The 230686-nt window shown below is 60.0% G+C and carries 189 protein-coding genes and 2 pseudogenes (1 of these 191 running past the window's edge); 130 read left to right on the forward strand and 61 right to left on the reverse strand.

The genetic code is table 11. The features are described 5' to 3' along the window. Together cysK and KCG87_RS10945 are read left to right on the forward strand one after the other, a co-directional pair. Nucleotides 1–704 carry the 3' portion of a cysteine synthase A gene (gene cysK, locus KCG87_RS10940; protein ID WP_041070300.1) on the forward strand. The gene continues 271 nt to the left of window position 1, outside the view, so the window shows 704 of its 975 coding nt (coding positions 272–975); its start codon lies off the left edge, out of view; it ends in the stop codon at nt 702–704. Nucleotides 705–888: 184 nt separating this feature from the next. Continuing rightward, on the forward strand, nt 889–1827 hold the full coding sequence (locus KCG87_RS10945) for an aspartyl/asparaginyl beta-hydroxylase domain-containing protein (protein ID WP_027614536.1): 939 nt from the start codon (nt 889–891) through the stop codon (nt 1825–1827). Nucleotides 1828–1885: 58 nt separating this feature from the next. Here KCG87_RS10945 and KCG87_RS10950 read toward each other — a convergent pair whose 3' ends face one another. Together KCG87_RS10950 and KCG87_RS10955 are read right to left on the reverse strand one after the other, a co-directional pair. Next, nucleotides 1886–2044, reverse strand: coding sequence for a hypothetical protein (locus KCG87_RS10950; protein ID WP_167734099.1), 159 nt, complete (start codon nt 2042–2044; stop codon nt 1886–1888). Between the two features lie 35 nt (nt 2045–2079). Continuing rightward, the gene (locus tag KCG87_RS10955; RefSeq protein ID WP_027614537.1) at nt 2080–2607 is read right to left on the reverse strand and encodes an N-acetyltransferase; all 528 of its coding nucleotides are present in this window, start codon (nt 2605–2607) and stop codon (nt 2080–2082) included. Between the two features lie 450 nt (nt 2608–3057). Here KCG87_RS10955 and KCG87_RS10960 point away from each other — a divergent pair, with 450 nt between their 5' ends. Beyond that, nucleotides 3058–3921 (forward strand): DMT family transporter, encoded by an 864-nt coding sequence (locus KCG87_RS10960; RefSeq protein ID WP_098967708.1) that lies wholly within the window; start codon nt 3058–3060, stop codon nt 3919–3921. Between the two features lie 135 nt (nt 3922–4056). Here the strand turns inward: KCG87_RS10960 and KCG87_RS10965 are convergent, their stop codons facing one another. Together KCG87_RS10965 and KCG87_RS10970 are read right to left on the reverse strand one after the other, a co-directional pair. Further along, nucleotides 4057–4965, reverse strand: coding sequence for a DMT family transporter (locus KCG87_RS10965; protein WP_098967709.1), 909 nt, complete (start codon nt 4963–4965; stop codon nt 4057–4059). Between the two features lie 85 nt (nt 4966–5050). Beyond that, a complete protein-coding gene (locus KCG87_RS10970; RefSeq protein WP_210557880.1) occupies nt 5051–6676 on the reverse strand; it encodes a methyl-accepting chemotaxis protein in 1626 nt (541 codons plus the stop codon). Nucleotides 6677–7085: 409 nt separating this feature from the next. Between KCG87_RS10970 and aceK the strand changes: the two genes are divergently transcribed. From aceK to KCG87_RS10995, 5 genes are all read left to right on the forward strand, one after another. Then, nucleotides 7086–8807 (forward strand): bifunctional isocitrate dehydrogenase kinase/phosphatase, encoded by a 1722-nt coding sequence (aceK, locus tag KCG87_RS10975; protein WP_095138571.1) that lies wholly within the window; start codon nt 7086–7088, stop codon nt 8805–8807. Between the two features lie 254 nt (nt 8808–9061). Beyond that, nucleotides 9062–12973, forward strand: a complete 3912-nt coding sequence (gene hrpA / locus KCG87_RS10980; protein ID WP_210557878.1) for an ATP-dependent RNA helicase HrpA — start codon at nt 9062–9064, stop codon at nt 12971–12973. Between the two features lie 325 nt (nt 12974–13298). After that, nucleotides 13299–14420, forward strand: a complete 1122-nt coding sequence (locus tag KCG87_RS10985; protein ID WP_210557876.1) for a beta-ketoacyl-ACP synthase III — start codon at nt 13299–13301, stop codon at nt 14418–14420. A gap of 191 nt (nt 14421–14611) precedes the next feature. After that, nucleotides 14612–15226, forward strand: a complete 615-nt coding sequence (locus KCG87_RS10990; protein WP_003222662.1) for an RNA polymerase sigma factor — start codon at nt 14612–14614, stop codon at nt 15224–15226. Then, nucleotides 15220–15453 (forward strand): zf-HC2 domain-containing protein, encoded by a 234-nt coding sequence (locus tag KCG87_RS10995; protein ID WP_098967716.1) that lies wholly within the window; start codon nt 15220–15222, stop codon nt 15451–15453. Before KCG87_RS10990 ends, KCG87_RS10995 begins: the two co-directional genes overlap by 7 nt. Nucleotides 15454–15636: 183 nt before the next feature. Here KCG87_RS10995 and KCG87_RS11000 read toward each other — a convergent pair whose 3' ends face one another. Further along, a complete protein-coding gene (locus KCG87_RS11000; RefSeq protein WP_103484437.1) occupies nt 15637–16968 on the reverse strand; it encodes a putative porin in 1332 nt (443 codons plus the stop codon). A gap of 278 nt (nt 16969–17246) precedes the next feature. Here KCG87_RS11000 and KCG87_RS11005 point away from each other — a divergent pair, with 278 nt between their 5' ends. Next, a complete protein-coding gene (locus KCG87_RS11005; RefSeq protein ID WP_134785689.1) occupies nt 17247–18371 on the forward strand; it encodes a GNAT family N-acetyltransferase in 1125 nt (374 codons plus the stop codon). 114 nt (nt 18372–18485) lie between these two features. On the opposite strand, the gene aqpZ is transcribed toward KCG87_RS11005, so the two are convergent. The 5 genes from aqpZ to KCG87_RS11030 form a co-directional block, all read right to left on the reverse strand. Continuing rightward, nucleotides 18486–19181, reverse strand: coding sequence for an aquaporin Z (gene aqpZ, locus KCG87_RS11010; RefSeq protein ID WP_134785690.1), 696 nt, complete (start codon nt 19179–19181; stop codon nt 18486–18488). Between the two features lie 291 nt (nt 19182–19472). Then, nucleotides 19473–21305 (reverse strand): ABC transporter ATP-binding protein, encoded by a 1833-nt coding sequence (locus tag KCG87_RS11015; protein WP_095138579.1) that lies wholly within the window; start codon nt 21303–21305, stop codon nt 19473–19475. Between the two features lie 88 nt (nt 21306–21393). Beyond that, nucleotides 21394–21957, reverse strand: coding sequence for a peptidylprolyl isomerase (locus KCG87_RS11020; RefSeq protein WP_095138580.1), 564 nt, complete (start codon nt 21955–21957; stop codon nt 21394–21396). Between the two features lie 3 nt (nt 21958–21960). Beyond that, on the reverse strand, nt 21961–22764 hold the full coding sequence (locus KCG87_RS11025; RefSeq protein WP_096796627.1) for an alpha/beta hydrolase: 804 nt from the start codon (nt 22762–22764) through the stop codon (nt 21961–21963). Nucleotides 22765–22778: 14 nt separating this feature from the next. Beyond that, nucleotides 22779–23702: a LysR family transcriptional regulator gene (locus KCG87_RS11030; protein ID WP_210557874.1), complete on the reverse strand. Its 924-nt coding sequence runs from the start codon at nt 23700–23702 to the stop codon at nt 22779–22781. A gap of 49 nt (nt 23703–23751) precedes the next feature. Here KCG87_RS11030 and KCG87_RS11035 point away from each other — a divergent pair, with 49 nt between their 5' ends. The 3 genes from KCG87_RS11035 (at nt 23752) to KCG87_RS11045 (ending at nt 26108) form a co-directional block, all read left to right on the forward strand. Continuing rightward, entirely contained in the window at nt 23752–24066 is a 315-nt protein-coding gene (locus KCG87_RS11035) for a 3-phosphoglycerate kinase (protein ID WP_139055240.1), read from the forward strand. Between the two features lie 231 nt (nt 24067–24297). Further along, nucleotides 24298–24897: an FMN-dependent NADH-azoreductase gene (locus KCG87_RS11040; protein ID WP_098967725.1), complete on the forward strand. Its 600-nt coding sequence runs from the start codon at nt 24298–24300 to the stop codon at nt 24895–24897. A 344-nt stretch (nt 24898–25241) separates the two neighbouring features. Beyond that, nucleotides 25242–26108 carry a carboxylate/amino acid/amine transporter gene (locus KCG87_RS11045; protein WP_098967727.1) on the forward strand — a complete coding sequence of 289 codons (867 nt, stop codon included), beginning with the start codon at nt 25242–25244 and terminating at the stop codon, nt 26106–26108. Between the two features lie 110 nt (nt 26109–26218). Here the strand turns inward: KCG87_RS11045 and KCG87_RS11050 are convergent, their stop codons facing one another. Beyond that, nucleotides 26219–27517 (reverse strand): mechanosensitive ion channel family protein, encoded by a 1299-nt coding sequence (locus tag KCG87_RS11050; protein WP_098967728.1) that lies wholly within the window; start codon nt 27515–27517, stop codon nt 26219–26221. A 191-nt stretch (nt 27518–27708) separates the two neighbouring features. On the opposite strand from KCG87_RS11050, the gene KCG87_RS11055 reads away from it, so the two are divergent. After that, nucleotides 27709–29049, forward strand: a complete 1341-nt coding sequence (locus KCG87_RS11055) for a DEAD/DEAH box helicase (RefSeq protein WP_041070247.1) — start codon at nt 27709–27711, stop codon at nt 29047–29049. A 62-nt stretch (nt 29050–29111) separates the two neighbouring features. Here the strand turns inward: KCG87_RS11055 and KCG87_RS11060 are convergent, their stop codons facing one another. From KCG87_RS11060 to KCG87_RS11070, 3 genes are all read right to left on the reverse strand, one after another. Next, entirely contained in the window at nt 29112–29711 is a 600-nt protein-coding gene (locus KCG87_RS11060; RefSeq protein WP_210557872.1) for a hypothetical protein, read from the reverse strand. Nucleotides 29712–29723: 12 nt separating this feature from the next. After that, nucleotides 29724–30308, reverse strand: coding sequence for a papain-like cysteine protease family protein (locus KCG87_RS11065; RefSeq protein WP_210557871.1), 585 nt, complete (start codon nt 30306–30308; stop codon nt 29724–29726). A 262-nt stretch (nt 30309–30570) separates the two neighbouring features. Beyond that, the gene (locus KCG87_RS11070; RefSeq protein WP_097086740.1) at nt 30571–30846 is read right to left on the reverse strand and encodes a hypothetical protein; all 276 of its coding nucleotides are present in this window, start codon (nt 30844–30846) and stop codon (nt 30571–30573) included. A gap of 444 nt (nt 30847–31290) precedes the next feature. Here KCG87_RS11070 and KCG87_RS11075 point away from each other — a divergent pair, with 444 nt between their 5' ends. Together KCG87_RS11075 and KCG87_RS11080 are read left to right on the forward strand one after the other, a co-directional pair. Next, nucleotides 31291–44685, forward strand: coding sequence for a hemagglutinin repeat-containing protein (locus KCG87_RS11075; RefSeq protein WP_210558135.1), 13395 nt, complete (start codon nt 31291–31293; stop codon nt 44683–44685). Further along, on the forward strand, nt 44685–44987 hold the full coding sequence (locus KCG87_RS11080; RefSeq protein ID WP_150370472.1) for a hypothetical protein: 303 nt from the start codon (nt 44685–44687) through the stop codon (nt 44985–44987). Before KCG87_RS11075 ends, KCG87_RS11080 begins: the two co-directional genes overlap by 1 nt. Before the next feature lie 83 nt (nt 44988–45070). Here KCG87_RS11080 and KCG87_RS11085 read toward each other — a convergent pair whose 3' ends face one another. Beyond that, nucleotides 45071–45799 carry a thioredoxin family protein gene (locus tag KCG87_RS11085; RefSeq protein ID WP_210557870.1) on the reverse strand — a complete coding sequence of 243 codons (729 nt, stop codon included), beginning with the start codon at nt 45797–45799 and terminating at the stop codon, nt 45071–45073. Nucleotides 45800–45975: 176 nt separating this feature from the next. Between KCG87_RS11085 and KCG87_RS11090 the strand changes: the two genes are divergently transcribed. Continuing rightward, complete coding sequence (locus KCG87_RS11090) at nt 45976–46368, forward strand: transcriptional regulator (RefSeq protein WP_096797478.1); 393 nt, start codon at nt 45976–45978, stop codon at nt 46366–46368. A 114-nt stretch (nt 46369–46482) separates the two neighbouring features. On the opposite strand, the gene KCG87_RS11095 is transcribed toward KCG87_RS11090, so the two are convergent. The 3 genes from KCG87_RS11095 to KCG87_RS11105 all read right to left on the reverse strand — a co-directional run bounded on the left by KCG87_RS11095 (nt 46483) and on the right by KCG87_RS11105 (nt 48538). Continuing rightward, the gene (locus KCG87_RS11095) at nt 46483–47352 is read right to left on the reverse strand and encodes a DUF6279 family lipoprotein (protein WP_210557869.1); all 870 of its coding nucleotides are present in this window, start codon (nt 47350–47352) and stop codon (nt 46483–46485) included. Between the two features lie 71 nt (nt 47353–47423). Beyond that, nucleotides 47424–48143 (reverse strand): TorF family putative porin, encoded by a 720-nt coding sequence (locus tag KCG87_RS11100; RefSeq protein WP_096797476.1) that lies wholly within the window; start codon nt 48141–48143, stop codon nt 47424–47426. Between the two features lie 206 nt (nt 48144–48349). Further along, the gene (locus KCG87_RS11105) at nt 48350–48538 is read right to left on the reverse strand and encodes a hypothetical protein (protein ID WP_016985943.1); all 189 of its coding nucleotides are present in this window, start codon (nt 48536–48538) and stop codon (nt 48350–48352) included. 351 nt (nt 48539–48889) lie between these two features. Between KCG87_RS11105 and KCG87_RS11110 the strand changes: the two genes are divergently transcribed. The 3 genes from KCG87_RS11110 to KCG87_RS11120 all read left to right on the forward strand — a co-directional run bounded on the left by KCG87_RS11110 (nt 48890) and on the right by KCG87_RS11120 (nt 51350). Next, entirely contained in the window at nt 48890–49726 is an 837-nt protein-coding gene (locus tag KCG87_RS11110) for a S1-like domain-containing RNA-binding protein (protein WP_027614566.1), read from the forward strand. 45 nt (nt 49727–49771) lie between these two features. Further along, on the forward strand, nt 49772–50176 hold the full coding sequence (locus KCG87_RS11115) for a DUF2177 family protein (protein WP_210557868.1): 405 nt from the start codon (nt 49772–49774) through the stop codon (nt 50174–50176). A gap of 241 nt (nt 50177–50417) precedes the next feature. Next, complete coding sequence (locus KCG87_RS11120; RefSeq protein WP_210557867.1) at nt 50418–51350, forward strand: DMT family transporter; 933 nt, start codon at nt 50418–50420, stop codon at nt 51348–51350. Here the strand turns inward: KCG87_RS11120 and KCG87_RS11125 are convergent. After that, nucleotides 51295–52476, reverse strand: a complete 1182-nt coding sequence (locus tag KCG87_RS11125; protein ID WP_210557865.1) for an MFS transporter — start codon at nt 52474–52476, stop codon at nt 51295–51297. The genes KCG87_RS11120 and KCG87_RS11125 overlap by 56 nt on opposite strands. A gap of 104 nt (nt 52477–52580) precedes the next feature. Here KCG87_RS11125 and KCG87_RS11130 point away from each other — a divergent pair, with 104 nt between their 5' ends. Beyond that, on the forward strand, nt 52581–53474 hold the full coding sequence (locus tag KCG87_RS11130; protein ID WP_098967749.1) for a LysR family transcriptional regulator: 894 nt from the start codon (nt 52581–52583) through the stop codon (nt 53472–53474). A 142-nt stretch (nt 53475–53616) separates the two neighbouring features. After that, nucleotides 53617–53745, forward strand: a complete 129-nt coding sequence (locus KCG87_RS27570) for a PA1414 family protein (protein WP_003184145.1) — start codon at nt 53617–53619, stop codon at nt 53743–53745. 281 nt (nt 53746–54026) lie between these two features. Here KCG87_RS27570 and KCG87_RS11135 read toward each other — a convergent pair whose 3' ends face one another. The 6 genes from KCG87_RS11135 to speB all read right to left on the reverse strand — a co-directional run bounded on the left by KCG87_RS11135 (nt 54027) and on the right by speB (nt 59615). Then, entirely contained in the window at nt 54027–54287 is a 261-nt protein-coding gene (locus KCG87_RS11135) for a phosphopantetheine-containing protein (protein ID WP_098967751.1), read from the reverse strand. 42 nt (nt 54288–54329) lie between these two features. Then, the gene (locus KCG87_RS11140; protein WP_210557863.1) at nt 54330–55055 is read right to left on the reverse strand and encodes an MBL fold metallo-hydrolase; all 726 of its coding nucleotides are present in this window, start codon (nt 55053–55055) and stop codon (nt 54330–54332) included. An 84-nt stretch (nt 55056–55139) separates the two neighbouring features. Next, entirely contained in the window at nt 55140–56519 is a 1380-nt protein-coding gene (locus KCG87_RS11145; protein ID WP_047598203.1) for a sodium:solute symporter, read from the reverse strand. Nucleotides 56520–56672: 153 nt separating this feature from the next. Then, nucleotides 56673–58175 (reverse strand): cytosine permease, encoded by a 1503-nt coding sequence (locus tag KCG87_RS11150; protein ID WP_210557861.1) that lies wholly within the window; start codon nt 58173–58175, stop codon nt 56673–56675. A 56-nt stretch (nt 58176–58231) separates the two neighbouring features. After that, nucleotides 58232–58654: a nuclear transport factor 2 family protein gene (locus tag KCG87_RS11155; protein WP_097090488.1), complete on the reverse strand. Its 423-nt coding sequence runs from the start codon at nt 58652–58654 to the stop codon at nt 58232–58234. 10 nt (nt 58655–58664) lie between these two features. Next, on the reverse strand, nt 58665–59615 hold the full coding sequence (gene speB / locus KCG87_RS11160) for an agmatinase (protein ID WP_003222717.1): 951 nt from the start codon (nt 59613–59615) through the stop codon (nt 58665–58667). A gap of 358 nt (nt 59616–59973) precedes the next feature. On the opposite strand from speB, the gene KCG87_RS11165 reads away from it, so the two are divergent. Beyond that, nucleotides 59974–60867, forward strand: coding sequence for a LysR family transcriptional regulator (locus KCG87_RS11165; RefSeq protein ID WP_007956593.1), 894 nt, complete (start codon nt 59974–59976; stop codon nt 60865–60867). Nucleotides 60868–60872: 5 nt separating this feature from the next. Further along, the gene (locus tag KCG87_RS11170) at nt 60873–61469 is read left to right on the forward strand and encodes a DTW domain-containing protein (RefSeq protein WP_210557859.1); all 597 of its coding nucleotides are present in this window, start codon (nt 60873–60875) and stop codon (nt 61467–61469) included. Nucleotides 61470–61684: 215 nt separating this feature from the next. Here KCG87_RS11170 and KCG87_RS11175 read toward each other — a convergent pair whose 3' ends face one another. From KCG87_RS11175 to KCG87_RS11185, 3 genes are all read right to left on the reverse strand, one after another. Next, complete coding sequence (locus KCG87_RS11175) at nt 61685–63046, reverse strand: HlyD family type I secretion periplasmic adaptor subunit (RefSeq protein ID WP_134785702.1); 1362 nt, start codon at nt 63044–63046, stop codon at nt 61685–61687. Nucleotides 63047–63241: 195 nt separating this feature from the next. After that, on the reverse strand, nt 63242–65404 hold the full coding sequence (locus KCG87_RS11180; RefSeq protein WP_027614578.1) for a type I secretion system permease/ATPase: 2163 nt from the start codon (nt 65402–65404) through the stop codon (nt 63242–63244). Nucleotides 65405–65561: 157 nt separating this feature from the next. Continuing rightward, nucleotides 65562–66920, reverse strand: coding sequence for a TolC family outer membrane protein (locus KCG87_RS11185; protein WP_027614579.1), 1359 nt, complete (start codon nt 66918–66920; stop codon nt 65562–65564). A 532-nt stretch (nt 66921–67452) separates the two neighbouring features. Between KCG87_RS11185 and KCG87_RS11190 the strand changes: the two genes are divergently transcribed. From KCG87_RS11190 to KCG87_RS11200, 3 genes are all read left to right on the forward strand, one after another. Further along, entirely contained in the window at nt 67453–76062 is an 8610-nt protein-coding gene (locus tag KCG87_RS11190; RefSeq protein WP_210557858.1) for a retention module-containing protein, read from the forward strand. 1023 nt (nt 76063–77085) lie between these two features. Beyond that, nucleotides 77086–77457 carry a hypothetical protein gene (locus tag KCG87_RS11195; RefSeq protein WP_134785704.1) on the forward strand — a complete coding sequence of 124 codons (372 nt, stop codon included), beginning with the start codon at nt 77086–77088 and terminating at the stop codon, nt 77455–77457. A gap of 154 nt (nt 77458–77611) precedes the next feature. Beyond that, nucleotides 77612–77971, forward strand: coding sequence for a DUF6124 family protein (locus KCG87_RS11200; protein ID WP_134785705.1), 360 nt, complete (start codon nt 77612–77614; stop codon nt 77969–77971). Nucleotides 77972–78445: 474 nt separating this feature from the next. Here KCG87_RS11200 and KCG87_RS11205 read toward each other — a convergent pair whose 3' ends face one another. Then, nucleotides 78446–83260: an Ig-like domain-containing protein gene (locus KCG87_RS11205; protein ID WP_210557857.1), complete on the reverse strand. Its 4815-nt coding sequence runs from the start codon at nt 83258–83260 to the stop codon at nt 78446–78448. Between the two features lie 498 nt (nt 83261–83758). Between KCG87_RS11205 and KCG87_RS11210 the strand changes: the two genes are divergently transcribed. The 3 genes from KCG87_RS11210 (at nt 83759) to KCG87_RS11220 (ending at nt 90350) form a co-directional block, all read left to right on the forward strand. Continuing rightward, on the forward strand, nt 83759–85708 hold the full coding sequence (locus tag KCG87_RS11210; protein ID WP_246881717.1) for a hypothetical protein: 1950 nt from the start codon (nt 83759–83761) through the stop codon (nt 85706–85708). Between the two features lie 157 nt (nt 85709–85865). After that, the gene (locus tag KCG87_RS11215) at nt 85866–87818 is read left to right on the forward strand and encodes a hypothetical protein (RefSeq protein WP_210557854.1); all 1953 of its coding nucleotides are present in this window, start codon (nt 85866–85868) and stop codon (nt 87816–87818) included. A 285-nt stretch (nt 87819–88103) separates the two neighbouring features. Beyond that, a complete protein-coding gene (locus KCG87_RS11220) occupies nt 88104–90350 on the forward strand; it encodes an autotransporter outer membrane beta-barrel domain-containing protein (protein WP_246881716.1) in 2247 nt (748 codons plus the stop codon). Between the two features lie 114 nt (nt 90351–90464). Here the strand turns inward: KCG87_RS11220 and KCG87_RS11225 are convergent, their stop codons facing one another. The 3 genes from KCG87_RS11225 to KCG87_RS11235 form a co-directional block, all read right to left on the reverse strand. Beyond that, nucleotides 90465–91958, reverse strand: coding sequence for a hypothetical protein (locus KCG87_RS11225; RefSeq protein WP_210557850.1), 1494 nt, complete (start codon nt 91956–91958; stop codon nt 90465–90467). Nucleotides 91959–92181: 223 nt separating this feature from the next. Beyond that, on the reverse strand, nt 92182–92577 hold the full coding sequence (locus tag KCG87_RS11230; RefSeq protein ID WP_098967773.1) for a YbaN family protein: 396 nt from the start codon (nt 92575–92577) through the stop codon (nt 92182–92184). A gap of 10 nt (nt 92578–92587) precedes the next feature. Continuing rightward, on the reverse strand, nt 92588–93175 hold the full coding sequence (locus KCG87_RS11235) for a YecA family protein (RefSeq protein WP_115987067.1): 588 nt from the start codon (nt 93173–93175) through the stop codon (nt 92588–92590). 395 nt (nt 93176–93570) lie between these two features. On the opposite strand from KCG87_RS11235, the gene recQ reads away from it, so the two are divergent. The 3 genes from recQ to KCG87_RS11250 all read left to right on the forward strand — a co-directional run bounded on the left by recQ (nt 93571) and on the right by KCG87_RS11250 (nt 98169). After that, on the forward strand, nt 93571–95700 hold the full coding sequence (recQ, locus tag KCG87_RS11240; RefSeq protein ID WP_097090179.1) for a DNA helicase RecQ: 2130 nt from the start codon (nt 93571–93573) through the stop codon (nt 95698–95700). 133 nt (nt 95701–95833) lie between these two features. Continuing rightward, nucleotides 95834–96268 (forward strand): MarR family transcriptional regulator, encoded by a 435-nt coding sequence (locus tag KCG87_RS11245; RefSeq protein ID WP_027613988.1) that lies wholly within the window; start codon nt 95834–95836, stop codon nt 96266–96268. Nucleotides 96269–96396: 128 nt separating this feature from the next. Further along, nucleotides 96397–98169: a FimV/HubP family polar landmark protein gene (locus KCG87_RS11250; RefSeq protein ID WP_210557848.1), complete on the forward strand. Its 1773-nt coding sequence runs from the start codon at nt 96397–96399 to the stop codon at nt 98167–98169. Between the two features lie 142 nt (nt 98170–98311). Here KCG87_RS11250 and KCG87_RS11255 read toward each other — a convergent pair whose 3' ends face one another. After that, on the reverse strand, nt 98312–100513 hold the full coding sequence (locus tag KCG87_RS11255) for a patatin-like phospholipase family protein (RefSeq protein WP_097090178.1): 2202 nt from the start codon (nt 100511–100513) through the stop codon (nt 98312–98314). A 71-nt stretch (nt 100514–100584) separates the two neighbouring features. Here KCG87_RS11255 and KCG87_RS11260 point away from each other — a divergent pair, with 71 nt between their 5' ends. Beyond that, the gene (locus tag KCG87_RS11260) at nt 100585–100872 is read left to right on the forward strand and encodes a SelT/SelW/SelH family protein (RefSeq protein ID WP_210557846.1); all 288 of its coding nucleotides are present in this window, start codon (nt 100585–100587) and stop codon (nt 100870–100872) included. Here KCG87_RS11260 and KCG87_RS11265 read toward each other — a convergent pair. Together KCG87_RS11265 and KCG87_RS11270 are read right to left on the reverse strand one after the other, a co-directional pair. After that, nucleotides 100866–101759, reverse strand: a complete 894-nt coding sequence (locus KCG87_RS11265; RefSeq protein WP_210557844.1) for a DMT family transporter — start codon at nt 101757–101759, stop codon at nt 100866–100868. The two genes, KCG87_RS11260 and KCG87_RS11265, sit on opposite strands and share 7 nt — an antisense overlap. 74 nt (nt 101760–101833) lie before the next feature. Then, nucleotides 101834–102598, reverse strand: coding sequence for an AraC family transcriptional regulator (locus tag KCG87_RS11270; protein ID WP_210557843.1), 765 nt, complete (start codon nt 102596–102598; stop codon nt 101834–101836). A 136-nt stretch (nt 102599–102734) separates the two neighbouring features. On the opposite strand from KCG87_RS11270, the gene KCG87_RS11275 reads away from it, so the two are divergent. Further along, nucleotides 102735–103550 (forward strand): UDP-2,3-diacylglucosamine diphosphatase, encoded by an 816-nt coding sequence (locus KCG87_RS11275; protein ID WP_041073087.1) that lies wholly within the window; start codon nt 102735–102737, stop codon nt 103548–103550. Nucleotides 103551–103670: 120 nt separating this feature from the next. Here KCG87_RS11275 and KCG87_RS11280 read toward each other — a convergent pair whose 3' ends face one another. Continuing rightward, on the reverse strand, nt 103671–104261 hold the full coding sequence (locus KCG87_RS11280) for an HD domain-containing protein (RefSeq protein WP_098967777.1): 591 nt from the start codon (nt 104259–104261) through the stop codon (nt 103671–103673). 25 nt (nt 104262–104286) lie between these two features. Next, nucleotides 104287–104598 (reverse strand): DUF962 domain-containing protein, encoded by a 312-nt coding sequence (locus KCG87_RS11285; protein ID WP_134785714.1) that lies wholly within the window; start codon nt 104596–104598, stop codon nt 104287–104289. Between the two features lie 164 nt (nt 104599–104762). Here KCG87_RS11285 and KCG87_RS11290 point away from each other — a divergent pair, with 164 nt between their 5' ends. Continuing rightward, on the forward strand, nt 104763–105818 hold the full coding sequence (locus KCG87_RS11290; RefSeq protein WP_210557841.1) for an AraC family transcriptional regulator: 1056 nt from the start codon (nt 104763–104765) through the stop codon (nt 105816–105818). Here KCG87_RS11290 and KCG87_RS11295 read toward each other — a convergent pair. Then, nucleotides 105775–107229, reverse strand: a complete 1455-nt coding sequence (locus KCG87_RS11295) for a TrkH family potassium uptake protein (protein ID WP_097090175.1) — start codon at nt 107227–107229, stop codon at nt 105775–105777. The genes KCG87_RS11290 and KCG87_RS11295 overlap by 44 nt on opposite strands. Before the next feature lie 121 nt (nt 107230–107350). Between KCG87_RS11295 and KCG87_RS11300 the strand changes: the two genes are divergently transcribed. Continuing rightward, nucleotides 107351–107917: a nitroreductase family protein gene (locus tag KCG87_RS11300; RefSeq protein WP_210557838.1), complete on the forward strand. Its 567-nt coding sequence runs from the start codon at nt 107351–107353 to the stop codon at nt 107915–107917. Between the two features lie 110 nt (nt 107918–108027). Here KCG87_RS11300 and KCG87_RS11305 read toward each other — a convergent pair whose 3' ends face one another. The 6 genes from KCG87_RS11305 to KCG87_RS11330 all read right to left on the reverse strand — a co-directional run bounded on the left by KCG87_RS11305 (nt 108028) and on the right by KCG87_RS11330 (nt 112489). Then, the gene (locus tag KCG87_RS11305) at nt 108028–109368 is read right to left on the reverse strand and encodes a HAMP domain-containing sensor histidine kinase (RefSeq protein ID WP_210557836.1); all 1341 of its coding nucleotides are present in this window, start codon (nt 109366–109368) and stop codon (nt 108028–108030) included. A 181-nt stretch (nt 109369–109549) separates the two neighbouring features. Continuing rightward, nucleotides 109550–109999: an LTXXQ domain protein gene (locus KCG87_RS11310; RefSeq protein ID WP_047600020.1), complete on the reverse strand. Its 450-nt coding sequence runs from the start codon at nt 109997–109999 to the stop codon at nt 109550–109552. A 199-nt stretch (nt 110000–110198) separates the two neighbouring features. After that, nucleotides 110199–110876: a response regulator transcription factor gene (locus KCG87_RS11315; RefSeq protein ID WP_007966021.1), complete on the reverse strand. Its 678-nt coding sequence runs from the start codon at nt 110874–110876 to the stop codon at nt 110199–110201. A 7-nt stretch (nt 110877–110883) separates the two neighbouring features. After that, entirely contained in the window at nt 110884–111294 is a 411-nt protein-coding gene (locus KCG87_RS11320) for a translation initiation factor 2 (RefSeq protein ID WP_027613976.1), read from the reverse strand. Between the two features lie 297 nt (nt 111295–111591). After that, nucleotides 111592–111891, reverse strand: a complete 300-nt coding sequence (locus KCG87_RS11325) for a YciI family protein (RefSeq protein ID WP_007966019.1) — start codon at nt 111889–111891, stop codon at nt 111592–111594. Between the two features lies 1 nt (nt 111892). Further along, complete coding sequence (locus KCG87_RS11330) at nt 111893–112489, reverse strand: septation protein A (RefSeq protein ID WP_027613975.1); 597 nt, start codon at nt 112487–112489, stop codon at nt 111893–111895. An 87-nt stretch (nt 112490–112576) separates the two neighbouring features. On the opposite strand from KCG87_RS11330, the gene KCG87_RS11335 reads away from it, so the two are divergent. From KCG87_RS11335 to rluB, 6 genes are all read left to right on the forward strand, one after another. Next, on the forward strand, nt 112577–113440 hold the full coding sequence (locus tag KCG87_RS11335) for a PHP domain-containing protein (protein WP_027613974.1): 864 nt from the start codon (nt 112577–112579) through the stop codon (nt 113438–113440). A 13-nt stretch (nt 113441–113453) separates the two neighbouring features. Further along, on the forward strand, nt 113454–114083 hold the full coding sequence (locus tag KCG87_RS11340) for an L-threonylcarbamoyladenylate synthase (protein ID WP_210557834.1): 630 nt from the start codon (nt 113454–113456) through the stop codon (nt 114081–114083). Between the two features lie 123 nt (nt 114084–114206). Further along, complete coding sequence (locus KCG87_RS11345) at nt 114207–114905, forward strand: ScpA family protein (RefSeq protein WP_171061841.1); 699 nt, start codon at nt 114207–114209, stop codon at nt 114903–114905. An 11-nt stretch (nt 114906–114916) separates the two neighbouring features. Further along, complete coding sequence (scpB, locus tag KCG87_RS11350) at nt 114917–115894, forward strand: SMC-Scp complex subunit ScpB (protein WP_210557832.1); 978 nt, start codon at nt 114917–114919, stop codon at nt 115892–115894. Nucleotides 115895–116039: 145 nt separating this feature from the next. After that, entirely contained in the window at nt 116040–116231 is a 192-nt protein-coding gene (locus KCG87_RS11355; protein ID WP_134785718.1) for a DUF1289 domain-containing protein, read from the forward strand. A 142-nt stretch (nt 116232–116373) separates the two neighbouring features. After that, nucleotides 116374–117588, forward strand: a complete 1215-nt coding sequence (gene rluB, locus KCG87_RS11360; RefSeq protein ID WP_027613970.1) for a 23S rRNA pseudouridine(2605) synthase RluB — start codon at nt 116374–116376, stop codon at nt 117586–117588. A 198-nt stretch (nt 117589–117786) separates the two neighbouring features. On the opposite strand, the gene KCG87_RS11365 is transcribed toward rluB, so the two are convergent. Both KCG87_RS11365 and KCG87_RS11370 read right to left on the reverse strand, forming a co-directional pair. Then, on the reverse strand, nt 117787–118752 hold the full coding sequence (locus tag KCG87_RS11365) for a leucyl aminopeptidase (RefSeq protein WP_210557831.1): 966 nt from the start codon (nt 118750–118752) through the stop codon (nt 117787–117789). 71 nt (nt 118753–118823) lie between these two features. Beyond that, nucleotides 118824–118961 carry a hypothetical protein gene (locus tag KCG87_RS11370; protein ID WP_003222780.1) on the reverse strand — a complete coding sequence of 46 codons (138 nt, stop codon included), beginning with the start codon at nt 118959–118961 and terminating at the stop codon, nt 118824–118826. Nucleotides 118962–119854: 893 nt separating this feature from the next. On the opposite strand from KCG87_RS11370, the gene KCG87_RS11375 reads away from it, so the two are divergent. Then, complete coding sequence (locus KCG87_RS11375) at nt 119855–121276, forward strand: amino acid permease (RefSeq protein WP_135295198.1); 1422 nt, start codon at nt 119855–119857, stop codon at nt 121274–121276. A 54-nt stretch (nt 121277–121330) separates the two neighbouring features. Here KCG87_RS11375 and KCG87_RS11380 read toward each other — a convergent pair whose 3' ends face one another. Beyond that, nucleotides 121331–122680 (reverse strand): serine hydroxymethyltransferase, encoded by a 1350-nt coding sequence (locus tag KCG87_RS11380; RefSeq protein WP_150367969.1) that lies wholly within the window; start codon nt 122678–122680, stop codon nt 121331–121333. A 570-nt stretch (nt 122681–123250) separates the two neighbouring features. Between KCG87_RS11380 and KCG87_RS11385 the strand changes: the two genes are divergently transcribed. Together KCG87_RS11385 and KCG87_RS11390 are read left to right on the forward strand one after the other, a co-directional pair. Beyond that, nucleotides 123251–123856 carry a helix-turn-helix transcriptional regulator gene (locus KCG87_RS11385; protein WP_210557829.1) on the forward strand — a complete coding sequence of 202 codons (606 nt, stop codon included), beginning with the start codon at nt 123251–123253 and terminating at the stop codon, nt 123854–123856. Continuing rightward, a complete protein-coding gene (locus tag KCG87_RS11390) occupies nt 123840–124715 on the forward strand; it encodes a queuosine precursor transporter (RefSeq protein ID WP_139054133.1) in 876 nt (291 codons plus the stop codon). The genes KCG87_RS11385 and KCG87_RS11390 overlap by 17 nt, the downstream gene beginning before the upstream one ends. 62 nt (nt 124716–124777) lie before the next feature. On the opposite strand, the gene queC is transcribed toward KCG87_RS11390, so the two are convergent. Beyond that, the gene (queC, locus tag KCG87_RS11395; RefSeq protein ID WP_115987972.1) at nt 124778–125476 is read right to left on the reverse strand and encodes a 7-cyano-7-deazaguanine synthase QueC; all 699 of its coding nucleotides are present in this window, start codon (nt 125474–125476) and stop codon (nt 124778–124780) included. A 146-nt stretch (nt 125477–125622) separates the two neighbouring features. Here queC and arfB point away from each other — a divergent pair, with 146 nt between their 5' ends. Then, on the forward strand, nt 125623–126036 hold the full coding sequence (arfB, locus tag KCG87_RS11400) for an alternative ribosome rescue aminoacyl-tRNA hydrolase ArfB (RefSeq protein ID WP_103368136.1): 414 nt from the start codon (nt 125623–125625) through the stop codon (nt 126034–126036). Nucleotides 126037–126236: 200 nt separating this feature from the next. Beyond that, on the forward strand, nt 126237–127535 hold the full coding sequence (locus tag KCG87_RS11405) for a hypothetical protein (protein ID WP_210557827.1): 1299 nt from the start codon (nt 126237–126239) through the stop codon (nt 127533–127535). 62 nt (nt 127536–127597) lie between these two features. On the opposite strand, the gene KCG87_RS11410 is transcribed toward KCG87_RS11405, so the two are convergent. The 6 genes from KCG87_RS11410 to phhA form a co-directional block, all read right to left on the reverse strand. Further along, complete coding sequence (locus KCG87_RS11410; protein WP_103368134.1) at nt 127598–128797, reverse strand: MFS transporter; 1200 nt, start codon at nt 128795–128797, stop codon at nt 127598–127600. 104 nt (nt 128798–128901) lie between these two features. Beyond that, nucleotides 128902–129084, reverse strand: coding sequence for a hypothetical protein (locus KCG87_RS11415; RefSeq protein ID WP_003222790.1), 183 nt, complete (start codon nt 129082–129084; stop codon nt 128902–128904). A gap of 70 nt (nt 129085–129154) precedes the next feature. Continuing rightward, nucleotides 129155–129286 (reverse strand): hypothetical protein, encoded by a 132-nt coding sequence (locus KCG87_RS27575; RefSeq protein ID WP_282597930.1) that lies wholly within the window; start codon nt 129284–129286, stop codon nt 129155–129157. Between the two features lie 326 nt (nt 129287–129612). Then, complete coding sequence (locus KCG87_RS11420; RefSeq protein WP_096796289.1) at nt 129613–130806, reverse strand: amino acid aminotransferase; 1194 nt, start codon at nt 130804–130806, stop codon at nt 129613–129615. Further along, complete coding sequence (locus KCG87_RS11425) at nt 130806–131162, reverse strand: 4a-hydroxytetrahydrobiopterin dehydratase (RefSeq protein ID WP_064586543.1); 357 nt, start codon at nt 131160–131162, stop codon at nt 130806–130808. Before KCG87_RS11425 ends, KCG87_RS11420 begins: the two co-directional genes overlap by 1 nt. 118 nt (nt 131163–131280) lie before the next feature. After that, entirely contained in the window at nt 131281–132072 is a 792-nt protein-coding gene (gene phhA / locus KCG87_RS11430) for a phenylalanine 4-monooxygenase (protein WP_007965510.1), read from the reverse strand. A gap of 395 nt (nt 132073–132467) precedes the next feature. On the opposite strand from phhA, the gene KCG87_RS11435 reads away from it, so the two are divergent. The 42 genes from KCG87_RS11435 to fliJ all read left to right on the forward strand — a co-directional run bounded on the left by KCG87_RS11435 (nt 132468) and on the right by fliJ (nt 185112). After that, nucleotides 132468–134030, forward strand: a complete 1563-nt coding sequence (locus tag KCG87_RS11435) for a sigma-54-dependent transcriptional regulator (protein WP_096796287.1) — start codon at nt 132468–132470, stop codon at nt 134028–134030. Nucleotides 134031–134404: 374 nt separating this feature from the next. Then, nucleotides 134405–135145: a flagellar basal body rod protein FlgF gene (locus KCG87_RS11440; RefSeq protein WP_007965507.1), complete on the forward strand. Its 741-nt coding sequence runs from the start codon at nt 134405–134407 to the stop codon at nt 135143–135145. 45 nt (nt 135146–135190) lie between these two features. Beyond that, nucleotides 135191–135976 carry a flagellar basal-body rod protein FlgG gene (gene flgG, locus KCG87_RS11445; protein ID WP_003222804.1) on the forward strand — a complete coding sequence of 262 codons (786 nt, stop codon included), beginning with the start codon at nt 135191–135193 and terminating at the stop codon, nt 135974–135976. 52 nt (nt 135977–136028) lie between these two features. Beyond that, entirely contained in the window at nt 136029–136724 is a 696-nt protein-coding gene (gene flgH, locus KCG87_RS11450; protein WP_027613958.1) for a flagellar basal body L-ring protein FlgH, read from the forward strand. A gap of 27 nt (nt 136725–136751) precedes the next feature. Further along, nucleotides 136752–137840 (forward strand): flagellar basal body P-ring protein FlgI, encoded by a 1089-nt coding sequence (locus KCG87_RS11455; RefSeq protein WP_161794916.1) that lies wholly within the window; start codon nt 136752–136754, stop codon nt 137838–137840. Between the two features lie 11 nt (nt 137841–137851). Further along, entirely contained in the window at nt 137852–139138 is a 1287-nt protein-coding gene (gene flgJ / locus KCG87_RS11460; protein ID WP_098967804.1) for a flagellar assembly peptidoglycan hydrolase FlgJ, read from the forward strand. Between the two features lie 21 nt (nt 139139–139159). Next, on the forward strand, nt 139160–141205 hold the full coding sequence (flgK, locus tag KCG87_RS11465) for a flagellar hook-associated protein FlgK (protein ID WP_139054128.1): 2046 nt from the start codon (nt 139160–139162) through the stop codon (nt 141203–141205). Nucleotides 141206–141218: 13 nt separating this feature from the next. Continuing rightward, complete coding sequence (locus tag KCG87_RS11470) at nt 141219–142790, forward strand: flagellar hook-associated protein 3 (RefSeq protein WP_210557825.1); 1572 nt, start codon at nt 141219–141221, stop codon at nt 142788–142790. A gap of 109 nt (nt 142791–142899) precedes the next feature. Beyond that, nucleotides 142900–146493: a glycosyltransferase gene (locus KCG87_RS11475; RefSeq protein WP_210557823.1), complete on the forward strand. Its 3594-nt coding sequence runs from the start codon at nt 142900–142902 to the stop codon at nt 146491–146493. 214 nt (nt 146494–146707) lie between these two features. Next, nucleotides 146708–150361, forward strand: coding sequence for a calcium-binding protein (locus KCG87_RS11480; protein ID WP_210557820.1), 3654 nt, complete (start codon nt 146708–146710; stop codon nt 150359–150361). A 96-nt stretch (nt 150362–150457) separates the two neighbouring features. Then, entirely contained in the window at nt 150458–152464 is a 2007-nt protein-coding gene (locus KCG87_RS11485; protein ID WP_135295209.1) for a calcium-binding protein, read from the forward strand. A 255-nt stretch (nt 152465–152719) separates the two neighbouring features. Then, nucleotides 152720–153493: a glucose-1-phosphate cytidylyltransferase gene (gene rfbF, locus KCG87_RS11490; protein ID WP_139054125.1), complete on the forward strand. Its 774-nt coding sequence runs from the start codon at nt 152720–152722 to the stop codon at nt 153491–153493. Further along, entirely contained in the window at nt 153475–154557 is a 1083-nt protein-coding gene (gene rfbG / locus KCG87_RS11495) for a CDP-glucose 4,6-dehydratase (RefSeq protein ID WP_210557818.1), read from the forward strand. The genes rfbF and rfbG overlap by 19 nt, the downstream gene beginning before the upstream one ends. After that, complete coding sequence (gene rfbC, locus KCG87_RS11500; protein WP_210557816.1) at nt 154554–155114, forward strand: dTDP-4-dehydrorhamnose 3,5-epimerase; 561 nt, start codon at nt 154554–154556, stop codon at nt 155112–155114. Before rfbG ends, rfbC begins: the two co-directional genes overlap by 4 nt. Beyond that, nucleotides 155111–156337, forward strand: a complete 1227-nt coding sequence (locus KCG87_RS11505) for a class I SAM-dependent methyltransferase (protein WP_210557814.1) — start codon at nt 155111–155113, stop codon at nt 156335–156337. Before rfbC ends, KCG87_RS11505 begins: the two co-directional genes overlap by 4 nt. Next, nucleotides 156334–157185: an NAD(P)-dependent oxidoreductase gene (locus tag KCG87_RS11510; protein WP_210557812.1), complete on the forward strand. Its 852-nt coding sequence runs from the start codon at nt 156334–156336 to the stop codon at nt 157183–157185. The genes KCG87_RS11505 and KCG87_RS11510 overlap by 4 nt, the downstream gene beginning before the upstream one ends. Beyond that, nucleotides 157182–158252 carry a class I SAM-dependent methyltransferase gene (locus KCG87_RS11515; protein WP_139054122.1) on the forward strand — a complete coding sequence of 357 codons (1071 nt, stop codon included), beginning with the start codon at nt 157182–157184 and terminating at the stop codon, nt 158250–158252. Before KCG87_RS11510 ends, KCG87_RS11515 begins: the two co-directional genes overlap by 4 nt. Before the next feature lie 17 nt (nt 158253–158269). Continuing rightward, entirely contained in the window at nt 158270–159007 is a 738-nt protein-coding gene (locus KCG87_RS11520; protein WP_210557810.1) for a cephalosporin hydroxylase family protein, read from the forward strand. Between the two features lie 55 nt (nt 159008–159062). After that, nucleotides 159063–161978 carry a TIGR00180 family glycosyltransferase gene (locus KCG87_RS11525; RefSeq protein ID WP_210557808.1) on the forward strand — a complete coding sequence of 972 codons (2916 nt, stop codon included), beginning with the start codon at nt 159063–159065 and terminating at the stop codon, nt 161976–161978. Nucleotides 161979–162008: 30 nt separating this feature from the next. After that, the gene (pseB, locus tag KCG87_RS11530) at nt 162009–163010 is read left to right on the forward strand and encodes a UDP-N-acetylglucosamine 4,6-dehydratase (inverting) (RefSeq protein ID WP_098967822.1); all 1002 of its coding nucleotides are present in this window, start codon (nt 162009–162011) and stop codon (nt 163008–163010) included. After that, nucleotides 163007–164164, forward strand: a complete 1158-nt coding sequence (gene pseC, locus KCG87_RS11535) for a UDP-4-amino-4,6-dideoxy-N-acetyl-beta-L-altrosamine transaminase (RefSeq protein WP_210557807.1) — start codon at nt 163007–163009, stop codon at nt 164162–164164. The genes pseB and pseC overlap by 4 nt, the downstream gene beginning before the upstream one ends. Nucleotides 164165–164195: 31 nt before the next feature. After that, nucleotides 164196–164816 (forward strand): pseudaminic acid biosynthesis-associated methylase, encoded by a 621-nt coding sequence (locus KCG87_RS11540; RefSeq protein WP_096796276.1) that lies wholly within the window; start codon nt 164196–164198, stop codon nt 164814–164816. Next, nucleotides 164813–165508 (forward strand): pseudaminic acid cytidylyltransferase, encoded by a 696-nt coding sequence (gene pseF, locus KCG87_RS11545; RefSeq protein WP_210557805.1) that lies wholly within the window; start codon nt 164813–164815, stop codon nt 165506–165508. Before KCG87_RS11540 ends, pseF begins: the two co-directional genes overlap by 4 nt. Continuing rightward, nucleotides 165505–167010: a UDP-2,4-diacetamido-2,4,6-trideoxy-beta-L-altropyranose hydrolase gene (gene pseG, locus KCG87_RS11550; protein WP_210557803.1), complete on the forward strand. Its 1506-nt coding sequence runs from the start codon at nt 165505–165507 to the stop codon at nt 167008–167010. Before pseF ends, pseG begins: the two co-directional genes overlap by 4 nt. Further along, on the forward strand, nt 167003–168055 hold the full coding sequence (pseI, locus tag KCG87_RS11555; protein WP_210557801.1) for a pseudaminic acid synthase: 1053 nt from the start codon (nt 167003–167005) through the stop codon (nt 168053–168055). Before pseG ends, pseI begins: the two co-directional genes overlap by 8 nt. 227 nt (nt 168056–168282) lie before the next feature. Next, complete coding sequence (locus tag KCG87_RS11560) at nt 168283–169209, forward strand: ketoacyl-ACP synthase III (protein ID WP_096796272.1); 927 nt, start codon at nt 168283–168285, stop codon at nt 169207–169209. 86 nt (nt 169210–169295) lie between these two features. Continuing rightward, the gene (locus KCG87_RS11565; protein ID WP_210557799.1) at nt 169296–170585 is read left to right on the forward strand and encodes a 6-hydroxymethylpterin diphosphokinase MptE-like protein; all 1290 of its coding nucleotides are present in this window, start codon (nt 169296–169298) and stop codon (nt 170583–170585) included. Beyond that, entirely contained in the window at nt 170582–170854 is a 273-nt protein-coding gene (locus KCG87_RS11570; protein ID WP_210557797.1) for a hypothetical protein, read from the forward strand. Before KCG87_RS11565 ends, KCG87_RS11570 begins: the two co-directional genes overlap by 4 nt. A 237-nt stretch (nt 170855–171091) precedes the next feature. After that, complete coding sequence (locus tag KCG87_RS11575) at nt 171092–171943, forward strand: flagellin domain-containing protein (protein WP_007920059.1); 852 nt, start codon at nt 171092–171094, stop codon at nt 171941–171943. Nucleotides 171944–172016: 73 nt separating this feature from the next. Continuing rightward, the gene (locus KCG87_RS11580) at nt 172017–172376 is read left to right on the forward strand and encodes a flagellar protein FlaG (RefSeq protein WP_027614231.1); all 360 of its coding nucleotides are present in this window, start codon (nt 172017–172019) and stop codon (nt 172374–172376) included. Nucleotides 172377–172459: 83 nt separating this feature from the next. After that, on the forward strand, nt 172460–173932 hold the full coding sequence (gene fliD, locus KCG87_RS11585) for a flagellar filament capping protein FliD (protein ID WP_134785742.1): 1473 nt from the start codon (nt 172460–172462) through the stop codon (nt 173930–173932). Between the two features lie 129 nt (nt 173933–174061). Continuing rightward, nucleotides 174062–174460, forward strand: a complete 399-nt coding sequence (gene fliS / locus KCG87_RS11590; protein ID WP_027614233.1) for a flagellar export chaperone FliS — start codon at nt 174062–174064, stop codon at nt 174458–174460. A gap of 11 nt (nt 174461–174471) precedes the next feature. Then, complete coding sequence (locus tag KCG87_RS11595; protein ID WP_007966233.1) at nt 174472–174768, forward strand: hypothetical protein; 297 nt, start codon at nt 174472–174474, stop codon at nt 174766–174768. 172 nt (nt 174769–174940) lie between these two features. Continuing rightward, complete coding sequence (locus KCG87_RS11600; RefSeq protein WP_003222863.1) at nt 174941–176416, forward strand: sigma-54 dependent transcriptional regulator; 1476 nt, start codon at nt 174941–174943, stop codon at nt 176414–176416. 125 nt (nt 176417–176541) lie between these two features. Beyond that, the gene (locus tag KCG87_RS11605) at nt 176542–177735 is read left to right on the forward strand and encodes an ATP-binding protein (RefSeq protein WP_210558125.1); all 1194 of its coding nucleotides are present in this window, start codon (nt 176542–176544) and stop codon (nt 177733–177735) included. 5 nt (nt 177736–177740) lie between these two features. After that, the gene (locus KCG87_RS11610; RefSeq protein WP_210557795.1) at nt 177741–179120 is read left to right on the forward strand and encodes a sigma-54 dependent transcriptional regulator; all 1380 of its coding nucleotides are present in this window, start codon (nt 177741–177743) and stop codon (nt 179118–179120) included. 232 nt (nt 179121–179352) lie between these two features. Beyond that, entirely contained in the window at nt 179353–179682 is a 330-nt protein-coding gene (gene fliE / locus KCG87_RS11615) for a flagellar hook-basal body complex protein FliE (RefSeq protein WP_003222869.1), read from the forward strand. Between the two features lie 15 nt (nt 179683–179697). Next, nucleotides 179698–181485 (forward strand): flagellar basal-body MS-ring/collar protein FliF, encoded by a 1788-nt coding sequence (gene fliF, locus KCG87_RS11620; RefSeq protein WP_027614236.1) that lies wholly within the window; start codon nt 179698–179700, stop codon nt 181483–181485. Further along, entirely contained in the window at nt 181478–182497 is a 1020-nt protein-coding gene (gene fliG / locus KCG87_RS11625) for a flagellar motor switch protein FliG (protein WP_007920042.1), read from the forward strand. The genes fliF and fliG overlap by 8 nt, the downstream gene beginning before the upstream one ends. Nucleotides 182498–182501: 4 nt before the next feature. Next, a complete protein-coding gene (gene fliH / locus KCG87_RS11630) occupies nt 182502–183308 on the forward strand; it encodes a flagellar assembly protein FliH (RefSeq protein ID WP_134785747.1) in 807 nt (268 codons plus the stop codon). Next, nucleotides 183298–184656, forward strand: a complete 1359-nt coding sequence (gene fliI / locus KCG87_RS11635) for a flagellar protein export ATPase FliI (RefSeq protein WP_007966241.1) — start codon at nt 183298–183300, stop codon at nt 184654–184656. Before fliH ends, fliI begins: the two co-directional genes overlap by 11 nt. A 6-nt stretch (nt 184657–184662) precedes the next feature. After that, nucleotides 184663–185112: a flagellar export protein FliJ gene (gene fliJ, locus KCG87_RS11640; RefSeq protein ID WP_095139370.1), complete on the forward strand. Its 450-nt coding sequence runs from the start codon at nt 184663–184665 to the stop codon at nt 185110–185112. 35 nt (nt 185113–185147) lie between these two features. Here the strand turns inward: fliJ and KCG87_RS11645 are convergent, their stop codons facing one another. Further along, nucleotides 185148–185492, reverse strand: coding sequence for a hypothetical protein (locus KCG87_RS11645; RefSeq protein ID WP_134785748.1), 345 nt, complete (start codon nt 185490–185492; stop codon nt 185148–185150). A gap of 136 nt (nt 185493–185628) precedes the next feature. Here KCG87_RS11645 and KCG87_RS27445 point away from each other — a divergent pair. The 13 genes and pseudogenes from KCG87_RS27445 to flhB all read left to right on the forward strand — a co-directional run. Continuing rightward, nucleotides 185629–185739, forward strand: a pseudogene (locus KCG87_RS27445) (flagella biosynthesis chaperone FliJ); the annotation flags it as partial. 193 nt (nt 185740–185932) lie between these two features. Next, entirely contained in the window at nt 185933–186238 is a 306-nt protein-coding gene (locus tag KCG87_RS11650; protein WP_134785749.1) for an STAS domain-containing protein, read from the forward strand. A gap of 5 nt (nt 186239–186243) precedes the next feature. Next, nucleotides 186244–187941, forward strand: coding sequence for a fused response regulator/phosphatase (locus KCG87_RS11655; RefSeq protein ID WP_210557794.1), 1698 nt, complete (start codon nt 186244–186246; stop codon nt 187939–187941). 37 nt (nt 187942–187978) lie between these two features. After that, nucleotides 187979–188326, forward strand: a complete 348-nt coding sequence (locus KCG87_RS11660) for an Hpt domain-containing protein (RefSeq protein WP_135295222.1) — start codon at nt 187979–187981, stop codon at nt 188324–188326. A gap of 106 nt (nt 188327–188432) precedes the next feature. Continuing rightward, on the forward strand, nt 188433–189821 hold the full coding sequence (locus KCG87_RS11665) for a flagellar hook-length control protein FliK (protein WP_210557792.1): 1389 nt from the start codon (nt 188433–188435) through the stop codon (nt 189819–189821). 213 nt (nt 189822–190034) lie between these two features. Then, nucleotides 190035–190538 carry a flagellar basal body-associated protein FliL gene (gene fliL / locus KCG87_RS11670; protein ID WP_047599975.1) on the forward strand — a complete coding sequence of 168 codons (504 nt, stop codon included), beginning with the start codon at nt 190035–190037 and terminating at the stop codon, nt 190536–190538. A gap of 9 nt (nt 190539–190547) precedes the next feature. Next, complete coding sequence (gene fliM / locus KCG87_RS11675) at nt 190548–191516, forward strand: flagellar motor switch protein FliM (protein WP_003222890.1); 969 nt, start codon at nt 190548–190550, stop codon at nt 191514–191516. A 52-nt stretch (nt 191517–191568) separates the two neighbouring features. After that, nucleotides 191569–192030, forward strand: a complete 462-nt coding sequence (gene fliN, locus KCG87_RS11680; protein WP_164747895.1) for a flagellar motor switch protein FliN — start codon at nt 191569–191571, stop codon at nt 192028–192030. Next, entirely contained in the window at nt 192031–192483 is a 453-nt protein-coding gene (gene fliO, locus KCG87_RS11685; RefSeq protein WP_027613913.1) for a flagellar biosynthetic protein FliO, read from the forward strand. Next, nucleotides 192483–193241, forward strand: a complete 759-nt coding sequence (gene fliP, locus KCG87_RS11690; protein ID WP_210557790.1) for a flagellar type III secretion system pore protein FliP — start codon at nt 192483–192485, stop codon at nt 193239–193241. Before fliO ends, fliP begins: the two co-directional genes overlap by 1 nt. After that, nucleotides 193238–193507, forward strand: a complete 270-nt coding sequence (fliQ, locus tag KCG87_RS11695; protein ID WP_007920026.1) for a flagellar biosynthesis protein FliQ — start codon at nt 193238–193240, stop codon at nt 193505–193507. The genes fliP and fliQ overlap by 4 nt, the downstream gene beginning before the upstream one ends. A gap of 3 nt (nt 193508–193510) precedes the next feature. Continuing rightward, nucleotides 193511–194296, forward strand: coding sequence for a flagellar biosynthetic protein FliR (gene fliR, locus KCG87_RS11700; protein ID WP_027613914.1), 786 nt, complete (start codon nt 193511–193513; stop codon nt 194294–194296). A 3-nt stretch (nt 194297–194299) separates the two neighbouring features. Beyond that, on the forward strand, nt 194300–195439 hold the full coding sequence (flhB, locus tag KCG87_RS11705; RefSeq protein WP_210557788.1) for a flagellar biosynthesis protein FlhB: 1140 nt from the start codon (nt 194300–194302) through the stop codon (nt 195437–195439). 1191 nt (nt 195440–196630) lie between these two features. On the opposite strand, the pseudogene KCG87_RS11710 reads toward flhB, so the two are convergent. The 3 genes and pseudogenes from KCG87_RS11710 to KCG87_RS11720 all read right to left on the reverse strand — a co-directional run. Further along, nucleotides 196631–196849 (reverse strand): annotated as a pseudogene (locus tag KCG87_RS11710) (hypothetical protein); the annotation flags it as partial. A gap of 29 nt (nt 196850–196878) precedes the next feature. Next, nucleotides 196879–199800, reverse strand: coding sequence for a hypothetical protein (locus KCG87_RS11715; RefSeq protein ID WP_210559221.1), 2922 nt, complete (start codon nt 199798–199800; stop codon nt 196879–196881). A gap of 341 nt (nt 199801–200141) precedes the next feature. Next, complete coding sequence (locus tag KCG87_RS11720) at nt 200142–200501, reverse strand: hypothetical protein (protein ID WP_097090135.1); 360 nt, start codon at nt 200499–200501, stop codon at nt 200142–200144. A 605-nt stretch (nt 200502–201106) separates the two neighbouring features. On the opposite strand from KCG87_RS11720, the gene KCG87_RS11725 reads away from it, so the two are divergent. From KCG87_RS11725 to KCG87_RS11800, 16 genes are all read left to right on the forward strand, one after another. Beyond that, nucleotides 201107–201781 carry a hypothetical protein gene (locus KCG87_RS11725; protein ID WP_210559220.1) on the forward strand — a complete coding sequence of 225 codons (675 nt, stop codon included), beginning with the start codon at nt 201107–201109 and terminating at the stop codon, nt 201779–201781. A gap of 218 nt (nt 201782–201999) precedes the next feature. Next, nucleotides 202000–204129, forward strand: coding sequence for a flagellar biosynthesis protein FlhA (flhA, locus tag KCG87_RS11730; protein ID WP_027613918.1), 2130 nt, complete (start codon nt 202000–202002; stop codon nt 204127–204129). A gap of 11 nt (nt 204130–204140) precedes the next feature. Continuing rightward, the gene (gene flhF / locus KCG87_RS11735) at nt 204141–205481 is read left to right on the forward strand and encodes a flagellar biosynthesis protein FlhF (protein ID WP_003222914.1); all 1341 of its coding nucleotides are present in this window, start codon (nt 204141–204143) and stop codon (nt 205479–205481) included. A 113-nt stretch (nt 205482–205594) separates the two neighbouring features. Next, nucleotides 205595–206425: a flagellar synthesis regulator FleN gene (gene fleN, locus KCG87_RS11740; protein ID WP_003222917.1), complete on the forward strand. Its 831-nt coding sequence runs from the start codon at nt 205595–205597 to the stop codon at nt 206423–206425. Further along, complete coding sequence (fliA, locus tag KCG87_RS11745) at nt 206422–207162, forward strand: RNA polymerase sigma factor FliA (RefSeq protein WP_007920004.1); 741 nt, start codon at nt 206422–206424, stop codon at nt 207160–207162. Before fleN ends, fliA begins: the two co-directional genes overlap by 4 nt. A gap of 165 nt (nt 207163–207327) precedes the next feature. Continuing rightward, a complete protein-coding gene (locus tag KCG87_RS11750; protein ID WP_024012118.1) occupies nt 207328–207699 on the forward strand; it encodes a chemotaxis response regulator CheY in 372 nt (123 codons plus the stop codon). A 17-nt stretch (nt 207700–207716) separates the two neighbouring features. After that, nucleotides 207717–208505 carry a protein phosphatase CheZ gene (locus tag KCG87_RS11755; protein WP_027613919.1) on the forward strand — a complete coding sequence of 263 codons (789 nt, stop codon included), beginning with the start codon at nt 207717–207719 and terminating at the stop codon, nt 208503–208505. A gap of 54 nt (nt 208506–208559) precedes the next feature. Then, nucleotides 208560–210842 carry a chemotaxis protein CheA gene (locus KCG87_RS11760; protein WP_098967854.1) on the forward strand — a complete coding sequence of 761 codons (2283 nt, stop codon included), beginning with the start codon at nt 208560–208562 and terminating at the stop codon, nt 210840–210842. A 49-nt stretch (nt 210843–210891) separates the two neighbouring features. After that, nucleotides 210892–212028: a chemotaxis response regulator protein-glutamate methylesterase gene (locus KCG87_RS11765; RefSeq protein WP_095139385.1), complete on the forward strand. Its 1137-nt coding sequence runs from the start codon at nt 210892–210894 to the stop codon at nt 212026–212028. Then, nucleotides 212028–212768, forward strand: coding sequence for a flagellar motor protein (locus KCG87_RS11770; RefSeq protein WP_003222929.1), 741 nt, complete (start codon nt 212028–212030; stop codon nt 212766–212768). The genes KCG87_RS11765 and KCG87_RS11770 overlap by 1 nt, the downstream gene beginning before the upstream one ends. A gap of 15 nt (nt 212769–212783) precedes the next feature. Next, nucleotides 212784–213674 carry a flagellar motor protein MotD gene (motD, locus tag KCG87_RS11775; RefSeq protein ID WP_027613922.1) on the forward strand — a complete coding sequence of 297 codons (891 nt, stop codon included), beginning with the start codon at nt 212784–212786 and terminating at the stop codon, nt 213672–213674. Between the two features lie 43 nt (nt 213675–213717). After that, nucleotides 213718–214506 carry a ParA family protein gene (locus tag KCG87_RS11780; RefSeq protein WP_003222933.1) on the forward strand — a complete coding sequence of 263 codons (789 nt, stop codon included), beginning with the start codon at nt 213718–213720 and terminating at the stop codon, nt 214504–214506. A gap of 118 nt (nt 214507–214624) precedes the next feature. Next, complete coding sequence (locus KCG87_RS11785; RefSeq protein ID WP_210559219.1) at nt 214625–215587, forward strand: CheW domain-containing protein; 963 nt, start codon at nt 214625–214627, stop codon at nt 215585–215587. A 90-nt stretch (nt 215588–215677) separates the two neighbouring features. After that, nucleotides 215678–216163, forward strand: coding sequence for a chemotaxis protein CheW (locus tag KCG87_RS11790; RefSeq protein ID WP_003222936.1), 486 nt, complete (start codon nt 215678–215680; stop codon nt 216161–216163). After that, a complete protein-coding gene (locus KCG87_RS11795; RefSeq protein ID WP_007961680.1) occupies nt 216164–216556 on the forward strand; it encodes a DUF2802 domain-containing protein in 393 nt (130 codons plus the stop codon). Nucleotides 216557–216791: 235 nt separating this feature from the next. Further along, a complete protein-coding gene (locus KCG87_RS11800) occupies nt 216792–219233 on the forward strand; it encodes a PIG-L family deacetylase (protein ID WP_210559218.1) in 2442 nt (813 codons plus the stop codon). Nucleotides 219234–219278: 45 nt separating this feature from the next. On the opposite strand, the gene KCG87_RS11805 is transcribed toward KCG87_RS11800, so the two are convergent. Further along, complete coding sequence (locus KCG87_RS11805) at nt 219279–219608, reverse strand: EscU/YscU/HrcU family type III secretion system export apparatus switch protein (RefSeq protein WP_210559217.1); 330 nt, start codon at nt 219606–219608, stop codon at nt 219279–219281. Next, nucleotides 219605–221185 (reverse strand): flagellar hook-length control protein FliK, encoded by a 1581-nt coding sequence (locus KCG87_RS11810; RefSeq protein WP_210559216.1) that lies wholly within the window; start codon nt 221183–221185, stop codon nt 219605–219607. Before KCG87_RS11810 ends, KCG87_RS11805 begins: the two co-directional genes overlap by 4 nt. Before the next feature lie 197 nt (nt 221186–221382). On the opposite strand from KCG87_RS11810, the gene ccmA reads away from it, so the two are divergent. The 10 genes from ccmA to KCG87_RS11860 all read left to right on the forward strand — a co-directional run bounded on the left by ccmA (nt 221383) and on the right by KCG87_RS11860 (nt 228765). Next, nucleotides 221383–222018: a cytochrome c biogenesis heme-transporting ATPase CcmA gene (gene ccmA, locus KCG87_RS11815; protein WP_045122041.1), complete on the forward strand. Its 636-nt coding sequence runs from the start codon at nt 221383–221385 to the stop codon at nt 222016–222018. Then, complete coding sequence (gene ccmB / locus KCG87_RS11820) at nt 222015–222683, forward strand: heme exporter protein CcmB (RefSeq protein WP_003222942.1); 669 nt, start codon at nt 222015–222017, stop codon at nt 222681–222683. The genes ccmA and ccmB overlap by 4 nt, the downstream gene beginning before the upstream one ends. A gap of 78 nt (nt 222684–222761) precedes the next feature. Continuing rightward, nucleotides 222762–223517: a heme ABC transporter permease gene (locus KCG87_RS11825; RefSeq protein WP_003222943.1), complete on the forward strand. Its 756-nt coding sequence runs from the start codon at nt 222762–222764 to the stop codon at nt 223515–223517. After that, nucleotides 223514–223690 carry a heme exporter protein CcmD gene (gene ccmD, locus KCG87_RS11830; protein ID WP_003222944.1) on the forward strand — a complete coding sequence of 59 codons (177 nt, stop codon included), beginning with the start codon at nt 223514–223516 and terminating at the stop codon, nt 223688–223690. The genes KCG87_RS11825 and ccmD overlap by 4 nt, the downstream gene beginning before the upstream one ends. Then, nucleotides 223687–224142 (forward strand): cytochrome c maturation protein CcmE, encoded by a 456-nt coding sequence (ccmE, locus tag KCG87_RS11835; protein WP_007961672.1) that lies wholly within the window; start codon nt 223687–223689, stop codon nt 224140–224142. The genes ccmD and ccmE overlap by 4 nt, the downstream gene beginning before the upstream one ends. A 3-nt stretch (nt 224143–224145) precedes the next feature. Further along, nucleotides 224146–226134, forward strand: coding sequence for a heme lyase CcmF/NrfE family subunit (locus KCG87_RS11840; RefSeq protein WP_210559215.1), 1989 nt, complete (start codon nt 224146–224148; stop codon nt 226132–226134). Then, on the forward strand, nt 226131–226667 hold the full coding sequence (locus tag KCG87_RS11845; protein ID WP_210559214.1) for a DsbE family thiol:disulfide interchange protein: 537 nt from the start codon (nt 226131–226133) through the stop codon (nt 226665–226667). The genes KCG87_RS11840 and KCG87_RS11845 overlap by 4 nt, the downstream gene beginning before the upstream one ends. Next, nucleotides 226664–227134 carry a cytochrome c-type biogenesis protein gene (locus KCG87_RS11850; protein ID WP_003222948.1) on the forward strand — a complete coding sequence of 157 codons (471 nt, stop codon included), beginning with the start codon at nt 226664–226666 and terminating at the stop codon, nt 227132–227134. Before KCG87_RS11845 ends, KCG87_RS11850 begins: the two co-directional genes overlap by 4 nt. Then, nucleotides 227131–228333 (forward strand): c-type cytochrome biogenesis protein CcmI, encoded by a 1203-nt coding sequence (gene ccmI / locus KCG87_RS11855; RefSeq protein WP_210559213.1) that lies wholly within the window; start codon nt 227131–227133, stop codon nt 228331–228333. The genes KCG87_RS11850 and ccmI overlap by 4 nt, the downstream gene beginning before the upstream one ends. Before the next feature lie 27 nt (nt 228334–228360). After that, entirely contained in the window at nt 228361–228765 is a 405-nt protein-coding gene (locus tag KCG87_RS11860) for a hypothetical protein (RefSeq protein WP_134785764.1), read from the forward strand. Nucleotides 228766–228871: 106 nt separating this feature from the next. On the opposite strand, the gene KCG87_RS11865 is transcribed toward KCG87_RS11860, so the two are convergent. Beyond that, on the reverse strand, nt 228872–229759 hold the full coding sequence (locus KCG87_RS11865; RefSeq protein WP_210559212.1) for a LysR family transcriptional regulator: 888 nt from the start codon (nt 229757–229759) through the stop codon (nt 228872–228874). A 267-nt stretch (nt 229760–230026) separates the two neighbouring features. On the opposite strand from KCG87_RS11865, the gene KCG87_RS11870 reads away from it, so the two are divergent. Continuing rightward, complete coding sequence (locus KCG87_RS11870) at nt 230027–230239, forward strand: type II toxin-antitoxin system HicA family toxin (RefSeq protein ID WP_027613935.1); 213 nt, start codon at nt 230027–230029, stop codon at nt 230237–230239. Beyond that, nucleotides 230239–230643 (forward strand): type II toxin-antitoxin system HicB family antitoxin, encoded by a 405-nt coding sequence (locus KCG87_RS11875; RefSeq protein WP_007961664.1) that lies wholly within the window; start codon nt 230239–230241, stop codon nt 230641–230643. Before KCG87_RS11870 ends, KCG87_RS11875 begins: the two co-directional genes overlap by 1 nt. Nucleotides 230644–230686 lie beyond the last annotated feature (43 nt).

Genomic DNA, 230686 nt, shown 5'->3' on the forward strand with positions numbered 1-230686 from the left:
TGCTGACCATGCCGGCATCAATGAGCATCGAGCGGCGCAAGGTGCTCAAGGCCCTCGGCGCAGAGCTGGTCCTGACCGAACCGGCCAAGGGCATGAAAGGCGCGATCGAGAAGGCTGCCGAAATTGTTGCCAGCGACACTGGCAAATACTTCATGCCGTCGCAGTTCGATAACCCGGCCAACCCGGCGATCCACGAAAAAACCACCGGCCCGGAAATCTGGAACGACACCGATGGCGCCGTCGATGTGCTGGTGGCTGGCGTCGGGACCGGCGGAACCATCACCGGCGTTTCGCGGTATATCAAGAATACCCAGGGCAAACCGATTCTGTCGGTGGCAGTGGAGCCGGTGTCTTCGCCGGTCATCAGCCAGGCGCTGGCGGGTGAAGAGATCAAGCCGAGCCCACACAAGATTCAGGGGATTGGCGCGGGTTTCGTGCCGAAGAACCTCGATCTGTCGATGGTCGACCGGGTGGAGCAGGTCACTGACGACGAGTCCAAGGCCATGGCGCTGCGCCTGATGCAGGAAGAAGGGATTTTGTGCGGTATCTCTTGCGGCGCGGCCATGGCCGTGGCAGTGCGTTTAGCCGAGAAGCCTGAAATGCAGGGCAAGACCATCGTGGTGATTTTGCCGGACTCCGGTGAGCGCTATCTGTCGAGCATGCTGTTCAGCGATCTGTTCACCGAGCAGGAGAATCAGCAGTAGTCGAATTGACTCAGATCAGCCAGGGTTCAGGATCGTTATGCTAATAAATGCTTTGTTGCGCAATTCTTAACACTGAATCTTGGGTTCAGCGGGTTTTTCCCGAGGCCGGTAGTGTTTATCATGGCCGGCTGCCATGCCGGGTAATGGGCATTGCGCAGCGTTGTCTTTATTCAAGGAGTCGTTGATGACCTTTTCGTTAGCCGCCAAGGTGTTGGTGTTGCTGCTGTTTGTGGGCAGCATCCTCTATGTGCATTTGCGCGGCAAGGCGCGTCTGCCGGTACTGCGTCAGTTCGTCAACCACTCGGCGCTGTTCGCCCCGTACAACGCGCTGATGTACCTGTTCTCCGGCGTTCCCTCCAAACCGTATCTGGATCGCAGCAAGTTTCCGGAGCTGGATGTGTTGCGCGATAACTGGGAAACCATTCGCGACGAAGCCATGCACCTGTTCGACGAGGGCTACATCCGCGCCGCCGAGAAGAACAATGACGCCGGTTTCGGCTCGTTCTTCAAGAAGGGCTGGAAACGTTTCTACCTCAAGTGGTACGACAAACCGCTGCCGTCGGCCGAAACCCTGTGCCCGAAGACCGTGGCGCTGGTCAGTGCGATCCCTAACGTCAAAGGCGCGATGTTCGCGCTGTTGCCGGGTGGCAGCCATCTGAACCCGCACCGTGACCCGTTTGCCGGCTCGCTGCGTTATCACTTGGGCCTGTCGACACCGAACTCCGACGATTGCCGGATCTTCGTTGATGGTCAGGTCTACGCCTGGCGTGACGGTGAAGACGTGATGTTCGATGAGACCTACGTGCACTGGGTCAAGAACGAGACCGAACAGACCCGCGTCATCCTGTTCTGCGATGTCGAACGCCCGCTGAGCAACCGCCTGATGACCCGCATCAATCGCGCCATCAGCGCCTGGCTGGGCCGCGCCACCGCGCCGCAGAACCTTGATGATGAACGTGTCGGCGGCATCAACCAGGCCTACGCCTGGAGCAAGAACTTCAGCGACCGGTTCAGCGGCGTGGTCAAACAGTGGAAACGCCGCAATCCCAAGGCCTACCGCATCCTGCGTCCGGTATTGGCAGTGGTAGTGTTGACGTTGCTGGGGTATTGGCTGTTTGGTTGAAGCCGGATGTTGAAATGAAAAAACCGCTCCTTGTGAGCGGTTTTTTATTGTCTGTGAGTCAGCGGCGCCCGGCGAGAACGTTGGGTTCGTCTTCAATGCCTGTAATCAGTAACTGCAGAAAGCGCTGCTGATTGGCTGATAGCCCGGATGACACAATCTTTTCTTCTGTTTTGATTGATCTTTTCTTAGCGGGGGATTTCTTGACTGATTTGCGCATGCTCCCTCCCTCATTGATCATTACTTGAACTGTTTTCACGATACTTTACTCTCCACTGCTAGGACAAGACGACCTTCCAAATCAAATTTGAAGCCGAGCTTTGTATAAACAGGAATTGCGCCCTGCATTGGCTCCTGGACTTCAATGAACTTGCTGCCGACTATTTGGGCGAACTCATCGATGACCATCATCGCCAAGGTCCCGATACGATTTTTCAGCGGGTGAGAATCTCCGGGTCGCCCTTCCAATCGTACGATTCGAATACGTTGGCGGCTTTTGTTCGGATTGACGAAGCACAGTCCGCAGAGCTGTTCTTCGAACCAGATCGCGATATCCAGGGACAGGGGTTCTCGTGATTTCCATGCGGCAACCTCTCGCCAGCAAAAAAGTGGATTCTCCCAGAGCTCGAACGCGCTCAGTGCTATGGCGTCGATGGGTTCGAAGCGTACTTTCGACAAGTCTTGCCGCGCTGGTAGCTGCAATAGAGCTTTGGCGATGCTTGCCTGTTTCCTGGCCTGCGACTTGTACAACTGATACCGCAAATTCGTCCGTTCCCTTGGCATGTGATCCCGAGCATTCCCTGTCTCCCCATCAATGGGCCTATCCGTTGCTCTTCAGCCTAATCACCTCGCGGCCAACTGTCCCTGCTGGCCCTTTGTCCAAATCATTGCAATCCATGTCCCACGCTGGTTATAGTCGGCGCTCGTGAATCATCTGATTCACTCTCCAAACCCTTCAAAAAAGATCAGCCCCAATGCCTGCATCCCTCATCAACGCGGTAGTCGATTCAGCGGTCAACGCTGGCGTCGTGCCGTGCGGGAATCAGCAGCCTGGGCAGATCAGTCATTACCCTCCACCTGTCAGTAGCACGCCGGTGTGCGCCGTCGTATCACCGCCGGGCGTTGGCGTTTCGGGCTGATCGGCATTCTCTGCTGACCCCTGCGCTCGCCAGAAAACCTACTGAATTTCAGCCTCGGCTGAGTTGGCTGTTTGCCTGACTACAGGTGGTATTCATGTTTGTCCTTTCGAAAAAATCCGCGCTCGCGGCGACGTCCACGAGCCTGTTCGTTCTACTGTGGAGCAGCGGGGCGATCTTCTCCAAATGGGGCCTGGCCCATGCGTCACCTTTTGCCTTTCTGCTGATGCGCTTTGTGATCGCGCTGTGCGGGCTGTTGCTGTTGACGCCGCTGCTCAAGTTGAAGCTGCCCAAGGGCGGCCGGCCGATGCTGTTTGCGATTGCAACGGGCGTGGTGTTGTTGGGGGCGTATCAGATTTTCTATCTGCTGGCCCTGAACACCAGAGTCACGCCGGGGGTGATGGCGACCATCATGGGCGTACAGCCGATCCTCACTGTCGTGTTGATAGAGCGGCAGCGCTCGGCGAGCCGGATGTTCGGCCTCGCGCTGGGGCTGGCCGGGCTGATCATGGTGGTTTATCAGGGGATCGGACTGGCGGGGATGTCCTGGGCAGGGATGCTGTTCGGTCTGTTGGCGCTGGCGAGCATGACGGTGGGCTCGATCATGCAGAAGCGCATCACCGACAATCCCCTCGGCACATTGCCGGTGCAGTATCTGGCCGGGCTGTTGTTGTGCGGGATATTTGTGCCATTTCAGCCGTTCCACTTTGAACAGAGCACGGGTTTCATCGTGCCGGTGTTGTGGATGGGACTGGTGGTGTCGGTGTTGGCGACACTGTTGCTCTATCGCCTGATCGCCCGGGGCAATCTGGTGAATGTCACCAGTCTGTTCTATCTGGTACCGGCGGTGACGGCGGTGATGGATTACCTGATTTTCGGCAATCGTCTGGCGGCGTTGAGTGTGCTGGGGATGCTGTTGATCATCGTCGGGCTGGCGTTTGTGTTCCGTAAAACTGCTTGAAAACCTTCAGGCCAACCCGGGCATTTTCAGTGTCTGGGCCGGCCTCTTCGCGAGCAAGCCCGCTCCCACCATTGGAATGCATTCCTCCTGTGGGAGCGGGCTTGCTCGCGAAGACTGACTTGTTAACGCCGCAAATCAGCGGACGGTTACGGCAGCGGGCTTCACCACCGCCGGCTTCAACACCAGCCACAACGCCAGCGCAATCAACACCCCGCCATACAGGTGCGCCATCGACAGCGGTTCATCCAGCAACAATGCGCCCCACAACACGCCGAACGCCGGAATCATGAAGGTCACGGTCATCGATTTGACCGGGCCGATGGAGCTGAGCAGGCGGAAATAGATGATGTAGGCGAACGCCGTGCAGCCCAGACCCAGGCCCAGCAGCGACAGCCAGACATTCCACCCACCCCAGCTTGCCGGAGGGGCGGTGATCACGCTGTAGCCGAACAGTGGCAACAGAAACAGCGAGGCGCCGAGCATGCTGCCCACGGCCGAGAGACGACTGTCGAGCCCGCCGCTGTGATCCAGCCAGCGCCGCGTGAGGAACCCGGCGAAGCCGTAGCAAGTGGTAGCGAGCAGGCAGGCGAGGGCGCCCATCAGCAATTGCAGATCGAACGCGACCGGACCTGCGCGCGTCAGCACGCCGACACCGAACAAGCCGAGAAACACCCCGGTCAGTTTCGCGACAGTGAGTTTTTCGCTGAAAAACAGCCCGCCAATCAACACGCCCATCAACGGCGTGGTGGCGTTGAAGATTGCCGAGTAACCGGCCGGCAACACTTGCGCCGCCACCGAATACAACGTCGCCGGAATCCCCGAGTTGATAACGCCCAGCAACATCACCGTTTTCAGTTTGCCCTTGAAATCCCAGCTGATGCGCATCAGCCCGAGAATCACCAGCAGACCGACGGCAGCAATCGACACCCGAAAGAACGCGGTCGGAATGGTGCCGATCACCGGCGCAATAATGCGCATGAATAGGAAGCTCGCGCCCCAGATGGCTGCCAGCGACAGCATGCGGAAAATATCGACAGCGCTCACGATGGCACTCCTTCCTTGATCGGGACGAGAGTGTTGCCGAGCGCCCTGTCGATGGCAACCGTCAATCGGGCATTTAATTTTTCATTCAGAGCACGAAGCGCGTCACCAGGCCGTTGAGGTCGATCGCCAGGCGCGACAGTTCCTGACTGGCAGCGGAGGTCTGGGTAGCGCCGGCGGCGGTCTGGGTCGAGAGATCGCGGATGGTCACCAGATTCTGATCAACCTCGCGCGCGACCAGCGCTTGCTGCTCGGCCGCGCTGGCGATCACCAGGTTGCGCTGGTTGATCTGCGAGATCGACGCGGTGATTTTCTCCAGTGCCTGACCGGCACTGTTGGCCCGGCGCAACGTGTGGCTGGCTTGCTCGGCACTGCTTTGCAGCGCGCCGACGGTGGCGCCGGTGCCTTGCTGGATGCTGCTGATCATCAGCTCGATTTCTTCGGTGGAGTTCTGCGTGCGTTGCGCCAGCGAACGCACTTCATCGGCGACCACCGCAAAACCGCGTCCGGCCTCACCCGCGCGCGCCGCTTCGATGGCGGCGTTGAGCGCCAGCAGGTTGGTTTGCCCGGCGATGCCGCGAATCACCTCCAGCACCTTGCTGATGTCCTGAGCCTGAGTGGCGAGGCCTTCGGCCTGTTCCGACGCACCGAGCACCGCGCTGACCAGTTCCTGAATCGAGCTGATGGTCTCGCTGACCTGCACATGCCCGTGTTTGCTGTCCTCGTTCGAGGCTTCGGATGCCTCGGCGCTGGACACTGCGTTGGCCGCAACTTCATCCACCGCCGTGCTCATCTCGGTGACGGCGGTGGCGGCCTGTTCGATCTGATCGTTCTGCTGTTGCAGGCCACGGGTGCTTTGCTCCATCACCGAGCTCATTTCTTCGGCGGCGGAGGCCAGTTGCTGCGCCGATTCGCTGATGCCCCGGATGGTCGAGCGCAGGTTGTTCTGCATCTCGGCGAGGGCGCTGAGCAACTGCGCCGCCTCATCGCTACCGTGATCGGCAATCTGGCCGCTGAGGTCGCCGGCGGCAATTTTTTGCGCGACGGACAGTGCTTGATTGATCGGTGCGGTGATGCTGCGGGTCAGCAGCCAGGCCAGCAGCAGGGTAGCGATCAGGGCGACAACGATGATGGTCGCGACAATCCACAGCGCCTGCTGATAAACCCCGGCAGCAGCTTCGGCGGCGCTGTCGGCGCCTTGCTGGTTGAAGCTGATCATCTGCTCCAGCGCCTTGTCGAGGATCCGGCCCTGTGGCGCCAGTTCATTGTTCAGACGGGCATAGGCCTGTTCACTTTGCCCGGCGTCGATCTGAGCGATGATCTGGTCCAGGATGCTCATGTACTTGGCGACGTCGCTATTCAAACCGTCGAGCATCGCCCGTTCCGCATCGCTGGCCAGTAGAGCGGTGTGGTCCTTCAGGCGCTTCGACAATTCTTCGCGTTGCACCTTGATGAGGCCTTTGCTTGTGTCGCGTACCGCCGGCTGGGTGCTGGTGATCAGGCGCAGGGATTCGAGGCGGATGTTGGCGATGTTCGCCGCCGCATCGTGAATGCTCTCGATGCTGGGCATCCACGATTCCTCGATCACCGTTGCGCTCTCACGCAGATTTTTCATCTGGCCCAGGCCGAACAGGCCGACCACCACCAGCAGGGCGGCCAATACGGCAAAACTCAAACTGGCGCGCAAACCGATGCGCAGATTGCGGATAGACATCAATGTGCTCCTTGATCTATGAGGGAGAGGTCGTCCTCGTGGGCCGAGGATCTTGTTGTGAGGCGGGTACTGGCGGGCTGTATATCAAAGTGCCACTATTTTGGTAAGACCAATCTGTGAGCAGTTCATCTCTTTCATCGACAGGCAGGAACGCAGCGGTAAAACCGCGAGCCAGAGCGGCGGGGCATTGATTGGATCCGAATCCCAGTGAATTCGCGGGCTGGCGCGGTGCGTCAGGCGAGACCGGCAGGGCGGTTAATTGACCGAACGGTCGACTCAAAAAACTTTGATAAAAACTGTGTCTCTGTACAACCCTGCCGCGCTTTTGGCAGAAATTGCACTTCTCCTGCGCGTGCATCCGTGGCTAAGCTCAGGCACAGATTTCCACTTGCACGCCGAGGTCTCATCTATGCCGCAGCAATGGCCAGCCACCGACATCGCCCGCATGATCCTCGATGGCTTTGACGATTACCGCGAGCATTTCCGGCGGATCACCGACGGTGCGCGCGAGCGCTTCGAGCAGGCGCGCTGGCAGGAGACGCAGACCGCGTCGGCAGCGCGGATCAATCTCTACGAAGAAAAGGTCGGCGAAACCATCGCCCGCCTGCGCGAGCATTTCGACGACGAGACGCTGATGAATGTCGGCAGTTGGCCGCTGGTGAAAAGCGCTTACATCAGTGTCATCGACCTGCGTTTCGACGATGAACTGTCCGAGACCTGGTACAACTCGATTTTCTGCGGGCTGTTCAGTCACGACCTGATCAGCGACGGCTGCATGTTCATCCACACCACTCGGCCGAGCCTGCGCCGCGCCCGGGCTGCGCAAACCCGCACCTACAAGCCGCAAGGGCAGTTGTCATCGATGCTCGCCAGCATCTTTGCCGACTATCGCTTCAGCGAGGACTACGCCGATTTGCCGGGCGACCTGCAGCGCCTCGAGTCGCAACTGCGCGAGAATTTGCCGGACTGGGTGTGCAAGGATCCGGAGCTGAGCGTGGAGCTGTTTTCCTCGGTGCTGTACCGAAACAAGGGCGCGTATCTGGTCGGGCGCATCTACACCCGCGACGAGCAGTGGCCGCTGGTGATTCCATTGCTGCACCGCGAGGGCCGCGGGATTCAGATCGACGCGTTGATCACCGACGAAGCCGACGTGTCGATCATCTTCTCCTTCACCCGTTCGTATTTCATGGTCGATGTGCCGGTGCCGGCGGAGTTCATCGGTTTCCTGCGGCGTATCCTGCCGGGCAAGCACATCGCTGAGCTGTACACCTCGATCGGTTTCTACAAGCACGGCAAATCCGAGTTCTACCGGGCGCTGATCAATCACCTGGCCAACACCGACGACCAGTTCATCATGGCCCCCGGCGTGCGCGGCATGGTCATGAGCGTGTTTACCCTGCCGGGCTTCAACACCGTGTTCAAGATCATCAAGGACCGTTTCTCTCCGTCGAAAAACGTCGACCGGGCGACGGTGATCGAAAAATATCGTCTGGTGAAAAGTGTCGACCGGGTCGGGCGCATGGCCGATACCCAGGAGTTCGCCGACTTCCGTTTTCCGCTGAGCAAGTTTGATCCGGCGTGCCTGGAAGAACTGCTGGAAGTCGCGCCGTCGACGGTCTCGGTCGAAGGCGATACGGTGCTGATCCGCCACTGCTGGACCGAGCGCCGGATGACCCCGCTCAACCTCTATCTGGAAAACGCCAATGAAGCGCAGGTGCGCGAGGCGCTGGAGGACTACGGCCTGGCGATCAAGCAACTGGCGGCGGCCAACATCTTTCCCGGCGACATGTTGCTGAAGAACTTCGGCGTCACTCGTCACGGCCGAGTGGTGTTCTACGACTACGACGAGATCTGCTTCCTGACCGAAGCGAACTTCCGCCACATCCCCGCGCCGCGCACCCCCGAGGACGAAATGGCGTCCGAACCGTGGTACTCGATCGGGCCGCTGGATGTGTTCCCGGAAGAGTTTCCGCCTTTCCTGTTCGCCGATGCCGGGCAGCGCAAATTGTTCGATCAACTGCATGGCGAGTTGTATAACGCCGATTACTGGAAGGGTTTGCAAGAGGCGATTCGCGCCGGCAAAGTCATCGACGTCTTCCCTTACCGCCGCAAAGGCCTCGATAACGAATAACTCCCAGTGAACACATTGTGGTGAGGGGATTTATCTTGTGGCGAGGGGATTTATCCCCGATGGGGTGCGAAGCCCCCCCAAAAAACCATTCAACTCAGACGCTTCAGAGCGACTTTCATATCCAGTCGGCGACTGCTGCGCAGCCGATCGGGGATAAATCCCCTCGCCACAAAAGCACCTCGCAGTCGTGTTCAGTGACGCAAATCTGCGACAATCGCCCCCCTGCATAAACAGACGACCGAATTGCGTACCCGATGACCGACGAATCGCCCTCCATCGACAAACTGCTGAAAAACCTCGATCACGCCATGCTCGCCGACCGTCACCGGCTGCGGCGGCAGTTGCTCGAGCTGCGCAAGAAACCCGACGAGGCCAAACTGGCCCAGTGGGTGGCGCGCATGCAGGCGTCCTGTGATCAGGTGCTGGCGCGCCGTGCCAGCCTGCCAGTGATTCGTTACGACGACAGCCTGCCGATCGCCGCCAAGCGCGACGAAATCAAGGCAGCGCTGGAGAAGCATCAGGTGCTGATCATCGCTGGCGAAACCGGCTCGGGGAAAACCACCCAGTTGCCGAAAATCTGTCTGGAAATCGGTCGTGGTCAGCATGGCTTGATCGGCCACACCCAGCCACGCCGAATCGCTGCGCGCAGTGTCGCCAGCCGGGTGGCCGAAGAACTCGGCACACCGCTCGGTTCGCTGGTTGGCTATCAGGTGCGCTTCGAGGATCAGAGCGATGCCAACACCCTGATCAAACTGATGACTGACGGCATCCTGCTGGCGGAAACCCAGAACGACCGCTACCTCGAGCGCTACGACACGATCATCGTCGACGAAGCCCACGAGCGCAGCCTGAACATCGACTTCTTGCTCGGTTACCTGAAAACCCTGCTGCCGCGTCGTCCGGATCTGAAGGTCATCATCACCTCGGCGACCATCGATCTGGAGCGCTTCTCCAAGCATTTCGACGATGCGCCGATCGTCGAGGTGTCCGGTCGCACCTTCCCGGTAGACACCTGGTATCGCCCGCTGACCCTGGAGCAGGATGAAGAGGGCAACCGCGTCGAGGACGACCTGACCGTGGACCAGGCGATCCTCGCCACCCTCGACGAAATCGCCGCCTATGAGCGCAGCGAACGCCGCAGTCCCGGCGATGTGCTGGTGTTCCTGCCCGGCGAGCGCGAGATCCGCGATGCCGCCGACATGCTGCGCAAGGCCCAGCTCAAACACACGGAAATCCTGCCGCTGTACGCGCGCCTGTCGCCGGCCGAACAGCAGCGGATTTTCCAGTCGCATCCGGGGCGGCGCGTGGTGCTGGCGACCAACGTTGCCGAGACCTCGCTGACCGTGCCGGGCATCCGCTACGTGATCGACAGCGGCACAGCGCGCATCAGTCGCTACAGCTATCGCGCCAAGGTCCAGCGCCTGCCGATCGAAGCGATTTCCCAGGCCAGCGCCAATCAGCGTAAAGGTCGCTGCGGCCGGGTCGAACCGGGGATCTGCGTGCGCCTGTACAGCGAGGAAGATTTCCTCGGTCGCCCGGAGTTCACCGATCCGGAAATTCTGCGTACCAACCTTGCCGCCGTGATCTTGCAGATGCTGCACCTGCGCCTCGGCGAAATCACTGCGTTCCCGTTCATCGAGCCGCCGGACGGCAAGGCGATAAGCGACGGTTTCAACCTGCTGCAAGAGCTCTCGGCGGTGGATCGCAACAGCCAACTGACCCCGCTCGGTCGCCAACTGGCGCGTCTGCCGGTGGACCCGCGCATGGGCCGCATGCTGCTGGAAGCGGCAAAACTCGGCAGCTTGCAGGAAGTGCTGATCGTCGCCAGTGCCATGTCGATTCAGGACCCGCGCGAGCGTCCGCCGGAGCGTCAGCAAGCAGCCGATCAGGCCCACGCACAATGGAAAGACAGCGATTCGGACTTCGCCGGACTGGTCAATCTGTGGCGCGGTTTTGAAGAGCAGCGTCAGGCGCTGACCGCCAGCCCGCTGCGCAACTGGTGCCGGAAGAATTTCCTCAATTATCTGCGTCTGCGCGAGTGGCGTGATTCCCATCGCCAGTTGAGTCTGATCTGCCGCGACATGCAGTTGAGCCTCAATAAAGAGCCGGCGGATTACCCGAAACTGCACAAAGCAGTATTGGTCGGCCTACTCAGCCAGATCGGTCAGAAAACCGAGGACGGCGATTACCTCGGCGCCCGGCAGCGGCGCTTCTGGATTCATCCGTCGTCGGGCATCGGCAAGAAACGTCCGCAGTGGCTGATGACTGCCGAACTGGTGGAAACCACCAAGCTTTACGCGCGCATGGTCGCCAAGATCGATGCCGACTGGATCGAGCCGCTGGCCGGGCACCTGATCAAGAAAAACCATTTCGAACCGCACTGGGAGAAGAAGCGCGGCCAGGTCGTGGCCTACGAGCAGATCACCCTGTTCGGGCTGATCGTGGTCGGTCGCCGCCCGGTGCATTACGGCCCGGTGGATCCGGTGGTTTCGCGTGAGCTGTTTATCCGTGAAGGGCTGGTGCGTGGCGAGATTCAGTCGAAAGCCAAGTGCCTGACCGCCAACAAGCAATTGCTCGAACAGCTCGACGAACTGGAAGCCAAGGCCCGGCGCCGCGACATTCTCGCTGACGAAGAAACCCTGTACGCGTTCTACGATGCGCGCTTGCCGGCGGAGATTCATCAGACCGCGACCTTCGACAGCTGGTATCGGGTCAACAGCCAGAAAGACCCGCAATTGCTGATCATGCGCGAAGAAGACGTGCTGGCCCGCGAGGCCAGTGAGGTCACCGCGCGCGACTACCCGGACACGCTGCACATCGGTGATCTGGAACTGGCGCTCAGTTATCACTTCGAACCCAATCACCCGCGCGACGGCGTGACCCTGCGCGTGCCGGCACCGCTGCTGCCGATGCTGCCACCGGAACGTCTGGAATGGCTGGTGCCGGGGCTGATCGAGGCCAAGTGCATTGCGCTGGTGCGCAATCTGCCGAAAGCCTTGCGCAAGAACTTCGTGCCGGTGCCGGATTTCATCAAGGCGGCGTTGCAGCGCATGACCTTCGCTGAAGGCTCATTGCCGCAAGCGCTCGGTCGCGAGTTGCTGCGCATGACCGGTGCGCGCGTCAGCGATGAAGCATGGGCGGAAGCCGCGCAGCAGGTCGAAAGCCATCTGCGGATGAACCTGGAAATCGTCGACGGCCAGGGCAAGTTCCTCGGCGAGGGCCGCGACCTGGCCGAGCTGACCGCGCGTTTTGCCGAAGCCAGCCAGGCGGCTTTGGCCGTGCCGCAGAGTGCGAAAAGTCAGCAACCGGTGGAGGCCAAGGTCTTCGCCCCGGTGGCGGAAAAGACCCAGCAGAAGATTGCCGGATTGTCGATGACGGTCTATCCGGCGCTGGTGGAAGAGGGCGGCACGGTCAAGGAAGGGCGGTTCTCGACCCCGGCCGAAGCTGAGTTCCAGCATCGCCGCGCCTTGCAACGGCTGCTGCTGCAGCAACTGGCGGAGCCGGCGAAGTTCCTGCGCAGCAAACTGCCGGGTATCACCGAGTTGGGCCTGCTCTATCGCGAGCTGGGCCGAGTGGATGCGCTGGTCGAAGACATTCTGCTGGCCAGCCTCGACAGCTGCATCCTGGAAGGCGAAGACCCGCTGCCGCGTGACGGCGCCGGGCTCGCCGCATTGGCCGAGCGCAAACGCGGCAGCTGGACCGAACATGCCGAGCGCGTGGCGCGCCTGACGCTGGAGATCCTCAAGCTGTGGCACGGTCTGCAAAAGCGCTTCAAGGGCAAGATCGACCTGGCTCAGGCCGTGGCGCTTAACGACATCAAGCAACAGCTCAGCCATCTGGTGTATCCGGGTTTCGTCCGGGAAACACCGATGCAATGGCTCAAAGAGTTGCCGCGTTATCTGAAGGCGGTCGAGCAGCGTTTCGAGAAACTCGGTGCGCAAGTGCAGAAGGATCGCGTCTGGAGCGGTGAACTGGCCGGCCTCTGGGCGCAATACCAGACACGCGCGGCGAAGCATGCCCAGGAAGGCAAACGCGATCCGCAGCTTGAACTGTACCGTTGGTGGCTGGAGGAATACCGCGTGTCGCTGTTCGCCCAGCAGTTGGGGACGAAAGCGCCGATCTCGGACAAACGGCTGAGCAAGCAATGGAGTCAGGTCGAGGCCTGACAGTGAGCCTTACACAATCCCTTGTAGGAGTGAGCCTGCTCGCGATTGCGGTGTGTCAGTCACCGTAATACTGACTGACACACCGCAATCGCGAGCAGGCTCACTCCTACAGGGAAATGGGGTGGTGCTTGAGAAAGGCGCCAAAACCTTGGGTTTATGGCAAACTTCGCGACCATAAATGCCGTTTTCGTGACCCAGAGCCTTCGGCGAGGTCACGGGCGGCCATAAAAGATGCCAGGTCAGCGTCCCCGGACGGGAACAGACCCTTTGTGTGTTGGTACGTCGGTGCCAGCGCTTTCTGCCTGAACAGATTAGAGAAACGACCATGCATAACGTCGTCATCAGCGGCACCGGCCTGTACACCCCGGCCAACAGCATCTCCAACGAAGAGCTGGTGCAGTCTTTCAATACCTACGTCGCGCAGTTCAACGCCGACAACGCCGACGCCATCGCCAGCGGTGAAGTCCAGGCGCTGACCGAATCCAGTGCCGCATTCATCGAAAAAGCCTCGGGCATCAAGAGCCGCTTTGTCATGGACAAGGACGGCATCCTTGATCCTGCGCGCATGGCCCCGCGTCTGCCGGAGCGTTCCAACGACGAATGGTCGGTGCTGTGCCAGATGGCCATCGGCGCCGCTGAACAGGCGCTGCAACGTGCCGGCAAGACCGCCGCCGACATCGACGGCGTGATCGTCGCCTGCTCCAATCTGCAGCGCGCCTACCCGGCCATCGCCATCGAAGTCCAGGAAGCACTGGGCATTCAGGGTTTCGGTTTCGACATGAACGTGGCCTGCTCCTCGGCGACCTTCGGCATTCAGGCCGCGGCCAACAGCGTGCAACTGGGCCAGGCCCGGGCGATCCTGATGGTCAACCCGGAAGTCTGCACCGGTCACCTGAACTTCCGTGACCGCGACAGCCACTTCATCTTCGGTGACGCCGCGACGGCGGTGATCATCGAACGCGCTGACCTGGCGACGTCCAAACACCAGTTCGACGTGGTCAGCACCAAACTGCTGACCAAGTTCTCCAACAACATCCGCAACAACTTCGGCTTCCTCAACCGCGCGGCGGAAGAGGGCATCGGCGCCCGCGACAAGCTGTTCGTGCAGGAAGGCCGCAAGGTGTTCAAGGACGTCTGCCCGATGGTCGCCGAGCTGATCGGTGAGCACCTGGAAGAGAACAAACTCAACGTCGGCGACGTCAAGCGCTTCTGGCTGCACCAGGCCAACCTGAGCATGAACCACCTGATCGTGCGCAAGCTGTTGGGCCGTGAAGCCACTGAAGAAGAAGCGCCGGTGATTCTCGACACCTACGCCAACACCAGCTCTGCCGGCTCGGTGATTGCCTTCCACAAATATCAGGACGATCTGGCCAGCGGTTCGCTGGCGGTATTGAGCTCGTTCGGCGCCGGTTACTCGATCGGCAGCGTGATTCTGCGCAAGCGCTGAGTCACCCGCCCTTGTGGCGAGGGAGCTTGCTCCCGCTCGAGTGCGTAGCGCTCCCGACACCGGCGATTGCGGTCTTGCTGAAGAACCGCAATCGCCGGTTTTGCGACTGCTGCGCAGCCGAGCGCGAGCAAGCTCGCTCGCCACAGGGTCGAGTGCGTTAACGTTAATCGGTATTTGCAAACGAGGCGTGCATGGCCGCAACCGACGACACCCAACTGCTCGAACGTCTGCTCGCGGGTGAGCAAAAGGCTTTCAAGGAGCTGGTCAGCACCTACCAGAGCGCCATGCGCGCCGTGGCTTACGCGATTGTCGGCCAGCGCCATGTCGAAGAAGTGGTGCAGGACGCCTGGCTTTCGGTGGTGCGCCATATCGGCAGCTTCGAGGGTCGTTCCAGTCTCAAGACCTGGCTGCTGACCATCACCGCCAACTCGGCCAAGAGCCGCTACAAACAAAACCGCCGCGAAGTATTGATGGATGATCTGCCGTCACCCCACGGCACCATCGATGACGACCGTTTTTCGCCCGGTGACGGCCATTGGCTGGTGGCGCCATTCGCCTGGCATCAGGACACCCCGGAAGCCTTGCTTACCGAAAGTGAATTGCGTGATTGCCTTGAGCACACCTTGCTCAGCCTGTCGGAACTGCAAAGCAGCGTGTTGCTGCTGCGCGAACGTCAGGGTCTGGAACTGGAAGAGATCTGTAATCTTCTGGAGATCTCGCTCTCCAATGTCCGTGTGCTGCTGCATCGGGCGCGGCTGAAAGTCTTCGCCACGGTGGAGCATTTTGAGGAGACCGGCGAATGCTGACCTGCAAGGAACAAGTAGCGCGCTCCAGCGATTATCTCGATGGCCAATTGAGCTTTCGCGAGAAACTGCTGGTGCGCCATCACCTGATGTTCTGCCCGAACTGTCGGCGGTTCATTCGTCAGATGCGTTTGATGCAGGCCACGTTGAAGGCGATGCCGGAGAAGCCGCAAGAGGGTGTGGATGCGCTGGCTGAGCGTCTGGCCGAGCAACGCCGTAAGGAAAAATAGAATCTCACTTGTAGGAGCTGCCGAAGGCTGCGATCTTTTGATCCTCAAAAACAAGATCAAAAGATCGCAACCTCCGGCAGCTCCTACTGGTTTTTTTGCTTCCTGCAGAAATAGCCCGACGCGGACGAAACGAACGGATGATGGGGATCGTCCCGCCCACGTCAGGCTAGAGGGTGACGCGTTTTAGAACTTGGCTTCGGCATCCAATTGCAGCGTATTGATGTCGGAGTCGGTCTTCTTCAGGCTGGCGTTGGTGTAGTCCGAGTTGGCCATGAAGTAGGTGGCACCCAGGGTGAAGTTCTTGTCCAGCTCGTAGCTGACTTTCAGCTTGCTGCCGCGCGAACCGGTGTAGCCGTTGGCGAAGTCGGAGTCGGTGAAGGCACCGACCACCGCGTTACGCTGTACGTCGCGGTAGTTGTAGTCGATCCCGAAGCCATAAACCTTGGTTTTCACGCCGGCCAGCCAGCCAGTGTCCTGGTCGTTGCTGGCGTCTTTGTTGTTGACGTACTGACCGTAGATCGACAGCGGTACTGGCAGGTTGGCGATGTCCAGTTGACCAAAACCTTCATACAGTTTGAAGGTTTCGTTCGGGCTGTTGCCGTTGACGGCCAAGGCACATGGCGCAGTGACGGTGCCGGTGGTCGGGCAGGCGCTGTCCTTGTCATTGTCGTAGGAATAGAGGCTGCCACCCAGGGTCAGTTTCAGGCTGTCGGTCAGTGCGAAGCGACCGCCCAACTGGCCAGCGTACAGACGCAGGTCGTGCTTGAACTGCACGCCTTCGCCGTCGACGTTGTCCTTGAGGGTGTAGTGGCCGGCGCTACCGAACAGCTCGGTGCTGCCGTTCAACGGATACTTGTAGGTGACGGCCAGACCTTCCGGGTTGATGTCGCTGTCCCAGATGATGTCGCCCATGCTCACCCACGGCTGGTTCATTTTACCGGCGATCAGGTGCAGGTTCTTGATTGCGTCAGGGTGGTAGTCGACGTAACCCTGGTCGAGCCAGATCTGCTTCTTGTCGAAGTAGTTGTTCAGGTCCTGGTTGGTGGAGCGGGCGTCGTCGCTGCTGCCGGTGGCAATACGGATACCGGTGTCCACCTGCGGGTTGATTTCGGTGTAGGCACCCAGACGGGCACGAATGCGCTGACGGTCCTGGTCCTTGCTGTTCGGCACGCCATCGTTCTTGACGGTCTCCTGACGGAAACGCACGTCGCCCTTGAACTGGGTCTTGGCGGCCCAGGCGAGTTTCTGGTCGAAGGAGCTCAGCTCATTGGTTTTCTTCGCGGTCGCCGCGATCTGCTCGTTGGTCTCTTGCTGCGCCTGCTGCGCGATTTGCTGAGCCTTCTGATCCTTGGCCAGTTCAGTTTGCAGTTCGATGTACTGCGCCTGGGAAATGGAACCGTTGGCCTTGAGCATGTCGAGCAGTTTGGCGTCGACTGCAGCACTGGCCGGAACGCTCATGGCCAGCAACAGGCCACCGCACAAGGCCGCCGCAGTTTTCGTGGAAGCAAGACGCATAGCAATCTCCGAAGATGAGAGGGATGGCAGAACCATCCGGGGCACACCGACGCGCACGTCGGAAAACAGTGTCCGGGTAGACCCCGGCGCTCTAAAAACAGGAGCGAGTATCGCGATGGTTTATGACAGAGCAGTGGCTAAGTGATGTCATGTCGATGACGATACAAAGTTGTCCTGAACTATTGATCTAGAGCGCTGTCGTCCGATTGCTCGTGTGCAAAGGGCAGCGATAAGCGATACTCGCGGGGCTTTGAAGCCCGGAAGTGGAGAGTCAGTTGATGCCGTTGCAACGCCTGCAAAGCCTGTCAGAAATCGCCCCTGCGACCTGGGATGCACTGGTGCCCGAGAACCAGCCGTTTTTGCGGCACGCCTTTCTCTCGGCCCTTGAAGACAGCGGCAGCGTTGGCCCGCATACGGGGTGGCAAGCCGAGCACCTGCTGCACGTCGAAGACGATCGGCTGATCGCGGCGTTGCCCAGTTACCGCAAGTGGCATTCCTACGGCGAGTACGTGTTCGATCACGGCTGGGCCGATGCCTGCGCCCGGGCCGGCATCGATTACTACCCCAAACTGCTGACGGCGGTGCCGTTCAGTCCGGTCAGCGGGCCACGCTTGCTGGCCGCCCGGGTCGAGGACGGTTTCGAACTGCTCAAGAGCCTGCCGGGTTATCTGGAAATCGAAGAGCTTTCCAGCGCGCACATCAATTTCACCGACCCGTTCACCGATGCCGCCATGGCCGAGCAGCCGGGCTGGCTGCAACGTATCGGCTGTCAGTATCACTGGCAGAATCGCGGTTATCGGGACTTCCAGGATTTTCTCGACGCGCTCAGTTCGCGCAAGCGCAAGCAAATGCGTAAAGAGCGCGAGCAAGTGGCGGGGCAGGGCTTCGAGTTCGAATGGCTGGAAGGGCGTGAGCTGGACGAGGCGCAATGGGATTTTGTCTACGCCTGCTATGCCAACACCTACGCCGTGCGCCGCCAGGCGCCGTACCTGACGCGCGAGTTTTTCAGTCTGCTGGCTGCGCGGATGCCGGAGGCGATTCGGGTGGTGCTGGCCAAACAGGGTTCACGTCCGGTGGCGATGGCCTTCAGCCTGGTCGGGGGCGACAGCTTCTATGGACGCTATTGGGGATGTCTGGCCGAGTTTGACCGGCTGCATTTCGAGACGTGTTTCTATCAGGGCATGGACTATGCGATTGCCCAGGGGTATCAGCGCTTTGATGCCGGCGCTCAGGGCGAGCACAAGCTGATTCGCGGCTTTGAACCGGTGATCACCCACTCGTGGCACTACCTGCGTCATCCCGGTCTGAAAGCCGCAGTTAAAGACTTCCTGCAACAGGAACGTGCTGGCGTCCTTGCGTACGCCGAAGAAGCGAAAACCGCCTTGCCCTATCGCCAGACATAGATCCTTTGTAGGAGTGAGCCTGCTCGCGATAGCGATCTGTCAGAGCCATTGATGTTGACTGACACACCGCTATCGCGAGCAGGCTCACTCCTACAAAGGGATCTCAGGCACCCCTCAGGTTTCTTCTTTGCCCAACCAGCGATAAATCCCGCCACCGACCACCGCACCAATCAGCGGCGCGACCCAGAACATCCACAACTGCGCGATCGCCCAGCCGCCGACCATCAGCGCCGGCCCGGTGCTACGAGCCGGGTTGACCGAGGTGTTGGTGACCGGAATCGAGATCAGGTGAATCAGCGTCAGCCCCAGGCCGATGGCAATCGGTGCGAGGCCCGCCGGGGCGCGTTTGTCGGTGGCGCCGAGGATGATGATCACGAACATCCCGGTCATCACCAGCTCGGTGACAAAGCCTGCCGCCATCGAGTATTTGCCGGGCGAGTGCTCGCCGTACCCATTGGACGCCAGACCTGCTGCGATGTCGAAACCCTCCTTGCCGCTGGCGATGTAGTAGAGCAGCGCGGCGGCGAGTATCCCGCCGAGCACCTGGGCGATGATGTAGGCGGGTAGCTCTTTTGCTGGAAACCGTCCGCCGACCACCAACCCGACCGATACCGCCGGATTGAGATGACATCCGCTGATGTGGCCGATGGCGAACGCCATGGTCAGCACCGTCAGACCAAACGCCAGGGCCACCCCCAGCACCCCGATGCCCAGAGGCGAAGACGCGGCGAGCACCGCACTGCCACAACCACCCAGAACCAGCCAGAACGTACCCAACAACTCAGTAACTGAACGTTTGAACAGAGACATGAGAGAGTCCTTGATAGCCCATGCTATCGAGACTGTATTGCGTTGTGCTTCCCTGCAGATTTACGACAGGTTCCGTGCTGGAACCTTGGCTGAGTACAGCACGCTTTGGATGGATTTCCAGCAGCCATGAAAAAACCGCCAGAGCCCGTGGTTAGAGGGCTGTGGCGGTTCCCAATATATTGTGGGAGGGGGCTTGCTCCCGAATGCGGTGTGTCAGACAAATGTTCGGTACTGACACCCCGCTTTCGGGAGCAAGCCCCCTCCCACATTGGAGTTGTATTGATTCAATGATCAATCGATCCCGACAAATCCCCCGGTCTGGTGCGCCCACAACCGCGCATACAATCCGCGATGCGCCAGCAGTTCGGCGTGGGTACCGCTCTCGGCGATCTTGCCGTTTTCCAGCACTACCAGCCGATCCATGCGAGCGATGGTCGAGAGACGGTGAGCAATGGCGATCACGGTTTTGCCTTGCATCAGGGTTTCCAGGCTTTCCTGGATCGCCGCTTCGACTTCTGAGTCGAGTGCCGAGGTTGCTTCGTCCATGATCAGGATCGGCGCGTCCTTGAGCAGCACCCGGGCAATCGCAATGCGCTGGCGCTGACCGCCGGACAGTTTCACCCCGCGTTCGCCGACGTGCGCGTCGAAACCGGTACGGCCCTCAGCGTCCGACAGCAGCGGAATGAACTCGTCGGCGCGAGCCTTGTGCACCGCGTCCCAGAGCTCGGCGTCGGTGGCGTCAGGCTTGCCATACAGCAAGTTGTCGCGGATCGAGCGGTGCAGCAGGGAGGTGTCCTGCGTGATCATGCCGATGCGTGCGCGCAGGCTTTCCTGGCCGACTTCAGCGATGTTCTGCCCATCGATCAGGATCCGTCCGCCCTCTACGTCATACAGGCGCAGCAGCAGGTTGACCAAGGTCGATTTGCCGGCGCCGGATGGCCCGATCAGGCCGATTTTCTCGCCGGGTTTAATGGTCAGGTTGAGGTCGCCGATGATGCCTTTCTTCTTGCCGTAGTGAAAATCCACGTGCTCGAAACGCACTTCGCCACGAGCCACGGCCAGCGGTTTGGCCTGCTCGCGATCAGTGACGCTGACCGGTTGCGAGATGGTCTGCAGACCGTCCTGGACCATGCCGATGTTTTCGAAGATGCCGGTGACTACCCACATGATCCAGCCGGACATATTGACGATACGAATCACCAGACCGGTGGCCAGGGCGATAGCACCGACGGTGATCAGCGACTGCGTCCACAGCCACAGCGCCAGCGCGGTGGTGCCGACGATCAGCAGGCCGTTCATGGTGGTGATCGCCACGTCCATGCTGGTCACCACGCGGCCGGCCATCTGCGCCTTGACCGTCTGTTCTTCGATGGCTTCCTTGGCGTAGTGCTGTTCGAAATTGGTGTGGGCGAACAGCTTCAGGGTGGCGATGTTGGTGTAGCCGTCGACGATCCGCCCCATCAGTTTCGAGCGCGCGTCGGAAGCTTCCACCGAACGCTCTTTCACCCGTGGCACGAAGTAATACAGCGCACCGATGTAGGCGACGATCCACGTCAGCAGCGGAATCATCAGGCGCCAGTCGGCTTCGGCGAACAGCACCAGCGAACTGATCGCGTAGATCACCACGTGCCACAGCGCATCCACCGCTTGCACCGCCGAATCGCGCAGCGAGTTGCCGGTCTGCATGATGCGTTGGGCGATGCGCCCGGCGAAGTCGTTCTGGAAGAAATTCAGGCTCTGCTTGAGCACGTAACTGTGGTTCTGCCAGCGGATCATGCTGGTCATGCCGGGGCTGAGGGTCTGATGCACCAGCAGGTCGTGCAGGCCGAAAAAGATCGGCCGCAGTACCAGGGCGACTACCACCATCCACGTCAGTTCGAGGGCGTGGTCGCTGAAGAAATTCGGGTTGGGCGTGCCTTGGGCCAGGTCGATGATGCGGCTCAGGTAGCTGAACAGCGCGACTTCGATCAACGCGGCAAACAGGCCGACGACGAGCAGGGCGGCGAAACTCGGCCAGACCTGCTTGAGGTAATAGGTATAGAAGGGCCAGACACGATCCGGAGGGGAGGCCGTGGGGGCGTCGCGGAATATGTCGATCAGTTGTTCGAAACGGCGATAGAGCATCAGATAACCGCCCGGATGCCGGGCTCTCCTTTTATCGGTGTGAGCGGCGTGGCTTCAGGCCAGCGCCGCTCGAAACGCCCTGTACAGCTTAGTCGATGACTTTGGCCGACTTGATGATCACAGGGTCGACAGGCACGTTTTGCATGCCCTGTTTGGTGGTGGTTTGCGAGTTGACGATGATGTCGACCACGTCCATGCCTTTGACCACTTTGGCGAATACCGCGTAACCGGCATCACGGCCCGGATCGAGGAAGGCGTTGTCGGCGACGTTGATGAAGAACTGGCTGGTGGCCGAATCAGGGTTGGAGGTACGGGCCATCGACAAAGTGCCGCGAACGTTATGCAGACCGTTGCTGGCTTCGTTCTTGATCGGCGCCTTGGTTTCTTTCTGCTGCATCTGTGGCGTGAAACCGCCGCCCTGAGCCATGAAGCCCGGGATCACGCGGTGGAAAATGGTGTTGGTGTAAAAACCGCTGTTGACGTAATCCAGAAAGTTTTTGGTACTGATTGGCGCCTTGACCGGGTCCAGTTCGATTTCGATCTGGCCGTTGGTAGTGTCCAGCAGCACGTGCGGTGCTTTGGCCGGGGTGGCAGCCATCAGGTTGGCAGCAAACAGCACGGTGCCGGCGGCGAGGGCGAGTTTTTTCAGCATGGGTCAGTGATCCTGAGATTGAATGTCGGCTGCGGCGAGAAACTCCAGCAGCGTTTGGTTGAAGTGTTCGGGTTGATCGAGCGGGGTGGCGTGGCGCGAGTCGGCGATGACCACCAGCCGCGCATCGGGCAGCAGTTTTACATAGGTTTCTTTCAGTGCTACCGGCGTGTAGTCACGGTCGGCAGTCACGATGAGGGTTGGACAGGTCACCCGGGAAAGTCGTTCCTGGACGCCCCAGCCAACAATCGCATCGAAGCTGGCGAGATAAGCACGTTTGTCGTTTTTTGCCCAGCGTTCGGCCATTTTCTGCCGCAGATCAGCCTGCTCGGGTTTCGGGAACAGTTTGCCGCCTAATGCCTTGCCAATGGTCGCGAGGCTGAGCACGCGCATCAGGCTCCAGCGCTTGAACCACTGCCAGTAATCGTCGCGGCTGCGCAGTTTGACCTCGGGGGCGCTGTTGACGATGGTCAGGCTTTTCAGCATTTGCGGCTGATCGACGCCGAACTGAAAGCCGATCATCCCGCCCATCGACAGCCCGACGTAATGCACCGGGCCGAGTTTCAGGTGTTCGATCAACGCCAGCAGATCGGCGCTGAACCCGGCGATGCTGTAGCGCTCGCGAGGTTTGTCCGAGCGACCGTGACCGCGTATGTCAGGGACGATCACCCGGTAATGCGCCGACAGCGCCGGGATTTGCATTTCCCAGTCCAGGGTGCTCGAACCGAGCCCGTGAACCAGCAGCAACGGGGTGCCGTGGCCATATTCCTCGTAGTGCAGGTTGCAACCTTCGTGCTCGAAATAGGCCATCGGTGAACTCCGTGTCAGGTTTGCTCGGGGGCGGCGAACGGTGCGTCAAGCGGCAAAGTGTCGAAGGTGCGCAACAGTTCGATGAGGATTTGTGTGGCCGGGCCCAGCGGTTTGTCCTTGTTCGAATACAGATAGAAGCTCGGGTTGCGGCTGCCGCCCTGATCCAACGGTAGCAGCTTGAGCGTGCCTTCCTTCAATTCCCGTTCGATCATGTGTCGTGGCAGCCAGGCAAAGCCCAGGCCGCTGCTGACGAACGTGGCAGCCGTGGCGAGGCTGCCGACGGTCCAGCGCTGTTCGGCGCCGAGCCAGCCGACGTCGCGTGGTTGCTGGCGGCCGGAGTCGCGAATCACCACCTGCATCTGGGTTTCCAGGTCCTGGAAGCTCAGTTCGCGATTGAGCCGATGCAGCGCGTGATCCGGGTGGGCGACCGCGACAAATTCGACGTCGCTCAATTCCGCGCCGAGGTAACCGGGGATGCTCAGGCCGGTGATCGCCAGATCGGCCACGCCTTCGAGCAAGACCTCCTCGACCCCGGACAACACCTCCTCGCGCAGACGCACGCGGCAGCCGCGACTCTGCGGCATGAATGCGGTCAGCGCCCGCACGATGCGTGCGCTCGGGTAAGCCGCATCGACCACCAGCCGCACTTCGGCTTCCCAACCTTGCTCCATGTGATGGGCGAGGTCTTCCAGTTGGCTGGCCTGTTTCACCAGTTGTCGCGAGCGGCGCAGCAGTACGCCGCCGGCTTCGGTGAGCACCGCTTTACGTCCGTCGATGCGCAGCAACGGCACGCCGAGCTGGTCCTGCATGCGGGCGACGGTATAACTCACCGACGATTGCGAACGGTGCAGAACCTCGGCGGCCTGGGCGAAACCACCGTGGTCGACCACGGCCTGCAATGTTCGCCATTGATCAAGGGTCACGCGGGGCGCTTTCATCAATAGCTCCTCTTGTCCTAAGCTGGCCGTCCCTCATGGAGACTGGCGAATGAAAAAATTCTGTTGTGTGGTGCTCGCGTTGCTGCCGCTGACTGCGTTTGCTTACCCGATCGATGTGCAGAAGAACCTCAATGGCTTGAAGATCGACTACGAGACCTTCGACACCGACAAAGACATCGGCTCCATAAAAGTCGTCAACTTCGGCGATGTCGATGCAATCTGCAAAGTCGTTTTCAACAATGGCCCGGAAGCACCGCGTACGCGCAACATCGAAATCCCGGCCCGCAAGCATACGAATGCCACGGCCAAGTTCTCCCGCGAGATCATCAGGCTGCGCATCGACCTGAGCTGCAGCCCGAAATAACACCGTCAATCCCTTGTGGGAGCGAGCTTGCTCGCGAATTGGCCGTTTCAGTCGACATCATTGTTGAATGACACACCGCTTTCGCGAGCAAGCTCGCTCCCACAGGGGCTAAGTGCATCTAAACGAATTATTCGATGCTTTGCAGCAATTATTTGCGCTTTTTCATCGATACGACCCTGTTTAACCTTCACTCCATCGACCTACAACATTCTCGGATGGAGACTACACACCATGTCCCGCGTTCTGATCATCGAAAGCAGCGCCCGCCAGCAAGATTCGGTTTCCCGTCAACTGACCCAGACCTTAATTGGTCAGTGGAAAGCGGCGCATCCCAACGATCAGATCACCGTGCGTGACCTCGCCGTGAATCCCGTTCCACACCTGGACGCCAACCTGCTGGGCGGCTGGATGAAGCCTGCCGAGCAGCGCAACGCCAGCGAACAATCGTCGCTGGAGCGCTCCAACGAATTGACCGACGAGCTGCTCGCTGCCGACGTACTGGTGATGGCTGCGCCGATGTACAACTTCGCGATCCCGAGCACCCTCAAGGCCTGGCTCGACCACGTGCTGCGTGCCGGCGTGACCTTCAAGTACACCGAAACCGGCCCGCAAGGCCTGCTCAGCGGCAAACGTGCCTACGTGCTGACCGCTCGCGGCGGCATCTACGCCGGCGGCCCGGCCGACCATCAGGAACCGTACCTGCGTCAGGTCATGGGTTTCATCGGCATCCACGACGTGACCTTCATTCACGCCGAAGGCATGAACCTGGGCGGCGACTTCCAGGAGAAGGGCCTGAATCAGGCCAACGCCAAACTGTCCCAGGTCGCTTGATATGTTAATCGCCAGATAATCGCCGCTTGTTTAAGTGACCTGGCGCAACCCCTTCAAGGCTCTACGCGCATCGAACCTCCCTTTGCACTTGTTGCTCCTGAGTGCTGTAGCCCGATTGAACGCTTTAGCGAGATCGGGCTTTTTTTTTGCCTGGGATTATCTGAGCAACGTGTAACCCCTGTGGGAGCGGGCTTGCTCGCGAAGGCGGTGTGTCAGTCAACTATTCGTCGACTGACACGATGCCTTCGCGAGCAAGCTCGCTCCCACAGGGTTCAGTGTTGCCTGAGGTTCGCGGTCTGGCGCAAAAACCGCTATCGTCGCCGCCATTCGAAACAGAGGCGACCATGGGCTATCTACTTTTTGTCACGCTGATCCAGGCGTTTTCCTTCAGTCTGATCGGCGAATACCTCGCCGGGCATGTCGACAGCTACTTTGCAGTGCTGGTGCGCGTGGTGCTGGCCGGGCTGGTGTTCATTCCGTTGACCCGCTGGCGCTCGGTGGAGCCTTCGTTCATGCGCGGCATGCTGCTGATCGGCGCGTTGCAGTTCGGCATCACCTACGTTTGCCTGTACCTGAGCTTCCGTGTGCTGACGGTGCCGGAGGTGTTGCTGTTCACGATCCTCACGCCGCTGCACGTGACGCTGATCGAAGATGCGCTGAACCGCCGCTTCAATCCGTGGGCGCTGGTGGCCGCGTTGGTAGCGGTGGGCGGTGCGGCGGTGATTCGTTTTGACCGGATCAACCCGGATTTCTTCATGGGCTTTTTGCTGCTGCAACTGGCCAACTTCACCTACGCCGCAGGGCAGGTGCTGTACAAGCATCTGGTGGCAAAACACCCGAGTGATCTGCCGCACTACCGACGTTTCGGCTTCTTCTATCTCGGCGCGTTGGCGGTGGTGTTGCCGGCGTTTCTGCTGTTCGGCAAGTCCAACTTCCTGCCCGAAGCGCCGTTGCAATGGGGCGTGTTGCTGTTCCTCGGTCTGGTCTCGACGGCGCTGGGGATGTACTGGTGGAACAAGGGCGCGTGCATGGTTAACGGCGGCACGCTGGCGGTGATGAACAACCTGCATGTGCCGGTGGGCTTGCTGCTGAATCTGCTGATCTGGAATCAGCATGAGGAACTGGGACGGTTGTTGCTGGGCGGGAGTGTGATTCTGGCGGCGGTGTGGATCAGCCGGTTGGGCATCCGCAAAACTCAAGCCACCGCATAACCCCTGTGGGAGCGGGCTTGCTCGCGAAAGCGGTGTGTCATTCAACGATTATGTTGACTGACCTGACGCCTTCGCGAGCAAGCCCGCTCCCACAGTTTTGATCTGTGGGGTTATAGGAGGTGTTTTTGTGGTTCTGGTATGTGCGCTGAGCCGAGTACAGCCGGCAACAACCCCGAACGCAAATCCCCGCCACTCGGCTGCTGATACAGGCTCAAACCGAACTCCGGCAGCACCGCCAGCAGATAATCGAAAATATCCCCCTGAATCCGCTCGTAATCGGCCCACACCGTGGTGGTCGTGAAGCAGTAGATTTCCAGCGGAATTCCCTGCGCCGTGGTCTGCATCTGCCGCACCATGCAGGTCATGTTCGGCTGCACCTCCGGGTGACTCTTCAAATACGCCAGCGCATAAGCGCGGAAGGTGCCGATGTTGGTCATGCGCCGGCGGTTGGCCGACATCGCGGCGACGTTGCCCTGCGCCTCGTTCCACGCCTTGAGTTCGGCTTTCTTGCGGCCCATGTAGCCGGTCAGCAGGTGCACTTGGCTCAACTTCTCTTCTTCATCGTCACGAATGAAGCGCACGCCGCTGGCGTCGATGAACAGGCTGCGCTTGATCCGTCGCCCGCCGGACTGTTGCATGCCGCGCCAGTTGCGGAACGACTCGGACATCAGGCGCCAGGTCGGGATCGAAACGATGGTCTTGTCGAAGTTCTGCACCTTGACCGTGTGCAAGGTGATGTCGACCACATCGCCATCGGCGCCGACTTGCGGCATCTCGATCCAGTCGCCGACCCGCAGCATGTCGTTGCTGGTCAGCTGTACGCTGGCGACGAACGACAGCAGGGTGTCCTTGTAGACCAACAGAATCACCGCCGACATCGCACCCAGACCGGAGAGCAGCAACAGCGGCGAACGGTCGATGAGGGTGGCGACGATGATGATCGCACCAAACACGTACAAGACCATTTTCGCCAGTTGCACATAGCCCTTGATCGAGCGGGTGCGGGCGTGTTCGGTGCGGGCGTAGATGTCCAGCAGCGCATTGAGCAGGGCGCTGACCGACAGCAGCAGGAACAGGATGGTGAAGGACAGCGCCACGTTGCCGAGGAAAGTCATCGCGGTTTTGCTCAGTTCCGGCACCAGGTGCAGGCCGAACTGGATCACCAGCGACGGCGTCATCTGCGCCAGACGTTGAAACACCTTGTTGTGGCGAAAGTCGTTGATCCAGTGCAGGGCCGGCTGGCGCCCGAGCATGCGGCTGGCATGCAGGATCAGATAGCGTGCCACTCGTCCGAGGACCAGCGCGATCACCAGTAGCAGCATCAGCGCCAGGCCGGATTGCAGGAATGGGTGCTTTTCGAGGGCACCCCAGAGGTCTTGGGCGTTGAGCCAGAGCTGTTTGAAATCCATGTGAGCAACGATTCTTCTGTAAGACGCGATGGGCGATTAGAGCATTTAAGACGCTGTGTATTACCGTTGGAGACAAATCGAGCAACAAAAAAGCCACTGATTACGCCCGTTTGTATAAAGAAACTCGGCCTGAGCGCTCGAAACCGGTAACCTATGCAGCTGTTTTTTTGCATATCTTCGAGGTAGCACCCGTGTTTTCCCAATTCGCCCTGCACGAACGCCTGCTCAAAGCCGTGGCCGAGCTGAAATTTGTCGAGCCAACGCCTGTGCAAGCAGCGGCCATTCCGCTGGCGCTCCAGGGGCGTGACCTGCGGGTGACGGCGCAAACCGGTAGCGGCAAGACCGCCGCTTTTGTCCTGCCGATCCTCAATCGCCTGATCGGCCCGGCGAAGATCCGCGTGAGCATCAAGACCCTGATCCTGCTGCCGACCCGCGAACTGGCCCAGCAGACCCTGAAGGAAGTCGAGCGCTTTTCGCAGTTCACTTTCATCAAGTCCGGCCTGATCACCGGCGGTGAAGACTTCAAGGTGCAGGCCGCGATGCTGCGCAAGGTGCCGGACATCCTGATCGGTACGCCGGGCCGGATGATCGAGCAACTCAACGCCGGCAACCTCGACCTGAAAGAAGTCGAAGTGCTGGTGCTCGACGAAGCCGACCGCATGCTCGACATGGGTTTCGCTGAAGACGTGCAACGTCTGGTCGACGAATGCCCGAACCGTCAGCAGACCATGCTGTTCTCCGCCACCACCGGTGGTTCGGGCCTGCGCGAGATGATCGCCAAGGTGCTGAACAACCCTGAGCATCTGCAGCTCAACGCGGTCAGCCAGCTGAACTCGACCACCCGCCAGCAAATCATCACCGCCGACCACAATCAGCACAAAGAGCAGATTGTGAACTGGCTGCTGGCCAACGAGACCTACCAGAAGGCCATCGTCTTCACCAACACCCGGGCCATGGCCGACCGCATCTACGGCCGCCTCGTGGCTCAGGAATACAAGGCGTTCGTGCTGCACGGCGAGAAAGACCAGAAGGATCGCAAACTGGCGATCGACCGTCTGAAGCAGGGCGGCGTGAAGATTCTGGTAGCGACCGACGTCGCGGCCCGTGGTCTGGACGTTGATGGCCTGGATCTGGTGATCAACTTCGACATGCCACGCAGCGGCGACGAATACGTGCACCGCATCGGTCGTACCGGCCGCGCAGGCAACGACGGTCTGGCGATCTCGCTGATCTGCCACGGCGACTGGAACCTGATGTCGAGCATCGAGCGCTACCTCAAGCAGAGCTTCGAGCGCCGCACCATCAAGGAAGTCAAAGGCACCTACGGCGGGCCGAAGAAGGTCAAGGCCTCGGGCAAGGCTGTCGGGGTGAAGAAGAAAAAGACCGACGCCAAGGGCGACAAGAAGAAAACCGCCGCCAAGACCCCGACCAAGCGCAAGAGCGCCAACCGTCCGAAGCCGGATTCGCTGGTGAGCAGCGACGGCATGGCCCCGCTCAAGCGTCGCAAGCCGGCTGAGCCAGCGGCTGAGTAAGGCGTTTTCGCAGGCAATAAAAAACCCGGACAGTGTCCGGGTTTTTTTATGCGCAGGGTTTGTCAGCTCCCCAACTGTCCGCTGGTGTCTGCGTCAAAGCGCTGTTTTGCGCGATCTGCCGCCGGTTTGAGCTGCGCGAGCAACGCGGCTTCGCTGTACAGCCGCGAGTTCCCGAGCTCTTTCGGCGTCGGCTCGATCGGGATCAGTACATCTTCACCGTCAGCGTGCAGCCAGATCGCCACGACGTGTAGTGCCGAGACAAACAGCACCCGCAGTTCAACGCTCTTGCCCTGCAATTGCGGCGCCTGTTCCGCCAGTTTCAACGCGCCCACGGTGTCGGCGGCCCGGGTGCCGTGGTTCAGCGAAGCGAACTCGACATGGCCACGCACCTCGGCCAGTTGCGCATCGGCAATGCTAACGCCGTCGGCAAACACCAGGTAATGCCAGTCGCCGATACGTGCGTCTTTCAGACCCTTGCCTTGGCTCAGATCGTCGAGTGTCAGCGAGTAGCCGCGGTAGGCTTCGCTGAGGCTGACTTTGGCCGGTGCCGCGTTGGCGAACTGGCGGTTGATGCCGAAGCCCTGGTTTTGCAGCGCGGCTTGCAGCACCGGACGCAAAGTCTGTACGCCGTTGGAAGGCGCCTTTGGATAAGTCAGTTGCATGATGTCGCCCTCCTAGTTTTTCGCGGTGAAGTAAGTGTGAGTCCAGTTGCCGCCGCCGTTGTACGAACCCGGGAAGGAGTTCAGCGCGCGGGTCGAGTAACCGTAGATCGAGTCGGCGATCAGCACGTAGTTGCCGTTGGTGCCGTAGATCGCCAGGAAGTGCGCGCCACCGCCATACCAGGCACAGCGCAGGCCGACCGGGCGGCCCATGTTGATCTGGTTCTGAATCGCCGACATCTGCAGCGAACCCTGATTCATCCCGTTATAGCTGCGGGTGGTCTGCAGGGCCGAATCCAGATAGCCGTAGACGTTGCACGGCCCCGGCTGGCTGCAGCAATTGCGGTCCAGTTGGGTGCTGGCGACGCCGCACTGAGTCCATGACCCGGTGCCGTAGTAGTTGCCGACCGAAGCGGAAACAGCGGCCCAGCACCAGTTGGTCTGAGTCTGTTTCTGCATCGTGAAGTTAAGGTTGGCAGCGGCCAGTGCCGCCGTTTGCGCAGTGGCTTCAACCTCGACAAGTTGCGGGTCGATCAGGTGGCCAACAAGGCATCTTGGCAGGCTCTCGCCGGTGAACGATGTTGCTTGAGTGGTTAACATTTTTTCAGTCCTCCATGAATGAAAACAAGCGTCCAGCTTGTGATTGTGTTGCGGTATTGCCGAGCGATCGGTGGGTAACGGTTTTCATCTGCGATGAATGGTGCCGATCTCCTTGCTCGATGTAACCTTAGTCAGGATATGCGTTTATGCAAGAAAACAAATGCACAAATGCATTTTTAAGATCAAAAGAGCGCAGCCTTCGGCAGCTCCTAAAGGGTCTGGTGTAGGAGCTGCCGCAGGCTGCGATCTTTTGATCTTGCTTTTAGCTGTCGGCTTTTTTCTCCGCCGAGTCCAGTTCCTTCAAGCGCTGATCAATCAACTGGCACTTGTCCGGCAGATCGGCGCTGGCCGTGCCCAAGTCCATCTTCTGCAACTCGGCATTGATTTCCTTGGCCTTGGCCGGATTCTGTTCGGTGAGCTTGGCCACTTCCTTGGCCAGTTGTTCGCGTTTGGCGGTGGCCTCTTCTGGTGTGCAGGCCCAGACGGGCAGGGCGCAGGCGAGGGTGGCGGCGAGAGTGAGTTTGAGCAGGGTTTTCATGGGGGCAGGCCTCCGTTCCGGGTAGGGCGGGTTGATCGGTGGAGGGTTTCGGGCGGAGAAAAGTTCAGTTCCAGTGTTTTTACCAGTCCATTTAGAGTGACCGAACGGTCGCGATCTTCCCCTGAAAAGCAGACCTCTTGAGGAAAAGTCACGGGTTAGAGCGGTTGTTGTAAAAGACGCTGTACGACTTATTGACGCCAGAATGATGGCAATCTACCATCGCGCCATCACATTGATATCAAATTGTGATTTCGAGGGATCGAACAAACTATTCGCCAGCGGTTCTGCGATCGTTTTTGCCACGCTTTGGACGTTCTGACCGAGGCGCGCATTTATCCCCCTTTTGCTTGTTCTCTCACCTGGCCCCGTGTTTTGGCCAGGCGGGGATCGCTTTGCCTGTTGATTACCCAGACCTCACTCGCCTGTCGCAACGAGAGCTCAAACATGGACGTTCGCCAATACGCCTTCCTCGCTGGTCAGCCTTCTGCTGACGTGAAAACCCGCGAGTCTTTCATGGGCATGCCCAAGCGCGGGCTGGCGTTCCTGCTGGCGAACGTCATGTTCTGGCAACCGATGTGGGCGCAGGCCGACGGCATTGTCGTGGCCAACCCTGGCACCACCCTTGATCGCGCCGGTAACGGCGTGCCGATCATCAACATCGCCACGCCCAACGGCAGCGGTCTGTCGCATAACCAGTTCCACGATTACAACGTCGGCGCGCAGGGCGTCATCCTCAACAACGGCTCGACGCAAACCTCGAACACCCAGTTGGCCGGGCACATCATCGGCAACCCGAACCTGAAAAACAGCGGCTCGGCGCAAGCGATTCTCAACGAAGTCATCAGCGGCAACCCGAGCCAGTTGCGCGGTTACACCGAAGTGGCAGGGCAGTCGGCGCGCGTGATCGTGGCCAACCCCTACGGCATCACCTGCAACGGCTGCGGTTTCATCAATGCGCCACGGGTCACGTTGACCACCGGCAAACCGGTGCTGGACAACGGTCGCCTCGATCGCTTTCAGGTCGATCAAGGCTCGGTCGCCATCGAAGGCGCCGGGCTTAACGCAACCAATATCGACCGCTTCGAAATCATCACCCGCACCGCGAAGATCAACGCCGAGATCCAGGCGAAAAACCTGACCATCGTCGCCGGGCGTAACGACGTCAACGCTGAACATCTCAGCGCCACGGCCCGCGCCGATGATGGCAGCGCCAAGCCGCAACTGGCGATTGACTCTTCGGCACTCGGCGGCATGTATGCCGGGGCGATCAAACTGGTTGGCACCGAGGCCGGGGTCGGGGTGAAGCTCGACGGTAAACTGATCGCCAGCGGTGGCGATATTCAGCTTGATGCCAATGGTCAATTGAGCCTGGCCGATACCTCGGCGACCGGTGCGGTCAACGTCAAGTCGGCCAGTCTCGATGCGCGCGGGCCGGTGTATGCCGGCACGACATTGAACGTGCAAACCCAAGGCAATCTGACCAACCGCCAGACCCTGGCTGCCCGCGACAGTATCAACCTCAGTGCCAGCGGTCAGCTGACCAACGCCGGAGTCATCGAGGCCGGGGTCAACGCCGACGGCAGCCGCAACGCCAACGGTGATCTGAGCCTGAGTGCGCAAAACCTCGACAACACTGGCAAAAGCCTCACCGCCGGCCGCAATCTGACAGTCAGCACTGCGCAAACCCTGAGCAACCAGGGCGGCACCCTCAGCGGACAAACCACGGCGATCACGGCGGGCACCCTGGACAACCGCAATAGCGGGCGTGTACTGAGCGGCGGCACGATGAACCTGAATGCCGCTCAAGTGCTGAACAACAAAGGCGTGATCAACAGCCAGACCAGACTGACCGGCAACATCGGTCAATTGATCAACCGCAATGGCGAACTCAGCGGCCAGACCGACGCAGTGCTGACGGTCACTTCGCTGGATAACGTCGCCGGCGTGATGACCGCCGGGCAGTTGCTCGACATCACCGCCCTCAGTGCGATCAACAACAGCAACGGCGGCCGGATCGGCGCCAGACAAGCGCTGACCCTGCGCGCACAGCAATTCGACAATAGCCAGCAAGGCCAGTTGACCAGTGAAGGCACGCTGACCACGCGCATCAGCGATCGCCTGGACAACCAGAACAAAGGCCTGATCCAGGCCAACGCTGCGATGGACCTGCAAGCCACGCGCCTGGATAACCGCGCCGGCAAGATTTCCAGCCTCAACACCCTGACGGTTACCAGCGCCAATACGGACAACCGCAGTGGCACGATTCGCGCTGATCAGGCGGCGAAACTGTTGATCGGTGAACTGGATAACGGCGACAAGGGCCGCGTTGAAAGCAAGGCAACACTGACGGTCGAAGGCAACACGCTGGACAACCGCAATGGCGGTCTGCTCACCTCGACCGGTTTGCTGAGCCTCAAGGCCAACAATGTCACCAACGATGGCGGACGGATTTCCGGCAAGGGCGATGTCGACGCCAACATCGACAGCCTGAACCAGCAGGGCGGTGAACTGGTTGCCGAAGGCAACCTGTTGCTGACCGGCAAGACGCTGCAGAACCATCAGGACGGTCTCGTCGGGTCGCTCAAGACCCTGACGGTCAACGTCGACCAGATCGACAACCGCGGCGGCTCGCTCTCCAGCCAGCAGGACCTGCACATCAACGGGTCGCGCCTGGACAACAGCGAGGGCGGCAAGGTGTTGTCCGACACCACGCTGGAGGCGAAAGTCGCGCAGATCATCAACGCCAGCAACGGCCTGATTTTCAGCAAGGGCGCGAGCACCCTGAGCGGCACCGGGTTGAGTAACGTCGCAGGGCGGATCGTCAGTCAGAACAGTCTGGGGCTGACCTTCGACGGCGCGATGGATAACCAGCAAGGCCTCATCAGCAGTGAAGGGCAGATGACCCTCAGCGCCGGCAGTCTCGACAATCGCTTGGGCAAACTGTCGAGCCTTGAAGCAATGGCGCTGACCGCCACCGGTGCGGTACTCAGCCAGGGCGGCCTGATCGTCTCGCAGAAAGGCCTGACCTTCAAAAGTGGCAGCCTGGATAACAGCGCCAACGGCATCATCAGCGCCAAGGCCGATTCGACCCTGACTACCGGCGAGTTGAAGAACCGTCAGGGCGGCAGTATCGCCACCGATGGCTCACTATTATTGACCGCCGGGCACCTGGACAACTCCGGGGGCACCATCGGTAGCCAGCAGAAACTTCAGGCTTCGCTGACCTCGCTGGAACAGGACGGCGGCGAGCTGTTCAGCAACAGCGACCTGACCCTGGACATGAACAACGGCCTGCTCAACAACCAGCGCGGCAATATTCATACGCCGGGCCAGTTGCTGCTGAAAAACCTCAAGGACGTCGACAACAGTGCCGGTGAAATTTCCGCTGCGAAGGCCTGGAGCCTCAATGCGCAAAGCCTGAACAACGACGGCGGCAAATTGCTCAGCAATGAAAAGCTCACCCTCGTCATCGACCGCGCCCTGAGCAACGTCAAAGGGGTGATTGCTTCCGCCAGCCTCGACAGTCGCAGCGCCAGTTTGAACAACAAAAGCGGCGACATTCGCGTGCGGGGTGATGTCGATTTCAGCGTCACCGGAATGTTCGATAACCAGAACGGTGTGGTCATCGCCGACAACGGCCTGACGATTACCGCCGCCAGTCTGGATAACCGTCAGGAAGGCCTCATCGGTTCAACAAAAGCGCTGAAGCTCAGCGTCGACCGTATCGACAACCGCAGCGGCGAACTGTCGAGCAAGGCCGATGTGAGCCTGATCGGCGCCTGGCTCGACAACAGCGACAGCGGTTACATGCTCGCCGGCGGCAATCTGGCGCTGACGGTCAATGACGTCATCAACCGCAACAAGGGGCTGCTGTCCGGTGACAGCGGCTTGACCCTGACGGGCAAGACCCTGGAAAACAGCGGACGTCTGACCAGCCAGAAAGATATCGCAATCAACCTCTCTGCGGGTCTGAACAATGCGCAAGGCAGTGTCGTCAGCGAAGGGGCTCTGGCGATCAACGCCGACAGCCTCGACAACAAGGCCGGCACGGTCTCCAGCGCTAAAGCGCTGACCATCGACACCCGTGGCGCCGTCAGTAACCAGGGCGGCAAACTGCTGACCGACAGCGACCTCACGCTCAACAGCAGCGCGCTGGATAATCAGCAACAAGGCGCGATCAGCGGCAAAGGCAAACTGAGTATCACCACCGGCGACCTCAACAACAGCCAGGCCAGCATTTACTCCGCCGATCAACTGCACATCGCGGCCGGCCAGGTGACCAACACCGCCGGCAGTCTCGGCGCGGCCAATTCGCTGGTGGCCAATGTTCGTGGTCTCGATCAGCAGGGCGGCAGGCTGTTCAGCAGCAATGCTGATGTCAGCGTCGATCTGAACGGCGGCGCGTTGAACAACCAGGGCGGCGTCATCAGTGCACCGGGTCAGTTGTTGTTGAAGAATCTGGCTGACGTAAACAACCGTGGCGGCGAGATTTCCAGCGAGCAGGCTTTCGAACTGCTCGCCAAGTCATTGGATAACAGCGGCGGCCAACTGCTGAGCAATCAGAAACTCACCCTGCAGATCGACAACGCGCTGACCTCGATCAAAGGCAAGATCGCGGCGGCGGCGCTGCAGGTTCGCGCGGCGAGTCTGGATAACAGCGGCGAAGGTGTTTTGCTCAGTGACAGCGATATCGACGTCAAGGTCGATGGCCTGCTGAACAACCAGAACAAGGGCAGCATCAAGGCCGCGCAACAACTGACCCTCAACAGCACCGGCCTGAATAATCAGGGCGGCACGCTGGTGGGTGTTGCGGGCGTGGCGATCGATCTGGGCGCCACCGCACAGGATCTGAATAACCAGGACGGCCTGATCAGCAGCAAGGGTTTGCTAAGCATCGCCCACCTGCGTGACCTCAATAACCAGAACGGCGTGATCAACAGCAAAGGCGTGTTGAGCATCGATACGCTGCGCAATCTGAATAACCAGAAGGGCGAGATTTCCAGCGTCAACAGCTTCAGTTTGAAAGGCAACAGCCTGGACAACCGTGGCGGCAACCTGATCAGCAACGATCAACTGACTCTGACCGCTGCCGAGCTGAAAAACCAGGGTGGTCTGGTCTCCGGCTGGAACGGCGTGAGCGTCACCGGCGGCACCCTCGACAACAGTCAGCAAGGCAGTGTTTCCAGTCTGCTCGGCAACACCAGCATCGACCTCAGTGGTGCGCTCACCAACCACAGCAAAGGTGGCGTGGGCGCGAAGGGCGAAGTGAGTATCAAAGCGGCCAGCCTCGATAACAGCAACGGCACGGTCAGCAGTGGCGGCAAACAGACGCTGGCCCTGACTGGCGGCACGCTCAGCAATGCTTCCGGCGGCTTGATCGAGAGCGGTGACACGCTGGATGTCCGCGCCGCATCGCTGGACAACAGCGGCGGCAGAGTCACTGCGAAAAAAGCCCTGACCTTCACCGGCACGCACCTGAACAACAGCCATGGCAGCTTCGTTGGCGATGACAGCGTCAGCCTCGACCTGCTCGGCGCTCTGACCAACGTCAATGGCGCGTTGGGTAGCAACGGCCCACTGCTGATCAAACGCTCCGCCAGTGTCGACAACCGCGGCGGGCAACTGATCAGCCAGACCTTGCTGAACCTGCTCACCAGCGGTGATCTGAACAACAGCCAAAGCGGCACCGTGTCGGCCAACAGCCAACTGGATCTCACCGCTGGCGGCACTCTGCACAACGACACCGATGGCCTGATCTCCAGCCGCGATGCCGGGGTGAACCTCACCGCTGCGGCGCTGAACAACGCCAAGGGCGCTGTGCAAAGCATGACTGCACTGACCGTGAATGCGGGCAGCGGCGCCATCGACAACCTGGGCGGCAAGATCATCGCCCAGAACGGCGACCTGACCCTCACCGCCGCCAGCCTCGACAGCCGTGGCGGTGTGCTGTCGAGCCTCAAGGGGTTGCTACAGACCCGCCTGACCGGCGTGTTGCGCAACGGCCAGGGCGGCAAGATCGAAGGCAGCCGCCTCGACCTGCGCGCACTCGGTGGTATCTACAGCGACGGCGGGCGTATCGCCGCCAACAGCGGTGACATCCTGCTCGATGCCGGTGTCGGCACGCTCGACAACAGCGGCGGCGGGATCTACGCCCGGGGGCAGGTGAAAGCCACCGCCGGCTCGATGAGCAACAACGCCGGCCAGATCAGCGGCAATGGCATCGACCTGGGCGTCAACGGCAACCTCAGCAACCGCAGCGGCCTGATCGAAAGCGCTGGCACACTGACGATTCGCGCCGCCAACCTCGACAACCAGGGCGGCAAACTGCGCGCACTGGGCGCTGGCGGCAAAACCGATTTCCAGATCGGCAGCCAGTTCGATAACCGCAACGGTCTGGTGGAAACCGCCAACAACGACTTCAATCTCGCCACGCCGAGCCTGCTCAATGCCGGCGGCTCGATCACCCATGTCGGCGTCGGCGAATTCGGCATCTCGACCGCCAACGTCATGAACGCCGGCGGCTCGCTGGTGACCCTCGGCGGCCTGACGCTGAACGCGGACAGCTGGACTAACAGCAGTGTGATTCAGGCGGGGCGGTTGACCGTCAATGTCGGCAATTTTGTGCAGACTGCAAGCGGCCAGTTGCTTGCTTCCAATCAGTTGATTGGACGTGGCGGCAATTGGAACAATGACGGATTGATTGCCAGCAGTGGCAATTTCGATATCCAGTTGAGCGGCACTTATGGCGGCAACGGTCGGCTGAGCAGTGTGGGCAATCTTGGCCTCGCCGCGTCCGGGATCGACCTGAGCAGCGCGGCCAGCATCACTGGGGCGACAACCGCGACGATCACCAGTCGCGGCAGCCTGACTAACCTCGGGCGACTGACGTCGGCAGACAGCCTGACCGTCAATGCCGCAGCGCTGACCAACAACGGAACGCTGGGCAGTGCCGGCTATCTGCGCGTCAACACCGATTCACTGCTTAACCAGAACGGTCTGATTTTCAGTGGCGGCGACATGGCCTTGCGCGTCGGCACGCTGACCAACCGCTATGCCGACATTTATGGCATCGGCAACATCAGCATTGCCCGGGATGACAGCAACGGCTGGAGTTCGTCGATCAACAACGTTTCAGCGACCATTGAAAGCGTGGGTGATCTGAGTCTGGCGGCGGATCACATCGAGAACCGCAAGGATGTGTTCGAGGTCGCCGCAGGTGGAGGACTCGTTTCGGGAACAATTGGTGTTCGATGCACGACGTGTACCTCGTTCAGTGGCATCAATTTCGAGAGTCGCCTGCCCAGCCACCTGGTCTGGGAAGAAAAATACCATTCCACCATCGTCAAGGATTCGGCATCGGGCACATTGACCGCCGGGCGCAACCTGACAGGGAACGGTCGCGAATTCATTAATAACGCGTCGGTCGTCAGCGCCGGCCGGGATATGACATTCAACGTCCAGAACTTCACCAACCAAGGGGCCACTGTCGGGGATTACACCGTCACGCGCTGGATTGATGCACCCAAGGCCAGCAGGGGCTGGAACTTCTGGCAGGACGTCCTGAACTACAACGCCGCGAACGATCCGGATTACGATTCGGGGCAAACAGGTGTTGTGAACGGGAAGATCAGGATGGTTCCCAATATTCACACCTGGGACATGAATAACGTCGAATCGCTCACCCGAATAGGAGGGCGTCAGGGTGGTCGTGAGGCGATCAGATACCTTCTGTTTGGCTCGATCGCTATCGAATACGATTCCGGGAAACTGCGTTACGCTGCGCCAAGCTATGACTCGGGCGTGCGCGCTGAAGCCCCGGCCATCATCAAGAACGCGGTCCCCTTCGACACGAAGATTACCGAAAGCAGCCCGACGGCCAATGCCAACGCAGTCGTTCAGGCCGGCGGCACCGTCTACATCAACGCGACCAACAAACTGGACAACGGCGTCGTTCGCAACGGTAACGCCGCTGCCGGCGGAGCGTCTCGCCTGGGCTCCACGCAACTGGCGGGTCAAGTCACCCCGACAGTCATCCGTATCAACGCCCAGCTTCCTCCAGACCTCGCCCAACAACAGGTCAACCCACTGGCCTTGCCGGGCTTCACCCTGCCGACCGGCGACAACGGTCTGTTCCGCCTCAGCCGCAAGGACGGCAGCGAGCAAACGCTCGTAGCCGGCAAGGACTGGACGATCGGCTCCATCACGGCCGCACCCTCGACACATGCGGGCGGCATGCCGGTCAGGCATGCAACAGACCTCCAGTTCGATAAAAACGATCCAGTCTCGGTGAAGAATCGTGAGCTGGCATTGGCCAGCCGTCCTTCGCTGAATCTCAACGACAAGACGGCTGTCATCAACGTCAATGCCGCTGCCGGTGACGGGCCGGTCGGTGTGCTGATGCCCGCTCGTGGCAACGTTTCTTTCGACGTTCCACGCGTGCAGGCCCTACCCGATACCAGCGTGCGCTCCAACCCGCACAAATATCTGATCGAAACCAACCCGGCGCTGACCGACCTCAAGCAGTTCATGAGCTCGGACTATCTGTTGGGCAAGCTCGGCTACGACCCCGACACCAGCGCCAAGCGCCTGGGCGACGGACTGTTTGAACAACGCATGGTGCAGCAGGCCGTGGTGGCCCGCACCGGCCAGCGCTTCATCGACGGACAGACCTCCGACGAAGGCATGTTCAAGTACCTGATGAACAACGCCATCGCCAGCAAGGATCAGCTCAACCTGTCGGTGGGCGTCACCCTGACCGCGCAACAAGTGGCGGCACTGACCCACGACATCGTCTGGCTCGAAGAGCACGAAGTGAACGGAGAAAAAGTGCTGGTGCCGGTGCTGTACCTGGCCCAGGCCAACAACCGCCTGGCGCCTAACGGTGCATTGATCCAGGGCGGTGACGTGACCCTGATCGCCGGTGGCGACCTGAATAACGCCGGTACGCTGCGCGCCTCCAACAACCTGTCGGCCGAAGCCGGTAACAACCTCACCAACACCGGCCTGATCGAAGCCGGTGAACGCCTGACCCTCAAGGCCGGCAACGACATCATCAACAAGTCCGGCGGCATTATTTCCGGCAAGGACGTCAGCCTCACAGCCACCAACGGCAGCGTGATCAACCAGCGTGACGTGACCAGTGTCGATGTCAATCGCGGTGGCAACGTGTTCCACCGCGACTACCTGGACAACGCCGCGCGAATCGAAGCGGCCAATGATCTGACGATCAAGTCCGGCAAAGACATCAACAACATCGGCGGCGTGCTGAAAAGCGGTGGGGACATGACTCTCGATGCCGATCGCGATGTGAACATCACTTCAGTGCAGGATCGCAGCACCAATGCGCGGGGCGGCAGCTATCTCAATCAGACGATTACCCAGTATGGGGCTGAAGTGACATCAGGGCGCGATCTGTCGATCAGTGCCGATCGGGATGTGGCGGTCGTGGCCAGTCGGCTGGATGCCAAGCGCGATCTCAAAGTCGATGCCGGCCATGACATCGTTATCACCTCGGCGGCCGATGAAAGTGACTACGTCGCGCGTAGCAAGAAGCGCGCTAATGAGACTCACAGCATCACGCAACAATCCTCCGTACTGAACGCCGGGCGCGATATTGCGCTGAGCGCGGGTAATGATCTGGGCATCATCGCCAGTCGGATCAAGGCCGAAGAAGATGTCAGCCTGAAGGCCGTTCAGGACATCACCATCGCCTCTGCCCAGGATGAAAGCTCTACCTATAACTACAGGAAGAAAAAGGGATCGTTCGGCCGCAGCAAAACTAGCGAAAGCGCGACTTACGACAGCACCAACGTGGCCTCGGTCGTAGAGTCCGGCCGCGACCTGACCGTGAACGCGAAGCTGTCGGACAAGGGCGGTGTTTCTCTCGAGGGGGGGCGCGATCTCACCGTGATCGGTAGTCAGTTGAAGGCCGGTAACAATCTGGTCCTGGGTGCGTTGAATGATATCTCGGTGCTCTCGGGAACTGATGAACACAGTGATTTCAGCAAGACAACCAAGAAGGGCTCCTTTGGCCTCTCAAAAAGTGGCAAAAGTGCCGTCAACTCCAGCAGCACCCAAGTCGCCAGCGAGTTGCAAGCGGGCAATGACGTCGTTATTGCTTCGGGTAAAGACGTCCTCGTGCAGGCCAGCGCTGTTACTGCAGGCAACGATGCCGAGCTCCGCGCCGGTCTGGTGGATGACACGGGTGACATTAATCTGATATCGGCCAACGACACCCATTACAACCGAAGTGAAGCCTACAAAAAGAAAACCGGTCTCTCGGTCTCGGGTGGCTTTCTGTCTATCGCCTCCGCCAAGGAAGCGGGGCAGCAGGGCGACGGTAATACCAGTGTGGGCAGCCTGGTCAGTGCCGGGCGTGACACGATCCTCAGCGCTGAGCGCGATATCAATGTGTTGGGCAGCGGTATCGATGCCGGCCGTCACGTCAGCATGGACGCGGGCCGGGACGTCAACGTCATGGCCGCTGCCAATGAAAGTGCCGAGCAAGCGTGGTCGAAGTCCAAACAGACGGGGATCGGCTTTTCCAGTGATGACAATGGCGTGGGCGTCTTTGTCGGCGTCGATGGGCTCAAGGAAAAAAATCGACGTGAACAGCAGAGCGGCGCTGCGAGCCAGATCAGTGCGGGGCAGGATCTGACGATCAACGCCAAGCGCGATATCAACCAGATCGGCTCGGATCTGGCGGCCAATAACGATATCGAGCTGAATGCCGACCGCAATATCAACATCGACGCCGGCCGTGAAACCCTGTTGGTGGAGCAGCAGCGCGAAACCGAGCGCAATGGCCTTGGCGTGCGCATCGACCACAACTATGGCCAGACGAAAGACGCCGTCAATGGTGCGGGTAAAGGTGAGGACAACGTCAGCAAGGGCTCAAGCACCCTCAAGGCTGTGGACGGCATCAGCCAGTTCCTGTCTGGACCGACAGCGGACGTCAAGTTCGGTAACAGCAAACAGAGCAGCAGTCAGCAAACTATCGAGCAAAGCAACCGATCTTCGACGCTGAATGCAGGCCACGATCTGAGCCTGAATGCGAAGAATGATGTAACGGTAAAGGGATCGAAGTTCCAGGCAGGACGTGACATCAACGTCGTCGGTCGTGACGTCACCTTCGATGTCGCCAAAGGCGCTGTCAGCCAGGACAGCACCCAGCACGACAGCTGGGGCGGCATTCATGGCGGCACCAGCGGCGGCTTCAAGATCGGCATCGGTGGCAGCTACGGCGTAGCCACTGAAGACGGGACACGTGGCTCTTCTACGCCCACTCAACTGGGCGCCGGCCGGGATGTCAATCTGCAAGCTGACCACGATCTGAATCTGATCGGCACGCAGGTCACTGCTCGTCGGGATATCGAACTCAACGCCTTCAACGATCTGAACATTCGTTCGGCACAGACCGACAGCGACAGCACAAGTAACCGGCACAACGGTGGCGGTGAAGTGGGGCTGGTCTTTGGTTCCGAGGGTGTTGGAGTCTACGCCAGTGTCAGCATGGGCAAAGGCAATCTGGAGCGCGAGGGCGAGCGGCAGCAAGAGGCTTACCTCTACGCCGGAGACCGGTTGGGCTTCACCAGCGGCAAGGACACCAATATCGCCGGCGCAACACTGCGCGGCGATGAGGTCAATGGTCGCGTGGGTGGTGACCTCAATGTGTCTTCTGTAGCCGACACCGGAAAGGTGAAGGGCAAAGAGTTTGATATCAGCGTTACTGCCACTTTTGGTCCGGGCGCCGGGGTCAGCGGTTCGGTGGGCTATGGCCAGACGGCGGGCAAGACGAACTGGATCGAACAACAAACCACCATCACCGGCAAAAACAAGGTTGATATCCGCACCGAAAATCACACCCAACTGGACGGTGCGCTGATCGCTGCCGACAACGGCAATCTGAAACTGGATACCGGCACTCTGGGCTTCAGTGATATTGCCGGTTCAGACAAGGAACACGGCTACTACCTGAACGTCGGCGGTAGTTACACGGCGGGTAAAGGCAGTGGCGCTCAGGACGCCAGCCAGACGGGCAAAGGCAAGGAAGGCGAAAACGGCTGGAGCGTCAGTGGCTGGAAGTACGACAAGGATCGCGAGCAGATTGTGCGAGGCACCGTCGGGGCCGGGGAAATTGTGGTTCGCCAGGACGCCGAGACCGGCAAGGATTCGACTGTCGGGTTGAACCGTGATGTCGACAAGGGCTACGAAATTACCAAGGACAAGGAGTCTCGTACCGATCTGTACGTGAGTAAGTCCTCGCTTGAGGCGGTAGCGGATCCTTCCGGTACCTTGAAAGCCTGGGCAGAAAAAATAGAGAACTACGGCGACGCTACACAAGGCTCCTTTGAGGCAGCACTCAAGCTGATTACCGGCCCGGTCAACATGGTCGGCCAGGCCTGGACCGATCTTCAGGCACAGCGGGTATCGCTGGATGACGTACCTGCTTCGGCGCGCGACAGGCTGGGTGACGATCTAGCCTTGGATATCGCCAAAAATCTGGTTCGAAATGGCAAGGATCCGGGCGATGTCAATAACCTGAAGAAGGAAGACATCGTTGCTATCAAAGAATACGCGAAGGTATTTGCCGCATTTTCTTCGGCGCAAGCGGCCTGCGAAGCGTCGGGAGAGTGTGCCAAGGGTGATACCCCACCGAATAATTGGGATTCTGTTCATTACCAGGATACTGACAAAAAAAATCTACAGACCTGGTTGGGAAGCTCGGCACCGGGTACTCCGGGGGCTGTGCTGTTATTGCGCGCTGACAAGTTGCAGACTTATCTGGACGGTCTGCCCAAAGAGCAGGCCCAGTTGCTGGCTTTGGGTATCCAGGCGGCCATGGGGCCGGCAAAAGCTGCTATCGGTCTTGCAGGCAATGTCCTGATCAACAAGTTGTTCGGCGACAAAATTGAGGCGATGAAAGATAACCTGGCTAAATCCCTGGCCAGTGAACTAAGCGGTGAGGCCAAGGACGGCCTGGTGGAAAACGATAACCGCCTCAAGAAAATGTTTGAGTTAGGTGCAAACTCTCGTGATGGCGGTGACGCCTATGTACGAGGCGCGGCGACGCTACTGAACATTGCCTTGGGCACCGCAACCAACATGGCAGGTAGCGTCACGGGCAAGGTCTTCAGTGTCGTCGGTGGCAAAGGGACGACCGGCGGGAAAGTCTCTGATCCGATTACGATCGATCCGAAGCATCCCGACTGGGCGAAAGAGTTTGGTGATACGCCGGGCAAAGGATGGGTAGACGGGCCGACGACCAAGCCTCCTGTAGCTTCTGGGCATGGCGATGCCGCGAAGCCTCATGTCGAGGCCGTGGTGAAGGTCGAGACTGCCAAGTCAGTCAAAGGCAGTCATGAATATGAACTGCTTAACAACCCTGCTGCCAGAAGCCCCAATACCCGGTATGAGCTGGATAATGGCAATACCTTCACGACCAACAGTAAGGGTATGGTAGAAGAGTTGACGTTCACCCCGACCAAAGAGAAGGTGCCTCGGGATTCGAGACAAACCGCAGCGGGTAAAGAGGGCAGGGATACTGATGTTGGCGGTCATGCCCAGGCGTGTAGCCAGGGCGGTACGTGCGATGGTTATAATCTTTTTCCGCAGGACGGGAATTTCAATCTCTCTGCTTACAAAAAATTCTATGAGAATCGAGTAAAGGAGGCGCTCGACGACCCTTCTAAAACGGTGGGGCTGACGACAATCAAGTTCGAGCGTGCAGATCCTGGCTCGATTCGTCCCGATTCCTTAAGTGTTACCTACTTGATAGATGGCAAGGCAAAAACCGTATATTTCAGAAACGAACCCCATCAAATTCCGGAGATTATTTAGTGGTTACTGAAGATATAAAAATTGTTCAGGAAATTTTCCAGTTGGTCGAAGCCGGAATAGTCAATGGCTATGATGCTTTTCGTTATGGCGTTGAACTGGGTGAAGGTTATATAGAGACTGAACTGGCAGTCGAGAAAGACGGGGTGGAGGACTGGAACGCCGAAACAGACATCAACGGGGCAATAATTCTTCGTCTGGTTGACCAGTTGCATGCAAATGCAGTCAAGCGCGGTGAACCATGGAAGTCATTTGTCCTGTCTTATCGTGAAGGCGAACAGGTCAAAACAAAATTCAACTACTAAACGGTGATGCGTATTCCAGGCATCCAAGGATGCAGCGGGCGGTATTGCCGGCCGCTGCCTTTCCTTTGATTTGCTGATTATCTCTAGTGGTAGCAAATTGAAACCTTTTCCCCTTCATACCGATCATGATGCCGCACCCACTCCATGATCTCGTCCTCATTCCTGCCCTTGGGCGTGAGGTCGAGGTAGTTGTAGGCACCGACCAGCATGTCCAGACCGCGAGCATAAGTTGAGTAGGTATGGAAAATGTCACCCTTTGCATCACGATAAAACACACTCAGCCCGGGCATTTCTTCCTCGGCACTGTCAGTCTTTTCGTAGTTGTACGTAGCCTTTCCTGTAGCAACATCTTCAGCGCGGGCGCAAACGCCAAAGTCGTAGTTGAAATCGGAACCGTCTGACGACACCCAGTCGAATTTCCAGCCCATACGCCGCTTGAAGGCCTGAAACTGCTCGAACGGGGCGTGGGAGACCGCGACAATGGCGATGTCGTGGTGGGCCAAGTGCAGATTGGCGCCGTCGATGTGGTCGGACAGGAACGAGCAGCCCTGACAGCCTTCCTCCCAGTCCTTGGCGAACATGAAGTGGTAAACGATCAACTGGCTGTGCTTGCCGAACAGGTCGGCCAGCTTCAGTTCGCCGTTTGGGCCGTGAAATTGGTAGTCCTTGTCGACTTTGACCCAGGGCAACGCGCGGCGCTTGGCGCTGAGGCGGTCGCGTTCCTTGGTGAAGGCCTTTTCTTCGGCCAGATGTTGTTTGCGTGCAGCGAGCCATTCTTCTCTCGATACGACCGGATGATTCTCGACGTTCATGATGATTTCTCCTGCGGGGGTTGAAACCGTCTTTGTCAGACTAGTCGTTTAACCCTCGATCAATTCGACAGACCGCCGGTCGGTCGCTGCGGAAAATGCCGCTGAACGGCTGCGATGCGTCCGGGTCACAACCTATGACAGCGCCCCAAATCACGCGCACCGGAGGTTGAATCAGGATGACGACTTATAACTGGGATTTGATTGAACGCTTGCTGCATGAAGTGCAGAACAGTGCAGGCGAAAGTTTCGCGCCGCGAAAATATGCCGAGGACTATGCGGCGCAGAAAGCCAGTGCAGGCGAGCCGATCGAGAATCTGGATCACCTGAAAACGGTGGCCTGCGAATATGAAGGCTTGTTGCTTGATCGTGGATTTATCGAACCGCGCCCTGATCATATGGGCAGTACCGGCAGCAATTTCATTCTGACGCCACGCGGATCAAGCCTGCTGAGCCTGATCGACAGCAGCATTCCCGGAAATGATCATCCGCGGCAGGTGCTGGACGAGCAGGAAGATGCGCTGGATGAGGCGACGTTTGATGAGGTGGCTTCAAAGGCGCAGATTGCCTGACAGGCCTTTTGTGGGAGCGGGCTTGCTCGCGAATGCGCTGTATCAGGCACATAGATGGTGAATGATCCACTGCATTCGCGAGCAAGCCCGCTCCCACATTGGATTGGCATCCTACTAAGGTTTCTGTGCAGCCTTCAGGCATTTGAGGTCATTGAAGTCTTTACGCACCCCTTCGATTTTCTTCAGCAACCGCTGACGCTGCGGCGGCGTACTTTCGGACATCAAATCCACCGCCAGCGAGCGCGCTTGCGCTTCGGTGTTGGCGTAGGCCTTCTGGTAATCCGATGTCCATAAACGCTCGCGGTTGACCAGAAGTGTCTCGATTCGTTGTGGGAATTCGGCACTTTTACGCTGGGCAACGGCGTTACTGAACTGTTGCTGCCAATGTGCGCGGTTGGCGATCCATTGAGTGTTCTGATCGCCCAGCGCGGTCGACCAGGCCATCACCCGTTGTTCCTGAGTGGCGCTCAACGGGCCAAGCCAATCGGTCAGGCGCTTGTCCATGCGCGCGCCGCGCTCGGCGATCTGCTGCGCCAGTGGCGGTTTGACGTATTCCTTTTCCCGTTTGCGCAGATCCTTGGCAAACGCATCGTTCATCTCGGCGACTTGCTTGTCGTCCAGCCCTTGCAGCAGCTCGATGGCCGACGGTGTGATCTGCCGTGCAGTTTCGGCAATGGCTTTTTTCGCTTCCTCGGTTCGTGCTTGCAGCGCAGCGTCGGTCACCTGATTGCTTTCGACCATTGCCTGCAAGCGATCCAGCCAGTCGAGGTAGCCCGGCAATTGCGTGGTGCAGTGCCAGTTCAGGTGCTCCTTGAGGCGATCGTTGAACCAGTCTTTTTGCTCGCTGGTCATGTCCAGATAGTCGCCAAGCGTCCATGGAATGATCACGTCGAGATTGCGGTAGGCCAGGCCGACGCGGCTGCAGGCGCCGAGGGCGAGGGTGAAGATCAGCAGGGTGGCGAGGTGTTTGAACCAGCGAGACATGAGCGAATCCTTGCGAGAGCCTGACGTCTGATTCTCATGTGAACGCAGGAAGCTCCCGGCAGTTCAGCCGATCAATAGAACGCGCGTTCGGCCTTGAGCGTCACCAGGCCGTCACACTGACTGTTGTGTCCCGAGTACGCCGAGCATTCGCTGCCGCTGAGGTTGGAATTGCTGTAGATCAGATCGAGATCGACGCCCATGAACGGTCGGGAAAACTTCACCGACCAATCGGTAAAACTGCTGACATAACCACCGTCCACCGACACCGGCGTGTTCAGTTGGTGGGTGGTGTATTTCATGCTGATCCCGATGCCGAACGGCTGATTGCCGCCGAGGTCGGCGAACAGCGTGTTGTTCTGTTTGTCCGGGTCGTTGCTGACGGCCACACCGAAGCGGCTGCCGAGCAGGGTCAGGCCGCCGAACAGCTCCTGGCTGTCGAGGGTGTCTACTTTGGGATAGCTGTAATGGATCATCCCGACTTCGTAGCCGAGGGTCTGATCGAAAGGTTGTTTGAAACCGACGTAGGAGTCGATTTCCAGATTCTTGCCCGGGGTCAGGCCCATGCTCGGTGCATACTGGCCGACATACAGGCCGCTGTCGTGGCTGAGATCGAGGCCACCGTGGAACGAGCCGACTGCCGCCGGTTTGACCAGCCCTTGGGCCATGCTGCGGCTGGGCGTGGTGCCGAGTTTGAGGTCGAAGTCGCCGAGCTCGCGCTGGAAAATCTGCGCGTGCGCCGATGAGCAGGCCATAAGGCCCACAAACAATAAACAGAAAGTTGATTTGAGCATGCGTCACTCCATGAACAGCGAGGGCAGGGCTTGGCCTGCTGAAACGCTTGATCCAGACGCGTGCAAGGATACCGGCGAATGCTCGGCAATGATGGCCGTTCGTCGATTTTCAAAGGATTTGATTAAACAGAAGGAGGGTGTAACGCGGGTGCCAGTCCAGACGCTTCGAAGCTCAAAGCGTCTCAGGACGGGTGTATTACCGGGTGTTACTTCTTGCCCAGGCTGATCTGCTTGGACGGACCGAACGTCTGGCCGCTGACGCCTTTGGCAATTTGCTGGATTTCGCCGCCGGACTTGAGGAACGCTGCGATCTGATCGTTGATCGATTCGCTGGTTTCAACGGCTGGAGCTGGCTTTGCTTTGCTGGTGGATGCTTTTACACGCATGGCGGCCATTAACCTGTAGAAAAGTAACTCGGCCAGGCATCGTACAGGAATAACTTGACAATTGCTTGATAAATATCCCCGGGAATAACTGAGTGCGTGGGTGGATTATTCTCGATTAATTATTCGAAATATCCACCTAAGCCACTGTTTTAAATAAGAACATTTATTTGCCATCAGTGAAAACATCCTGCGCGAAATGGCGCGGCCGGTGCTGCGCTGGTCAGACGAGTGGCAGCCCGACCGTGCGAGACCCAGGAAAATCAAGGTGTCCCGTGGATTTTTCCGGACGGGTTGCACACCCAGCGAACGAAACCGGCAAAACCGGGTAGAATGCCGCCCACGCAATGAGGGTTTTGGAAAATGGCTTTAGTCGGGCGTTACAACAGTTTGCAAGTGGTTAAACACACTAACTTCGGTTTATATCTGGACGGCGGTGCCGACGGCGAAATTCTTTTGCCCAACCGCTATATCCCTAAAGATATTCCCAGCGAAGATGAAGACTGGCTCAACGTTTTTATTTATCTGGACAGCGATGACAAACTTATCGCTACCACTGAAAAACCAAAAGTTCAGGTCGGCGAGTTTGCCAGTCTGAAAGTTGTTGAAATCAACAGCATCGGTGTGTTCCTCGACTGGGGCTTGCCGAAGGATCTGTTGCTGCCGTATTCCGAAGAGAAGCGGCAGATGACCGCTGGTGAATATTGCGTGGTGCACGTCTATCTCGACAAACACACCCGCCGCATCACCGCCACCGCACGTCTGGATCGCTATCTCGACAAGACCCCGGCCAACTACAGCGCCGGTCAGGAAGTTGATCTGCTGGTGGCCGAAGCCACCGACATGGGCTTCAAGGCGATCATCAACAACAAGCACTGGGGCTTGATCCACAAGAATGAGATCTTCAAGTTCATGCGTTCCGGCATGCGCGAGAAGGGTTTCATCAAGGAAGTGCGCGCCGACGGCAAGATCAGCCTCAGCCTGCAACCGGTGGGTCAGGAAGCGGCGAGCAGCCTGAGCTCGAAGATCCTCGCCAAGTTGCGTGAAAACAATGGCACGCTGGCCGTCAGCGACAAGAGCGATCCGGCGTTGATCAGCAGTCTGTTCGGTGTCAGCAAGGGCAACTTCAAGAAGGCCATCGGTTCGCTGTACAAGGAAGGCAAGATCGTCATTCATGCCGATCGCATTGAACTAACCTGAGCCTTCCGGGGCCCATGTTGCATGGGGTCACTTGAGGTCGGGTAAATGAAAAAGCCGTTGCTTGCTTATATCGCCACTCTGCTGGCGTTTCTGTTGCTCGACGGTATCTGGCTCGGCGTGCTGATGGCGCCAACCTACCGCGAACTGCTCGGTTCGCTGATGCTCGAAAAACCGCTGCTGGTTCCGGCAGCGGTTTTTTATTGCCTGTATGTTTTTGGCTGCGTGGTGTTTGTGGTGTTGCCGGCACAGAGCTGGCAACGTGCGGCAAAGATGGGCGCGCTGCTGGGGCTGGTGGCGTATGGCACGTATGACCTGACCAATTGGGCGACATTGCGCGGGTGGTCGGTGCAGGTGAGTTTGATGGATTGGGCGTGGGGGACGTTTGCCACTGCTGTGGCGTGTACGGTCGGCTTTTTGGTGGCAAAGCGATTTGTGAAGTCAGCCCCGTAATCTTTGTTGTCTGGGGCGACGCCTTCGCGAGCAAGCCCGCTCCCACAGGGGGAATGCGGTCAACTGTGGGAGCGAGCTTGCTCGCGAATGGCGGCGCAGCCGACAACCATTCACCGCTGACGTTACTGACGCAGACAAAGTCTTTTTCAGACGGCTTTTTTTGCCCGAGTGATTGATAATCCCCGACACAGATTTTTGACCATTGGACGGCTGCCATGTTGTGTGTTTTCGAGGTGTTGCGGTGAATGTCGAGCGGCGCAATGCCGATGGGTTTGCCTTGCAGGTGATGATCGGCCTCTGCCTGATCTGGGGCGTGCAGCAAGTGATGATCAAGTGGGCCGCGCCCGACATCGCGCCGGTGATGCAGGCGGCCGGGCGTTCGGGGATTTCCGCGTTGCTGGTGGGGTTGCTGCTGTGCTGGAAGGGCGGCTGGGATCAGGTCGGCAACACCTGGCGTGGAGGGCTGCTGGCCGGTGCGCTGTTCGGTCTGGAGTTCTTCTTCATCGCCGAAGGTCTGCAACTGACCACCGCCGCGCACATGTCGGTGTTCCTCTACACCGCACCGATTTTCACCGCACTCGGCGTGCATTTCCTGCTGGCGAGTGAACGCCTGCGACCTTTGCAATGGCTGGGGATTCTGCTCGCGTTCGTCGGTATCGCCATTGCCTTCGCCGGCGGCGTGTCGTGGGATAACCTCGACCGGCGCATGCTGCTGGGCGATGCGTTCGGGGTCATTGCCGGTGCCTGCTGGGGCGCGACCACTGTGGTGGTGCGCGCTTCGCGGCTATCGGAAGCGCCGGTGACCTTGACCTTGTTTTATCAATTGATCGTCGGCTTCGTCGGCCTGCTGTTGATCGCGCTGTTCAGCGGCCAGATCACTCACGTCAGCCTGACCAGCGTGGCGGTGGCCAGCGTGCTGTTCCAGGGCCTGGTGGTGTCGTTCTTCAGTTACCTGACCTGGTTCTGGCTGCTGCGCCGATATCTGGCGGCTAACCTTGCGGTGTTTTCGTTCATGACGCCGTTGTTCGGCGTCACGTTCGGCGTGGTGCTGCTTGGTGAAGAGTTGAGCGTGAACTTCGTCATCGGCGCGGTGCTGGTGTTGCTTGGCATCACCTTTGTCAGCGCTGAACAGTGGGTGCGTCGGCGTTTGCGCAAAGCCCTCGGCCAGCGCTGACCGATTGCAGCGCAAGCCCGCCGGCAATCAGCAGACCGCTGCCGGCAATGATCAGCGCCGGTTGCAGACCACCGCTGAAATGGCTGCTCAGCGCCGCCAGTAACGGGCCGCTGAGCTGGCCGACGGCGAAGCATGCGGTCAGCAGTCCGGCGTTGCGCTGAGTTGTGTGCGGCGCCAGTTCTCGCGAGCGTTGCATCACCAGTTGCATGCAGGCCAGGAACGGCATGCCGCACAACACCACCCCCAGCGCCAGGCCATAAGCGCTGCCCAATAGACAGGCGAAGACCCCGAGCGCCTGCAACCACAGGGTGGCGGTCAGCCAGTGCCGCGTGGTGTTCGGATCGTGGCGACGCAGACTCACCAGCAGCACGCCAATCGCCGCGCCAAGACCGAAGCACGGCCAGAACAGATCGGCCTGCCATTGCCCGTGAAATTGCGCGTTGGCCATTTGCGAGAGAAACGTGGCCGGGATGATGTAACCCACGCCATATAACGCATACACCGCCGCCAGTCGCGGGATACCGCGATTCGAATGGTTGACGTTGAGGGTGGCGACCGGTGTGTGCAGGCCCGGTTGCGGCAGGAACCGCACGATCCCCAGCAACATCACCAGCGCCACGGCGGCATAGATCAGCCACAAGGTGGCAGAGGTCTGATTCAGCAGATGTGAGAACAGTGCCAGCAACCCGGTCAGAAAAATTCCCAGTCCGGGACCGGCAAATACCAGTGCCCCCAGCCGTGGCCGGCCTGCCGCCGCTGCCAGCGGCTGACTCAATGCGGTGATCATCACCAACACCCAGGCACTCGCCACCCCGGTACCGAAGCGCAGCAGCAAATGCGCCCAGAAGCCGTTGGCCCAGAACGATGCCAGGGTCAGCAGCACACACAGCCACAAACCGCCATGCAACCGGCGCTGCACTTGCTGCGGACGGTGGGCGAACATCGCGTCCACCGCGCCCAGCAGGTAACCGAGGTAGTTGGCCGCAGCAATCAGACCGGCGGCCGTCAGGTCGACCTGGCCTTCGCTGAGCAAGTGCGGCAATTGCGGGGTGAGGGCGAAACGCCCGATGCCCATGGCCATCATCAGGGCGACGAAACAGGCGGATAAGCGAATCAGTGGCGACATGGTCGGGATTCCTTTGAAGGAGCAATGACCGTCAGGCTAGAAGCGATTGACTTTCTTTAAAATTGAATAATAGTGAGTAACTTGTTCTGTTATGGAGAAAGGTCGTGGAGTTCAGCCAGTTGCGGATCTTTCAGGCAGTCGCCGAGGAAGGTTCGATCACCCGCGCAGCAGAACGCCTGCACCGAGTGCCGTCCAACCTGTCGACCCGGCTCAAACAGCTGGAAGAGCAATTGGGCGTCGAACTTTTCGTTCGTGAGCGTCAGCGTTTGCAGTTATCGCCTGCGGGAAAAGTCCTGCTGGACTACACTGGCAAGCTGTTCGCTTTGCGCGATCAGGCCAGTGCGGCGGTGATGGGCGGGCAGCCGGCCGGGGATTTTGTCCTCGGCACGCTGTACAGCACCGCGGCGATCCATTTGCCGGCGTTGCTGGCGCGCTATCACAAGCAATACCCGGCGGTGAATCTGCAAGTGCAGTCCGGACCCAGCGGCGAATTGCTCGAAGGCCTGGTCTCCGGGCGCCTCGATGCGGCGCTGGTGGACGGCCCGCCGCAACTCGCCGGGATCGACGGCGTGCCGCTGTGCGACGAGCGTCTGGTGCTGATCAGCGAAGCCGACCATCCGCCAATCCGCAGCGCCAAGGAGGTCGAGGGCAGGGCGGTATTCACCTTTCGTCATGGTTGCGCCTACCGCGCGCGGCTGGAGGCGTGGTTCGTTCACTATCAGGCGGCGATGGGCCGGGCGATGGAGATCGAGTCGTATCAGGGCATGCTCGCCTGCGTGATTGCCGGCAGCGGTGTGGCATTAATGTCGGAGTCGATGCTCGCCAGTCTGCCGGGGCGCGAGAGCGTTGCAGTGCACCCGTTGGCCGAACCGTTTGCCAGTGCGACAACATGGCTCATGTGGCGCAAGGGCATGGTCGGGGCCAACCTCAATGCCTGGATTGAACAGCAGCAAGCGCTCTATTCCGTGGCATCGAGTGAAACCCGGCAGACGGCGTGAACCAACCAACCGTAATTCTGTTCAATTCAGTAACAGATCATTGCGGATTTGGCCGAGCATTGCGTAGGACTTCGGACTATTATCAGTGCGAAGCGGCCTCAGAATTCCGGCCGCTCAGCACTACCCTGAAGGGGGCATGACGATGAAAGAGAAAATTCAGAACTGGCTGCACGATTTGGGTGTTGCCCTCGGCTTGATCGAACCGCCTCTGCAACCCGTACCGATCCGCACCGATGACGAACAGCGCCGGCGTCAGCCTCGCCGGCGGTAGTGCCTGATTAAAGATCAAAAGATCGCAGCCTTCGGCAGCTCCTACAGAAAAGTGTAGGAGCTGCCGAAGGCTGCGATCTTTTGCTTTTGTAGCGAGGGGATTTAGCGAAACGTCGCACCGCCCCGATGGGCTGCGAAGCAGTCCAAAAAAACTATTCAATTTGGTTTAACCCGCGAGATTACGATTACTGACTTCAGGGCTGCTGCGCAACCCATCGGGGCGGTGCGACGTTTCGCTAAATCCCCTCTCCACAGGGCGCTCCAGCAACACGAGTGCTGTATTTATAACCCTTCTCCGTGTCGCCCGATCTCCAGCAGAAATCGACTCAGGTCATTCGCGGTCTTCGCGGTCTTGAGTATGTGATCCTCTTCGGCCGTGAACGCCGTCAGTCCGAACTCATCTTCCAGATGAAATATCAGATCTTCGATATCTGCCTTCTCCAGCCCTAACTGCACCAGACTGGTGTCGTCGTTGAATTCGCGGGATTCCAGCAGGCGCCGAATGTATCGGTGCACCGCAGCACGCACGGCAGCTCTTCTCATGGCAGATGATTTCGTTGTTGTTTTGACTGATTACAGCAGGCCTCAAGCGTGTCGACGCAACCATTCGTCAATCATCGAACGCAAATGCCCGCCGGAAAAACTGCCGAAATGTCCGCCATGCACGGTGCGGATCGGCAGCGCCTGCAAACGCCGCAGACTGGCCGCGTAATCCTGCAGATTGGAGTGGTAAGCGTCTTCGATCAGCGGCCCGTCGTAGATGATGTCGCCGCTGAATAACGTTTCGGTGGCCGCCTCATACAGGCTGATGCCACCCGGCGAATGCCCCGGCGTGTGCAGCACTTGCAGGGTGCGGTTGCCCAGATCCAGCACATCGCCATCCTCGACAAAACCGGTGGCCGGCGCGGCCTTCACCCGGTATTCGGCGTAGCACAGCGGGCAATCCGGGTGCGCCTCGAACATGTCGTCGCCGACGAAGGCCCGGCTCAGGTCATTCTCGCCGTCCGGCGCGGCGAGGATGTTGGCCTCGGCAGGATGCACCAGGCGTTCGGCGAATTCGTGATGCCCGGCAATGTGGTCGAAGTGGCAGTGGCTGGCGACGGCCACCAGCGGCCGCTCGGTAATCCACGGCAACTGCTCGCGCAGGCTGACCAGTCCTGAACCGCTGTCGAGCAGCAGATCCTTGTCGCGGCCCTGGATGTGCCAGAGGTTGCAGCGATAGAACGGGCGGATGTACGGCTCGTGGATCAACCGAATGCCATCGCTCAGATTCTGAACTTCAAACCATTGATCGCGAGAAACAATCTTCATCAATCATTTTCTCCAGACGAAAAAAACGGGTGTGGCAACCGACGCCACACCCGTCGAAGAAAGCATCAAGTCGTTACGTAAAGCTTAGATCGCACTCGCCACCGTCGCCGGGCGAGGGGAGACCAGGCTGACCACCACGAAACTCACCAGACCTACAGCCAGGCTGTAGTAGATCGGCGTGTTGGCATCCAGACCGTCCTTGAACATGAACAGCAGCGCGGTGGCAAAACCCAGGCCCATGCTGGCGATGGCGCCGGCGGTGGTCGCGCGTTTCCAGAAGATCGCACCGATCAGCGGAATCAGCATGCCGCCCACCAGCAGGTTGTACGCCAGGGTCAGGGCGCTGATCACGTCATTCACCACCAACGCGATACCCAGCACCACGACACCGGTGAGCAGGGTGAACAGGCGGTTGATCGCCAGGCTCGACTGTTTGCCGCCGCGCAGTTTCGGCAGCAGGTCTTCAGTCAGCGTGGTGGCAGCAGCCAGCAGGCCGGCGCTGGCGGTGGACATCATCGCCGCCAGAGCAGCAGCGATCACCAGACCACGGATGCCGTCCGGCAGCGACAGTTTGACGATGGCGGCGAAGGCGTTGTTGACGTTGTCCAGATCCGGGATCAGTACGTGCGCGGCCATGCCGATCAGCGCGCAGGCCAGGCCGTAGAGGATGCAGTAGATACCGGCGATGCTGCCGGCGTACTGGGCGACTTTGGCGGTCTTGACGGTGAACACCCGTTGCCAGATGTCCTGACCGATGAGGATGCCGAAGAAGTAGATCATGAAGTAGGTGATGATCGTGTCCCAACCGATGGTGGTGAAGTTGAACGCCGCTGCCGGCAGCTTCAGCACCAGTTCGTCCCAGCCGCCGACGCGGTACAGGCAGATCGGCAACAGGATGAACATCAGGCCCACGGTCTTGATGATGAACTGGACGATGTCGGTCAGGGTCAGCGACCACATGCCGCCGATCGCCGAGTAGATCACCACCACGCCACCGCCGAGCAGCACCGAGATCCAGAATGGCAGGCCGAACAGCACTTGCAGCACGGTGCCGATCGCCAGGATCGAGGTCACGCCGATCATCAGCGCGTAGGCCAGCATGATCGCCGCGCTCGCCGAGCGGGCCATCGGGTTATAGCGTTTTTCCAGCACCTGGGTAACGGTGTAGATCTTCAGTTTCAGCAGCGGTTTGGCGAGAAACAGGTTCAGCGCGACGATGCCGCAACCCAGCGCCGCACACAGCCAGAAACCGGAGATGCCATGCACGTAGCCCAGACGCACGGTGCCGACGGTGGACGCGCCACCCAGTACGGTCGCGGCCATGGTGCCCATGTACAGGCTTGGGCCCAGGTTACGCCCGGCGACCAGAAAATCCTCGTTGGTCTTGGCCTTGCGCATGCCGTAGTAGCCGAGCAACAGCATGCCGGCGGCGTAGATGAGGACGACGAATAAATCCAAAGCCATGATGGCGTGTCTCCGATTGTCTTTTTTATGTGAGGCTGAATTCGATTTGCCCTTGTGGGAGCGGGCTTGCTCGCGAATGCTTTGGGTCAGTCACATCAATGTTGGATGTGCCGCCGTCTTCGCGAGCAAGCCCGCTCCCACAGGGGATTTGCGTCAGGCGGCCTGACGCAGTTCAGGTGTTTCTGCGGCTTTGCGGCGGGCATCCTTGGGCCCGAACACCTCCCGCGGTTCCGGGAACAGGCTCAGCAGCGTCAGGTACACCACCGACGCCAGGCCCAACGTCACCGGCAAGCTGACGTCGATACCACCGGCCAGCTCACCCAACGGGCCAACGAATTGCCCCGGCAGGTTGACGAAGCACAGGCCGACCGCCGCGCTCGGGATCCATGCGCCCAGACCACGCCAGTTCCAGCCGTGGTTGAACCAGTAGCGTCCGCCTTGCTCGCCGCGAGTGAACACTTGCAGGTCGTCCGGGCAGTAGAAGCCGCGACGCACCAGCAGGCCGATGATCATGATCACCATCCACGGGGTGGTGCAGGTGATGATCAGCACGGCGAAGGTCGACACGCTCTGCACCAGATTCGCCGCAAAGCGCCCGATGAAGATGAAGGCAATCGACAGCACGCCGATCAGCAGCGTCGCCTTGACCCGCGACAGCACCCGCGGGAACACGCTGGACATGTCCAGCCCGGTGCCATACAGCGAGGTGGTGCCGGTGGACATGCCGCCGATCACTGCGATCAGGCACACCGGCAGGAAGAACCAGCTCGGCGATACCGCCAGCAGGCCGCCCACATAGTTGTTCGCCGCGATGTAGTCCGGTGCCTTGATCGCGACGATGGTCGCGGTGCTCAGGCCGAACAGGAACGGGATGAACGTGGCGATCTGCGACAGCACCACAGCGGCCATGATCCGCTGCTTGGAGGTGTCACGCGGAATGTAGCGCGACCAGTCGCCGAGGAACGCCCCGAAGGAAATCGGGTTGCTCATCGCGACCAGCGCCGCGCCGATGAACGCCGCCCAGAAACCCGGTTGACCGAGGTTCACCGTGCCGGCGTAGTTGACATCGAAAGGACCGGCGAAGGCGAAGATGCCCAGCAGGAACAACAGGCTGGCACTCCATACCGCGATCTTGTTCACCCACAGCAAAAAGCGGAAGCCGTAGATGCACACGGTCAGCACCAGAATCGCGAACAGACCGTAGGCCAGGCCCAGGGTCAGGTCGGTTTCCGGCAGACCGATCAGGCGTTTCGCCCCACCGATCAACGCATCCCCCGAACTCCACACCGAGAGCGAGAAAAACGCGATGGCGGTCAACAGCGACAGGAACGAACCGACGATCCGCCCGTGCACGCCGAAGTGAGCACCCGAGGAAACGGCATTGTTGGTGCCGTTGAGCGGGCCGAACAGGCCCATCGGGGCGAGGATCAGCGAGCCGAGCAGCACGCCCGACACAATCGCCCAGACACCGGCCTGAAACGACAGACCGAACAGCACCGGGAAACTGCCGAGCACGGCGGTGGCAAAGGTATTGGAACCACCGAAGATCATCCGGAACAAATCCGTCGGGCCTGCGGTACGTTCGTGGTCCGGGATCTGTTCGACCCCGTGGGTTTCAATTTGCGTAAGGCTTTGGTCGTTGTTGTTGTTATTCATGATCTGCTCCGATCATAAAGGCGCGCCTCATCGTGTGTGAGGCGTCACCTGTTTGGCTAAGGGGATGGCAGCCCTTCCGGCATTGCGGACAAATGTTCGTGGCAGGCCAGCCAATGGCCTTGTTGTTCTAGGCTCGACGCTTGTTTCTTGAAAACAATCGTCTCGCGCTCCTGGCTGAAATGTTGCTCCCCTTGCATGCGCAGCTCGGTGGCCACGTCATGGATAAACACCGCCACGTCACCTTGCAGGCTGACGAAGGCGTTGCTCGAAGTGCACGACAGCACTTCAAAGCCATCCTCGGCGCGCCAGCTGTCCCACAAAGCCTGGTAGGCATCGCGCGACAGCAGCGGCTGTTCGAGGGTGTAAAACACGAAGCTTGCGTCGGCGCTGAACGCGCCGAAATAAGCCTCGCGATCGTTACGAGCGAAGGCGGACACCAGATCGGCAGCCGCTTGCAATACCTGCTCACGTTCGTTCATGGCCGAACCCTCAGCGGTGAACCACGCCAGGCAGTACGCAGAGCATTTCGTACAGCAGGTTGGCGGCCAGCAGCGAGGTGTTGCCGGTGGTGTCGTAAGCCGGCGAGACTTCTACCAGATCGCAGCCGATCAGGTCGAGGCCCTGGCAGCCGCGTACGATTTCAATCGCCTGAATGGTCGTCAGACCACCGATTTCCGGGGTGCCGGTGCCTGGTGCCCAGGCCGGGTCGATACCGTCGATGTCGAAGCTCAGGTACACCGGGCCGCCGCCGACTTTCTCGCGCACTTCGGCCATCAGCGGCGCCAGCGATTTGTGCCAGCACTCTTCGGCCTGCACCACGCGGAAACCCTGATCGCGGCTCCAGTTGAAGTCGTCAGCGGTGTAACCCTGCGCGCGCAAACCAATCTGCACCACGCGGTCGCAGTCCAGAAGACCTTCTTCGACGGCGCGACGGAAGGTCGTGCCGTGAGCGATCTTCTCGCCGAACATGTGATCGTTGACGTCAGCGTGGGCATCGATGTGCACCAGACCGACCTTGCCGTGCTTTTTATGGATGGCACGTAGGATCGGCAGGGTGATGGTGTGGTCGCCACCCAGGGTCATCGGGATCACGTTGTGCTCGAGGATGTTGTCGTAGGCTTCTTCGATGATGCGCACGGCGTCGAGCAGGTTGAAGGTGTTGATCGCCACGTCACCGATGTCGGCGACCGACAGCGAGTCGAACGGCGCGGCGCCGGTGGCCATGTTGTACGGGCGGATCATCACCGATTCGGTGCGTATGTCGCGCGGCCCGAAGCGGGTGCCGGGGCGCAGCGAAGTACCGATGTCCAGTGGCACGCCAACGAAGGCAGCGTCCAGGCCGGCAGCGGTCGGTACATGGGGAAGTCGGAGCATGGTGGCGATGCCGCCGAAGCGCGGCATTTCGTTGCCGCCCAGTGGTTGGTGAAGAATCTTGTCCACGGGTAGGGCCTCATCGTCTTTGTTTTATTTATGTCGGCGCACCGTTGAGCACAGGTTCGGACGCCGCTGTGGGGCCGATTCTGCGAAATGTAGTGGCGGGGAAGAATCGCTACGGGCAAAAACTTAGTTCAGATTTTTCTAAACTAATGGTGAGGCTGGAGATAGACTTCCCGAACCCGTACCGATACCCCTGTGGCGAGGGGATTTATCCCCGATCGGCTGCGCAGCAGTCGTAAATTCGTTGCTCGCGACTTCCCGGATGGATCGGTTTGCAGGCTTGGGGCGGCTTCGCCACCCATCGGGGATAAATCCCCTCACCACAAAGTCATCAGCGTTCGACAGATGTTTGGAGAGCCGCATGGCCAACGCTTTACCCGACCTGAAACTATTGCGCATCTTCGTCAGCGTGGTTCGCCATCAGGGTTTTGCCAATGCGCAGCAGGAACTCAACCTGTCGACCTCGGCGATCAGCACTTACATGAGCCAGCTCGAAGCGGCGCTCGGTCTGGTGCTGTGCCATCGCGGACGCGGTGGATTCAGCCTGACCAGCAAGGGCGAGCTGTTCCATCAGGAAACCCTGCGCCTGCTCGCCGAACTCGAAGGTTTCGAGCAATACGCCGCGGCGCTCAAGGGCGAACTGCGCGGTACGCTCAACCTCGGGGTGATCGACTCCACCGTCAGCGACAAGGCCTTGCCGTTCGCCGAGGCCATTGGCGCCTACAGTCAGGAACACCCGGCGGTGCATTTGCATCTGTCGGTGATGAGCCCGTACGAACTGCAACTCGGCGTGCAGGACAATCGACTCGATCTTGCCATCGGTGCGTTTTCCACGCGCATGAGCGGTCTGGTGTACATGCCGCTGTACCGCGAGCAGCACTGGCTGTATTGCAGCAGCCGGCATCCGCTGTTCAACGAGCGGCGGATCCCCGAGCAGGTCATCACTCAGCAACGCATGGTCGGCCGTGGTTACTGGAGCCAGGCCGAGCTGGCACGGCACGGTTTCAAACACAGCGCGGCGACTGTGGAAAGTATGGAGGCGCAACTGATTCTGGTGCTCTCCGGCGCCTACATCGGTTACCTGCCGGAGCACTACGCTCAGGCCTGGGCCGACAAGGGCGACCTGCGCGTGTTGCTGCCGGCGACCTTCGGTTATCAGGCGCCATTCTCGATGATCATGCGTCGTGGCCGCAGCCGCGAGCCGCTGATCCAGACTTTCCGTGATCTGCTCAAAGCGCAGTTGAATCAGGCGTAAAGACTATGTCCAGACCGCAATGCCCGCGCTGCCTGCGCCCCCAAACCCATTGCCTGTGCCCGCTGATCCCGAACCTCGACAGCCGCACCCGGGTGTTGCTGTTGCAGCATCCGAGCGAGGTCAATCACGCGCTCAACACCGCGCGACTGGCAGCGCTGGGTTTGACCAATGCCGAGTTGATTGTCGGTGAAGTGTTCGAGGATCTGCCGACGCTGCTCAATCGGCCGGGGTATCAGGCGCGGTTGCTGTTTCCCGCTGACGATGCGCAGCCGCTGCAGGCTTACCGCGAATCCGCTGAACCGTTGTTGCTGGTGGTGCCGGACGGCACCTGGCGCAAGGCGCGCAAGATGCTCCACCTCAATCCGCTATTGGCAGCGTTGCCACGGGTGACGCTGGCGCAGGGCGGGGTGTCGCGCTACCGGTTGCGCAAGGCACCGGGGCCGGGGGCGTTGTCGACCATCGAGGCGATTGTGCAGGCGCTGGAAACTCTGGAAGCGCCGACGACGTTTGCGCCGTTGCTCAAACCGTTCGAGGCGTTGATCGAGGGGCAGATTGCGGCGATGGGGGAGGAGGTTTTTCAGCGTAATCATGGCGACAGATAGTCGTCGTCTGAGCTGGCCTCTTCGCGAGCAAGCCCGCTCCCACAGGGGAATGCATTCCAACTGTGGGAGCGGGCTTGCTCGCGAAGGCGCCGGATCAATCAGCGCCAATCTCAACAGTGCCCACATTAGGGTTCTTCCAGCAGGAATGCGATCACTTGTGGGAGCGGGCTTGCTCGCGAAGGCGTCGGATCAATCACCGCAAATCTCAACAATGCCTACCGCTCGCGCATCGCCTCGGTCCGGGCTTTGAGCACTGGTTTGAGCAGATAATCCAGCACACTTTTCTCCCCGGTAATAATGTCCACCGTCGCCACCATCCCCGGGATGATCAGCAGCGGTTTCACGTCCCCGCCCAAGTGGTTTTTATCGGTGCGCACCTGAATCAGGTAGAAGCTGTTGCCCTTGTCATCGGTGATGGTGTCGGCGCCGATCAGTTCCAGTTTTGCGCTCAGGCCGCCGTATATCGTGTAGTCATAAGCGCTGAACTTGACCATGGCTTTCTGGCCCGGATGGAGGAACGCGACGTCTTGCGGACGGACCTTGGCTTCGATCAGCAGGTTGTCTTCCAGCGGCACGATTTCCACCATGTCGCTGCCCGGCTGTACCACGCCGCCGATGGTGTTGACCTTGAGTTGCTTGATCACCCCGTGCACCGGCGAAGTCACGGTGGTACGGCTGACGCGGTCGTCGATGGCGATGCTCGACGCGGTGATTTTCGACAGGTCGGTGCGTTTCTGATTGAGGTCCTTGGCGGCGTCGGAGCGGAAGGTCTGTTCCGATTCGTCGATCTTGCTCTTGATCTCGTTGATTGCCGATTCCGCCCTTGGGATGGCCAGGGTCGTCGCGTTCAGCGAGCCGCGAATTTCCACCGCGCTGCGTTTCAGTCGCAGGATCTCCACCGGCGACACCGCACCCGTGCCGACCAGCGGCGCGGACATGTTCATCTCTTGCTGCAGCAGCGCCAGGCTGGAACTGTACTGGCCTTGCTTGGAGCGGAATTCCGCCAGCTCCTGAGTCTTCTGCCGCAGCTGTTCGGTGAGGGTGCGTTGTTCGCTGGCCAGACGCCGTTGGCGCTGGTCGTACAGCGCGCGCTCGTCTTCGGCGACCTGTGGCGCTTTGGCGATCACCTCGTCAGACAGTTTGAACGGACGGCCCTCGGCTTCGGCGGAAAGGCGTTCGACTTGCGCGGTCAGGGCGTAACGATCGGCCTCACTCTCACCCTTGTTCGACAGGAAGCGTGTGTCATCCAGGCGCAGCAGCTTGTCGCCCTTGTTCACCATCTGCCCTTCACGGACAAAAATCTCGGTGACGATCCCGCCCTCCAGGTTCTGGATCACCTGGACCTTGCTTGACGGAATCGCCTTGCCTTCGCCCATGGTCACTTCTTCCAGCACGGCGAACTTGGCCCAGACCAGCGCACTGATCAGCAACGCCGCCGCCAGCCACACGGTGATCCGCGACCAGCGCGGCGAATCCTGCAACGAAGCGCCGGCGGTTTCCGGCATGAACTCAGCTTCGGCGCTTTTGCCGAAACTGTCGAAGTAGCCGCGTGATTTGCTATCTGAAGATGCAGCCATGGGGCGATACCCCTCAGTTAAGAAACATCAAACCGCACAACCCATGCGTCGCCCGTAACACTTACTTGTGGTGAGGGGATTCATCCCCGATAGGGTGCGAAGCGCCCTCAGAGTATTTGGGGCTGCTGCGCAGCCCATCGGGGATAAATCCCCTCGCCACAGGTTTTGTGAGAGCCATAAATTATGTGTACGCATCTAAACCGCCGCCGAGCCGACGCGGCCCTTGCGCAGTGCATCGATAACCGCTTCTTTCGGGCCGTCGGCGACGACCCGGCCGTTGTCCAGTACCAGCAGCCGGTCCACCAGGCTCAGCATTGAGGTGCGGTGGGTGACCAGCAGCAGGGTCTTGCCTTGCACCCAACCGTGCAGCTTCTGGCGCAGCAAGTCTTCGCTGCTGTTATCCATGGCGCTGGTGGGTTCGTCGAGCAGCATGATCGGCGGGTCGAGCAGCAATGCCCGAGCGAGTAAAACGGCCTGACGCTGGCCGCCGGAAAGTAGCTGGCCGCGCTCGCCCACTGGCCGGTCGAACCCTTGCGGATGCTGACGGGCCAGCTCGGTGACGCCGGTCAGCTCGGCGACTTCGAGCATGCGTGAATCGCTGATGTAGCGCGCGCCGAGGGTCAGGTTGTCGCGCAGGCTGCCGGCCAAAAGCGGCAGGTCGTGGGCGACATAACCGATCTGCTGGCGCAGGTCGGCGACATCCAGTTGCCGCAGGTCGAGACCGTCGAGCAGCAACTGGCCTTCCTCGGGTTCATAGAAGCCCATCACCAGTCGCGCCAGGGTGCTCTTGCCCGAGCCGCTGCGGCCGATGATGCCGATCCGCTCGCCGGGTTTCATGCTGAAGCTGACGTTGCTCAGCGCCGGTGCGTTCTGGCCGTTGTAGTGAAAGGTCACGCCGCTGACGTCCAGCGCACCTTGCAGTTGCGTGCGTTCCAGCGGTCGCTGTTTGCCGTCGCGTTCCTGGGGCAGGCCCATGAGTGCGTCGGTGCTTTTCATGGTCAGTTGCGCTTGCTGGTAGCGGGTGATCAGCCCGGCGATCTGCCCCAGCGGCGCAAGAACCCGGCTGCCGAGCATGTAGCTGGCCACCAGCGCACCGACGCTGAGGTTGCCGGCGATGATGCTGTAGACCCCGGCGACAATCGTCGCCATCCCCGAGAACTGCTGGATGAACAGCGTGCCGTTGGTCGCCAGCGCCGAGAGGTTGCGCGCGTGGCTGTCGAGGCGAGTGAGGGCGCCGTGGGTGCTTTCCCATTTGTGCTGGCGCTCGCTCTCGGCGCTGCAGGCCTTGAGGGTTTCCAGGCCGCCGAGGGTTTCGATCAGCAACGCCTGTCGTTCGGCACCCAGGCTCAGGCTTTTCTGCACGGTGTCACGCAGGCGCACCTGAATCGCCAGAGCAAATATGATCGTGATTGGAAACGCCAGCAGCGGAATCACCACCAGCCAGCCACCGAGCAGACCGATCACCACCAGCATCAACACCACGAAGGGCAGGTCGATCAGGCTGGTCAGGGTCACCGCCGTGAGGAATTCGCGCAGGCCCTGAAAGTCATGAATGCTCTGGGCGAAACCGCCGATGGTTGCCGGCCGCGCCTTCATCGCCATGCCGGTGATGCGCTCGAACAACGTCGCGGAAAGGATCACATCGGTTTTCTTCCCGGCGGTGTCCAGCAGGTGCGCGCGCACCACCCGCAGCACCAGTTCGAAACCGGTGCCGATCAGCAGGCCGATCGCCAACACCCACAGGGTCGACGTGGCCTGATTCGGCACCACGCGGTCGTAGGTCTGCATGACGAACAGCGGCACCATCAGGCCCAGCAGGTTGATCAGGAAACTGGCGAGGATCGCGTCGCTGTACAGCCATTTCGACAGCTTCAGGGTATCGCGAAACCAGGCGTGGACCCGCGGCACCAGCGGTGAACGCAAGTCTTCGAGTTCGTGGCGCGGACGGGCGAACAAGGCCTGGCCGCTGTAGTGTTCGGCGAGTTCTTCGCGCTCGACCCATTGCTCGCCGCCATCGGCTTCGCTGGGCAGGATCAGCGCCTTGCCGTCGTCGGCGAAACGCCGCAGGACGGCGGTGCGCCCATCCTTGAGCAGCAACAGAATCGGCAGGTTCAGCGCAGAAATATCCTTCAGTTCGCGGCGCAACAAGCGCGCCTGCAAACCGGCCCGGGCCGCTGCACGGGGCAGCAGATCCAGGCTCAGACGTTGCTTGTTCAGGGGCAGCCCGGCACTCAGGCTGGCACGACTGACCGTCGCGCCATGCAGTTTGCAGAGGATCAGCAGACCGTCGAGTAACGGGTCATCGAAGCTCAGCCGCGGATCGATCCCGGAGTGTCCGCCTTCGGCCATGCTGGTCATATTGATCGCCCCTGTAATGACTGGTCCAACCTGTGGCGAGGGGATTTATCCCCGATGGCTGCGCAGCAGCCCCATGGAACTCATTGCTGCTCAAATCTTTGGGGTCACTGCGCAACCCAGCGGGAGCAAGCTCCCTCGCCACAAAGGGTCGTGGGACTTACTTCAGCTCAGGCAGGCGTGCTTCGTTTTTGACTTCGGTCGCCGCAATCGCATCCGCCGGCAGCACCACCCTCTGTTTGCTCAGCAACTGGCCCATGTTCGCCAGCACGCGGTACATCGAATATTCCTCGGTGTAGCGGATTTCGGTGTAGCGACGGTTGGCGTTGTAGAGCTCGTTTTCACTGTCGAGCAAGTCGAGCAGGGTGCGTTGGCCGAGACCGAACTGATCCTGATACGCCGCGCGCACACGCTTGGTGGTCTCGGCGTATTCGCGGGCGGTCGGGGTCTGTTTGTTCGCGTTGACCATCGCGTTCCAGGCCAGGTGGATGTTCTCGTTCAACTGGCGCAGGGCGTTGTTGCGGATGTCCATCGCCTGATTGATCTGGTGCGCATCGGAGGCCAGACGAGCCTTGTCGCTGCCGCCACGGAACAGGTTGTAATTCATGATCACGCCGACGCGCCATTCGTTGTCGTGGCCTTCATCGCCCTGCACGTTGTTGTTTGCACCCACCGCCGCCTCGGCATCGAAACGTGGGTAGAACGGCGACTTGGCAACTTCATACTGGCTCTCGGCCGACTGCACGTCCGCCTGCGCGGATTTCAGGTACGGGTTGTTCTCGACCATGCTCTGCTGGGCTTCCGGCAGGCTGGCAGGAACCTCGCCGCGGGTCGACGGTGGCGCTTCCAGTTCATCGGGCATGCGCCCGACCACAGCGTAGAAGTTCGATTCGGCGTCGGCCAGATCGACTTCGGCGGTGTCGAGGTTGTTCTGCGCCAGCGCCTTACGGGCCACCGATTGATCGGAGTCGGCGGTGCTGCCGATGCCGCGCTGGGTGCGCAGGCCGATCTGATCGTTGACGCGCAAGTGCGCTTGCAGGTTGTTCCGGGCCAGGGTCACCAGTTCACGGCGCTTGAGCACTTCGAGGTAGACCTCGATGGTACGCAGCGCCAGATCCTGAGCGGTGCCTTGCGCGTAATAGGCGCGCGAGTTGGAAACGCCCTTGGTGCGCTCGACCTCGTTGGCGGTGTTGAAGCCGTCGAAGATCATCTGCCGCAGGCGCAGTTCCGACTGGGTGTAATTGAGGATTTCGGTGTGGTGATTACCGAAAGCCCGGGTATTGGTGTTGTCGCTGTAACCGCGCCCGTAAGCGGCATTCAGATCGACGGACGGATAGAAGCCACCCTTGGCCACTTTCACTTGTTCATCGGCGGACAGTTTGGCGTCCACGCGCGAGGCGAGGTCCGGGTGGGTGGCGATGGTGCTTTGAATCGCTTCGGTCAGATTCATGGCCTGGGCTTGGGAAGTGCAAGCCATGGCCAGCAAAACCGCGCTGCAGAGGGGGGTTAAAACGCGCATGGGGTGCATCTCCCTGATCCTGATGGTGCGTTACTGTCGCCAAATATTTGACGATAATTTGAGGTGTAAGCGTTTCACTCTTGTAACAACAGAGCTAAGAACATCCTGAAGCGTAGCTAAGAAAAAATTTTCATAAGGCTTATGCCGAAAAAAACTTATGCGCTTGGCGAAAACCGGCACATTGTTCAGGGCGAAAGCCTTTGTTTCATGCGCTTTAGGGAGCACAAAAAGGCTTGAGGAAAGTTCCATTCACTTTGCGACATACGGCGAAGTACTGCTGAAGGGGAGGGACGCGTAGCGGCAGATGAGCGACAGATTTTTGTCACTCGGGTGATTCACCACCGTTACGTAGCGTTAGTGGGTGTGCTGCATCGATCAGGACGCGGAAGTGCTTGAAAGCACTGAAGTTTCCTCGTTTGCGCAACCTGCGAAACGAACTGTCGAGGTGCGAGCGTCGCCCCGACAACCCGATTGAGCCATGGGCTGCTTCGCGAACCAGTGCCGACGGTGGTCGGCAGCGGAGGAATTTCACATGGCAACGCTCATCGGGATCGTCACTAAAGTCATTGGTCAGGTTTTTGCGCAGGGCACCGACGGCACTCGCCGCGCCCTGGTCGAGGGCGACCGCTTGTTTGCCGGCGATCAAGTGATCACCGGCGCAGAAGGTGCCGTCGCCATTCATCTGCAAAATGGCCACGAGTTGACCCTGGGCCGCGACAGCAGCATGACCATGTCCGGACAACTGCTGGCCAATCAGGCAGTGCATGTCGATTCCCCTGAAGCGCTGACCCCCAGCGAAGCACAACTGACTGACGTCGAGCAGATTCAGAAAGCCATCGCTGCCGGTGAAGACCCGACCAAAGCGGCAGAGGCCACCGCCGCCGGCCCGAATGCACCGGGCGGCGCGCCAGGTGAGTTGGGTGGCGGCCACAGTTTTGTGCTGCTGACGGAAGTCGGTGGGCGCGTGGATCCGGTGATCGGCTTCCCGACCGCCGGTTTCAACGGTATTCCCGAGTTTCCCGAAGAGCGGCACAACGCAGTCATCGACAATGGCGACAACACGCCGATCGTGCCGCCACCGGTCAACAACCTGGTAACCCTCAGTGGCCTCGCCGTGCCTGGCGGTGAGCTGACTCTTAATGAAGCCAACCTGCCTGCCGGCTCCTCGGCCAACCCCGTCGCGCTGACCCAGAGCGGCAGCTTCACGGTGTCGGCGCCGGACGGTCTGAGCAGCCTGAACATCGGCGGTATCAACGTGATCAGCGCTGGCGTGGCGGCCGGTTTCCCGCAGTCGATCACCACACAACTGGGCAACACCCTGACCATCACCGGATATAACGCCAGCACCGGCGTGGTCAGCTACAGCTACACCCTCAACGGCAACGATGCCCATCCGGCCGGTGACGGCGCCAACAGCCTCAGTGAACATTTCACGGTGACCGCAAGCGACAGCAATGGCGACAGCGCCACCGGCTCGCTCGACGTCAACATCATTGATGACGTGCCCAAAGCGGCGAATGACAGCAACGCCAACACCGCCTCGGAAACCCAGTTGACCTTGACCGGCAATGTCCTGACCAACGACGTGCAAGGTGCCGACCGTGTGCCCACCGGGCCGGTCACTGCCGGCACTTTCACCGGCACTTTCGGCACGTTGGTGTTGAATGCCAATGGCACGTACACCTACACCCTCAACGCCAGCGACGCGGATTTCAAAGCGCTGCACGGTGGCGGCAATGGCACCGAGACTTTCACCTACACCCTCACCGATTCGGACGGCGATACCAGCACTGCGAATCTGGTTCTGCAGATTCACAACAACGACGATCCGGTGCTGATCAACGGCTTGAACGTTGAAGGTGGCGAGCTGACGGTTTATGAAAAAAACCTCGGCAGCGGTAGCGAGCCGGATGCCAATGCGCTGACCCAGAGTGGCACGTTCACTATCACCGCACTGGATGGCGTTACCACGCTGACCGTCGGCGGTATTGCTGTCGTGACCAATGGCGTGGCAGCAGGCTTCCCGCAATCGGTGACCACACCGCTGGGCAGCACGCTGACCATCACCGGTTTCAATGCCACCACCGGCGTGGTGAGTTACAGCTACACCCTCGATCACAACGATGCGCATCCGACCGGCAACGGCGCCAATACCTTGCCTGAGCAATTTGCCGTAACGGTGGTGGACGACAACGGCACCACTGCCAATGCGACCCTCGACGTTAATGTGGTCGACGACCTGCCAAAAGCGGTGAATGATTCCAACGCCAACACTGCGTCGGAAACCAATCTGACCCTCACTGGCAACGTGCTGACCAACGACGTGCAAGGTGCCGACCGCGTGCCCACCGGGCCCGTCACTGCCGGCACTTTCACCGGTACCTACGGCACGCTCGAACTGCACACCGACGGCACTTACACCTACACGCTGAACACCAACGACGCCGACTTCAAAAACCTGCACGGTGGCGGCAACGGCACCGAGAATTTCACCTACACCATCACCGATTCTGACGGCGATACCAGCACCGCCAACCTCGTTTTGCAGATCCACAACAACGACGATCCGGTGGTCATCAGTGGCCTCGACGTGAACGGCGGCGAGCTGACGGTTTACGAAAAAAACCTCAGCACCGGCAGCGCGCCGGACGCTAATGCACTGACCCAAAGCGGCACCTTCACCATCACCGCTCTGGACGGTGTAACCACGCTGACCGTCGGCGGCATTGCTGTGGTCACCAACGGCGTGGCCGCAGGCTTCCCGCAATCGGTGACCACACCGCTGGGCAGCACGCTCACCATCACCGGTTTCAACGCGGCCACCGGTGTTGTCAGCTACAGCTACACCCTCGACCACAACGACGCCCACCCAACCGCCAACGGCGCCAACAATCTGCCTGAACAGTTCGCCGTCACCGTAGTGGACGACAACGGCACCACCGCGAACGCGACCCTCGATGTGAACATCATCGACGACCTGCCAAAAGCCGCGAACGACAGCAACGCCAATACTGCGTCAGAGACCAATCTGACCCTCACCGGCAATGTCCTGACCAACGACGTACAAGGCGCCGACCGCGTACCGACCGGCCCAGTGACTGCCGGGACTTTCACCGGCACCTACGGCACCCTGGAACTGCACACCGACGGCACCTACACCTACACGCTGAACACCACCGACGCCGACTTCAAAAACCTGCACGGTGGCGGCAATGGCACCGAGACTTTCACTTACACCATCACCGATTCCGACGGCGATACAAGCACCGCCAACCTCGTTTTGCAGATTCACAACAACGACGATCCGGTGGTCATCAGTGGCCTCGACGTGAACGGCGGCGAGCTGACGGTTTACGAAAAAAACCTCAGCACCGGCAGTGCGCCTGATGCCAATGCACTGACCCAAAGCGGCACGTTCACCATTACTGCACTGGACGGCGTCACTACGCTGACCGTCGGCGGTATTGCCGTGGTGACCAATGGCGTGGCCGCAGGTTTTCCACAGTCGGTCACCACGCCGCTGGGCAGTACGCTCACCATCACCGGTTTCAACGCGGCCACCGGTGTTGTCAGCTACAGCTACACCCTCGACCACAACGACGCCCACCCAACCGCCAACGGCGCCAACAATCTGCCTGAACAGTTCGCCGTCACCGTAGTGGACGACAACGGCACCACCGCTAACGCAACCCTCGATGTGAACATCATCGACGACCTGCCAAAAGCCGTGAACGACAGCAACGCCAACACCGCGTCGGAAAGTCAGTTGACCCTGACCGGCAACGTCCTCACCAACGACGTGCAGGGCGCCGACCGCGTACCCACCGGCCCGGTCACCGCCGGTACGTTCACTGGCACCTATGGCACGCTGGAACTGCACACCGACGGCACTTACACCTACACGCTGAACACCAACGACGCCGACTTCAAAAACCTGCACGGCGGCGGCAACGGCACGGAAAATTTCACCTACACCCTCACTGACTCGGACGGCGATACCAGCACTGCGAATCTCGTCCTGCAGATCCACAACAACGACGATCCGGTGACCCTCAACGGTCTCGACGTGAATGGTGGCGAACTCACGGTCTATGAGAAAAACCTCAGCGACGGCACCAGTCCCGATGCATCGGCGCTGACTCAGAGCGGTACCTTCACCGTGACCGCGCTCGACGGTCTGCAAACCCTGACCGTGGGCGGCATCAACGTCGTCACCGGTGGTGTGGCCGCAGGCTTCCCGCAATCAACCGTCACGCCGTTGGGCAGCACGCTGACCATCACCGGCTACAACCCGGCGACTGGCGTGGTCAGCTACAGCTACACCCTGGTCGATAACGAAACCCATCCGAACGGCAACGGCGCCAACAGCATCACCGAGAACTTCAACGTGGTGGCGACTGACACTGACGGCAGCACCGCCAGCGGCCAGATCAACGTCAACATCATCGATGACCTGCCGAGCGCGCACGCCGATTCCGCCTCGGTGGCGGAGGGCGGCAACGTCAGCGGCAACGTGCTCGACAATGACATCGGCGGCGCCGACGGCCCGGCGGTGACCGGCGCGGTGGTCGGTGTGCGCGCCGGCTCCGACACCTCGACCTCGGCCATTGGCGGCCTCAACAGCAACATCAATGGCACCTACGGTTACCTGACGCTGGACGCCAACGGCAACGCGGTCTATCACAGCAACCCCAATGCCGTGAACGGCCCCGGTGCGGTGGATGTGTTCACCTACACCGTGCGCGATTCCGATGGCGATGAAAGCACCACCACCATCACCATCGATGTTGCCAACAGCAAGCTGTATGCGACCAGCGACACCGACGTCACCGTCTACGAAAAAGCCCTCGACCTGACCAAGGACGGCGCCGATCTGGCCCCGGGTACGGTCATCGGCAGCGATCCGACCAACACTGGCGAGACCGCCTCCGGCACGCTGGTCGGTTCGGTCACCGGTGCGGTCGGCGCCATCAGCTATGCGCTGGTCGGCAGTGCCACCGGCAACTACGGGCAGATCGTGCTCAACCCCAACGGCACTTACACCTACACACTGACCTCGCCGGCGACCACCACACCGCATGCCGACGACGGGGCCAACACCCTGACTGAAACCTTCACCTATCAGGCCACCGATTCGCTGGGCAATGTGGTCACCAGCACCATCGTCGTCAGCATCGTCGATGACGTGCCCAAAGCCCTCAACGACAGCAACGCCACCAGTGCCTCGGAAACCCAGCTGACCCTGACCGGCAACGTGCTGACTAACGACGTGCAAGGCGCGGACGTGGTCGCCACTGGACCGAATGCCGGGCCGATCACTGCCGGTACGTTCACCGGGACTTACGGCACGCTGGTGCTCAATGCCAACGGCACTTACACCTACACGCTTAACCCGGCTGACGCCGACTTCAAAGCGCTGCACGGCGGTGGAAACGGTACCGAAACATTCACCTACACGCTCACCGATGCCGACGGCGATACCAGCACCGCCAATCTGGTGCTGAACATCCACAACAACGACGATCCGGTGGTGCTCAACGGCCTCGACGTCAATGGCGGCGAACTCACCGTCTACGAGAAAAACCTCAGTGACGGCACCAGCCCCGATACTCCGGCGCTGACCCAGAGCGGTACGTTCACCGTCACGGCCCTGGATGGCCTGCAAACCCTCACTGTCGGTGGCATTGCCGTCGTGACCAACGGGGTCGCCGCAGGCTTCCCGCAATCGGTGGTGTCGCCGCTGGGCAGTACGTTCACCGTCACCGGTTACAACCCGGCGACCGGCGTGGTCAGTTACAGCTACACCCTGGTAGATAACGAAAATCACCCGACCGGCAACGGCGCCAACAGCCTCACCGAAAACTTCAACGTGGTGGCGACTGACACTGATGGCAGCACCGCCAGCGGCCAGATCAACGTCAACATCATCGATGACCTGCCGACCGCCAAGGCCGACACCGGCTCGGTGGCGGAGGGCGGCACGGTCAACCTCAGCGTGCTCGGCAACGACGTCACTGGCGCCGATGGCGCAGCGGCGGGCGGGGCAGTGGTCGGCGTGCGCGCCGGCAGCAACACCGCGACCTCGGCGATCGGCGGCCTCAACAGCAACATCAACGGCGCCTACGGCTACCTGACCCTCGACGCGGCAGGCAACGCCATCTACCACAGCAACCCGAACTCGGTGAGCCCACCGGGCGCCACCGACACCTTCACCTACACCATCCGCGACGGCGACGGTGACGAAAGCACCACCACCATCACCATCAACGTTGCCGACAGCAAACTGATTGCGTCGGTCGATCAGGACGTGACGGTCTACGAAAAAGCCCTCGACCTGACCAAGGACGGCCAGGACCTGGCCCCCGGCACGGTCACCGGCAGCGACCCGACCAACACCGGCGAAACCGCCACCGGCACACTGGTCGGTGCGGTCACCGGCGGCAGCGGGGCGCTCACCTACACCCTGGTCGGCAGCGCCACCGGCACTTACGGGCAGATCCAGCTCAACGCCGACGGCACTTACACTTACACCCTGACCTCGGCACCGAAAACCACGCCGAACGCCAACGACGGCGCCAACACCCTGAGCGAAAGTTTTACCTACAAAGCCACCGATGCGCTGGGCAACAGCACCACCAGCACGATTGTGGTCAACATCGTCGATGACGTGCCCAAAGCCGTGGCGTCGGATCGTTCGGTGGCGGCGGTGGAGATCGATTCCAACCTGCTGATCGTCCTCGACATCTCCGGCAGCATGGTCGACCCGTCCGGCGTGCCGGGCCTGTCGCGACTGGATCTGGCGAAACAGGCGATCAGTGCCTTGCTCGACAAATACGACGACCTCGGCGATGTGAAGGTGCAACTCGTCACCTTCAGCAGCAGCGCCACCGACAGGACCTCGGTGTGGGTTGACGTGGCCACCGCCAAGTCGCTGCTCGCCGGTCTCACGGCGGGTGGCGGTACCAACTACGACGCGGCCGTGGCAACGATGCAGACCGCGTTCAACACCTCGGGCAAACTCACCGGGGCGCAGAACATCGGCTACTTCTTCTCCGACGGTAAACCGACCACTGGCCAGGAAATCGGCACCGCCGATGAGACCGCACTCAAAGCCTTCCTCGATGCCAACAACATCAAGAACTACGCGATCGGTCTGGGCAGCGGCGTGAGCAACGCCAACCTCGATCCGCTGGCCTATGACGGCATCAGCCACACCAACACCAACGCGGTGGTGGTCACCGATCTCAATCAGCTCAACTCGGTGCTGTCGGGCACCGTCGAAGGCGCCCCGGTCACCGGTTCGCTGCTGGGCGAGGGCGGTACCTTCGGCGCCGATGGCGGTTTCATCAAATCCATCGTGGTCGACGGCACCACCTACACCTATGACCCGCGCGCCAACAGCGGCCAGGGTTCGTTGACCGCATCCGGCGGCACCAACCACGGCACGTTCAACACCGTGAACAACAGCCTGAGCATCGCCACCAACAACAGCGGCACCCTGGTGATCAACCTCGACACCGGCGACTACAGCTACACCTCGCAAAAAACCACGACCACGGTGATCACCGAGAACATCGGCTTCACCCTCAGCGACAACGACGGCGACCTCGCCAGCTCGACGCTGACCGTGAAAGTGATCCCCAACTCGCCACCGGTGGCGACGGACGACCACGTCATCACCAACGTGCTGTCGAGCAACATCACCGTGCCGGGCGAACTGTTGCTGGCCAACGACACCGATCCGGACGGCGACACGCTCAACGCTTCGCCGACCAGCTTCAACACCGGATGGGTGGCCAAGGGCGCGGACTTCACCGGCACCGGCGCGATCAACTTCGCCGGCACCGGCAACACTGCCGCCAACCAGAACCTGGCTGACGTACGCGCTGCGTTCGCCGCCAACACCGCAGCGATGACCGCCGTGCTGGTGGTCAGCGGTTACCTCGGTGCGGTGACCAGCGCCAATGCCAACGATGAAGACCTGATCACCGTCAAACTGAAACAGGGCGAAACGCTGAACCTGGATCACAACCTCGCGGCCGGCCACGTCACCATGGAGTACTCGGTCAACGGCGGCGCGTTCGTCAGCATCGCCGATGGCGGCACCATCACTGCCGGTGCCGATGGCACCTACCAGATCCACGTGACCAACATCAGCAACACCACCGGCAGCAATCCGACGGCAGCGGAAAACTATCAACTGACCATGACGGTCAACTACGCCGGCGCCCACGACGTGACGCCGGATTTCCACGGCACCTACACCGCCAATGACAACCATGGCGGCAGCGACACGGCCAACGTCAGCATCACCTATCAGGATGGCCACACCCTCACCGGCACTGCCGGGGATGACATTCTGGTGGCGGGCACCGGCAACAACATCCTCAATGGCGGCGACGGCAACGACGTACTGACCGCCGGTTCCGGCAACAACGAGATGCACGGCGGCGCGGGCAACGACTTGCTCTACAGCGGCCCGGGCAACGACATTCTCGACGGCGGCACCGGCATCGACACGGTCAGCTATGCCCATGCCACCGCCGGGGTCACGGTCAACCTCGGTCTGCTCGGTGCGCAAAACACCATCGGCGCCGGCACCGACACGATCAGTAATATCGAGAATCTGGTCGGCTCGAACTTCAACGACACCCTGACCGGCGACAACAATAACAACGTGATCAACGGCGGCCTGGGCAATGACATCCTCAACGGTGGCGGCGGTGATGACCTGCTGATCGGCGGCATGGGCAACAACACCCTGACTGGCGGGGCAGGCGCGGATACCTTCCAGTACCTCAAGGGCAACAGTGGCCACGACACCATCACCGATTTCACTCCCGGCACCGACAAGCTCGACCTGTCGCAACTGCTACAAGGTGAAAACGGCACCACCGCGTCGCTCGACGATTACCTGCACTTCACCGTTACCGGCAGCGGCGCCTCGGTGCTCACCAGCATCGACGTCAGCGCCCTGGCCGGCGCCACGCCGAACCAGACCATCGACCTGGCCGGCGTCAACCTCGCCAGCCACTACGGCGTGACCCCGGGGGCGGGCGGGGTGGTGGCCGGCGGGCACGACACGGCGACGATCATCAGCGGCATGCTCAATGATCATTCGCTGAAAGTGGACACGGTGTGATCAAGGCCTGAAACGACAAAACCCGCCGCCCCGAGCCGTCGGGACGGCGGGTTTTGTCTGTCTGGAGAACTGCGTTGCCAGTGAGTCAGCCTTCGCGAGCAAGCTCGCTCCCACATTGGATTTAGGGTGCTCAGCATTTTGTGAACAACAAAGCTCCCCTGTGGGAGCGGGCTTGCTCGCGAAACCGGCCTCACAGTCGACCAATCCCTAACTGAATGCACTCAGTCAAATTGTGGGAGCTGGCTTGCCAGCGATGGCGGCCTACCACCCGACCAATCCCCAACTGAATACACTCGGTCAAATGGTGGGAGCTGGCTTGCCAGCGATGGCGGCCCACCAGCCGACCAATCCCCACCTGAATGCACTCATTCCAACTGTGGGAGCGGGCTTGCTCGCGAAAGCGGCCTCCCAGCCGACCAATCCCCAACTGAATGCACGCATTCCAACTGTGGGAGCGGGCTTGCTCGCGAAAGCGGCCTCCCAGCCGACCAACCTCCCACCTGAATGCACGCATTCCAACTGTGGGAGCGAGCCTGCTCGCGAAAGCGGCCTCCCAGCCGACCAATCCCCAACTGAATGCACACACTCCAACTGTGGGAGCTGGCTTGCCAGCGATGGCGGCCTACCAGACAAAATCAAAACAACAGAGCAAACCCCGCAAATAAACATCACCCCGCAACCGCGTTTAAAGTACACGAACCGTTACGCCATACCGGCTACAACGCCTTGCGCCGTTACCTACGCGTACGCCAGAATCCGCCGGCTTACACGGCTATGGGGCGGGCTATATCGTTTCCCTGTCACTGAAATCAGTGATCGGGTTTGGTAGCCCGTTTCATTACAGTCGTGCGCCACATTACAGGTCCGTTTTTGGGACTCTGCTTTATGGTGGCCATGCGTGGGGCTCCTTCGGGAGCGCCGGGTTTACTGTTTTGACCGGTCTACCAACCCACAAATGGCCGCCACCCTTCGTTTGGTAGCGAGAGTGACGGCTCCTCACTTATTCAAAACAGCGAGTCACCTATGTTCAAAGCCACACCCAACCCCCCGGACACCTCGATCCCGTACGACCCAGCCCTCGACCCGCAGAAGATAAAAGCGGCCACCGACCGCGCCATCAACTTCTACCTCAACCCCGGCGCACTGAAGATCTCGATCCCTTCAACCTCGTCATGCAAGGCGAACAGAATCTTCCTCATCGACCCCACCGTGGACGAAGAAACTTTGCTCGTCGAAGCCTGCGAATCACTGGCCGCCGCCAGCGACATGGCCCGCGATATCGGCGACGTCGTCGACCAGCCACAGCGCCGGGCCATGCTGATGCTGCATCAGGTGATCATGCTCAGTGAACTGATGGTCAACCGGGTACTGGACGGCCGCCGCGTGCCGAACTAATCACCCGGTCCCCTGTAGGAGCTGCCGAAGGCTGCGATCTTTTGATCTTGTTTTTTAAAAGCAACCTCAAAAGATCGTCCGAACGCGGCCCGAACCTTCGGCAGCTCCTACAGGGAGTCATTCTTCCAAAGTACCTTGATCGGAGTTCCAGCTGATGTCCGAAACCCCACCCAATCCGCCGGCCACAGACTCGGTATCACCCTACGAATCCCTCAACTCCAGAAAACTCCACGAAGCCGCCGAACGCGCCCTCGACCATTACCTCGCACCCGCGCAAATCATGGCAACGCCATACACCCCCAGCAGTATGTTCATGGTCAACCCGCAAACCGACACCGAATCCCTGCTGGCCAACGCCTGCGAGTCCCTGGCCTCGGCCACGGTCATGCTCGGCGATTTCGCCGGAACGCTGGAGGGGCCGAGTCGTAATACGGTGTTGGGCATTGCGCAAGTGGTGATGCTGGGGGAGTTGGCGGTGAATCAGGTGCTGGATAACGTGGTGCCCAAGGAATAGGCGTTGACAGTTCTGGCCTCTTCGCGAGCAAGCCCGCTCCCACAGTGAATCTGCGTTGGTCACTGGTTAAGTGCCCGGCACAGATCCATGGTAGGCGTGAAGTTACTCACTATTGCCATTAAATTAATCCGTCTCCTTAACCCGCCCCATTCCAGATCATTTTTCGGAGTCCAAGAATTTGCCTGCACATATTTTTTGTAGTGGAGGTAAGTACTGGGATAAAGCTGTGCTCGGGACAATTAATTGGGGTAACACTTTCGTGGGAAAGCGTTACCCCTGCCAATAACCTTCTGTGTTTACTTCAGTTCATTGAAAACACACCAGCTTTAGGAGTAACTGCTAAGCCCCTCCCCATCAAGGAGAGGCGCTTAGCGTGGATTACCGTTTTTCGTGTCAGTGATGCAAAAGTGATTTCCTCTGATCTAAAGCATCGGGGGCATCTGTTCTTCACCAAATTGTAGGCAACAGAAGCCTTTAACTTCTGTAAGCAATTTCATATATAAGAAACATCTCCATAGCGCCTATCCCCTCCAAAATCGTCATCACAAATTTGATAGCGTTGAACGCTTGGCCGTTTTGTGGAGCGACGTCCCTCTCAAACCGTTCAAGACTGACGCCTTCGAAGAAGAGTATTGAGGAGACCACATCATTACTCTGTAGAAACTCAATCTGGATGCGGTGACGCCTAAGACTCTGAAACTCTCCCTTGATTGTCGCACTCTTGGCGTTCCCTTGTTTCAGTGCTACGGCATACCCAAATGCGGCTGGAGCAATTTGGCTGCTGATCTGCATCCAAAGAGTTCGGTTTTCTGTCACTTTGACCCAACGAAAATCCCGCCCTATGTCTGTAAATACCGTTAGTTTGGTGTGCGTCCCTTCGAGGGTTTCCCCTGGGTTTGTGACCCATTTTTCTTTTGGATATGAACCAAAGTTTTCGACGAGGTCAACGAGATCGACCACGTTCACTATCCACTCTCCCGACTCCGTTCCGCTGCCATACAACGCCTTGGCTTTGAACACATGCTTCGTACGTGTCAGCCCGGTCAGTTCAACCGTCCATATGCCATTTCCATTGGCCTCGACCCTTTTGCCAGTGGAGCTGTTACCGTCGAAAATTTCCACCTCAAGATACTTGGTCGCCGTCCCCCTCAGACGAATAGTGGTGTCAACAGTGCTTCCATCATTGCTGATTGGCTGCCCTTTGGAATCCTCCGCACCGGTGATGGCCGGCACGACCCCATTCAACACGGTCAGGCGCCAGGTATTCGACGGCGGGTTATTTGCGTATTGACCAATGGCTTTGAAGGTATGCAACACGTCCAGTGATAACCCGCTCACGGTACGGGTCCAGATGGAGTTGCTCTCTGCCTTGGCTTTGCCTTTGGAAACCGTACCGAGGAAAACTTCCACCTCCTCGCCGGCCGGCGCGGAGCCCTCGAGCGTGATACTGGTGTGCACGGTATAACCGTTATCGGGGATGTTCCATTTGCTTTCGTCTTGCACTGAGGTGATCGTGGGTGCAGCAGCTGCCACCACGTTCACCGCCCACTCCCCCGACTCCGTCCCGCTGCCATACAAGGCCTTGGCTTTGAACACATGCTTCCTACGTGTCAGCCCGGTCAGTTCAACCGTCCATATGCCATTTCCATTGGCCTCGACCCTTTTGCCAGTGGAGTTGTTACCGTCGAAAATTTCCACCTCAAGATACTTGGTCGCCGTCCCCCTCAGACGAATAGTGGTGTCAACAGTGCTTCCATCATTGCTGATTGGCTGCCCTTTGGAATCCTCCGCACCGGTGATGGCCGGCACGACCCCATTCAACACGGTCAGGCGCCAGGTATTCGACGGCGGGTTATTTGCGTATTGACCAATGGCTTTGAAGGTATGCAACACGTCCAGTGATAACCCGCTCACGGTACGGGTCCAGATGGAGTTGCTCTCTGCCTTGGCTTTGCCTTTGGAAACCGTACCGAGGAAAACTTCCACCTCTTGGCCGGCCGGCGCGGAGCCAGTGAATGTGACGCTGGTGTGCACGGTGTAACCGTTTTCGCGGATGTTCCAGTTGCTCTCGTCTTTTACTGATGTGATGGCCGGTGTGTCGGCAGCCACCACTACGATGACCCGCGGAGCCGATTCAACCCCACCGCCATACTGGGCAGTAGCGGTGAAACTATGGGTGTCGGCACTCAGCCCCGTCACCAGGAACTCCCAGTCACCACTCTGTGGATCGACGTCGGCTGTACCTTTGACGGTGGTGCCGTCCTTGATCTGGACTTTCTGGCCTTTAGCCCCTTTGCCTTTAAGCGTGATCGAGGTGTCAACGGTCGTGGCGCCCGGGAGAATTTCTTCCCCTTTGGAGTTTTCCACCCGAGTGATAGTTGGTGCGGTAGGAGCGGTCACGACCACGACCCACGGATCCGATACCTGCTCATTGCCGTACTGGGCAGTGGCGGTGAAACTATGGGAGACAAGGGACAGCCCCGTCACCGGGAACTCCCAGTCACCACTCTGTGGATCGATGTCGGCAATGCCTATCTCGATATTGCCATCCTTGATCAGGACTTTCTGGCCTTTAGCCCCTTTCCCTTTAAGCGTGATAGAAGTGTCAACGGTCGTGGCGCCCGGGAGAATTTCTTCCCCTTTGGAGTCTTCCACACGGGTAATTTCTGGCCGCACATCCTCAACCGCTTTGATCGTGTAAGTGCGCACGGGGAAGGGCACCGCCTCGCTTTCATTCGTGCTCTTGTTGAACGTCGTTTTGCACTCGATGGTCAAGTCACTGCCATCTTTCAGGTTTTTCATTGCTGCTTGAGTGAGTCCGCGATTTTGGTAGCCCCTATCGATCAACGGCTGAGTGACAGGATCCCCAGGTGCAATATCGTTGATGTACGGAGTGTCGTTGGCATTGGTTCCGGTCAGACGCATCCACATACGCTGACCGGTAGCTATCAACGGCCAGACATCTATGCGAGCGACTGCGTTGGCAGTCAGATTAGCCACATTGAATTCCGGGCCTTCGCCATCGTTGTCGGCTTCCATGATCACCGGCGATTTCAAGCTTGAGTCCGGCAAGGTGCCAACATTCAACAACAGCGGCAACGAGGTCCGGGGCACACCGTTGCGGGTGACGGTGTACGTCACGGTGACGGTTTTGCCCAGGTTGAATGCCAGCACGGTGACCGGCAGTTCGATTGTCAGCGTGGTTTCACTGATGGGTCTGGCCGGGGTGGTGTGCGAGCCGCCGGCGGCCGTGCCGGGTGCGCCGGTCCAGGTCACGCTGAGCAGATCGCTGAGCAGCAAGTCTTGCGAATCGATGTTGACGGTCAGGGCTTCCACGGCCTTGATCGGCTGCAAGGTAGTGCCATCGGCCTCGGCCTGCTGAACCTTCGGCCGGGTCAGCAGCACGGCTTCGCCGACAGTGAAATTCAACGTCCGCGAGTAGCTGACACGTTCCGGCGTGGCGCCTGCCGCCACCCTGAGGATTTCATACATCGCGTCCACAGTGCCGCCGCGATTGGGTTCGATGTGGGTCTGGACGAAGGTCGGGTTCAGGGTGAAATCGATGGCTCTACCGGCATTGAGCGAATTGATCGGCACCGAGTCGCAGGTCTTGCCGGTTTTCGAACCGCGCCAGGTATAGGTGACCTTGTCACCCGCTTTGGTGGGTTCGGCGGCAGCCGGGGCGGTCAGTTTGCTCGAACCGCCGGGCAGGTCGTCGGGTTCGAGTGTTCCGCCGGCCTCACCGAGGACGATGGGCGCGACCAGTTCCAGCAGCGGTTCACCCACCCGCAACAGAGCATGGTGCAGTGACTCGCGCTGAATGATGCCTCCATCGCTGCCCTCGGCCATCAGCACGTAGAACAAATCCAGCGTACCGCCCTCGATGGCTTTGAGGTGTTTGCCTTCGACGATGATCGGGATCGGTTCTTTGTCGTCGATATCGCCCTTGCTAAGGGTGCGCCAGTCCAGTTCCGGGTCGTAGACGCTGAAATCCTGGCGGGTGCCGACCCAGCGCAGAACGATGACCATGCCCACCTGCATCATCGGATCAAAGGGGATGAAGGCGGTGGTGTTAACCAGATCAGGGTCGAGTGCCCCTTGTTGCGCATCCACGGCAATCGGCGCGAGCAGGCGTCGGGTTTCTCCGATGATACTGACGAAGCGCCCCTTGGAGGGGCGATCATCAGACCCGCTGCGTTCCACGCGATAACTGAACACGGCCTGGGTTTTGGCCAGCAAACGTATGTCGGCGCTTGGCAGGGCCAATTCGTAGATGTTGCCCACGCTGGTGAGTGGCTCGCCGCGGACTTCAACGCTGATCGATTCGCCGTCCAGCGTGGTGCCCTTGCCCAGACCGATGACCACATCACCGATCCGGAAGTCGGGTGCGTCGACCAATACCTGCAAGGTCAGCGGCGCATCTCCCAGTTTGTCCATGTCCACAACGCTATTGAAGGCCTCTTTGACCATGGGAGGCGACAGGCGCGTGTTGCCGGTATCGACGGCAATCTCTACTGCGGCGCACCAGTCTTCGGAACGGTTGTCGACAATGTCGTGTACTTCAAAGGCTACGGCCAGGCTGTCGGTATCGCCGGCTTCGAGGATGGTGGCCTTGTCGACATGGATGACCAGTGGATGGCCTTGCGGGTCATCGATGTGATCCTGGGTCACCCATGGCGAATACAAAAACCAGCCGCCCCAGGTCAACTTGCAGTGGTCACCCACGGCCATGTTGGGGTAGGGCAACAGGCTGCTACTGCCGGGTTTGGCCTTGATGATGATGTCGAGGCCGGTTTCGGCGGTTGCCTTGTCCACGCCATCGTTGATGATCCGCGGATCGATGTACATGTTCAGCTCGGAATGCCCCGGGGCACTGCCGTTTTCATCCTTGCCGCCGGGTTGCTCGAGTTTGACGAAGATATCGACCGGAGGCAGCGAAGTTTCCGGAGACTGGCTGAATACCTTGACCCGATATTGCAGCGTATAGGCCCCGGTCGCGAACTTCCGGGGCGGGACATACAGGGTGACACGCTCGCCGACATCCTCTGGCTTGACGATGGTGGTCTGGTCGACCTGAACACCGTCGAGCAGCAGCTCGATGTGGTCACCTAAACCCATAAGTTGCCAAGGTGGACAATAGACTTTCAGCCCCTTGTCGGGCGCCAGCAACTGCGCGGCGGCAATATTGATCCCCCACACCCCCCCATCCAGGGCCGGCTGCGTACGGTCGGGTATTTCCAGTTGCCGCAGAGTCTCGGGGGGCGGGAGGCGAGGGGGCTGAATAGGCATGCTGAAGACTCCAGGGCGTGGGAAGCAAAGGCTCTGGGTTATTTAGGGGCAGGTGGCGAGCGTTGGCTACTGTCAGAAATTACAGGTGAGGAGGTATTTGCGATGAACGGTCTTGAGGCGTGGTTTGCATGCCTGAAACTGCTTCCCAGTAGGCGCTGCCGCAGGGTAGTCGACTCTGCGGTGAACCCCAACCTATGGCGAGGGAGTCTGCTCCCGCTGGGTCGCGCGGCGAGTTCATCCCCCATTCTGCTCAACAAAAATGCAGCCTCACGCTGAGCTGACTGTTCAGTTATTTCCAGCGACTTCCCGACAAACGGTAAGCAAACCTAGTATTTCTGACAGTAGTCAGCTTTTTCCGCCAGGCATCTAATTGGGTCACAAACGTTCCACGCCATCGTCAGTCAACGGCCCGTTTTATCTTCACGACTGCCCTGCGCGAGAACACTGTCCGCTCAATTGCCGTGGAGTTTCGCAATGGTGCCCCCAGAAGAGTCGTCGATGGATCCGCAACACGCACGCGGCGATGACGAACCAAGTCTTGTGGTTATTCCAGAACCGATTGTTCCGGATATCCTGAAAGACGAAGAGGGTAATGAGAGCCCGGACGGGCTATTACCTCGCGATGTATTGAATCGCGATTTGAAAATCACGATTCCGGCGTGGGACTTCTCGACAGAGCCGGAATTCGTAAAAGACGTCGTGTTGGTGGGCTTCAGGCGACGGGGGCTTCCCTTTGATGACGACACGGCGGGGGTGTTCCCGTTCGATATTCCCATTGATCCGGGTGACAAGATTGTTTCGGTGCCTCAAAGGGACCTGGCATCTGGCGTTTACGACCTGTCGTACAAGCTCAAGATTGGTGGCAACGACGCGGAATCGCTGAAAAAAACCATCACCGTCGATAGAGTGCCGCCGGATGACGGCCAGGAACCGGCGATGCTGGAACTGCTGGATCTTGTGGGCGACATCACCGATGACTATTTGGACGAGCACGGTCAGGTTCGTTTCAAAGTACGCCTCTATCTGGACGTGAAGGCCCGTGACCGGGCGATTTATTACTGGACGGACACCAACACGCCACCGGACTTCGAAACCGAAATCCGCGAGCAGGCGTTCAGTCAGTTGGATATCGATAACGATCAACTCATCATCACCGTCTACGCAGACGAAATTCGCCTGCGCGGTCATGGGCAGCGATACATCTATTATCGCTTGCGCGACTGGGCCGGAAACCGTGGACCGCGCTCGCGGCCGCTGCCTGTGTTCGTCGATCTGACCCCAGGGGTGCCCATTCACAAGCCTCCGCGCATCCCCCTGTCGGACAGAGGCTTGATCGATCGTCAGCACGCCCGGGAGGGGGCGGTCAACCAAGGGGCGGTAACGGTCGAAATCGATGCCTATGACAATCCGTTGAGCGGCGATCAGGTACTGCTGGACTGGGATGGCACTGTTCTGCCGCCGCAGGATGTCGACCCGGCCAACTTTCCTTGCGTGATCCCTGTGCCGTGGAGTGCGCTCACAGCCAAGGGGCTGGGTCCGGTGAATGCTCGTGTCACTTACCGCGTGCGCACAAGGGGCGTCGATAGCAAACCATCAATGGAAACCCTGGTATCGGTGAACCTGACGGTGGCAGGCCAGGATCACGCCAATGCGCCGGCGTTGTTGAACCCCAAGCTTGCCTTGCTGGAGATCTACGGCGCCAAATCCAAGGTGCTGAACACATTGCTTACCGAAGATTTCGGCGAGGACGCCGACGGCTTCCTGACCTTGTTCGACGCACCTGAACGAGGACACACGATCGAAGTTTATTGGGGGAGCATCAGTACGCCCGTGGCGAGATACATCGTCCAGACCGGTGACGTTGCCGGCAAGAGAGTGCCGTTCAATATTCCATGGTCGGTCATTGACCAGGACCGGCTGAACCCGGCGTTGCCGGTCCATTACACCACCAGCAATGGCGTCAACCAGCAGTTGGCGCCATTCACGCCCGTCAAGGTGTCGATCATCATTATCGAAGGTCTCCAAGAGCCTTCGTTCCCTGACGCTGGCATCAGTGGGACGCTTGACTGCTGTGCGAAACCGCGTCTCTGGGAGCGGGTGCGCGTGAGGATTGAAGGCAACCCGGTGTTTGACGAGAAGGACATCGTGACGTTGTTCTGGCAGGGATGCGCGGGACCGAATGGCACCACGCCCATTCCCAAGGCCGCGGACCGGTTCTCGACCACCTTGAGTGCGGATCAGGCAAGAAACGGTTTTGAAGTGCATGTGACCGATTACGAAAGATTGATAGCGCCGATGCAAAACCGGGGTTCGGCGTTATGTCATTACACCTTGAAAAAGTTTACGGGTGGACGGGGTGTTTCAAAAAAAGATTTCGTGATTATCAATCGAACCATGGCCAGTGGTGCAGTGTGCTCACCCACTAATGAAACCTGTACGGAACCGTAACGGGTAATTGATTCATTAAAGTGCATTAGCCGTTTTTAGTCGGGACAGTCACGAGTATTTATTCGTGGCTGACAGAGAGTGTTGTGCCCGCATTTTGGGCGTTAGTTGATTGACAAAATTCCGGGCAGATAAAGCCCGTTTCTGAAGGAGCTGAAAAATGGCAAGTCCGAAACCATTGACGCCCGCTGAACAAAGTCGGGTCGATTATCTGAAAGTTCGCCGTGCTGTTACAAAAGCTGATGCACCCGTCATCAAAGTGCATCCAGATAACCCATTTCTAAGCGATACGTCGGATGATAAAATCAATCAGATTCCGCTGAGCCTGCAGGGAAAGCTTTTCAAGTGTCTGGTTCCGAGACCTGCTGAGGCTGACGACCCGAAGATGATACCGGGCTTCATTCATCTGACGTTTGACGGAACTCCGATAGTCTCTACTCGATACGATTATGTTACGCCGCTGAACCCCGATATTCTTGAAATCGACATGACGTTTCCTGTCGGATACACCGATAGGCCGGGGACACATGAGTTGGGATACTTTATCGATCAAGGCGGTAATGAGAGCAGCTCTGAACCGTTGGAGTGCAATGTTGATAGAACTCCTCCGCACCCGTTTTTTCCGGTTACTCTTCCGCAGGAAGTGATAGATGAAGGTATTACCAAAAAATATCTGGACGACATTGGTTTCGTAGCTATTAAGATTCCTGATTATGGAGATATGAGGATTGGCGATTTTATAGAGGTGTTATATGGGGACTCGATACCGTTGGCAGAGGTTGTCGATTCGATCACCCGGATTGATACCACCACTGAGATCGAGCTTGAACTTACCGCTGACCAAGTATTCAAGAAAGGTGAAGGGGATCACGCGCTTTTTTTCAGAGTCACCGACCGTAAGGGAAACCCAAGTGCTATTTCTCCATCAGTCCCCGTTACGGTCGTTCTGACAGACCCACCCGAGGGGCTGTTGCCCCTTGCTATTCCGCTGTTGGACGGTGTCGGTGACGGTCTGGTCGATCTGGCGGATGCGCAAAACCCTTTGGGCGTGGGAATCTTTAACGAATACACCCACTACTTGCCGGGAGATGAGTTGGTGGTGACCTACGACGACATTCCGCAGATGGCGAAGCCCATCAGCGGGTTCCCGTGCTACGTCGATATTTCGTTCAAAGACGTGTTCAACAACGACCCTGGTGTAAAAACTGTAGCGGCCCGCTACCAAATCAAACGCGGCAGCACCTATTACCCGCCAACTCCGATTTCCAAAGATGTTCTCGTTGATTTGCGAAAGCCCGGTCTGCCGATTGATCCGGAAAATCCAGACCCGACCAATCCAATTCTGGCGTTGGTGACGGTTCAGGGTGATTCCGGAGGCCTAGTCAATACGTTGCGAGAAGCCGACAAAGATGGGGACGTTACTGTTACGGTCAATACCTATGCCGACGCCAAGGAAAATGACACCGTTCAACTTGAATATGCGGGCCAGCTTGTTTCTGAGGCGGATGGTGGCCTCGTTACGATTCCAAACACTATTCCCACATCGCTTGAGTGGAAAGTAAAGTGGGACGTTATTGCGGCGGCAGGTAACGGTGATCCAACGCACCCGATGGCTTACGTCATCGGTCATTCGCTGAACGACAACGTAGATATTTCAAAACCTCGGAATGTGGATGTGGAGATTCAAGTGGACACTGTCCCTGATCCGGCATTTTTACACCTTGATCCTAACTATACTGACTGGCTGAACTGCAAAGCCTTGCGCCTGGATCCCATCAAGGGTGTGGTGGTCGAGGTGCACGTCCCGGGCGGGGAATTGGCACTGGCGAATCAGGAGCTGATATTCACCTATCAGGGCTATATCGACGCCGAAGGTGCAACCATCAAACCCGGTACGCTCGAGGAGGTGCCCTACACACCGACAGATCAGGAAGCCGCGGACGGCTTCATTGTGAAGATCCCATACGCACCCTTGCTCGCGACTTTCAATGCGTGGGGTGGCGTCGGTTATACGGCTGTCATTAACGGGCGCGACGTTCCCTCCAAAGAGCATTTGGTCAAGGTGTACCTGGTCAATCCGGGTGATGGCGGAACTTGCCCGTTGCCTACCTGATTCAATGCGTTTCAAAGGAAACACGGGAGGCCGCTACGCCTCCCGTGTCCTCGCTGAAACGGTTGCTGAAACAGGCGGATCATTCCTCGAGCGGGAAAGGACTTTTCCGTCCGGAGCTAGGACTTCTCCTACATTTTTGCTTGACCCGGATAGGTATTGTTCGCGCCTCTTACAGTCTTTTGGCGTTTCTTCTGAAAGATGTGAGGTGATGAACATTCAGGAAGCCACGTCATGAACAAAAACCATGTTTCGCTGCAAAAAAATGCTGCGGCAGGACTCTTTAAAATGCTGGTCGTGCTGCCAGCATTTTTTTCTACCGGCGGGCATTCTTTTGCCGCCGTTATTGTCGATAACGGCAATACGCTGAATATCGATGCAAGCACACCACAGAGCGATTATCTGGTACGCAACGCAAGCGTGCTGAACATCGCGGGGGCCAGCACCCAGAGTCTGTCTGTCACGTCCGGATCAACGTTGAATATCAACGGCGCAACGGTCAATGCCGACAGTGGGCTGGTGGGTATCCGCATAACCGGCAGCACGGGTGATCTCACTCGCGCCATCGTGACCAGTGACTTTATGGGGCTGGCGGTCAATCGGTCTATCGGCTCGACCCAGGGCTCCACGGTCACTGCAACCGACAGTCAATTCAAGGGTGGGGAAATCGGTGCTCAGGTCACCGGCTTGAGCACGCTCACGCTCATCAACAGTCAGGTGACGGGCACAGGGGCTGACAGTACCGGCCTGAACATATTGGGGGGGGATGTACGCGCCTCCGCAAACACGGTTATCAGCGGCGACAAGACCGGGGTGACTATGGGCAGGGATCCCTCGGGCCTGGGCAACAATTCACTGCGGCTCGACAACGCCAGTGTGGAAGGCCGCACCGGTGATGCGATTCTTGTGGACAAGGGCATCAATGCCACCCTTGAGGTGTTGAACCAGTCTTCCCTGACGGGGGGCAACGGCAACGTGCTGACGGTGCAGGGCGCTTCCACCGCGGGCATGTCTGTCAGCGACAGCACGCTGCAAGGCAACGTCAACGTCACCGGCAACAGTACCGCCAATCTCACCTTCGATCAGGGCAACATGAAGGGCGATGTGCTGGTCGAAAACGGTTCGACCGCCAATGTCACCCTGCAGAACAACTCGCAACTGACCGGCCGTCTCGACAAGGTCAACGGCGTGACCGTCAACAGCGGTTCTAGCTGGACCCTGACAGGCGCTGACACTGTAGGAACACTCGCCATGAATGGCGGGACGGTGCGCTTTGGTGCGCAGGATGTGCCTGATACGTTCTACCAGTTGAACGTCGGCACGCTGGCCGGCTCGCCGGATGGTTCCAGTACGTTCGAAATGAAGGGCAATTTCGCCACCGGTCAGCACGACTTCCTCAATGTCACGGGCGTTGCCAGCGGGCAATTCGGATTACTGGTGGCCGCTTCCGGTCTGGACGCGCTGAGCCCGCAGCGTTTGACCCTGGTGCACACCGCCGCCGGCGACGCGCAATTTGCCCTGAGAGGCGGGCATGTCGATCTGGGTACCTGGTCTTATAAACTTGATCGGCGAGAAGTGGGGGAGGGCGGAACGGAATGGTTTCTCGACCCGACCACCAAGACCATCAGCCCCGGGGCGAAATCGGTACTGGCGCTGTTCAACGCTCCGGTGACGCTGTTGTATGCCGAGGCGGCAACTTTGCGCAGCCGCATGGGCGAGTTGCGTTTCAATGGGGGTGACACCGGCCTGTGGATGCGCACCTACGGCAACAAGTACACCATCAGCGCCGCTTCCGGCGTGGGTTATCAGCAGACCCAGCAAGGGCTTTCTCTGGGGGCGGATACGCACCTGGGCGACAGTCTGTGGGTGGCCGGGATCATGGGCGGCTACAGCCATACCAACCTGGACGTCGCACAGGGGACTTCGGGTACGGTTGACAGCTACTATCTGGGCCCTTACGTGACCTGGATGAACAAGCAGAGCGGTTACTACTTTGATGCGCTGCTCAAGTTCAACCGCTTTCAGAGCGATACGAAAGTCGGCATGAGCGATGGCACCCGCGCCAAGGGCAGTTATGACAGCTCCGGTGTCAGCGCTTCGGCGGAGTTCGGGCGTCAGATCACCCTGGGCAACGGCTACTACATCGGGCCGTACGGCAAACTGTCGACGGCGGTGATTCAGGGGCGCAACTTTGATCTGGACAATGGCATGGAGGCCGACGGCGATCGCAGCCGCTCGGTGCTGGGTGAAGCGGGCACCACTGTGGGCCGCAACTTCAACATGGGCAATGGCATGGTCGCCCAGCCTTATGTGCGCGTTGCGGTGCAGCACGAGTTCATCAATAACAACCGCGTGACGGTCAACGCTGATAATCAGTTCAACAACGACCTGTCTGGCACCCGTGGTGTGCTGGGAGCAGGCGTTGCAGTGGCATTGACCAAGGACCTGCAGGTGTATGCCGGTTACGACTACAGCCATGGCAAGTACATCAAGAAGCCGTATGACTTGAATGTCGGAGCGCGCTGGACCTGGTAAGCAGCCTCATGATGTGAATACCTGAAAACGCCTCGCACCTGCGGGGCGTTTTTTTGTGCTGGCCTGCCGGGCAACCCGCTGTCCGGGCCGGCGGGTTGACCTGAAACCTGCGACTCAGGTGAATCGCAACACGTTGATTTCCTGATGCCCGGACTCATGCGTGCCCCGCCAGTGCGGCCCGTCACGGGACACCTGGTAGAACAGATTCAGTGCACCGTTCTCCAGCACCCGCAGATGTTTTCCCGGCACGTACAAGGTCACGAGATGATTTTCCACGTCCTGCGGGCTGACGATGTGCCGAGCCTCATACAAGTAGGGAATGCCATTGGCCTTGGTGCCCAGCCAGGCCATGTCGACGATATCGTCCGCGGTCATGCCCGGGTACTGAATGTTCACAGTGGCCGATGTGATATCGGCGCTCACCGTATTGCCCGCGGCTTCGCTTAAGACCGGCGCGGGGATCCGGCCTTCCACGCTGGCGAGTTCGTGCCTGGAGGGGAGCGCAGAGCCGTCGTCCTTTTTGTAGCGCACATACGATACGTCTGCGGTTCCCATGGCAATCGCCCGGACCTGCGCATTCGGAATCTGAAATATGAGGATGCTGGGGAAGCTTTCCACCCTCTGGGATTGTCGGTTGGGCAACGGAGCACCGGTGGGTGGTGTGCCTACCCAGGTCATGGTGACGGTGTCGCCCACCTCGAAATCGCTGGTGGAGGCGCGAACATGTACGTTGACATCGCGATTGTTCAATTTATCGAGATCAATGATGCCGTTGACTGACTCCTGGATAATCGGCTCATCCAGCTGCCGGATTCCGGACATGACTTTGACTGTGGTCCTCAGCGACCACTTCTCGGAATGGTTGAATACCTCGTCATGGATCCCGTAATGCACCACCTGCGCGTTGCCGTCGCCACCGGCCACAATATCGTCCTGGTGTGCGGTGATCTCGATAGGTGCCGTGCCGGCTGCCTCATCGGCGCTGACGGTATGAGGTGGCAAGAAGGCATTGCCCCATTGCACCTGGATAACGTCGCGCACGGCGATGTTCGGGTAGGGAGGAATAACCATCGGCACACCCTTGGCTGCCCAATCCGCATCCACGCCGTTAACGATGACGTCGCGCGGCAGCTGCACGATGTGCAATTTTGCATGTCCGGGCAAATGGGGGTCATCGTCTTTGCCGCCCGGCAGATCCAGCTTCACCAGTATTCGCAAGGGCGTGGCGGGCTCGTCGGGGCTGGTGCTGCCTGCGCGGGTCAGTACGTAGTAGACCTCGTCGACCCAGCCGGGAAGGATGTTCGTCACAGGCAGGAAGAAAAACACCGGTTGGTTGCTGCCGTCTTCGTCATCCTGCAGAACCCGGGTAAAGATCTTGTGGTCCTTGCCCCAATAGATATCGAGCGTGTCACCTTTGCGCATGGGTTCGGCGTAGGCATCGACGGCGCAGAACAAACCGTTGGGAAACTGGTAGTAGGTTTTGCAGTTGATACCGCCGTCCCCATCGACGATCGGCTCTATCATGGCGAAAATCCGCAAGGGACGCAGTTTCAGCCCCGGAACTTCAGTCTGCAAGCGTGGAAACAGGAAGGAGTGAAAGTGCGTCATGACGAAAAACCTCGGCGAAGGACAGGTGGCTCTGCGAGGAAGGCGTTGATTAATTGGGCCTGATGTGGCGAGTATTGCCTACTGTCAGAAATAACAGGTAAGAGGTTTTTTCCGACGAGCGGTCAGTGGCAGGGCACTTGGATAACTGGCTCGAAACACACGAAACAGACAGCTTGAGGCGCTGTATCGGGAGTAAATGCAGATGTAGCGGGGGCGGCGGTATTCAGGATTTATCCAAAGTCTTTTGCCGAAGGATGTACACCGTCACCAACACCGCGCTGGTCAACATGAACCCCCGTGCCCACGGCAGCGGCACCAGGTAGCACGAGAACAGAATGCTCGCCCACATCAGCCCGATCGCGTAGACCTTGCCCTTGAGCGGAATGCCGTTGCCGTCGAGGTAGTCGCGGATCCATGGCCCGAGCTTCGGGTGCTCGACCAGCCATTGATAGAAACGCGGAGAGCTGCGCGCGAAGCAGGCGGCCGCCAGCAAAAGGAAAGGGGTGGTGGGCAGAACAGGCAGGAAAATCCCGATCACCCCCAATGCCACGCTGAGCCAGCCGACGGCCAGCAGGAAGTAGCGCAACATCAGGGAGCGGTTGCCTATGGGGTTGTCCATAGGCCGGATCTTAGTGGTGACGTGGCTTGAGGATCGCCGGTTTTTCGTCTGGCGCCTGGCACAGCAGGTACAGCGCGGTCAGGGCTTCCGGGATCTGCACGATCATGTCGTCCATCAGGTTGGCGTCCTTGGCGATGTCTTCGAACTCTGGCTGCTCGTCGAACAAGCCCGAACCGACCATGATCGGCAAAAGCATTTCGCTGACTTCTTCTTCAGCGGTTTCGAACCAGGCCGCTTCACGCAGGAATACGCCTTCCATGAAGCCGATGCACCAGCCGCGCAGTTCGGAGTCGTCCGGCTCGTCGCCCAGGTCCAGTTCGCACGGCAACTCGAATTCTTCGTCGGACGCCAGTTGACGGGCGATGTGTGCCTTGAGACCAATCAGCGTGGCTTCGATTTCTTCACGCTGGGCTTCGCTGCTGTAATGCGGCTCTTCGGCGAACAGGGCGTCGATCCACTCACGCTCCGGTACGTCTTCTGCACAGATTGACAGGGCGGTCAGGTAACCGTGGGCGGCCACGTAATCCAGCGCCTCTTCGTGCAGCTCGTCGGCGTCGAGAAAGACTTGCAGGCGGGTTAGTTGCTCAGCGAAGGACATTACGGGGCTACCTTGGGGGAATAAACAATGCGGGAATTCTAGGCCTTCTTGAGCGCTCAAGCCAGCCGCACGGCAGATTTGCCGCAATTACAGGCAACACGAATATCCCTGTGGGAGCGGGCTTGCTCGCGAATACGGCGTATCAGACACTTTTGCATCGACCGGCACGCCGCCTTCGCGAGCAAGCCCGCTCCCACAGGGTTTTCGTGTTGGCGGCTAGCGGAGTCTTATCAGCGGCACCCTGTGCCGGGGAACGCTCGGGTATACTGCCGCGTTTTGCGCTCCCTGCTCGTATTGCGGTGGTCTGGCAATGCGCTCTTACGTTTTGTTTAAGCAGCTGTGGCTGTCCTGAACCAGCCTGTGCAGGGATGTTTCGGTAGATTTTTGGAGTTTTTATGCTCGAACAGGCTCAACGCGTCCTCAAGGACATCTTCGGCTACGACAGTTTCCGTGGCCGTCAGGGTGCAATCATTGAGCGCGTGGCCAGCGGCGGTGATGCGCTGGTGCTGATGCCTACCGGTGGCGGCAAGTCCTTGTGCTTCCAGGTCCCGGCGTTGCTGCGCGAAGGCCTGGCGGTGGTGGTGTCGCCGTTGATCGCGCTGATGGACGATCAGGTCGCCACCCTCGAAGAGCTGGGCGTGGCCGCTGCGGCGCTGAACTCCACGTTGAGCGCCGAACAGCAGCGCGATCTGGCGGCGCGGATCAAACGCGGTGAAGTGAAGATGCTCTATCTGGCGCCCGAGCGTCTGGTGCAGCCGCGCATGCTGTCGTTCCTGCAAGGCTTGAACATCGCCCTGTTCGCCATCGACGAAGCGCACTGCGTGTCGCAATGGGGCCATGATTTCCGCCCGGAATACCTGCAACTGGGCCAGTTGGCGGAAATGTTCCCCGACGTACCGCGCATCGCCCTGACTGCCACCGCCGACAAGCGTACCCGCGAAGAAATCGTCACCCGCCTGCACTTGCAGAACGCCGAGCGTTTCCTGTCGAGCTTCGACCGCCCGAACATCTTCTACCGCATCGTGCCCAAGGAGCAGCCGCGCAAGCAGTTGCTGGCGTTCCTTGCCGAACGCCGCAGCGATGCCGGCATCGTCTATTGCCTGTCGCGCAAGAAGGTCGAGGAAGTTGCCGCGTTCCTCAGCGAGCAGGGCTTCCCGGCGCTGCCGTATCACGCCGGTCTGCCCAATGATCTGCGCGCCTACCACCAGAAACGCTTCCTCAACGAGGAAGGCCTGATCATGGTCGCCACCGTGGCGTTCGGCATGGGCATCGACAAGCCCAACGTGCGTTTCGTCGCGCACCTCGATCTGCCGAAATCCCTGGAAGCCTATTACCAGGAAACCGGGCGCGGCGGCCGTGATGGCCTGCCGGCGGATGCGTGGATGGCGTACGGTCTGCAAGACGTGGTGATGCTCAAGCAGATGCTGCAGAACTCCGAGGGCGACGAGCGCCACAAGCGTCTGGAGCAGCACAAACTCGATGCGATGCTCTCGCTCTGCGAAGAAACCCGCTGCCGCCGGCAGACGCTGTTGGCGTATTTCGACGAAGACATGCCCGAGCCGTGCGGCCACTGCGACAACTGCGTCGACGGCGTGCAGACCTGGGACGCCACCGAGCCGGCGCGCCAGGCACTGTCGGCGATCTATCGCACCGGCCAGCGCTATGGCGTCGGCCATCTGGTGGACGTGTTGCTGGGCAAGGACAACGAGAAGGTCCGCAGCTTTGGCCATCAGCACCTGTCGGTGTACGGCGTCGGCAAGGCGCTGAGCGAGAGCGAATGGCGCTCGTTGTTCCGGCAACTGGTGGCGCGTGGTCTGGCCGACGTCGATCATGAAGGCTACGGTGGCCTGCGCCTGAGCGATACCTGCCGGCCATTGCTCAAGGGCGAAGTGAGCCTGGAGCTGCGCCGCGACCTCAAGCCGCAAGTCACCGCCAAGACCGCCAGCAAGAGTCCGGCCAGTCAGCTGGTGCGTGGCGAAGAGCGCGAACAGTGGGAAGCCTTGCGTGCACTACGCCGCAAACTCGCCGAAGAGCATGGCGTGCCGCCGTACGTCATCTTCCCCGACTCGACCCTGCTGGAAATGCTCCGCAGCCAGCCGACCTCGCTGGCCGACATGGCGCGGGTCAGCGGTGTTGGTGCGCGCAAGCTGGAACGTTACGGCGAGGCCTTCCTCGAAGTGCTCGGCGGCGAGGCCGAGGCGCCGAAAGTGGTGGCCGATGTGCGTCACGAACTGATCACCCTGGCCCGCGCCGGCATGACCCCGATGCAGATCGCCGGGCAGTTGCAATGCTCGGAAAAGAACGTCTACACGATGCTCGCCGAGGCCATTGGCAAACAGCAGTTGTCGCTGGAGCAGGCGCTCGATTTGCCTGAAGAACTGATGGGCGAAGTGCAGGACGCGTTCCTCGACGGCGAGGGCGAGTTGCCGTCGGTCGCCGAAGTGGCCGAGCTGTTCGCCGGTCGCGTTCCGGAAGGCGTTCTTTACTGCGTAAGGGCTGCGCTGCAATCGGAATTCGAAATGTAAGACGGCGATTGCGCCAACCGTCAGGCAGTTGTAACGATTCAGTACAGGTCGGCTCTTGCCTATAGCCAAATGTCATGCTTAGCTGACTAATAATTAGTTTTTCTCTATTTGTCAGTCTACTCATGAGTGTTTTATGCCGTTAACCGATCAACACCGCTTTGGCATGCAATTGGCCCAGATGTCTCGTGGCTGGCGTGCCGAACTGGATCGCCGGCTGGCCGGTCTGGGCTTGTCCCAGGCGCGCTGGCTGGTGCTGCTGCATCTGGCGCGTTTCGAAGACGCGCCGACCCAACGCGAGCTGGCGCAAAGCGTCGGTGTCGAAGGGCCGACCCTCGCGCGCTTGCTCGACAGCCTGGAAAGCCAGGGCCTGGTGCAACGTCAGTCGGTGATGGAAGACCGCCGGGCGAAAAAAATCGTGCTCTGCGCTCCGGCGCTGCCGCTGATCGAACAAATCGAAACCATCGCTACACAGTTGCGTCACGAATTGTTCGAAGGCGTCGACGAGGCGGATCTGAAGGTGTGCATGCGCGTTCACGGGCACATTCTGGGCAACCTGGAAAAATCTTGAGGCATAAACCGCGCGCCGGTTTTTTGAGGGATCGCGCAGAGCAGACTATAAGAACTACTGGGCAATATCGTGTTCGTACCGGATGTGCGAACGCATAGAAACCGGTTTTGCTTATTTAAGGGATGCTCATGCTCGCAAGTCGGCACGTTGTACTGCGCGGTGGCGCCAGATGGCTGCTGGTCGCTGGTGTATTCAGCTATTCGACCTGGTCGATGGCGCTGGGGTTGGGGGACATTACCGTCCACTCAGCCCTCAATCAGCCGCTCAAGGCCGACATCGCCCTGGTGGATGCCGCGGGCCTCAGTGCCAGCGACCTCTCGGCCAGCCTGGCCACCGCGGATGAATTCGCCCGGGCCGGGGTCGAGCGGGTGTTCTTCCTCAATGACCTCAAGTTCACCCCGATCCTGCATGGCAATCGCCAGATGATCCGGGTGACCTCGCGCAAACCGGTCAATGAACCCTTTCTGAATTTTCTGGTGCAGCTCGATCAGCCCAATGGCCGCCTGCTGCGCGAGTACACGCTGCTGATCGATCCGCCCGGATCGCCAAGCATCGTGCCGGCCTCCGACGAGCCCGATCCACGTCCGCAATCTTCTGAATTTCCCACCGTCGAACCTGCCACGGCGGCGCCTCAGGCTGCTCAGGGCAAGCGCGACGCCGCCCCTTCAGCGCCACCCCCTCCGGCGACGGCGGCGCCAGCCAACGATGCCGTGGCCGAGCAATTGGCGGCCAGCGCGTTACTCAATCAGCAGCTGCAAAAGACCGTCGAGGAACTCAACACAAAACTGCAGGCGCAGGATATCCAGCTAGCCGACGGCAAAAAGCAGATCAGTGATCTGCAAACGCGTTTGAGCGAACTGCAACAGCCGCCGGCACCGGCCCTCACGCCGCCAACTCCCGCGCCAGTCACCACTGCGCCTGAAGCTGCCGACGATGGTCTCAACTGGCCGCTGCTCGGTGGCTTGCTGATGCTGCTGGGATTATTGGGTGCCGGGCTGTTCGTACGACGTCGGCGGCAACTGGTGGAGGGCGCGGCGCCACTGGCAGCTCTGCCGGCAGATCGGCAAACAGATCCTGAAGACCCGCCAACCACTCAATCGGCGAGCATCCGCGCAGCCACCGAACACCGTGAAGAACCGGCGGCCGGCGATGTGCTGGAGGCGGTGGGGATCTATCTGGCTTATGGTCGTTTGAGTGAGGCGGTCGGGTTGTTGCGCAATGCCATGGACAAGGAGCCCGAGCGCACCGAATTGGGTGTGCAATTGCTCGAAGTGCTGGGGCGGCAGGGCGACAGCGCTGCTTATGAACAACAGGAACACCGCCTGCGTGATGCCGGGGTGGATCCTCAGCAACTGGCTGCGATCCGAGAGCGGCATTCAAAATTGACCGGCGCTGCGCCGATAACCCCGGTGCTGCCAATTGCCGCCGCCGCAGCGGTGGCGCCTGCGCCACCGGCGGCCGAGGATGATTTCGAGTTGAATCTGGGTGAGCTGTCGATGGCGTCCAGTTGGGATCTTGAAGACAGTCGTTCGACACCTGAGCAGCCCGTAGAGCGGACTGCATCGAACTCCGATCTCGAGATCCTGCCGCCGGACTTCGAGCTGCCCGAAACGGTGGCCAGCGAAGAGGCGGAGCTGGAGTGGATCCCCGAACCGGACGCGCAGCCGCTGGACGATGACTTTCTTAACGAATTCGGCGACCCGGGCGAGTTGCTGGCGCTGGAGCCGCTGGATCTAGCGGCGACTGAGCCGGAACACGGCTCGGAGAAACTCGAACAGGCACAGACCTGCATTGATGATGGGGATATCGACAGCGCGATTGCCTTGCTCAATGAGTTGCTCAAGGAAGGGGATGAACCCCTCAGGCAAACGGCACGGACGTTACTCGCGGGTATTCGCTGATGGTTGAGTCACCGGAATTGTGCGGTGACCGGACTATCGCCTTCGCGAGCAAGCCCGCTCCCACAGTTGGAATGCGTTCCAGTGTGGGAGCGGGCTTGCTCGCGAAGGCGGCCTGGCAGGCAATATAGATCCACCTGAATGATCAGAACGTCTGCCCCAGATTCAAATAAACCGCCTGCTCATTCGCATCATTCAAGCCATACGTGAAATTCAACGGCCCCAACGGCGTATCGAAGCCGATGAACACACTGGCGGCATTGATGTAGCCACTGTCGAATTCATTGTCGTTGTTCCACGCCCGCCCACGCTCCAGCGAAGCCCCGGCATACAGCGGGAAATCGAGCGGCAAATAAGAGCGTGGCGTCAACCGGCGGTAGTACACGGCGCGCATCAGGCTGACGTTTTGCCCGGAAATCGAATCCTCGCGAAAGCCCGACAACTGTCGCGCACCGCCGAGCAGGAAGCTCGACGTCACCACATTGGCATCGTCCAGCGTTCGGCCATAACGGCCGCCGAGAATCAGTGTATCCGGGCCATGGCTCATGGCTTTATCGAGCTTGAATTCCCACTGCCGGTAGCGCGTGTCCGAGCCGAGGCCCGGTTCGAATTGCATCAGGGTCAGGCTGACGTCCTTGCCCTCGTGGGGGAAGTAGACGTTGTCCAGCGAGTCGAACGAGTACTTCAGCGAGTAGAACCCTTCAGTGAAGTTTTCTCTCGGCAGGTCCTGATCGCCGATGCGCACATCCGCTTTACCCCAGGCCTCGCCGACCCCGAAGCGGATTTCACCGTTATTGCCGATCTGCCGGCCGAAATTGAGGCCGAAACCGTAGCGTTCGACGCGATATTGGGCGATCGGGTCGTTGTCGAGCACCGCATCGACGTTCTGCGCTTCAAACGCAGCATACGGGGCGACGAAGTAGCGCGAGCCGACGTCCAGCGGCTGATAGAACTCGGTGTAGAGCTCCTGTTTGTCGCCGATTTGTGCGCGGGTCAGCCATTCCGCGCCGAGGCGGTTGATGCCGTTGATGCGGTAGCTGGCGCCGAGATTGAAGGCGCTGTCACCGCGCATGTCGTCTGACAGGTTCAGGCCGACCCGCAGGTAATCGGTGCCGCTGCGTTTGCCCCGGGCGCTGATCACTAGCGTGTGATCCTGGCCCTTGTGCACTACGCGGTACTGCACCTGTTCGAAGTAATCCAGGCCGTACAGCGTGCCCATGTCCGAGTGCAGTCGGCCCAGATCCAGCGGCTCGCCGATCGGCTGACGGATGTAATAGCGAATCACCTCATCGCCGACTTTCGAGTCGTTCTCCACCCTGATCGCGGTGATGATCGGCGTGCGCTGGCCTGGGGCGCGGGCCGCATTGAGTTCGGCGTCTTGAGATTGCTGAGGTTTGAGCTGAGCGAGGCGGGCGTCGAGAATCCGCGTGGCGCGGTAACCGGCGTCAATCATCTCCTGGGCCTTGCCGAAATCGGTCACGCCGAATGCCGCCAGCGCCGGCTGGATCAGCACGTCGGTGGGTTTGAGGGCGGCCAGTTGCTCTTCGGAGTTACGCCGGGTCATCAGGGTGATCGACTGGTTCAGCACATCAACCACGGTCGTCAGTTGTTTGCGGTTGCGCAGTGGCGTACCGATGTCGACCACGATTGCCACGTCGACGCCCATCTCCCGCGCGACGTCGAGCGGGATGTTGTCAGTCATGCCACCGTCCACCAGCAGCCGCCCGTCCAGTTCGACCGGGGCAAACACCGCCGGAATCGACATGCTGGCGCGGATCACCTGCGGCAGGTGGCCTTTGCGGAACACCACTTTTTCGCCATTGGCGATGTCGGTGGCCACGGCGCGGAAGGGAATCGGCAGTTTGTCGAAGTCGCGGGTGTCACTGGTGTGCGCCAGCAGGCTTTCCAGCATCAGCGCCAGGTTCTGGCCCTGAATCACCCCCAGCGGCAGGCCGAGGCTGCCATCATCGCGAAAACTCAGTTGCTGTTTCACCAGAAAATCGCGGTCGTCCTGCTTGCGGCGAAACGGGACGTCTTCGCGTGGCGGCGCGTCGGACAGCGCCTGCTGCCAGTCGATGTTCAGCGCGAGTTTTTCCAGTTCATCGATCTTGTAGCCCGAGGCATACAGGCCACCGACCACCGCGCCCATGCTGGTGCCGGCAATCGCATCGATCTTGATGCCTTGCTCCTCAAGCGCCTTGAGCACGCCGATGTGCGCCAGGCCACGGGCGGCGCCACCGGACAGCACCAGGCCGACTTTCGGGCGGGGCGCTTCGGCGGCATGCACGGTGACATTAGCAAAGAGGGGCAGAAAGCCAAGCAGTAGGCAGAACAGCAAACGGCGCATGGTGAGTCTCGGGGCAAGCGATAAAGCCGGCTATTATAGCGGCGCCCTCTGTCTCAGGAGTTTCAGCGAACATGTCTGCTGCAAAACCGGAAATCGTCATCACTTATTGCACCCAATGCCAGTGGCTGCTGCGCGCCGCGTGGCTGGCGCAGGAGCTGCTCAGCACCTTCGGCGATGACCTCGGCAAGGTGTCTCTGGTGCCCGGCACCGGAGGGGTGTTTCACATCAGCTGCGACGACGTGCAGATCTGGGAGCGCAAGGCCGACGGCGGTTTTCCCGAGGCCAAGGCGCTCAAGCAGCGGGTGCGCGATCAGATCGATCCTGCGCGCGACCTCGGCCACAACGACCGCACTCAGTGAGACGCGGCTTCGGCAGCCACGGTTTTCTTGTCGGCGCTGCCTGACATCCGCGCCGAGACCACGATGGCAACGATGATCAGCGCACCACCGATCAGCATGCGCACGGTGGGGTTTTCATCGAACAGCAACCAGGCGACGGTGATTCCGTAGACCGGCTCCATGGCGAATACCACGGCGGCGGTGCGCGCCTTGATCACCGCGAGGCTGGCGACGAACAGGCTGTGGGCGACGCCGGTGCAGAACACCCCGAGCAGGCCGATCCACAGCCAGTCCAGCGCGCGCACTTCACTCAGTTGCGGCGCAGCCACCGGCAGCAGACACAGCGCCACCACCACGTTCTGGCACAGCGCGGCCTGCACCGCCGGGATGCGTCCGGAGCTGGCGCGGTTGGTCAGCGACAGCAGGGCGAACAGCAAGCCCGACAGCACCGCCCAGAGCAACCCGGTGGTGGCGCCGCTGGCCAGATCGAACGCCGGGGTCACCAGCACCAGACCAACGCTGACCAGCACTACCAACACGATTTCATTGGCGCGGATGCGTTCGCGGAAAATCAGCCCTTCGAGAATCACGGTGAACGCCGGGAAGCTGGCAAAACCCAAGGTCGCGATGGCGACGCCAGCGACCTTCACCGCGATGAAAAAACTCACCCAGTGCCCGGCCAGCAACACGCCGCTGAGCGCCAGGCGCCGCCAGTCGACCGCCTGCAGTTTCTGCCAGCCGTGCTGACTGGCGAAGCGGGCGAAAAAGGCCAGGGCGAGCACGGCAAACGCCGCACGCCCGAAGACGATCACCGCCGGCGAGGCGGCCGCGAGTTTGCCGAACACACCGGTCAGGCCGAACATCAGAGCGCCAATGTGCAGGGCGCCGAGGGCGGTACGCGGAGTCATTGCAATCCTTAATCCGAACACAGTTTCAATGTTGCCCATTGAAACGTGTTGCGGCGCAGAAGTCTGTCGGCGAACTAGCGTTTTTTGTCGCAGGAGTCGCGACGCAATTGCCCCGGTGAGGCGCCGAACTCGCGCAGCACCGCCGCCGCGAACGCGCTCTGCGAGCTGTAACCGACCCGACTGGCGATCTCGCCGATCGGCAGCGCGCTCTCGCGCAGCAGGCAGACTGCCTTGTGCAGGCGCCGGCTGCGAATGTATTCCATCGGCGTTTGTCCGCATTCAGCCATGAACCGCGCATGCAGGCGGGCGCTGGACAAGCCGGCGATCTGCGCCAGATCGGCCACCTGCAGCGGGTAGGCGGCGTATTGTTCGATGTGCGCATCCAGCGCTGCGTAGGGCAGGCGCCGCGCCGAATGTTCGGCAGGTCTGGCGTGATTCAGGCTGGCCAGCAGCAACACCGCGCCTTGCTGCGCGATCAGCGGATCGCTGACCGGGCTGTGCGCCAGCCAGTGGACCAATTGGCTTTGCCCGGCATCAAGCGACAATCGCGCAGGCTGGTCGAGCAAGCGCTGACTGGCGTCGGCGTGCTCGCCCAGCGAATCGTTCAGCCATGGCCCGTCGGGTACGTCCAGCACCAGACAACGGCTGCCATCCGGGCTGCCGCAGGCGTGATGCGCGCCGCCGGGGACGACCACGAAACTCTGCTGGCGCACCTGGCTGCCCTGACCCTCGACTTCGAAATCCAGCGCGCCGGACAGCCCGAACACCAGTTGCGCGTGGTCGTGGCTGTGGACGATCAGGTCGTGGGTGTATTGGCGCAGAGTGAGGATCGGGCGCATGGAAGAAGTCTCCGAAGTGAGCGCCAGTCTACACCGGGGCGACGGGCTTGCGCGCTGTCACACGACTGACGCCTGTCTGTCATGGTCGATTCACCCGGCACGTGCACAGTGGCGAAAACATCGCAGAGGGTTGCCCATGACCAGCGCCGAGCTCGCCAGACCCAGCCGCAAACAACGGGTGCGTACCTTGTGGATTTCCGACGTGCACCTGGGCACGCGGGATTGCCAGGCCGAGCACTTGTCGCAATTTCTCAAGGGCTACCACGCCGACAAGATCTATCTGGTCGGTGACATCATCGACGGCTGGAAGCTGCGCGGTGGCATGTACTGGCCGCAGGCGCACACCAACGTGATCCGTCGCCTGCTGACCATGAGCAAGCGCGGCACCGAGGTGATCTACGTCACCGGCAACCATGATGAATTCCTGCGCCGCTATTCGAAGCTGATCCTCGGCAACATCCAGTTGGTCGACGAGGCGGTGCACGTCACGGCGGATGGCCGGCACCTGCTGGTGATCCATGGCGACCAGTTCGACGTGATCACCCGCTACCACCGCTGGCTGGCCTTCCTCGGCGACTCGGCCTACGAATTCACCCTGACCCTCAACCGCTGGCTCAATCACTGGCGAGCGCGTTATGGCTACGGCTACTGGTCGTTGTCGGCGTACCTGAAACATAAGGTGAAGACGGCAGTGAGCTTCATCAGCGACTTCGAAGAAGCCATCGCCCACGAATGCGTGAAGCGCGAGTTGCACGGCGTGGTCTGCGGGCACATTCACCATGCCGAGATCCGTAAGGTCGGTGAGGTGGACTACCTCAATTGCGGCGATTGGGTGGAGTCGTGCACGGCGTTGATCGAGCACTGGGACGGCACGATCGAGCTGTATCGCCTGGCGGATGCGCAGGCGCGGGAGGCACAGCTCAAGGCGGCCAAGGTTGCCGAGATTGCCTAGACCCCAGATATCTCCTGTGGGAGGGGGCTTGCTCCCGAATGCGGTGTATCAGTAAGTACATGTTTATCTGACACACCGCCTTCGGGAGCAAGCCCCCTCCCACATTGAGTTGTGGTGTTCTCAGGCCGGGCTGTGTTCTTCCATCGCCGCCTTGTAAATCGAGTGCTTCGGCTGGGCAAACAACCGTTCCATCATCGGCTCGAAGAAGCTCAGCGGCAGGGTTTCATAGGCCGGGTCGAACGCCGCCGCATCGTACCTGGCGCAAAATTCCGCCGTGGCCTGATACTGCGGATGCGCGGCGAATTGCTCGCGCAGATGCCGATCCATGCCCAGGTGATGGAAGAAGTAATAACCCTGAAAGATGCCGTGCTTCTCGACCATCCACAGATTCTCGGCGCTGACGAACGGTTTGAGAATCGCCGCCGCGATGTCCGGGTGGTTGTAGGAGCCGAGGGTGTCGCCAATGTCATGCAGCAGCGCACAGACCACGTATTCCTCGTCACGACCATCGCGATAGGCGCGGGTCGCGGTTTGCAGCGAATGGGTCAGGCGATCCACCGGGAAGCCGCCGAAATCGCCTTCGAGCAACTTCAGGTGCGCGATGATCCGCGACGGCAATTGCCGAGCGTAGGCGCTGAAGTCCGCGGCGATGATCGCCCAGTCTTCCTGTGTGCCGTCTTTCATGTGGGTGAAGCGGGCATTGGCGTTCATCGGCAAGCCTCCAGGTGTGTCGGGTTCAGAACGCCACGCGGCCGAGGATCATGTCGCGGTACATGACGAAATCGCCGAGCAGGCTGTACAGCGGATGCTGGAAAGTCGCCGGACGGTTCTTTTCAAAGAAGAAATGGCCGACCCAGGCGAAGCTGTAACCGGCCAGCGGCAGGGCCAGCAACAGCAGCCAAGCGCCTTTGGCGATGGTCATGGCCAGAATGAAAATCACCAGCGTGGTGCCGATGAAATGCAATCGTCGGCAGGTACTGTTGGCGTGTTCGCTGAGGTAATACGGGTAGAAGTCGGCGAAAGTGTTGAATTGCTTGATGTTTTCCACGACTGCGATCTCTGTGGTTATTGTTCTGACGGCAAGTTGTTCGGCGGGTAGCTTATTTGAGTCTAGAGTGAACACTGGCATCAGCCAGTGACAATGGGCGCCACTTTAGTATCCTTCGCAAATCGGGTCGTAACATGCGATCCATCATGTAAAAGAATAACGCCATGAGCGAACGAACGACTTCTGCAAGCTGGGCGATGGGGATTGTCAAAGCATTGGAGATGGACGGCCTGGATTGCCGGGTACTGTTCAAGCAACTGGGGCTTGATTACGCGGCCCTGGATGATCCGGATGCGCGCTTCCCGCAAGATTCCATGACCCGCCTCTGGCAACGGGCGGTCGAGCTGTCCGGCAACCCGGCGATCGGCCTGAACATGGGCAAGGTGGTACGCCCGGCGTCGTTCCACGTTGCCGGCTATGCCTTGATGTCGAGCAACACCCTGGCCGAAGGCTTTCAACGCCTGGTGCGTTATCAGCGGATTATCGCCGAGAGCGCCGACCTGAGTTTTCGTCTGCTCGAAGAAGGCTATGCGCTGATTCTGACGGTGCATGGCGATCACCTGCCGCCAACCCGGCAGAGCGCCGAAGCCTCGCTGGCCTGTGCGCTTGGCCTGTGCGGCTGGTTGACCGGACGCACCCTGCACCCGGTCAAAGTGCTGTTTCAGGGTGACGAACCCGCAGACCTGCAACCCTACCGACAAGCCTTCCACGCGCCGCTGATGTTCAACGCGCCGTACGATGCGCTGATTTTCGAACGCGCCGACATGGAAGCACCGCTGCCCACCGCCAACGAAGCCATGGCGCTGCTGCACGACCGGTTTGCCGGGGAGTATCTGGCGCGGTTTTCTGAAAGTCGCGTGACCCACAAAGCGCGCCAGGTGTTGTGCCGTTTACTGCCGCAGGGCGAACCCAAGCGCGATACCGTGGCGCAGACCCTGCATCTGTCGCAGCGCACCTTGCAGCGCCGTTTGCAGGAGGAGGGCACCAGTTTTCAGCAGTTGCTCGACGACACCCGCCGCGAACTGGCCGAGCAGTATCTGGCGCAGCCGAGCATGACCTTGCTGGAGATTGCCTATCTGCTGGGGTTTGCCGATCCGAGCAACTTCTTCCGTGCGTTCCGCCGCTGGTTCGACACCACGCCCGGCGATTACCGGGCGCGGCTGTTGCAGGCGCCGGTCAGTGACGCCAAAAGGCCGGAATACACAGCACAAACACCGTAATGATCTCCAGTCGGCCGAGCAGCATGCCGAATGACAGAATCCACTTCGCGGCATCCGGCAAGGTGGCAAAGTTGCCCGCCGGGCCGATGGTCTCGCCCAGGCCCGGGCCGACGCCGGACACGGTGCTGGCAGCGCCGGTCAACGCGGTCATCCAGTCGACGCCGAGCAGCGACAGCAGCAGGGCGATCACGCAGATGGTGATGGCGAAGAAGAACGAAAAGGTCAGGATCGAACGCACGATCTCTTCGTCGAGACGGTGGCCGTTGTACTTTTGCTTGATCACCGCGCGCGGGTGAATCAGCTGGTTAAGGTTGGCCTTGAGCAGGATGTAGGCGACCTGGAAACGGAAGATCTTGATTCCGCCCGCCGTCGAGCCGGAGCAGCCGCCGACAAAGCCCAGATAGAAAAACAGCATCAGCGAAAAGTTGCCCCACAGGCTGTAGTCGCCGAGGGCAAAACCGGTGGTGGTGACCACCGACGTTACGTTCAGCGCCACGTGCCGCAGCGCTTCCAGCCAGTGCAGCTTGGTGGTCCACCAATACCAGGTGCCGAGCACCAGCCAGGTCACCAGCAACATGCCGAGCAAACCCTGCACTTGCTGATCCTTGATCAGTGCCCGACGGTTGCCGCGCATGGTCGCCACATACAGGGTGAACGGCAGGCTGCCGAGAATCATCACGACCACCGCGACCCAGTGCACCGCCGGTTGCGTCCACTTCGCCAGGGACTGGTCGGAGGTCGAGAAACCGCCGGTGGAAATCGCCGACATCGCGTGGTTGATCGCATCGAACGGGCTCATCCCGGCCCACCAGAACGCCAGGCTGCCGAGGATGGTGATACCGACGTAGGCCGCCACAATCAGGCGCGCCACCATGTGCGAGCGCGGCATGACCTTTTCCGAGCGGTCGGATGATTCGGTCTGGAACAGGCGCATGCCACCGATGCGCAGCAACGGCAGAATCGCTACCGCCATGCCGATGAAGCCGATACCGCCGAGCCAGTGCAGCAGCGAGCGCCACATCAGAATCCCCGGGGACATGGTGTCGAGCCCGCTGAGCACGGTCGAGCCGGTGGCGGTGATGCCGGACATGCTTTCGAAGAACGAATCGGTGTAGCTGATGTGCTGGGTCAGCAAAAACGGCAGCGCGGCGAAAATGCACACCACCAGCCAGCTGCTGACGGTCAGCAGGTACATGTCGCGCGGGCGCAGGTGAATGTGCTCCGGGCGGCCCGGAATTACCAGTGCGAGGCCGGCGAGGAAAGTGATCATGCTCGCCCAGAGGAACGACGGCAGATCGCCGGTGCGCTCGAAAATCACCAGGGTGGCCATGGGCACAACCATGGCGATGGCCAGGGTGATCAGGAAGATGCCGATGATGAAACCAATGATCCGTAAGGTCGGCAACGCCATGAAGTCCGCTCGGGCTGATGTAGGAAGGGCGCCATTCTACCCGTGGGGCAGGGCATGTAAACCGGCACCCTGTTGCCGGATACCGCTAGAATAGCCGCACATTTTTCTCAGGAGGTGGCCGATGCAGGCTCTCGACGCTTTGCTCAACCGTGTTTCCGTTCCACGCCTGGTCGAACCGGCCCCTACCGCCGAGCAGCGCGAAGCCCTGTTTGGCGCAGCCCTGCGCGCACCGGATCACGGCCACTTGCAGCCGTACCGTTTCCTCACCGTCGAAGGCGCGGCACGTGAGCAAATGGGCGAGTTGCTGGCCGAAGCGGCGCAGATGCAGGAAGGCGAAGTCACTGAAGCGATGATCGACAAGGCGCGCAACGGCCCGCTGCGGGCGCCGCTGGTGGTCGTGGTGATCGCGAAACTGCAGGATCACGTCAAGTATCCGAAGGCCGAGCAGTTGCTGGCGGCGGGGTGTGCGGCTCACGGGATTCTGCTGGCGGCGTACGCGCAGGGGATTGGTGCGGTGTGGCGTACCGGTGATCTGGCTTATTCGGCGCACGTGGCCAAGGGGCTGGGCCTGGCTGAAGACGAACAAGTGATTGCCTTTCTGTACCTCGGCACGCCGCAGAAAGAACCGCGTGTGGCGGAGAAGGTTGATCTGGCCGAGTTCGTCAGCGCCTGGCCGGGCAAGGCCTGACACCACCGATCAAATGTAGGAGTGAGCCTGCTCGCGATAGCGGTGGATCAGTCAATGAATTTTCGTCTGATCCACCGCTATCGCGAGCAGGCTCACTCCTACAGTTTTGATCAGGGTTGCACAGCGGCGCCCGGCACCAACGGCAATTCCAGGCTGGCGACAAACCCGCCCTCAGGATGATTGGCCAGCAGCAGACTCCCGCCATGCCGCTCCGCCGCGCGCTTGGCAATCGCCAGGCCCAGACCATGCCCGGCCGCCGTCTGCCCCGGCGCCCGGTAGAACGGCTCGCCCAACTGGCTCAGATGCTCGGCCTGCACGCCCGGCCCGTGGTCGCGCACACTCACCACAATTCGTTCGCCCTGACGTGTGGCCTGCAATTCGATTGCCTGCCCCACCGGGTTGAAGCGTTGGGCGTTGCGCAGCAGGTTGTCGACGGCGCGCTCGATCATGGTCGGCCAGCCGGTCAGCGTCAGTTGTGGTTCGGCATCCAGGCGCACGGTCTGCTCCGGCGAGCCAAGTTGCGCGTCTTTCTGCAGGGTGCCGAGCAGCGCATTCAGGTCTACTTCTTCAGCACTGGCGTTGTCGGCATCGACTCGCGCCAGCACCAGAATCTCGCTGATCAGCGCTTCCAGCCGATCACATTCGCGGGTCAGGCGTGGCCAGAGCTTTTCCCGTTCTTCCGGGTTGGCCCGTTCCGCCAGTGCCAGCGCAATCCGCAGTCGCGCCAAAGGTGAGCGCAGTTCGTGGGACACATCGCGCAGCAACTGGCGCTGACTGCCGATCAGGCTTTGCAGGCGCGCGCCCATGCGGTTGAAGTCGTTGGCCAGCACGCCGAACTCATCGCGACGGTTGGCCAGTTTCGCCAGGCTGTTCTGCTGATAGGTGGTCTGCCCCAGATCATGCACCGCACCGCGTAAACGACTGAGCGGGCGGGTGATGGAGAAGGTCACCAGCAGGCTGAACAGGGTCAGCACCACCAGCGCAATGCCCAGCGCACTCAGCGGCCAGAGCAGGCTTTCGCGGTGCCAGGCGTCGAGCTCCGGGTGCGGGATGCGGAAGATGAACAGATAGGTGTCGCCGGTTTTTTCGCTGGTGAATTCGTCGGTCAGGCGCCGCCAGGGCAGGCGTCGGTCATCGTTGTTCTGCCGGGCTTCGAAGGCGGCGGCGCGACGCGGGAAGGTGCCACGCACCACCGGGTCGCCGCTTTCGTTCAGCACCTGGACATCGATGTGATATTGGCGTTTGCGCTGTTCGAGGATGTCCTGCGCGGCTTCTTCGCCCTGGGCTTCGTAGGTTTGCGTCCATTCGGCGGCCAGGGTGTTGAGGCCGGGATGGCGGCTGAGGATCCACGCGTCCTGGTTGAGCATGTGCCCGAGCAGAATCGACAGCCCCGCCACCAGAGCAATGGCCAGCCAGAAGCTCGCGAGAATACGCCAGAACAATGAACGCACAGAAAATCCTCAATCAAACAAAAAACTCAACAATGTGGGAGCGGGCTTGCTCGCGAATGCGGTGTGTCAGTCAACATTACTTTGTCTGATACACCGCATTCGCGAGCAAGCCCGCTCCCACATTTGGATTGAGTGGCAACAGAACCGACGGCGCTTAGCCGTCGGATCCGAGGTTATCGCATTATTGCGCTTTTTGCGGTTGTTGCGCTTTCCACGCTTTGAACTCGGCCCATTCGGCGCGGCGTTCAGCCTGTTTCTTCTGGATCTCGTCGAATTTCTTCTGTTGATCCGGTTTCAGCAGGTTGCGTACGTCAGCTTCGGCTTTCTTGTGGTTGGCGGCCATCTCGTCTTTCATGGCTTTCTGGTCGGCCGGCGAGAGTTTTTCCAGGTACTTCTCGACTACCTGGCGACGCTCATGCATCTGCTCGCCCATGATCTTGCGGATCTGATCACGTTGTTCACGGGACAGGTCGAGTTGGCTGTACGGGCCTTTGCCGTGCTCGCCGTGCATCTGACCGCCGTGGCGTGGGCCGTCGAGCGGGCCACCCATCGGGCCACCATCCTGTGGCATGGCCATGGCGACGGTTGGCAGAGCGGCAGCGAACATCAGAGCGATAAGAGTCTTGCGCATGGTGTATCTCCTTGTCTCGTTCCCGGTACGTTCCGGATGAGTTCAGATTACGGAGATCAAGGTCAGCGGCGGTCAGCGCTGCGTAAAGCTTGGGTAAAGACGCTTCGTACCCTGCCTGACAAATATCACTGGCACTGCGCCTGTGGCGAGGGAGCAAGCTCCCTCGCCACATATAGCATTCAGGCAGGTATTTCCCGATTTACAGGCTGTAGTAGTAACCGCGGCTGCGCAGGGCGACGATTCGCGGGCGACCGTCGGGGTGGGGGCCGATCTTCTTGCGCAGGTTGCTGACGTGCATGTCGAGGCTGCGGTCGTACAGGGTCAGTTTGCGGCCGAGGGCCAGTTGCGCCAATTCCTGTTTGTCCAGCGGCTCGCCGGGCTGCTTGAGCAGGGCTTCGAGCAAACGACTTTCGGAAACGGTGAGAGTCAGTTCTTTCTCGTCGATGCTGACCACGCCACGCACCGGGCTGAAGCTCAGGTCGCCGAGTTCGAGCTGGGTCGACACGGCAGCCGGGTGACTGCGGCGCAGCACGGCGCGCAGGCGCGCGGTGAGTTCACGCGGATCGCAGGGTTTGGCCAGGTAATCGTCGGCGCCCAGCTCCAGACCGAGGATACGATCCAGCGGTTCGCCCCGGGCCGAGAGCATCAGCACTGGCAAATCGGCGTGTTCGCTGCGCAATTGCTTGAGCAGTTCCAGACCGCTGCCGTCGGGCAGCATCACGTCCAGCACCACCGCTGCCGGGGCAGATTCGGCCAACGCTTTGCGCGCGCTCTGGCCATCGTGGCAGGCGCGTACCTGGAAGCCTTCCTGGCTCAACCAGCTACTCAGGAGTTCGCACAACTCCTGGTCATCATCAATCAGTAACAGCTCGCTCATGACTCACTCAATTTAGCCATTGCCGACGTTTTCGGCTTGCTCCACTGGCAAAGATACCGCACAGCAGCGCCAATAGCGCTACCCCGGCGCCGGTGACGAACCATTGCTGCTGTTCGGTCAACAGACGCGGCAATGGACTGGCCTGGGCTTCCTTGAGTTGCAGCTTCAGGCGCTGGTTCTCCTGACGCAACCGGGCAAGCTGGGCGCTTTCGCGGGTGTTATCGGCATTTTGCAGTTGTTTGCTCAGTTCTTCCCGCTGCTGCTCGCTGGCCTTCAGGCGCTGCTGCAGTTCGGTAATCTGACTGCCGGCACTTAACGACAATGGCGTGGAGCTGCCGCTTTCGGTGGTTTCCTCACCATGGGCGGGCGCCATGATCGACAACGTGACCCACATCAGACACAACGGACCTTTGCGCATTGCGATTCCTGCTTGCAAATGGATATTGGGCAGGTTGTCGGCAGGCAAACGAGAATAATGAGCGATTGAGAGCGGTGAGAACCGGGAAGGTTCAGTGCTTGGAGTGGGTTGAGTGTGGCGAGAGAGCTGTTGTGGTGAGGGGATTCAGCGAAACGTCGCACCGCCCCGATGGGCTGCGAAGCAGATCTGAAATGGGAGCTTGCGGTGTGTCAGGCACACCGCATTGGATGGCTTTGGGTTGCTGCGCAACCATCGGGGATAAATCCCCTCGCCACAGAGCCCCTCCACATTCCTTGGTTACGGCAAGACTTGCTTGAACGGCTTGACGATCACATTGGCGTACACGCCGGCGGCGATGTACGGATCGGCGTCGGCCCAGGCCTGGGCGGCGCTGAGGGAGTCGAATTCGGCGACGATCAGGCTGCCGGTGAAACCCGCAGCGCCCGGATCATTGCTGTCGACCGCCGGGTGCGGGCCGGCCAGTACGATGCGGCCTTCGCCCTTGAGCACTTGCAGGCGTTCGAGGTGGGCCGGGCGCGCGGCGAGGCGGGCTTCGAGCGAGTTGGCGACGTCGGTGGCAATGATTGCGTAGAGCATGTCAGTCCTCGGTTTTTGGTGTTGTGGTATCGGCGTCATGCAGGTGGCGGGACAGGTAGATGCCCTGACCGACCAGGAACAGCACGGTCATGCCCAGGCTGCCGAACACCTTGAAGTCGACCCAGATGCTCTGGAAGGTGAATGCCACGAACAGGTTGGCAGCGCCGCAGAACAGGAAAAAGGCGATCCAGGCGATGTTCAGGCGGGTCCAGACCGGATCCGGCAGGGTCAGCGCGTGGCCCATGATGCGTTTGATCAGCAGGCGGTCACCGATGAAGTGGCTGCCGATGAAGGCCAGGGCGAACAGCCAGTTGACCACCGGGGCTTTCCATTTGAGGAAGGTCTCGCTGTGGAAGGCCAGGGTCAGGCTGCCGAACACCAGGCAGGCGATCAGGGTCAGCCATTGGCTCTTTTCCAGCTTGCGCTGTTTGATGAACAACGCGCCGTAGACCACCAGGGAGCTGATGATCAGCATCGCCGTGGCGCTGTAAATACCGCCTACAGTCACTTCATGGCCAGCGATGTCGACGACCCGTGGATCAAGTTTGTAAACGATGAAGAACAGCAGAAGCGGGATGAAATCGATGAATTGTTTCACAGTGAGAGCCAGAAGCTGGATGTGGCGGCATAATAACAAACATATGGGCGCGCGATAGCGCCAGCTGATTTGAGGTTACAACTCCCCGTGAATGTTGATTTGCACTGCCACAGCACGGCCTCCGATGGCGCCCTGGCGCCGGCGGTTCTGGTTGCGCGTGCGTTTGAAAACGGCGTGCGAGTCCTGGCGTTGACCGATCATGACACCCTTGAAGGCCTCGCCGAAGCGCGCAGCGCCGCCGAAGAACTGGGCATGCAACTGGTCAATGGTGTCGAACTGTCCTGCACCTGGGGCGGGGCGACCATCCACGTGCTGGGCTACGGTTTCGACGTCAACGCCGCGCCATTGGTCGAGGCGATCGCCAGATTACACGATGGCCGCTGGCTGCGGTCGGAGGAAATAAGCCGCAAGCTCGGCCTCAAAGGTATGCCCGGTGCCCTCGACGGTGCCCGGCAGATCCAGCAGGAGCTGGGCGACAGCGGCAACGCCCCGGCCCGCCCGCATTTTGCCGACTGGATGGTGCGTGAAGGTTTTGTAAAGGATCGCGCCGAGGCGTTTCGCAAATGGCTCGGCGCCGGCAAGCTGGGTGACGTCAAGCAGCACTGGCCGACGCTGGAAGACACCGTCGGCACCCTGCGTGCCGCCGGGGCGTGGGTCAGTCTGGCGCATCCATGGCACTACGATTTCACCCGTAGCAAGCGCCGAAAGCTGATTGCCGACTATATTCAAGCAGGCGGGCATGCAATCGAAGTGGTCAATGGCCATCAGCCCGCAGAACAGGTCGGCAGCCTGGCCATCCTTGCCCGCGAGTTCGGTCTGCTGGTCAGCGCCGGCAGTGATTTCCATGGCCCTGGAGGCTGGTCCGAGATAGGCCAGTACCGGCCGGTTCCCGAGGACCTTCCACCCCTGTGGTGTCGGTTCAAACATGACACAGATATTGCCGCCGTCTGAACAGGTAGAAAACGTGAGTCAATTTTTCCAGATCCATCCGGAAAACCCGCAAGCGCGCCTGATCAAACAGGCGGTCGAGATCATCCGCAAAGGCGGGGTGGTGATTTATCCCACGGACTCTTCCTACGCCATCGGTTGCCAGATCGGCGACAAGACCGCGATCGAGCGCGTGCGCCGTCTGCGTCAGCTCGACGAGAAGCACAACTTTGCGCTGATCTGCAGCGACCTGTCGCAACTGGGCAACTACGCCAAGATCGACACCGGCACCTTCCGCATTCTCAAGGCGCATTTGCCGGGGCCTTACACCTTTATTCTCAACGCCACCCGCGAAGTGCCGCGCCTGTTGCTGCATCCGAAGAAACGCACCATCGGCCTGCGGGTGCCGAGCCATCCGATTGCCCTGGCGTTGCTGGCCGAACTCGGCGAGCCGCTGATGAGCGTGACCCTGATCATGCCCGGCGATGAAGATCCGCTGAGCGATCCGTTCGAAATGCGTCAATTGCTCGAACACCAGGTGGACCTGATCATCGACGGCGGTTTCGGCGGGATCAAGGCGTCCACCGTGATCGACCTGACCGGCGACGACCCGGAAGTGATCCGCGTCGGTTGCGGCGACCCCGCGCCGTTCATGGTCGAGGCCTGAATGTCCGCAGTGGAAACCGTTGTCGATCCCCAGGCCGGCGCCCAGCAGGAACTGCCGTTTGCCATGGTCTATGGCCAGGCGGTCACGGAAATGCCGCTGGACCTGTACATCCCGCCGGATGCGCTGGAAGTGTTTCTCGAAGCCTTCGAAGGCCCGCTCGACTTGCTGCTGTACCTGATCCGCAAACAGAACATCAACATCCTCGACATCCCGGTGGCGGAAATCACCCGCCAGTACATGGGCTATGTCGAATTGATGCAGTCGGTGCGTCTGGAGCTGGCCGCCGAGTATCTGGTGATGGCGGCGATGCTGGCCGAGATCAAGTCGCGGATGCTCCTGCCGCGCGCCGAAACCGTCGAAGACGAAGAGGACGACCCGCGCGCCGAACTGATCCGTCGCCTGCAGGAATACGAGCGCTTCAAGGCTGCCGCCGAAGGCATCGATGGCCTGAGCCGGGTCGGTCGCGATGTGGTCGTGCCCAAGCTCGACGCCCCGGAAGCCCGGGCGCGCAAGCTGTTGCCGGATGTCGCGCTGGAAGAGATTCTGATGTCCATGGCCGAAGTGCTGCGCCGGGGCGACATGTTCGAGAGCCACCAGGTCAGTCGCGAGGCACTGTCGACCCGCGAGCGCATGAGCGATGTGCTGGAACGGCTCAAGGGCGGCGGTTTTGTACCGTTCGTCGAGCTGTTCACCGCCGAGGAAGGTCGCCTCGGCGTGGTGGTGACCTTTATGGCGATCCTTGAACTGGTCAAGGAATCCTTGGTCGAGCTGGTGCAGAATGAGCCGTTCGCCGCGATCCACGTGCGAGCCCGAGCCGAATAACGAGTCGAAACATGAACCTGACTGAACCCCGCGAGCTGGCGCCCCTGCTTGAAGCCTTTCTGTTGGCCTCGGGAAAACCGCAATCGCTTGAACGCCTTTACGAACTGTTCGAAGAAGGCGAACGGCCCGAACCGCCGGTCTTCAAGAAAGCCCTGAGCCTGCTGGCCAAGTCCTGCGAAGGCCGCGCGTTCGAGCTCAAGGAAGTCGCCTCCGGCTACCGCTTGCAGATCCGCGAGAAGTTTTCACCGTGGGTCGGCCGTCTGTGGGAAGAGCGTCCGCAGCGTTACTCCCGCGCGCTGCTGGAAACCATGGCGCTGATTGCCTATCGCCAGCCGATCACCCGCGGCGAGATTGAAGACGTGCGGGGTGTGGCGGTCAATACCAACATCGTCAAGACGCTGATCGAGCGCGAGTGGATCCGCATCGTCGGTTACCGCGACGTGCCGGGCAAGCCGGCGATGTTCGCCACTACCAAGGCGTTTCTCGATCACTTCAACCTGAAGAACCTCGAAGACCTGCCACCGCTGGCTGAGCTGCGCGAGATGGAAACCGAGCCGGTCCTCGATTTTGACGACGCACCGGTACCGCAGGGCCTGCAGGAACAGGCCGACGCCAGCGCCGAATCGGAAGAACCGAAGGAAGAAACCAGTTTCCACACGCTGTTGCTGGAGCTGGACAGCATGGAGGAGGGGATCAAGACCGACTTCGACGATCTGTTGCGCGATGCTGCGGATGGTGAAGCGTCGACGACTGAGCCGGAAGCCGAGACCGTCGAGCCGGCGATTGACGTTGAACTTGAGGCCGAGCCTGAAGCCGAACCGGAAGAGGATGTGCTGGGCGTTGCCGAGGCCCGGGAGAAACTCCTGGCCGCCGTCGCCGCCCTCGAACAACCGGTGCCAGAACCTGAACCCGAGCTGAGCGAAGAAGAAGCCGAAGCCCGTGCGCTGGCGGAAGCCATCGAGGCCGAACGCCGCGAGTTCGAGGACTGACACGGTTTTCAAGATCACTGGTCAACCCCTGTGGGAGCGGGCTTGCTCGCGAATGCGGTGTGTCAGATATGCATGTATTGCCTGATACACCGCATTCGCGAGCAAGCCCGCTCCCACAGGGGCAAGTGTTGTTCTGGAGTATTCGATGAGTTCCACCAAAGACCCGTGCATCAGCCTCTGCAAGTTCAGCGACGACATCTGTCTCGGCTGTGGCCGCAGCAAGCGCGAGATCCGTGTCTGGAAGAAACTCGACAAAGACGACAAGCGTACGGTGCTGGCCGAAGCCGCGCTGCGCCTGATCAAGCTCGGTGGCGCCGGTCGGCGGAAAAAGAAATAACTGGCGATCGATCAGCTAGTCTCTGATGCGCGATGGCGCACATCCGCGTATGATTCGCGACCCTTCGGCGATCCCTTCGCCCGAAAACCAGATTTCAATGCTTCAGGCGCCGCCTGAACAGACCACACCGGGAGGTGCCCAGATGAGTGACATCAATCAGCAAGACGACCAGGAAATCGGCCCAGCAGGCGAAAAACTGCAGAAAGTCCTCGCCCGTATCGGCGTTGGCTCGCGCCGTGACGTCGAAGCCTGGATCAGCCAGGGCCGGATCAAGGTCAATGGCAAAGACGCCACCCTCGGCCTGCGCGTCGACATGCACGACGCCATCACCATCGATGGCAAGGTGATCAAGCGCGAAGAGGCTGCCGAGTCGGTACGCCGCGTGATCATGTACAACAAGCCCGATGGCGAGATCTGCACCCGTGACGACCCGGAAGGCCGCCCGACCGTGTTCGACAAGCTGCCGCGCCCGAAAGAAGGCCGCTGGATCAACATCGGTCGTCTCGACATCAACACCACCGGTCTGCTGATGTTCACCACCGACGGTGAACTGGCCAACCGCCTAATGCACCCATCCTACGAAATGGACCGTGAGTACGCCGTGCGTGTACGCGGTGAAGTCGACGATGAAATGATCGAGCGCCTGAAGGCTGGCGTGGTGCTGGAAGACGGCCCGGCGCGTTTCACCGACATTCAACAGGCACCGGGTGGCGAAGGCTTCAACCACTGGTATCACTGCGTGGTGATGGAAGGCCGTAACCGTGAGGTTCGTCGTCTGTGGGAATCCCAAGGGCTGGTGGTCAGCCGTCTGAAGCGCGTGCGTTTCGGTCCGGTGTTCCTCAACTCTGATCTGCCGATGGGCCGCTGGCGCGAAATGAGCCAGTACGAAGTCGATGTACTGAGTGCTGAAGTCGGCCTGACGCCAGTAGCGATGCCGCAACTCAACGCCAAGAGCAAGGACAAGCTGGAACGTATGCAGCGCAAATCGTCGCGGCCGATGGCCAAGACCGAGCGCGTGCGTACCCTGCGTCCAGCCGCTGGCGCGCCGACCGGTCCGCGTCCGAGCCGTGAGCCGCAGATCGAAGGCGAGCGTCCGGGTCGCAAGCCGGCTGCACGTCCGGATGGCGAGCGCGCTCCGCGTGGTCGTACCGAGCGTGGCGAAGGTCGTGCGCCGGCCGGTCGCGGTACGCCGGTAGCGGATCGTCCTGCCGACACCACCAACAAGCGTCCGGCCAAGCCTGCACCGAAGCGTCCGGGGATCAAGCTGGTCGACGGCGACAAGCCGTCGGGCAAGCGTCGTGGTGCTCCGGCCGGTTCCGGTCAGCGTCCGGGTTTCGGGCGCAAGAAGCCGGAGTGATCGGCTTTAGCGTCTGAATGAAAAACGCCAACCGCAGGGTTGGCGTTTTTTTTCGTCTGGCGGAAGGTATGTAGCGTCTGAGCGGGCCTCTTCGCGGGCAAGCCCGCTCCCACAGTGGATCTGCGTCGTACACAAATCCTACTGTGGGAGCGGGCTTGCTCGCGAAGAGGCCAGTGGCTTCAATAAAGAAAAATCAGGCTAGAACACAAACCGCCCATCAAACACTGGCTTGTCATCCAGCGCCAACACCCCGCCAGAGAAGATCAGGTCCAGGTGATGACTGCCCTTGGCCCCACCACCCAGCCCCAGATGCAACCCACAGTGCCGCTCTTCGAACCCGGCATTGCGCGCATACAGATCTTTCACCCCTTCATTGGTACCAATCCCCAATTCCTCGATGCGCCGGTTCGACGGGTTGGCGTCCAGATACTTGTTGAAATCATGCTCCAGCCCCGGCACATCGGTGGCGATGCGGCTGATGGTCGAATTCTCGATCCACAGTTCCAGTGGCGACTCCAGCACGCCGTACTTGCGCGCAAACGGGATGGTGCTGAGGAACGTGCCCTTGAATTTCACATGGCCGTTGATGGCTTCGCTGTGGGTGGCGATTTCGCCGGGGGCCAGGTCGAAGTTGCCGACACCGTTGATGTCGGTCCACTTCTTGATGCTGCTCAGCGGCGTTTCAAACCAGGAGCCGTGGTCGTCCTTGAAGCTCAGCGTCGTCGCTTGGGACATGCGCTGGATCAAGTGGCTGTTGAGCCCGGCGATGCGCTGCGGGGTGACGCTGAAAGTGTCGTAGAAATAGTCGCCGTAATCCTTGAACAGCAGCGACTTCTTCCAGTTTTCCGCCATCACGCCCTGCAGGGTGCGAACGAACTCCGGGCCGTCGGGGCGCGGGTTGGGCAGGGTGGAAGAGTCGTAGAAGAAAATGTACAGATCGCTGTCGGCAATCGCCGCGGTCAGCGTTGCGGTGCTTTCCAGGTCCAGGCGACGGGCACTGAACGTGAAGCGGGGATGATCGCCGGCCTGTTCGGCGATGGCGCCGGTCAGGGCTTCGTAATCGGCGGTGTGGCCGAGCAGTACCTTCGCCGAATCGAGACCGGCAAGGGCAGGGTGATGTTCGAGGTAGTAAAGGAAATGCGAGATCGCGCGGGGCTTATCCATGAGTCCTCCCTGACTGACCGTGAAGAAAGCGGCAGGCACGACCGGCCGGATCGTGCCTGCCCGGGGATGTCTTACAGAGGCCACATCGCCGTGCCGAACGGAACCACCGCGTCGGCTTGCATCATTTCCACAGCCGCCTCATGGGTCGGTGCTTCGAACCATTCGTCCAGTTGCAGTTCGGTGTCCAGGTCTTTTTCCAGTGCTTGCATGGTCGATCTCCTAGATGACTTTCACGGGTATGACTGGCCGGTCGAGTTGGCCGGCAAGACGTGAAGAACCTAGTTCAGGGTGTTTTGTAATGCAAAAAATTATTTATTTAAAATTTAAATAAACTTTTTATTCTGTTTTTAAGCGGCGGATTTCTTATTTGAAAACAAAAAACTAAGCGGCAACTTTCATTAGCAAGCTTGCTACCGTCAATTTGCAGACGTCCTACAGAATTTTCCGAAATGGAAAATCTGCGTTACGCGTCGTAAAGAAAAATTTACGAAAATCCCGATGAAGCCCAGTGGATTTACCCCCTTGCCTACGCTGTAAGGAAAACCTGCCGAAGCCCGGCTGCAAAGGCGTCGCGCAGGGCTCTGGCGCGCTTGTTTCAGCGCTGTTTGCAGGGTGAGATGCGCCTCATGCCTGTCGTGCAGGTGCATAACAAGAAGGAGGCGCAATGAACGCCGTGATCGATCTCCACTTCTCTGCGCGGGACGTTTTTTTCCTCGTCCCCGTCGATGGCCAGCAAAGGCCGGACTCAATTTTTGCAGCCGCCCGAGTGTCTCGAGGCGGACCCACGCAATCCCGGCAAGCGCCACGCTGATCCAGCGGGGTCTGGCAGCAGGGGGTTAGCGGTGTACAATGCGCCGCGTTTTAACTGTGACCCTCTGCGTAATCGCGCAAACCTCAAGGTTATCCGCCTTGTTCACTCCGCCACGTCACAAGCGTGTCGGGTTCGATTTCGTCACAGATAAAAACAAACAGGTGACGCATGACCGTTGTAAAAACGCTGAATTCCTGGTGCTTGCGCTGGGGTTTGATCGGGGTTGTCTGAAATCGCAACCTTGCAGCAACGTCTACTGAACATCATCAAACCTTGCGTGAGACCTTTTTCATGAGTGGACAACCCTCGCAATCAGGCGAGCTGAAACGCGGCCTGAAAAATCGCCATATTCAACTGATCGCCCTCGGTGGCGCGATCGGTACCGGATTGTTCCTCGGCTCGGCCGGGGTCCTGAAATCCGCCGGCCCGTCGATGATCCTCGGCTACGCCATCTGCGGCTTCATCGCCTTCATGATCATGCGCCAGCTCGGCGAGATGATCGTCGAAGAGCCGGTGGCCGGTTCCTTCAGTCATTTCGCGCACAAGTACTGGGGCGGTTTTGCCGGTTTCCTGTCGGGCTGGAACTGCTGGATTCTGTACATTCTGGTGGGCATGTCGGAGCTGACCGCGGTCGGCAAGTACATCCACTACTGGGCGCCGGACATCCCGACCTGGGTCACCGCCGCCGCCTTCTTCGTGCTGATCAACGCGATCAACCTGGCCAACGTCAAAGTCTTCGGGGAGGCCGAATTCTGGTTCGCGATCATCAAAGTCGTGGCGATCGTCGGCATGATTGCGCTGGGCAGCTACCTGCTGGTCAGCGGCCATGGCGGCCCGCAGGCCTCGGTCAGCAACCTGTGGTCGCACGGCGGGTTCTTCCCCAACGGCGTCAGCGGTCTGGTGATGGCGATGGCGATCATCATGTTCTCCTTCGGTGGCCTGGAAATGCTCGGTTTCACTGCAGCCGAAGCCGACAAGCCGAAAACCGTGATCCCGAAAGCGATCAACCAGGTGATCTACCGCATCCTGATTTTCTACATCGGCGCGCTGGTGATCCTGCTGTCGCTGACTCCTTGGGACAGCCTGCTGGCAACCCTCAACGCGTCCGGCGATTCGTACAGCGGCAGCCCGTTCGTGCAGGTGTTCTCGATGCTCGGCAGCAACACCGCTGCGCACATCCTCAACTTCGTGGTGCTGACCGCGGCGCTGTCGGTGTACAACAGCGGCACCTACTGCAACAGCCGCATGCTGCTGGGCATGGCCGAGCAGGGCGATGCGCCGAAAGGTCTGGCGAAGATCGACAAGCGCGGCGTGCCGGTGCGTTCGATCCTGGCTTCCGCAGCGGTGACGCTGGTGGCGGTGCTGCTCAACTATCTGATCCCGCAGCAGGCGCTGGAACTGCTGATGTCGCTGGTGGTTGCAACGCTGGTGATCAACTGGGCGATGATCAGCTTCTCGCACTTCAAGTTCCGTCAGCACATGAACAAGACGCAGCAGACACCACTGTTCAAGGCGCTGTGGTACCCGTACGGCAACTACATCTGCCTGGCGTTCGTGGTGTTCATCCTTGGCGTGATGCTGCTGATCCCGGGCATCCAGATCTCGGTGTATGCGATTCCGGTGTGGGTCGTGTTCATGTGGGTCTGCTACGTGATCAAGAACAAGCGTGGAGCGCAGCAGGCGCTGCACGCGGCGGGTTCTGCCGCGAAGTAAGCCAGACGCAGAAAGTGAGAAACCCGGCCAATGTGCCGGGTTTTTTATTGGTCGTCAGACGTATTCGGCGATGGGATGGGCTGTGCAGAACGCTTCGGTCTGCAACCGGAATTGCTCGCGCAAGGCCGGTTCCAGCAGGTAATCCTGCTCGCTGATCGGTCTCACACTGTCGAGGATCCGGCAGATCAGATCGACGATCTGGCGACATCCCTGCGGATCGATTCTGCGCTGCGCGATGGAGCCCGTGCCGATGCGCAGACCGCTGGTAATGAGTGAAGGGCGTGTCTCGCCCGGTACACGATATTTGTCCACGATAATTGCGCAACGCTCCAGCGCCGACTCGGCAATGGCGCCGGTGATGCCGCCACGCAACCGAATCAATACCGTATGGTTTTCACTGCCCCCGCCGACGACTTCGTAGTCGTGAGCCTGAAAGGCGCTGGCGAACTCGTCAGCCGTGCTACGAACCCGTCCCATGCTTCTGTCGAACTCCGTGGACTTTGCGTAAGCCAGAGCCGCCGCCTTCGCAGCGATCATGTTGACGGCAGGCGCGCCCTGCATTCGCGGATAAACGGCCTGGTCGAGGGCGCGGCTGAATGTCGTCCTCAAGCCGGGCACCTTGGTGTTCGCCGCTTGACCCGAAAGGATCAGACCGCCGCGCGGGCCCATGAGTTGTTTGTGGGTGCAGGTGGTGGTGACGTGTGCGACGTCGATCGGACTGGGATGCCGCCCTGTGGCAACCAGTCCGGCGATATGCGAAATATCGGCGAGCAGGATGGCGCCGGCTTCATCGGCAATCTCGCGAAATCGTTGGAAATCGATGACCCGTGAGTACGCCGTCGCGCCGCACATGATGATGCGTGGGCGATGGGCGAGCGCCAGTTTGCGCACCTGGTCGTAATCGATGACCCCCGCTGAAGTCGTGCCGTACCGAATCGCCTTGTAGTAAATGCCGGCGAATGAGGTGGAGCTGCCATGGGTGTGATGGCCGCCGTATTTGACGCCCATTCCCAGCAGGGTATCGCCTGGTTCGAGCAGGGCGGTCAGCACGTGGTAATTGGCGTTTGATGCCGAATGCGATTGCACGCTTGCGTACTGGGCATCGAACAGTTCCCGCGCTCTGCGGATGGCAAGCGCTTCGACCAGATCGACGTTTTCGCACCCGCCGCCGTAACGTCTGCCGGGCAACCCCTCGGCCGTCACATTGACCAGTGCCGAAGCGGAGGCGGCCAGGGTCATGGGCCTGACGGCGCAAGAGGAGGAGACCAGCGACAGCACCTGGTGCTGACGGGCAACTTCCGCGTCGAGGATCCCTGCCAGTTCGGCGTCTTGCGCCCACAGATCCGCCAGGCCCCGTTGCAGCAGATCAGCCTGGTTCATGAGCGGTTCGGTATGGACTGCCATTGTCTGTATTCCTTCCCTGTGTGCAGCGCGCTGCGAACGAGCGCGACTTCCTTGGTTTTACCGGAGTGTGCGTGCGTTTCTGCACTTGCCCGACCGGATACAGCGGATTCCTTGTTTTCGCCGCAGTGTGCGCAAACTAATCTCTGTATCGACGACCCGTTTTCTGCTGACTGCGGTCGCTGCCGACAGCCCGGTTGCCCGACGCATCATAGGTTTTTCACGGCGGAACACCAGAAAATTAATCAGAAAAATGAACATTGTTCAAATAAAATGATTCTTTTTGCCGGGCCTCAAGGTGTAAAACTGCAGGCGGGAAGGATCGCTATTCACGAGATTCTGCTGGCCGATAAGCAGAACTGACGGGTCAGTACAGAATTCGAATTGTTCTTTCTGGTTCACACCAGCGGTGTTGTTGACACTATGTTTATGCCGAAATCAGGGAGGGGGAATGCTATGATCTGCCGCGGCTCTAATACCCGTATAACTATTTCCTAGCGGGCCTGTTGAGTCCCTGAATGATGATTCGAGGGGTATTTTCAAATTGCCTTTATAAAAGACGGTAAGCATTCCATGCACAGAAGAGAACGATCGGAGAATCTGAAGAACAATATCAAGTACCTGATAAAGAGTCGTGGGGAAACGCAGCTGTCGTTATGTAATTCCAGTGGACTGACCCGAACCACGATCTACAACATTCTTGAAGGTAAAGTGGTCAACGTACAGCAGTCCACTGTGCGCAAGATTTCCGACTTTTTCGGAGTGTCCTACGAAGAGATAGAGACGATCTCGTTTGAAGAAAAGGAAATCATCGACAGCAGCATCTCGCCGCAGGGCAACATGAACCCGGCGGCAGTGCCTGTCATCAAGGAAAGTCTGCTTCTGCAGAATCTGGATAAGCGAATCGGCGAGTTGGCGACGATTTTTCCACTGACTTACTATTTTGGAACGTCCTTCAATTTGATAGGCGTCCTGCTGGAAAATGAAGTCAGTGGCATGAATGAACCGGGCGACCTGCTGATCGTGCAGAAGGGCGCGGCAAGTATCGACAAGGAAAAACTGGTGTATGACAAGGTTGGTAAAAAGTTATTCATAACAACTGAGGTTGATCTTGCGCTGGAGAGTGTTTGTGTGGTCGGGGATATAATCGAGGAACGATTTAATGGATTGCAGCGTTGAAAGGGAAAACACCAAATATAAGTTGTTGGGGTTCGAAAACGGAAAAAGCCTGGCGGTGATCATGGTCATTGCGACAGGCAAGATAATTAAAATAAAGCTGAGTGAAGTGTTGAATAGTGAGATTATGGATAATCTGAACAAGATAGAAGTAAAGAATCTGTACAAGAAATTCTACTCCCAGGGAGGGTCGCTTACCGCTTATGAAATAAATGATCGCCACGAGAGTTCCTGGATGATTTATATCATTCTGAACCTGATGCTGTTCACGCTTTATATTTTTACCAGCATTGCGGCGACCAAGCCTATCTATCTGGAATATTTTGATATTGTCGTAACGCCGGGTACTTTCCTGTATCCGCTGACGTTTTTGATCGTCGACTTGCTGAATGAAACCTTCGGCCTCCGGTTGGCGCGCAAGGCGATACTCTTCGCGTTCATCAGTAATGCGGCCATTATCATTTTGCTGGCCATGACTACGTACCTTCCCGGGCTACCCGGGTGGAAACTCGACGGGCCTTACAATGATGTGATCAGTCAGTTGTCGTCGGTGCTGATAGCTTCGTCTGTATCGTTTCTGGTGTCGGAAAATATAAACTCTTATCTGTTGTGCAAAATCAAAGAACTGACCAACTCCCGATTTCTCTTCTTGCGGGTGTTTCTGAGTACTTTGTTTGCGGTGATAATCGACAGTTTTCTTTTCTGCTACATCGCCTTTTACGGGACGATGGAGAACAGCGCGATACTCAGCATGATTTACGTCCAGATCGCGATAAAGGTCGGTTTTGCGTTCTTCAATATCATGCCGGCATACGGTGCCAGGTCATTGTTCAAGAGGTATCTGACGGGTAGTCAGGCTTGATGGATTAAATAATGTGCTCACTCGAAATTTTCAAGTGAGCGCATTTTTATATGCTGGGTGCTTTATTGCAGATTCAGCTTCGCTTTCAAGCTGTTCATCACCTCATCCTTGTTTTCCAGAAACTCATTGAGGCCTTTTGCGCGAAGATTGCAAGCGTCGCAATTTGCACATCCGCTACCGGTTATGCCGTTGTAGCAGGTCAGTGTCTGGTGGCGAACCAAATCAAGCTGATGGTAATGATCGGCCAATGCCCAGGTTTCCGCCTTGTTCAGCCACATCAGCGGAGTATCAAGTTTCAATGGGTAATCCATGCCCAGCTCAAGGGCTTTGTTCAGTGCCTTGACGAACTCGTCCCGGCAATCCGGATAGCCCGAGAAGTCCGTTTCGCAAACCCCGGTGATGACCGTTCTGGCTTGTACCTGATAGGCGTAAATAGAGGCGAGGGTCAAAAACAGGATGTTTCTTCCCGGCACAAAGGTGCTTGGCAGACTTTCGCCAGAACTATTAACCGTCGGAACCGGGATGTTGTCGCGAGTCAGGCTGCTGATGGCCAGCTCATTCAGCAAAGATACATCCATCACTTTATGCACGGTCACGCCGAGCTGTTTGGCCAGTTGCTGCGCGACTTCGATTTCCGCGCGATGACGCTGACCATAGTCAAACGTGATGCAATGAATTTCGTCATAGTGGCTCAGTGCATGGATCAAACAGGTCGTCGAGTCCTGTCCGCCACTAAAAACGATAACTGCTTTATTGCTCATGCTTATGCTTCCTGCATTGAACTGGTAAATTTTCGCTGGGGATCATAACGCGAAACGATTGATGCAAGAAGTTGCGCATGGCCGCAGGAGACCTGCTTTGTGGCTAATCGCGGTATCCTGCACGCTCTGAATTCGGACTTTTTTCCATGCTGGTGATTTCCAACAACGTGCATTTGCCGGATGCCGAGATCGAACTGACGTACATCCGCGCGCAAGGCGCCGGTGGGCAGAACGTCAACAAGGTCTCCAGCGCCGTGCACCTGCGCTTCGACATTCCGGCCTCGTCCTTGCCCGAGTTCTACAAGGAACGGCTGCTGGCGCTGCGTGACAGTCGCATCACCAGCGATGGCGTGCTGATCATCAAGGCTCAGCAGTACCGCACGCAGGAAGCCAACCGGACCGATGCGCTGGAGCGCCTGACCGAGTTGATCCTCAGCGCCACCAAGGTTGAAAAGAAACGCCGCCCGACCAAACCAACCCTCGGCTCGAAGAAGCGCCGGCTCGAATCCAAGACCAAGCGCGGCAGCATCAAGGCTGGGCGCGGCAAGGTGGATTTTTAAGAATTGGCGTCTTGAAATTGTTCCATTTCAGCAGGCGCGAGCAATGTATCCATTACGCGCCACTCAATTTAAATCAATTTCCGGATATCGAACGACTCTCTTATTACTAATTGGTCTACCTGACTGTCATATCTGACAGGTGTGCCGGATTCCTGTTACACGTTTACTGAGCTTTCTTTTTATTGATTGAGCAAAAGCAAATGAGTAACTTAAATGTTGTGCGTGGTACTCCTGATACTGATTTTGGTGTGCGCGGTGAGGTCGTTTTATATGGAAAAGAACATCAGAGACTTCAATCTCGGGTCGTCACTCTTCTCTCAGAACCGAACAGGATTCTTTGCGCAGCAACTGACGAGGAGCGGCAAGAGATTTACCTGTGCATGCTTGATGAGGAAGGAGGTATCGACGAGAGTTTCGGAAAAGCGGGTAGTGTTTTTTTCAAACTCTCGGAGTTTTTTCCTGGGTGGGATTTGCCGCAGCCCTATAGCGTGAAGTTTGATAGTGTTCATGGCAAGTATGTGTTGGGGTTCTTCGCTCGTAAAGACGGCTTTAATCGTGCTACCGGTCTGGCTCGATTCGATTTGAATGGGGGACTTGATGAAGGGTTTGGTAGCAAAGGAGTCATGTTGTGGAGTCTGGATGCGAAAGAGGTTGTTCCTGCAAGTTCAGATGTTCCAAAGGTGAAGCAACCTCTGGCGGATAAGGGGCGCGACTACCACGGAACTATGGAATTATTGGACGATGGCGGCGTTTTGCTTCTGACCACGCTTGATGAAAGAGGACTTTTCGATAGTGCGATCCTGGTCAAGTTAAAAAATAACGGTAGTTTGGACGGAGCGTTCGGTAATGGTGGGTACCGATTGGTTTTTCGAGGTCCGTCTGTTTTAGTCATAGGACAGGATATGTTTCGCCAAGACGATGGTTATATTGTCGCCGCTTCAGAGGGCCTGCGTGATAAACGTTGGTTTGTTGGCCGGTATGATGCCCGTGGTGATCTTGACGCCAGTTTTGGGGTCGGAGGATATTATGATGGAGCACCTTCGGTTAAAAACTTCATTCTGAAACGCGACGATCGTTCTCAGTTTTATATTATAGGTACTTCGGATAATGGAGCTCGGCAGTATCTGTTTCTCCAGCTTCAACGTCGCGGGCTCAAAGGCGAGGAAGATCCACTTTTTGGCAAGCAAGGGTGGGGGGGATTTATCACTGATGATTTCAGCGATATCTATATGACGAAAGCAGCACTCTATAATTTGAAATCAACCGTTGTGGTAGCAGGTTATGCTTATTTGCGTAGCGGGTCGGATAGTCAGGCATTTATTGCCAGTCTTGAACAAGACATGGGTTGGGACGAGGGGTTTGGTAATGTTGGAAAGGTCGTATTTCAAAAAGACCAGATTATTCACGATCTCGCTGTTCAGGAAGATCGAAAAATTGTGTTTGTATCCAGTAAAAATAGAGAGAACGGTAGTTTCGCCATTTTCCGTTTGCATGGTTAGCGTATAAAAGCCGCAGTTGTTTATTGGCCATTCGGAACCAATGAATGGCCAATATTGGGCGATCAATGAAAGTGGTGTTTTGGTTTAATGCGGTACAAATACACACTCAGGATCAGGCCGCTCAGTGAGGCAATGGCGGCAAACAGAAAGATCGAAGCAAAGCCGAAACCGGCCGCAATTGCCCCCGCCAATGGCCCGGTGATCCCCAGCGACAAATCGATGAACAACGAATACGCGCCGACCGCTGCGCCACGGCTGGAGGCTGGCACCAGGTTCACCGCTTCCACGCCCAGCGCCGGGAATACCAGCGAGAAGCCGAAACCGCTCAACGCCGCCCCGGCCAGCGCCCAATGCGCATCCGGCGCCAGCCACAGCAGTAACAGGCCGAGGGTTTCCACCGAGAGGCAGGCGATCGCTACGCGGAAGCCGCCGAGGCGGTTGATCAGGTTGCCGAACAGCAGTCGCGCGCCGATGAAGCTGGCGCCGAACAGGCTCAGGCACAGCACCGCGTTGTCCCAGTGCCGGGTGGCGTAATACAGGGTGATGAAGGTGGCGATGGTGCCGAACCCGATCGAGCCCAGCGCCAGGCCGCAGCCGTGGGGGAACACGCGACCGAGCACATGCATGAACGGCAAGCGCTCGCCGGCGACAATCGGCGCCGCGGTTTTCGGCCAGGCCAGCAGCAGGCCCAGCGCTGCCAGCAGAATGATGCTGACGCCCATGCTCCACAATCCCAGCTGGCCGACCAGCCAGACCCCGAACGGCGCGCCGACCGCGAGCGCGCCGTAACTGGCGATGCCGTTCCAAGAGATGACTTTGGCGGTGTTCGCCGCGCCAACGCGGCCGATGCCCCAGCCGATCGAACCGGAGCCCACCAGACTTTCCGCGCTGCCCAGCACCAGACGGCCGATCAACAGGCTGATCAGGCTGAGCATCGGCAGGTTCGGTGTCCACGCCGAAATCAGCATGAACACGCCGCTCAAGCCGCAACCGGCCAGCCCGATCATCACTGCGCGTTTACTGCCCTGGTTGTCGATGATCTTGCCGGCGTACGGACGGCTGAGCAGGGTGGCGAGGTATTGCACGCTGATCACCAGCCCGGCGATCACCGCGCCGAAGCCCAGATCACTGTGGACGTAGCCCGGCAGCACCGCGAGCGGAATGCCGATGTTCAGATAGCCGATGAAGGTGAAGAGGACGATGGACACGACTTGCAGCGTGACCGCCAGGGGGCGCTGGGGTTGTGGCATAGAGGACGACATGAGAAACGATCCACGGCAAAGCAGGATTAGATAGGCTGCTTATGATACCGGCGCGCACGCGTCAGGGGCGGGGAAAAGTAAAACTATTTGCCGGGAGGGTGGAATCACGGTTTGGCCGGGGCGACCAGTTGCGTGGTGACGAGGGCGGCGAGGGCGTTTTCTTCGCTGCCGAAACGGGCGAGCAGGGCGGCCTGTTTTTCCGGGGAGAGACGGTTCCAGATCTCGATCATTTTCTCGGTGGCGCCGATCAGGACGGCAGCTTGGCTTTCAGAGAATTCGTCGGTCATGGCGGGCTCGGTTTCAGGCAGTGTGGAAAGCGCATCTTAGCGCTTTCCACACGGTCTGTACGGCGGGGTTTTACTCTTCGCTGTCGGCCTGGCGGCTCTCAACGGCTTCTATCGGCTCGGGCTGCTGGGCGCCGGCTTGTTGCGTGGTCGTCTGCTCAGGTACGTGCAGGCTTGGGAAGGGGAGATTAGGAATCTCGTGCATGGTTGCGCTCCTCGCTAAGTCTGTTGATAGATCTGGTAGATCCGCGCTTCTTGAAAGCCTGCGCAGGATACAGCAGGAAAAATGACAATCAGACTTTTAATTGAAAATAATGCGACAGATGGCCGCAGGGGAGGGCGTATTCCAAGTGTGGGTGTGAATGAACCTGTGGCGAGGGGATTTATCCCCGATCGGCTGCGAAGCAGTCGTAAAACAATTGCACGCGCCATGTCAGACATTTCGCGATTGCAGTGTTGGGGCCGCTTCGCTGCCCATCGGGGATAAATCCCCTCACCATAGGGCTCACTCCTACAAGGGGGGGCGCGGGGTTATTTGCAGGCGTTGGCGATGGCCTCGGCCAGCAGTGCCAGGCGGGTGGCGTCGATCCCGGCGACGTTGGCCCGACCCGAGCTGACCATGTACACGCTGTGCTGCTCACGCAGTTGTTTGACCTGCTCCGGTGACAGCCCGGTGTAGGAGAACATTCCGCGTTGCACGCCAATGTGCGCAAAGCGCTCGCGCAGACCGTGCGGTTCCAGTGCTTCGACCAGACCGCTGCGCAATTGGGCGATGCGCAAACGCATGGCTTCTACTTCATCGGCCCAGCGCGCTTTCAGCTCAGGGTCGGCGAGGATGGTCGCCACCACGGCCGCGCCGTGATCCGGTGGCGTCGACCACAGGTTGCGGGCGATGTTGGCCAGTTGGCTGCGGATGTCGATCAGCTTGTCGGCGGTTTTCGCGCAGACAATCAGCGCGCCGGTACGGTCGCGGTACAGGCCGAAGTTCTTCGAGCAGGAGCTGGTGATCAGCAGCTCTGGCACCTCGGCGGCGAACAGTCGGGTCGACCACGCGTCCTGTTCCAGTCCGTCGCCAAAGCCCTGGTAGGCAAAGTCGATCAGCGGCAGCAGGTCACGGCGGCGCACGACGTCGAGCACACGCTGCCAGTCGTCATGGTTCAGGTCGAAACCGGTCGGGTTGTGGCAGCAGGCATGCAGCAGCACCACGTCGCCTTGCGGCACTTCGTTGAGTGCGGCGAGCATCGCATCGACGTCGAGGCGGTTGTCGCTGCCCACGTAGGGGTAGTGACTGACCTTGACCCCGGCCGCAGCAAAGATAGTTTCGTGGATCGGCCAGGTCGGGTTGCTCAGCCACACGCCCTTGCCCGGCAGACACTGGGCGATGAAGTCGGCTGCCAGACGCAGCGCGCCGGTGCCGCCCGGAGTCTGGGTGGCGCCGGCGCGCTGTTCGGCGATCAGCTTCGAGTCGGCGCCAAGCACCAGTTCATTGATGACTTTGCCGAACAGCGGATTGCCGTGACCACCGATGTAGGTCTTGGTGTCCTGGCTTTCGACCAGTCGCGCCTCGGCGATTTTCACCGCTTCGGGGATCGGCGTCAGGCCCTGGGCATCCTTGTAGACGCCAACGCCGAGGTCGAACTTGCGCGGGTTAGTGTCCTGCGCATAGGCCTCCATCAAACCGAGGATCGGGTCGCCGGGTACCCGGCCGATGGCGTCAAAGTGCATTACTTGCGTCCTTCTGCGGTCTTGGCCACTTCGTCAGTGCGCGCGGCCATGATGAAGTCGTTGCGGTGCAGGCCTTTGATCGAGTGGCTCCACCAGGTCACGGTGACTTTGCCCCACTCGGTCAGCAGACCCGGGTGGTGACCTTCGGCCTCGGAGATCTCGCCGACGGCGTTGGTGAACGCCAGCGCATGCTTGAAGTTCTTGAACAGGAAAACTTTCTCCAACTGCATGATGTTGTCGCGTACTTCGATGTTCCAGTCAGGGATCTGCTTGATCAGGATCGGCAGTTCTTCGTCGCTGACTTGTGGCGCATCGGCACGGCAGGCTTCGCAGTGGGCTTGGTTCAAAGTGGACATGGTGTGATTCCTGAAATCGAGTGTGTTTTTTTTATAGAAGCTATCGGCCCGTCAATGCCGTCACGCTAAACCAAAGTGACGGCGACTGACAGACTCAATTCTCAGCAAAAGTCGCGGATCACGCGGCTTTCGGTTTTGGCGGAAACTTCGGTGCGTGCAACCCCAGCTGCATGCCTTGGCGAACCATGGCCATGATGTCTTCATGGGCGACGTCGAACAGGCGCTTGAGGTTCGGCAGGACAAAGTACAGCGGCTGCAGAATGTCGATGCGATACGGTGTGCGCATGGCTTCCAGCGGATCGAAGGCCTGATGCTCGGGCTCGTCCGACAGCGAGTAAACGGTTTCCTTCGGCGAGGACAGGATGCCGCCGCCGTAGATGCGTTTGCCTTGCGGGGTGTCGACCAGGCCGAACTCGATGGTCATCCAGTACAGGCGCGCCAGATACACGCGCTCTTCCTTCGTGGCCTGCAGGCCGAGTTTGCCATAGGTGTGGGTGAATTCGGCGAACCACGGGTTGGTCAGCAGCGGGCAGTGACCGAAGATCTCGTGAAAAATGTCCGGCTCTTGCAGGTAGTCCAATTCTTCGCGGGTACGAATGAACGTGGCCACCGGAAACTGTTTGCTGGCGAGCAATTCGAAGAAGGTCTGGAAGGGGATCAGTGCCGGGACGCGGGCAACCTGCCAACCGGTGGTCTCACCGAGCACCTTGTTGATCTCGCCCAGCTGCGGAATGCGGTCGTGGGGCAGACCGAGTTTTTCGATACCGTCCAGGTACTCCTGGCACGCGCGACCCTCGATCACTTTCAGCTGGCGGGTGATCAGCGTGTTCCACACCGCATGCTCTTCGGCGGGGTAGTCGATAAAACCTTGCGCATCGGGCTCGCGGGCCACGTATTGCGTCTGCTTCATACTGCTCTCCTGCTAGGGGAATTCGTTCTTGTTATGTCCAGCGATGGACTGAGAATTACCCGAGAGTGCGGCGTGATGCAGCAGGTTGAGCGCGTTCCTGGTAGGGACAACCACTGCATTTCGTAAAAAAATCGTTACGATTTGACTGATATCACGCATTTGCGGTGATTTGCAGGTTTGAAAAGGGCTGTGGCTGTCACATAATCTTGACAACTATCTGCGCGCCTCGACAGAAAAGTCAGGCAAAACCGCAGCGCAAATCTCTTGTGGGAGCGGGCTTGCTCGCGAAAGCGGTGTGTCAGCTGAATGAATGGCGACTGACACACCGCCTTCGCGAGCAAGCCCGCTCCCACAGGGATTGTGTTTAACCCCTCACCCTCGTCGGGCCTCTTTATATGCGTATCAAAGTCCACTGCCAAAACCGCATCGGCATCCTGCGCGACATCCTCAACCTGCTGGTGGAGTACGGGATCAACGTTGCACGCGGCGAGGTCGGCGGCGAGCACGGCAACGCGATCTACCTGCACTGCCCGAATCTGATCAACATCCAGTTTCAGGCGCTGCGACCGAAGTTTGAGGCGATTGCCGGGGTGTTCGGCGTCAAACGCGTCGGGCTGATGCCCAGCGAGCGTCGGCACATGGAGTTGAACGCGTTGCTTGGCGCGCTGGAATTCCCGGTGCTGTCGATCGACATGGGCGGCTCGATCGTTGCGGCCAACCGCGCGGCGGCGCAGTTGCTCGGAGTGCGCGTGGATGAAGTGCCGGGGATTCCGCTGTCGCGCTATGCCGAGGATTTCGATTTGCCGGAACTGGTGCGCGCCAACAAGTCGCGAATCAACGGCATGCGCGTCAAGGTCAAGGGCGACATCTTTCTCGCCGACATCGCGCCGCTGCAATCGGAGCACGACGATAGCGAAGCCATGGCCGGTGCGGTACTGACCTTGCACCGCGCCGACCGCGTCGGTGAGCGCATCTATAACGTGCGCAAACAGGAATTGCGTGGCTTCGACAGTATCTTCCAGAGTTCGAAAGTGATGGCCGCTGTCGTGCGTGAAGCGCGGCGCATGGCGCCGCTGGATGCGCCGCTATTGATCGAAGGCGAAACCGGCACCGGCAAAGAATTGCTGGCCCGTGCCTGTCACCTCGCCAGTCCGCGTGGGCAGTCGCCGCTGATGGCGCTCAACTGTGCAGGGCTGCCAGAATCGATGGCCGAGACCGAACTGTTCGGCTACGGCCCCGGTGCCTTTGAGGGCGCGCGCGCCGAAGGCAAGCTCGGCCTGCTGGAACTGACGGCGGGCGGTACGCTGTTCCTCGATGGCGTCGGTGAAATGAGCCCGCGCTTGCAAGTGAAGTTGCTGCGCTTTCTGCAGGACGGCTGTTTCCGCCGGGTCGGCAGTGATGAAGAGGTGTATCTGGATGTGCGGGTGATCTGCGCCACTCAGGTCGACTTGTCCGAGTTGTGCGCGCGCGGCGAGTTTCGTCAGGATCTGTATCACCGCTTGAACGTGTTGTCGCTGCACATCCCGCCGCTGCGCGAATGCCTCGACGGTTTGACCCCGCTGGTCGAGCACTTCCTCGATCAGGCCAGCCGCCAGATCGGGTGTTCGCTGCCGAAACTGGCGCCGGCAGCAATGGATCGCCTCAGTCATTACCACTGGCCGGGCAACGTGCGGCAGCTGGAGAACGTGCTGTTTCAGGCGGTTTCGCTGTGCGAGGGCGGCACGGTCAAGGTCGAACACATTCGCCTGCCGGATTACGGCGTGCGTCAGCCGCTTGGCGATTTCTCGCTGGAGGGTGGGTTGGACGAGATCGTTGGGCGTTTTGAGAAAGCCGTACTGGAGCGGCTGTACTCCGAACACCCGAGCAGTCGGCAACTGGGTAAGCGGTTGGGGGTTTCGCATACCACCATCGCTAATAAGCTCCGCCAATACGAAGTTGGTAAAGACCCCGAGAGTTAACAGCAACACTGTGGTGAAAAGAGCTTTTGTGGTGAGGGGATTCATCCCCGAAGGGTGGCGAAGCCGCCCCAAACCAGCGAATGCGGTTCATCTGTTACACCACAATGTATGGATTGGGGGGCTGCTGCGCAGCCCATCGGGGATAAATCCCCTCACCACAGGTTCTTTTTCCATCTGCAAAAATCGGGATTGCCGCCCAGCGGCATAACACCGCCGGTTTTTCGACTTCGATACATTTCCAATTTCCCCGCAAAACCCCGCAAGTCCTTTGTTTACCGGGCCGCAAGCCGCCAGAAAAAAGTTGGTCTGCAAATTGCTTATGGCTCAGCAGTACAGCGGTGGGCGGCAAACGTCCGGCATGCAGAGGAAAGAGTGTGGACAAGTACCTTTATGTGGCAATGACCGGCGCCAGTCAGAACGCACTGGCGCAAAAGGCCCATGCCAACAACCTGGCGAACATCTCCACCAATGGTTTTCAGCGCGACCTGGAGCAGGCGCGTTCGATGCCGGTGTTCGGTGACAGCTTTCCGGCGCGTGCGTTTGCCATGAGCGAACGGCCCGCCACCGACTTCACCGCCGGTTCGCTGGTGCAGACCGGGCGTGACCTCGACGTCGCCGTGACCGGCAACGGTTTTATTGCCGTGCAGAACCCCAACGGTGGCGAAAGCTACGTGCGCACCGGCAGCCTGAACATCGACGCCCTCGGCGTATTGCGCGCCGGCAACGGCATGCCGGTACTCGGCAATGGCGGTCCGATCGCCGTGCCGCCGGAGCAGCAGGTCGAAGTCGGTGAAGATGGCACCATCAGTATTCGTGCGATGGGCGAAGGCCCGCGCGTCATGGCGGAAGTCGACCGGATCAAACTGGTCAACCCGGACATCAAGAACCTCAACAAAGGCCTCGACGGCTCGATCTACACCAAGGACGGCCAGCCGGCGCCGGCCGATGCCAACGTCAAACTGGTGTCGGGTTTCCTTGAGTCGAGCAACGTCAACGCCGTGGAAGAAATGACCTCGGTGCTGGCCCTGGCCAAGCAGTTCGAGTTGCACGTCAAGATGATGAACACCGCCAAAGACGACGACCAGGCCATGGCTCGGGTCTTGCAGATCAGCTAATTATCAGAACGTCGCGCCGTAAAACAGGCGCACGAGGAGAATCGAATGCTTCCGGCTCTATGGGTTGCCAAAACCGGTCTGTCCGCCCAGGACACCAACCTGACCACCATTTCCAACAACCTGGCGAACGTCTCGACCACGGGTTTCAAACGTGACCGTGCCGAGTTCCAGGACCTGCTGTATCAGATCAAGCGTCAGCCAGGCGCCCAGTCGACCCAGGACAGCGAACTGCCGTCGGGTCTGCAACTGGGTACCGGTGTGCGCATCGTCGGCACGCAGAAAAACTTCACCGCCGGCAGCCTGCAAACCACCGAGCAGCCGCTGGACATGGCCATCGACGGTCGCGGTTTCTTCCAGATCCTGCAGCCGGACGGCACCACGTCCTATACCCGTGACGGTACTTTCCACCTCGACTCCAACGGCCAGATCGTCAACGCCAGCGGTTTCGCCCTGGAGCCGGCCATCGTCATCCCGAACAACGCGCAGAGCTTCACCGTCGGCACCGACGGCACCGTGTCGATCACAGTGCCAGGCAACCCGGCCGCTCAGGTGATCGGCAACCTGCAAACCGCCGACTTCATCAATCCGGCCGGTCTGCAAGCAGTGGGCAACAACCTGTTCCTGGAAACCGCTGCTTCCGGCGCGCCGCAAATCGGCACCCCGGGCCTGAACGGTTTCGGTACCACGCTGCAGAACACCCTGGAAGGTTCCAACGTCAGCACCGTTGAGGAGATGGTCAACATGATCACCACTCAGCGCGCTTACGAGATGAACTCCAAGGTGATTTCCACCGCCGACCAGATGCTCTCGTTCGTAACGCAGAATCTGTAATCAAGTCTATGGGGCGGCCATGAGGTCGCCAGCAACACCGTGAGGTAGGGTCATGAAACGCTTCGTATCTGTTCTGGCATTGGGTGGGGTCGTCTCGCTCGCGGGCTGCGTCGCACCGACGCCCAAGCCCAATGACCCTTATTACGCTCCGGTGTTGCCACGCACGCCATTGCCGTCTGCGGCCAACAACGGCTCGATCTATCAGGCCGGCTTCGAGCAGAACCTGTACAGCGACCGCAAGGCATTCCGGGTCGGTGACATCATCACCATCACCCTGAACGAGAAGACTCAGGCCAGCAAAAACGCCAACTCGCAAGTGGCCAAGAACAGCAAGACCGGCATCGGCCTGACTTCGCTGTTCGGCGGCAGTGGCACCACCAACAACCCGTTGGGTGGCAATGACCTGAGCCTCGACGTCGGCTACAGCGGCGACCGCGCGACCAAGGGCGACAGCAAGGCGGCGCAGGGCAACACCCTGACCGGTTCGATCACCGTGACCGTGGCCGACGTGTTGCCCAACGGCATCATCGCCGTGCGCGGCGAGAAGTGGATGACCCTCAACACCGGCGACGAGTTGGTGCGGATCGCAGGTCTGGTGCGTGCCGATGACATCGCCACCGACAACACCGTGTCGTCGACCCGTGTCGCCGATGCGCGCATCACCTACTCGGGCACCGGTTCGTTTGCCGATGCGAGTCAGCCAGGCTGGTTCGACCGTTTCTTCCTCAGCCCGCTGTTCCCTTTCTAGGTGGCGACTTTGAATTTCAAGAGCCTCATGCTGGCTGCGGCCCTGTTGTCCGCAGCCTTTGGTGCCCACGCCGAGCGGCTGAAAGATATCGCCAGCATTTCCGGCGTGCGTTCCAACCAGTTGATCGGTTACGGCCTGGTGGTCGGGCTTAACGGCACCGGTGACCAGACGACGCAGACCCCGTTCACCCTGCAGACCTTCAACAACATGCTGTCGCAGTTCGGCATCAAGGTGCCGCCGGGATCGGGCAACGTGCAGTTGAAAAACGTCGCAGCGGTGTCGGTCAGTGCCGATCTGCCGGCGTTCGCCAAACCGGGTCAGCAGGTCGACATTACCGTTTCTTCGATCGGTAACTCCAAGAGCCTGCGCGGCGGCACCCTGTTGCTGACCCCGCTCAAGGGTATCGACGGCAACGTCTACGCCATCGCTCAGGGCAACCTGGTGGTCGGTGGTTTCGATGCCGAAGGGCGTGACGGTTCGAAGATCACCGTCAACGTTCCGTCGGCCGGTCGTATCCCCGGTGGTGCTTCGGTGGAGCGTTCGGTACCGAGCGGTTTCAACCAGGGCAACAGCCTGACGCTGAACCTCAACCGCTCCGACTTCACCACGGCCAAGCGCATCGTCGACAAGATCAACGACATGCTCGGCCCTGGCGTGGCGCAAGCCATCGACGGCGGCTCGATTCGTGTGACCGCGCCGCTCGATCCGAGCCAGCGCGTCGACTACCTGTCGATCCTCGAAAACCTTGAAGTCGATCCGGGTCAGGCGGTGGCGAAAGTCATCATCAACTCGCGCACCGGCACCATCGTCATCGGCCAGAACGTGAAAGTTTCGCCGGCCGCCGTGACTCATGGCAGCCTGACCGTGACCATCACCGAAGACCCGATCGTCAGTCAGCCGGGTCCGTTGTCCAATGGGCAGACGGCCGTCGTGCCACGTTCGCGGGTCAATGCTCAGCAGGAAGCCAAGCCGATGTTCAAGTTCGGCCCGGGCACCACCCTCGACGAGATCGTGCGGGCGGTGAACCAGGTTGGCGCGGCACCGGGTGACCTGATGGCCATTCTCGAAGCACTGAAGCAGGCCGGCGCGTTGCAAGCCGACCTGATCGTGATCTGAGGACGGCGATCATGGATATGCGCAAAGGCAGTCTGGTGGGCACTGGCGATTCGGGTTCGTACTCCGACCTCAATCGTCTGAACCAGCTCAAGGTCGGCGACAAAAACAGCGATGCGAACATGCGCAAAGTGGCGCAGGAATTCGAATCGCTGTTCCTTGGCGAAATGCTCAAGTCGATGCGTTCGGCCACTGAGGCATTGGGTAAAGACAACCCGATGAACACCCCGGCGGCCAAGCAATATCAGGAAATGTACGACCAGCAACTGGCGGTGTCGCTGTCCCGCGAGGGCGGCGGTATCGGGCTGGCCGACGTGCTGATGAAGCAGATGTCGAGGAATAAACCGCTGGCACCGGGTGAGGCTGCGGCCGCGTCCGCTGCCAAGCAGGAAGCGGCGAAAGCCGCTGCGGTGCAGACCCCGATTGCCGCCGGCACCACCGCCACCAATGGGCCGTTATCGCGGCTTAATGGCGAGCGTCCGTTGTGGGCCTCGCGTTCCGGGCGTGTGGCTACTACCGAAGCCTCGCACAGCAATGACATGGCAATGATCAACAAGCGTCGTCTGGCATTGCCGCCGAAGCTGGCCGATCGTTTGCTCGCCGGTCTGGTGCCGTCCGCCACGCCGACCGCCACCAATGCCTTGCCACAACGTGCCGTGACCACGGCCGCCACCGGCGCCGGCCCGCTGTACAACGGCGACTGGCTGAGCCGTGCCGAAGACGCCAAGGCGTCCGGCGGGCAGATGCAGATTTACGGTCGGGCGATGGCGCAGATTCCGCTGGCGCCGGCCAAGCGCGCCTTCAGCTCCGCCGACGAATTCGTCAACACCATGCTGCCGATGGCCAAAGAAGCCGCCGCGCGTATTGGCGTCGATCCGCGTTATCTGGTGGCGCAAGCCGCACTGGAAACCGGCTGGGGCAAATCGGTCATGCGTGCCCAGGATGGCAGCAGCAGTCACAACCTGTTCGGCATCAAGGCCAGCAGCAACTGGACCGGCGATTCGGCCCGGGCAATCACCAGCGAGTTCCGCAACGGGCAGATGGTCAAGGAGACGGCGCAGTTCCGTTCCTATGCCTCGTACAAGGACAGTTTCCACGATCTGGTGACTTTGCTGCAGACCAACAATCGCTATCAAGATGTGGTGAAGTCGGCCGATAACCCAGAACAGTTTGTACGCGAGTTGCAAAAGGCCGGTTACGCGACCGACCCGAACTACGCGACGAAGATTTCGCAGATAGCCAAGCAGATGAACAGTTTCGAAAACTACGCTGCGGCCGGCGTTTCAACGACGCCTCTATAAACACACGGTAAGGTTTGAATCATGAGTTTGCTCAATATCGGGATGTCGGGGTTGTCCGCGAGTTCTTCCTCTCTCGCGACCACAGGTAACAACATTGCCAACGTCGACACCGCCGGTTATTCACGCCAGCAAACCGTGCAGAGCACCAAGTCCTCGCAGCAGTTCGGCAACGTCTTCATCGGTACGGGGACGACCCTGGCCGATGTGCGCCGGGTCTACAACTCTTACCTCGAAAACCAGCTGCATACCGCCACCTCGCTCAATAGCGAAGCGGCTGCGTACGGTGCCCAGGCCACTGCGCTGGATGCCTCGATGTCCGATACCAACACCGGCCTGACCGGTGTGCTGCAAAAGTTCTTTACCTCGATGCAGGGCGTGGCGACTTCTGCCACTGATGACACCTCCCGTCAGTCGGTGCTGACCGGTGCGCAGGCCCTGACCAGCCGTTTCAATGCGCTAGCCAAACAGCTGAACGATCAGAACACCACGATCAATGGCAACCTGGGCGACATGACGTCCCAAGTCAACAAGCTGGCGACTTCGATTGCCAACCTGAACCAGAAGATCGGCGAGATTTCCACCAGCGGCGGCCAGCCGAACGATCTGCTCGACAGCCGTAACGAAGCGGTGCGCCAGCTCTCCGAGCTGACCGGTGCACAGGTCGTCGAGCGTGGCACCAGTTTTGACGTGTACATCGGCACCGGCCAGCCGCTGGTGATCGGCAACACCACCAACACCCTGAGCACCGTGCCGAGCAAGGACGATCCGACGCGCATGGCGATTCAGCTGGACCGCGGCTCAAGCGTGATCGATATCACGTCGGCCATGAGCGGTGGCGAAATCGGTGGCCTGCTGACCTATCGCAAAGAAGTGCTCGACCCTTCGCTCAATGAGTTGGGGCGTGTCGCGCTGGTGGTGGCCGATCAGGTCAACAGCCAACAAGCCCAGGGTATCGACAAGAACGGTGACTTCGGCGCCGCGATCTTCAACAACATCAACAGTGCCGCGCTGGTCAGCCAGCGCAGCATTGCGCAGTCGACCAATAGCGCCGGCTCGGGCAACCTCGATGTCACCATCAAGGACACCGGCAAGCTGACCACCAGCGATTATCAGGTGACCTTCACCAGCGCCACCAACTATTCGGTCAAGCGCTCCGATGGCACCGACATGGGCTCGTTCAGCACCACGACCACGCCACCGCCGGTGATCGACGGCTTCACCCTGGCCCTCAACGGCGGCGCCCTGAGCGCTGGCGACACCTTCAAGGTGACACCGACCCGTAACGCGGCAAGCACTATTCAGACGGTACTGACCGATCCGAAGAAAATCGCTGCGGCAGCACCGCTGACCGGCGTGGCCAGTGCCAACAACTCCGGTACCTACACCCAGCCGACGCTGACCGATTCGTTCAACATCTACAACCCGGCGTCGCAGACCGAGTTGCAGAATGCGCTCAAGTATTCGACGCCGGTCAAACTGGTGTTCGGTGCGGTCGCCAGCGGCAGCCAGTCGTACAACATGGTCGACGCCAAGGGCAACACCATCGGTTCGGGCACCATCGTGCCGGGGCAGGCCAACACCTTGAACCTCAAGGTCGGCATGGTCGACTCCACCGGTGCGCCGGTGATGGACACCACGGTCACGCCGAACGTGCAGAAGACCTTCACCGTACAGACTACCGTGGGCGCGACGCCGAAGTCCGGCGAAACCTTCACCATCAACCTGACCGGCGCGGCGTCTTCGGACAACCGCAACGCACAGACACTGGTTGGCCTGCAGACCAAGCAGACCGTGGACACCGGCAGCGGCAGCAAGGGCATCAGCCTGACCGACGCCTACAACAAACTGGTGACCAACGTCGGTACCAAGGCTGCGCAGAGCAAGTCCGACAATGACGCCACCTCGGTGATCCTCGATCAGGCCAAGGGCGCGCGCGACTCGCTGTCCCAGGTCAACCTCGATGAAGAGACCGGCAACCTGGTCAAGTATCAGCAGTACTACACAGCGTCTTCGCAGATCATCAAGGCTGCGCAGGAAACTTTCGCCACGCTGATCAACAGTCTTTAAGGAGTCGTAATTCATGCGCATTTCCACCGCCCAGTATTACGCGACGCAAGCTGCTCAATATCAGCGCAACTACAGCAAGACGGTCGCGACCGCCAACGAAGCGAGCAGCCTGCAGCGCATCAACACCGCTGCCGACGATCCGATCGGCGCCGGTCGCCTGCTCAAGCTGGGTCAGCAAAGTGCGATGCTCGACCAGTATCAGGGCAACATCGACACCACCAAGAGCTCGCTGACCGTGCAGGAGTCGACGTTGAACTCCATCACCACGGCTCTGCAGCGCGCCAAGGAAATCGGCCTGGCCGCCAACAACGGTATCGCTACCGACGACAACCGCAAGGCGTACGCGGCGGAACTGAGCCAGATCCAGCAACAAGTGCTGGGCCTGATGAACTCCAAGGATGCCAACGGCAACTACCTGTTCTCCGGTTCCAAGACCGATACCGCGCCGTACTCGCAAAACGTCGACGGCACCTACACCTATAACGGTGACCAGACCCAGATCAACCTGGGCATTGGCGACGGTATGTCGGTCGCGACCAATACCACCGGTTGGGACGCCTTCCAGCAGACCATCAACACCAGCCGCACCCAGACCACCATGACCGCTCCGGCGCTGGATGACGGTCGTGTGGTGCTGTCCAACGGTACGGTCGGCACCGCAGCGACCTACAACGCCAAGTTCACGGCGGGCCAGCCATACACCGTGGATTTCATCAGCAGCACGCAGTTGAAAATCACCGATGCCCTGGGCAACGACGTGACGTCCGAGGCCAGCCAGAACGGCCTGATCAGCAACAGCAATGGTGCCAACCAGACCGTCAGCTTCCGTGGCGTCGACATGAAGTTGAACATCAACCTCAAGGCCGGCGACACCAACCCGGATGCGGTCATCGCCGGTCACAGCTTCCAGCTGTCGGCCACGCCTGATTCGTTCACTACCGCGCGCAGCCCGGGCAACCCGTCGACGGCGGTCATCACCGGCTCCAGCGTGACCAACCAGGCGGCGTACAGCGCGGCCTTCCCGTCGGGCGGCGGCGCGGTGCTGAAGTTCACCAGCGCCACCGATTTCGACCTGTACGCGGCCCCTGTGACCGCTGACAGCAAACCGGTGTCGTCGGGCACCATGGTCGGCAGCAACGCCACGGCCGCCGGTGTGACCTTCGCCATTGGCGGTACGCCGGGCGCGGGCGATCAATTCTCGATCCAGTCCAACAACCACCAGACCCAGAACGTGCTCGACACCCTGGGGCAGATGGTCACGGCGCTGAACCTGCCGGTCGACGGTGATCCGGTGGTCAAACAGAAATTCCAGGGGGCCATGGAGGCGGCGCTGGGCAACATCGACAGCGCGTCCAACCAGATTGGCGCTGCGGTGACCTCGATCGGTGCTCGCGGGCAATCGCTGGATGACCAGAACACCACCAACCAGAGCCTGATCCAGGCCAACACCACGACCCAGGGTTCGATCCGTGATTCGGATCCGGCCGAGGTGATGACCCGCCTGACGTTGCAGCAGACCATGCTGCAAGCCTCGCAACTGGCGTTCAGCAAGATCAGTCAGTTGGGTCTGTTCAACAAGATCTGACGTTGGACGGGCGCGCAGGCGCCCGTTTGTCTCGTCCTTCAGTTAATGTTTTTTTGCGGTTTCATGGGCTCGCTTTACCGAGCGGGCTCGTACCGCCTGTGAGCCCGCCGTGAATCCACTTCCTCTCGTCAGTCTGGTCATTCCCGCCTTCAATCCGCGCTTCTTCGAGCGGACCTTGAACAGTGCGGTGAGCCAGACTTATGGCCAACTCGAAATCATTGTGTGCGACGACAGTCGCGGCAGCGAGATCGAAGCCATCACAGCGTCTGTGACCGAACAGACGGGTGTGGCCGTACGCTACGTGCGCAATCCACGGACGCTGGGACTGGTCGACAACCTCAAGGCTTGTCTCGAGCAGGCGCAGGGCGAGTACATCAAATTTCTGTGCGATGACGATCTGCTCTATTCCGCCTGCATCGAGCAGCAGGCCCATGAGATGCAGCGTGCAGAAGTCAGCCTGGTGGTGGCGCAACGGCTGCTCTGGGACGCAAACGACATCATTCTGCCGGCGCGCATTGAAAACACGCCGTTGTCGCCAGTCAGTGGCTTGCTCAAGGGCGACGACGTACTGGGCATCTTTGAAAAATTCCCGGTCAACGTGCTCGGTGGATTCAGCAATGCGCTGATGCGTCGTGCCGACGTCGTCGAGCTGTTGCCAGCATTGACCGAGGACGGCGCCTGCTTCGTCGCAACGCTGGATTTTGCCCTGTATGTCTGCCTGCTGCGGCGCGGCAATCTGGCGGTGTCCAACAGCGTACTCAGTGCCGAACGCCTCTACCCGGAGCGTCTGAGTGCACAGCAACCGATGAAGGATGCTGCGCAAGTCGAGCGCGAGTGGATTTCGCAAATGCTCAAGGCGCGCAGCGGTGAATCGGCGCCTGCGCCGGGATGGGTGCGTTATGTTCCGTTGTCCCGCGCTGATGAGTTGCCCCGGGTCTGGCAAGAGTTGCCCCTGAGTCGAACCCTGGGTACCAAGCAGAGCCGTCAGGAGTGGGGAGTCGGCGTCAACAGCTTCAGCTTCGGCGAACTGTACGCGCAGTGGCTGGCATGCCGGGTGCTCACCGAGCAGCAACGCCACTGGTTGCCGGAAACGCTTGCCAGTTGGCCCTGCCAGCCGCGCATCGTGCCGATCATCATTGACGGGCAGGGCAGTCGCGATGGCCTGGAGCGCACATTGGAGGCGCTCGCCGCGCAGGATTATCCGCCAGAGCTGATCCTGGTCCTGTCCGCTTCGTGTACCGAGGCGCGCCTTGAAGGGCGAGTGTTCCACATGCCGTTGCAGGATGATGGGCTGGAGCAGATCAACACACTGCTGCCGCAGCTCGAAGGGGCCGACTGGTTCTATCTGTTGCAGCCAGGTGATCGCCTGGTGGCGCCGGCGTTGCTGGTCATGGCCGACCGGATCGCGCACACCCCAACCCTGACATGTCTGTACAGCGACGAAGGCAGCCTGCGCAGCGGCGAGTCGGCAGAGCCTGCGTTCAAACCGGATTTCAACCTCGACCTGATGCGCAGTTATCCCTATGTCGGGCGCGCCCTGGCATTCAAGCGCGAGCGGTTTCTGGCGCTCGGCGGCTTTGCGCCGACGTTTGCCGAACTGGCACCGCATGATGCGCTGTGGCGGATGGTCGAGAACGACGGCTTGCACGTCGTGGGACACATCGCCGAAGTGTTGCTCGAGTCCAAATTCGATCTCTCCCAGTGGCTGACCGAGCCCGGTGTCGTGGCGCAAAGCCCGCGGATTCTCGAAGCGCATCTGCAACGCCTGGGGATTGCCCATGACATCCGCCGTGGCGGCAGCGAACTGCTCAACCGCGTGGATTATCAGCATGCGCGACGACCGCTGGTGTCGGTGGTGATTGTCACTCAAGACCAGACGGCTGCACTGCAGCGCTGTGTTGAAACGCTGCTGGAAAAGACCGCTTACACCGAGTACGAATTACTGTTGGTCGACAACGGCAGCGAAAGCGCCGAGGCGCGGGTGTGGCTGGACGGTATGGCGCAACTGGGCAGTGAGCGGATTCGTGTGCTGAGCTATGCGCAAAAGGGCAATGCGGCGGCCGCGCACAACTTTGCGGTCAGCCATGCGCGTGGCGAGTATGTGTTGCTGCTCAATGCTTTTGCGGTGATCACTCAGGCCGACTGGCTCGACGAACTGCTCAATCATGCGCAACGCCCGGAAGTCGGCGTAGTCGGTGCGAAGCTGTTCAACCCGGACGGTGGTGTGCTGCACGCGGGGCTGATTCTCGGTTTGAACGGCCCGGTCGGTCTGCCGTTCTATGGCCAGCCCGTGCAGTCGGACGGGTACATGTTCCGCCTGCAAGCGGTGCATGACCTGAGCGCGGTTGGCGGCGATTGCCTGATGATTCGCAAGTCGGTCTTCGAGGTTGCCGGTGGGCTCGACGAACAGGATCTGAAGCAGACGTTGAACGTCGTGGATCTGTGTTTGCGGGTCGGCCGCGAAGGCTACCTGGTGGTATTGAATCCCCACGCCATGCTCGCAGTGGGCGCACGCCCGAGCGCCGCGGCGACGACTGAAGACGAAGCGCTGTTCGCCGAGGAAAGGGAAACCTTCTACCAGCGCTGGTTGCCAACCATCGCCCGCGATCCGGCCTACAACATTAACCTGACTCTGCAGGGTGTCGGTGCCACCAACTTCAGTCTTGAGCCTGGCCTGCGAACCGGTTGGAGTGCCTTTTCCAAAGCGCAGTTGCCTAATGTGCTGGTGGTGCCGATCAACGCCTCGGCCATCGGCCATTACCGCATGAGTCAGCCGATGATCGAGTTACAGGCGGCTAACAGAGTCGAAGGGCGCATTTGCTATGGTTTGCCGTCGATCATTGATATCGAGCGCCAGTCGCCTGATGTGATCGTGCTGCAAGGGCGCTATTCGGAACACGCCATCGATGAAATCCCGCCTCTGAAAAAATACTTCAATGCGCGGCGCATCTTCGAACTCGATGACTACGTCATCGACGTTCCCCATCGCAATGCGCACATCCGCAACATGCCGAGCAAGCAGGACATGGAGCGTATGGTGCGACGTGCCATCGGTCTGTGTGATCGTGTGGTCGTATCGACCCAGCCTCTGGCTAACGTGCTGTCCGACATGCACCACGACATTCGTGTCGTACCGAACATGCTGTCCAAGGACTTGTGGAGCCACTTGCGCAGTCAACGCCGCACCTCGAAGAAACCACGGGTCGGTTGGGGCGGCGGGACCAGTCACCACGGTGATCTGGCGGTGATCGCCGATGTGGTGCGCGAACTGGCCAACGAAGTCGACTGGGTTTTCTTCGGCATGTGCCCGGACGATCTGCTGCCGTACATGCATGAGTTCCATGGCGTGATTGATCTGGAGGTCTACCCGGCGAAGCTGGCCAGCCTGAACCTGGACCTGGCCCTCGCGCCGCTGGAATTCCACGTCTTCAATGATTGCAAAAGCAACTTGCGGCTGCTGGAGTACGGTGCCTGCGGCTATCCGGTGATCTGCACCGACACCGAGGCCTATCGTGGTTATCTGCCGTGTACCCGGATCAAGACCAACAGCACGGACGAGTGGCTGCAAGCGATCCGGATGCACCTGGCCGATCCGGATGCCAGTTACCGCATGGGTGATGAGTTGCGTGAGGTAGTGCTGCGTGACTACGTGTTGCGTGGCGATAACCTGCGGTATTGGGAGTATGGCTGGCTGGCGGATTGATCTGCGTTCGGCTACCGGAAAAAGGCGACCTGAAGGTCGCTTTTTTTTGTCCGTGAAATGCGTGTCAGCGTTAAATGCCGACGGATTTGCGCGCGGATTAAAGCTTTGGTTTTTCCCTGTCGATATCAACGTATTCTCGATTTATCAATGTGCTTGGCGGCGGATGATCGCCACGCAAGCAGGGGCCGGTTCATAACAAGGCAAGGAAGAAGTAATGGCAGTTATAAACGGAACAAACGGCGCGGATACGCTGACCGGTACCAGTGGGGATGATGAAATCAATGGCCTGGCCGGCAATGATCTGATCAGGGGAAGTGCCGGAGCAGACAAGATCGATGGCGGTACCGGGACTGATACGGTGGACTATTCCACATCGGCTGATGGAATCAACGTCGACATCCGCTCTAATGCTGTCGGTCTTGCGGGCATCGGCGGCGACGCTCAGGGTGACACCCTGAGCGGCATTGAAAAGGTGATCGGCACGGCGTTCAACGACACCTTCAATCTCGATACGGCCACCGCGACGTTCGAGGGCGGAGCGGGGGATGATGTCTACGTTCTCAACGGCAGTGGCGGCACGGTTATCGAACAGTCGAGTGGCGGTAACGATGAAGTACGCAGCAACTTCGCCCAGATTTACCTGAGCGCCAACGTCGAGCGTCTGACCTATACCGGAACCGGTTCATTCACCGGTTGGGGCAATGCCAGCGACAACGTCATTACAGGAGGCGTTGGCAACGACTTCCTGTATGGCGGCGCGGGTGCTGATCAGTTTATCGGTGGTGCCGGTATCGACACGGTCGGCTATACCGATAGCACTGTCGGTGTCAGCATCAACCTGAAAACCGGCGTCAATTCCGGGATCGCGGCGGGGGATACCTACACCGACATTGAACGAATCCTCGGCTCGAACGGCAACGATACATTCGTCGCCGATAGCCGGGTATTTGCCTTTGACGGCGGCGCCGGAGTGGCGGATGTGGTGGATTACTCGACATCCACCGAGGCGATCAATGTCGACATCCGCTATAACGCTGTCGGTCTCGCGGGCATTGGCGGCGACGCTCAGGGTGACACCCTGTTCGGCATTGAAAAGGTGATCGGCACGGCGTTCAACGACACCTTCAATCTCGATTCGGCCACTGCGACGTTCGAGGGTGGAGCGGGGGATGATGTCTACGTTCTCAACGGCAGTGGCGGCACGGTCATCGAACAGACGGGTGGCGGTAACGATGAAGTACGCAGCAACTTCGCCCAGATTTACCTGAGCGCCAACGTCGAGCGCCTGACCTATACCGGTAACGCGGCATTCACCGGTTGGGGCAACGCCAGCGACAACGTCATTACGGGGGGCATTGGCAATGACACCCTGTATGGCGGCGCGGGTGCCGACCAGTTCATCGGTGGTGGGGGTATCGACACGGCTGGCTATGCCGACAGCACTGTCGGTGTCACCTTGAATTTCAAGACCGGGGTCAACAGTGGCATCGCGGCGGGCGATACCTACACCGGCATTGAGCGAATCCTCGGCTCGGGCTTCAACGATACCTTCATCGCCGACAGTCGGGTGTTTGCATTTGACGGCGGTGCGGGAGCGGCTGACGTGGTGGATTACTCGACGTCTGTCGAGGCGATCAATGTCGATATCCGAGCTAATGCTGTCGGTCTCGCGGGCATTGGCGGCGACGCTCAGGGTGACACCCTGTTCGGCATTGAAAAGGTGATCGGCACGGCGTTCAACGACACCTTCAATCTCGATTCGGGCACTGCGACGTTCGAGGGGGGAGCGGGGGATGATGTCTATGTTCTCAACAGCAGTGGCGGCACGGTCATCGAACAGGCGGGTGGCGGTAACGATGAAGTACGCAGCAACTTCGGCCAGATCTACCTGGGCGCCAACGTCGAGCGTCTGACCTATACCGGCAACGCTTCATTCATCGGCTGGGGCAATGCCAGCGACAACATTATTACCGGTGGTGCCGGCAACGACCTGTTGTATGGCGGCGCAGGTGCCGATCAATTTATTGGTGGCGCCGGCATAGATACCGCCAGCTACGGCGACAGTACTGTTGGCGTCAGCATCAATTTGAAAACCGGTGTCAACAGCGGCATCGCAGCGGGCGATACCTACACCGGCATTGAGCGAATCCTCGGCTCGGGCTTCAACGATACCTTCATCGCCGACAGTCGGGTGTTTGCATTTGACGGCGGTGCGGGAACGGCTGACGTGGTGGATTACTCGACGTCTGTCGAGGCGATCAATGTCGATATCCGAGCTAATGCTGTCGGTCTCGCGGGCATTGGCGGCGACGCTCAGGGTGACACCCTGAGCGGCATTGAAAAGGTGATCGGCACGGCGTTCAACGACACCTTCAATCTCGATTCGGCCACTGCGACGTTCGAGGGGGGAGCGGGGGATGATGTCTACGTTCTCAACGGCAGTGGCGGCACGGTCATCGAACAGGCGGGTGGCGGTAACGATGAAGTACGCAGCAACTTCGGCCAGATCTACCTGGGCGCCAACGTCGAGCGTCTGACCTATACCGGCACCGGGTCATTCACCGGTTGGGGCAACGCCATCGACAACATCATTACAGGGGGCAATGGCAACGACATCCTGTATGGCGGCGCGGGTGCCGACCGGTTCATCGGTGGTGCCGGTTTTGACACTGTCGGCTACGGCGACACGACTATTGGCGTCACCATCAACCTGAAAACCGGGGTTCACACAGGGATCGCAGCAGGGGATACCTACACCAGTATCGAGGCTTTGACCGGCACGATAGCCGGTGACATTTTCATCGCCGACGGCGCGGCCATGGCTTTTGACGGGTTAGTGGGTGCGGACATGGTCAGCTATGAACAATCCGACAGCGCCGTGACCATTGATTTGAAAACTAAGGTCAATGCGGGTGACGCGGCCGGCGATACCTACACCGGAATCGAGTTTTTCCAGGGCAGCAGCTTCAACGACACCCTGTCCGGAACCGCATTCGGTGACAACTTCATTGGTGGCTCCGGTGCGGACCTGATCGATGGGCGTGAAGGGCATGACACTGCCTGGTACATCAACAGCAAGGCCGCTGTGAACATCAATCTGCAGACCAACGTCAACGAAGGCGCCGATGCTCAAGGTGATGTGCTGCTCAATATCGAGCGAGTGATCGGCAGCCAATTCGACGATACGCTGACCGGAATTTCGGCAGTCGATTTTCTTGAGGGCAGCACAGGCAACGACGTGATTTATGGCGGCGACGGGGCCGACTTCATTTATGGAGGCCTGGTTTCCCTGGCCGGGCCGTTAGCCAGTTCGGCACCCAATGCAGGGGCTGAGGCTGATGCGCTCTATGGCGGCAATGACAACGACACGATTCTCACCGCATCCAACGACACTGGCAGCCGTGCGTATGGCGAAGCGGGCGATGACACCATCACCGTAACTCATGGCATCGCTGATGGTGGTGAAGGCAATGACAAGCTGATCGGTACCGGCCTGGGCTTCTCGCTGTTTGGCGGCGTGGGCAAGGATAATCTGGTATTCCAGTCCGTCGGTTCGGCCTTCGGTGGTGAAGGTGACGATATCTACACCATCGACACTTCGGCATTGGTCAACATTCAGGACGACGGTACCAGCCGTGGCGACAAGATTGTGCTGTCGTACATTCGCGCTTCGGAACTGCAAGTCGACCGTGTCGGTGACGACCTCTACCTGCACCGTTACAGCGTTTCAGCCGGACAGACGCCGGATGAGGGCGTGCGCCTGAAGGATTGGTTTGCCGGTTCCGACACTATCGAGCAGATCGTGACGGCCGATAATCAGACCATCAATCTGCCGGCCAACAGTGATGCATTCGCGATGTTTGGCTGACCACTGAATCGCACACCTGCAATCGCAATGCGGCCGCAGGTGTGCGCTTGGCAGCTGAAGGACCAACCTGGTTTCAACCAAGCAAGGAAGAAGCAAATGTCAGTGATTTATGGAACGAGTGAAGCCGATGTCATGGGCGGCAATGAAGGCAATGACGAACTCTACGGACTGGAGTCGGATGATCAGATCTGGGGTACCACGGGGTCCGATCTGCTGGATGGCGGGGAGGGGTTCGATTCAGTGAGTTATCAGATGATGCCGAACGGCGTCAGCGTCGATTTCCGCGAGGGGCTGGCCACTGTCACCAAGGCGGACGGCTCCGTCGATACCCTGGTCGGCATCGAAAAAGTCATCGGCAGCTTTGACAATGACACCTTGGTCAGTTCGGTCAGCGGTATCACGCTGGAAGGTGATAACGGCGATGACGTGTACATCGTCGGTAGCGAAGGTGTGACCATCGTCGAAGCGGAACGCGGCGGTTACGACGAGCTGCGCACCAGCGTCAACACCCAGAGGATGGATCCGTTCCTGGACAAAATGATCTTCACCGGCACCGGCGACTTCAAGGGCTACGGCAATGCCGAGGCGAACGTGATTGTCGCCGGTGCAGGCAATGACGTGCTGTGGGGTGGCGACGGTGGCGATCAGTTCATTGGCGGCGAGGGCTTCGACACAGTCAGCTATACCGACAGCCTTGAAGGCGTCAGTATCGAGCTCTCGAGCATGTGGGGCGCTACCGGCATTGCATTCGGCGATACCTACTCGAGCATCGAGGCCGTGCGGGGTTCGAATTTCAACGATGTGATCTTCGCCGGCGCAAGCGCAATGGTCATGGACGGTGCCGATGGCTTTGACGCCGTCGATTACAGCCGTTCCAACGATGCGGTCAGCATCGAGTTTCGTGATGGCGAGGGCTTCGGTTCTGGCGGCTACGCCGAGGGCGATACCTTGATCAATGTGGAAAAGGTTGTCGGGACTAACCTGGACGATCACTTCACTGCTAACTCGGGCGGCGTGACCTTCGAAGGTGGCTGGGGCAGTGACGTCTATACGATCAACAGCGAGGGTGTGACCATCGTCGAGACAGACTCAGGCATGGGGTTTGACGAGCTGTACACCAGCCTGTCGGTCATGAAGATGGACCCGTTCATCGAGAAAATGACCTACACCGGTACAGCCGATTTCACCGGTTATGGCAATGATTCCGACAACTACATCTTCGGCGGCAGCGGCGATGACCTGTTCTACGGTGGCGCCGGACGGGATGTGTTTGTCGGCGGCGCGGGAACGGACATCGTCAGCTATGACGACAGCGATACGGGTGTGGTGGTCAACCTGTCGAGGATTGGCCAGAACGGTACGGCCGAAGGGGATATGTATTACGACGTAGAAGGTCTGCAAGGCAGTCGTTTCAACGATGTGATGGATGCCGGCCGCGAGGACGCGATCCTGGAAGGTGGCAACGGCGATGATGTGATCAGTGGCAACGATGGCAATGATCACCTTTACGGCGGACTGAAATCCGGTCTCGACGGTGATGTCGCGCAGGCCGACACACTGTCTGGCGGTTCGGGTGATGACGTCATCGTCAGCGCTGTGAATGACCTGGGTACAGTGGCCCACGGCGACGGAGGCAATGACACCATCACGGTCCACAACGGCAGTGCCCTTGGTGATGACGGTCATGACGTGCTCACCGGCACCGGCAACAGTTATCTGTTGTCAGGTGGCAGCGGCAACGACGTGCTGAACCTCAATCTTCCGGGGCAGTCCGGTACTGGCGGCACCGCACTGGGCGGTATGGGTGACGATATCTACATCGTGAACAGCACCGGGCTGGTATCGATTCAGGACGAGGGCTGGGATCTCAACGACACCCTGATCCTCAACACCATCACCAACGCCAGCCAGTTGAACGTCACCCGCATCGGCGATGACGCCTACCTGCACAGCGCCAACGACGGCAGCAGCGGTGTGCCGGACAACGGCGTGAAACTGGCGGGATGGTACGCCGGGTTCAACAACATCGAGCACCTGCAGACTGCCGACGGCCAGGTCTACGACCTGCCGGCGACGGTTGATGGGTTCGCCATGTTCGGCTGATCACTCGATCTGTTGATGCACCGCAATGAAAGGGATGAATCCGCTGCTGGATTCATCCCTTTTTTCATGCCTTACGGCGCACCCGACGCAGCGCTCGCGGAGCTGGCGCGTTTCCTGCAAGTCCCCCTCAAATCGCCATAAAACGAGCGCTCGCGGTCATCGCAGCGACGCCGCAGGCGGCAAAAGGGTTAGCCAGACGGCCCGCATCGCTCAACAAAGCCATGCGCAGCCCGGTGACGAACGAGAGGGGAGACGATGAAGGCAGTTATTTTGGCGGGTGGCCTCGGCACGCGCATCAGTGAAGAGTCGCACCTCAAGCCCAAGCCCATGATCGAGATCGGCGGCAAGCCAATTCTCTGGCACATCATGAAGCAGTATTCCGCTCACGGAATCCACGACTTCGTGATTTGCCTGGGCTACAAGGGCTATGCGATCAAAGACTTCTTCGCCAACTACTTCCTGCACACCTCCGACGTCACGTTCGACATGCGCAACAACCGCATGGACGTGCACCAGAACTACAGCGAGCCGTGGAGCGTCACCCTGATCGACACCGGCGAGGAAACCATGACCGGTGGCCGTCTGCTGCGTGCCGGCCGTTACCTCAAGGATGAAGAGGCGTTCTGCTTCACCTACGGCGACGGCGTTTCCGACATCAACATTGCTCAACTCGTCGATTACCACAAAGCCCACGGGCGTCTGGCCACCGTCACCGCGGTGCAGCCGCCGGGACGTTACGGTGCCCTTGAGCGCCAGGGCGATCAGGTGCTGGGTTTCACCGAGAAACCGCGCGGCGACGGTGGCTGGATCAACGGCGGCTTCTTCGTGCTGTCACCCAAAGTCCTGTCCTACATTGCTGGCGATGCAACCACCTGGGAAGCCGAGCCGCTGGCGCGTCTGGCAGAGGATGAACAGTTGAACGCCTTCGAACACGAAGGCTTCTGGCATCCGATGGACACCCTGCGCGACAAGAACCACCTCGAAGCGCTGTGGCAGAGCGGGGAGGCCCCATGGAAGCAATGGGCCTGAGTGCGGATTTCTGGCGCGGCAAGCGTGTACTGGTCACCGGTCACACCGGTTTCAAAGGCAGCTGGCTGACCCTGTGGCTGCAAAGCCTCGGTGCGCACGTCAGCGGTTTTTCGCTGGATCCGTCAACCGAACCGAGCCTGTATGAACTGGCGCGGGTTCACGAAGGGATCAACGATCAACGTGGCGATCTGCGTGATCTCGGCGCGTTGCTGGAGATCATTGCCGACACCGAGCCGGAGATCGTTCTGCACCTGGCCGCGCAGCCGCTGGTGCGTGAAGGCTATCGCGACCCGCTGGGCACTTACTCCAGCAACGTCATGGGCACGCTGAACCTGCTCGAAGCGATTCGTCAGGTCGGTTGCGTGCGCGCCTGCGTGCTGGTGACCACCGACAAGGTCTACGCCAACAAGGAATGGCTGTGGCCGTACCGCGAAGACGAAGCCCTCGGTGGCCACGATCCCTACAGCAGCAGCAAGGCTTGCTGCGAACTGTTGGCGCAGTCTTATGCGGCGTCGTTTTTCCCGGCTGACAAGTACGCTGAACACGGTCTGGCCCTGGCCACCGCGCGCGCCGGCAACGTGCTGGGCGGCGGTGACTTCGCCCCGGAGCGGCTGATTCCCGACGTGCTCAAAGCCTGGACTGCGGACGAGCCGGTGACCCTGCGTTATCCGCAAGCGGTGCGCCCGTGGCAGCACGCGCTGGAACCGCTGGCCGGTTACCTGCAACTGGCTGCGGGTCTCTACGAACAAGGCCCGGAATACGCCGGGGCGTGGAACTTCGGCCCGGGCGAGGCGGACATGTGCAGCGTCGGCGAAGTGGTCGAACTGCTCGCCAGTCGCTGGCCACAGGCACGTGGTCTGCGCATCGAAAAAAGCGAACTGCACGAGGCTGGCCTGTTGCGCCTCGACAGTAGCCGCGCCCGTCAGGTACTCGGCTGGCAGCCACGCTGGACCTTGCAGCAATGCCTGACCCAGACCCTCGACTGGCATCTGGCGTGGCAGAACGGCGATGACATGCGCAACGTCACTCTCGGCCAACTGAACCTGTACCGAGGCGCGCTGTGAGCGAGTTTTCCTTGAAACCGTTGCCGCTGGCCGGGCTGTTCAGCGTCCAGCACAAACGCTTCGAAGATCAGCGCGGGCATTTCGCCCGGCTGTTCTGCGAAGGCAGCCTGAGCGCGTTCGGCAGCGAATTTCATATCCGCCAGATCAACCATTCCTGCACCCGCGACAAGGGCAGTGTGCGCGGTCTGCATTACCAGAATGCCAATGCGCCGGAAGCCAAGCTGATCACCTGCCTGCGCGGTGAAGTGTGGGACGTGGCGGTGGATCTGCGTCCTGACTCCGAGACCTTTCTGCACTGGCACGCCGAGCACCTCAAGGCTGGCGATGGTCGCAGCCTGTTGATTCCGGCCGGTTTTGCTCACGGCTTCCAGACCCTGACCGCCGACGCCGAACTGCTTTACCTGCACAGCGCCGATTACGCGCCGGAGCATGAGGGCGGCTTGTCGGTGAACGATCCACGGCTGGCGATCGCCTGGCCGTTGCCTGTCAATAATTTGTCAGCGCGTGATTCCAGCCATCCTGCGCTCGATCAACACTTTGCCGGAGTGCGTCTATGAACTGCCGTGGGTGCGCCGCACCGCTGAGCCTGCCGCTGATCGACCTCGGCACCTCGCCACCGTCCAACGCCTACGTGCATGCCGAGCGCCTGGAGCAGGCCGAACAGTGGGTGCCGCTCAAGGTCGCCGTGTGCCAGCAGTGCTGGCTGGTGCAGACCGAGGACTACACCCGCGCCGACAGCCTGTTCGACGCCGAGTATGCCTATTTCAGTTCGTTCTCCAGCACCTGGCTGGCCCACGCCGAGCGTTATGTCGCCGAGATGGTCGAGCGCTTTGCTCTGAGCGCCGACAGTCGTGTGGTCGAAATCGCCGCCAACGACGGTTACCTGCTGCAGTACGTCGCTGCTCGCGGCATTCCGTGTCTGGGTGTCGAGCCGACCCGCAGCACCGCGCAAGCGGCGCGGGAAAAGGGTCTGCAGATTCGTGAAGTGTTCTTCGGTCGCGACAGCGCTGCGCAGCTCCACAGCGAAGGCTGGGGCGCCGACCTGATGGCCGCCAACAACGTGCTCGCGCATGTGCCGGACATCAATGATTTCCTTGGTGGTTTCGCCACGCTGCTCAAGCCGACCGGCGTCGCCACTTTCGAATTTCCGCAACTGCTGACGCTGATGGCTGGCGCGCAGTTCGACACGCTGTACCACGAGCACTATTCCTACCTGTCGCTGACCGCCGTGCAGACCTTGTGCGAGCGCAATGGTCTGGAAGTGTTCGACGTCAGTCAGTTGAGCACTCACGGCGGTTCGCTGCGGGTGTTCGTGCAGCGCAAGGACGGTGAGCGCCGCGCGGTGCAGCCGGCGGTGCAGCAACAGTTGCAGGCCGAACTGGATGCCGGGGTGAAAACCCCTGAGTACTACGCGACCCTCGCGCCGGCTGCCGAACGCATCAAGCATGAACTGCTGCGCTTTCTGTTGCAGGCCAAGGCCGACGGCAAGCGGGTGGTCGGTTACGGCGCGGCGGCCAAGGGCAACACCTTGCTCAACTACGCCGGGGTCAAACCGGATCTGCTGGCGTGGGTGGCCGATGCCAACCCGCACAAGCAGGGCAAGTTCCTGCCGGGCAGTCGGATCCCGATTGTCGCGCCGGCGCAGATCGACATCGAAAAACCGGACTACGTGCTGGTGTTGCCGTGGAACCTGTTGCACGAAGTCAGTCAGCAACTGGCGCAGGTGCGCCAGTGGGACGGGCGCTTCGTAATCGCCGTGCCTGAGATGAAAGTCCTGTGAACGTCCTGGTCACCGGGGCCACGGGCTTCGTCGGCCGGCATCTGGTCGCGGCGTTGCTCGCCCGTGGCTGCGCGGTACGTGCGGTGGCGCGTAATGTCGAGACTGCGGCGAGCATGCCGTGGATCAACCACGTCGAATTCGTCGCGGCGGATATTCACGCGGCGGATCTGGACATTGCGGCGCTCACCGACGGCATCGACGTCCTTGCGCACCTGGCTTGGCCGGGGTTGCCGAACTATCGGGCGCTGTTCCATTTCGAGCACAACCTGATGGCCGACTACCGCTTTATCAAAGGCGCGGTCGAGGCGGGTGTGAAGCAAGTGCTGGTGACTGGCACCTGCTTCGAGTACGGCATGCAAAGTGGCCCGCTCAGCGAAAGCGTCGAGCCGCAGCCGAGCAACCCTTACGGTCTGGCCAAACACACGCTGCATCTGTTTTTGCAAAATCTGCAGCAGGAAAAACCGTTCACCTTGCAGTGGGCGCGTCTGTTCTATCTGCATGGCGAAGGGCAGAACCCCAACAGTCTGCTGGCGGCGCTGGATCGGGCGATCGATAACGGCGACGCGTCATTCAACATGTCTGGCGGCGAGCAGTTGCGGGACTTTTTGCCGATCGCCAGCGCCGCCGATTACCTCGCCACGATCGTCCATCAGCGCGATTTCAACGGCGTGATCAATTGCGCCAATGGCCAACCGGTATCGGTGCGCGCACTGGTTGAACAACGGCTGCGCGAGCGCGGTGCGGCACTGAATCTGAATCTCGGCCATTACCCTTATCCGACCCATGAACCGATGGCGTTCTGGGCCGTGACCGAGCGTTTGCAACAGCTACTGGGAGAGCCGCAATGAGGCACGAGTTGTATCGGGTCACCGACCTGCCGGTGTTGCAGAACCGCACCTTCGCCGACCCGGAGTCGGCCAAGGCTTCGGCCAGCGCCGACATGCTGCTGGTGCAGGATGAGCGCAGCGGCCTGATCTTCAACGCCGCGTTCGACGCCGACAAGCTCAGCTATGACGCGGACTATCAAAACGAGCAGGCCCATTCGGGCCAGTTCCAGAAGCACCTGAGCGACGTCGAAGGCATCATCGCCAAACACTTCAAGGGCCAGGAGCTGATCGAAGTCGGCTGCGGCAAGGGCTACTTTCTTGAGCTGCTCAAGGGCCTCGGTTATTCGATCACCGGGATCGACCCGGCCTACGAAGGCGAAAACGCCGACGTGATCAAGGCGCCGTTCACCCGTGGTCTTGGCCTGGCAGCTGACGCCATTGTCCTGCGCCATGTGCTGGAACACATCGAAGACCCGGTCAGCTTCCTGTCGGTGATCGCCGAAGCCAACCAGGGCGGGCAGATCTACATCGAAGTGCCGTGCTTCGACTGGATCCTCGAGCACAAAGCGTGGTTCGACCTGTTCTACGAGCACGTCAATTATTTCCGCCTCGATGACCTGCGCCGGATGTTCGGCACCGTGCACGAGGCCGGCCACCTGTTTGGCGGCCAATACCTGTACATCGTCGCCGACCTGTCGACATTGCGCCTGACTCCGCAGCAACCGGTGCCACGCCTGACGCTGCCGGACGGTTTCACCGCCAGCCTCGAGCGCGCGGTGCAGATCATTCAGTCCGCACCCGAGCAGGGTTCGGCGATCTGGGGCGCATCGTCCAAAGGCGTGATCTATTCGCTGTTCCTGCAACGCGCGGGTGTCGCGGTGGATCGTGTGGTGGATATCAACCCGGCCAAACAGGGGCGTTATCTGCCGCTGAGCGGCGCGCGGGTGTCCTCGCCGCAAGAGGCGATGGATGCGCTGCCCGAAGGCGCCCACCTGTTTGTGATGAATTCCAATTACCTCGAAGAAATCAAGCGGATGACCGGTGGACGCTACGTCTATCACGCCGTCGATAGCGCTTCGTTCCAGTGACCATTGAGACTTTGAACATGACCGACAACAGCATCAACCAAGCCTTCGAAGCCGAATGCCGCGAGCAGATCGCCCAGCAGGGCGACGACCAGAAACTGACTGGCCTGGCCCGTGATTTCTTCAACGAATCGGCCAAACACAAGTACAGCTACCACTTCTCGTGGATGGGTCGCCCGATCATCCAGTTGCCGCAGGACATGATGGCGATGCAGGAGATCATCTGGCAGGTCGAGCCGGATCTGGTCATCGAGTGCGGCATCGCCCACGGCGGTTCGATCATCTACTACGCCTCATTGCTGGAACTGCAAGGTCACGGTGAAGTGCTGGGCATCGACCTCGACATCCGCCCGCACAACCGTGAAGCGATCGAAAGCCACCCGATGGCCAAGCGCATCAAGATGATCGAAGGTTCGAGCATCGACCCGGCCATCGCCGCTCAGGTGCAGGCTGCGGCCAAAGGCAAGAAGGTCATTCTGGTGCTCGACTCCAACCACACCCACGACCACGTGCTCGAAGAGCTGCGCCTGTACGCGCCGCTGGTCTCGGTCGACAGCTACTGCGTGGTGATGGACACCGTGGTCGAAGACATGCCGGCCGATTTCTTCCCGGATCGTCCATGGGGCCCGGGCGACAATCCGAAAACCGCGGTGTGGAAGTACCTGGAAGAGAACCAGGACTTCGAGATCGACCAGCAGTTGCAGAACAAGCTGCTGATCACCGTGGCGCCGGACGGCTATCTGCGTCGCGTTCGTTAATTCGCACCATCACCAAAGCGTTATCTCGGCGAGTCGCCGGTTGTGGAGAAAAGTTATGCAAGGCAAGTACAGTTCTGAACTGGCGCTACCGCTCAACGAGCTGTTGACCGTGGTGCTGATTACTCACAATCGGCCGGCGTTCCTGCGTCGGGCGGTGAAGTATTACAGCAGCTTGCCCTGCCGGATCATGGTGCTCGACTCGACGGTCGAGCGGCCTGAAGGGGATTTTTCCGCCGTCGATTATCACCATGTGCCGCAGTTCGCCTACTGGGGCATGCAGGCCAAACTGGCTTATGGTGTGGAGCAACTGACTACGCCGTATATGGTGCTGGCGGCTGACGATGACTTCATCCTGCACGATTCGCTGGCCGAGTCCGTGAACTTCCTGCAGGCGAATCAGGACTACGGCATGTGCCACGGCTATTGCCTGATGTACCTATCTCTGGCCCATGGCGTGAACTACTACCGTCGTGACAAGAAAGTCCAGGAAGACTATTCGTCCGAGCGGGCGCAGGATCGTGTCATCGATTACATGAGTCAGTACATTCCGCCGTTCTATGCGGTGACCCGTACTGACCTGATGAAAAACTGGCATTCGGCGTTGCCAGCGGGTACCAATTTCCAGTGGCAGGAAATTGGTCACGTCTACTACCTGCTGGCCAGTGCCAAGGCGCGGATCCTTCCGATGCCTTATGTGGTGCGCGAGATCAACTACGGTGTCTCCGAGCACAATACCGATGTGTATCACTCGCTGACCTACGCCGACGGCAAATCGGTCGCTGAACGAGAGGCCTTTGCCGAGTTTCTCGCCTCCCTGCCAACCGCCATTCAAGGGCTCGACGCCGGACAGCTCAAGGCGTTTGTCCTGCAGAGTTTCGAGGCCATGGCCGACAGCTTGAAGACTGGGCGCGCGCTGACTGCAGAACTGATTTTCGAATCCACCTGGAACCAGAACCTCAGGCATCCGGATCGTCGTTTTGGTCCGTTGCAGTACGTCGAGATGCCGTTCTACAACCAGCCGTTCTTTGATCGTCTGGAACAGTTCGAATTCATGCTGCACGCCATGCCCGCCGGCCGTATGCAACTGGAAGGACTTGAAGGCATATGGACGCGTCAGGCGCACTTGCTGCAGGCGCGCAACAACGATACCCCGGAAAGTGTGGTTGATCGCTTGTGGCAGGCGCACGACCTCAATGCTTTCAACCGGACCGTCGTCAAACGCCTTGCCGCGCATCTGAATGACATGGGTGAAGACGAAGCCGCCCAGTCGGTGCACGAATGGATTGCTCGACTTGAGGCGCTGACGGCTGAAGATCATCAGGCGGTCTTTGAAAAAATGAAGTCCGGTCGCCTGCTGCAGTGGCTGGCCGCGCGTGAGCCGTCGGCGCAACAGGTCGAGTCGATCACTCGACAGCTGTCGGCCCATGACGGTGGCCCGCAGTTCGGCATTTTCCTGCTGGATCTGGATGACCAGATCGACAAGGTGCAGGTCTCGCTCGACAGTCTGCTCGAGGGGCACTGCAAAGCGTTCAAGATTGTGGTGTTCACCACGGGCGAACCGCCGGTAGCGACCACCGCGCAAAACACCCTGCACTTCGTGCGCGTCACCCAGAGCAACTATGTCGACAAGTTGAATCAGAGCGCCCAACAGTCACCGTGCGACTGGCTGCTGCTGGCGCAAGCGGGCGACGAGTTCACCGCTGGCGGCTTGTTGCGGGCCAGTCTGGAACTGATGTCCGCCACAGGTGTGCGTGCCGTGGCCACCGATGAAATCCAGCGCAAGGAAAACGGTGCGCTGGTCGACGTCTTCCGCCCGGGCTTCAATCTGGACCTGCTGCAAAGCATTCCAGCGCTGATGGCGCGTCATTGGTTGATTCGCCGCGAAGTGTTGCTCAAAGCCGGTGGCTATCAGGCCGACTTCAGCAAGGCCCTGGAACTGGATCTGCTGTTGCGCATAATCGAACAGGGCGGCATTGGCGGCCTGGCGCACCTCGACGAGCCACTGCTGATCACCCAGGCCTCGGTGCTGGAAGAGAATGCCCACGAGCGTCAGGCGCTGCTGCGTCACTTGACCAATCGCGGTTACAAGGCCAGGGTCACCTCGGCGACACCCGGTACGTATCAGATTGATTACCGTCATGTCGAACAGCCGCTGGTGTCGATCATCGTCCCAGCCATCGACGACCTGCCGGCACTGCGTCGCTGCCTGGAAGGCGTGTTGCTCAGAACCCGTTACAGCCGCTATGAAGTGCTGATTGCAGCGAATCCGAATCAGTCGGCCGAGGTCAATGACTGGCTGGGCACGCTGCGTAACCCTAAAGTCAATGTGCTGCGTGCCGATCAGCCGCTCGGCGAGACGGCGTTGTACAACGCCGCCAGCGAGCAGGCGCAGGGTGAGTATCTGGTGCTGTTGGCCGCTGACAGCGAGGTCGTCAATCCGAACTGGATCGACTCGTTGCTCAATCACGCGCAGCGTCCGGAAGTGGCTATCGTCGGTGCAAAACTCGTTGATCGTGACGGCAAGATCGCCCATGCCGGTTTGATTGTTGGTCTGAACGATGGCGTTGGCTCGCCTTTTATCGGTGAAAAACACGCCGCTGAAGGTTACATGCAGCGCCTGGCGGTCGAGCAGAATTATTCCGCGGTGTCGAAAGTGTGCCTGATGATCCGCAAAGAACTGTTCAACGCACTGGGCGGTCTGGACGAAGTGACGTTCGCCGACGGCTTGAGCGATGTCGATCTGTGCCTCAAGGCCGGTGATGCGGGTTACCTCATTGTGTGGACGCCGCTGGTGCAGGTTGTGCATCCGGGCCTCTTGCCGCAAGCGCCATCAGCCCTGGCTGCTTTGCGTGAGAAGTGGGGCGGCGCCTTTGCGCAGGACAGTGCCTATAACGCCAATCTATCCCTCATCGGCAAAGGTTTTACCTTGGGTGAAAGCACGCCGGTCAACTGGTCGCAGTTACTCGCTTGAGTCCGTCGGACAAGCAACAGGAATCAGCACATGTTCAACGGTAAATCGATCTTCATCTCTGGCGGCACCGGCTCGTTCGGGCGCAAATTCATCGCGCGTCTGCTTGAGCAATACCAGCCCAAGCGCGTGGTGGTGTTCTCCCGCGATGAACTCAAGCAATACGAAATGCAGCAGACGTTTAACGCGCCGTGCATGCGCTACTTTCTCGGTGACGTGCGCGACGCCGATCGTCTGCGGCAGGCCATGCGCGGCATCGACTACGTGGTGCATGCGGCGGCGCTCAAGCAGGTGCCAGCGGCGGAGTACAACCCCACCGAGTGCATCCGCACCAACGTCAATGGCGCGGAGAACATCATCGCCGCCGCCATCGACAATGGCGTGAAGAAAGTCGTCGCGCTGTCCACCGACAAAGCGGCCAGCCCGATCAACCTGTACGGTGCGACCAAGCTGCTGTCGGACAAACTGTTCGTCGCCGCCAACAACATTGCCGGCGAACAACAAACGCGTTTTGCCGTGGTGCGCTACGGCAACGTGGCGGGCTCGCGGGGTTCCGTGGTGCCGTTTTTCAGCAAGCTGATTGCCGACGGTGCGCAGGAGTTGCCGATCACCGACGAGCGCATGACCCGATTCTGGATCACCCTCGATCACGGCGTGCAGTTTGTCCTCGACAGCTTTGCGCGGATGCACGGCGGCGAAGTGTTCGTGCCGAAGATCCCGTCGATTCGCATCGTCGATCTGGCGCGGGGCATGGCCGAGCATCTGCCGCACAAGAACGTCGGTATTCGTCCCGGGGAAAAACTGCATGAACTGATGGTGCCGCTGGACGATGCGCGGATGACCCTGGAGTTCGCAGACCACTACACCATTCAGCCGTCGATCCGCTTTACCAGCGTCGATGTCGATTTCTCCATCGACAAGCTCGGCGAACGTGGGCGGCCGGTGAGTGAAGATTTCGAATACCGCTCCGATACCAACCCGCACTACCTCTCGGTCGGGCAGATCGCCGAGCTGCACGCGAAGTTGTCGGCATGATTCCCTACGGTCGGCAGAGCGTTGATCAGGCGGACATCGATGCAGTGGTCGAGGTTCTGCAATCGGACTGGCTGACTCAAGGGCCGACTATCGAGCGTTTCGAGCAGGCAATGGCCGAACGATGCCAGGCCGACTTCGCGGTGGCGGTGTGCAACGCCACCGCGGCGCTGCACATCGCTTGCCTCGCGGCCGGCCTTGGCCTGGGCGATCGCTTGTGGACCACGCCGAACACTTTTCTGGCCTCAGCCAACTGCGGGCGCTATTGCGGCGCCGACGTGGATTTCGTCGACATCGATCCGCTGACCTGGAACCTCGATGCCTTCGCCCTTGCCGCGAAACTCGATCAGGCCGAACAGGACGGCACGCTGCCGAAAGTGTTGGTGGCGGTGGCGTTCTCCGGGCAGAGCTGCGACCTGCGCAAGATTGCCGAACTGGCCGAGCGCTACAACTTCACCGTGATCGAAGACGCCTCGCACGCGGTGGGCGCCAGTTACGCCGGGCGCCCGGTGGGTTGCGGGGACTTTGCGGCGATGACCGTGTTCAGTTTCCACCCGGTGAAGATCATCACCAGTGCCGAAGGCGGCATGGTCCTGACCAATCGCCCGCAACTGGCGGAGCGTCTGCAACGCCTGCGCAGCCATGGCATGACCCGCGATCCGCAGCAGATGAGCGAACCTAGCCACGGCCCGTGGTATTACCAGCAGATCGAGCTGGGTTTCAATTACCGGATCACCGATTTGCAAGCGGCGCTGGGTCTGTCGCAACTGGCCAAACTGGACAGCTTCATCGCCCGTCGCCGCGAGCTGGCGGCGCGTTACGACCGGTTGCTGGCGTATCTGCCGCTGACCTTGCCCAGCGCGCAGCCGGAGGCAGAATCGGCGTGGCACCTGTACGTGGTGCGCCTGCAGACCGAGCGCATCGGCCTGACCCATCGTCAGGTGTTCGAAGGCTTGCGCGCCGCTGGCATCGGCGTGAACCTGCACTATATTCCCGTGCATTTGCAGCCGTACTATCGCGACCTGGGTTTTGCCGAAGGCGACTTCCCCGAAGCCGAGCGTTATTACGCCGAGGCGATCAGCCTGCCGCTGTATCCGTTGCTCACTGACGAGCAGCAGGATCATGTGGTCGAGCAATTGCGCCGGCTGACCGAATAAACCCCGCTGCGGCGGCGAATGAGACTGTGCAATGCGTGATCTGAGTGAGCAGGAAAAATTCTGGCAGGGCGATTTCGGCAACCAGTACGTGGATCGCAATGTCGGTCAGCCCCTGGTGGCGGCCAATCTGGCGTTGTTCGCCAAGGCCCTGAGCCGCGCCGGGCGCATCGACAGTGTGGTTGAGCTGGGCACCAATGCCGGCAACAACCTGCAGGCGCTGCATCAACTGCTGCCGCAAAGTGAGTTGTTCGGCGTTGAGATCAATGAAAGCGCCTGTGCTCAGGCGCGGGCACTGGGCATCGCGCAGATCTGGCACGGCTCGCTGTTCGATTTTCCCCGCGAGCGCAGCTACGACCTGACCCTGAGCAAAGGCGTGCTGATCCATCTGGCGCCGGAACTGCTGCCGACTGCCTATGCGCAGTTGTATGCGTTGAGCCAGCGCTACATCCTGATCGCCGAATACTACAATCCGGCACCGGTGGAAGTGTCCTATCGCGGCAACAGCGGCAAGCTGTTCAAGCGCGATTTCGCCGGGGAAATGCTCGATCGATATGCCGATCTGCACTTGCTCGATTACGGCTTTGGTTATCACCGTGACCCACAATTCCCGGTGGACGACATCACCTGGTTCCTGCTGGAAAAACGTCCTTGAACAGCGTCGCAATCATCCCGGCCCGTGGCGGCAGCAAGCGCATCCCGCGCAAAAATCTGTTGCCGTTCGACGGCGTGCCGATGATCGTTCGCTCGATCCGTACGGCGCTCGACAGTGGCCTGTTCGAACAGGTCGTGGTCAGTACCGATGACGCCGACATTGCCGAGCTGGCGCTGGCCCATGGCGCGCAAGTGCCGTTCCTGCGCCCGGCTGAACTGGCGGATGATTTCACCGGCACCGCTGCGGTGATCGTGCATGCCTTGCAGCAACTGCCAGCCTTCGATTACGCCTGCTGCGTGTACGCCACGACGCCGTTGTTGCAGGCGCGCTTCCTGCGGCAAGGATTTGAGCTGCTGCAGCAGCACCCGGACAAAGCCTTTGCGTTCTCCGTATGCAGCTTTGGTTTCCCGGTGCAGCGGGCGCTGACGCTGGACGGGCAGGGCGCATTGACCGCGTTGTACCCGGAATTTCGCAACACCCGCTCGCAGGATCTGCCTGAAGCTTTTCAGGACGCCGGCCAGTTTTACTGGGGCCGTCGCGAGGCGTGGCTGCACGGTGACGTGTTGTATTCACCCGCGAGCCTACCGGTGCTTCTGCCGCGGCATCTGGTGCAGGACATCGACACGCTGGAAGACTGGAAGCGCGCCGAATACCTCTACGCCGCGCTCAAGGCCGGCGGAGAACTGCAATGAGAGTGCTGATCCGCGCTGACGCTTCGCCGACCATCGGCAGTGGCCACATTGCCCGTTGCCTGACGCTGGCGCGAGTGCTGCGCAAACAGGGCAGTCATGTCGCGTTTGCCTGTCGGCGGTTGCCCGGGCATCGGCTCGATGCCTTGGCTGCCGAAGGTTTCGAGACCTTTGCCTTGCCGGACGTCTACCCCGACGAAGACCCGCAGCAAGCCATCGAATCGATGCTGCCGTGGCAGGCTGATATCGAGGCGCTGGACGCCTTGCTGGCAGGACACGCCGCATTCGACTGGATCATCGCCGACCACTACGGCCTCGATCATCACTGGCAGACCGCAGCGCGCCGTTGGGCGCCTCGGATCGCGGCGGTAGACGATCTCGCCACCCGCCGTTACAGCGTTGATCTGCTGCTCAATCAGAACCTGTCCGGTCTCAGCGCAAACTATGCGCCGCTGCTGCCCGAAGACTGCCGCACCTTGCTCGGTCCGCGCTACGCCATGCTGCGCGAGGAGTTCGTCTGTCCGGCCATTGCGATCAAGCCCAAGGCGCGGCGGGTGCTGGTGAATTTCGGTGGTTTCGATGCGGCGATGCAGACCCATCACGCGATGTTGGCCCTGAAGGATTTCGCAGAGCTGGAAGTGGATTTCGTCGCCGGTGCAGACAATCCTGCGTGGGCGCAAATGCAGGCACTGGCCGCAACACGGCCGCATTGGCGCCTGCACAGTTTCGTCAGCGATTTCCAGCAACGCATGACCGCGGCCGATCTGTTTATCGGCGCCGGTGGCGGCACCAGTTGGGAGCGTGCAGCCCTCGGCCTGCCGACCCTCTGCATCGCGGTATCGAACAATCAGCAGGCCAACGGCGAAGTGATGGCGGCGGCGGGGGCGCATGTGTTCATGGGCGCCCGCGAGCAGGTCAGCGTCGAACAACTGCGCGACGCCATCGGTTTTGTCGTCGACAATTTCTATCTGCGCCTGAGTCTGGCCGAGCGTTCACGGCAACTGGTCGATGGGCGCGGTGCCTTGCGCGTGGCGGCGGCGCTGGCCGGTGCAGTGCTCAAGCTGCGCCTGGCGACCCTTGATGATGCGCAGTTGCTGTTCGACGGGCGCAATGCCGAGGCTGTGCGGCGCTGGTCACTGGACACGGCTGCAATCGAATGGCCGCAGCACCTGAACTGGCTGAATGCGAGCCTGCGCAATCCGCAGCGTCTGCTGTTGATTGCCGATGCCGATGACGGCGCGGTCGGCGTCTTGCGTTATGACCTGCGCGGCTTTGAAGCCGAAGTGTCCCTGTATCTGCTGGAAGGACGGCTCGGTCTCGGCTGGGGCAGGGCGCTGCTGGCGCGAGGCGAGGCGTTCGTCCGCGAGCACTGGCCGCAGATGACCGTTGTCACCGCTCAGGTGCTGCCGGGCAATCGCCCCTCTTTGAATGTGTTTCGTGACGCCGGATTCGCCCAGAGTGCCTGCGTGTTCACCAAGGTTTTGAAGGATCACCGCGATGAGTAGTTTCAAGATTGGCGAGCGTCTGATCGGTGCCGATGCGCCGCCGTTCATCATTGCCGAGATGAGCGGCAACCATAACCAGTCGCTTGAGGTGGCCCTGCAGATTGTCGAAGCCGCCGCCAAGGCTGGCGCGCACGCCTTGAAGTTGCAGACTTACACCGCGCAGACCATGACCCTGGATCTGGCCGAGGGCGAGTTTTTCATCAAGGACCCGAACAGCCTGTGGGCCGGCACTTCGCTGTTCGACCTGTATGAGAAAGCTCATACCCCATGGGAGTGGCACGCGCCGATTTTTGCCCGGGCCAAAGCGTTGGGCATGCTCGCGTTCTCGACGCCGTTCGATGACACGGCGGTGGACTTTCTCGAAAGCCTCGATGTGCCGGCGTACAAGATCGCCAGTTTCGAAAACACCGACCTGCCGTTGATCCGCCGTGTGGCGGCGACCGGCAAACCGCTGATCATCTCCACCGGCATGGCCAGTATCGCCGAGCTCGACGAAACCGTGCGCGCCGCCCGCGAGGCAGGGTGCAAGGATCTGGTGCTGCTCAAATGCACCAGCACTTACCCGGCAACCCCGCTCAACAGCAATCTGCGCACGATCCCGCATCTGCGTGAACTGTTCGGTTGCGAGGTAGGTCTTTCCGATCACTCCATGGGCGTTGGCGTGTCCGTGGCCGCTGTGGCGCTCGGGGCGACGGTGGTGGAGAAACACTTCACCCTCGACCGTTCGGCGGGCGGGGTCGATGCCAGTTTCTCGCTGGAGCCGGCGGAACTGGCCAGCCTGGTGGTGGAAACCGAACGCGCCTGGCAGGCCATGGGCCAAGTGCATTACGGCGTCACCGAGGCCGAGCGCAAGTCGCTGGTCTATCGCCGTTCGCTGTACGTCACTGCCGACATGGCGGCCGGTGAAGCCTTTTCCGGGGACAATCTGCGCGCCATTCGCCCAGGTCTCGGTCTGCCGCCCAAGCACACCGAGGCCGTCCTCGGTCGCCGCGCTCGCCAGGCGATCAAACGTGGCACGCCGCTGGACTGGTCGTTGGTCGAATAACCCGATCTGCAACCGATTCGGCAAAATAGCGTGACCTGCGAGTCATAACGCGCATCTTCACTGTATTGTATTGACCGGGGAGATGGCGCCTGGCCGTGTAATCGGTTCCAGTGATAGCCCTTTGCGCTCCCCGTGGCTGCCCGTTGTGGCGGCCGTTTTCTGTTTGTCGGCGCCCCTCGAATCCTTGCGAGCGGTGGTTTTGGGCTGTTTTTTATTGGGAAGCCGTAATGATTGGCATAAAAAGCATTGCGAGCTACGTTCCTGTAGCCGGCGTGGACAATTACGCACAAGGTGCAAAATTCGAGAAGGATGAAGAATTCATCCTCGGTAAAATCGGTTCGGCCTTCCTGCCGCGCAAAGACGCTGAACAGGAAACCTCCGATCTGTGCGTGGAAGCGGCCAATGCGCTGTTTGCCAGCAACCCTGAACTGAAGCGTGAATCGATCGACGCGCTGATCGTCGTCACCCAGAACGGTGACGAAGAAGGTCTGCCGCACACCGCTGCCATCGTCCAGGACAAACTCGGTCTGCCGACTAATGTCGCGGCATTCGATATTTCCCTGGGCTGCTCCGGTTACGTCTACGGCATCTACGCGATCAAGGGCTTCATGGAAGCCGCCGGTCTGAAGAACGGCCTGCTGATCACCGCTGACCCGTATTCGAAAATCGTCGACCCCGAAGACCGTAACACCACCATGCTGTTCGGCGATGCCGCCACGGCGACCTGGATGGGCGAAGATCCTTCCTGGGCGCTGGGCAAGGCCAAGTTCGGCACCGACGGTTCCGGCGCACCGCACCTGAAAGTCACCGATGGCGTGTTCTTCATGAACGGCCGTCAGGTGTTCAACTTCGCGCTGCTCAAAGTCCCGGCGCACTTGCACGAATTGCTCGACGACTCCGGCCTCAAGGCTGACGACATCGACGCCTTCTGCATTCACCAGGGCAGTGCGGCGATTGTCGATGCCGTGGCCCGACGTTTCGAAGGCGAGCCGGAGAAGTTCATCAAGGATATGGTCGAGACCGGCAATACCGTGTCGTCGAGCATCCCGCTGCTGCTGGAAAAACACGTACTCGATTCCGACTGGCAGCGCATTGCCCTGAGCGGTTTCGGTGTCGGTCTGTCGTGGGGCTCGGCGATCATCTATCGTCCTTGAGTCGGTCAAAAACGGCGGATACAAAAATAGCGTTCAAGGTTACCCTTGAGCGCTATTTTTTTTGCCCGAACGAAACGCGAGGCGTCATGAGCGAGTTTTTCCAACCCAACGCCCAGGTCATTCAGCAACGCTGGCCGGCGTTGTTCGAGCGGTTGCTGGCTGAAGACACCTCAGTCGTTCAAGCCGAACTGGTGCAGGGCTTGGGCTCGACGCTCAGTGTCAATGGCATTCAACTGACCAGTCGCCACGACCGCGTCCACGAAGCCCGCATCCAGGCGGCCAGCCTGGCGGAAAAACCGCAATTGCATGTCTACGGCACTGGCCTCGGCGATTTGCCAACGGTGCTGCTGGAGCGCGCCGGCCTTGAGCGGTTGTACGTGCATATCCTCAATGGCGCGGTGTTCGCGCTGGTGCTGCAACTGCTCGATCAGCGCCCGTGGCTGGAAGATCCGCGTGTGCAGCTGTTCTATGCCGGTGATCTGTCAGACATCTGCACACCGTTTTTCGCCCTGCCGGCGGAGATGCTGCTGGCTGATGATTTCAACGCGAAGATCCGCGATCGGCTGGTCAGCGAAGTGCACTTGAGCTTCAACAATCGCGAGTTCGATCCAAACTTGCCGTTCATTCAACAGCGTTTGCAGGATTGCCTGCCGGTGTTGCTGGGTGATGACGATGTGGCGCAGTTGTTCGGCACGGCCAGTGGCCGGGAAATCTACGTGATCGGCACCGGGCCGACGCTGGAAGGGCATTTCCAGCGTCTGGCGGCGGTGCATGCGCAGGCTGAACGTCCATTGTTGATGTGCGTCGATACCGCTTACCGGCCACTGCGCGAACACGGCATCGTCCCGGATCTGGTGGTCACCATCGATCAGCGCATCAGCTTCCGGCATTTGCCGTTCGAGGACTCCGCTGGCATCCCGCTGGTGTATCTGCCTATGAGCGATCCTGCGGTGCTGACCGCCTGGAAGGGCAAGCGTTACGGCGGTTACTCGGCCAGCCCGGTGTATGCCGCGTTGCGTGAGCAATACCCGCGCGGACAACTGCATGTCGGTGGCAGCGTGATTCATCCGGCGGTGGATCTGGCGGTGAAGATGGGCGCGTCGCGCATTACCCTGTTCGGCGCCGACTTCGCCTTCCCGATGAACAAGACCCATGCTGGCTGGAATGACGGTGATCTGGGGCCAGGGGTCGATCAGGCGCGGCATTGGGTGCAGGACGGCCATGGCCGGCGGGTCAGCACCCAACTGAACTTTCGCGGCTATCTGTGTGTGCTGGAGCGCTATATCGCCGCGCATCCGCAGGTGCAGTTTTTCAACAGCAGTCGCGCGGGCGCATTGATCGCCGGGACGCAGTTCAATCAGGAGTTTGTGCAATGAAGACGATTGAGCAGTGCGTCGACGAGTGCCGCCACTGCGCCGGACTGTTTCGTCTGGGGCGTGATGTCGAGGCGGCGCTGGATATGGTCGAGGTGTTCGAAGGTGCGCAGCAGTTGCTGATAACTGCGCCTGCGCCGATTCAGCAGGACTGGTCCTTTGTGCTCACGCACATGCTCGATTGTCAGGAGCGTCAGGACTGGCTGGGGTTGGCTGACTGGATGGAGTACGAGTTGATCGAAGTGTTGCAAAAAGCACGATCGGCAAACTGACCGACCGCGCTGGCCCGCGGCTTTGCGTGCGGGTCGGTTTTATGGCGTCATTTTTTCGCAGGTGGGAGGGCGCTAAGCCCTTGTTTTCTCGGGGGTGGCAGGGTGATGGCAAATTTTTTTCAAAAAGCCCTCAAGCAACTTGCCAACCCGACGATAACTATTACGAAGGTTCTCTAGGCCATTCCAGGCGGTTGCCAGGGCCGGAAGCCGCAGTACCCAACCAACGAGGAATTCGTCATGGCTTTAACAGTAAACACCAACACCACGTCGCTGAACGTTCAAAAGAACCTGAACCGCGCTTCCGACGCTCTGTCGACTTCGATGCAGCGCCTGTCTTCCGGCCTGAAAATCAACAGCGCTAAAGACGACGCTGCTGGCCTGCAGATCTCGAACCGTATGTCTTCGCAGATCCGTGGTAACACCCAAGCCATCCAGAACGCCAACGACGGTATCTCCGTTGCTCAGACCGCTGAAGGCGCTCTGCAAGCGACTACCGACATTCTGCAGCGTATGCGTGAACTGGCTGTTAAAGCACGTAACGGCACCAACGGCACTGCTGACCAGACCGCTACCAACGCTGAATTCGCTCAGATGTCTGACGAAATCACCCGTATCTCGGCTTCGACCAACCTGAACGGCAAAAACCTGCTGGACGGTTCGGCTGGTACTGTGACCCTGCAAGTTGGCGCAAACACTGGTTCGGCTAACCACATCGACCTGGTACTGAGCTCCAAGTTCGACGCCGTCAGCCTGTCGGTTGGTAGCGGTACTCTGTCCCTGACCGGTGCTACCGTAACTGGCGCTTCGCAGAACATCGACAACGCGATCACCGCAATCGACGCCGCTATCGCTGCAATCGGTGCAACTCGTGCCAGCCTGGGTGCTTCGCAAAACCGTCTGACCAGCACCATCCAGAACTTGCAGAACATCACCGAGAACACCACTGCTGCACAAGGTCGCGTACAAGATACCGACTTCGCCGCAGAGACTGCTAACCTGACCAAGCAGCAAACCCTGCAACAGGCTTCGACCTCTGTTCTGGCTCAAGCCAACCAACTGCCTTCCGCTGTACTGAAGCTGCTTCAGTAATTTCGGAATGAGTTTGGGCGGGAGGGTGCGCTGGTCGCGCTCTCTCGCTTTTTTACGTTAGGAGGTGATGAGCATGGACATGAGCGTAAAGCTTAACGTGTCTTATCCGGCTCCCAAGCCAGCGACGCCTGTTGCTGATAAGCCGTCGGAGACGCCAAAAGTTGCACCGGCCGACGCTCCGGTCGCTGACAGGAAAAGTCAGCAAACGGATGACGCCAAGTTGAAACTGGCCGTGCAAGAGATCGAGAAGTTCGTTCAATCGATCAAGCGTAACCTGGAGTTCTCGATCGACGAGCACTCTGGCAAGGTCATCGTCAAGGTGATCGCAAGCGAGACGGGTGAGGTCGTACGCCAGATCCCCTCCGCAGAAGCACTCAAGCTCGCAGACAGCCTCGCCAACGCAAGCCATGTGTTGTTCGACGCCAAAGTCTGATAGCTGGCATGAATAGTGTTTGTCTTTCTTGAATGACGCCTGGATGGGTCAAAAGTCTGGCAACAATCTGAAGGGAGATGCACATGGCAAGTCCAATTCTACCGGGTTCCGGACTGGGTTCCGGCCTGGACATCGGCGCGATCGTGACCGCGCTGGTCAACGCCGACAAGTCGCCGAAGCAGACGCAGATCGATTCCGCGACCAAAACCAATACCCTGAAGATTTCCGGTGTCGGCACGTTGAAGAGTGCGCTGACCGCGTACCAGACGGCGATGACCAACCTGGGCAGCAAGACCAACCCGGCGTTTGCCGGCTTCACGGCGACCTCGAGCAACACAGCGATTCTCGGCGCCACCTCCGATAACACCGCGGTGTCGGGGACTTACAACGTTGTTGTCAATCAATTGGCCACTGGCTCGAAAGTCGCCAGCGCTTCTTTCGCCGGCGGTGCTGCCAGTGCCATTCCGAGTGGTACCCTGAAAATCAGTCAGAATGGCACTGATTACAATGTCACGATCCCGGCCAATGCGACCTTGCAGAGCACCCGTGACGCAATCAACACGGCTCAGGGCTCAAATGGTATTTCTGCCAACATCGTGACCGACAGCAGTGGCGCTTCGCGCCTGGTGATCAGCTCGAACAAGACGGGCGCCGGTACCGACCTCTCTGTCAGCGGGATTGCCGGTCTGGAGATCGACGGTACTCAGCCGATGGGTACCAATCCGGCGGCAGGCGCCTCTGGCAACGTCAATGGCCCTGCACAAGACGCCAAGGTGACCATTGACGGCCTGCAGGTTTCCAGCAAGAGCAATACGGTCAGTGGTGCAATCAGCGGCCTGACCCTGAATCTGACCACTGTCAGTCCTCTCGTTGGTGGCGTTGCCACGCCGACCGTTGTCAGCGTCGATACCAACACCAAGGGGCTGCAGGCGTCGGTTCAGGCGTTTGTTGACGCCTACAACACCCTGAAGACCACCATCGACACGCTTTCCAAGGCTACGCCTGATGAAGACGGCAAACTGACGGTGCAGGCGGCGTTTACCGGTGACTCGTTGCCGCGTTCGCTGATCGCCGACATCCGTGGCCAGTTGACTGCTCCTGGTGCTGGTGCAAAGGGTTCTTTGTCCTATCTGTCGGAGATCGGTGTGATGACCGACCGCAACACCGGCAACCTGACGTTTGATACTGCTGCGTTCACCAAAACCATGGCTCAGCCCGGCAAGGCTGGCCAGGTGCAGCAGATGTTCACCGGGACCGACGACACCAACGGTCTGCTGGCACGCATGAACAAGGCGGTGGATCCGTATCTGAAGGCGCCTGCCGGTAGCGCCCCTACTGCCGTAGGCCTGCTTGATCAGCGCATGTCCATCCTGAACAACAACACCCGGAACCTGACCAGTCAGCAACTGGCGCTGGATCTGCGTGTTGCCAACCTGACCAAGACGTTGACGGCCAAGTACAACGCCATGGACTTGCTTGTAGGGCAGATGAAGGCGACTGCGAGCAACATCACGTCGTTCTTCAGCTCGCTGAACGCTCAGCAGTCCGCGAAGTAACCCGCAAGAACGACAAAAACCCGGCTACGCTTTATCGGCGTGCGCCGGGTTTTTGTCTTTTGATCTAAAGTTCTGCGATTCGTTGGCGATACACTGGTTATACGAGTCATTGTGGCAATGAGGTAGAACATGAACCCAATGTTAGCCCTTCGGCAATATCAGAAAGTCGGCGCGCACGCCCAGACATCCGAGGCGAGCCCGCACCGTCTGGTGCAAATGCTGATGGAAGGCGGGTTGGCCCGCATCGCTCAGGCCAAGGGTGCCATCGAGCGCAAGGATATTCCTGGCAAGTGCACCTCGATCAGCAAGGCCATTGGCATTGTCAGCGGGCTGCGCGAAGGTCTGGATCTGGAAAAGTGTGCCGATGAACTGGCCGATCTGGACGGGCTGTACATCTACATGATGAAGCGTCTCGCCGAGGCCAACATCAACAGCGATCCGCGCATTCTCGATGAGGTCGCCGGCTTGCTGAGCACGGTCAAAGAAGGCTGGGATGCCATCGCCCCCGAGCCTGCTCCGCAGTTTTAAAGGAGAGCACCATGAGTCTTGTATTGCAGCGAATCGCCGACACCCGTGAAGCGCTGGTCAGTGCGCTGGCCGAACGCAACTGGGAAGCCATTGGCGAGCTGGATCTGGCTTGCCGTTCCTGCATGGAAGACGTCATGGCCGAGGCCTCGCTGGATGAGGAGGCCTTGCGCAGTAACCTTGAGGAATTGCTCCATGTCTACAAGGAGCTACTTGAGGCGGCCATGGGTGAGCGCCAGGCGATAGCTAACGAGATGTCGCAGATCACCCAAGCGCAAAAGGCGGCAAAGGTTTACCATCTGTTTGGTTAATTAACCCCCAGTTAATCCAGACATGTGCGCCATAAATTTGACTGTGCACGGTTTTTTGACTTAACTAGTGGCTGTTTTCAGATTTCAGGCGTCTACAGGCACAAGGTGTCCTGCAAGCGTCTCGCTTGCCCCATTTTTCGGGCATTGAGTTGACTAGGGAAGTTGCTATTGCATGTGGCGTGAAACCAAAATTCTGCTGATCGATGACGATAGCGTCCGCCGCCGCGACCTGGCGGTGATTTTAAATTTTCTCGGCGAAGAAAATTTACCCTGCGGCAGCCATGACTGGCAGCAGGCTGTCGGCTCTTTGTCATCGAGTCGTGAAGTCATCTGTGTACTGATCGGGACGGTAAATGCTCCGGGTGCACTTTTGGGCTTGTTAAAGACACTCTCGACGTGGGATGAGTTCCTTCCGGTTTTGCTGATGGGCGATAATTCTTCCGTCGACCTGCCGGAAGACCAGCGCCGCCGGGTGCTTTCGACCCTGGAAATGCCGCCCAGCTACAGCAAACTGCTCGACTCCCTGCACCGTGCCCAGGTCTATCGCGAGATGTACGACCAGGCCCGCGAGCGTGGCCGTCATCGCGAGCCCAACCTGTTCCGCAGCCTCGTCGGCACCAGCCGGGCGATTCAGCATGTCCGGCAGATGATGCAGCAAGTGGCCGATACTGACGCCAGCGTGCTGATCCTCGGCGAGTCCGGCACCGGCAAGGAAGTGGTTGCGCGCAACCTGCATTACCACTCCAAGCGTCGCGACGCGCCATTTGTGCCAGTCAACTGCGGGGCGATCCCGGCAGAGCTGCTGGAAAGCGAACTGTTTGGCCACGAGAAGGGCGCCTTCACCGGTGCGATCACCAGCCGTGCCGGGCGTTTCGAACTGGCCAACGGCGGTACGCTGTTCCTCGACGAAATCGGCGATATGCCGCTGCCGATGCAGGTCAAGCTGCTGCGCGTGCTGCAGGAGCGCACCTTCGAGCGCGTGGGCAGCAACAAGACCCAGAGCGTCGACGTGCGCATCATTGCCGCGACCCACAAGAATCTCGAAAGCATGATCGAGATCGGCACCTTCCGCGAAGACCTCTACTATCGCCTGAACGTGTTCCCGATCGAGATGGCGCCGCTGCGTGAGCGCGTCGAAGACATCCCGCTGTTGATGAACGAACTGATCTCGCGCATGGAACACGAAAAGCGCGGTTCGATCCGTTTCAACTCGGCGGCGATCATGTCGCTGTGCCGTCACGGCTGGCCGGGCAACGTCCGCGAGCTGGCCAACCTGGTGGAGCGCATGGCGATCATGCATCCGTACGGGGTGATCGGCGTGGTTGAGTTGCCGAAGAAATTCCGCTACGTCGACGACGAAGACGAGCAGATGGTCGACAGCCTGCGCAGCGATCTCGAAGAGCGCGTGGCGATCAACGGTCATACGCCGGACTTCACCGCCAACGCGATGCTGCCGCCGGAAGGCCTGGACCTCAAGGACTACCTCGGTGGTCTGGAACAGGGCCTGATCCAGCAGGCGCTGGACGACGCCAATGGCATCGTGGCGCGTGCCGCCGAACGCCTGCGCATTCGTCGCACCACGCTGGTGGAGAAGATGCGCAAGTACGGCATGAGCCGGCGCGAAGGAGACGAACAGGCGGATGATTGACGCCTGTTTTTCAACGCCTTCATTTATAAGCAGTTTTTTTTAGGCACGGGTATTGCTACATCCCTCGCAACGTTCCGTTTAACTGACGGTCAGCCAAGCGAGAGAACACAATGCCCCACGCCCAGATGTCATCTGCCTCCCATGCCGAGGGGCAACCGTCGTCCGTAGAGCAGGCGAGCCGTCAGGGGCTTGAGCACGCGTTCGCGTTGTTCAATCAGATGTCCAGTCAACTGACCGATTCCTACAGCATGCTTGAAGCCCGGGTTACCGAGCTCAAGGGCGAGCTGGCGGTGGTCAGTGCCCAGCGCATGCAGGAGCTGGCCGAAAAAGAACGCTTGGCCAACCGTCTGCAAAACCTCCTCGATCTGTTGCCCGGTGGCGTCATCGTGATCGACGGCCATGGCATGGTGCGCGAAGCCAACCCGGCGGCGATCGATTTGTTGGGGCTGCCGCTGGAAGGCGAGTTGTGGCGCCACGTCATCGCCCGTTGCTTCGCCCCGCGTGAAGACGACGGTCATGAAATTTCTCTGAAAAACGGTCGACGCCTGTCGATTGCCACCCGCTCGCTGGATGCCGAGCCGGGGCAGTTGGTGCTGCTCAACGACCTGACAGAAACCCGCCACCTTCAAGATCAACTGGCGCGCCACGAGCGTCTGTCGTCGCTGGGACGGATGGTCGCCTCGCTGGCCCATCAGATCCGCACACCGTTATCCGCCGCTTTGCTCTACGCCAGTCATTTGACTGAGCAGGAATTACCGGTCGCCACCCAGCAGCGTTTCGCTGGCCGCCTCAAAGAGCGCCTGCATGAGCTGGAGCATCAGGTGCGCGACATGTTGGTGTTCGCCCGTGGCGAGCTGCCGCTGACTGATCGCATCACCCCCAATGCCTTGATGCAATCGCTGCAGGCGGCGGCGCTGACCCATGTGCAGGATCTGCCCATTCGCTGGCAGTGCGACAGTCATGTCGGCGAATTGCTGTGCAACCGCGACACGCTGGTCGGGGCGATTCTCAATCTGATCGAAAACGCGATTCAGGCCAGCGATGGCAACGTGCGCCTTAAAGTGCACTGCTACACCCGCGACAACAGCCTGCGCCTGTGTGTCAGCGACAGCGGCAGCGGCATTGATCCGCTGGTGCTCGAGCGTCTCGGCGAACCGTTTTTCACCACCAAAGTCACCGGCACCGGGCTGGGCCTGACCGTGGTCAAGGCAGTGGCGCGGGCACATCAGGGAGAATTGCAGCTGCGCTCGCGAGTCGGGCGCGGCACGTGCGCGCAGGTGATCCTGCCGTTGTTTTCCGCTGTACAGGGAGCTGAGTAAACGTCATGGGCATCAAGGTTTTGCTGGTCGAGGATGACCGCTCGTTGCGCGAAGCGCTGGCCGACACGCTGTTGCTGGCAGGCCACGACTACCACGCGGTCGGCAGCGCCGAAGAGGCGTTGCAGGCGGTCGAGCGCGAAGCCTTCAGTCTGGTGGTCAGCGACGTCAACATGCCCGGCATGGATGGCCATCAACTGCTCGGTTTGCTGCGTGCCCGGCAGCCGCAATTGCCGGTGTTGCTGATGACTGCGCATGGCGCGGTCGAGCGCGCAGTGGATGCGATGCGCCAGGGTGCGGCGGATTACCTGGTCAAGCCGTTCGAGCCCAAGGCTCTGCTGAACCTGGTGTCGCGCCATGCCTTGGGCAGCATCAGCACCACAGATTGCGAAGGTCCGGTGGCGGTCGAGCCGGCCAGTGCGCAGTTGCTCGAACTGGCGGCGCGGGTGGCACGCAGTGACTCCACGGTGCTGATCTCCGGCGAGTCCGGCACCGGCAAGGAAGTGTTGGCGCGTTACATCCACCAGCAATCTCACCGTGCGAGCCAGCCGTTCATCGCGATCAACTGCGCGGCGATTCCCGACAACATGCTCGAGGCCACGCTGTTCGGTCACGAGAAGGGCTCGTTCACCGGCGCCATCGCGGCCCAGGCCGGCAAGTTCGAACAGGCCGATGGCGGCACCATTCTGCTCGACGAGATTTCCGAGATGCCCTTGGGCCTGCAAGCCAAGTTGCTGCGGGTGCTGCAAGAGCGTGAAGTCGAGCGCGTCGGCGCGCGCAAGCCGATCACCCTGGATATTCGCGTGGTCGCCACCACCAACCGGGATCTGGCGGGCGAAGTGGCGGCGGGGCGTTTTCGTGAAGACTTGTTCTACCGCTTGTCGGTTTTTCCCCTGGCCTGGCGTCCACTTCGCGAGCGCACTGCCGATATCTTGCCGCTGGCCGAGCGGTTACTGAGCAAGCACGTCAATAAAATGAAGCATGCGGCGGCGAAACTTTCGCCAGAAGCCCAGGCTTGCCTGACCCACTACCCGTGGCCGGGCAACGTGCGTGAGCTGGATAACGCGATTCAACGCGCGCTGATTCTGCAGCAGGGCGGTTTGATCCAGCCGCAGGATTTCTGCCTGACCGGCGCAGTGACCTACACCGCGGCGCCGGTGCAGCCGTTGGTGCGCGAGATCGAAGTCGAGGCTGAATCCGCCGGGGCGCTGGGCGATGACCTGCGGCGCCGGGAGTTTCAGATGATCATCGACACCCTGCGCACCGAGCGTGGCCGCCGCAAGGAGGCTGCGGAAAAGCTCGGTATCAGCCCGCGTACCCTGCGCTACAAACTGGCGCAGATGCGTGATGCCGGGATGGACGTCGAAGGTTATCTGTTCGCCACCTGAACGTTGTCGCTGTCAATTGTGGGAGCGAGCTTGCTCGCGAAAGCGGTGGGGCAGTTGCGAAAATGTCGACTGATTCTCCCTCTTCGCGAGCAAGCTCGCTCCCACAGTGATTTCACGGTGCCTTGATGGGCTTTTATAGAATAAGTCCGCCGAGCTGGCACCCTTGTTGCTAACACCTGTGTACCCGCCGAGTGAGTGTCAAAAAATTGCGGGCCGCCCAAGAGAGTAGACCATGAGCCAAGGTATTGAATTCAATCGGTTGATGATGGACATGAAGGCCATGAAAATGGACGCCATGGCCACGCCGAAATCGACTGCCGCCGTCCCTGAACTGGCAGGCAGCAGCTTTTCCGACATGCTCGGTCAGGCCATCAACAAAGTCAGCGATACCCAGCAGGCGTCGACTCAGTTGGCCAACGCATTTGAAATCGGCAAGAGCGGCGTCGATCTGACGGACGTGATGATCGCCTCGCAGAAAGCCAGCGTGTCGTTCCAGGCTCTGACCCAGGTGCGCAACAAGCTGGTTCAGGCTTATCAAGACATCATGCAGATGCCGGTTTAAGGACGAGATTGAGTCATGGCAGAAGCAGTCGCCGATAACGTTCCGGCCAAGGCCACCCCGATAGACGGCAAACCGCCGCTGTTCGGCCTGTCCTTCCTGGAAAACCTCTCCGAGATGACCATGCTGCGTCAGGTGGGCCTGTTGGTCGGCCTGGCTGCGAGCGTGGCGATTGGCTTTGCCGTGGTGCTGTGGTCGCAGCAGCCGGATTACCGTCCGTTGTACGGCAGCCTTGCCGGCATGGACGCCAAGCAGGTCATGGACACCCTGGCCTCCGCCGACATCCCTTACACCGTCGAGCCGAACTCCGGCGCCTTGCTGGTCAAGGCTGACGACCTGTCCCGTGCGCGGATGAAACTCGCGGCCGCTGGTGTCACTCCCAGCGACGGCAACATCGGTTTCGAAATCCTCGACAAGGAACAAGGTCTGGGCACCAGCCAGTTCATGGAAGCGACGCGTTACCGTCGCGGCCTCGAGGGCGAACTGGCGCGCACCATCTCCAGCCTGAACAACGTCAAGGGCGCCCGTGTGCATCTGGCGATTCCGAAGAGCTCGGTGTTCGTGCGTGATGAACGCAAGCCAAGCGCTTCGGTACTGGTCGAGCTGTACTCCGGGCGTTCGCTGGAGCCGGGTCAGGTGGTGGCGATCATCAACCTGGTGGCGACCTCCGTGCCTGAGCTGAGCAAATCGCAGATCACCGTCGTCGATCAGAAGGGCAACCTGCTCTCCGATCAGGCGGAAAACTCCGAAATGACCATGGCCGGCAAGCAGTTCGATTACAGCCGCCGCATGGAAAGCATGCTTACCCAGCGCGTACACAACATTCTGCAGCCGGTACTGGGCAACGATCGCTACAAGGCTGAAGTGTCGGCCGACATCGATTTCAGTGCCGTCGAATCCACCGCCGAGCAGTTCAACCCGGACCAGCCGGCGTTGCGCAGCGAGCAGTCGGTCAACGAACAACGCACCGCCAGCAATGGCCCGCAAGGTGTGCCGGGTGCCCTGAGCAACCAGCCGCCGGCGCCGGCGTCGGCCCCGCAAACCACCGGTGGTGCGCAAGGCTCTACCGGCATGATTCAGCCAGGTCAGCCACTGGTCGATGCCAACGGTCAGCAGATCATGGACCCGGCCACCGGCCAGCCAATGCTCGCGCCGTACCCGGCGGACAAGCGTCAACAATCCACCAAGAACTTCGAGCTCGACCGTTCCATCAGCCACACCAAACAGCAGCAGGGTCGCCTGAATCGTCTGTCGGTGTCGGTGGTGGTCGACGATCAGGTCAAGGTCAATGCGGCCAACGGCGAAACCACCCGCGCGCCGTGGAGCGCCGATGAACTGGCGCGCTTCACCCGTCTGGTGCAGGACGCGGTCGGCTTCGATGCCAGCCGTGGCGACAGCGTCAGCGTGATCAACATGCCGTTCTCCGCCGAACGCGGTGAAGTGGTCGCCGATATTCCGTTCTACTCCCAGCCATGGTTCTGGGACATCGTCAAACAAGTGCTGGGTGTGTTGTTCATCCTGGTGCTGGTGTTTGGTGTGCTGCGTCCGGTGTTGAACAACATCACCGGCGGCGGCAAAGGCAAGGAGCTGGCCGGTCTGGGCAGCGACGTGGAACTCGGTGGCATGGGCGGCCTGGACGGCGACCTGGCCAACGACCGCGTGAGCCTCGGTGGTCCGCAGAGCATTCTGTTGCCGAGCCCGAGTGAGGGTTACGACGCACAACTGAATGCAATCAAGAGCTTGGTGGCCGAGGATCCGGGTCGCGTGGCTCAGGTCGTGAAAGAGTGGATTAACGCAGATGAGTGATAACCGAGCCGCAACCGTCAAACTGAACAAGGTCGACAAAGCCGCGATTCTGCTGCTGTCCCTGGGTTCGACCGATGCCGCGCAAGTGCTGCGCCACATGGGCCCGAAAGAGGTTCAGCGGGTCGGTGTGGCCATGGCGCAGATGGGCAACGTCCATCGCGAGCAGGTCGAGCAGGTCATGAGCGAGTTCGTCGACATCGTCGGCGACCAGACCAGCCTCGGCGTCGGCTCCGACGACTACGTGCGCAAAATGCTCACCCAGGCGTTGGGTGAAGACAAGGCCAACGGCCTGATCGACCGCATCCTGCTCGGTGGCAACACCAGCGGCCTCGACAGCCTGAAATGGATGGAGCCGCGCGCCGTTGCCGACGTGATCCGTTATGAACACCCGCAGATCCAGGCAATCGTGGTTGCCTACCTCGACCCGGATCAGGCCGGTGAAGTGCTCGGCAACTTCGACCACAAGGTGCGTCTGGACATCATCCTGCGCGTCTCGTCGTTGAATACCGTGCAACCGGCGGCGCTGAAAGAGCTGAACCAGATTCTCGAGAAGCAGTTCTCCGGCAACTCGAATGCCTCGCGCACCACCCTGGGTGGCATCAAGCGTGCGGCGGACATCATGAACTTCCTCGACAGCTCGATCGAAGGCCAGCTCATGGACTCGATCCGCGAAGTCGACGAAGACCTGTCCGGTCAGATCGAAGACCTCATGTTCGTGTTCAACAACCTCGCCGACGTCGACGACCGCGGCATCCAGGCGCTGTTGCGCGAAGTGTCCTCCGACGTGCTGGTGCTGGCCCTCAAGGGCTCTGACGAAGGCGTCAAAGAAAAGATCTTCAAGAACATGTCCAAGCGTGCGGCCGAACTGTTGCGCGACGACCTCGAAGCCAAAGGCCCGGTGCGCGTCAGCGACGTGGAAACCGCGCAGAAAGAAATCCTCACCATTGCCCGTCGCATGGCCGAAGCCGGCGAAATCGTGCTCGGTGGCAAGGGCGGCGAGGAAATGATCTAAGCCCATGGACAAGCATGACGAGTCAGTGACGGATCTGATCCGCGCCCGCGATGTTCGTGGTTTCGAATCCTGGGCGCTGCCCAGCTTCGATCCGCCAAAACCGGAACCCGAGCCGGAACCGGAGCCCGAACCGCCGGAAATGGAAGAAGTGCCGCTGGAAGAAGTCCAGCCACTGACCCTGGAAGAACTCGAAAGCATCCGTCAGGAGGCTTACAACGAGGGCTTTGGCATCGGCGAGAAAGAGGGTTTTCACAGCGCCACGCTCAAGGTGCGTCAGGAAGCCGAAGTGGCGCTGGCGGCGAAACTGGCCAGCCTCGAGCAACTGATGACCCATCTGTTCGAGCCGATTGCCGAGCAAGACACCCAGATCGAAAAGTCGCTGGTCGACCTCGTGCAACACATCACCAGACAGGTGATCAAGCGCGAGCTGGCCATCGATTCCAGCCAGATCGAACACGTCATGCGCGACGCGCTCAAGCTGCTGCCGTTGGGCGTGGACAACGTGCGTCTGTACGTCAATCCGCAGGACTTCGAGCAGGCCAAGGCCTTGCGCGAGCGTCATGAGGAATCCTGGCGCATCGTCGAAGACGACTCGCTGCTGCCGGGCGGTTGCCGGGTTGAAACCGAGCACAGCCGCATCGACGCCAGCATCGAGACCCGCGTGACTCAGGTCATGGCTAAACTGTTCGACCAGTTGCACGAACAGGCTCTGCACCCGGCCGCGCCGGACCTGAGTCTGGACATTCCTGAAGAAAGCCAACTGACGGCTGCGCCTGAAGAGCCGCTCGCGGACACCCCCGATGCGCCTTGAACGCACCAGTTTCGCCAAGCGCCTCAGCACCTATGCCGACGCCACTGAAATCGCCGGCGCGCCGATTCTCGAAGGCCGCCTGCTGCGTATGGTCGGCCTCACCCTCGAAGCCGAAGGCTTGCGTGCCGCCATGGGCACGCGCTGCCTGGTGATCAATGACGACAGCTATCACCCGTCACAGGTGGAAGCGGAAGTCATGGGTTTTTCCGGCAGCAAAGTCTTTCTGATGCCGGTCGGCAGCGTCGCCGGTATCGCCCCGGGCGCCCGTGTGGTGCCGCTGGCCGAAACCGGGCGCCTGCCGATGGGCATGAGCATGCTCGGTCGCGTACTCGACGGCGCCGGACGTGCGCTGGACGGCAAGGGCGGGATGAAGGCTGAAGACTGGGTGCCGATGGACGGCCCGACGATCAACCCGCTCAACCGCGACCCGATTCACGAACCGCTGGATGTCGGCATCCGTTGCATCAACGGTTTGCTGACGGTCGGGCGTGGTCAGCGTCTGGGCCTGTTCGCCGGTACCGGTGTCGGTAAATCGGTGCTGCTGGGCATGATGACCCGTTTCACCGAGGCCGACATTATCGTCGTCGGTCTGATCGGTGAGCGGGGTCGAGAAGTTAAAGAGTTCATCGAGCACATCCTCGGTGAAGAAGGCCTCAAGCGTTCGGTGGTGGTCGCCTCGCCGGCGGACGATGCGCCGCTGATGCGTCTGCGCGCGGCGATGTACTGCACGCGCATCGCCGAGTATTTCCGCGACAAAGGCAAGAACGTCCTGTTGCTGATGGATTCGCTGACCCGTTTCGCCCAGGCCCAGCGGGAAATCGCTTTGGCCATCGGCGAGCCGCCAGCGACCAAGGGTTATCCGCCTTCGGTGTTCGCCAAACTGCCGAAACTGGTGGAGCGCGCCGGTAACGCGGAGAAGGGCGGGGGTTCGATCACTGCGTTCTACACCGTATTGTCCGAAGGCGATGACCAGCAGGACCCGATTGCCGACTCGGCGCGGGGCGTGCTCGACGGCCACATCGTGTTGTCCCGGCGTCTGGCCGAGGAAGGGCACTACCCGGCCATCGACATCGAAGCGTCGATCAGCCGGGTGATGCCGGCCGTGGTCTCGGCGGAGCACATGCAGCGCGCGCAGTACTTCAAGCAGCTGTGGTCGCGCTATCAGCAGAGCCGCGATCTGATCAGCGTCGGCGCTTACGTCGCCGGTGGCGACCGCGAGACCGATCTGGCGATCTCGCTGCAACCGCAACTGACCCGCTACCAGCGGCAGGGCCTCAACGACAAGATCAACATGGGCGAGAGCCAGGCTTACCTCGAAACCCTGTTCGCGCCTGCGGCGGGCGGGTAACCGGCCATGGCCGTGAGCCGAGCTGCGCGTCTGGCACCGGTGGTGGAAATGGCCGAACAGGCCGAGAAAACCGCCGTGCAACGCCTGGGTTACTTTCAAGGCCAGGTCAAAGTCGCTGAAAGCAAACTCGCCGACCTCGACGCCTTTCGTCTGGATTATCAGGAACAGTGGATCGTGCGCGGCAGCGACGGGGTTTCCGGGCAATGGCTGCTGGGTTATCACGGCTTCCTCGCGCAACTGGACACCGCGATCGACCAGCAGCGCCAGAGTCTGGTCTGGCACCAGAACAACCTGATCAAGGCGCGGGACGCCTGGCAGCAGGCGTTTGCCAAGGTCGAAGGCTTGCGCAAACTGGTGCAGCGCTACCGCGAAGAGGCGCAACGCCTCGAAGACAAGCGTGAGCAGAAGCTGCTGGACGAGTTGTCGCAGCGCTTGCCGCGGCACGATCCGTATTAACGTGCCGCAGCAGTAGTGCTAGAGGATGGTCTGAGTCATTTGTCCAATATTGTGAAGCTGAAGCCTTTGGAACGACCCAGGAGTTTGGAGTCACGGATCACTTCGAAGAACATACATATTTGTTTGCCCACAAACTCCCATTCCGCGACGTCAGTGATGGGTTTAGCGTAATCCGGCCGATCACTAAGGTTTATTTGCCAGATTCTATGGGTCTCAACGTCGTCGGCCACAAGGTAAAACGTAAGTTCGTCGCCTGCTTTACCTGGGTAGGTCGCCTTTACGCCGGATTTACCCCTTAGGTATTCATCATGAGTGATGATGGTTGGTGACGCGGTGTTATGCAGGGACGGTTTTCCAAAACGTTCAAAATGCGGGTCCATGATGCAGTCCTTTGACCTGAGCGCAGCGAAATTGCTGCCGCTTGATTAAGGGCTATGCCTCTTTCCTCGGTCTACTGTCAGATCTGACAGTGGCGACAAGCGGCAGTCGCGGAGTGGCTGCAGGGCATAGCTTCTCCTGCGCAAACGGGTACCGCGCTACCGCGAAGAGGCGCAGCGCCTCGAAGACAAGCGCGAGCAGAAGCTGCTGGACCAGTTGTCGCAGCGCCTGCCGCGACACAACCCTTTTCAAATTGCCCAAAAACTCCCTGTGGGAGCGGGCTTGCTCGCGAAGGCGTCGTGTCAGTCAACACCTCAGTCAACTGACCGATTGCCTTCGCGAGCAAGCCCGCTCCCACATTTGCTTCTGCGCTGAGCCTTGCCCCAACCCTGTCCAGGTGCTAAACCTTGTACACGTTCGTCAATGACAAGGAAGCCAGTCAATGTCAGTCGTTACAGAAGTCTCTCCGGATGGTCAAAAACTGACGATTTCGGTCAAGGGGCGGTTCGATTTTGGGCGCCATCAGGAATTTCGCGAGTCCTATGAGCGGCTTAACAGAAAACCCGACTCCATCGTGGTTGATCTGAAAGATGCCACCTACCTCGACAGCTCCGCGCTGGGCATGCTGCTTCTGCTGCGCGATCACGCCGGCGGCGACGACTCGGATGTACGCGTGATCAACAGCAACTCCGACGTGCGCAAGATTCTCGCCATCTCCAACTTCGACAAACTGTTCGACATCAGTTGACGGCCATGCAGGCGCAAGAGCCGCTGACGATCCTGATCGCCGAAGACAGTGCCGCCGACCGGTTACTGTTGTCGACCATCGTCCGCCGTCAGGGGCATGAAGTGCTGACCGCCGCCAATGGCGCCGAAGCGCTGGAGGTGTTCAAGCATCAGCCACCGCATCTGGTGCTGATGGACGCGATGATGCCGGTGATGGACGGCTTCGAAGCGGCGCGGCAGATCAAGGCGCTGGCGGGGGAAACCCTGGTGCCGATCATTTTCCTGACCTCACTGACCGAGAGCGAAGCGCTGGCCCGTTGTCTGGAGGCGGGTGGCGACGACTTTCTGGCGAAGCCTTACAACCAGGTGATCCTCGCCGCCAAAATCAAGGCGATGGATCGCTTGCGCCGCTTGCAGGCCACGGTGCTGCAACAGCGTGACCTGATCGCCAGACATCACGATTACCTGCTCAACGAACAGCGTGTGGCCAAAGCCGTTTTCGACAAGGTCGCGCATTCCGGTTGCCTGAGTGCACCGAATATTCGTTATCTGCAATCGCCCTATGCGTTGTTCAACGGCGACCTGCTGCTGGCGGCCTACACCCCGGCCGGCGACATGCATGTGCTGCTGGGGGATTTCACCGGCCACGGTTTGCCGGCGGCGGTGGGGGCGATGCCGCTGGCCGAAGTGTTCTACGGCATGACTGCCAAGGGCTACGGCCTGGCTGAAACCCTGCGCGAGATGAACGCCAAGCTCAAGCGCATCCTGCCGGTGGACATGTTCTGCTGCGCGACCATGCTTTGTCTGAGTTTTCAGCGGCGTTCGGTAGAGGTGTGGAACGGCGGCATGCCTGACGGTTATCTGCATCGGATTGCCACCGGCGAACGTGTGCCGCTGGCGGCGCGCCATTTGCCGCTGGGGGTGCTCAGTCCGCAAGCGTTTGATGATCGCACCGAAGTACAGACCATGGCCGTGGGTGATCGGGTGTTCCTGCTATCGGACGGCGTGATCGACACCACTGACGCCGACGACCGGTTGTTCGGTGTCGAGCGTTTGCAGCAACTGTTTGCCGCCAATCGTGAGCCGGACAACCTGTTCGCCGAGATCGAGCAGGCCTTGCACGCCTTTCGCGGCGAGCCCCGCGACGATGTGAGCATGGTCGAGATCAGCTTGCTGGAGGCGGCGCAGGTGATGCCGTCGGCGCCGGTGTATTCCGACAGTGGTCAATCCTGTCCGCTGGACTGGTCGGTAAGTTTCGAGTTTCGCGGGGCGACGCTCAGGCGTTTCAATCCGTTGCCGTATCTGCTGCAATTGTTGCTGGAAGTACACGGCTTACGCACACAGGGTGGGGCGATCTACAGCGTGCTCGCCGAGTTGTACTCCAATGCGCTGGAGCACGGCGTGCTGGGTCTCGATTCCAGCCTCAAGCGCGATGCGGCTGGATTCGCCCGCTACTACGAAATGCGCAACGAGCGACTAGAAGCCTTGCAGGACGGTTATGTGCGCGTGCATCTGCAGGTGAAGCCGCAAGGGGCCGGGGGCCGTCTGGTGATCCGCGTCGAGGACAGCGGCAAGGGTTTTGACGTGGCGCGGGTAATGGAGCGACCGCTGGACGGTGTCCGTCTGTCAGGGCGCGGGGTCAGTCTGATCCGCCAGTTAGGGCATAACGCCAGTTGGTCGGACGAAGGTCGCAGTGCTTGCGTGGAGTTTTTCTGGGAGGGTTGAGGCATAATTCGCCGATTCTTGATCAAGGAGTGAACAAGTGACTGACCAACATGTGGATCGCGAAGTACTCGATGCGTTGCGCGAAGTGATGGAAGACAGCTATCCGGATTTGCTGGATACCTTCCTGACCGATTCTGAAAGTCGCTTGCATCAATTGCAAAAGACCGCCGACGCCAAGGTGTTGGCCGAGGTCGCCCATAGTTTCAAGGGCAGCGCCAGCAACATGGGGGCTGTCCGGTTGGCGACGCTCTGTCAGGAGCTGGAGGCGGATGCCAAAGGCAAAAGCCCTGCGGAAATCGTCAAACTGGTGGCCGACATCAGTTGCGAATTCGCGGAAGTCCGTCCTGTCTACGAAGACGAACGCCAGCACGCCCTGACCCATTGAACCCTGCCGTCCGGCGCTTTTCGCAAGCGCCGGACAAAACTGGCCCGACACTTGCAATAATCCCCGTCAACTGTACCTACGATCCCAGTGCAGCGGAGACCGTGTCATGCCTGCGACCCCCAATGTTCTTCTTCAATCTGCCGCCCAGGCCAAGGCGCAAGCCGCCGCCGCGAAAACGCCGGTCATGGCCGCAGACACCGGGGACAAGGCCTCAAGCTTCGCTCAGGTGTTCGCCGATCAAGGCCCGAAAAAGACTCTTGCGAACTCTGACAGTTCGTTGAAACCGGCGCGCGACAAGGTTGCCGACAACAGCGACAAGAAAGATTTCGCCAAGGATAAGTCTGCCGCCACGCAACAGACCGTTGCCGATAGCGGCAATGCCTTGCCTGCCGACAAGACCGCGTCGACCACCTCCGATGATCAGGCCGCCGCTGACAAGGCCGCCGCCGATGCTGCTGCCGACAGCGCGCAGACGCCAGTGGCCGACACCACCCCGGTGGATCCGGCGCTGGATCCGGCACTGGCGCAAACCGTGCAGCCGCTGGTGACCGCGCCGGTGGTGGCAGCGCCAGTCGCTGCAACACCGGAACCGGCCAAAACCGAAACGCCGGTCGTGGCCGCCACTTTGGCGCCAGCCGTGGTCAAAGATCCGGCGGCATCAACCGATAGCGCGTTCGACCCGGCGGCCGATCCGCTCGACTCGTTGCCGGCGCTGCGTATGGCGATGGAGCAGGGCGGGCACATTTCCGCCAGCAGCCAGGCACAAGCCAAAGCTACACCGGCCCAGACTCAGGCCGACGGTGAATTGACTGCCGCGCAGAACTTCGCTGCCGGCATGGCCAGCATGCTCGACGTGCAGGCCGACAAGGACAGCACCAGTCAGAATGGCGAAAAGGCCTTCAGCGGCCTGATAGACGACGGCCTGAAAGATCTCAAGTCTGCGACCAGCGACACCCGTGTCGATGACTTCGCCAACCGTCTGGCGGCGCTGACTCAGGCGGCCACCCCGAAAACCGCGAACGCGGTGCCGGTGAATCAACCGATCGCCATGCACCAGAGCGGCTGGACCGAAGAAATCGTCAACCGCGTCATGTACCTGTCCAGCGCCAACCTGAAGGCGGCGGATATTCAATTGCAGCCGGCGGAACTCGGGCGTCTGGATATTCGGGTGAACATGGTTCCGGACCAGCAGACCCAGGTGACTTTCATGAGCGCGCATCCGAGCGTGCGCGAAGCGCTGGACGGTCAGATGCATCGCTTGCGTGACATGTTCACCCAGCAGGGCATGGGCCAGGTCGACGTCAATGTCTCCGATCAGAGCCGTGGCTGGCAGGGTCAGCAGGAACAGGCGCAGCAGGGCCAGAGCGGTCGCACCAGCGCTGCGGGTGGTCGACTGGATTCGGCGGAAGAGGAGCTGACGCCGGCGGCGGTGGCTGAAGCCGCTGCACAAACCACTAGCGTGATCGGCAGCAGCGCCGTCGACTACTACGCCTGATACAACGATGTATCCCCCCTGTGGGAGCGGGCTTGCTCGCGAATGCGGTTGTTCAATCGACATCAATGTCGGCTGACACACCGCATTCGCGAGCAAGCCCGCTCCCACATTGGTTTTACAGTGCCTTCCAATCTGTCCCGACACTTCTGGCATAACACTTGCTCTTGCCTTGCCGTGCGACTGTGAAAACCCGATTAGTGACGGATTATTGGCATGGCGAAGAGCGAAGCAGCAGCTGTAAAAGACCCCGCGACCAAAGGCAAACTCAAGATGATCATCCTGATCGTGGTGGCTCTGCTGCTGGCGATCGGTGTGTCCGTGGGCGCGACCTGGTACTTCATGCACAGTGCTCAGAGCAAGCCTGCCGCAGCGGCCGAGGCCGCGCCGGTCGGCAAGCAGCCGGCAATCTTCGAGCCGATGGCGCCGGCGTTTGTCGCCAACTACAACCAGAACGGCCGTCAGCGCTACATGCAGGTGAGCATCACCATGCTGGCGCGTAACCAGGCCGATCTGGAGGCGCTCAAAGTGCACATGCCGGTGATTCGCAACAACCTGGTGATGCTCTTCTCCGGTCAGGATTTCGCCACCTTGGCGACTCCGGTCGGCCAGGAGATGTTGCGCCAGAAGGCCACAGCCAGCGTCCAGGAAGTGGCGCAGAAAGAGCTGGGCAAAGTGGTGATCGAACAGTTGCTTTTCACTAATTTCGTACTGCAGTAGGAACACGACATGGCCGTGCAGGATCTGCTGTCCCAGGATGAAATCGACGCGCTGTTGCATGGTGTCGACGATGGTCTGGTACAGACCGATAACGCTGCCGAACCCGGCAGTGTCAAAAGCTACGACCTGACCAGCCAGGATCGCATCGTCCGTGGACGCATGCCGACTCTGGAGATGATCAACGAGCGTTTTGCCCGTTACACCCGCATCAGCATGTTCAACATGCTGCGCCGCTCGGCAGACGTTGCCGTCGGTGGCGTCCAGGTGATGAAGTTCGGCGAATACGTGCACTCGCTGTACGTACCGACCAGCCTCAACCTGGTCAAGATCAAACCGTTGCGCGGCACCGCGCTGTTCATCCTCGACGCCAAACTGGTGTTCAAGCTGGTGGACAACTTCTTCGGCGGCGACGGCCGTCACGCCAAGATCGAAGGGCGTGAATTCACCCCGACCGAACTGCGTGTGGTGCGCATGGTACTGGAGCAGGCGTTCGTCGATCTGAAGGAAGCCTGGCAGGCGATCATGGAAGTCAATTTCGAGTACATCAACTCGGAAGTGAACCCGGCCATGGCCAACATCGTCGGCCCGAGCGAAGCGATCGTGGTCTCCACTTTCCACATCGAACTCGATGGCGGCGGCGGTGACCTGCACGTAACCATGCCGTACTCGATGATCGAGCCGGTGCGCGAAATGCTCGACGCCGGTTTCCAGTCGGACCTCGACGATCAGGACGAGCGCTGGGTCAATGCCCTGCGTCAGGACGTGCTCGATGTCGACGTGCCGATCGGCGCCACCGTGGCCCGCCGCCAGTTGAAGCTGCGCGACATCCTGCACATGCAGCCGGGGGATGTGATCCCGGTCGAGATGCCGGAAGACATGATCATGCGCGCCAACGGCGTACCGGCCTTCAAGGTCAAGATGGGCTCGCACAAAGGCAACCTCGCGTTGCAGGTGATCGAGCCGATCGAGCGTCGCTGAAGCGGCGCTTTTCCCCCACGTATTTAACTGAATTGTTGCCCGCCGAGGACACATGATGAACGACGAAATGAATGCCCAGGACGATCAGGCACTGGCCGACGAATGGGCTGCGGCCCTGGAAGAGACCGGTGATGGCAGCCAGGCTGACATCGACGCGCTGCTGGCCGCCGACGCTGGCGCTGCAAGCTCCAACCGTCTGCCGATGGAAGAGTTCGGCAGCGTGCCGAAGAACAACGATCCGGTGACCCTGGACGGTCCGAACCTGGACGTGATCCTCGACATCCCGGTGTCGATCTCGATGGAAGTGGGCAGCACCGATATCAACATCCGCAACCTGCTGCAACTGAACCAGGGTTCGGTGATCGAGCTCGATCGTCTGGCCGGCGAGCCGCTGGACGTGCTGGTCAACGGCACCCTGATCGCGCACGGTGAAGTGGTGGTGGTCAACGAGAAGTTCGGCATCCGCCTGACCGACGTGATCAGCCCAAGCGAACGCATCAAGAAGCTGCGCTGAGTGAAACGGTTTCTCTGGGCTTTGCTGGCACTGCCATTGAGCGTGCTGGCCGCCGAGCCGTCGACGGCGACCACCGTGCCTGCTGCCACCGCGCCGATGGTCAGCAGCGGCGTGGCCGGGCAACTGACGCAACTGGTGTTCGGTCTGTTGCTGGTGCTGGGCTTGATCTTCTTCCTCGCCTGGCTGCTGCGCCGGGTGCAGCAGGCAGGGCCGGCGGGCAAGGGCCAGGTGATCGAGCTGATCGGCTCCCGCGCACTCGGTCCGCGTGACCGGTTGATGCTGGTGCAGGTCGGCAACGAGCAGATTCTGCTCGGCTTGAGCCCTGGCACCATCACCGCGCTGCACGTGCTCAAGGAACCGGTGCCAGTGCCGAGCAGCAGCGAAAAAGCGACCCCGGAATTTGCCCAGCATCTGCTGAAGATTCTCGGCAAGGATCAGAAGGATAAGAAGTAATGGGTGCGCTACGCATCGTCTTGACGCTGGCCCTGATGCTGGCCGCGCCGCTGGCATTCGCCGCCGATCCGTTGTCGATTCCGGCGATCACGCTGGGCACCAACGCCGACGGCGCGCAGGAGTATTCGGTCAGCCTGCAGATCCTGCTGATCATGACCGCCCTGAGCTTTATTCCGGCGGCCGTGATTCTGATGACCAGTTTCACCCGGATCATCATCGTCTTCTCGATCCTGCGTCAGGCCCTCGGCCTGCAACAGACGCCGTCGAACCAGATCCTTACCGGCATGTCCCTGTTCCTCACCATGTTCATCATGGCCCCGGTGTTCGACCGGGTGAACAACGATGCGCTGCAGCCGTACCTGGCGGAAAAACTCACCGCGCAGCAGGCGGTGGAAAAGGCTCAGGTACCGATCAAGGACTTCATGCTCGCCCAGACCCGCACCAGCGATCTGGAGCTGTTCATGCGTCTGTCCAAGCGCACTGACATCGCCACGCCGGATCAGGCGCCACTGACGATTCTGGTGCCGGCGTTCGTCACCTCCGAGCTTAAAACCGCCTTCCAGATCGGCTTCATGATCTTCATCCCGTTCCTGATCATCGACCTGGTCGTGGCCAGTGTGCTGATGGCGATGGGTATGATGATGCTCTCGCCGCTGATCATTTCACTGCCGTTCAAGATCATGCTGTTCGTGCTGGTGGATGGCTGGGCGCTGATCATCGGCACCCTGGCCAGCAGTTTCGGAGGTGTCTCGCCATGACGCCGGAAGTTGCGGTCGATATCTTTCGTGAAGCGCTGTGGCTGACCACTTTGATGGTCGCGATTCTGGTGGTGCCGAGCCTGTTGGTCGGCCTGCTGGTGGCGATGTTCCAGGCCGCCACGCAGATCAACGAACAGACCCTGAGCTTCCTGCCGCGTCTGCTGGTGATGCTGGTGACGCTGATCGTCGCCGGCCCGTGGATCGTGCAGACGTTCATGGAATACATCATTCAGTTGTACAAAAACATTCCGATGGTCATCGGCTAAGCCATGCAATCGCTGCTTCAGCTGACCGACACCCAGATCAGTACCTGGGTGGCGTCGTTCATGTTGCCACTGTTTCGCGTCGCCTCGATGCTGATGGTCATGCCGGTGTTCGGCACCACGTTGGTGTCGCGGCGGATACGCCTGTATTTCGCCGTGGCCATCACCGTATGCATTGCCCCGGGGCTGCCGCCGATGCCGGATGTCAGTCCGCTTGCTCTCAGTGGCTGGTTACTGATTGCCGAGCAGATTCTGGTGGGTGCGGTGCTGGGGTTTTCCCTGCAACTGTTTTTCCAGGCGTTTGCCGTGGCCGGGCAGATTGTCGCGATCCAGATGGGCATGGGCTTCGCCTCGATGGTTGACCCGGCCAACGGCGTCTCGGTGGCGGTGATCGGGCAGTTCTTCACCATGCTGGTGACCTTGCTGTTCCTGTCGATGAACGGCCACCTGGTGGTCTTCGAAGTGCTCACCGAAAGCTTCACCACGCTGCCGGTCGGGGGCGGATTGATGACGGCGCAATACTGGGAGCTGGCCGGCAAGCTTGGCTGGGTTCTCGGGGCGGCGTTGTTGCTGGTGCTGCCGGCGGTCACCGCGCTGCTGGTGGTCAACATCGCCTTCGGTGTGATGACCCGCGCCGCGCCGCAACTGAACATTTTCTCCATCGGTTTCCCGCTGACCCTGGTGCTGGGCCTGTTCATCGTCTGGGTCGGTCTGGCGGATATCCTCAATCAGTATCAACCGCTGGCCTCCGAGGCCTTGCAGTTGTTACGCGAACTGGCACGGGCGCGCTGAGCCATGGCAGAGAGCGAAAGCGGTCAGGACAAAACAGAAGACCCCACGGACAAACGGAAAAAGGACTCTCGTGAGAAGGGCGAGATTGCCCGTTCCAAAGAGCTCAACACCCTCGCCGTGATGATGGCCGGTGCCGGTGCGCTGCTGGTGTTCGGCGGCATGCTGGCCGAAGACCTGATGGAGCTTATGCGCCTGAACTTCACCCTTTCGCGCGAGGTGGTCATGGATCAGGGGGCCATGGGCAGGTTCCTGTTGCAGTCCGGTCAGATGGCGCTGTTGGCGATCCAGCCGATCATGATCACCCTGTTGCTGGCGGCATTGATCGGGCCGATCTCCCTCGGTGGCTGGCTGTTTGCCGCCGGCTCCATGGCGCCCAAATTCAGCCGGATGAACCCGGCCTCGGGCCTGAAGCGGATGTTCTCGTTCAAGGCTGTGGTCGAGCTGCTCAAGGCGCTGGCCAAGTTTCTGATCACCCTCGGGGTGGCGTTGGTGGTGTTGTCGGCGGACGTCGATGATTTGCTGCGTATCGCCCACGAGCCGCTGGAAATGGCGATCATTCACAGTGTCACGCTGGTCGGCTGGAGTACGTTGTGGCTGGCCTGCGGTCTGATCATCATTGCCGCCGTCGATGTCCCGGTGCAGCTCTGGGAAGCCCACAAGAAACTGCTGATGACCAAGCAGGAAGTGCGCGACGAGCACAAGGATCAGGAAGGCCGGCCGGAGGTCAAGCAGCGCATCCGCCAGACCCAGCGCGAGATGTCGCAGCGGCGGATGATGGCGGCGATTCCCGACGCCGACGTGGTCATCACCAACCCGACCCACTACGCCGTCGCGCTCAAGTACGACTCGGAGAAGGGCGGCGCGCCAGTGCTGCTGGCCAAGGGCAGCGACTTCCTCGCGCTGAAGATCCGCGAAATCGCCGTCGCCAACAACGTCATGCTCCTCGAATCGCCGGGGCTGGCGCGCTCGATCTACTACTCCACCGAACTCGAGCAGGAAATCCCCGGTGGCCTGTACCTGGCGGTCGCCCAGGTATTGGCCTACGTCTACCAGATCCGCCAGTACCGCGCCGGCAAGGGCAAACGCCCGGATCCACTCAAGGACGATTTGCCGATCCCGCCGGATCTGCGGCGCGATTCCTGACTTGACAGTAACGCAGTAAAAAACCGCCATCCCGATTGAACGGGGTGGCGGTTTTTTTATGCCTGACCCAAAGATATTTCAGCTCCTGCCGCGGTCATTGTGGTGAGGGGATTCATCCCCGATGGGCTGCGCAGCGGCCCCAGACTTCAATCTTTCAGAAATACCGCGAGTTCAGGTTTTACGACTGCTGCGCAGCCGAGCGGGAGCAAGCTCCCTCGCCACAGGTTCTTGCCTGCCTTCTTAGCCCGGTAATTCCAGATTATCCAGCGCCCGATTCACCGCCAGCTCCCCCGCCTGACCCAATGAAACGTCGGCTCCTGCCGCAGTCATTGTGGTGAGGGGATTTATCCCCGATGGGCTGCACAGCGGCCCCAGACTTCAATCTTTCAGAAATACCGCGAGTTCAGGGTTTACGGCTGCTGCGCAACCGATCGGGGATGAATCCCCTCGCCACAGGTTCTTGCCTGCCTTCTTAGCCCGGCGATTCCAGATTATCCAGCGCTCGATTCACCGCCAGCTCCCCCGCCTGACCCAATGAAACGTCGGCTCCTGCCGCAGTCACTGTGGCGAGGGAGCTTGCTCCCGCTGGGCTGCGCAGCAGACCCAAATCCTGTCACTGCAAATTTTCAGAAATACCGCGAGTTCAGGTTTTACGACTGCTGCGCAGCCGATCGGGGATGAATCCCCTCGCCACAGGTTCTTGCCTGCCTTCTTAGCCCGGCAACTGCAGATTATCCAGCGCCCGATTCACCGCCAGCTCCCCCGCCTGAACCAATGAAACGTCGGCTCCTGCCGCAGTCACTGTGGCGAGGGAGCTTGCTCCCGCTGGGTTGCGCAGCAGACCCAAATCCTGTCACTGCAAATTTTCAGAAATACCGCGAGTTCAGGGTTTACGGCTGCTGCGCAACCGATCGGGGATGAATCCCCTCGCCACAGGTTCTTGCCTGCCTTCTTAGCCCGGCGATTCCAGATTATCCAGCGCCCGATTCACCGCCAGCTCCCCGCCTGACCCAATGAAACGTCGGCTCCTGCCGCAGTCACTGTGGCGAGGGAGCTTGCTCCCGCTGGGCTGCGCAGCAGACCCAAATCCTGTCACTGCAAATTTTCAGAAATACCGCGAGTTCAGGGTTTACGGCTGCTGCGCAACCGATCGGGGATGAATCCCCTCGCCACAGGTTCTTGCCTGCCTTCTTAGCCCGGCAACTGCAGATTATCCAGCGCCCGATTCACCGCCAGCTCGCCGAGCATGATCAGTTGCGCAATGCCCAGCAGCGTCCTGCGCTGCGACGCCGGTATGAGGTGGGCGAAGTCATTGGCGATTGTTCTGGCTGAAGCGAGTGTTTCGCAGGCATCGGCCAGCAGTTCTTCGTTTTTGAAGTCTGCGGTCACGGCGTATATCGAGCGGGTTTCAAGCGCCCCAATTGAGGCGCTTACAGAAATCAGTTGAACATAAAGTTATCGAAAATTACTTGTTCTTCGCCTCCGTTATAAAATTCAATGTAATTGATGTTCGCCGCGGAGAAAATTAACTGTGAAATACCTGCGCTGCTGATTAGTGGTCTTTCGTCTATATATCCCTCTGGGCCATAGAACAGGATCTTTCCGAGGGTGGCTTGAACGTCTGCGTAGTAAAAGCTTAATTTTTGCACGGGGGCTTTGAGCTCTATCCTGAATTTGGTTACAGCGCTCTCGTTAATTAACACGTTTCCTTCTATCGCCCCTGAAGCGCTATCCCTATTAAATGTGACGATTTTTAGTGATCCTGTTGAGCTTTGATTAATGATACTTATCGCACCAGTATCTAAAGTTTCCAATGGCCCTATAAGTTGAGGGGGGACATTATCAAAGTTTTCATCTCTCTGGGTGCCTCTAAGGCTATAGATTCGAGGTGGGCAGGCTGTCGCGGTCAACTCACTGGCTATTCCGTCAAGATTTACTTTCACGCTGATCGTCAGCTCAGTTCCGTCCTTCAGTTCTTTTAACCACTCAATCGGAGCCGCCAGGGACAATCCATCCGGCGAATCATTGGGCTCTCCCGACCTGACGTCGTTGGTTATCGGCTCGCCGTTCTTGTCAAAGCCTCTACAGGTTGCCCAGATCGGTTGTCCTGGTTCGAACAACGGCCATCTTTCCGCGAGAATCCGTGCGTCTGTTGTGAGGTCTTGAACGCTCAACTCTTTACTGGTGTTGCCGTCGATATTAGGTGTAGGAAGACGCGGGTCTTCATCGATAATTTTCAGCAGTCTCACCTTGATCGCGTCTGATTGGCCAGCGTGGCCACCGTTGCGATACAAGTTCCCGCGCAGCTCGATCACCGTTCCATGTCGCGCCGCTAGGAATGCGGGGCTCAACAGTGTGTTCACTCGCTTGTTGCTGTTGAATTCCACCAACGGAAACGGCGGCCAACCTGCCGGTGGATTGTCTTCCTCCAGGCATGCCTGGTCGCCGCTCAATGCTTCTGGGTATTCGATGCGCACCGTCACCCCGTCCGGGTAGGCCAGGACATCAATCGGATCTTTGGCCGGTGCTACAAGGAACGGTGGCGGCAGCTCCCCCAGCGCCGTCTCGATGCGCAACGTCAACTCATGAGAATGCCCCAGCGTCTCGCCCGCCCGCTGAATGCTGTAATCGGCAACCACCGTACCGTTCAGGTTGGGGGTTACATATTTTTTTTCCACGGTAATGCGCACAGGCCGGCCAGCGGTAGCAGGGATCAGGTCGACATGACTACTGACGCTACCGCCGCTGGCAGAGCCGCGCCAACGGTAGTTCACACGATCCTTGTCGCGGGTGCCGAGGTACGGCACCACCAGCGTGGCACCGGTGGGTGGCACGTTGTCCGGATCGAGCACGTCGTTGGCATCTGCGCCCTCGACTTCCGGCCGGTCGAACGTCGGCAGGGCGACGCCGACCTGCATCATGAACGGCAGCGACTCGCGAACGCTCAACAGCCCCGTTTCGCTGTTGGTGACGACGTAATAGACCTTGACGTTCAGGCCATTGAAACGCTGGATTTCGGCATTGCTCACGCTGCGCAGGACGGGCTGATTGTCCGCTACGTTGCCGACCGGGCGGGGATCTTCGTAATAAACGGTGTCGTTACCGGGCGCCTGGGCCCACCAGATCAGGTTGAGCAGGTCGCTGCTGTTGCGACCGGGATACCAAGGGATCTGCACAGTCGCCCAAGGCGTTTCGGGTGGCAACGTTCCGCCCGGTGCCTCGTCGACGGTGGGGGCGACTAACTGGCTGATGTCGCCAATCACGGTGACGCTGGCATTTTTTGAGCGGCGGTCGCCTTCATCGCTGCGACGGCGCACATAGCCGACCGAGGCTGCGCCTTTGGCAATGGCTTTGACGGCGGCGTTGGGGATGGGGAAATCGAGTTGTAAGGGCACGTACGACACCTCTTTCTCCAGCGGCCCGACGATGATCTGCGAGCCTTGCGCCGGGGTGCCGATCCAGGTCAGGAGCACCTTGTCGCCCACCGAAAAATCGTCCATGGTGATGTAAACGCGGGCGGTCACATCCTCATCCCCGAGCTGGTCGAGGTCGATGCTGTCGGTTGGAATGCCGTTGACCAGCACCTGCGGTTCGTCCAGCCGATTGCCCCCCAGGTCCACCAGCAATTCACGCGTCGCTGACCACGGCGCACGTTCGTCCGGGTAATTACCGCAGCGGTCAATGACCTGATAAGCCACCGCGACACGATCACCGTCCCCGGCGGCGTCGATAACGGCGCGGCTGAAGACAACCTCGATCGGGTTTCTGATCGGGTCCTGGGCCTGTTCCGGCGTAACGACATGCACCACTTGCTGGCTGCCCCAGCGGGCGAGAATGCGGTCGTATCGGGTGAGGTTGCGGTAAGGCACGATGTGCATCGTCACCCCGCTGGGCGGCAAGGTTTCATCGACCTCGTGGTGGGAGAGGGAGAACTTGAGATCGGAGTGGCCGTCATCGCCGGGAATGTCATCGTACCCCCCGGGACGCGTGAGTTTGACCAGCAGGGTCATGACCGGTTTCGAGTCCTCCGGGGCGCCCTGGTTCTTGCGCGTGATCCGGTAGAACACTGGCGTGGCATCCCCCTCAAGTACCTGGCCCTTGGCAATGGTGAAAACCAGGTCCTGGTTGAGCTCGGCATCGTGCTCTAAGGTCTTGCTCCAGACCGCGGCGCTGTCATTGTCCCAGAACACCTCGGCCAGATCGCCAATGGACATGGTCAGCCAGGCGGGGATGATGCCTTGCAGATCGCCTTCCACGGCTCTGATGGGTATGCCGCCGTCATAGTGTTCGGCAGGGCTGAGGTTGACCAGTGCCGGAAGATACGGAGGTCTGAGGGCTTGAGGGGTTTGCTTGCTGGACATCTGGCGAACTCCGGTCGGGGGGCTGGGTGACGGAGTTATTGAGCGCGCGTTGGAGGAATTAGGCACCTGTCAGATCTAACAGGTGCTGGCGGGTTTCCGACAAGTGGTCATGTGGGCTGAAGGAAAGAGGCGACAAACCGCCGCCCGGTTAAATGAGGTGGCGGTTTTTTAAGCCTGAAGACATGTGTCGGCTGTGAGGCCGCTTTCGCGAGCAAGCCCGCTCCCACAGGGATTGGGGTCGATCACAAACCTGTGCTACACGCCGAACCTGTGGGAGCGGGCTTGCCCGCGAAGACGTCAGCAGCCACAACGCCTCACTCAGGGCTTGTCACAGATCCCTGCTACTGCGGCAACTGCAGATTATCCAGCGCCCGATTCACCGCCAGCTCGCCGAGCATGATCAGTTGCGCGATGCCCAGCAGCGTCCTGCGCTGCGACGCCGGTATCAGATGGGCGAAGTCATTGGCGATGGTTCTGGCCGAGGCGAGTGTTTCGCAGGCATCGGCCAGCAGTTCTTCGTTTTTGAAGTCTGCGGTCACGGCGTACATCGAACGGGTTTTACGTTGAATGGGCGTGGCGCCGGGCGAGCAGAGGTAGTGGTCGAGGGCGCGGTCGGCGGCTTCGTGGAGCTTTTTTGAATCGAGGGATTCGTAGGGGGAGGTGGCGTCGGTTTCGGGTGGGTTGGGTGTTGGTTTGATCATGCTGAAGCTCCTAGAGTCGACGGAGCTGCCACATTTCGCTGCGATACGAAAGGGAGGTGGCAGCTATACGCGGGTCGCAGACCGGGACTCTAGAACCGGCAGACCCAAAGGTCTCCCACGTACAGCCGCCATAAAACGAGGACGGAAGTTGTGCGTCTAGAAATCAGCGGGCTGCGAGACCCGATCGCTGATTCGTCAGCGACCGACCCACAATAGAACCCGACCCCAAGGCGCACAAGCCGGCGGATTCTGGCGTAGCTGTAGGCAATGGCGCAAGAATATGTAGCCCGCAAGGCGTGTCTGGAGGTGTCTTTTAAACGCTAGCGTTTAAAGGTGCTGCGCATGATTCTGTGGTGTCGCGGATGGCTTCTTCGCGAGCAAGCCCACTCCCACAGGGGATCGGTGTGATACCCCCTATCTGTGTTCATTGCGGCGCGATTCCTGATAAATCAAAAGACAGCGGCCCTCCGCTTGTCTGAAAAAGACCTCTACCTGTTAGTTCTGACAGTGGACACAAAGGGCATTCAGCTATTCCATGTTCCTTGGCAGGTTTCACGGGCAATTCGCCTTCTGACCTGTCTTTAACATTCGCCAAGGAGAAGGTCATGCAAGAGAACTACAAAAAGCTTGAAGGAATGAGGTTCGAGTTCGTTTCCGGGTCGGTGGCGAAAGAGTCTGATCATATCGCTTGCACGTTCACTTTTAAGGCGATGTTGGACTTCACGCATTTCGTGCACATGAGCAATGCGTATGTGCCGGGCTATCTCGATTCGTATATCAATGCGATCAAGCCAAGGTTGGACGGGGTAGCCCACCATAGTCTCTACAACCGATTCAATAGTGCCGCTGGCAACATTGGTACTGTTGAAGAGTTGGTCAGAGTTTTCTCTTCGCCCAACAACTACTCCGATACATGGAGTAGCAATGGCACCGGCCTACTGGCGCGTTATCACAAACCACAATTTCACATGGTCGGTGATCAGTTACAGGTCACGGGTGGGCAGGACTTTCGATGGGAGGTCGAGCCGGAGGTCGAACGGAAGATCGAGCCGCAGGATGTGCCGGACATTTACTTTGTCTGGGCACTGATTGTGTTGAAGGCATACCCCGAAGATCCTTTTCATCAGCCTGAGGAAATCGTGACATTAGGCTATTCTGAGGAAGCGTTTGTCGACGTGGGAGGGAGTCCGATCCGTAAGGGTACGCGCTATCTGGTGGGCCGCGATTTGCGTCTTGGTGCGATAAATCCAGAGCAAATTTTGACTGCCGGGTATCCGTGAGTGCGCGGGTTTTTCTGATTTTTGTTCACTGCTAATGGTGATAGCCGTCCTGCGTCTGTTTTGCGGTCGGCTCCATGGCGCCCAGCTTCTCTCAAGACACTTCCCCTGAAGCAAACCTCAATTTCAATCCCCGGCAAAAGTTGGAAGGCTTCTTGCAGTAGCCGCCGTGCGCCTGCTTTGGGCGTCAAAAGTTTGCTTTAAAGGAACGGGGAAAACCGGTGGATCGCTCTCAGTTATTCAACACTGCTCGCTCGAATGTTGCCGACCTCAGTCGAGGCAATCTGGGCGTGCCGTTGTTGCTGCTGGTCATGCTGGCGATGATGATGTTGCCGGTGCCGCCGTTCCTGCTGGACGTGTTTTTCACCTTCAACATCGCCCTGTCGATCGTCGTCCTGCTGGTCTGCGTGTATGCGCTGCGGCCGCTGGATTTCGCGGTGTTCCCGACCATTCTGCTGGTGGCGACGCTGCTGCGGCTGGCGTTGAACGTGGCCTCGACGCGGGTGGTGATGCTCCACGGTCAGGACGGCCACGCCGCCGCCGGTAAGGTGATTCAGGCCTTCGGCGAAGTGGTGATCGGCGGTAACTACGTGGTCGGTATCGTGGTGTTCGCGATCCTGATGATCATCAACTTCGTCGTGGTGACCAAGGGTGCCGGGCGGATTTCCGAGGTGAGCGCGCGCTTCACCCTTGATGCGATGCCCGGCAAGCAAATGGCGATCGACGCCGACCTCAACGCCGGTCTGATCGACCAGAACCAGGCTAAGGCGCGCCGTCAGGAAGTCGCCCAAGAGGCTGAGTTCTACGGTTCGATGGACGGTGCCAGCAAGTTCGTCCGTGGTGACGCCATTGCCGGCCTGCTGATTCTGTTTATCAACCTCATCGGCGGTATGGCTGTCGGTATCTTCCAGCACAACATGACCTTCGCCGACGCGGGCAAGGTGTACGCCTTGCTGACCATCGGTGACGGTTTGGTGGCGCAATTGCCATCACTGTTGTTATCGACAGCGGCGGCGATCATGGTGACCCGTGCTTCCGGTTCGGAAGACATGGGCAAGCAGATCAATCGGCAGATGTTCGCCTCGCCAAAAGCGCTGGCGGTGGCCGCTGGTTTGATGGCGGTCATGGGTCTCGTCCCGGGCATGCCGCACTTCTCGTTCCTGAGCATGGCCGCGCTGGCTGCCGGTGGCGCGTATCTGTTCTGGAAAAAGCAGAACGTCGCCAAGGTGCAGGCGCTGCAAGAAGTTCAGCGTCAGCAGGAACTGCTGCCGTCGCCGGCCCGCGCCATGGAAACCAAGGAGCTGGGCTGGGATGACGTGACGCCGATCGACATGATCGGCCTGGAAGTCGGTTACCGCCTGATCCCGTTGGTGGATCGCAATCAGGGCGGGCAGTTGCTGGCGCGGATCAAGGGTGTGCGCAAGAAGCTCTCGCAGGATCTGGGCTTCCTGATGCCGACCGTGCACATTCGCGACAACCTCGATCTGGCGCCGAGCGCCTATCGCCTGACCCTGATGGGGGTGATCCTCGCCGAAGCCGAGATCTACCCGGATCGCGAACTGGCGATCAACCCGGGGCAGGTCTACGGCACGCTCAACGGCATTACCGCCAAAGATCCGGCTTTCGGCCTGGAGGCGGTGTGGATCGAAGTCAGCCAGCGCGCCCAGGCGCAATCGCTCGGTTACACCGTGGTCGACGCCAGTACCGTGGTCGCGACGCACTTGAACCAGATTCTGTACAAGCACTCCAGCGAGCTGATCGGCCACGAGGAAGTGCAGCAACTCATGCAATTGCTGGCCAAAAGCTCGCCGAAACTGGCTGAAGAGCTGGTGCCGGGGGTGGTTTCGCTGTCGCAGTTGCTCAAAGTGCTGCAGGCGTTGCTCGCCGAACACGTGCCGGTACGCGACATCCGCAGCATTGCCGAGGCTATCGCCAACAACGCCGCCAAGAGTCAAGATACCGCCGCCTTGGTCGCCGCAGTACGCGTTGGCGTATCCCGCGCCATCGTCCAAAGCATTGTAGGCACTGACTCCGAGCTGCCTGTGATCACCTTGGAACCAAGGTTGGAACAAATATTGCTCAATAGTCTGCAGAAGGCAGGACAAGGCTCTGAAGAGGGCGTTCTGCTGGAGCCAAGCATGGCCGAGAAGCTGCAGCGTTCGCTTATCGAAGCGGCGCAGCGCCAGGAAATGCAAGGTCAACCGGTGATCCTGTTGGTAGCAGGCCCGATCCGCGCGATGCTCTCGCGTTTCGGTCGCCTCGCAGTCCCGGGGCTGCACGTGCTGGCCTATCAGGAAATTCCGGACAACAAGCAAGTGACCATCGTTGCGACAGTAGGGCCCAACGGCTGAGGTAGTGGTTTATGCAAGTTAAGCGTTTTTTCGCCGCCGATATGCGTCAGGCCATGAAGCTGGTTCGTGATGAGCTGGGCGCTGATGCCGCCATCATTGGCAACCGCCGCATTGCCGGCGGCGTCGAGCTGACGGCGGCGCTGGATTACAAATTGTCGGCGCTGGCGCCACGGGTTCCGAACATGGAACTCGAGGACGAGCTGCGCAAGACCCAGTCGCGCATCGTGACCGCCCAGGCCGAACTGAGCCTGCGTGGCGAAGCCGACGGCAACACCAATCGCCAGTTGTTCGCCGGGCTGCCGTTGACGGCGGGCCTGCCGCTGACCGCTGCCGAACCGTTGAGCGAACCGACTTACGCCGCCCCGGCGCGTCCGGCGCCCGCGCCTGCCCAGTCGTCCGCCGGCATCGATCCGCGTGCGCTGGATTCGATGCGTTTCGAATTGAACAGTTTGCGGGAGCTGATGGAAGTGCAGCTCGGCACGCTGGCCTGGAATCAGCTGCAAGGCAGCCGTCCGGCGCAAGCCAATCTGTATCGTCGTCTGCAACGCATCGGTCTGTCCGGGCCGTTGTCGCGCGATCTGCTGGCAATGATCACTGACATCGAAGAGCCGCGTCAGGCCTGGCGCATGCTGCTCGCGCACCTGGCGCGAATGATTGCCGTACCGGAAGTCGAGCCGCTGGAAGAGGGCGGGGTGATTGCCATGGTCGGCCCGGCCGGCATGGGCAAAACCACCACCCTGGCCAAACTCGCGGCGCGCTACGTGCTCAAGTACGGCGCGCAGAATGTCGCGCTGGTCAGCATGGACAGTTTCCGTATCGGTGCCCAGGAACAGCTGAAGACCCTGGGCCGCATTCTCAATGTGCCGGTGACCCACGTCGATCCGGGCCAGTCGCTGGTGCAGGCGCTCGACCCGCTGCTGCGCAAGCGCGTGGTGCTGATCGATACCGCCGGCTTGCAGGCCAGCGATCCGGCCTTGCGCATGCAGCTGGAAAGTCTGGCCGGGCGTGGCATCCGTTCAAAAAATTATCTGGTGCTGGCAACCACCAGCCAGAAACAGGTTCTAACCGCCGCTTATCACAGTTACAAGCGTTGCGGGCTTGCCGGCTGCATCCTGACTAAACTGGATGAGACGGCCAGCCTTGGCGAAGTGTTGAGCCTGGCGATCAGTCATGAACTGCCGGTCGCGTACCTGACCGATGGCCCACGGATTCCGGATGATCTGCATCTGCCGCGCCGTCATCAACTGGTCAGCCGCGCCGTCAGCGTGCAAATGCAGGAAGAACCCAGCGAAGAAGCCATGGCTGACATGTTCGCTGATATCTACCACAGCCCGACCAAGCAGGTTGGCTGAGGTAATGAACCGTTTTTGTACCTACATCGATGGTCTGCCATGCATTGTTCCGGTTGAGAACGCGCAGCCAGTAATGTGGCCTCCGTCTATGCAAGACAAGGTAAAGAAATAACATGGGCAGCATGCATCCCGTACAGGTGATCGCGGTGACCGGCGGCAAAGGTGGCGTCGGCAAGACTAACGTGTCAGTGAACTTGTCTCTGGCGCTGGCAGAGCTTGGCCGTCGGGTCATGCTGCTGGACGCCGATCTGGGGCTGGCGAACGTCGACGTTCTGCTGGGACTGACCCCCAAACGTACTCTGGCCGATGTGATCGAAGGCCGCTGTGAGCTGCGCGACGTGCTGTTGCAGGGCCCCGGCGGGATCCGCATCGTGCCGGCCGCTTCCGGCACCCAAAGCATGGTGCACCTGAGCCCGGCGCAACATGCCGGTCTGATTCAGGCCTTCAGCGACATCGGCGACAACCTCGATGTGCTGGTGATCGACACCGCTGCAGGTATTGGTGACTCGGTAGTCAGTTTTGTCCGCGCCGCGCAGGAAGTGTTGCTGGTGGTCTGCGACGAGCCGACCTCGATCACCGACGCCTACGCGCTGATCAAACTGCTCAACCGCGACTACGGCATGAACCGCTTCCGCGTGCTGGCCAACATGGCGCAGAGCCCGCAGGAAGGGCGCAACCTGTTCGCCAAGTTGACCAAGGTCACGGATCGCTTCCTCGACGTCGCCTTACAATACGTCGGCGCCGTGCCGTACGACGAAAGCGTGCGCAAGGCAGTGCAGAAGCAGCGAGCGGTCTATGAAGCCTTTCCGCGTTCCAAGTGCGCGCTGGCGTTCAAGGCGATCGCGCAGAAGGTCGATACCTGGCCGCTGCCTGCCAACCCGCGCGGCCACCTTGAGTTTTTCGTCGAGCGCCTCGTGCAGCAAACAGCAGGGCCTGTGTTATGACCGCGAGCGGTATGAACTACTACAAGAAGTCGGCACGTGACGCGCAGTACGAGTTGATCGAGCGTTACGCGCCACTGGTCAAGCGCATTGCCTATCACTTGCTGGCGCGCTTGCCGGCGAGTGTGCAGGTTGAAGACCTGATTCAGGCCGGGATGATCGGCCTGCTCGAAGTCTCAACCAAATATGACGCCAGCAAAGGCGCCAGTTTCGAAACGTACGCGGGCATCCGGATCCGCGGCGCGATGCTCGATGAAGTGCGCAAAGGGGATTGGGCACCGCGCTCGGTTCACCGCAATACCCGTATGGTCAGCGATGCCATTCGCTCAATTGAAGCTAAAACCGGCCGTGACGCTAAAGATCACGAGGTTGCGGCCGAACTCCAATTGAGTCTCGACGATTACTACGGGATTTTGAATGACACCTTGGGCAGCCGGCTGTTCAGTTTCGACGACCTGTTGCAGGACGGCGAACACGAAGGGCTGCACGAGGATGGCGCCAGTGCTCATCTTGAGCCGTCACGCGATCTGGAAGATGAACGCTTCCAGGCGGCGCTGGCGGACGCGATTGCCAATTTGCCGGAGCGTGAGCGACTGGTGTTGGCGCTGTACTACGACGAAGAGCTGAACCTCAAGGAGATCGGTGAAGTCCTTGGCGTCAGTGAATCGCGGGTCAGCCAGTTACACAGCCAGTGCGCGGCCCGTTTGCGGGGGCGTTTGGGGGAGTGGCGAGCGCGCTGAAGGCAGTGTGGGGACACTGCGAACGAGGCTGGTGCGGTGAGAACGGCACCGGTCTTGCTCTGTTGTGCTCCAGACAGTCTTCGAGTGCTGCGCCGATTGATTGAAGTGGCGCGTCCAGGTGCTGGGCGCGTTTAAGACTGCTTGGAGGTCGAATTGAACAAAGACATGAAAATCCTCATCGTTGATGACTTCTCAACGATGCGGCGGATCATCAAGAACCTGCTGCGCGATCTCGGGTTCACCAACACCGTCGAGGCCGACGATGGCACTACCGCCATTCCGGTACTCAACAGCGGCAGCATCGACTTTCTGGTAACGGACTGGAACATGCCGGGCATGACCGGTATCGACTTGCTGCGCCACGTGCGTGCCGATGAAAAACTCAAGCACCTGCCGGTGCTGATGGTGACCGCTGAAGCCAAGCGCGAGCAAATCATCGAGGCCGCTCAGGCCGGTGTGAACGGCTACGTGGTCAAACCTTTCACGGCTCAGGCGTTGAAAGACAAAATCGAGAAGATTTTCGAACGCATCGGCTGATGACGCGCGGGGGAGCTATGGAGCATAACGAATCTTCACAGGGCGATTTCGAGTCGACCCTGAAAAAACACGCGGTCGAACTGGTCGAGAGCCTTGAAAAAGGCAGGTTCGGCGACGCTGTGCAACTGATCCATGAGCTCAATCAGACCCGTGACCGCGGCCTGTATCAGGAAGTGGGCAAGCTCACACGCGAACTGCACAGTGCGATCGTCAATTTCCAGATCGATCCGCACATGCCGCAGGCCGAGGAAGTGTCGCAAATCACCGACGCCACCGAACGCCTGGGCTATGTGGTCAAGCTGACCGAAGCCGCGGCCAACCGCACCATGGATCTGGTGGAAAGCGCCACCCCGGTGGTCAATGGCCTGGCTGAAGAAGCCCAGGCGCTGAGCACCGATTGGGGCCGCTTCATGCGTCGTGAAGTCGGAGCTGAAGAGTTCCGCGAGCTGGCGCGCCGGGTCGACGGTTTTCTGTCACGCAGCAGCACGGACAACCGTGCGGTGTCGAGCAACCTCAACGACATCCTGCTGGCTCAGGATTACCAGGACCTCACCGGTCAAGTGATCAAGCGTGTGACCCAACTGGTCACCGAAGTCGAAAGCAATTTGCTCAAACTCGTCCTCATGGCCAGTCAGGTTGACCGCTTTGCGGGCATCGAACACGACCGTGCCGCGATGCTTGCAGAAAAAGATCCACAAAAACATCTCTCGCAGGGTGAAGGTCCGCAGATTCATGCCGATAAACGAGAAGACGTTGTGTCCGGTCAGGACGATGTGGACGATTTGTTATCCAGCCTCGGATTCTAGAGTTTTGGAATTTTAGGTTTTTTGGGTTTTTAGACCTGTAGGAGCACCCCATTAATGAGCTTCGGCGCCGATGAAGAGATCCTTCAGGATTTCCTGGTTGAGGCCGGCGAGATTCTTGAGCAACTGTCCGAGCAACTGGTCGAGCTGGAAAGCCGCCCGGATGACGCAGATCTGCTCAACGCAATTTTTCGCGGTTTCCACACTGTAAAAGGGGGCGCCGGCTTCCTTCAGCTCAACGAGCTGGTGGAGTGCTGTCACATCGCCGAAAACGTGTTCGACATCCTGCGCAAGGGTGAGCGTCGCGTTGATGCAGAACTGATGGACGTGGTGCTTGAAGCACTGGACGCGGTGAACAGCATGTTCAGCGAAGTCCGTGAACGTGCACCGATCACGGCGGCCACCCCGGAACTGCTGGCCGCCCTGGCGCGTCTGGCCGAGCCGCAAACGGCCGACGAAGCCCCGGCTTCGCCAGTGGCCGAGATGATCGAAGAACTGGTCGTCGAAGGCGATTCGAGCGATTCGGGCGACATCACCGATAACGAATTTGAACAGCTGCTGGATTCGCTGAACGCCGTCAAGGCCGAAGCCGAAGCCCCGGCCGCTGCTGCACCTGCGCCGGCTGCCGATGCGGCCGCCAGCGATGAAATCACCGACGCCGAATTCGAGTCGTTGCTCGATCAACTGCACGGCAAAGGCCAGTTCGCGCCAGACGCCGTGGCACCGACCGCGGCCGCTCCAGCGGCACCGGCGGCGGGTGACAGCTCGGACATCACCGACGACGAATTCGAAGCACTGCTCGATCAGTTGCATGGCAAGGGCAACTTTGCCGTGGAAGCGCTGGAGTCGGCGATCGCCTCGGCACCGGTTGCGCCTGCCGCACCGGCGGCCGCCGCTGCCGGCAGCGATCTGATCAGCGATCACGAATTCGAATCGCTGCTCGACGAGTTGCACGGCAAAGGCAAGTTCACCGATGTTGGCGCCGCTACTGCGGGCACCGCGTCGACTGTGGCCGCGCCTGCCGCCAAGGCTGCTGCCGCTCCGGCCGCTGTGCCTAAGGCAGCGCCCAAGCCGGAGCCGAAAGCCGAAGCGCCAAAACCGGCCGCCGCTGCTGCACCGGCGCCGGCCCGTGCTGCCGCTGCTCCGCCGCCGGAAAAACCGGCGAGCGAAGCCGAGACCACCGTGCGGGTCGATACCGCGCGTCTCGACGAAATCATGAACATGGTCGGCGAGCTGGTGCTGGTGCGTAACCGTCTGGTGCGCCTGGGTCTCAACAGCGGCGACGAAGCCATGTCCAAGGCCGTGTCGAACCTCGACGTGGTCACGGCTGACTTGCAGACCGCGGTGATGAAGACCCGGATGCAGCCGATCAAGAAGGTCTTCGGGCGCTTCCCGCGTCTGGTTCGCGACCTTGCGCGTCAGCTGAAGAAAGAGATCAATCTGGAGCTGGTGGGTGAGGAAACCGACCTCGACAAAAACCTGGTCGAGGCCCTGGCCGACCCGTTGGTCCACTTGGTGCGTAACGCTGTCGACCACGGCATCGAATCGCCGGAAGAGCGCGAAGCTTCCGGCAAGGCCCGTGGCGGTCGCGTGGTACTGGCCGCCGAGCAGGAAGGCGATCACATCCTGTTGTCGATCTCCGACGACGGCAAGGGCATGGACCCGAACGTGCTGCGTTCGATCGCGGTAAAACGCGGTGTGATGGACAAGGACGCGGCCGATCGCCTGAGCGATACCGAGTGCTACAACCTGATTTTCGCCCCGGGTTTCTCGACCAAGACCGAGATCTCCGACGTGTCCGGCCGCGGTGTCGGCATGGACGTGGTGAAAACCAAGATTTCCCAGCTCAACGGTTCGATCAACATCTACTCGACCAAGGGCCAGGGCTCGAAGATCGTCATCAAGGTGCCGCTGACGCTTGCGATCATGCCGACCCTGATGGTGATGCTCGGCAATCAGGCGTTTGCGTTCCCGTTGGTCAACGTCAACGAAATCTTCCACCTCGACCTGTCGACCACCAACGTGGTGGATGGCCAGGAAGTGGTGATCGTGCGGGACAAGGCGCTGCCATTGTTCTACCTCAAGCGCTGGCTGGTCAGCTCCGCCGCTCACGAAGAGCAGCGCGAAGGCCATGTGGTGATCCTTTCGGTGGGCACCCAGCGGATCGGCTTCGTCGTCGATCAACTGGTCGGCCAGGAAGAAGTGGTCATCAAGCCATTGGGCAAAATGCTGCAGGGCACTCCGGGCATGTCCGGCGCCACCATCACCGGTGACGGCCGCATCGCGCTGATCCTTGATGTTCCAAGCATGCTCAAGCGTTACGCGACGAAGCGTATTTGAATCCGGGGCAGCGGGGCGACGACGTCCCGCTGCACCTAATGGAGTGTTTATGGCAGTCAAAGTCCTGGTGGTGGACGATTCGGGTTTTTTCCGCCGCCGCGTCTCGGAAATTCTTTCAGCAGATCCGAGCATCCAGGTGGTCGGTACGGCCACCAACGGTAAAGAGGCGATCGATCAGGCCCTGGCCCTCAAGCCGGACGTGATCACCATGGACTACGAGATGCCGATGATGGATGGCATCACGGCGGTGCGGCACATCATGCAGCGCTGCCCGACCCCGGTGTTGATGTTCTCCTCGCTGACGCACGAAGGCGCCCGGGTTACCCTGGATGCGCTGGACGCCGGTGCGGTGGATTTCCTGCCGAAGAATTTCGAAGACATCTCGCGCAACCCCGAGAAGGTCAAGCAACTGCTGTGCGAGAAGGTCCACAGCATCTCGCGCAGCAATCGTCGTTTCAGTGCCTACAGTGCGCCGGCTCCGGCCGCTGCACCGACGCCTGCGCCAGCCCCGGCGGCCTCGAGTTTCAGCAGCCACAGCGCTGCTGCTCCGACGCGTCCGGCGCCGGCTCCAGCACCTGCGCGTGCGCCAGCCGCCAGCGCGTCGTCGCCGGCACCGAAACGCAAAGCCTACAAACTGGTTGCCATCGGGACTTCGACCGGCGGCCCGGTTGCCCTGCAACGGGTGCTGACCCAATTGCCGGCGAACTTCCCGGCGCCGATCGTGCTGATCCAGCACATGCCGGCGGCGTTCACCAAGGCGTTTGCCGAGCGCCTGGACAAGCTGTGCCGCATCAGCGTGAAAGAGGCCGAGGATGGCGACATCCTGCGTCCGGGCCTGGCGCTGCTGGCGCCGGGTGGCAAGCAGATGATGATCGACGGCCGTGGCGCGGTGAAAATCCTGCCGGGCGACGAGCGTCTGAATTACAAGCCGTGCGTGGACATCACCTTCGGTTCCGCAGCCAAGTCCTACGGTGACAAAGTTCTGGCGGTGGTCCTCACCGGCATGGGCGCCGACGGCCGCGAAGGCGCGCGTCTGCTCAAGCAGGGCGGCAGCTCGGTATGGGCGCAAGACGAAGCCAGTTGTGTGATCTACGGCATGCCGATGGCCATCGTCAAAGCCGATCTGGCTGACGCGGTTTACGGCCTGGACGACATCGGCAAGCACATCGTCGAGGCGTGTATCTGATGGATGTTCTAAGCCTTATCGGGATCATCATGGCGTTCGTCGCCATCATCGGCGGCAACTACCTTGAAGGCGGTCACCTTGGCGCGCTGGCCAACGGCCCGGCGGCGCTGATCGTGCTCGGTGGCACCATCGGTGCCGCGCTGTTGCAATCGCCGATGAGCGCCTTCAAGCGCGCCATGCAGATTCTCGCCTGGATCCTGTTTCCACCACGGGTGGATCTGGCCGGCGGCATCGATCGGGTGGTCAACTGGAGCCTCACCGCACGCAAGGAAGGCCTGCTCGGGCTGGAAGGCGTCGCTGATGCCGAGCCGGACAACTACTCGCGCAAGGGCCTGCAACTGCTGGTCGATGGCGCCGAGCCGGAAGCGATCCGCAGCATCCTCGAAGTGGATTTCTACACTCAGGAAGCCCGCGACATCGAAGCGGCCAAAGTCTTCGAAAGCATGGGCGGCTATGCGCCGACCATCGGCATCATCGGTGCGGTGATGGGCCTGATTCATGTGATGGGCAACCTCGCTGATCCGACCCAATTGGGCAGCGGTATTGCCGTGGCATTCGTCGCGACCATCTACGGCGTGGCCAGTGCCAACCTGGTGTTGCTGCCGGTGGCGGCCAAACTCAAGTCAATCGCGTTGCGGCAGTCGCGTTATCGCGAAATGTTGTTGGAAGGTATTTTGTCGATCGCCGAAGGTGAAAACCCTCGCTCTATCGAGCTGAAGCTTCAGGGCTTCATGGATTGATGGGGGTAATGGACTATGGCTCGCCGCAGGCATCAGGAAGAACACGTTAATCACGAGCGCTGGCTCGTGTCCTACGCGGATTTCATCACGTTGTTGTTCGCGTTCTTCGTGGTGATGTACTCGATCTCGTCGATCAACGAAGGCAAGTACAAAGTCATTTCCGAGGCGCTGATCGGGGTTTTCACTGACTCCGACCGCTCGCTCAAGCCGATCCCGATCGGTGAGGAACGGCCGAAAACCGTGACCCCGGCCAAGCCGCTGGTCAAGGACAGCGAGCAGGTCGATGCCGGTATCGCCGGGGCCAGCGATCCGCTGAAAAGCATTGCCGATGACATCAGTGCCGCGTTCGGCGACTTGATCGCTTCCAACCAGATGACCGTGCGCGGCAACGAGTTGTGGGTCGAGATCGAACTCAATTCCAGCCTGTTGTTCGGCAGTGGCGACGCAATGCCGAGTGATATCGCGTTCAACATCATCGACAAGGTCGCGGCGATCCTCAAACCTTTCGACAACCCGATTCACGTCGAAGGCTTCACCGACGATCAGCCGATCCGCACCGCGCAGTACCCGACCAACTGGGAACTGTCCTCGGCGCGTTCGGCGAGTATCGTGCGGATGCTGGCGATGCAGGGCGTCAACCCCGGGCGTCTGGCCTCGGTGGGTTACGGTGAGTTTCAGCCGGTGGCCAACAACGCCACCGCCGAAGGCCGGGCGAAAAACCGTCGTGTGGTGCTGGTGGTGTCGCGCAACCTCGATGTGCGCCGCAGTCTGACCGGTACCGGTACTGCCAATGCACAACCGGACGCGGCATTGAAGCGCGCTGGCACACAAACTGCACCGTCCCCGGTCAAGACGCCGGGACGCGAGAGTGCCGTCAATTCTCCGTCGCCCGCATTAATACGCTGAGCTATGTCTCGGTCGAGCATCTCGGCCGGGAGGAACGAACCGAATGAGAGTCTGGGCAGTCGCCAATCAAAAGGGTGGTGTCGGTAAAACCACATCTTCCATCGCTTTAGCCGGATTGCTGGCGGAGGCGGGCAAGCGCGTGGTTGTGGTCGATCTCGACCCGCACGGCTCGATGACCAGCTATTTCGGCTACGACCCGGACAGCCTGGAACACAGCAACTACGACCTGTTTCTGCACAAGGGCAGCGTGCCGCAAGGCTTGCCCGGGCAGTTGCTGCTGTCGACCAGCGACGAACGCATTTCCCTGTTGCCGTCGAGTACCGCACTCGCCACCCTCGAGCGCCAGTCGCCGGGGCAGAGTGGCCTGGGCCTGGTGATCGCCAAGAGTCTGGCGCAGCTGTGGCAGGACTTCGATTACGCGATCATCGACAGCCCGCCGTTGCTCGGCGTGCTGATGGTCAACGCTCTGGCCGCGAGCCAGCAACTGGTGATCCCGGTGCAGACCGAGCACCTGGCCGTCAAAGGTCTGGAGCGCATGGTCAACACCCTGGCGATGATCAACCGCTCGCGCAAACAGGCGCTGCCGTTCAGCATCGTGCCGACCCTGTTCGACCGCCGCACCCAAGCATCGCTGGGCACCTTGCGCGTGCTGCGTGACAAATTCCCCGAAGAGATCTGGCAGGGTTACATCCCGGTCGATACCCGTCTGCGCGACGCCAGCCGGGCCGGGGTCACGCCTTCGCAGTTCGACGGCAAGAGTCGTGGCGTGCTGGCGTACCGCGCGCTGCTCAAGCATCTGTTGGCGCAGCAACTTGTTCCGCAGGTGGCTTGAGCATGATCTCCATTCGTGTAGGAGCTGCCGCAGGCTGCGATCTTTTGATCTTGCCTGGCGTTGCTCCTGAAAAGATCAAAAGATCGCAGCCTGCGGCAGCTCCTACAGGGAGTTATGCATGAATCGGCCGGTGAAGTTGACGTCGAAACCGCAGTTGGCGTTGCAGTCCTATCTGGACAGCTTGCTGCAGGAAATCCCTGACGAGTTGCCGCCCGTGGAAGTGCCGGTCGAGGCGCCGGTAGAGGTGGTCGAAAGTGCTGCGGCGCTGGACGAGTTTCAGGCTGCGGTACTGGAAGAGCAGGCGCGTGATGCGCAGAAAACCACCAAACCTGCCGCCCCGGTTGCCGCGCCTGCCGCCGCACCGATCGCCAAGGCGCCAGTGGCGTTGATCGAAGAAGCCGAGCCGCCGCGCGCGCCGGTTTCGACACTCGCACCGCTGCTGCAAACCCAATTGCTGAAAACCGCGCCGGAACCGGTCGTGGCCGAACCGGCGCCGGTGGCACCGGCACCCGTCGAACAGACGCTGGTGCCGCCAGTGGTGGAAGTGCACCTGCCACCGAGCAACACGCCGCCACCGGTGGAAACCGATGGCCGTCCGGCCTGGGCTTCGGAAGCCTTCGAATGCCTGTTGTTCGATGTTGCCGGGCTGACACTGGCGGTGCCGCTGGTGTGCCTCGGTTCGATCTATTCGCTGGCCGGCCACGAGTTGACGCCGCTGTTCGGGCAGCCGGAATGGTTCCTCGGGATTCTGCCGAGCCAGGCCGGCAATCTGAAAGTGTTGGACACGGCGCGTTGGGTCATGCCGGATCGCTATCGCGATGACTTCCGTCAGGGCCTGCAGTACGTGATTTCGGTACAAGGTTACGAATGGGGCCTGGCGGTGCATCAGGTCAGCCGTTCGTTGCGTCTGGATCCGAATGAAATCAAATGGAGAAGTCACCGGGGTCAGCGGCCATGGCTTGCCGGCACGGTGATCGAGCACATGTGTGCATTACTTGATGTAGCCGCGCTGGCCGAATTGATCGCCAGCGGCGGGGCAAAGCACTTGGGCGGCCACAAGCCGCTACATAAATCGACATAGCAGCCGACATAACAGTCAGGCGAAGGCATTTTTCAATGCCTCCACACAGAACACACACCGCCCAGTGCGGTTTTTTCGAGGGGTCAGGGTATGAGTAGTCAGGCGACGAATGCAAAAGGTTCTGAAGATCCGATCCTGCAATGGGTGACCTTCAAGCTGGACAACGAAACCTACGGCATCAACGTGATGCGCGTTCAGGAAGTCCTGCGTTACACCGAAATCGCGCCGGTACCGGGTGCGCCAAGCTACGTGCTGGGCATCATCAACCTGCGCGGTAACGTGGTCACCGTGATCGACACCCGTCAGCGCTTCGGCCTGAACAGCGGCGAGATCAGCGACAACACCCGTATCGTCATCATCGAAGCCGACAAGCAAGTGGTCGGGATCATGGTCGACAGCGTGGCCGAAGTGGTTTACCTGCGTCAGTCGGAAATCGAGACCGCGCCAAACGTCGGCAACGAAGAGTCGGCCAAGTTCATCCAGGGCGTGTGCAACAAGAACAACGAGTTGCTGATCCTGGTCGAGCTGGACAAGATGATGAGCGAAGAAGAATGGTCGGAACTGGAGAGCATCTGATTGATTCTCGAGGTGGCGGTCATTGTCCTGTTCCTCTTTTGGGCAGGCACGCTGGCAATGTTTCTGGCGTACATCAAGGCGCAGCGGGTGATCGCTGCGCAACAGGCTCAGGGCGACGCGCTGCGTGATCAGCGCATCAAGGACCTGGCCAAGCGTGTCGACGACTATCAGAACGGCAACGTGCGCATGGGCGAAGCCCTGCACGAGCTGCGCTCGGTCGTCGGTCCGTTGCCGGACAAGATTGTCGCGCTGGAACAGCGCGACCCGTCGAGCCTGTCGTTCGCTCAGGCGGCGAAACTGGTGGGCATGGGCGCGAGCGTCGATGAGCTGACCCAGTCCTGCGGCTTGACCCAGGCTGAGGCGGAGTTGATGCGCAAGCTGCACAGAAGCTGATATGCGTAGAGGCATGTCATTTGAATAAGAATCGCCGGTCATGCCGGCGATTTTTTTTGCGCTCGATTTTGTTGCCTGATTCGCCCATGGCCGTCTGTCTGAACTGTTATTTATGACAGTAGAGAATTTCGCTCATCGCTCCTCACACTTCTCGTGACTCGCGATAGTCCCGTCGGCTTTTCAGGCAGACGCGTCTGATCGCCAATTCACCGATCCAGCCAATCGTGGAGTGGGTATGCATTTGCCAGCCAGAATCGAACGCGTGAAAAAAGTCCGGTCACCCGGTGTTGCCGCCCTGTGGCTGGCAGTCGTGCTGCTCCTGACGGCTTGTCAGGCTCAAGTCAGCAGGTTCGCTCCAGAAGCCAATACTGCCGACCGGCAAAATTGTCACGGTGTCCACCTTGTCAATGTCGTTGCGCATATGGACGACGATCTGCTGTTTATTGATCCGCGGATTTCGCAAGTTCTGGCTGCCGGCGGCTGTGTGACCAGTATCTTCATGAACGGTGGCAGTTCTGGCGCCGGTTTCGACTATGTGTTGAAGCGCGAAAGCGCATCGACAAAAGCCTATGAAAAAATGCTGGGTTTTGCGATCGGGTGGACGCCTTACCTGATATTCACTGATTCAGCCATTGTGATGAGCGTCAAGGCCAATGAGCGACCTGGATTGAAGCTCATATTTTTGCGTGTGCCGGGAGGGGACGTTCGTGGTGGAGATGTGCCGCTGGCCGATTTGCTCGACCTCGATAAAACTGTTCGGAGTTGGCCCTATCTGGACTCGGCTTCAGGTCCGGTAAACCTCTACAGTCGAACATCTTTTGTGCAGCTCTTGACTGAGCTGATCGTCAATGAAGGAGCCACCCGGGTGTATGCACTCAATCCGGACACCGTCCCGTACACGGAGCATCCTGACCATATTTATTCGGCACGTTTGACGCGCCTGGCCTTGCGCGGGATCAGTGCAGATATCCCGGTGGTTTATCACGAGACCTATCCCTCGGCGGCCGTCGCTCCTAACGTGGACCCGGCAGCGGTGCAGGCGAAACGGCATGTTGTCGCCAGTTACTTTCATTTTGAAGGGGCTGAGTCAGTCAGCAGTGCGTACAGTGAAGCCACCTGGAATGGCAATTGGGTGGCGCGACTCAATTTCACGCTCAGCCATGCTCACGCCGCCGGGCCACTGGTCAATATCCCTTTCAGACCGCTAGTCAATTTCCAGACGCAACAGTGCCTGGTTGCCAATGGATTGGGGCAGCAGGTGACACTGGATGGATGTGAGCCAGACGCTGACCAGCGCTGGGCGTTTGTGCCCTCCGACATTGCAGTCGGCGCGAGCAGGGGAGTTGCACTGCTGAAAACAGCCTCTGGCCATTGCATAGCGCGTCAGAATGGCCAATTGATCGAACGCGCATGTGAAAGCAATGAGCCCTCTCAACACTGGACTCCGTGGGATTTCGGGAAAATCTATGTTCCCGGAGTGCAGGGGCAATGCCTGGACGGAGTACAGCCGAGCTTGATAGCGGATTGCAGGGAGTTTGCGGGTTCTACGTTGTGGGTGCGCAGCATCGATAACATCGACAGCAATGATTCGATGGAAGTGGCGCTGACGGGGGATGTCATCGGTGACGGGACGAACCGGACGGTACAAGTGCAGCGCCGGCAGGATGGTCCAGGTGTCGATATTTGGGTCACGTCGCTGGACGCAGACGCGATTGCATCCGAGAAATGGTATGAGGACAGACGTCCATTTGATCCAGACTCTTTTGATTCCGGGTGTGCTACAGCCCTTTGCTACGACACTACGCGCTATTTGCTGGCGGATTTCACAGGCGACGGCAAGGCTGATCTGATGGCGATATCGCCCGGAAACGCTGACGAAACCATTTTCAGGCTATTGAAGAATGAAGGCGGGCATTTTGCTGATCCGGTTATCTGGCGTTCGGTTCCGCAAGGGCATGCCTACCGGCAAGCTCAGCAATATCTGGCTGGCGACTTCAGAGGCGTCGGCAAGCAAGATGTGTTGATCGTGCAAACTCTGAATAACACAGTGTCCGATTTCTGGCTGATGGAGAATAAAGGGGCGAGTCTGGGCGTTCCTGCTCACTGGGGAGATGCCCGAAAAAACCCATTGCCGGCCCACTTCTACAGCGTCAGGCTGGACAACGATGGCAAGGATGATGTGCTCGCTGTCGATTCAAGTGCACAGTTCTTGAAGCTGCTCACCTACAGGAGCAGTGGCCGTTCTCTGGATTTTGAAAAAGTCTTGGAATTGCCGGGCTTCTATTCTGCGCGTTCAAAGACCGCAGTGCTGGATTCGCCGATTACCAAACTGACCGATGTATGGGTGCTGCACGCTCGATCAGACGGTAGTGATATCAATTTCTGGAAAGTCGCAAATCTTGGCGGCGGAGAGTTCGAAGAGCCTTCGTCTCCGGCTTTCGAGACGAGCGTGCTTAATTGGGCTGACGTGCGGCCTTATGGGCTGGGGACGGGCAGGCAGATCCTGCTTCCCTATCGCGTCAACGATCCTGTGCATGAGTATTACTGGCGAATCGGGAAAATCGGCTTCAAGGCACTGAATCTGTCCGAGCAAGGTATGCCCCTCGAGATCAAGGATTATGGACGTTCACCACGGTTTGAATGGGCGAACCTGCAGTGGCGAGCGCGCTTGAATTGAATGTCGAGCGAGGACGCGTGCACTTGAGCCTGTATCCGGCGCGGCCTAGTAATCAGCCCCGCGTTCGGTAACGTCCTTCTCGACCATCGGCGCATCCGGATCCTGCCCCTCGGGGAATTTCCCCTTCAGGTTCCACGCGAACGCGATGATCTCGGCGATCGTGCGGTACAGCTCCTCGGGGATGCTGTCGCCCAGTTCCATTCGCGCCAACAGCCGCACCAGCTCGGCGTTTTCATAGATCGGCACTTCGCAGTCGCGGGCGATGCGCAGGATTTCTTCGGCCAGTTCCTCGTCGCCCTTGGCGGTGAGGGTCGGGGCGTGGTTGCCGTCGTATTTGAGGGCGATGGCCTGGCGTGGAGCAGTGTAATCGTTCATGCGGTTTCATCGACCCAGCGGTGTTCGAGGCGGGTTTGATTGCCTTGCGGCGGGGTGCCAAGGTGGCAGTCGAGATCGCCGACACTCAGCCCGCGATCGAGCAGGCGCTGGCGCAGGGCGAACAGATTGGTTTCGATCAGGTCGGCGGTGTACGGGCGTTCGGCCCAGAGCTGACTCGACAGGCTGCCAGCAATCAACTGCGCCTGAATCTGCATCGGCCCCAACGGCTCCATGTCGAACGCCAGGTCGACGCGCCACAGCTGCTGTTTGGGTTCGCGTTCGTCACGGCGTTCGTTGGGTTGCGGTTCTCTTTCCGGCGCTTCTTCGCGCTGAAACTTGACCTGCAACGGCACGATGTCCTGCAGGTTGCGCATGGGGATTTCCAGCTGCCAGGTGCTGAGCAGACGGCCGTCATCGGTGACACCGGTCTGTTCCAGGCTCGACAGCTGATGGCTTTGCAGACGCGACACGGCTGCCGCGGCGAGGCGCAGCAGATGCTCAAGATCGCCTTCGCCGTCGAGGCTTTGCAGCAGGCGGTCAGGCAATGGGAAACTGCTCGGCATGGGTTTGGCGCTGACCTGACCGAGAGTGCCGAGGGCGTTGCGCACGAAACTCGGCAGCGCTTGCGCCAGGGTGTTGGCGGCGATGATCGCGTTGAAACTGGCATTGCCCGGCGCACCCGGCGACAGCTGCGCGATCAGTTTGAGCAGATCGGCTTTCATGTCCGGGGCCAGCGCCGGATTCTGTCCGGTCAGCAATTTGGCTTCGAGGAAGGCGCCGCTGTTGGCCAGGGCCAGCGCCACGCCTTTGGCGGTGCTCATTTGCTGCACATCGGGCAGGTTGGCGAGCAGGCGCGTGACGGCAGCGCGCAGGTCCTGCGAGGTCTGATCGTCGTCGCTCGACAGGTTTTGCAGAGCATTGAGCAAACCGTCCAGCGAACCTTGGCGAGTCTGCTGGCCGAGCAGTTGCTGGCTCACCGCCAATTGCTCCTGACGGCTGCTCAGCGGCACGAACTTGAGGGTTTGCGAGTCTTCGACCAGTGCCGAGAGCAGGGTGCCGATGCGCAGCGGCGTCGGGCTGTCGATGTCCAGCGTGGCACCGCTCTGCGCGGTGTTGAGCAGGCTCACCAGCGAGCGGTACACCGTCGGCTGTCCCGGCACTTGCGGCAGTGTCTGCGAGGTCAGCACCTTGCCTTGCAGCAGCGTGCCGACCGGCAACTGCGCGGTGTCGATGCGGGTGAGGGCGGCGACGCTGCTGGCAATCGCCTGTTGCACGGTGATCGCCAGATTGCCCGCCGACGGCTGAGTGACGGCCAGGTTGGTGCCGGTCGGCAACGGCAGGTTGCTGCTGGCTTGCACGGTGGTCTGCCGACCGCCGTCGACGGTCACCTTGAGCAGCAGTTGAAAGGTCTGATCCGCCTGCTTGAGTGACAACACCTCGGCCTGGGCGCTTTGCCCGGCGCCGATCAAGCCTTCGACCGGGGTCAACAGCTTGAGCAACTCACCGCTCATCACCAGCGGACGCGTGTTCGCCGGGGTGGTGGGCGGGAGCGGGAGGATGTTCATTTCGCCTGTCATACGCGGACACAACCTGAGGAAATTGCGCTCTTGGGAGTAAGGCACGGCATGTATAATGCCGCGCGTCTTGCGCTTCGTTCAGAAAACATAGCAATTGTTTGATCCAGCTCTCTGGTTCGCACCGTCATTGCATTTATCCTGCATCTCTTTAACGGCCGCGCCAGAGCCGACTTGAACCGTATAAGGCCCGTGATCCCTTGACCAGTCCTGTCCTGCAAACCGTTGCCCTTGCCTGTGAGCGAGACCTGCGGCTGCTCTTCGAAAATCTCGAATTAAGACTGGCCAGTGGCGATATGGTGCAGATCAGCGGCCCCAACGGCAGCGGCAAGACCAGCCTGCTGCGTCTGTTGTCCGGGTTGATGCAGCCGACCAGCGGTCAAGTGCTGCTCAACGGCCAGCCCTTGACTGCACAACCGAGCGAACTGGCGCGCAACCTGTTGTGGATCGGCCACGCCGCCGGGATCAAGGACCTGCTGACCCCGGAAGAGAACCTGTCCTGGCTCTGCGCCCTGCATCGGCCGGCCGAGCGCGAGGCGATCTGGCAGGCACTGGCAGCCGTAGGATTGCGCGGATTCGAAGATGTTCCCTGCCACACCCTGTCCGCCGGTCAGCAACGCCGCGTGGCGCTGGCGCGGCTGTATCTGGACAGCCCGCCGCTGTGGATTCTCGACGAGCCGTTCACCGCGCTCGACAAACAGGGCGTGGCGCAGCTTGAAGAACACTTGGCCGGGCACTGCGAGCGCGGCGGTCTGGTGGTTCTGACCACGCACCACACACTGAGCCGGATGCCGGCCGGTTATCGCGATATCGATCTGGGGAACTGGGCAGTATGAGTGTGTTCGGCCTGCTGGTTGCCCGTGAGTCCCGTTTGCTGTTTCGTCGCCCGGCGGAACTGGCCAATCCGCTGATTTTCTTCGCCATCGTCATCGCCTTGTTCCCGCTGGCCGTCGGCCCGGAAACTCAAGTCTTGCAAAACCTGTCCCCGGGGTTAGTCTGGGTGGCCGCGTTGTTGTCGGTCCTGCTTTCGCTGGACGGACTGTTTCGCAGTGATTTCGAAGATGGCTCCCTGGAACAGTGGGTCCTTTCGCCGCACCCGCTGCCCCTACTGGTGCTGGCCAAGGTGCTGGCACACTGGCTGTTCTCGGGACTGGCACTGGTTCTGCTCTCGCCGTTGCTGGCGTTGATGCTCGGTTTGCCGGTCGCCTGCCTGCCGGTGTTGCTGTTGTCGTTGCTGCTGGGTACACCGGTGCTGAGCCTGCTCGGTGCGGTGGGCGCGGCGCTGACGGTTGGTTTGAAACGCGGCGGCCTGTTGCTGGCGTTGCTGATTCTGCCGTTGTACATCCCGGTGTTGATCCTGGGCAGTGGCGCCTTGCAGGCCGCCTTGCAAGGCATGCCGGCGACCGGGTATCTGCTGTGGCTGGGTAGCCTGACCGCCCTGGCGATCACCCTGACACCTTTTGCAATAGCTGCTGGCCTGAAGATCAGCGTCGGCGAATAATGAGGTCTGGTTAAAATTTAACCAGCAAAGACCCTGAGACTGCTCACAGCGATGAGCGGCACCCGTGATGGAAACAGTATGAACTGGACCTGGTTTCACAAGCTCGGCTCGCCCAAGTGGTTCTACGGCATCAGCAGCCGGTTTCTGCCGTGGCTGAGCATTGCCGCGTTGCTGCTGATCAGCGTTGGCGTCGTCTGGGGCCTGGCCTTCGCGCCGCCGGATTATCAGCAGGGCAACAGCTTCCGCATCATCTATATTCACGTGCCTGCGGCGATGCTGGCTCAGTCGATCTACGTGATGCTGGCGGTATGCGGCGTGGTCGGGCTGGTGTGGAAAATGAAACTGGCCGACGTCGCCCTGCAATGCGCGGCGCCGATCGGCGCGTGGATGACCGCCGTGGCGCTGGTCACCGGAGCGATCTGGGGCAAGCCGACCTGGGGCTCGTGGTGGGTCTGGGATGCGCGGCTGACGTCGATGCTGATTCTGCTGTTCCTGTATTTCGGGGTGATTGCGCTGGGCAACGCCATCAGCAACCGTGACAGCGCCGCCAAGGCCTGCGCCGTGCTGGCGATCGTCGGGGTGATCAACATCCCGATCATCAAGTACTCGGTGGAGTGGTGGAACACCCTGCACCAGGGCGCGACCTTCACCCTCACGGAAAAACCGGCAATGCCAGCTGAAATGTGGCTGCCGCTGCTGCTGACAGTGCTGGGGTTCTACTGCTTCTTCGGCGCCGTGCTGTTGCTGCGCATGCGCCTTGAAGTGCTCAAGCGCGAAGCCCGCGCCAGTTGGGTGAAAGAAGAAGTGCAGAACAGCCTGGAGGCCGCGCGATGAGTTTTGCTTCATTCGGCGACTTCCTCGCCATGGGCCACCATGGCCTGTATGTCTGGTCGGCCTACGGCATCTGTCTGGCGGTGCTGATCCTCAACGTGGTCGCACCGATCGCGGCCCGCAAGCGCTATCTGCAACAAGAGGCGCGTCGTCTGCGCCGGGAGAACGGCAAGTGAATCCGCTGCGCAAAAAACGTCTGACCCTCATTCTGGCGATCCTGGTCGGGGTCGGCGCTGCCGTCGGCCTGGCCCTGAGCGCCCTGCAGGAAAACATCAACCTGTTTTACACGCCGACCCAGATCGCCAACGGTGAAGCGCCGCACGACACGCGCATCCGCGCCGGCGGCATGGTCGAGAAGGGCTCGCTGCAACGTTCGCCGGACTCGCTGGACGTCAAATTCGTTGTCACCGACTTCAACAAAGCCGTGACCATCACCTACCGCGGGATCCTCCCGGATCTGTTCCGCGAAGGGCAGGGCATTGTCGCCCTGGGCAAACTCAACGCCGACGGCGTGGTGGTGGCCGATGAAGTGCTGGCCAAGCACGACGAGAAGTACATGCCGCCGGAAGTGACCAAAGCGCTGAAAGACAGTGGTCAATCGGCACCGACCCAAGCGAAGGAGGGTTGATCGATGACTTCTGCACTGTTTATTCCCGAACTCGGCCATCTGGCGATGATTCTGGCGCTGTGTTTTGCGCTGGTGCAGGCCGTGGTGCCGCTGTTCGGTGCCTGGCGCGGTGACCGCATGTGGATGGGCCTGGCCCAGCCGGCGGCGTGGGGTCAGTTTGCGTTCCTGCTGTTTGCCTTCGGTTGCCTGACCTACGCGTTCATGACCGACGATTTCTCGGTCGGTTATGTGGCGATGAACTCCAACAGCGCCTTGCCGTGGTACTACAAGTTCAGCGCGGTGTGGGGCGCCCACGAAGGCTCGCTGCTGCTGTGGGCGTTGATCCTCGGTGGCTGGACCTTCGCCGTGTCGGTGTTCTCCCGGCAGTTGCCGCAAGTCATGCTCGCTCGCGTACTGGCGGTGATGGGCATGATCAGCACCGGTTTCCTGTTGTTCCTGATCCTCACCTCCAACCCGTTCTCGCGGATCCTGCCGCAGATTCCGGCCGACGGTCGTGACCTCAATCCGCTGCTGCAAGACATCGGCCTGATTGTGCATCCACCGATGCTCTATATGGGTTATGTGGGTTTCTCGGTGGCGTTCGCCTTCGCCATCGCCGCACTGCTCGGTGGTCGTCTCGACGCCGCCTGGGCACGCTGGTCGCGCCCTTGGACGATTGTCGCCTGGGCCTTCCTCGGCATCGGCATCACCCTCGGTTCGTGGTGGGCTTACTACGAACTCGGCTGGGGCGGCTGGTGGTTCTGGGACCCGGTGGAAAACGCCTCGTTCATGCCATGGCTGGTCGGCACCGCGCTGATTCACTCGCTGGCAGTCACGGAAAAACGTGGGGTGTTCAAGAGCTGGACGGTGTTGCTGGCGATTGCCGCATTTTCGTTGAGCCTGCTCGGTACGTTCCTCGTGCGCTCCGGCGTGCTGACTTCGGTGCACGCGTTTGCCTCCGATCCTGAACGCGGTGTGTTCATCCTGATCTTCCTGCTGTTCGTGGTCGGCGGTTCGCTGACGCTGTTTGCGTTGCGCGCTCCGGTGGTCAAGAGCCAGGTCGGCTTCAACCTGTGGTCGCGGGAAACCCTGCTGCTGGGCAACAACCTGGTGCTGGTGGTGGCCGCGTCGATGATTCTGCTCGGCACGCTGTATCCGCTGATTCTTGATGCGATCAGCGGCGCCAAGCTGTCGGTTGGCCCACCGTACTTCAACGCGTTGTTCATCCCGTTGATGGCGTTGTTGATGGTGGTGATGGCGGTCGGCGTGATCGTCCGTTGGAAGGACACCCCGGTGAAGTGGCTGGCGAACATGCTGACCCCGGTGTTGCTCGGCAGTGTCGCATTGGCCGTGGTGGCTGGTGTCGCTTATGGCGATTTCAACTGGGCGGTGATCGCGACGTTCCTGCTCGCTGCGTGGGTGCTGCTCGCCGGTGTGCGCGACATCTTCGACAAGACTCGCCACAAGGGCCTGATCAAAGGTCTGCCAAGCCTGACTCGCAGCTACTGGGGCATGCAGATCGCGCACTTGGGCATCGCCGTGTGCGCCCTCGGCGTGGTGCTGTCGAGTCAGAACAGTGCCGAGCGCGACCTGCGTCTGGCGCCGGGCGAGTCGATGGATCTGGCCGGTTATCACTTTATCTTCGAAGGCGCCAAGCACTTCGAGGGGCCGAACTTCACCTCCGACAAGGGCACCATCCGGGTGATCCGCGACGGCAAGGAAGTCAGCGTGCTGCACCCGGAAAAACGCCTGTACACCGTGCAGAGTTCGATGATGACCGAGGCCGGGATCGACGCCGGTTTCACTCGCGATCTCTACGTCGCACTCGGCGAGCCGCTGGAAAACGGCGCGTGGGCGGTGCGGGTTCACGTCAAACCGTTCGTGCGCTGGATCTGGTTCGGCGGTCTGCTGACCGGTCTGGGCGGATTGCTGGCGGCGCTGGATCGGCGTTATCGAGTCAAGGTCAAAGCCCGGGTGCGTGAAGCCCTCGGCCTGCAAGGAGCGGCTGCATGAGACGTTGGTTGATGCTGGTACCCCTGGCGATTTTCCTGCTGGTGGCGGTGTTTCTGTATCGCGGTCTGTACCTCGATCCGGCGGAGCTACCGTCGGCGATGATCAACAAGCCTTTCCCGGAGTTCACTCTGCCGAATGTGCAGGGCGACAAGACCCTGACCAAGGCTGACATTCTCGGCAAACCGGCGCTGGTCAACGTCTGGGGCACCTGGTGCATTTCCTGCCGGGTCGAGCACCCGGTGCTGAACAAGCTGGCCGAACGCGGTGTGGTGATCTACGGCATCAACTACAAGGACACCAACGCCGATGCCTTGAAGTGGCTGGCCGAATTCCACAACCCGTACTCGCTGGATATCCGTGACGACGAAGGTTCGCTGGGCCTGAACCTCGGCGTGTACGGCGCGCCGGAAACCTTCTTCATCGACGCCAAGGGCATCATTCGCGACAAGTATGTCGGGGTGATCGACGAGCAGGTCTGGCGCGAAAAACTCGCAGCCAAGTATCAGGCGCTGGTCGATGAGGCCAAGCCATGAAGCGCTTTATCGCTGCCGTGGTCTTGGGCCTGAGTCTGGCCGGTGTGGCGCATGCCGCGATCGACACCTACGAGTTCGCCAAGGAAGGTGATCGCGAGCGCTTTCGTGAACTGACCAAGGAACTGCGCTGCCCCAAGTGCCAGAACCAGGACATCGCCGACTCCAACGCGCCGATTGCCGCCGACCTGCGCAAAGAGATTTTCCGCATGCTCGGCGAGGGCAAGGACAATCAGCAGATCATCGATTTCATGGTCGATCGCTACGGTGATTTCGTCCGTTACAAACCGGCGCTCAATGCCAAGACTGCACTGCTGTGGTTTGGCCCGGCCGGCCTGTTGTTCGGTGGTCTGGTGGTGATCGCAGTGATCGTTCGCCGGCGTCGCGCACAGCGCACCGAGACTCCGCCATCGCTGTCCACCGAAGAGCGTCAGCGCCTCGACCAACTGTTGGATAAAAACCAAGAATGATTGATTTCTGGCTTGCCGCAGGGCTGTTGCTTCTGGTCGCCCTGAGTTTTCTGCTGATTCCGGTTTTGCGTGGCCGTCGCGCCCAGCGTGAAGAGGATCGAACTGCCCTGAACGTGGCGCTGTATCAGGAACGCGTGGCCGAGCTGCAAGCGCAGCAGGCTGAAGGCGTACTCGATGCGGCGCAAATGGACAGCGGCCGTGCCGAAGCGGCGCGTGAGCTGCTCGCCGATACCGAAGGCGTTGCCGCACCGCGTGTGTCGAAACTGGGCAAGCCGTTGCCGCTGCTGGCGGCGGTGTTGGTGCCGGTGTTGGGCCTGGGTCTGTACCTGCATTTCGGTGCTGCCGATAAAGTCGAACTGACCCGCGAATTCGCCCAGGCGCCGCAGTCGATGGAAGAGATGACCCGGCGTCTGGAGCGTGCCGTCGCCGCGCAACCGGATTCGGCGGAAGGCCTGTACTTCCTCGGGCGCACCTACATGGCCCAGGATCGTCCGGCAGATGCGGCCAAGATGTTCGAACGCGCCGCCAACCTGGCCGGTCGCCAGCCGGAACTGCTCGGCCAGTGGGCGCAGGCGCAATACTTTGCTGACGGCAAGAAGTGGTCGGACAAGATCCAGGCCCTGACCGATGAAGCGCTGAAAGGCGATCCGAAAGAAGTCACCAGCCTCGGCCTGCTCGGCATCGCCGCGTTCGAGGGCGAGCGTTATCAGCAGGCAATCGACTATTGGAACCGGTTGCTGGCGCAGTTGCCAGAGGGCGACAACTCCCGCGCCGCCTTGCAGGGCGGGATCGAGCGAGCCACCGAGCGTCTGCAAGCCAGTGGCGGTAAGGTCGCGGCCGCGCCAGCAGCCAAGGTTGCCGCGCTGCTCAAGGTGCGCGTCGATCTGGCCAGCGAACTCAAAGGCAAGGTGCAACCGGGCGACAGCGTGTTCATCTTCGCCCGCGCCGTTTCCGGCCCACCGGCACCGCTGGCGGCCAAGCGTCTGACCGTGGCCGATCTGCCGGTCACTGTCGAACTGGGCGATGCCGACGCCATGATGCCGCAGTTGAAACTGTCGAACTTTCCTGAAGTCCAACTGGTTGCACGCATCTCTCGCGCCGGTCAGCCAACCGCCGGGGAGTGGGTAGGTCGCAGCGGCCCGCTGGCCAGCAGCACCACCGCGCCGCAAACACTGACCATCGACAGCCCGGACCAATAACCCCGGAACCCACAGGAAAGCACCGCCATGCACAGCCTCGCACGCATCTCCGTCATCACATTGGCCTTGAGCATGAGCGCATGTGCGGTGCACCGACCGGAACCGACCACCAACCTGCCGCCGATCCCGCCGTCACAACCGAGCCCGACCCCGTCGACCTCGCCGACCCCGGGCAAAAGCATCCCGGCCAAACCGTCCAAGCCAGTCCCACGCACCTCAGCCAGCTTCGCCCCACCACCGGGCGGCAACAGCCACTGGGACCAGAAGCTCGGCGTCTACGTCCTCGACGACCAGCCCAACACCTTCTACCGCCAGCGCACCTACTTCCGCTGGAACAACGGCTGGACTCGCTCCGTCAGCCCCAACGGCCCTTGGGAAGACACCGATATCCACGGCGTACCGCCGGGATTGGGCAAACAGTTCGGGCAGTGATGAAAAAACGGCGATCTTTGGATCGCCGTTTTTTTGTGTGTTGCCGGGCATTGATGATGTCCCTGTAGGAGCTGGCGAAGCCTGCGATCTTTTGATTAGCTGTTTTTCACAATCCGCTGGTCAACAACCCCTGCACATAATCCACAAACACCCGCGCCTTCGCACTGACCATCCGCCCCGTGGGAAACACCGCCCACAAGTCCTGATCCGGCAATACCCAGTCACTCATCACCGCCCTGACCGCACCGCTTGCCAGCTCCGGAGCGAACATCCATTGCGAGGCGATGGCCAGGCCCTGATCGGCCAGCACGGCTGCGCGCAAACCCTCGGCGGCGCTGACACGCAGGCGGCCGGTGAGGGTTTGCGTCTGCTGTTCGCTGCCTTGGGTGAAGGTCCAGGTGGCGCCGCCGCTGAGGTTGTAGACGATGCCTTGGTGCTGATCCAAATCGGCAGGGCAGCTCGGTTCGCCGTGACGATCGAAGTAGGCCGGGCTGCCGAGCACCACGCGGCGGCAGTCGGCGATCTTGCGCGCGGTGAGGCTGGAGTCGCTGAGCGGGCCCATGCGCAGGGCCACGTCGATGCCTTCTTCGACCAGATTGATGTTGCGATCATCGAGCATCAGGTCGATGTTCAATTGCGGGTGTTGATCGAGAAACGGCCCCAGTTGCGGCACGACGTGCAGGCGGCCGAAAGTCACCGCCGCGCTGATCCGCAGGTTGCCGCTTAAACCGCTGGCGCTGCCACGGGCGGCGTTATCGGCTTCGTTGGCTTCGTCGATGGCACGCCTGGCCCGCTCGAAAAACGCCAGTCCGGCTTCGGTCGGGGTCAGGCCGCGGGTCGAGCGCAGCAACAGGCTTACAGCCAGGCGTTTTTCCAGCTGAGCGATGGTTTTCGACACGGCGGGCTGGCCGATATTCAAGCGTCGGGCGGCGGCGGAAAAGGAGCCGGTTTCGACCACGTAGACGAAGGTTTCCATGGCGGCGAGGCGGTCCATCAGTCTTCCTGCAAATCTGAAAGTTGTCGTAGTCCCCTTGTGGGAGCGGGCTTGCTCGCGAAAGCGGTCTGACATTCAGCACATGTATTGGCTGATCCAACGCCTTCGCGAGCAAGCCCGCTCCAACAGGGAATAGGGTGCTGAGTGTAATCCGCGTCCATTCAATCACATGCGGTAAAACAACCAAACGTCGTCCTGCAGATTTATGTGCTTGAGTAAAGATAACTCTAGAGTTACTTTTATTCGGCCGGAGCAAGGAGGCGCCAGGTGCAAAGCAGGCTATTGATCAAGGAGCTGGAGGAGGCAGGCTGGACGCTGGATCGAGTCACCGGCAGTCATCACATCTTCACGCATCGTTACAACCCGTACACCATTCCCGTTCCTCACCCTAAAAAGGATTTGCCGCTGGGGACGGTCAAAAGCATCAGGAGGCGTGCCGGGTTGTACCACCCGCCAGCCAGCTACAAGGGAGATCCATAATGCAATATCCGATCTGCATCGAATGGGGTGACGACAACACCGCCATCGGTATTCAGATACCTGACATTCCCGGCGCCGTCACGGCCGGGGACACTTTCGAGGACGCCTATAACGCAGCCGTTGAAGTCGCCCATCTCATGTTGCAGGAGATGGCGGCGGACGGGGAATCGATTCCGATGCCGACGTCGGCAGCGGCCCATCGCAATAATCCGGAGTTTGCCGACATGGGCTGGGGGATGCTCGAGCTGGATATCTCGCCGTACATGGGCAAGACCGAGAAGGTCAACGTGACGTTGCCAGGCTATGTGATCCAGCGCATCGATCGCTATGTGCGTGAACACAATGTCAAAAGCCGCTCTTCGTTTCTGGCAGATGCGGCGATGGAGAAGCTGGTTCGGTATTAAGCGTCATCGCTCTCACAGGCCCAGTGAGCAACCTGTGGGAGCG

The sequence above is a fragment of the Pseudomonas sp. MWU347 genome (assembly GCF_017947305.1).
In the GTDB taxonomy this organism is placed as follows: domain Bacteria; phylum Pseudomonadota; class Gammaproteobacteria; order Pseudomonadales; family Pseudomonadaceae; genus Aquipseudomonas; species Aquipseudomonas putida_A.

Excerpts from the sequence above, each read along its gene's own strand:
- KCG87_RS10945 (WP_027614536.1), top strand. The coding sequence starts at position 889 with ATGACCTTTTCGTTAGCCGCCAAGGTGTTGGTGTTGCTGCTGTTTGTG.
- KCG87_RS10950 (WP_167734099.1), bottom strand. The coding sequence starts at position 2,044 with ATGCGCAAATCAGTCAAGAAATCCCCCGCTAAGAAAAGATCAATCAAA.
- KCG87_RS10955 (WP_027614537.1), bottom strand. The coding sequence starts at position 2,607 with ATGCCAAGGGAACGGACGAATTTGCGGTATCAGTTGTACAAGTCGCAG.
- KCG87_RS10960 (WP_098967708.1), top strand. The coding sequence starts at position 3,058 with ATGTTTGTCCTTTCGAAAAAATCCGCGCTCGCGGCGACGTCCACGAGC.
- KCG87_RS10970 (WP_210557880.1), bottom strand. The coding sequence starts at position 6,676 with ATGTCTATCCGCAATCTGCGCATCGGTTTGCGCGCCAGTTTGAGTTTT.
- aceK (WP_095138571.1), top strand. The coding sequence starts at position 7,086 with ATGCCGCAGCAATGGCCAGCCACCGACATCGCCCGCATGATCCTCGAT.
- hrpA (WP_210557878.1), top strand. The coding sequence starts at position 9,062 with ATGACCGACGAATCGCCCTCCATCGACAAACTGCTGAAAAACCTCGAT.
- KCG87_RS10985 (WP_210557876.1), top strand. The coding sequence starts at position 13,299 with ATGCATAACGTCGTCATCAGCGGCACCGGCCTGTACACCCCGGCCAAC.
- KCG87_RS10990 (WP_003222662.1), top strand. The coding sequence starts at position 14,612 with ATGGCCGCAACCGACGACACCCAACTGCTCGAACGTCTGCTCGCGGGT.
- KCG87_RS10995 (WP_098967716.1), top strand. The coding sequence starts at position 15,220 with ATGCTGACCTGCAAGGAACAAGTAGCGCGCTCCAGCGATTATCTCGAT.
- KCG87_RS11000 (WP_103484437.1), bottom strand. The coding sequence starts at position 16,968 with ATGCGTCTTGCTTCCACGAAAACTGCGGCGGCCTTGTGCGGTGGCCTG.
- KCG87_RS11005 (WP_134785689.1), top strand. The coding sequence starts at position 17,247 with ATGCCGTTGCAACGCCTGCAAAGCCTGTCAGAAATCGCCCCTGCGACC.
- aqpZ (WP_134785690.1), bottom strand. The coding sequence starts at position 19,181 with ATGTCTCTGTTCAAACGTTCAGTTACTGAGTTGTTGGGTACGTTCTGG.
- KCG87_RS11015 (WP_095138579.1), bottom strand. The coding sequence starts at position 21,305 with ATGCTCTATCGCCGTTTCGAACAACTGATCGACATATTCCGCGACGCC.
- KCG87_RS11020 (WP_095138580.1), bottom strand. The coding sequence starts at position 21,957 with ATGCTGAAAAAACTCGCCCTCGCCGCCGGCACCGTGCTGTTTGCTGCC.
- KCG87_RS11025 (WP_096796627.1), bottom strand. The coding sequence starts at position 22,764 with ATGGCCTATTTCGAGCACGAAGGTTGCAACCTGCACTACGAGGAATAT.
- KCG87_RS11030 (WP_210557874.1), bottom strand. The coding sequence starts at position 23,702 with ATGAAAGCGCCCCGCGTGACCCTTGATCAATGGCGAACATTGCAGGCC.
- KCG87_RS11035 (WP_139055240.1), top strand. The coding sequence starts at position 23,752 with ATGAAAAAATTCTGTTGTGTGGTGCTCGCGTTGCTGCCGCTGACTGCG.
- KCG87_RS11040 (WP_098967725.1), top strand. The coding sequence starts at position 24,298 with ATGTCCCGCGTTCTGATCATCGAAAGCAGCGCCCGCCAGCAAGATTCG.
- KCG87_RS11045 (WP_098967727.1), top strand. The coding sequence starts at position 25,242 with ATGGGCTATCTACTTTTTGTCACGCTGATCCAGGCGTTTTCCTTCAGT.
- KCG87_RS11050 (WP_098967728.1), bottom strand. The coding sequence starts at position 27,517 with ATGGATTTCAAACAGCTCTGGCTCAACGCCCAAGACCTCTGGGGTGCC.
- KCG87_RS11060 (WP_210557872.1), bottom strand. The coding sequence starts at position 29,711 with ATGCAACTGACTTATCCAAAGGCGCCTTCCAACGGCGTACAGACTTTG.
- KCG87_RS11065 (WP_210557871.1), bottom strand. The coding sequence starts at position 30,308 with ATGTTAACCACTCAAGCAACATCGTTCACCGGCGAGAGCCTGCCAAGA.
- KCG87_RS11070 (WP_097086740.1), bottom strand. The coding sequence starts at position 30,846 with ATGAAAACCCTGCTCAAACTCACTCTCGCCGCCACCCTCGCCTGCGCC.
- KCG87_RS11075 (WP_210558135.1), top strand. The coding sequence starts at position 31,291 with ATGGACGTTCGCCAATACGCCTTCCTCGCTGGTCAGCCTTCTGCTGAC.
- KCG87_RS11085 (WP_210557870.1), bottom strand. The coding sequence starts at position 45,799 with ATGAACGTCGAGAATCATCCGGTCGTATCGAGAGAAGAATGGCTCGCT.
- KCG87_RS11090 (WP_096797478.1), top strand. The coding sequence starts at position 45,976 with ATGACGACTTATAACTGGGATTTGATTGAACGCTTGCTGCATGAAGTG.
- KCG87_RS11095 (WP_210557869.1), bottom strand. The coding sequence starts at position 47,352 with ATGTCTCGCTGGTTCAAACACCTCGCCACCCTGCTGATCTTCACCCTC.
- KCG87_RS11100 (WP_096797476.1), bottom strand. The coding sequence starts at position 48,143 with ATGCTCAAATCAACTTTCTGTTTATTGTTTGTGGGCCTTATGGCCTGC.
- KCG87_RS11105 (WP_016985943.1), bottom strand. The coding sequence starts at position 48,538 with ATGGCCGCCATGCGTGTAAAAGCATCCACCAGCAAAGCAAAGCCAGCT.
- KCG87_RS11110 (WP_027614566.1), top strand. The coding sequence starts at position 48,890 with ATGGCTTTAGTCGGGCGTTACAACAGTTTGCAAGTGGTTAAACACACT.
- KCG87_RS11115 (WP_210557868.1), top strand. The coding sequence starts at position 49,772 with ATGAAAAAGCCGTTGCTTGCTTATATCGCCACTCTGCTGGCGTTTCTG.
- KCG87_RS11125 (WP_210557865.1), bottom strand. The coding sequence starts at position 52,476 with ATGTCGCCACTGATTCGCTTATCCGCCTGTTTCGTCGCCCTGATGATG.
- KCG87_RS27570 (WP_003184145.1), top strand. The coding sequence starts at position 53,617 with ATGAAAGAGAAAATTCAGAACTGGCTGCACGATTTGGGTGTTGCCCTC.
- KCG87_RS11135 (WP_098967751.1), bottom strand. The coding sequence starts at position 54,287 with ATGAGAAGAGCTGCCGTGCGTGCTGCGGTGCACCGATACATTCGGCGC.
- KCG87_RS11140 (WP_210557863.1), bottom strand. The coding sequence starts at position 55,055 with ATGAAGATTGTTTCTCGCGATCAATGGTTTGAAGTTCAGAATCTGAGC.
- KCG87_RS11145 (WP_047598203.1), bottom strand. The coding sequence starts at position 56,519 with ATGGCTTTGGATTTATTCGTCGTCCTCATCTACGCCGCCGGCATGCTG.
- KCG87_RS11150 (WP_210557861.1), bottom strand. The coding sequence starts at position 58,175 with ATGAATAACAACAACAACGACCAAAGCCTTACGCAAATTGAAACCCAC.
- KCG87_RS11155 (WP_097090488.1), bottom strand. The coding sequence starts at position 58,654 with ATGAACGAACGTGAGCAGGTATTGCAAGCGGCTGCCGATCTGGTGTCC.
- KCG87_RS11165 (WP_007956593.1), top strand. The coding sequence starts at position 59,974 with ATGGCCAACGCTTTACCCGACCTGAAACTATTGCGCATCTTCGTCAGC.
- KCG87_RS11170 (WP_210557859.1), top strand. The coding sequence starts at position 60,873 with ATGTCCAGACCGCAATGCCCGCGCTGCCTGCGCCCCCAAACCCATTGC.
- KCG87_RS11175 (WP_134785702.1), bottom strand. The coding sequence starts at position 63,046 with ATGGCTGCATCTTCAGATAGCAAATCACGCGGCTACTTCGACAGTTTC.
- KCG87_RS11180 (WP_027614578.1), bottom strand. The coding sequence starts at position 65,404 with ATGACCAGCATGGCCGAAGGCGGACACTCCGGGATCGATCCGCGGCTG.
- KCG87_RS11185 (WP_027614579.1), bottom strand. The coding sequence starts at position 66,920 with ATGCGCGTTTTAACCCCCCTCTGCAGCGCGGTTTTGCTGGCCATGGCT.
- KCG87_RS11190 (WP_210557858.1), top strand. The coding sequence starts at position 67,453 with ATGGCAACGCTCATCGGGATCGTCACTAAAGTCATTGGTCAGGTTTTT.
- KCG87_RS11195 (WP_134785704.1), top strand. The coding sequence starts at position 77,086 with ATGTTCAAAGCCACACCCAACCCCCCGGACACCTCGATCCCGTACGAC.
- KCG87_RS11200 (WP_134785705.1), top strand. The coding sequence starts at position 77,612 with ATGTCCGAAACCCCACCCAATCCGCCGGCCACAGACTCGGTATCACCC.
- KCG87_RS11205 (WP_210557857.1), bottom strand. The coding sequence starts at position 83,260 with ATGCCTATTCAGCCCCCTCGCCTCCCGCCCCCCGAGACTCTGCGGCAA.
- KCG87_RS11210 (WP_246881717.1), top strand. The coding sequence starts at position 83,759 with ATGGATCCGCAACACGCACGCGGCGATGACGAACCAAGTCTTGTGGTT.
- KCG87_RS11215 (WP_210557854.1), top strand. The coding sequence starts at position 85,866 with ATGGCAAGTCCGAAACCATTGACGCCCGCTGAACAAAGTCGGGTCGAT.
- KCG87_RS11220 (WP_246881716.1), top strand. The coding sequence starts at position 88,104 with ATGCTGGTCGTGCTGCCAGCATTTTTTTCTACCGGCGGGCATTCTTTT.
- KCG87_RS11225 (WP_210557850.1), bottom strand. The coding sequence starts at position 91,958 with ATGACGCACTTTCACTCCTTCCTGTTTCCACGCTTGCAGACTGAAGTT.
- KCG87_RS11230 (WP_098967773.1), bottom strand. The coding sequence starts at position 92,577 with ATGGACAACCCCATAGGCAACCGCTCCCTGATGTTGCGCTACTTCCTG.
- KCG87_RS11235 (WP_115987067.1), bottom strand. The coding sequence starts at position 93,175 with ATGTCCTTCGCTGAGCAACTAACCCGCCTGCAAGTCTTTCTCGACGCC.
- recQ (WP_097090179.1), top strand. The coding sequence starts at position 93,571 with ATGCTCGAACAGGCTCAACGCGTCCTCAAGGACATCTTCGGCTACGAC.
- KCG87_RS11245 (WP_027613988.1), top strand. The coding sequence starts at position 95,834 with ATGCCGTTAACCGATCAACACCGCTTTGGCATGCAATTGGCCCAGATG.
- KCG87_RS11250 (WP_210557848.1), top strand. The coding sequence starts at position 96,397 with ATGCTCGCAAGTCGGCACGTTGTACTGCGCGGTGGCGCCAGATGGCTG.
- KCG87_RS11255 (WP_097090178.1), bottom strand. The coding sequence starts at position 100,513 with ATGCGCCGTTTGCTGTTCTGCCTACTGCTTGGCTTTCTGCCCCTCTTT.
- KCG87_RS11260 (WP_210557846.1), top strand. The coding sequence starts at position 100,585 with ATGTCTGCTGCAAAACCGGAAATCGTCATCACTTATTGCACCCAATGC.
- KCG87_RS11265 (WP_210557844.1), bottom strand. The coding sequence starts at position 101,759 with ATGACTCCGCGTACCGCCCTCGGCGCCCTGCACATTGGCGCTCTGATG.
- KCG87_RS11270 (WP_210557843.1), bottom strand. The coding sequence starts at position 102,598 with ATGCGCCCGATCCTCACTCTGCGCCAATACACCCACGACCTGATCGTC.
- KCG87_RS11275 (WP_041073087.1), top strand. The coding sequence starts at position 102,735 with ATGACCAGCGCCGAGCTCGCCAGACCCAGCCGCAAACAACGGGTGCGT.
- KCG87_RS11280 (WP_098967777.1), bottom strand. The coding sequence starts at position 104,261 with ATGAACGCCAATGCCCGCTTCACCCACATGAAAGACGGCACACAGGAA.
- KCG87_RS11290 (WP_210557841.1), top strand. The coding sequence starts at position 104,763 with ATGAGCGAACGAACGACTTCTGCAAGCTGGGCGATGGGGATTGTCAAA.
- KCG87_RS11295 (WP_097090175.1), bottom strand. The coding sequence starts at position 107,229 with ATGGCGTTGCCGACCTTACGGATCATTGGTTTCATCATCGGCATCTTC.
- KCG87_RS11300 (WP_210557838.1), top strand. The coding sequence starts at position 107,351 with ATGCAGGCTCTCGACGCTTTGCTCAACCGTGTTTCCGTTCCACGCCTG.
- KCG87_RS11310 (WP_047600020.1), bottom strand. The coding sequence starts at position 109,999 with ATGCGCAAGACTCTTATCGCTCTGATGTTCGCTGCCGCTCTGCCAACC.
- KCG87_RS11315 (WP_007966021.1), bottom strand. The coding sequence starts at position 110,876 with ATGAGCGAGCTGTTACTGATTGATGATGACCAGGAGTTGTGCGAACTC.
- KCG87_RS11320 (WP_027613976.1), bottom strand. The coding sequence starts at position 111,294 with ATGCGCAAAGGTCCGTTGTGTCTGATGTGGGTCACGTTGTCGATCATG.
- KCG87_RS11325 (WP_007966019.1), bottom strand. The coding sequence starts at position 111,891 with ATGCTCTACGCAATCATTGCCACCGACGTCGCCAACTCGCTCGAAGCC.
- scpB (WP_210557832.1), top strand. The coding sequence starts at position 114,917 with ATGAACCTGACTGAACCCCGCGAGCTGGCGCCCCTGCTTGAAGCCTTT.
- KCG87_RS11355 (WP_134785718.1), top strand. The coding sequence starts at position 116,040 with ATGAGTTCCACCAAAGACCCGTGCATCAGCCTCTGCAAGTTCAGCGAC.
- rluB (WP_027613970.1), top strand. The coding sequence starts at position 116,374 with ATGAGTGACATCAATCAGCAAGACGACCAGGAAATCGGCCCAGCAGGC.
- KCG87_RS11365 (WP_210557831.1), bottom strand. The coding sequence starts at position 118,752 with ATGGATAAGCCCCGCGCGATCTCGCATTTCCTTTACTACCTCGAACAT.
- KCG87_RS11370 (WP_003222780.1), bottom strand. The coding sequence starts at position 118,961 with ATGCAAGCACTGGAAAAAGACCTGGACACCGAACTGCAACTGGACGAA.
- KCG87_RS11375 (WP_135295198.1), top strand. The coding sequence starts at position 119,855 with ATGAGTGGACAACCCTCGCAATCAGGCGAGCTGAAACGCGGCCTGAAA.
- KCG87_RS11380 (WP_150367969.1), bottom strand. The coding sequence starts at position 122,680 with ATGGCAGTCCATACCGAACCGCTCATGAACCAGGCTGATCTGCTGCAA.
- KCG87_RS11385 (WP_210557829.1), top strand. The coding sequence starts at position 123,251 with ATGCACAGAAGAGAACGATCGGAGAATCTGAAGAACAATATCAAGTAC.
- KCG87_RS11390 (WP_139054133.1), top strand. The coding sequence starts at position 123,840 with ATGGATTGCAGCGTTGAAAGGGAAAACACCAAATATAAGTTGTTGGGG.
- queC (WP_115987972.1), bottom strand. The coding sequence starts at position 125,476 with ATGAGCAATAAAGCAGTTATCGTTTTTAGTGGCGGACAGGACTCGACG.
- arfB (WP_103368136.1), top strand. The coding sequence starts at position 125,623 with ATGCTGGTGATTTCCAACAACGTGCATTTGCCGGATGCCGAGATCGAA.
- KCG87_RS11405 (WP_210557827.1), top strand. The coding sequence starts at position 126,237 with ATGAGTAACTTAAATGTTGTGCGTGGTACTCCTGATACTGATTTTGGT.
- KCG87_RS11410 (WP_103368134.1), bottom strand. The coding sequence starts at position 128,797 with ATGTCGTCCTCTATGCCACAACCCCAGCGCCCCCTGGCGGTCACGCTG.
- KCG87_RS11415 (WP_003222790.1), bottom strand. The coding sequence starts at position 129,084 with ATGACCGACGAATTCTCTGAAAGCCAAGCTGCCGTCCTGATCGGCGCC.
- KCG87_RS27575 (WP_282597930.1), bottom strand. The coding sequence starts at position 129,286 with ATGCACGAGATTCCTAATCTCCCCTTCCCAAGCCTGCACGTACCTGAG.
- KCG87_RS11420 (WP_096796289.1), bottom strand. The coding sequence starts at position 130,806 with ATGCACTTTGACGCCATCGGCCGGGTACCCGGCGACCCGATCCTCGGT.
- KCG87_RS11425 (WP_064586543.1), bottom strand. The coding sequence starts at position 131,162 with ATGTCCACTTTGAACCAAGCCCACTGCGAAGCCTGCCGTGCCGATGCG.
- phhA (WP_007965510.1), bottom strand. The coding sequence starts at position 132,072 with ATGAAGCAGACGCAATACGTGGCCCGCGAGCCCGATGCGCAAGGTTTT.
- KCG87_RS11435 (WP_096796287.1), top strand. The coding sequence starts at position 132,468 with ATGCGTATCAAAGTCCACTGCCAAAACCGCATCGGCATCCTGCGCGAC.
- flgG (WP_003222804.1), top strand. The coding sequence starts at position 135,191 with ATGCTTCCGGCTCTATGGGTTGCCAAAACCGGTCTGTCCGCCCAGGAC.
- flgH (WP_027613958.1), top strand. The coding sequence starts at position 136,029 with ATGAAACGCTTCGTATCTGTTCTGGCATTGGGTGGGGTCGTCTCGCTC.
- KCG87_RS11455 (WP_161794916.1), top strand. The coding sequence starts at position 136,752 with ATGCTGGCTGCGGCCCTGTTGTCCGCAGCCTTTGGTGCCCACGCCGAG.
- flgJ (WP_098967804.1), top strand. The coding sequence starts at position 137,852 with ATGGATATGCGCAAAGGCAGTCTGGTGGGCACTGGCGATTCGGGTTCG.
- flgK (WP_139054128.1), top strand. The coding sequence starts at position 139,160 with ATGAGTTTGCTCAATATCGGGATGTCGGGGTTGTCCGCGAGTTCTTCC.
- KCG87_RS11470 (WP_210557825.1), top strand. The coding sequence starts at position 141,219 with ATGCGCATTTCCACCGCCCAGTATTACGCGACGCAAGCTGCTCAATAT.
- KCG87_RS11480 (WP_210557820.1), top strand. The coding sequence starts at position 146,708 with ATGGCAGTTATAAACGGAACAAACGGCGCGGATACGCTGACCGGTACC.
- KCG87_RS11485 (WP_135295209.1), top strand. The coding sequence starts at position 150,458 with ATGTCAGTGATTTATGGAACGAGTGAAGCCGATGTCATGGGCGGCAAT.
- rfbF (WP_139054125.1), top strand. The coding sequence starts at position 152,720 with ATGAAGGCAGTTATTTTGGCGGGTGGCCTCGGCACGCGCATCAGTGAA.
- rfbG (WP_210557818.1), top strand. The coding sequence starts at position 153,475 with ATGGAAGCAATGGGCCTGAGTGCGGATTTCTGGCGCGGCAAGCGTGTA.
- KCG87_RS11505 (WP_210557814.1), top strand. The coding sequence starts at position 155,111 with ATGAACTGCCGTGGGTGCGCCGCACCGCTGAGCCTGCCGCTGATCGAC.
- KCG87_RS11515 (WP_139054122.1), top strand. The coding sequence starts at position 157,182 with ATGAGGCACGAGTTGTATCGGGTCACCGACCTGCCGGTGTTGCAGAAC.
- KCG87_RS11520 (WP_210557810.1), top strand. The coding sequence starts at position 158,270 with ATGACCGACAACAGCATCAACCAAGCCTTCGAAGCCGAATGCCGCGAG.
- KCG87_RS11525 (WP_210557808.1), top strand. The coding sequence starts at position 159,063 with ATGCAAGGCAAGTACAGTTCTGAACTGGCGCTACCGCTCAACGAGCTG.
- pseB (WP_098967822.1), top strand. The coding sequence starts at position 162,009 with ATGTTCAACGGTAAATCGATCTTCATCTCTGGCGGCACCGGCTCGTTC.
- pseC (WP_210557807.1), top strand. The coding sequence starts at position 163,007 with ATGATTCCCTACGGTCGGCAGAGCGTTGATCAGGCGGACATCGATGCA.
- KCG87_RS11540 (WP_096796276.1), top strand. The coding sequence starts at position 164,196 with ATGCGTGATCTGAGTGAGCAGGAAAAATTCTGGCAGGGCGATTTCGGC.
- pseG (WP_210557803.1), top strand. The coding sequence starts at position 165,505 with ATGAGAGTGCTGATCCGCGCTGACGCTTCGCCGACCATCGGCAGTGGC.
- pseI (WP_210557801.1), top strand. The coding sequence starts at position 167,003 with ATGAGTAGTTTCAAGATTGGCGAGCGTCTGATCGGTGCCGATGCGCCG.
- KCG87_RS11560 (WP_096796272.1), top strand. The coding sequence starts at position 168,283 with ATGATTGGCATAAAAAGCATTGCGAGCTACGTTCCTGTAGCCGGCGTG.
- KCG87_RS11565 (WP_210557799.1), top strand. The coding sequence starts at position 169,296 with ATGAGCGAGTTTTTCCAACCCAACGCCCAGGTCATTCAGCAACGCTGG.
- KCG87_RS11570 (WP_210557797.1), top strand. The coding sequence starts at position 170,582 with ATGAAGACGATTGAGCAGTGCGTCGACGAGTGCCGCCACTGCGCCGGA.
- KCG87_RS11575 (WP_007920059.1), top strand. The coding sequence starts at position 171,092 with ATGGCTTTAACAGTAAACACCAACACCACGTCGCTGAACGTTCAAAAG.
- KCG87_RS11580 (WP_027614231.1), top strand. The coding sequence starts at position 172,017 with ATGGACATGAGCGTAAAGCTTAACGTGTCTTATCCGGCTCCCAAGCCA.
- fliD (WP_134785742.1), top strand. The coding sequence starts at position 172,460 with ATGGCAAGTCCAATTCTACCGGGTTCCGGACTGGGTTCCGGCCTGGAC.
- fliS (WP_027614233.1), top strand. The coding sequence starts at position 174,062 with ATGAACCCAATGTTAGCCCTTCGGCAATATCAGAAAGTCGGCGCGCAC.
- KCG87_RS11595 (WP_007966233.1), top strand. The coding sequence starts at position 174,472 with ATGAGTCTTGTATTGCAGCGAATCGCCGACACCCGTGAAGCGCTGGTC.
- KCG87_RS11600 (WP_003222863.1), top strand. The coding sequence starts at position 174,941 with ATGTGGCGTGAAACCAAAATTCTGCTGATCGATGACGATAGCGTCCGC.
- KCG87_RS11605 (WP_210558125.1), top strand. The coding sequence starts at position 176,542 with ATGTCATCTGCCTCCCATGCCGAGGGGCAACCGTCGTCCGTAGAGCAG.
- KCG87_RS11610 (WP_210557795.1), top strand. The coding sequence starts at position 177,741 with ATGGGCATCAAGGTTTTGCTGGTCGAGGATGACCGCTCGTTGCGCGAA.
- fliE (WP_003222869.1), top strand. The coding sequence starts at position 179,353 with ATGAGCCAAGGTATTGAATTCAATCGGTTGATGATGGACATGAAGGCC.
- fliF (WP_027614236.1), top strand. The coding sequence starts at position 179,698 with ATGGCAGAAGCAGTCGCCGATAACGTTCCGGCCAAGGCCACCCCGATA.
- fliG (WP_007920042.1), top strand. The coding sequence starts at position 181,478 with ATGAGTGATAACCGAGCCGCAACCGTCAAACTGAACAAGGTCGACAAA.
- fliH (WP_134785747.1), top strand. The coding sequence starts at position 182,502 with ATGGACAAGCATGACGAGTCAGTGACGGATCTGATCCGCGCCCGCGAT.
- fliI (WP_007966241.1), top strand. The coding sequence starts at position 183,298 with ATGCGCCTTGAACGCACCAGTTTCGCCAAGCGCCTCAGCACCTATGCC.
- fliJ (WP_095139370.1), top strand. The coding sequence starts at position 184,663 with ATGGCCGTGAGCCGAGCTGCGCGTCTGGCACCGGTGGTGGAAATGGCC.
- KCG87_RS11645 (WP_134785748.1), bottom strand. The coding sequence starts at position 185,492 with ATGGACCCGCATTTTGAACGTTTTGGAAAACCGTCCCTGCATAACACC.
- KCG87_RS11650 (WP_134785749.1), top strand. The coding sequence starts at position 185,933 with ATGTCAGTCGTTACAGAAGTCTCTCCGGATGGTCAAAAACTGACGATT.
- KCG87_RS11655 (WP_210557794.1), top strand. The coding sequence starts at position 186,244 with ATGCAGGCGCAAGAGCCGCTGACGATCCTGATCGCCGAAGACAGTGCC.
- KCG87_RS11665 (WP_210557792.1), top strand. The coding sequence starts at position 188,433 with ATGCCTGCGACCCCCAATGTTCTTCTTCAATCTGCCGCCCAGGCCAAG.
- fliL (WP_047599975.1), top strand. The coding sequence starts at position 190,035 with ATGGCGAAGAGCGAAGCAGCAGCTGTAAAAGACCCCGCGACCAAAGGC.
- fliM (WP_003222890.1), top strand. The coding sequence starts at position 190,548 with ATGGCCGTGCAGGATCTGCTGTCCCAGGATGAAATCGACGCGCTGTTG.
- fliN (WP_164747895.1), top strand. The coding sequence starts at position 191,569 with ATGATGAACGACGAAATGAATGCCCAGGACGATCAGGCACTGGCCGAC.
- fliP (WP_210557790.1), top strand. The coding sequence starts at position 192,483 with ATGGGTGCGCTACGCATCGTCTTGACGCTGGCCCTGATGCTGGCCGCG.
- fliQ (WP_007920026.1), top strand. The coding sequence starts at position 193,238 with ATGACGCCGGAAGTTGCGGTCGATATCTTTCGTGAAGCGCTGTGGCTG.
- fliR (WP_027613914.1), top strand. The coding sequence starts at position 193,511 with ATGCAATCGCTGCTTCAGCTGACCGACACCCAGATCAGTACCTGGGTG.
- flhB (WP_210557788.1), top strand. The coding sequence starts at position 194,300 with ATGGCAGAGAGCGAAAGCGGTCAGGACAAAACAGAAGACCCCACGGAC.
- KCG87_RS11715 (WP_210559221.1), bottom strand. The coding sequence starts at position 199,800 with ATGTCCAGCAAGCAAACCCCTCAAGCCCTCAGACCTCCGTATCTTCCG.
- KCG87_RS11720 (WP_097090135.1), bottom strand. The coding sequence starts at position 200,501 with ATGATCAAACCAACACCCAACCCACCCGAAACCGACGCCACCTCCCCC.
- KCG87_RS11725 (WP_210559220.1), top strand. The coding sequence starts at position 201,107 with ATGCAAGAGAACTACAAAAAGCTTGAAGGAATGAGGTTCGAGTTCGTT.
- flhF (WP_003222914.1), top strand. The coding sequence starts at position 204,141 with ATGCAAGTTAAGCGTTTTTTCGCCGCCGATATGCGTCAGGCCATGAAG.
- fleN (WP_003222917.1), top strand. The coding sequence starts at position 205,595 with ATGGGCAGCATGCATCCCGTACAGGTGATCGCGGTGACCGGCGGCAAA.
- fliA (WP_007920004.1), top strand. The coding sequence starts at position 206,422 with ATGACCGCGAGCGGTATGAACTACTACAAGAAGTCGGCACGTGACGCG.
- KCG87_RS11750 (WP_024012118.1), top strand. The coding sequence starts at position 207,328 with ATGAAAATCCTCATCGTTGATGACTTCTCAACGATGCGGCGGATCATC.
- KCG87_RS11755 (WP_027613919.1), top strand. The coding sequence starts at position 207,717 with ATGGAGCATAACGAATCTTCACAGGGCGATTTCGAGTCGACCCTGAAA.
- KCG87_RS11760 (WP_098967854.1), top strand. The coding sequence starts at position 208,560 with ATGAGCTTCGGCGCCGATGAAGAGATCCTTCAGGATTTCCTGGTTGAG.
- KCG87_RS11765 (WP_095139385.1), top strand. The coding sequence starts at position 210,892 with ATGGCAGTCAAAGTCCTGGTGGTGGACGATTCGGGTTTTTTCCGCCGC.
- KCG87_RS11770 (WP_003222929.1), top strand. The coding sequence starts at position 212,028 with ATGGATGTTCTAAGCCTTATCGGGATCATCATGGCGTTCGTCGCCATC.
- motD (WP_027613922.1), top strand. The coding sequence starts at position 212,784 with ATGGCTCGCCGCAGGCATCAGGAAGAACACGTTAATCACGAGCGCTGG.
- KCG87_RS11780 (WP_003222933.1), top strand. The coding sequence starts at position 213,718 with ATGAGAGTCTGGGCAGTCGCCAATCAAAAGGGTGGTGTCGGTAAAACC.
- KCG87_RS11785 (WP_210559219.1), top strand. The coding sequence starts at position 214,625 with ATGAATCGGCCGGTGAAGTTGACGTCGAAACCGCAGTTGGCGTTGCAG.
- KCG87_RS11790 (WP_003222936.1), top strand. The coding sequence starts at position 215,678 with ATGAGTAGTCAGGCGACGAATGCAAAAGGTTCTGAAGATCCGATCCTG.
- KCG87_RS11800 (WP_210559218.1), top strand. The coding sequence starts at position 216,792 with ATGCATTTGCCAGCCAGAATCGAACGCGTGAAAAAAGTCCGGTCACCC.
- KCG87_RS11805 (WP_210559217.1), bottom strand. The coding sequence starts at position 219,608 with ATGAACGATTACACTGCTCCACGCCAGGCCATCGCCCTCAAATACGAC.
- KCG87_RS11810 (WP_210559216.1), bottom strand. The coding sequence starts at position 221,185 with ATGACAGGCGAAATGAACATCCTCCCGCTCCCGCCCACCACCCCGGCG.
- ccmB (WP_003222942.1), top strand. The coding sequence starts at position 222,015 with ATGAGTGTGTTCGGCCTGCTGGTTGCCCGTGAGTCCCGTTTGCTGTTT.
- KCG87_RS11825 (WP_003222943.1), top strand. The coding sequence starts at position 222,762 with ATGAACTGGACCTGGTTTCACAAGCTCGGCTCGCCCAAGTGGTTCTAC.
- ccmD (WP_003222944.1), top strand. The coding sequence starts at position 223,514 with ATGAGTTTTGCTTCATTCGGCGACTTCCTCGCCATGGGCCACCATGGC.
- KCG87_RS11840 (WP_210559215.1), top strand. The coding sequence starts at position 224,146 with ATGACTTCTGCACTGTTTATTCCCGAACTCGGCCATCTGGCGATGATT.
- KCG87_RS11845 (WP_210559214.1), top strand. The coding sequence starts at position 226,131 with ATGAGACGTTGGTTGATGCTGGTACCCCTGGCGATTTTCCTGCTGGTG.
- KCG87_RS11850 (WP_003222948.1), top strand. The coding sequence starts at position 226,664 with ATGAAGCGCTTTATCGCTGCCGTGGTCTTGGGCCTGAGTCTGGCCGGT.
- ccmI (WP_210559213.1), top strand. The coding sequence starts at position 227,131 with ATGATTGATTTCTGGCTTGCCGCAGGGCTGTTGCTTCTGGTCGCCCTG.
- KCG87_RS11860 (WP_134785764.1), top strand. The coding sequence starts at position 228,361 with ATGCACAGCCTCGCACGCATCTCCGTCATCACATTGGCCTTGAGCATG.
- KCG87_RS11865 (WP_210559212.1), bottom strand. The coding sequence starts at position 229,759 with ATGGACCGCCTCGCCGCCATGGAAACCTTCGTCTACGTGGTCGAAACC.
- KCG87_RS11875 (WP_007961664.1), top strand. The coding sequence starts at position 230,239 with ATGCAATATCCGATCTGCATCGAATGGGGTGACGACAACACCGCCATC.